Here is a 230,686-nt window from a genome sequence, read left to right on the forward strand (position 1 = left end):
AACCCTGGAGCGTTTTCGCACACTTCTATTGCGATTGCAGATGCGATCATGCTAGCGGGCAAACCCGTTATTGAAGTGCATCTCACTAACATTCAAGCCAGAGAGGAATTCAGGAAAAATTCTTACACTGGAGCGGCTTGTGGAGGCGTGATCATGGGATTTGGCCCGCTTGGCTACAACATGGCTTTAATGGCGATGGTCAATATTTTAGCCGAAATGAAAGCGTTCCAAGAAGCCCAAAAAAACAACCCTAATAACCCCATTAACAATCAAAAATAAAAGGGGGCTACCCATGAAAGGATTAGAAAGAGAATCGCATTTCACGCTCAATGAGAACGCGATGTTTTTTGAATGTGCTTATAGTTGCGATAACGCTTTGTTTTTGCAATTAGACGATCGCTCGTTTTTTATCACTGATTCTCGCTACACTCAAGAAGCTAAAGAAAGCATTCAGCCTAAAAATGGCGTTTTAGCGGAAGTGATAGAATCCAGCGATTTAGTGCAAAGTGCGATTGATTTGATCGCTAAAAGTTCGGTTAAAAAGCTCTTTTTTGACCCCAATCAAGTGAATTTGCAAACCTATAAGCGTTTGGATTCAGCGGTTGGGAATAAGGTTATTTTAGAGGGCGTGCCTAGTTACCACCGCCAAAAACGCATCATTAAAAACGATCATGAGATCCAACTTCTCAAAAAATCTCAAGCGTTGAATGTTGAAGCTTTTGAAAATTTTGCCGAGTATGTGAAAAAGATTTTTGATGAAAAAGAGTCCTTGAGCGAGCGGTATTTGCAACATAAAGTTAAGGACTTTTTGACTAAAGAGGGGGTTTATGATCTGAGTTTTGAGCCTATTTTAGCCTTGAATGCGAACGCGAGCAAGCCCCATGCTTTGCCTAGCGCAAAGGATTTTTTAAAAGCGGAGCATAGCATTCTTTTGGATATGGGGATCAAATACGAACGCTATTGCTCTGATCGGACTCGCACGGCTTTTTTTGACCCTAAAGATTTTGTATTCAAAAGAGAGCAGAGTTTCAAGGATAAAGAGCGTCAAAAGATTTATGACATTGTGAAAGAAGCGCAAGAAAAGGCTATTTCAGGCATTAGAGCGGGCATGACCGGTAAAGAAGCGGACAGCTTGGCTAGGGGAGTGATTAGCGATTATGGTTATGGGCAGTATTTCACTCACAGCACCGGGCATGGCATTGGCTTAGACATTCATGAGCTTCCCTATATTTCATCGCGCAGTGGAACCATTTTAGAAGAGGGCATGGTGTTTTCCATAGAGCCTGGGATTTATATCCCTGGATTTTTTGGGGTGCGCATTGAGGATTTAGTGGTGATCAAAAATTCTAGGGCTGAGCTTTTGTGATGCGAGAGATCCTTACTAACCGCTTTTTCCCTAGCCTTTTTAAAAAAAGGCTTGATTTTTCTAACAGGGTGGTTTTAGGGTTGGGATCTAATCTTAAAAATCCTTTAAAAATATTAAAAAATTGTTTTTTATATTTTAAAAATCATAGTAAAATTGGGAAAATCTTTTCTTCGCCCATTTATATCAATCCGCCTTTTGGTTACACTAATCAACCTAACTTTTATAACGCTACGATTATCCTTAAAACATCTTTAAGTTTGCGCCATTTTTTTGCTCTAGTGTTTTATATAGAAAGGCGTTTTGGGCGCAAAAGGAAGCGCGATTTTAAAGACGCTCCAAGAACTTTGGATATTGATATTATCGCTTTCAACCAAGTCATTTTAAGGCAGAATGATTTGACTTTACCTCACCCTAAATGGAGTGAAAGGGATTCGGTGTTAGTGCCGTTGGCTTTGCAACAAATTCTTTTTAAAAAAGGGGAGTGGTGAAATTCTATACCTATAGTGGGGAGACGGCTGCTGAAGCTTTAAAGATCGCTCAAAGCCACCATGGGGTGGATACGCTGGTGTTTAAAACCCAAGAAATCCGTAAAAAAACGCTCACTTCTTCTGGGCTTTATGAAATCGTTGTGGCGGTTGAAGAAGAAAACGAAAACAAACCCCCTAAAGCCCCCCTTATTCCTGAAAGTTTGTATAATGAAGAATTGAATGAAGAAGATGTGGTCATGCAGCTTTCAAGCACTGTAGAAGAAATGCGCAAACTCGCTGGGGTTTCATCCAATCAGCGCAACTATAGTTTTTCAAAAAATAAGACTACTTTAGAAAAAGACGCCCCGTTAGAGGATGCACCTTTAGAGGCTAATAAGCAAGACGCTTTATTGCAAGCTTTAAAAGATGAAGCCAACCATAAAAAAGAAAGAGAAAAAAGAGAAGTTAAACAAGAAGAAGAAATTAAAGACATCAATCTGCAACTAAGTAAAATCAGAGACAGCTTGAAACTCATTCAAAACATGTTTTGGGATGAGAAAAACCCCAATTCTGTCAATATCCCTCAAGAATTTGCCGAAATTTACAAACTGGCCAAACAAAGCGGGATGAAATCCAGTCATTTAGATGAAATCATGCAATTGAGCTTGGAATTGATGCCTTTACGCATGCGCGAAAATTCCGTAACGATCAAGCGTTATTTTAGAGAAGTGTTGCGTAAAATGATCTTGTGCCGCCCTGAAGATTTGAATTTAAGGCAAAAACGCATTTTAATGCTTGTAGGGCCAACAGGCGTGGGGAAAACGACGACTTTAGCTAAATTAGCCGCACGCTATTCTAGAATGCTAGCGAAAAAATACAAGGTGGGCATTATCACTTTAGACAATTATCGCATTGGGGCTTTAGAGCAATTGAGTTGGTATGCTAATAAAATGAAAATGAGTATAGAAGTGGTGATTGACGCTAAGGATTTTGCTAAAGAAATTGAAGCTTTGGAATACTGCGATTTTATTCTAGTGGATACGACAGGGCATTCGCAATACGATAAAGAAAAAATTGCCGGTTTGAAGGAATTTATAGATGGGGGCTATAATATTGATGTGTCCTTAGTGCTTTCGGTTACCACTAAGTATGAAGACATGAAAGATATTTATGATTCTTTTGGGGTGTTAGGGATTGACACTTTAATCTTTACGAAATTGGACGAGAGTAGGGGGTTAGGGAATTTGTTTTCTTTAGTGCATGAAAGCCAAAAACCTATCAGCTATCTTTCTATCGGCCAGGAAGTGCCTATGGATTTGAAAGTGGCTACTAATGAATATTTAGTGGATTGCATGCTAGATGGCTTTAGTAACCCTAATAAGGAACAAGCATGAACAATCAAGCGAGCCGCTTAGATAATTTGATGAATATTAAAAACCCTAAAAGTTTTTTTGATAATAAAGGGAATACCAAATTCATCGCTATCACAAGCGGTAAGGGAGGCGTGGGGAAATCCAACATTAGTGCTAATTTAGCTTACTCTTTATATAAGAAAGGTTATAAGGTGGGGGTGTTTGATGCGGATATTGGTTTAGCGAATTTAGATGTGATTTTTGGGGTGAAAACCCATAAAAATATCTTGCATGCCTTAAAAGGTGAAGCCAAATTGCAAGAAATCGTTTGCGAGATTGAACCCGGGCTTTGCTTAATTCCCGGGGATAGCGGCGAAGAAATATTAAAATACATTAGCGGTGCAGAAGCTTTAGATCAATTCGTGGATGAAGAGGGGGTTTTAAGCTCTTTGGATTATATTGTGGTTGATACAGGCGCTGGGATTGGAGCTACTACGCAAGCGTTTTTGAATGCGAGCGATTGCGTGGTGATTGTTACCACACCCGATCCTTCAGCGATTACCGATGCGTATGCTTGCATTAAAATCAACTCCAAAAATAAAGATGAATTGTTTCTTATCGCTAACATGGTAGCCCAACCTAAAGAAGGCAGGGCGACTTATGAAAGGCTGTTTAAAGTGGCTAAAAACAATATCGCTTCATTAGAATTGCATTACTTGGGAGCGATTGAAAACAGCTCTTTATTGAAACGCTATGTGAGGGAGCGAAAGATTGTAAGAAAAATAGCCCCTAACGATTTGTTTTCGCAATCCATTGATCAGATAGCGGGCCTTTTGGTTTCTAAATTAGAAACCGGCACTTTAGAAATACCAAAAGAAGATTTGAAAAGCTTTTTCAAAAGGCTTTTGAAGTATTTGGGGTAGACTGATGAGAGTTCAAAATTTTATCCATTTTTCTGTTGTGGTAGGGTTTTTTTTGGGGTTAGTGTTTTCGGTGTTGAAATTCAATGAGCCAGAGAGCATTTTATTATGGACGGTGTTATCCACGCTTGGGGGGTATTTGATCGCCTTATTGTTTGCGTCTATTTTTATCGCTTGCACGGATTTAGACATTTGTCTTTTTGACAAAAAAGGCACTGAAGAGAGCTTGCTTCGTTTCAACCATGAGTTTAAGAACAGAGAAAAAGAAGTGGCTAGTATTTTAGAATACATTAGAAGTTATGATTTTGATGATGGAAAATAGAATGCCCAAAGAAATTCAAAAAACTGAAACCAGCGAAAAAAATATAGAAAAGGTTTTGAACGCCTATGATAAGCAACAACACCACCATCAAGACGCACTCGCTATCCAGTATTTACCAGCCGTGCGCGCTATGGCGTTTCGTTTAAAAGAGCGTTTGCCCAGCTCTATTGATTTTAACGATCTGGTTTCTATTGGCACTGAAGAATTGATTAAATTAGCCAGGCGTTATGAGAGCGCGTTAAACGATTCTTTTTGGGGGTATGCTAAAACTCGTGTCAATGGGGCGATGCTAGATTATTTGCGCTCTTTAGATGTGATTTCTCGCTCTAGCAGGAAACTCATTAAAAGCATTGATATTGAAATCACCAAACACCTTAATGAGCATGGGAAAGAGCCTAGCGATGAATATTTAGCAGAAGCTTTAGGCGAAAATATTGAAAAGATTAGAGAAGCCAAAACAGCCTCAGATATTTATGCGTTAGTGCCAATAGATGAGCAATTCAATGCGATTGAGCAAGATGAAATCACTCAAAAAATTGAAGCAGAAGAGTTGTTAGAGCATGTCCAAAAAGTGCTGAATCAAATGAGCGAAAGAGAGCAAATCCTTATCCAACTTTATTACTTTGAAGAGTTGAATTTGAGCGAGATTAAAGAGATTTTAGGCATCACTGAATCGCGCATTTCTCAAATCATTAAAGAAGTGATTAAAAAGGTGCGTAAATCCTTAGGAGTGGATCATGGCTGATATTTTAAGCCAAGAAGAAATTGATGCGCTTTTAGAAGTTGTTGATGAGAATGTGGATATTCAAAATGTCCAAAAAAAAGATATTATCCCGCAGCGCAGCGTAACCCTCTATGATTTCAAGCGCCCTAATCGTGTGAGTAAGGAGCAACTGCGCTCTTTTAGGAGCATCCATGATAAAATGGCTAGGAATCTTTCTAGTCAAGTCTCTTCTATCATGCGTTCTATTGTAGAGATCCAGCTCCACAGCGTGGATCAAATGACTTATGGCGAATTTTTGATGAGTTTGCCTAGCCCTACGAGTTTTAATGTCTTTTCCATGAAGCCTATGGGAGGAACGGGGGTTTTAGAGATTAATCCTAGCATCGCTTTCCCCATGATTGACAGACTATTAGGGGGCAAGGGGAGCGCGTATGATCAAAACAGGGAGTTTAGCGATATTGAATTGAATTTATTGGATACGATTTTACGCCAGGTGATGCAAATTTTAAAAGAAGTGTGGTCGCCTGTGGTGGAGATGTATCCTACCATTGACGCTAAAGAATCCAGCGCGAATGTGGTCCAAATCGTCGCTCAAAATGAAATTTCTATCATGGTGGTTTTAGAGATTATTATCGGTCATAGCCGTGGGATGATGAATATTTGTTACCCGGTGATTTCCATTGAGAGCATTCTTTCTAAAATGGGGAGTAGGGATTTGATGCTTTCAGAAACGAACTCTAAAAAGAGCCGTAATAAGGAATTGCAAGCGTTATTGAGCGGGGTGAGCGTGGATATGATCGTGTTTTTGGGCGCGGTAGAATTGAGTTTGAAAGAAATGTTGGATTTAGATGTGGGGGATACTATCCGGTTGAATAAAGTCGCCAATGATGAAGTGAGCGTGTATGTGCATAAAAAAAAGCGTTATTTAGCGAGTGTGGGGTTTCAAGGGTATAGGAAAACCATTCAAATTAAAGAAGTGATTTATAGTGAAAAAGAACGCACTAAAGAAATTTTAGAAATGCTAGAAGAACAGCGCAGAGGCAAAGTGGGCGATATTATGAAAATAGAAGAAGAGTGAGAAATGCAAGATTTTATTAAGATTTTTATTCAAGAGGTTGTCTCTACTTTAGAAGGGTTAGTGGGTAAGGCTCCAAGCGTGGGATTAGAAAAAGAAATTTCTAGTAGCGAAGAATCTTTTTTGAAATTAATCAGCGTGCCTTATGCAAGGGTTAAGATTAGTGCGATTGAAAAAGAAGAGAGCTCTATTGAATTACTGGCTCCGGTAGATTTAGTTACCGCTTTAAGCGATTTGATGCTAGGAGGTGAGGGGGCGAGTAAGGAAGAAATGGATAATGACGATTTAGACGCTTTTAAAGAAATGGCTTCTAATATTTTTGGTGCGATCGCTACGAGCTTGAAGTCTCAAGAATTGCTCCCTAAACTCAATTTCACTACCACGAACGCTGAGATCGCTAAAGAGCTTCCTAAAAAAGAAGATTACGCTAAAGCGATGGTGTTTTCTTTTAAAATGGAAGCCATCAAAGAAAGCCAAATCGTTTTATTGACTACGGCGGCTTTTGAGGGCCAATTTGAAAAAACGCATAAAGAAGAAAAAGAAGAAACGACACAGAGCGCTACTGAAGAGATTAAAACCCACGATGCGTCTTTAGAAAACATAGAAATCCGCAATATCAGCATGCTTTTGGATGTGAAATTGAACGTTAAAGTGCGTATCGGGCAAAAAAAGATGATTTTAAAAGATGTGGTCTCTATGGATATAGGGAGCGTGGTAGAGTTGGATCAATTGGTGAATGACCCTTTGGAAATTCTTGTAGATGACAAGGTGATCGCTAAGGGCGAAGTGGTGATCGTGGATGGGAATTTTGGCATTCAGATCACGGATATTGGCACTAAAAAAGAACGCTTAGAGCAACTGAAAAATTAAACCATTAAAGTAAAGAAGGAAGGAATTATGGCTATTTTTGGGGAATTAAGCTCTCTTGGGCATTTGTTTAAAAAAACGCAAGAATTAGAAATTTTGCATGAGTATTTTAAAGAGGTCATGCAAAAGGGTAGTAAAGCGAATCAAAGGGTTTTAAATCTCGCTACTAATACAGAATTTCAAGTGCCTTTAGGGCATGGCATGTTTAGCATAGAGCAGAGTTATTGTTTAGAACATGTTAAAGAAAGCGAGAGAGGTTTTTTTGAAAGCCACAAACAATATGTGGATTTCCAGCTGATTGTCAAAGGCGTTGAGGGGGCTAAAGTGGTGGGTATCAATCAAGCTGTCATTAAAACCCCTTACGATGAAAAAAGAGATTTGATCGTTTATGAGCCGGTTAGTGAAGCTTCTTTTTTGCGTTTGGATGCGGGCATGCTGGCTATTTTTTTTGAAAGCGATGTGCATGCGTTGAGGTTCTATGGAGAGTCTTTTGAAAAATATAGGGAAGAGCCGATTTTTAAAGCGGTCGTTAAAGCGCCTAAGGGATTGATCAAATTAAAATTATGAAATTGGTGAGTCTTGTTATAGTTTTTTGTTGTTTTTTAAGGGCTGTAGAGTTGCCTGGAATTTATCAAACTCAAGAATTTTTATACATGAAAAGCTCTTTTGTGGAGTTTTTTGAGCATAATGGGAAATTCTATGCCTATGGTATTTCTGATGTGGATGGCTCTAAAGCCAAAAAAGACAAACTCAATCCTAACCCAAAGCTAAGGAATCGCAGCGATAAAGGCGTGGTGTTTTTAAGCGATTTGATTAAGGTTGGAAAACGATCTTATAAAGGCGGTAAAGCGTATAATTTTTATGACGGCAAGACCTACTATGTAAGGGTTACTCAAAATTCAAACGGGGATTTAGAATTCACTTCAAGCTATGATAAATGGGGGTATGTGGGCAAGACTTTCACTTGGAAACGCTTGAGCGATGAAGAAATCAAAAATCTAAAACTCAAGCGTTTTAACTTGGATGAAGTCCTTAAAACCCTTAAAGATAGCCCTATTTAAGCTAGCTTTTTTAAAATCTCTTAATATTCACTCTCTTGGCATTCTTTACACCACACAAACATTTTCATGTCATGGCTAATCAGCTTGGCTTGATATTTTTTAACGACTTCATTCTGGCGGTTTTCAATTTCGGGGTCTGCAAATTCAATGATCTTGCCGCAATGCAAACAAATGATGTGATCATGGTGTTCTTTAGCCGCAATTTCATAACGCCGGCCGCTTTTTGAAGTCTCTAAAACACAGATAAAATTTTCTTTTTCTAAGAAATTCAAAATGCGATAGACTGAAGAAATGCTGGTGTTTTTGTCCTTTTGGCGGATAGAATGCGTGATTTCTTCAGGGCTTAGGTGTGTGCCGCTGCGATACAAAACGCTCACCACTTCTTCTCTTTGTTTTGAATTTTTGAGTCCGTTTTTTTTGATAGACATCCTCAAGCGCTCTAAAATGGATTCCAAAGTTTCTAATCTTTTCATGCTGATATTTTCCTTATCCGTAAAATGATTTTTATAACTAGAATATTATTATACAATAATAATGCGATGAACCATAGATAAAACTCATTATTATTTTAATTTAATCAAAAAATATTGATTTTTTATTACTATTGTCGCATTTTAATGTAACTTATAAGATCAATTTCTTATTTTATCAAGCCATTCTAAAAGGGTTTTTTCAAACCCTATGCCTTGAGAAGAAACCAAATTGAGAGGTTTTTCTAAATAATCTTGTTTGACATAGCCGTTATAATCATGCGGGTAAAGGTAGTCTTTAGCGTTAGGCAGCAAGTGTTTAGGAATGGGGTAGAGCAAGCCTTTTTGAACGCAATCCAAAGCCTGATTGATCGCTCTATAGGCCGTGTTGGACTTGGGCGAACAAGCCAGATAAATCACGCATTGGCTTAAAATGATGCGCGCTTCAGGGTAGCCGATTTGTTTGACTGAAAGCAAGCAAGAAGAGGCTAAATTAAGGGCGTTTGGGTTAGCGTTACCAATATCTTCGCTCGCAAAAATCACCAGCCTTCTGGCGATAAATTCCGGGTTTTCCCCACCAGCAATCAAGCGCGCCAAATAATAAATGGAAGCGTTTTCATCGCTCCCTCTTAAAGATTTGATTAACGCACTAGTAAGGTTATAATGCGTATCATCACTATAAGATCCGTCATTTAGGCTATGAGGCCGTAAGGATTGCAGCGTTTCTAAAGTGATAGGATCTTCTATTTTGGCGCTCAAATCTAAAAGGTTTAATAACGCTCTAGCATCGCCAGCGCTGTTGTTTAAAAGATAGGTTTTAGCGCTAGGCTCTATTTGTTTTTTGAGCAATGTTAAAGCTTTAGCGCAAAGCTTGTCTAAATCGCTCTTGTTTAGGGGGGTCAATTCAAAAATAAAACTTCTTGAGCGGATCGCATGGCTTAGGCTGTAATTAGGATCTTGCGTGCTAGCCCCTAAGATCAAAGCGTGATCTTTTTCCATGGTGGGGAGTAAAAATTCTTGTTGGGTTTTATTCAATCTGTGGGTTTCATCAATAAAAACAACCGGTTTTAAGAGGGTGTTTTGGTAATTTTTAAGTTTAAGGCGTAAATCCTCTAATTTAAAATCCGTCGCATTAAATAAAAGAATGGGGCGCTCTAGCATGCGGGCGATGATTTGAGCCAGGCTTGTTTTACCCACGCCAGGAGGGCCATAGAAAAAGGCATGGGGGAAGTGTTTGGATTGTAAGGCTTTAAATAAGGGGGCGTCTTTGCCTATTAGATGCTCTTGGCCTAAAAAATCTTCTAGGCTTTTTGGGTTTAAAAGCGAAGTCAGGCTCATTTTTTAAATAAAATCAATTCATAAAAATTAGTAGGGGTGTTTAAATTTTTCGTTGGGGTTTTGGTGTTTTTAGAGTGTTTGTGCAGAGCGTCTTGCAATTCTTTATTCAGGCTGTCTAACTCATCAAGCTTTTCTTTTAAACGCAAAATAATATCCACACCCGCTAGATTAACCCCCATATCCCTTGTAAGGCGTAAAATCGTTTTGATTTTGTCCATGTCTCGTTGGGAATATAGGCGCATTTTCCCATCAGTCCTGCTAGGCTCTATCAAACCCTCTTTTTCATATTGGCGCAAGGTTTGAGGGTGCACGCCTAAGATTTTAGCCACAACGCTTATCAAATAAAGCGGTTCATCATAATCGCACACGATTCCTCCTTACAATTCTTTTTCTAATAACGCTTTTAACTCGCTAGAAAGCGTTTCAGTTTTAGGCAAAATCAAACGAGCTTGCAAATACAAATCCCCCACATGCGAAGTTTTTCTGTTTTTGATCCCTTTGTCTTTAATGCGGAATTTTTGCATCGCTTTTGTGTTAGGGGGAATGGTTAGGGTTAAGGTTTTATGCCAAGTAGCGATTTCAATTTTCCCTCCAAAAAGAGCCGTTTTTAAGGGTAAATCAAAGATTTGGATAATATCGTCTTTCTCGCGCCTATAAATTTCATCTTCTTCAATATGGATCTGCAAGAGCAAATCGCCCCTGCCCGTTCGCCCCATTTTCCCCTTGTTGCGAACCCTAATTTTTTCGCCCTCTTCCACGCCGATAGGGATTTTAAGGCTAAAAGTCTCATTATTGATGCTCACTTGTTTTTTATTGCCTAAAAGGGTGTCTAGAACAGAGACATTTAAAGTGGTGGTCATGTCTAAATCTTCATGGGCAAAATTGGAAAAATTAAAGCCAGAAAAGCCTTGTGAATTTTGAGAAAATCTTTGCGAAAAGCCTCCTCTCCCAAAAATAGAGCTTAAAATATCGTCTAAATCTTCACTAGCGCTGCGGCTTCTGGCAAAATCGCTGAAATTCTGCCCGCCAAACATGTTATCGCCAAACTGATCGTATTGGCGGCGTTTTTCTTCGTCGCTTAAAATTTCATAAGCGGCGTTGATTTCTTTGAATTTTTCTTCGGCTTCTTTGGTTTTATTCAAATCCGGGTGGTATTGTCTGGCTAAACGGCGGTAGGATTTTTTGATTTCATCTTGGTTGGCGTTTTCGCTCACATTTAAAGTTTGGTATAAACTCTTGCTCATGGATCACCTTTAAAATAGTTTTATTAGAATACTATCATAAATCTTTAGTGTTAGTCAATCAAGTTTATTGATAATGCTTTTAGGTAATGGAGATTTTAAACCCGTTTCAGCGCAATTAAAAGGAATTTTCATTAAAATATTGAGTTTAAATCCACGATGAGTTTTTAATGCAATACAAGAAAAATAAGAAAAATAAGAAAAGATATTATTATTTAGTGCTATGGATCCTTTTTTTAAATGGTCTGTCTTTGAAAGCTTTAGAAATCGCAGTCAAACCTTTTGGCTATTTGGGGCTATTGTATAATCAAGGGGCGCAAAAAAACCCTCACAGCTATGTGGGGGCTTTAGCGCACCTTGGGGTGGATTTTTCTTATAGCAATGGGTGGTCCTTTGGTATTGGAGCGATTGGAGCTTGGAATATTTATAACAAACAGCGTTTGGCCAACCTTTACATCAGTCTGGGGAATTTTTTTGGTAGTTCTAAAAATGTTAAACCTTATTTGAGCGCTGGCGATGTTTCTGATGCGTATGTTCAATACACTAACCAGCGTTTTAAAATAGCTTTAGGGCGTTTTAATACCGATTTTGTGGATTTTGATTGGATAGGGGGCAATATTCAAGGAATCTCTGTGGCTTTTAAGCAAAATTCCATGCGTTATTTTGGGATTTTTATGGATAGCATGCTTTATAATGGGCATCAAATCAACAAAGAGCAAGGGAATCGGATTGCTACTTCCCTAAACGCTCTAGCGTCCTATGACCCTGTGTCTAAACGCTTGTATGTTGGGGGGGAAGTGTTTGTTTTAGGCGCAGAATACAGGCATGAAAATCTTAAGGTGCTTCCTTTTATTTTAACGGACACCCGCTTGCCTTTGCCCACTCAAAATGTTTTAGTGCAAGTGGGGGGTAAGTTGGAATATGAGGCTTCTTTGGCTAAGGGTTTCACTTCGCACACTCTAGTGCATGGCATGTATCAATACGGCAACACTGACGCTACCACCAACGCTAAAAATGCCGGCTTGTTTTTGATCGATCAAACTTTTAAATACAAAATTTTTAATTTTGGAACGGGTTTTTATATCGTTCCAGCAAGAAACAATAAGGGCTATCTATGGACTTTTAATGACAGGACTAAATTCTATGGCCGTGGGATCAACGCGCCCGGCGTGCCAGCGATTTATTTTGCAAACTCCAGCATTTCAGGCTATGTTTTTTTAGGGCTTAAGACTAAAAGGGTGCGTTTAGACGCGATGGTGGCTTTTGGGGATTACCAAGAATATTCTTTAATGAGCAGTTTTAGGGTTTGGACTTATAGGAGTTTGTCTTTTGATATGGGTGGGGGGTATGTGTATGCTTACAATTCTAAAGCCACGAGAAAAAGTCTTGGGAATAGTTCTTTTGTCTTTTTTGGGAAGTTTTTGTTTTAAAAAATCAAAGATAAAAATGTTTTAAGAAATTCTTTTAAAATCAGGTCTTTGGGGTTTTTTAGGGAAAAAGGTTTTTTTAAACTCAGGCTCCCATAGTTTGATCACGCCATGGTGGGTCATCTGGTGCATATTGACTAAACGCATGTTCAAAAGAGCCTTTTCTTTAGCTTCGCTATCGCTCAAATCTTCTTTAATTTTGAACGCTTGAATGATTTGCTCCCACAATTCATGCTCTTTAGCGTCTTTATTTAAAAAATCTTTATAGTTGAAGCCGCCAATCCCTTTAACCCCTTTAATATTATCCCCCTTATCCCCCACAACGCACTGATAATAAGCAAAAAAATGAGCCTCTTTTCGACTCACATTAAAAAAAGCGTTGGTTTTGAGGTTGAAATGAGAGCCTCTATTGGAATACAAAATATCCTTATCCATGCTGGCTATCACATAATTTTTGGGGTCTTTCTTTTTATAAAATGAGATAATATCATCGGCTTCATATTCAAAACAATGTTCGCCCTGGATTCTAGCCCCTTTTTTTAGGGGGTATTTTTCCACTAAAGCGATCTTTAGAGCTTTTAAAAGAGATCTAAAATATTCATCAAATTGGTGGCGTTTTTGTTTGTAATGATCGCACAGCTGGTAGCGGAAACTCTCTCTGCCCCTAGTGATAAAAAAAAGCGTTTTAGAGCAACGGGTTTTGCGCATGATGGATAAAATTTGAGTGGTAAGAAAGATCATGCCCACTTCTTGCAAGCTGCAAGCGGCGAATCTTTTAGGGAGCGTTTTATTGGAGAGTAAACGCCTAACAATATTAGGGATAACACAATCAATGTCTAGTAAAAGGGTTTTTGAATGTGCAAACCTTGCCTTGTTAAACGCTTGTCTAATGGTTAATCCTTAAGTTGAATTTCTCTTTTTTAAAAGCTAAACTATTATAGCAAATATATAGCAAATAATAAGTTATTTTAATAATAATTAGCTCTATTCTCATTAAATACGCTAAATTTTGATTGTAAAAACGCTTTTGGCATTTTTACTTTTTATGATCAAACGCCCAATGAAAACAGGGCTTAAGGATTTTCTTTTATTTGCGCGGTAAGTTATACTTCCGGCGTTTTTCCCAAAGGCTTTTGCGGCTAATGCCAAGCTTGTTGGCTAATTCTGTATCGGTGCAAGTGGAAGAAAAATGCCTGATCGCTTCTTTTTCATACTCTTGAATGGAAAGGAAAGTCGTGTGGTTATTAAACAAAGATAGGGGCTTATTGCCGCATTCAATGCTCACAATTTTAGGAAATTCTAGGGGTTCTTTATGGGTATAAGATAAAACAATAGGGCATGAACGGGCCAATTCTAGCAATTTCAATTGCTCATCTTTTTTAAGCTCTTCTAAATGCATGATGTAAAAAGGGCGTTCTAATTTGTCTTTATTCTTGTATAGTTCTTTCCAAGTGGTATCCTTTAAAGAGAAAAAAGAAAAATCCATTTGCCTTTCTTTAGCGTATTGCAATAAATAAGCGTTCGCAAGCTCTTGAGAGGGCGTGTGAATAATAAAGGGCGGCCTGTAGGAAAAATCTTTAGGCAAGGGCAATTCCGCATGGATAAAGTCTAAGTAATTTTCATAAAATCCCAAGCGAGCGGTCATTTCTTGGTAGGCTTTGTGGTATTGGATCTTGCGCAACAATTCATCCATTTTAAAAGGTTTTAGAATATAATCTCTCGCTCCCGCTTGAATGGGTTTATTCACGCCATCTTCATTGACATGCGAAGCCATCATGATAATGATTTGCTTGGAATTATAACGCACAAAGTGTTCGCAACGCCCTTGAGTGCAAACTTTAGAAGAAACCAAAATCACATCATAAGGCTCTTTATTTTCTTCTGAAATGCTAGAGATAATCTCGCAAAAATGCCCTAAATCATGCAAATTATGCGAGATGCTCCTAGCTAGCGCTAAATCGTCTTCAATGATTAAGATTTTCATCCATTCTTCCTTTTATCACATTTTATCACATTTAAAGTTTTTGTTTATAACGCATGCTCGCATGCGCTTGGACTAACAGCCCTTCTTGTTTGCCAATGAACCCCATTTTTTCCATTGTAGTGGCTTTCAAGCTGATTTGAGATTTTTCTAAACCCAAAAGTTGGCTCAAATTCTCTAAAATCGCCGGTTTGTAAGGAGTGATTTTAGGGATTTCGCTAAAGATGGTCGCCCCCATTTCAAACAATTCAAACCCAATGCTTTGAGAAAAATCCAACACGATTTTTAAAAGCTCTTTAGAAGAGGCGTTTTTGTATTGGGGGTCATTATCAGGGAACCATTCGCCAATATCCCCCCCTTTAATCGCTCCTAAAATCGCATCAATAACCGCATGCAACAAAGCATCGCCATCGCTATGAGCCTTTAACCCAAACCCGCAATCCAAAACAACCCCCCCTAAAACCATAGGCTTATCTTTAATGAACGCATGCGTATCAAAGCCCATGCCTATAAAAGTGTCTTTTGCTGGGTTGAAAAAGAGCGCGAAATGTTTCAAATCATCGCTTGTGGTGAGCTTGTGCAAATTTTTACTGCCTTCAATATAGCTCACAGAGTTAGGGAAAGCTTGCAAAATCGCGCTGCTTTCATCTTTAAAATCCCCTTGTTTTAGGGCTGATTGGAGCGTTTTGGTGTGGCTTAATTGCGGGGTTTGAATGAGTTTGATCGCTTCTCTATCTAAAGCTTCGTTATAATAGATCGCTGTGTCATAGCAAGGCAAGTAAGGAGCGATACAATAATGGCTCGTTTGTTGGAGGGTTAAAAACAAGCTTTTAAGCGCTTCCATATTGGCTAAACCCCTAGCCACATCGCTGGTGAGCGTGTAAGCGCTATCAATTACTTTTAAAGCGTTACGCACGGATTCCTGCCTTGATGCCCCGCCTTTTACAAGCTTGATTTCAGGGTAATGGCGTTGGATATAAATATAATCCAATCCGCTTACAACCAGAATGATTTCCTTAAAGTCTAGGGCTTCTTTAAAGCTCTCATAAACGCTGAGCCATAAGGGGGTATGATTAGAGCGCAACCATTGTTTTTTGATGGTTTGAGAAAAACGCTTAGATTCCCCAGCGGCCAATAAAACAACGCTCGTTTGTTTGATAAGCGTTTCTAGCGTTTCTTTAGTTTCAAAAGGGTCTTCTCCTAAACTTTCTAAAGAAAGATTAAAAGCTTCCCCATTCACTCTAATCAAAGACATGCGACTAACAACCCACCTCTATCATTTCACCAAAATGATCCTATAACCTTGATTCAAGTCTAAAACTAAGAATCGTTTGGGTTTGCCTTTATACTTTTCTAAAGCATGGTTAAAATCCGCAACGCTTTTCACTTCAATCTCTTCAATTTTTGTGATGATGTTACCTTGCCTAAAGCCAGCTTGCTCTGCTGGGGAATTTTCATTCACTTGAGAGACTAAAACCCCTTGAACATCATCGCTCAAACGCATAGACCTTTTGGTTTTTTGGGTTAAATCTTCTACTTGAAGCCCGTTCAATTGGCCTTGTGCGCCGTTTTGAGCAGAAATGGTTTCTTTTTTGTTAGGGTTTTTCCTTTCGGCTAGAGTGAGAGTGAAGGCGCGTTCTTTTTTGTCTCTAATGACTTTTAAGGTTACTCTTTGATTGGGTAGCATAGAGCCGATTAGATTTCTTAACTCATTCGTGTTTTTAACCTTTTTCCCATTGACTTCGGTGATCAAATCCCACACCAAAATCCCTGCTTTTTTAGCCGGGGAGTCTTTTTCTACGCTAATGACTACCGCTCCTTCTTTATTGTCATAAGAATTTTGCAAATCGCCACTCAAATCTTGCAAGCCCACGCCCAAGTAACCTCTTTCAATCTTACCGGTTTTGATGAGCTGGGTTACAATATCTTTAACCATGTTAGAAGGGATGGCAAAGCCAATGCCGTGGTTACCGCCGGTTTTAGAGATAATAGCGGTATTGATCCCCACTAACCCTCCACGGCTATCAATTAAAGCACCGCCGGAATTTCCAGGATTGATGGAAGCGTCTGTTTGAATGAAATTTTCATAGCTGTTGATCCCAATCCCGCTTTTATTGAGCGCTGAAACAATGCCTTGAGTAACGCTTTCACCCACGCCAAAAGGGTTGCCAATCGCAAAAACCAAATCGCCCACTAAAATATCATTAGAATCAGAGAATTTGATCGTGGGCAGGTTGTCTTTAGTGATGCGAATCACCGCTAAATCGCTTTCAGAATCCGTGCCTACTAAAGTGGCGGAATATTCTTTATTGCTCCCTGGAATGGTAACTTTAATCTTATCCGCGCCATCAATCACATGGTTATTAGTTACAATATAGCCATCTTTAGAAATGATGACGCCACTGCCTAAAGCCCTTTCCATTCTTTCTTTAGGGATCATGCCGCCCAAATCCCCAAAAAATTGTTGGAAAAAGGGGTCATTAAACACACCGCCACCTATAAAATTGTTTTTAATCTTTTTTTCAGTAGAGATATTCACCACCGCCTTAATCGAATCCTTAATAGAATCGTGGTAAGAATAGATCGTATCGTCTTTAGAGGGGACACTCACTCGCTCTTTAACTTTGGGCATGTTTTGGATTTGGATATTGCCCGCATTCAAGCTTAACGCTAAAGCCAAAGAGATAAAAAGGGTTTTTTTCATCATGGTTACTTCCTTAAAATGTGCTAAACTTCAAAATTAAAAAAAGATTATATCAAATCTTTTTTGTTATTTTCATTAGCTTTTTGTGTAAAATAGTATCCAATGTAACACACAATAGCAAAAACAATCGTTAAGATCATCCCGATGCGTTGATCCTTATCCATAGCTGAACCGATCACGCCGATGACACACCCAGTGATCCCTATGAGTTGCAAAAAGGGCAAGAAAGGGGCTTTATAAGGCAAATCCTCTAAAGAATGCCCGGCTTTTAAGTATTGCTTACGGAAAGAATATTGCGAAATGGACACGCTAACCCACACAATAATCACCGTGAAACTGATCACATTAATCAAAGCTTCCACGACATTTTCTTTGGCATAAATTTGGACTAAAAGCCCTATGAGAGAAAAAGAAAGGGAAAAAAGCATCGCATAAGTGGGCGTGCCTTGTCGGTTGAGTTGGGAAAAAACCTTAAAAAACATCTTTTGTTTGGACAGCCCATAAATCATGCGGCTGGCCCCATAAAGCCCTGAATTAGCGGTAGAAAACATCGCCGTAATGATAACAGCGTTCATTATATCAGCCACATAAGGGATACCCATGCCAATAAAGGGTAAATTGATGCGTTCTAAAACGCTCACAAAAGGGCTTTGCGTGATAGAAGAATCGCTCATGGGTAAAAAAACAGAAATGACAAACACAGAGCCTAAAAAGAAAAAGACAATCCGCCACAAGGTCGCTTTAATCGCTTTGGGCATCACTTCGCTAGCGTTTTTAGTCTCTCCCACAGCCACCCCAATGACTTCTGTGCCAGTGAAAGCAAAAATGACAGCGAGCATAGCAGAAAAAACCGCTGCGCTCCCGTTAGGGAAAAACCCCTTATCACCAAAATGGAAATTGTTAAAAATAGAACTAAACCCATGCGAATAGATTTGATAAATAATCCCAATCATGCCAATGCCTATAAAAGCGATCACCGCTAAAACTTTAATCAGGCTAAAGAAAAACTCGCCCTCGGCAAAAATTTTAACCGAAAAAAAGTTCAATAAAAAAACTAACGCAATGCATAAAATAACCCAATAATGGATAGGAATATTTACAAACCAACGTTGCATGAGCATGCCTATAGCAATATATTCTAATGCAACCGTGATCACCCAGCCAAGCCAATACATCCAAAAAACCATATAGCCCGTGCCAGGGCCTATGAATTTAGCCGCATAATCCCCAAAACTGCCCGTAGTGGGATAAACGCTGGCCAATTCGCCTAAAGAGAGCATGATGCAATAAACCACAAGCCCTCCAAAACCATAAGCGATCAAGGTCCCTAAAGGGCCAGCGTTCGCAATATTACCTCCAGTGCCTACAAAAAGCCCTGTGCCAATCGCTCCCCCAAATGCAATCATTAAGAGATGGCGCATTTTCATGTCTCTTTTAAGCTCGCCTTGTTTTTGCGTGGTATTTTGATGCGTTATCTTTTGATTGTCCATGCGATACCTCCTTAGATTGAAAATAAAAATAGTTTGAATTATAACAAAAATAAAATAAAATGATTTTTTTTAATTGAATATTGAAAATAAAATTTTAAAAAAACGAAAGAATGCTAAAGTTAATGTTTATCAATATTTGATGAGAGCGGATTTTTAAGGTGTTTTTTAAAGAACGCTAAAAACTTCTTCTAAAATATTAAGATTTATAATATTTAATCGTGTAATCTATCCCCGAATAAAGGGTTAAAAAAACCGCTATAGCCACAAGCACATAGGAGTAAGTTAAATTGGCTAATAAAGCGCCAATCGCCACGACTTGAGACACGGTTTTATACTTGCCTAACGCATTGACAGGAATATCCTTTTTTTCATTAGCGGCTAAGACTCTAAGCCCTGAAATAAAAAATTCGCGCCCTAAAATCACAAACGGGATCCATGCATTCACACGATCCAAATAAACTAACCCTAAAAACGCGCTCAAAATAAGGATTTTATCCGCTAAAGGATCAAAGATTTCCCCAAAGCGCGATTTGGCTTTATAGTTTCTAGCGATGTAGCCGTCCAATAAATCCGTGAGCGCGGCAAATAAAAAAACCAATGAAGAGATCATGTTAATGTGAAAGGGGGTTAAAAAACTAAAATAAGTGCGCGTGTTTAACAATAAAAATAATAAAAATAAGGATAAGACAATGCGTAAAATCGTTAAAAAATTAGGCAGGAGTTTTAAAACTTTCATGCTTTCAAAAAGACTTGTGAAAAATTCAAAAACGCGTGCCCCAAAAATCCAAGTGCCACACACATTAAAATCACAGCGATCGTTAAAAAAATGATAACTAACGCTTGCACTAAAACCCCTAAAAGAGCCAACATGAAACTAAAAAGCAACAACCTAAACCCGCTTAAAAAAAACCTTTCTTGCGTGTAAAGGCTCAATTCTCTATAGAGTTTGTGTAAATAAAAAATAGAAACGCCATTACCGATTAGCGAAAGAGCGTTATTGGCGTTAGGGATAAGATAGCTTAAAAGAGCGCATAAAATCAGCACCAAAAAACTGAAAGCAAAATTTTCAAAAAAACTCAGATGGCGCGTGATTTTAGAAAGCCTGTAAAAACCAATCGCTCCGGCAATAAACCCAATCGCGCACAAAAAAAGAGACAATAACACGATATAAGCCAATTGATTATTGAAGAGGTTAGAAATGTGAAACGATTTTGCCCCGCTTGACACAAGAAAAAGCACTAAAAGAATAGCCCCACACAAAGGGGCGAAAAAATAGCCCAACAAGCATTTTTTAATGAATTGCAACTCTTTGTTTTGGTGGATGTGGATAATGTTTTTCAAAAAAAATCTTTATTTAAAAGTGGTCCCGCCATCTACAACGATCGTTTGCCCTGTAAGCCAACCGCTTTGGGTCTCATCGCACAAAAAATAAGCCGCTCCGGCTAAATCGTTAGGATTGCCCATGCGTTTTAGGGGCGATTGCTCTTCTACTTTTTCTTTAATCTCCACATAATCAGGGAAGGCTTTCAAAGCGTCCGTATCAATAGGCCCGCCACTAACCGCATTCACTCTAATGTTAAATTCGCCTAAATCCACAGCAGCGTATTTGACCATGGTTTCTACGGCGTTTTTGGAATTGCCATGCCCGGCGTAATTAGGCATATAGACCAAATTCCCGGTGGAGCTTAAGCTCACGATCGCCCCACCGCCTATTTTTTGCATGCGTTTTGCCGCTTCTTGAGCCCCTACGACAAACGCTAACACGGTGGCTGTGTAAATGTTGTTTAACCCCTTAGGTTTTAATCGCATAAACGGCGCAAATCCCCCCACGACAGAGCGCCCATAAATAATAGCGTTAGAAATAAAAAAATCCACTCTGTCAAAATCAGCGTCAATTTGCTTAAAAAGATCCGTGTATTGCTCAGGCTCTAAAACATTAAGAGAGTAAGCTTTGGCTTTAATGGAATATTTTTGCTCCACATCTTCTATAATTTTGTTGGCTTCTTCAACATTTTTATTGTAAGTGAAAGCGATATTCACGCCACTTTGAGCGAAGCGATACAATATCGCCTTGCCAATCCCTCTAGTCGCGCCGCTAATCACTAGGGTTTTATTTTTCATGTGATTGGAACCATTCATGCAATTACCTCATATTGTTGTAAAGTTTTTTCTAAAAGTTGAATCGTTTCTTTGCTTGGGGGCACTAAAGGCAGTCTGTAACTTGGGTTTTCAATCAAGCCGGCTAAATGCATAGCCATTTTAATAGGGATAGGATTCGTTTCTACAAAAAGAGCTTGATGCAAATGAAAAAGCTTATTTTGGATTTCTAGGGCTTGTTGGTATTCAAATTTGAGCACGCAATTGACCATTTGTGAAATCAAATTAGGCATTAAATTACCGGTCACTGAAATCACGCCGCACCCCCCTGAAAACATGATAGAGTGGTTGAGCGAATCTTCCCCGCTAAAAATGTGAAAATCTTTTTCATAATAATGCAATTCTGTTACCCTTTTCAAAGAGCCAGACGCTTCTTTAATGGCTTTAATGTTAGGGACTTCTCTAAAAAGTTTGAGGGCGGTTGGGACTTCAATAGACACGCCCGTTCGGCTTGGCACATCATAAAGCATGACAGGGATTTCCACTGATTGAGCGATAGTTTTATAATGTTCAAACAAGCCTTGTTGGGTGGGGCGGTTATAATAAGGGCTTACGCATAAAATCGCATCCGCACCGATTTTTTGAGCGAACTTTGCTAAAGAAAGGGACTCGCTCGTGGCGTTACTGCCCACGCCGGCTAACACTTTCATGCGCGAATTGGAGGGCGTTTTAGTGTTTTTGCAAGTCTCTATGGCGATTTCAATGCAACGCATATGCTCTTTGTGGGTGAGCGTGGCGGATTCTCCTGTCGTGCCAACAGGCACGCATGCGTCCATGCCCTGAAAAATTTGGCGCTTGATCAAGGATTCATAAGCGGCCTCATCAACGCTCAAATCTTTTTTAAAAGGCGTAATTAACGCGCTAGATGAATGGAATTGCATGCGATAAGGCTCTTTTAAGGTTTCAAAAACACGGTGGTTGATTGGGTGTCTTTAAAATATTCATTAGCCACACGCACCAAATCGCTCACTTTTAAATCCAAAAATTGTCGCTGATAATCCGTCAAGCCTTGAATATCGTTTTGCACTAAATAGTCCGCAAAAAGCCCCGCCACATCGCTAGAACTTTCTAAGTTAGAAATAAAGTCAGCTTTTTGATTGATTTTGAGTTTGTCTAACTCGGCTTGAGTGATTTCGCCTTTTTTCAGCTTTTCTAAAAGCACTACGATTTCTTTTTGTAAGGCTTCGGCTTTGACATTAGGATTACCCCCCGCAATGAATAAAAACACGCTTTCATCTTGTAATTGCATGTTGTGCGAGAAGGCTTGAGAAGCCAGGCGTTTTTTATCCACCAATTCGCTTTGCAACCACGAGCTTTTACCTTCGCCTAAAAGCCTACTTAGCGCGTCTAAGGCGACTTGATCTTTATGTTTGAAAGCAGGCACTTTATACCCAAGGGCTACCCATTCTAAATGGACCCCATCTTTATGCACGACTGCCGTTCTGGCTCCATCTTGTTTAGGCTCTTTCATGTAAGGGGTGGGGATAGCTTTTCCATCAAGGTTTTTTAAGGATTCAAAATGTTTTTTACTCAATTCAAAAACCTTTTGGGAATTGACATCGCCCACCACTAAAATAATAGCGTTTTTAGGCTGATAATAGAGCGAATGGAATTTTTTAATGTCTTTTAAAGTCCAGTTTTGAATATCGTCCATAAAACCAATGGGCGTCCAATGGTAGGGGTGATAGACATAAGCGGTGTTAAAAAAGCGGAAATAAAGCATGCCTATAGGGGAATTATCGGTGCGCCATCGCCTTTCTTCAGCGACCACTTGACGCTCAGGCAAAAACTCATCTTCTTTTAAATTCAAAGAACCCATGGTTTCAGCGAACAATTCTAAAGACTTATCCAAGTTAGCCTGACTGGTTTTAATGAAGTAGCGCGTAATATCAAAGCTCGTAGAAGCGTTACTCACGCCCCCAAAACGCTTAACGATTTTATCAAATTCGCCAGCTTTAAGGTTTTTGGTGCTTTTAAAATTCAAATGCTCTAACATGTGAGCGATCCCGCTCTTGCCCATGACTTCGTTTCTAGAGCCGACTTTATAAAGCACATCCACTTCTATAACCCCGGTTTTATTTTCTAGGGGGACGCTTACGACTTGCAACCCGTTTTTTAAGGTAACGCTCTCATGTTTGGGTAAGTAAGATTGTGCGTGCATGCTCGCTCCTAAAGTGACTAACAAGACAGAACTAAGCCCTAAAAGTCTTTTAACAGAAAAATATTTCATCTTAAATCCGCTCCTATAGCCTCTTTAACGCTCAAAAATCCATCTTTTTGGAGTAATTTTACCAAATCTTTAAGAATATTTTGGCATAAATTTGGCCCGTTGTAAATAAAAGCGCTATAAATTTGTAACAGACTCGCTCCCATTTTAATCCTTTCATAAGCTTCTTTCGCATCGCTAATCCCTCCCACAGAAACAAGAACGCTTTTATTAAAAAAAGCTTTAGCCAATTCTTTAAAGATTTCACGGCTTTTTTTAGTCAAGCATTTCCCGCTCAAGCCTCCCATTTCTTTAGGAGCGAACACCAGGCTTTTATCAATGGTCGTGTTAGTCGCAATAATCCCATGCGCTCCCGCTCCAATAGCGCTATTGACAATTTCTAGCATGTCATCTGTTTCTAAATCCGGGGCGATCTTTAAAAATAAAGGCTTATGAGTCATTTCTTTAGCCATGCAAAAAAGCTCATTCACAAACGCCTTGTTTTGTAAATCCCTTAAATTAGGGGTGTTGGGCGAAGAAAGGTTGAAAGTGTAATAATCGCCAATGTTTAAACATTGATTTAAAACCGCCTTGTAATCTTCTAAGGCATGCACTTGCTCTATGTGTTTGTTTTTGCCTAAATTGATGCCAATAGGGGTTTTATAAGGGGCGAAGCGCTTAAACGATCTCGCTCCCAAAATCGCCCCGTAATTATTAAACCCCATCGCATTTTGTAAGGACTCTTCTTCAATGTGCCTGAAAAGCCTTGGTCTTTCATTCCCGCTTTGCGCGGTATTAGTCAATGTGCCTGCTTCTAAATAGCCAAACCCAAAAGCGATTAAAGCTTTGAGCATGGAGATATTTTTATCAAAACCGGCGGCTAAGCCTAAAGGGTTAGGGAAATGCAAGCCTAAAATTTCATTTTCAAGCTTTGGGTTTTTATAACCCCATTGAGAATCAATCAAACCACACAAAAAGGGCGATGAAGAAAGCATTCTTAAAATTTTACACACTTTTTCATGCGCGTCTTCAGCGTCTAGGCTAAAAAGATATTTTTTTAATAACGAATAAAGCATTTAAATCCTTATCTTTTATGATTTGAACGATAACCCTTAAAAGGTTTTAAGGGCTTGTTTTTCAAAGTAATCCTGCGAATTTAAAGGATCGTTAGGGTTTGAAACTTTAATGTAACGGCCTTTAGAATTTAACTCATAGCGTTTTAGGGTGTCTTTTAATTGGATTTCTAAAATATGTAACAATTTATTAGCGATCTTTGGGTTTGTGGCCGGGACAAGCAATTCCACGCGCCTTTCTAAATTTCTGGGCATTAAATCCGCGCTAGAAAAATAGATATTCTCATGTTTAAAATAATAAATGCGTGCATGTTCTAAATACTTCCCCACAATAGAATACACCCTGATATTTTCGCTCAATCCCTTGACTTGGGGTTTTAAACAGCAAATCCCTCTAATAATGAGATCAATTTTAACCCCTTTTTGAGAGGCTTGATAGAGCCATTCAATGATTTCGCTATCCACTAGGGCGTTGGCTTTTAAAATGATATAGCCTTCTTGTTTGTGATTCATTTCATTTTGAATGAGTTCAATGATTTTAGGCTTGATCTGTTTGGGCGCCATAAAAAGCGTTTCTAATGCGCTATTAGTTGCGCTGCTAGTCAGCAAGGAATGGAAAAGCTTGATAATGTCGTTAGCGATTTCATTTTTAGCGCTAAAAAAACTCACATCAGTATAGATTCTAGCGCTCAAAGGGTTGTAATTGCCCGTGCTTAAATGGGTGAAATGGCGTAATTGGTTGTCTGTTTTTTTAGTGATCACTAGCATTTTGGCATGCACTTTGAGTTTGAAAACGCCATAAACGACTAACGCGCCCGCCCTTTCTAAAGCTTTTGCCCAATGCAGATTGCTCTCTTCATCAAAGCGCGCTTTTAATTCCACTAAAACGCTCACTTGAATCTTGCTCGCCGCTTCAATTAAGGCTTTGACAATGGGGGAATGCTTGCCCACACGATAAAGCGTCATTTTGATAGAAAGGGTGGTGGGATCGCTAGCGGCTTGCTCTATTAGATCAATCACAGGCTCAAAACTTTCATACGGGTGGAACAGCAACAGATCTTGCTTTTCTATGGATTTAAAGAGATCGTTTTCATTGAAATGAGGGTGGATTTTGGGCGTGAAATTGGGCGATTTAAGTGCTTTAAAATCGCTATGATTGACCAATTCCCACAAATCCCCTAAATTGAGCATGATCGCGCTTTTATAGGCATGCATGCCGGTGAGTTTGTGCTTTTTGTAAGAGTGGGTTTGAAAACTCCTTAAAGACGCTAAAAGGGTTTTAAAAAGCTCTTGACTCCCTTTTTGGGTTTGCAAGCGCACGATTTCGCCTTGATTGCGTTTCCTTAAACTCTTACTCATCAAATCCGCATAATCATGCGCTTCATCTTCAGTGATGGCAATATCCGCATCGCAAGTTACCCTAAACGCCATGCAATCTAAAATCTCATGCTCTAAAAACAATTCTTCTAAATGCGCTTCTACGATTTCTTCAGCCAGCACAAACAAGCCTTTTTCTAGCTCTACAAAACGGAAGATAAAAGAGGGGAGTTTGATGAGCGCATAGGAGATGGTTTGGGTTTCTTTGTCTTTAATGCGGGCAAAAAGCGCGAAAGTCAAATTCGCTAAAGGCGGGAAAGTGTGCGAAGAATCCAACTTAAAAGGCAAGACTAACGCATAAAGTTGCTCTTTAAAATAGGTTTTAGCCTTAGCTTTTTGCTCCAAATTCAATTCATTATAGGGGGTGATACAAAGCCCTTTTTTAAAGAGTAGGGCTTGGATTTTTTGAAATTCCAACTCCCTTTCTTCAATTTCATGCGCTAAATAATGCTTGATTTTTTCTAATTGTTCTTCAGGGTTTGCGCCATCAATGCCTTTAGAGGCGATTTTATGCTCATAGAGTTGTTTAAGCCCTGCAACTCTTATCATGTAAAATTCGTCTAAATTCGTGTCATAAATGGCTAAAAATTTCAAGCGCTCTAATAAAGGCAAGCTCTCATCTTTGGCTTCGTTCAAAACCCTTGTGTTAAAAGCTAACCATGAAAGCTCTCGGTTAAAGAAACGATTCAATAGAAATCCTTTAAATCATCATGTTTAAAAATCAGTTTGCTTGGTGTGATTATATAATGAAATGATAGTAATTGAAGCTTTTTTAAAAAGTCATGGTCGGAGTAGCGGGATTCAAACCCACGACCTCACCCACCCCAAGGGTGCGCGCTAATCAGGCTGCGCCATACTCCGCAATCAAAAAGAAGTATTCTAATATAAGTTTTCTTAGTTGTTGCTTATTTTTGGTTTTTGTTTTATAGGTTAGACACAAAAACCTAAAAAATGCTAAAAGCATTTTTTAAAAATAAATAGTAAAGAGCTTGATTTTAATCAAGCGATAATTTCTTAAGGCGGTCTTAGGGGGTTAGGGGGATTTTAAGGGGGTTAAGGGGGGTGTTATCGCAAAATACCCCCTATCCCCTTAAGGAAATGAGTTTTACTATAAGGTTTTTTATTTAGGTTTGACTTGTTGTTTTAAGAGTAGGGGGAGTAGAAAGTCTCTGAGCGCGGTTAGGGTTCGGGTTGATTGCATGTTGGATACAAGTAATTTAATGATATTTTCGCATGTTTTTGAGTATTGCTTGATTATTTTATGGTTGAAAGGGATTTGAATTTTTAAAGTATCAATAGGGCTTAAATTTTGTTGAGATGATCCTATAGCGTTTCTCTGCAGTATGGCTGAGAATAGGGGATTTCTTATCAAAGAATAATAAAAGGGGTTTAGCTCTTTTTCTTTTGGTAAAACTACACCGACACGCTGATTTAAAATACAATTTTTTGAAAACACTAAGGCACAGCGTCCAATATGTCCTGTTAATGTGATTAAAATATTTGTTGGCTCTAATAGGCAATATTTAGGGAGTTTTTTCGGTAAAAATAAAAGGTTAGTTGTAATACTTAAATCAACTAATGAATGTTGAACATTTTTATTTGTGATTAAAATATAATCATTTTTGTTGTTGCTGTATGTATTTGATTGGAAAGAATAACCGCTGAAAATATCCACTAACTCCCCTAGCGTTTTAACTTCAAAATCGTTGGGGATAAGGCGGTTTAATTCTTTAGAAAATTTCATTTTTCCGCCGCTAGTTTGATAGGGTTTGTTGTTTTCATCTAAAAAATCAAAACGAACGAAGTATTGCTCATAAAGAAGTTCTAGGATTTTGTGCAAAAGCTCGTTGATTTTGTGGTTGTTTTCTATTTTTTGATCTAAAACAGAAAGCGTGCGGGCGATTTTTTGTTGCGTTTCTAGTGGGTAAAGTTTGATTTTAATATTAAGAAAATCTAAGGGCGTGATAGAGGGGTAGCTAGAAGTCCCACATTCTGCAATGCGTTGCAAGTAATGAATAATTTTATCTTGCGTAATATAGTAATACAAATAATTAGGGTCTAATTTTTCTAAATCTATAATATCTATCACGATAAAAGCGGTAGAAACTAAAAAATTTTTTGGAATTTCTTTGATAATCCCAAAGTGGCGTTGATTAGGTCTTACACTAGAATAAATAATGCTATTAAGAGAGCATTTTCGTTTAGCTCTTGAAGGCAATTTTTCTTTTGTTAAATCAATTTTTAGAAAAGCATTTATTCTATTATTTGTAATATTGTCAGTATCTAAATAACAAACTTTTTTGTAATTGTCTTCTTTAGTGTGGTTGTTTTGATTGATAGCAATCACTGAATTATTTTTTAAATCTAAAAGTTTAGTCATAATTAAGATTTCCTAAAGTTTCCAAAATTTCTTGTTGCAAGCTCTGGCTTTCATCAAAAAGGCTTGTTAATTCGCTTGAATATTGCTGCATTAAATTTTCAAACTCTGCTTGGCTTATTTTCTCGCTTGTGTCCTCTATAATGAAATACTGCCCGGGGTTTAGAGAATAATTTTTTTCTGTGATTTCATCAAAAGAAACCAGAGCGCAAAAATCTGATTTTTTAGTTTTATTTTGAAAAGTTTCTAAAATCAAATCCATATCGCTTGGTCTTAAACGCGTTTTTTTGTTTTTGTTTTCGGTGTATTCTTCGCCGAGTTTGGAAGCGTCAATCAAAATGACTTCCTTTGCGCTTGGCGTTTTTTGAAAAAAGATGATGCTCACGTTAGTGCCGGTGTTGGCAAAAACCTGACTGGGCATGCAAATTACCCCATAAACGAGCCTTCCATCCACTAAATGCCGGATAATCTTATTTTCTATTCCGCTTTTAGCGCTGATGAATCCGGTTGGCACGATAATAGCCCCCTTACCCTTTGGATTAAGCATGTTTAGGCAATGTTGGAAAAAGAGCGTGTAAATGGGCATTTTGCTTTTATCGTTTTTGGGGATATTAGGCACGCCTAAGAAAAAATCGTTTTTGTTTTGCGAAATTTCGGCATGCTCGTTGGAAAAATCCAGCTTGAAAGGGGGGTTACTCACGATGAAATCCATTTTCCCATGACATTCTTTAGAATGGTAGGGGTTGGTTAAAGTGTTTCCCTCAATGGCGTATCTTAAAGAGTGGGTCAAGTCGTTTAAAATCAGGTTGAGTTTGAGCATTCTTAAGGATTTTTGCGAAATGTCTTGGGCATAAAGGGTGCAAGAATCGGTGCCTATTTGGTGGGCTAATGCCATTAAAAGCGTTCCTGTGCCTGCGCTTGGGTCATAAATCTTAACGCTTTGAGTGGGTTCGCTCACTAAAAGTTTAGCGATGATGCTAGCGATGCTTAAAGGGGTGTAGTATTCGGCGTATTTCCCTCCGCCGGCGTTATTGTAATCTTTGAGTAAGTATTCAAAAATGGGGGCGAAAAAATCATAGCCTTGTTGGTTTTGTAAGTTTAAAAAAGCTTGTTTGAAATTAAAATTTTTGAGTTTGTCTAATAAAGCTCTTGTAAAATTAGCCCTTTTAGACTCTTCATTAATGTATTGTGAGACGCTTTCAAATAAGGCGATAGTGGTTTTATCCGTGCTTTTGGTGTTAAAAAGTTCGGCGTTATTGCTAGAAATGCGATTAAAAATAGCGTCTAGCTTAAGGTGTAAATCGTTATCGTTAAAATGTTTTTCAAAAAGATAGCTTAAAAGCTCATCATAAGCGAGTTTGGGGAGTTGTTTATCGCTTAAGGTAAGGAAAAAATCTTCTTTTTCTTTCTTTTTAAAATCTTTGTAATCTCGTATCGTTTGGTTGGGGAATTCTTGTTCAAAAAAGAATTCAAACTTATCGCATAAGAATTTATACAAAAAGCATTGCGTGATGATCTTGTATTCGTTGCCATCATTCCCTAAACCAAAACTCGTGCAAATGACTTTTAAATCGTCAATGAGGCTTAGGGTGTCTTGTTTGATTTGCAATAAGGCGTTATTAGGCATTCAAATTTCCTTGATGGTGGTTTTGCGTGAGCTCGTTAAAAAGGGTTTGAGCGATAAATTTTTCTTCTTTTTGTAAATCTTTTAAGGAGGGGTTTTTGTTGAAAGCGTCCCTTAATTCTGCTTTTATGGCAGTTTTTAGAGTATCTTCTTCGTTTAAGATTTCTTGACGCTTAGAAATGCGCGCATCAAGAGCTTTTTTGAGCGCGCTTAAAAGCGTGAAAATCCCCTTAGAAATGTTTTCTTCCATGAGGCGATTGTGAAGACGCTTATGCGTGATCACATAAGCTCGATCATTATTGTATTTGTTTAATAGGTTGGTAGTTTGCTCCTTATGTTGTTTGAGTTGTGAAATGATTACGCTGTAGGAATGAGAAATTCCATCAAAATTATCATTGGTTAGGGGTTCTTGGATCAGTTTTGAAAGCTCTTTAGAAATCTTTTGAACTTCTTTATCTTGTTTGTCCGGGATTTTTTCTAACATCTCTTTAGCTTGCTTGTATTTAGTGCTAATCTCTTCTTTTTCTTTGAAGTGCAATTCTTTGCGTTCTTTAAACTCTATTTTAAAGTCTAAAAGAGCGATGAGGTCTTCTAAAATCATTAAATCGTTTGGGTTTTTAGGCTCATTGATATTTTTTAACGCATGGAGTTGTTTGGCTTTTTTATGAAGCATTGAAGAGATTTTATTGATCGTTTCAATATCTATTTTTTCTTTTAGTGAAAGGATTTTTTCATCGCTAGAAGTGCGGATTAAATTGTAGTTTATTTTAAGCGTGTTAATGGCGTGTGAGACTTTTAAAAGCTCGTTCATTTTGCTGATACCAACAATGGCGCTAGTCATGTCCTCTATATCATCAATGGGGTAATTAAAAAGATCATCATAAGCGTTTTTAATGTCTTTTTCTAAAGTTTCACGATCCGCAAACATGTCTTTGATATTAGAATCGCTATTGGCACCGCTTTGATTGAATCGGTTTAATTCTTTCAAATAATCATCAGTCGTTTTGTCAAAATTTTCTTGAATCCCTACAAAATCTATAAGGTAGCCAAAAGACATGTTGTTATAGGGGCGATTCACTCTGGCTAGGGCTTGGAGTAAATTGTGATCTTTTAACTCCCTGTGGATATAAAGGCGCTTGAGATTGGCTAAATCAAAGCCGGTTAAAAGCATGTTAAACACAAAGGCTATATCCGTATCTTCATGTTTAAAAGAATAAATCTTTTCTTTGACTTCTTGTTCATCATGCAAAATCAGGCTGGATTTGAGTTTGTTTAAAATCCTTAGGTTGGGGTTTTTTTGTAAGACTTCTTCTTGGACTTCATTAAAAAGAGAATCAGCTAACCTGGCTTGCTTGCTTGAAAAACAAACCACCATAGCCTTTAATTGTTCGTTGTCGTCATGCAGTTGTCTGAACTTCAATAAATCTCTAATGATATAAGAGAGCATTTCTTTAATGTATTTTTCATCATTAAAAATCGTTTCTTTTTTAACCTCTATGTCTTCAATAATGATGCTTTCTTGTAAAAGGCGATAGATTTCTTGTAGTTTTTCTTTGTAGCTTGTTTCAATGGTTTCTAACTGGAGTGTTAGGGTGTGTCCGTCTTTAATGGATTCTGTGTAAGAATAGGTGTGCAAGTAGTTGCCAAAAATTTTTTTAGTGGCTTTATCTTGCGTGTTGTCTTCTAATAGGGGCGTGCCTGTGAGGGCGATTTTAATCGCTGTTTTGTCGCATTCTATCAAATTAGCGTAAAAACAACCTTTAGGATCGTAGCTCCTGTGGGCTTCATCTATGATAAACACCCTTTGTAAATCGTGGCTGTTTTGAATGGATTCTTGCAAGTCTGTTTTAGAAATGATTTCTTTAGGAGTGCTATTGGAGGAGTCTTCATTGGGGGCTTTGAATTTTTGGATATTCACAACGATGATTTCATCATTCCCTTGAGGGTTTTCAAACACGCTAGAGTTTTTTAATTTTTGGCTCAAATCCTCTTTATTTTCTGCCTCATGCACACAAAGGCCTCTTTTTAAAAATTCGCTTTTGGCTTGCTCCAATAAATCCAACCTGTCCACAATAAAATAAAATTTAGTCTTTTTGTTTAGGTTGGATTGGCTAAAAAAGTCTCTGATGAGTTTGGTTAAATGATAGGTTAAGGCGGTTTTACCGCTGCCTTGCGTGTGCCAAATGATGCCTTTTAGGGGGTCTTTGGGGTTATTTTGATAATGCTTTTGCAATTCTTTTAAAACATTCAAGCTCGCAAACATCTGTGCATAACGCCAAATGTGTTTCTTAAACTCTGATTTTTCTTTTAAGAAACTGATGCCGTATTTTAGGATAAAGCAAAGCCTTTTTGGAGAGCAAAACGAAGTCAAAAGGGCGTTTGTGGGGGTGTCTTTAGGGCTTTTTGGGCAGTCGGTGTCTTTAAGGTTAAATCCGTTTAAGATGCGTTTTTGAATTTCTTCAAGTGATTGATGGTTTTGATGGTTTTGATCATTTTGATGATTTTTTTGGGGGGGGGGGGGTAATATCTAGCTTATCAGCTTCAACAAAGCGTTGGAAAATAGGCGAATATGAAGCGCTATAAAACGCGCCTTGATCGGGGTTGTTTTCATCATAGGGTAAGTTATCGCTAAAGAGCCAAATTTGCGCAAGGTTATAAAAAATCTTGTTTTCAGGGTTTTCATAGCGTTTGATGTGGCGATCTCTTTCTTCTTTAATGCCTTGTCCGGCGTAAGGCTGCTTAACTTCTATATTCACCAAAGGCAAGCCATTGATAAAAAGGGTGATGTCAGGCCTGAAGGATTTATAGGGTAATTCAGCCATCATTTCATAAAGATTGTTGTTAGGGTTATCAAAGTCTATGATTTGACGCTCGCTTTTGAGCAAGTATTCATAAAAGCTTTTGCCTAAATCATTATAATTCAAGCGTTTTTTCATTTCATCAAGCGAATCTTGTGCGTTTTCAGTGGGGTTTAACGCTTTAAACGCTTGAGTGAAACTATCTGTTAAAATATTAGTGGCCGTGTCTAGGTTAGGCTTAGAATTAGTGGGAATAAAATCATAGCCCAACTTGGCTAAATGCATTAAGGCAGGGACTTGAACCCTTGTGATTTCATTGTGTGGCATGAGCACCCCTTTGATTTAAGGTTGTTATTATAATGTAAAAATAAAAATCATGGTTGTTTGAGTCGCATTTGCAATAACAAACAAGCTTTTTTAAGGAATTGTTTTAAGGCGTTTTGAGAGAATTTGGTAAAATGCGTAAGCTCATTTTCGTTAAGATGCAATGAAACGATTAATACGCTTTGTAAGATATGAGCGATACTCCCTTCAAATAAAATGCCTATAGTGGGGGTTTTAGCGCTTGTTGTTTGGCAAAATCCGTTCAAGCTATCCACCCATTCAAATATTTCTTGCTTGGTTTTGCAAGGCGTGTTTAAACGCATGAAAAAATCCTCTTTAAAACTGATCAGATTTTTTTGCAAATTTTTTAAATCCTTAGCATGATGACTTTTAGGGCTAAACATGCTTTTAATGCGAGCGATAGCTTCTTGTTTGTTGGAATGTTTCAATTTTACTTGAGAATGATTGAGGCTAACGGCATGCTTGATTTTAGCCCCATAACTCAGATTATAGACTTTTTTAGGCTGGTAATAATTAAGGGCTTCTTCAATCCTTTCTTTAGAGAGCAAAAAAAGCGAGTCGCTAAAAGTTTCATAACCTTTAAAATTACCCTCTACGCTGATTAAAGACGAAGGGTCAATTTCTTTTTCATTTTCATAATAGGAATTTTGAGCGTGCTTTTTAAACCCTTTGATATAAGCGCAATCTAAAGCACACAGATAAATTTCATCGCTCATCAAACTCGCTAAAGCCACCCCAGCATTGCCCACAAAAGGCGCTGCGTATTCTATATTTAAAGGGCTTATATACGCACAAGCGCTCCCCCCACGCATAAACATTAACGCTTCTTTGGCTGTATTAAAAGCGTTAGGATTGAGCATGTTAGCCCCTATTAAGGGGGTGTCTTTTAGGGGGGCTTTTTCTAAAACTTCCTTAAGATAATCAATGCGCTCCACTTCTATTTGAAAATCCACTTTAACGCCATGCGCTTTTAAAGGCTTTAAAGCGGTTCCGCATGAAAAAATGATGAAATGATCTTCATTTTCTTTTAAAAAATCTAACAATAAATCCAGGCTTGGCCCATTACCCACCACGCAAATGGGAGCGTTAATCTTTTTAGGTTTAATCTTTAGGGTTTTGTATAAGGGTAAGTTTTTGAGCGTGTTCTTTAACCCTAGCAATTCATCTTCAAAACTCCCCCAACCCCTTAAAGCTTGTTTGTAATAGCTTTGAATGTTTTCTCGCATGCGCGAATTAAAAGCGCTTTTATAGGGCATGATTTCTAATTTTAAAAAAGAATGCGTGATAGGGCGTTTCAAAAAATCCATTTTCAATTCATTAGGGTTAAAAAACCCTTGAATAAAGAGTTTAGCCCCTTTTTTAATCAAATCTTCATAACGCGCAAAATAACAACTGATTTTAAACAAATCTAAATTTTCTTCAAACAAATAAAGCGAATGGAAGCGGTAATTTTGAGCCTGTAAAATAGCCAAAAACAAGCCGTCTAAAACGCCATAAATCATGGTAGGGGGTAAGAGTTTCTCTAAAGAGCAAGGCGTTTGATGGTTATTTAAAAAATTTAAGATCGCATGCGTGGCTTTAAGGGTTAGGGGGAGTTTGGGGTTGTTTTGAGTTTTTAAATAATTTAAAGAGAGGTGGTTATTGTCTAATGACCATCTGGGATTATTTAGGGGGTTAGAAGCCATGTTAAAAGCGATTTCTACCATTTGATTTTTAGGGTAGCTTAAAGCGTTTGTGGGTGTGTGTAAGAGATTGAAATGGTTTTTTTCAAAAAGCAATTGGTAATTTTTAAAAGGCGTATTGAGAGCGTTAAAAAGATGGGGATTATAAGATTTGAAAAAAACTAAATTATCCCTAAAACGCTTTAAAATTTCTTTTTCTAAAAAGGGCGCATCAAAAGATTCTAGGGCTTTTAAAAAGGGCATGTAATGGCCTTTTTCATAAGACCCCTTAGGAGTCTTTTAAATCATTTTCTAAAAGTTGGGAAGCGAGGGCGATTTTTTTCAACGAGATAAAATCTTGTTCGCTGTAGCGTTTGTTGTCATTCATTTTGTGGTAGTAGGGGGCGCTTAAATCCAGGGCTTTTTTTTCTAAATCTTGCTTGGTGGTGTGGGTTTGGATTTCAAAAAGATTTTTTGCTTCTTCTAAAGACATAGGGATTTCTATGGAATTGAAGCGTTCAAAATTGTCATAAAGCTCGTTAAAATCCTGATTGTCTATCTGCAAAAACGCCCCCACATCTAAAAACAATTCTTTTTCTTTGCTATCCAAAATCCCATCAGTATAGGCTAATAACATAAGAAATTCCACTAATTTCAGGCGTTTGGCGTATTCCCCATGCGTGTGATCAGCGATTTCTTGGCATAAGGATTCAAAATTTTCTTTTTGATCCACAGGCTCATTGAGAAGCTCTTTGGCTAAATCTTGTTGTTCGCTGTTTAAGGGCTGCTCTAATTCATTGATAAAAAGCGTCCTTAAGGCGTTATCCAAAGCGTTTTTTTGAATATCTAAACATTTTAAAAGACGCATATACGCGCCAATTTGGGTTTGCTTGAATTTGTCTAGGGGGCTAGATTGCACCAACAAATAGGGGTCATTTTTCAAGTCGTATTCTTCGGTTTTGGTTTTAGGGTTTAGGGGGTTTTTCAAATATTCTTTGAGGGTGTTGTAAAAATAAAACAACACAACCGCCGCAACAATTAATAAAATGATTTCCATTTTTTTCCTTTATGAGTATTTTTTCATCTGTTCTTTGAGATCTTGTTTTTGCCTGCTCTCTCGCTCTTTTTTGGCTTGATAAAGGCGCATTTGCTCTTCTTTTTGCTTGTCTTGTAAGATCATTTTCCTCTCATGGTTTTTTTTAAGCCGTTCTATGTATTCTTCTCGTTTTTCTGGGTCTTGGAAACTCACAGGGCGGATGAAAAAAACAAACAAAATCAACACAAAAATCCCCATGGCGACAATCTCAGAGCCTTCGCCATTGAAAGCATACCAAAGCCCCCCCATCAAAGAAGCGAGCGCGAGTTTTAAAAAAGCGTTCATCTTAAATGAAAGTAACTTGATGATAATGCGTATCAAGCCCTAAAGCTTGCGTGTTTTTTTCCCCCATAGCCATTAGTGCGATTTGAGGTAAAAACAAAGTGGGGGTGTTGTCATTATCTCTTTTATAAACTTTTGAAGCTTTTAAACTTAAATTTTCAAAAGCGTGAAAAAGCCCTAAAGAATGCACGATTAAAAAATCCGCCCCCAAATCAATCCCCAAATAGCGTAAATGCGCGCACTGGAGTAAGCCACTTGTTTCATTAACTTCTAAAAGGGGGGCGTAATTTTGAAAAGATTCTAAAAAATGGGGGGCTTTTAAATGGATTTTATTGAAAAAATGATCGCTTCGTTTGATGCGAGAAAATTCAGCCCCTAAAAACGCATCAAAAGGGCTTTTCAATTCCCATGCCAAAAATTCATTAACCCATTCATTAAGATAGGCTACCTCAATATCTTTTTCATAAACGAGCTGGTATTTTTTTAATTTTTCATTGACGGAGTTGATGATTTCAGGGTTGTTGTCTAAAACTTCTTTAGCATGCAAGATATTCAAATACGCATCTTCTTCGCAAAAAATGAGCGAAACGCCATTGGCTTTGGCCAGAGCCAGATTATATGCAGAAGCGGTAAGGAAATCGTGCGTGCTTATAATCTTCCCATAATAGCCTCCATCATAACAAAAAGGCAGATCAATGATTTTTTGCCCCATTTTTTCTAAATAGAGCTTAGCGCTTTTGAGAAGCGATTGCGCATCTAAATGTTTCGCATAAGCGTTAAAGAGCGTGCAAGTTTTAGGGGGGTTAGGCGTTTTAGGGGGGTTAGAGTTGTATTGAAAAAGGCTTAAAAGGTTTTTAGAAAAATCTTTCCATGGCTTGATTTTGGAATTGGTTAGGATTTCTTGCAATTCATAGATTTCATGGTCAATGTTGTCATCGTTTTTATAGAGATAATGCGCTACGCTTAAAAAATTCATCACGCCGCTTTCAGGCTGAGAGATCATCTCTAACAACCGGTTGCGCTCTGTGGGGTAGCGTTTCATCAGCCATTTAACATACAAGAAAAAGCCATCGCCCAGATATTTAGGGTTGGTTTGGGGGTTGATAAAATTGATTTGAATAAACTTTTCTAATTCTTCTTTTTCGCCTTTAGTGATGTAGGGGACTTGTTTGAAAAAATCTTCATAGTTTTTTAAAACCGCCTTTTCATCAATCATCAAGTCTTTTAAAGCGTATCGTTTGGATAGGGGATCTAGCACCCATTCTTTAGAAAAAAACGCCACCAAATCGCTCACTTTAGCGTCTTCAAACACCGCAATTTGGTTGATTTTAAGCGCAATATTTTCATTATAGCTCACGCCTTTGAGTTGTTTTAAAAGATCCAAAAGGTATTGATCTTCTTGGTATTCTAAAAAATAAGACTCATAAGCAGGGTTGTAATCTTTGTTGGTTTCAAAACGAAAGACCTTTACATGCAATTTCAAAACGCTCATCAATGATTCCTTTAGCTTTTGTGCAGATTTTCTAAAATCGCGCGGTTTTTGGAATTGGAAAAAAGGGCCTCTTTAGAATCCAGCCATTCTTTAGACTCTCGCTCGTCTTTTTTTAGCTCTTGTGTGATTGGCTCTTCTTTTTGAAACAATTCAAGCGAATCGCAACGATTGAATAAAACGGCATTTTCATTTTTTTCTTTGATAAGGATTTGAATGATGCCAGGAAGTTTTACTTGAACCACGCTGACAATGTTATTAGGGCCAAACCCGGCTTCAAACTGCACGCTTTGCGCGTCAATCATCAAGCTTTCTAAGGTGTATCCGGCTAAAACAAACAGCACTAACGCACCGAATTTTTCATGGATTTCTTTAGGGAGCTTGGGGGAAAAATCAATCGCATCTCTTTCGCACAAAAGGTTGAAACTCAAATGGTTTTTGGACAGAAATTGCAAGTATTCAATGCAATGCTTGTCGTTTAAAAGCCTTAATTCTCTTCGCATGCGAGCAACCTTTCAAATTCTTCCAACAAATGACGCACCTCTTGCATGCCAATTTCCCAAAATTCTTTGCTATCAATATCAAAGCCAAACATGGACACTAATTCTTTAGGGCTTTTTGACCCTCCTAAGCTCAAAAATTCCATGTAAGTTTTAACAAATTCTTTAGCGTCGCTTTTTTTATAAAGCCCATAAAGCGCTAAAGTCAAAAGCTGCCCGTAACTATAAGCGTAGCAATAAAAAGGCGAATGGATAAAATGGGGGATATAGCTCCACCACAAATGGTAGTTTTTAGTGAGTTTCACGCTCTTTTCAAACATTCTTTGATTTTCTTCAAACCAGATTCGATCAAAATCTTTGGTGTCTAATTCCTCATCCATTTCATGAATTCTTCTTTCAAAATTCGTCATCACCACTTGCCTAAAAAGGGTAGAAAAAATATCCTCTAATTTGCCGGCCAGCATGAAAAGGAGTTCATCAGATTTTAAACCCTTTTTTAAATGCTCAAAAAACAGCATTTCAGAAAAGACAGAAGCGGTTTCTGCGGTGGTTAAGGGCGTATCCATGTTCAATACGCCTTGTTTTTTGGACAATTCTTGGTGGATCATATGCCCAAATTCATGAGCGATAGTGAAAGCGTCTCGGCGATTTCCTGTGTAGTTTAACAACACATAAGGGTGAGCGCTAGGCACCGCGCCATGGCTAAAAGCCCCGCCTTGCTTAAAGTCTTTAGGGTGTGAATCCACCCAGCCTTCTTTAATCGCTTTAGAAGCGATTTTATGAAATTCAGGGCTAAAGGCTTTAAGGGTTTTAAGCACTTCTTCTAAAGCTTGAGAGTAAGTCATGGTGATGCTCTCATCGTTTAAAGGAGCGTAGCGGTCGTAATCTTTGAGTTTATGCCCTAAAATTTGCGCTTTTTGATGGTAGTAACGATGCACTAAAGAAAAATTAGCGTTCACAATCTCTATCATGCTATCCACACTCTCTTGGGAGATCTGGTTGTCAATGTGGCGGAAACTCTCTTTTTTGTCGTATTTTCTCAGCCTAGTTTCAATAAGCAAGTCTTTACGCACCATGTTTAAAATGTAAGTGAGTAAAGGGCGGGATTTTTCTAACGCTTTACTGAAAGCTTTTTGAGATTTTTTACGGATCTTGCGTTTGGGGTTGTGCAAGAGGGCTAAAATTTCTTCCTCGCTTAAATTTTGCTCTTCAAAAGGGATTTTCAAAGAAGAAAAATGCTCATCAAAAAGACGGCTAAACGCACCCACTCCCACAGGTGAAAGGGCTAGAGCGATCTTTTCTTCATCTAAATTTAAGGTGTGCTTTTTCTTTTCTATGAGATTGTTTAGATAAAAAGCATGGTCTTTGCATTTTTTAATGAAAGCGAGTTGTTTTTTGGCGTCCAAATTCTTAAATTCAATTTCAAAGAATAAAAGGTGTTGTTGGATATTTGTGCAAGCCATTTCGCATTGCGAATAAAACTTCGCTTCTTTAGTGTTCTTAGCAAAAAGCAATTGAGCGTAAGCCATCGCTCTAGAAATTTTTTCTAACAAATTTTCGTAATGTTTAAGAGTGTTGGCAAATTTTGCAGCGTCTAAATTCTTAAGGTTATTTTGATAAGCGCTCTCAAATTCTTGTGCTTCTGTTTGTAAGGTTTTTAAAAATTCTTCTGCACTTTCTTTATTTTCAAATAAAGCGCTTAAATCCCATTCTTGCTCTTTCATGAAATCCCCTTTTTATATTAATTTGGAGTTAAAATATGCTTGTATTTTAACATAACACTGACAACACAAGCAAACTTATCATTTGGTTTTTGCGCCATTATTTTTTAGCCGGCTCATTTTCTTGGCTCTTTTGGTGCAAAATAAATTGAGCGATAGATTCTAGGTATTTTAAAATAAAAGGGGTTGCTAACATAGAAAAGACCACCATAAGGATAAGGAGCTGGTGGATGTCATTTTGAGCGATATTTAAGATATTTTTTTGGTGCAAAAAACCAAGAATCCCTTTTTTTTCTTGCAAATTAAAGAGCTGGTGCGAGCCTGAATTTAAAAAGATAACAAAAGAAAACTCCCCGATTTGCGCTAAAGAAAGAGCGGTTTTTATGGCAGTTTTAGCGTCTCTAAAAAAACGCAAAAGCGCATAAATGATAGCCGTCTTAAACCCCATCACTAAAATGAGTAAAAAGATGACAACAAAGAACTTCTCCATAAAGAAACTCACATTAATTTGCATCCCTATCGTAATGAAAAAAAGGGCTAAGAAGAGGTTTTTTAATTGCGCGAATTCTTCTTGGACATTGATTTTATAGCGCGATTTAGAAATCGCCATGCCCACAATGAACGCTCCTAAAGACATAGAAAACCCAAAAAAATGGCTCAACCCTGCCGCGCTGCAAACAATCACTAAAATCGTGCCTATAAAAATTTCAGGCAAGCGCGTGTCTTTTGCTTGCTCTAAGATGAGATTAGCCCCTTTTTTTCCAGGCAATAATAAAAGAACTAAAATAATCCCTGCGGAAATAAAAGTTTTAAGAATGAGTAAATTGACATTAGAATCTTTGCTGCCTAGAATAGTGAGGATTAAAAGCATGGGAATGGCTGCAATATCTTGGAAAATCAAAATCCCCACCGCGCTCTTTCCCATGGGCGTGCTAAGCTGTTTGGAATCTTCAAAGAATTTCAACACAATAGCGGTTGAAGAGAGCGAAAGCCCCATGCCTAAAACAAGGGAAAAAATGGGTGAAAGACCCAAAATAAAATACCCCACTAAAAAAGCGATTAAAGCGCATAAAACCACTTGTAAAAGCCCAAAAACCAGCACTTCTTGTTTGATGGACTTGAGCTTGTCAAAATTAAACTCAATGCCTATCATAAACATTAAAAAGACGATACCAAATTCACCAATATCAGACAACAAATTAAAATCATTAATTTTAAAAAAAGCCGCTAAGACCGTTCCTGTGCAAATGTAACCAATGATAACAGGCATGTCTAATTTCTTTAAAAAGATTCCAAAGCCTACAGCAAGCCATAAGCCAGCAATAACAATATAAAGTGTGCTGTTTTCCATAAAAACCTTTCCCCAGTAGAATCAATTTGTTTTAAAGAAATAAAAGCGAAACTATCTTAATAAATTGATCTATTAAATAACACTATTGAATAAAATAATATCTATCAAAAATATATATAAGCAATTTATTATTTAGATCTTACTAAACCCATATTCAAACGCCAACACCAAACGCTCTATTGAGTAAAATAAAAATTAAAACGCTAGGATTATACTGCACTAAAACAAACTTTCTATTTATAAAAAAGATTTTTGAACCCCAACCTTTTAAGAGTTGGCTAGGGTTTGATTTGATGAAGAAGAGCGAATGAAAGAATGAACTAGAAAGTGAAGACATAATCCACATACCAAGAATAGTAGCGGATAAGCCCTACATCTTTACTGCCCTGATTAACCATAGGGAATTTCACGCCTGCTTCAAACGCACTGCGATCCCCAACACGCATTCTTCCGCCTAAATTCCATAAGAACTGGAATCTCGTTTGATTGACATCATAAGGGAACATCCAAGTGTTTCCGGCTAATTGAACGCCACCGATGAGACCTAGAGCGAATTTATCCAAAGGAATGAGATTGACAATCAAATCGCCACCGCCACCATAGGTGAGCAAATTGGTTTTGGTGTGTTCAGTCCCTGAAGTGTTAAACCAATCTAAAAAGCCATACACCCTAGCCCCAAACCATTTATTGGCAAAGCCTACAAAACCTAATTTGAAATTCAAACCATAAAGGTCATTGCCATGACGCCAATCAGAGTAATTGCTGTTATAGGGGCCATAACGACCTTGCTGATAACCCGCACCCATAAAAAACCCATTCACTTCGCCAGCTAGCGCTAAACTCGTGCTCAAGCTTAAAATACAAGCAATTCTTTTAATCATAATAAATCCTTCTTGTTGAATTAAAGTTACACCCTAAAATCGGTTATTTTTCTAAAAGATTTAATTTTTTGTCAAAGATGAGGGTTTTAGAGTGAAAATATTGATTAAATCATGGATAAGTGGGATACACCTACAAAACCACCTCAAACTTTTAAAATACAAATTTTTAAGATACAAATAGGTATAATCACCAACTTCAATTTAATAAAAGGGAGTTCTATGAAAAATACTTTCAAAGCGTTTGCCTTGTTAATCGTATTTTTTTCAAGCGCTCTGTTGGCACAGGATTTAAAAATCGCTGCTGCTGCTAATCTCACACGCGCTTTAAAAGCCCTTGTTAAAGAATTTCAAAAAGAACACCCAAAAGACGCTATTAGAATTAGTTTTAATTCTTCAGGCAAACTCTACGCTCAAATCGCTCAAAACGCCCCTTTTGATTTATTCATTTCAGCAGATGTTGCCAGGCCTAAAAAGCTTTATGATGAAAAAATAACCCCTTTTAAAGAAGAAGTCTATGCTAAAGGCGTGTTGGTTTTATGGAGCGAAAATCTAAAAATACATTCTTTAGAAATTCTTAAAGACCCTAAAATCAAGCGTATCGCTATGGCTAATCCTAAACTAGCCCCTTATGGAAAAGCCAGCATGGAAGTCTTAGAGAATTTAAAACTCACTTCCAGTCTTAAATCTAAAATCATTTATGGCGCTTCTATTTCTCAAGCCCATCAATTCATCGCCACTAAAAACGCTCAAATAGGCTTTGGAGCGTTATCCTTGATGGATAAAAAAGATAAAAACCTCTCTTATTTCATCATTGATAAAGCCCTTTATAACCCTATTGAACAAGCCTTGATTACCACTAAAAATGGGGCTAATAACCCTTTAGCCAAAGTTTTTAAAGATTTTTTATTCAGCCCTAAAGCCAGAGCTATCTTTAAAGAATACGGCTATATCGTGGATTGAAACGCATAAAAAAGGCGAACAATGGATCATGAGTTTTTGATTACCATGCGTTTGAGCTTTTCTTTAGCTTTGATTACCACCCTTATTTTACTCCCTATAGGGATTTTTTTGGGCTATTTTTTAAGCCTTAAACGCAATCTTTTAACGAGCTTAACAGAAACGCTTGTGTATATGCCTTTAGTTTTACCCCCAAGCGTGCTAGGGTTTTATCTTCTTTTAATCTTTTCGCCTTCTTCTTTTTTGGGAGCGTTTTTACAAGATATGTTAAATGTGAAACTTGTTTTTAGTTTTCAAGGGCTTATTTTAGGGAGCGTGATTTTTTCCTTGCCCTTTATGGTAAGCCCCATTAAAAGCGCGTTAATTTCCTTGCCCGCTTCTTTAAAAGAAGCCAGTTATAGCTTGGGTAAGGGAGAATACTACACCCTTTTTTTCGTCCTACTCCCTAACATCAAACCCAGTGTATTGATGGCTATCATTACAACTTTTACGCACACTATAGGCGAATTTGGCGTGGTGATGATGCTTGGGGGTGATATATTAGGGGAAACAAGAGTGGCTAGCATTGCGATTTTTAACGAAGCTGAAGCGCTCAATTATTCTAAAGCCCACCAATACGCCTTAACGCTCACGCTTATCAGTTTTAGCCTCTTATTTGTTACCCTATTTTTGAATAAAAAACAAAGCTCGTTTTTATGATAAAAGCGCGGTTTAAAAAACGCCTTTTAGGATCTAGGGGTGCGTTTGATTTGAATATAGACTTAGAAATTAAAGAAGCAGAAGTTGTCGCTTTATTAGGAGAATCGGGAGCGGGTAAAAGCACGATTTTACGCATTTTAGCGGGGCTTGAAGCGGTGAATAGCGGCTATATTGAAGTCAATCGTTCAGTGTGGCTAGACACTCAAAAAAAAATTTTTTTAAAACCACAACAACGAAAAATCGGCTTTGTGTTTCAAGATTACGCCCTATTCCCTCATTTAAATGTGTATCAAAACATTGCCTTTGCTCACCCTAAAGATACAAATAAAATCCACGAAGTGTTACGCTTAATGCGTTTAGAAAATCTAAGCCAGCAAAAAATTCTTCAACTCTCTGGCGGACAAGCCCAACGAGTCGCTTTAGCAAGAGCTTTGATCGCAGCCAAGAATTTATTGCTTTTAGATGAGCCTTTAAACGCCCTAGATAACGCCTTAAAAAACGAAGTGCAACAAGGTTTGCTTGATTTTATCAAGCGTGAAAATTTAAGCGTGCTATTAGTCAGTCATAACCCAAACGAAATAACCAAACTCGCGCAAACTTTCCTCTTTTTAAACAATGGTGTTATTGATCCTAATCAAGAAAATCGGCTTTTTTCAAACCGCTTGTTGATAAAACCTCTCTTTGAAGATGAAAATTATTGCCATTATGAGGTCATTCCTCAAACGATTAGTTTGCCCAAAGATTGTCTGAATCCAACTTTTAAGCTTGATTTCAATCAAAACAAAAAATTTTAGAAATATTTTTTCATTTTCTCTTAAAACCCTCTTATTTTTCAAAAGGAGTTGTTTAACAACCGCTAAAATCAAACTCTTTTATGATTAGCGTTCAATGAAAACAGAGCCAATCTTTTAGTTTTTCAAAAACTCTTCTATTCTTTTGACGCTCTCTGTTTTGCCTAAAATAAAAAGCGCTTCTTTAAGGCCTATCCCGCCCCCCTTACCCAAAAGGGCTAATCTTAAAGGCTGCATAAAATTACCCGCTTTAATCTTTTCTTCTTCAATGATTTTATGCATGGCGTTTTCTAGCGCGCTTTCATCGTTGAAATTGGTTGTATTTAATTCCAATTTAAATTTTTCTAATAAAGGCATGACGAGCGCTTGATTGAGTTTTTTAAAAACCTTTTCTTCATACTCCACAGGGGCGATTAAAACCTCATCTATTTTAAGGGCTAATTCTTTTAAGGTTTGGGATCTTTCTTTGAGAGCGTCCAACAAGCGATCCAATTGAGCGGGGTTTAAATGAGAGAGATCGCTAAAACTAAAAGGCTTTAAAAGCTCTAATAATTCCTGCGCGTTTTGGTTTTTCAAATAATGAGCGTTGAGCCAATTAAGCTTGTGCCAGCTAAAGCAACTGGGCGAAGAATTTAAATCTTTAGGGTCAAAACATTCCAATAATTCTTGCATGCTAAAAATCTCTTTATCTTGATAGCTCCACCCCAAACGCGCTAAAAAATTCACTAAAGCTTCCTTAAGATAGCCCCTTTCTTGATAATCCATCACATTAGTGGCCCCATGGCGTTTGCTTAGTTTTTGCCCTTCTTCGTTCAAAATCATCGGCACATGGAAAAAATTAGGGATTTTAAAATTCAAAGCCTTATAGAGAACGATTTGTTTAGGGGTGTTAGAAAGGTGATCATCGCCTCTAATCACATCAGTAATCCCCATTAAAGCGTCATCAACAATAACCACAAAATTATAAGTGGGCGTCCCATCGCTCCTGGCGATAATAAAATCGTCTATTTCGTTAGTGTTCACTTTCACTTCGCCTTTAACCCCGTCATTAAAACTAATGATCTCATTTTGGGGGACTTTAATCCTTACCACAGGCTCTATGCCTTTAGGGGGCGTGCCTTTAAAATCACGATAACGATTGTCATAGCGTGGGGTTTCTTTCCTGGCCTTTTGTTCTTCTCTCAAAGCGTCCAACTCATCTTTACTCATGTAGCAATAATAGGCTTTGTCTTCGTCTAAGAGTTTTTGGATATATTCTTTATAAATCTCAAAGCGTTTGGATTGGTAGAGGATTTCGCCATCGTATTCTAGCCCTACCCATTTGAAAGCCTCTATAATGGCGTTAGCCGCTTCTATGGAGTTACGGCTCAAATCCGTGTCTTCAATGCGTAAAAAAAACTTTCCTTGATTGGCTCGTGCAAAAAGATAATTAAAAATGGCTGTCCTTAAGCCTCCTATGTGGAGATAGCCAGTGGGTGATGGGGCGAAGCGCGTAACGATCAAACTCATTGTTCTAACCTTAAAAATAAAATGCTCTTATTGTATTCAAAAATGGCTTAAAAATGGTTTCACTTTTTTCTATTAAAATTAGTGTATCATTGAGATTATTTTTAATAGGATCACCCATGCAATTTCAAAAAACCTTATTTTCTTTTTTATCTTTATCTTTATTTTTATCTTTTGGTATCGCTGAAGAAAATGGGGCGTATGCGAGCGTGGGGTTTGAATATTCCATTAGTCATGCTGTTGAGCATAATAACCCTTTTTTGAATCAAGAACGCATCCAAATCATTTCTAACGCTCAAAACAAAATCTACAAACTCAATCAAGTTAAAAATGAAATCACAAACATGCAAAACACCTTTAATTACATCAACAACGCTTTAAAAAACAACTCCAAATTAACCCCCACTGAAATGCAAGCCGAGCAATACTACCTCCAATCCACCCTTCAAAACATTGAAAAAATAGTCATGCTTAGTGGGGGCGTTGCATCTAACCCCCAATTAGCCCAAGCGTTGGAAAAAATGCAAGAACCCATTACTAACCCTTTAGAATTAGCAGAAAACTTAAAAAATTTAGAATTGCAATTCGCTCAATCTCAAAACCGCATGCTTTCTTCTTTGTCTTCTCAGATCGCTGCAATTTCAAATTCTTTGAACGCGCTGGATCCTAGCTCTTATTCTAAAAACATTTCAAGCATGTATGGGGTGAGTTTGAGCGTAGGGTATAAGCATTTCTTTAGCAAGAAAAAAAATCAAGGGTTTCGCTATTACCTGTTCTATGACTATGGTTACACTAATTTTGGTTTTGTGGGTAATGGCTTTGATGGTTTAGGCAAAATGAATAACCATCTCTATGGGCTTGGAATAGACTATCTTTATAATTTCATTGATAACGCAAAAAAACATTCGAGCGTGGGTTTTTATATAGGCTTTGCTTTAGCGGGGAGTTCGTGGGTAGGGAGTGGTTTAGGCATGTGGGTGAGTCAAAGGGATTTTATCAACAATTATTTGACGGGTTATCAAGCTAAAATGCACACGAGTTTTTTTCAAATCCCTTTGAATTTTGGGGTTCGTGTGAATGTTAATAGGCACAATGGCTTTGAAATGGGCTTGAAAATCCCTTTAGCAGTCAATTCCTTTTATGAAACGCATGGCAAAGGGTTAAACGCTTCCCTCTTTTTCAAACGCCTTGTCATGTTTAATGTGAGTTATGTTTATAGTTTTTAGGGGGGAAAATGCCTTCAAACGCTCTTTTGATTGAAGAAATCGCTCATTTAATCAATGTTTCTCATAGCAGCGTGCATAATTGGATCAAAACCAATCTTTTAGAGAAACTAGAGATTGATCATAAAATTTATGTGAAAACGAGTTCTTTTTTAGATTTTTGCCGCAACCATTTAGGGAAAAACAAACTCAACAAATACGCTAACAAATCCTTAAAAGGCACGCATAACCATCAAGAATTGATTTTAAAATACCTAAAAATATTAGAAAATAGCTCTGATTTAGAAAAGTTGGGTTCTTATTATGAAGAAGAACTTTCTAACACCACCAAAAATTTAGAAGGCATTTACTACACTCCTAATAGGATAGTAGAGCAACTTTTCACTCTCCCTAAAGATTTTGATGCTTCTCAAGCGACTTTTTGCGATCCGGCTGTGGGGAGCGGGAATTTTATCATGCATGCTTTAAAACTGGGTTTTAAGGTTGAAAATATCTATGGCTATGATACGGACGCCTTTGCTGTCGCTTTGACTAAAAAGCGTATTAAAGAGCGTTATCGTTTAGATTGCCCTAATATTGTGCAAAAAGATTTTTTAAGTTTAAAACACACCCCACAATTTGATTGCATTTTCACTAACCCGCCATGGGGTAAGAAATACAACCAAAACCAAAAAGAAACTTTCAAACAGCAATTCAACCTCTCTCAAAGCCTAGATAGCGCGTCGCTCTTTTTTATAGCGAGTGTGAATTGCTTAAAAGAAAACGCTCATTTGGGGCTATTATTACCCGAAAGTTGTTTGAATATTGATGCGTTTAGCAAAATGCGAGAAATGGCTTTAAAGTTTCAAATTAGAAGCCTGATTGATTTTGACAAACCCTTTAAAACCCTAATGACTAGGGCTGTGGGTTTGGTGCTTAAAAAAATCCCTAATAAGGATCAAAAAATCTCATGCTTTTATCAAAATAAACTATTCAAACGCTCACCCTCTTCTTTTTTCAACAACCCTAAAAAGATTTTTAATATCCATTGCTCTCACCAAAAAAATAAAATTTTAGACCACCTTTTTTCCATTCCCCATATCACTTTAAAAAATAACGCTCATTTTGCTTTAGGGATTGTTACAGGCAACAATAAAGAAAGATTACACTCCAAGCAAGAAAAAAATACCATTCCTATTTTTAGGGGTTCAGATATTTTAAAAGACAGATTAAAAGCCCCTAGCCAATTCATTAACGCTGATTTAAAAGACTGCCAACAAGTTGCTCCCTTAAGTCTTTATCAGGCTAGAGAAAAAATCGTGTATAAATTCATTTCTTCAAAGCTTGTCTTTTTCTATGACAATGAGCAACGCCTTTTTTTAAACAGCGCGAACATGTTTGTTTTAAAAGAAAATTTCCCTATCAACGCTCATGCGTTAAAAGAATTGTTAAACAGCGATTTAATGCAATTTATTTTTGAATCGCTTTTTAAAACGCATAAAATCTTAAGAAAAGATTTGGAATGTTTGCCCCTATTTGCGCAATTTATCAACAATAGTTTTGATGAAAAATTTTATTTAAAAAATTTAGGGATAGAAAAAAAAGACCCTAAACATTTTACAATCAGGAAAAACCATGCACATCGCTTGTCTTTTGGCTTTAGGGGATAACCTCATCACGCTTAGCCTTTTAAAAGGAATCGCTTCCAAGCAGCAACAACCCCTTAAAATCCTAGGCACTCATTTGACTTTAAAAATCGCCAGGCTTTTAGAATGCGAAAAACATTTTGAAATCATCCCTCTTTTTGAAAATGTCCCTGCTTTTTATGACCTTAAAAAACAAGGCGTTTTTTGGTCGATGAAGGATTTTTTATGGTTGTTAAAAGCGCTTAAGAAGCACAAAATCAAACATTTGATTTTAGAAAAACAGGATTTTAGAAGTTTTCTTTTAGCCAAATTTGTTTCCATAACCACTCCAAATAAAGAAATTAAAAATGTTTATCAAAACCGCCAGGAGTTGTTTTCTCAAATTTATGGGCATGTTTTTGATAACCCCTCATATCCCATGAATTTAAAAAACCCCAAAAAGATTTTGATCAACCCTTTCACAAGATCCATAGACCGAAGTATCCCTTTAGAGCATTTAAAAATCGTTTTAAAACTTTTAAAACCCTTTTGTGTTACGCTTTTAGATTTTGAAGAACGATACGCTTTTTTACAAGATGAAGTTACTCATTATCGCGCTAAAACCAGTTTAGAAGAAGTTAAAAACCTGATTTTAGAAAGCGATTTGTATATAGGGGGGGATTCGTTTTTGATCCATTTGGCTTACTATCTAAAGAAAAATTATTTTATCTTTTTTTATAGGGATAATGACGATTTCATGCCACCTAATGGTGAGAATGAAAATTTTCTAAAAGCCCATAAAAGCCATTCCATAGAACAGGATTTAGCCAAAAAATTCCGCCATTTGGGGCTATTATAATATTGTGTTATACTTCTAATTTCAATTTTGCTTGTTAGGACATTCATGAAAAATATTAGAAATATCGCTGTAATCGCGCATGTTGATCATGGGAAAACCACTTTAGTAGATGGCTTACTTTCTCAATCTGGCACATTTAGTGAGAGGGAAAAAGTGGATGAAAGGGTGATGGATAGCAATGATTTAGAAAGAGAAAGAGGGATCACTATCCTGTCTAAAAACACCGCTATTTATTACAAAGACACTAAAATCAATATCATTGACACTCCCGGGCATGCTGATTTTGGGGGCGAAGTGGAGCGCGTTTTAAAAATGGTGGATGGGGTGCTTCTCCTAGTGGATGCGCAAGAAGGGGTCATGCCTCAAACTAAATTCGTGGTTAAAAAGGCTTTGAGTTTTGGGATTTGTCCTATTGTGGTGGTGAATAAAATTGATAAGCCTGCCGCTGAACCAGATAGAGTGGTGGATGAAGTTTTTGACTTGTTCGTAGCGATGGGGGCTAGCGATAAGCAATTGGATTTCCCTGTGGTGTATGCTGCTGCTAGAGATGGCTATGCGATGAAAAGTTTAGACGATGAAAAGAAAAATTTAGAGCCTTTGTTTGAAACGATTTTAGAGCATGTGCCAAGCCCTAGCGGGAGCGTTGATGAGCCTTTGCAAATGCAAATTTTTACGCTTGATTATGACAATTATGTGGGCAAAATCGGTATCGCTAGAGTGTTTAATGGCTCGGTTAAAAAGAATGAAAGCGTGCTGTTGATGAAAAGCGATGGGAGTAAAGAAAATGGCCGTATCACTAAGCTTATAGGCTTTTTAGGGCTGGCTAGGACTGAGATTGAAAACGCTTATGCGGGCGATATTGTAGCGATTGCCGGCTTTAACGCAATGGATGTGGGCGATAGCGTCGTTGATCCTGCTAACCCCATGCCTTTAGATCCCATGCATTTAGAAGAGCCTACGATGAGCGTGTATTTCGCTGTCAATGATTCGCCCTTAGCTGGGTTAGAAGGAAAGCATGTTACTGCCAATAAATTGAAAGATAGGCTCTTAAAAGAAATGCAAACCAATATCGCTATGAAATGCGAAGAAATGGGCGAAGGCAAGTTTAAAGTGAGCGGGCGTGGGGAATTGCAAATCACTATTTTAGCTGAAAACTTGCGTCGTGAAGGGTTTGAGTTTAGCATTTCACGCCCTGAAGTCATCATTAAAGAAGAAAATGGCGTTAAATGCGAGCCTTTTGAGCATTTAGTGATTGACACGCCTCAAGATTTTAGCGGGGCTATCATTGAGAGATTAGGCAAAAGAAAAGCCGAGATGAAAGCGATGAATCCTATGAGCGACGGCTATACAAGATTAGAATTTGAAATCCCTGCAAGAGGGCTTATCGGCTATAGGAGCGAGTTTTTAACCGACACTAAGGGCGAAGGCGTGATGAATCATAGCTTTTTGGAATTCCGCCCTTTTAGCGGGAGCGTGGAATCGCGCAAAAATGGGGCGCTAATCAGCATGGAAAATGGCGAAGCGACCGCTTTTTCGCTATTCAATATCCAAGAAAGAGGCACGCTTTTTATCAACCCCCAAACTAAGGTTTATGTGGGCATGGTCATTGGCGAGCACAGCCGGGATAATGATTTAGATGTCAATCCCATTAAATCCAAACATTTAACCAACATGAGAGCGAGCGGGAGCGATGATGCGATCAAACTCACCCCGCCTAGGACTATGGTGTTAGAAAGAGCGTTAGAGTGGATTGAAGAAGATGAGATTTTAGAAGTTACCCCCTTGAATTTAAGGATCAGAAAAAAGATTTTAGACCCCAACATGAGGAAAAGGGCGAAAAAATAAAACTTGTATAAAGTAGCCGATATTTTTTGTGGTGCTGGAGGGTTGAGTTATGGCTTTTCTGTGCATCCTCATTTTGAATTAATATGGGCCAACGATATAGACAAAGACGCTATTTTAAGCTATCAAGCTAACCATAAAGAGACGCAAACCATTTTATGCGATATTGCACAACTTCATTACCACAACTTGCCACGCGTTCCAATTGACATTCTACTAGGCGGACCACCATGCCAGAGCTATTCTACGCTTGGCAAAAGAAAAATGGATGAAAAAGCGAATTTGTTTAAAGAATATTTGCGGCTTTTAGATTTAGTGAAACCAAAAATATTTGTTTTTGAAAATGTGGTGGGTTTAATGTCTATGCAAAAAGGGCAATTGTTCCAACAAATTTGTAACGCTTTTAAAGAGAGAGGTTATATTTTAGAGCATGCCATTTTAAACGCCCTAGATTATGGTGTGCCTCAAATAAGAGAGCGAGTGATTTTAGTGGGTGCGCTCAAAAGTTTTAAACAAAAATTCCACTTCCCTAAACCCATAAAAACGCATTTTTCTCTAAAAGATGCTTTAGGGGATTTACCGCCCATTCAAAGCGGTGAAAATGGTGATGCTTTAGGTTATCTTAAAAATGCGGATAATGTTTTTTTGGAATTTGTGCGAAATTCTAAAGAATTAAGCGAGCATAGCAGTCCTAAAAACAATGAAAAACTGATAAAAATCATGCAAACGCTAAAAGACGGACAGAGTAAAGACGATTTGCCAGAAAGTTTACGCCCCAAAAGTGGTTATATTAATACCTATGCCAAAATGTGGTGGGAAAAACCAGCCCCCACCATTACAAGAAATTTTTCTACCCCAAGCAGTTCTAGGTGTATCCATCCAAGAGACTCTAGAGCGTTAAGCATTAGAGAGGGAGCAAGATTGCAAAGCTTTCCTGATGATTATAAATTCTGTGGGAGCGCTAGCGCTAAAAGATTGCAAATTGGCAATGCCGTGCCGCCTTTATTGAGTGCAGCGCTCGCTCATGCTGTCTTTGATTTTTTAAAGGGGTAAAAATGTTTGATAATAACGATTTTAAAGGTTATAGAAATTTATTGGGTTTTAATTCTCAAAATGCGTTTAAGGAATTTTTAGGCGCTAAAGACATACAACCTTGCGTTGATTTCAATTATTTAAACGCGCTCAAAAAAAGGCTTATTGAAATTTTTAGCGCTATCAATAGTGTTTATTGTTTTAGATATAATGAGTATGAATTGGAATGCTTTTTTAAAAACTCCATAGAGCGAGTGTTTTCAAAGATAGTGGATACTCATATTATTTATAAGCTGAATAATCAAGGCAGAAGACCTGAAGAGGTGTGTTTTTCTTGGATACATGGGTTTTTAGTAGCGGAGTTTTTTAAGGGTTTTATCGCTTGTCTTTTTGGCACACAAAAAGAAACCATCAAATTTTTTGGTGGGGATAATTTTGAGAGCATAGAAAGCTTTAAAAGAAGTCCTAAAGCCGATTTTTTGTTAGACAATCATTTATTGCTAGAAGTTCAAAGCGGGTTTCAAGGGATCAATGATATTAAAGAACATAAAGTTATAGAAGCTAAAAGGCGTTTGATAACGGATAAAATTCCTACTATTGTGGTGCATTTTGATCTGTTTAACGGGCAAGTAGCGTGCGTAGAAATTTCTAAAATCAAAGACAATGATTTGAATTGGATAACCCGCCAACAAATGGAAGGGCAGAGCGTTTTTAATATTTCGCAAAACTTTTTTGATTACAAAATTACAGAAATACCTAAATAAGCCGCTTTCATAAAAACCATAATACGGCCTAAACAAAATACAAGATAATAGCATTAAAATGTGGTAGGTGGATTGAATGTTTGTTATTTTTTGCCCAACATCCAGCGTGAGTGTGTGTGCCTCAAATAAGAGAAGAAGTGTTTTAGTGGGAGCGCTCAAAAGCTTTAAACAAAAATCCCACTCCCCTAAACCCATAAAAACGCATTTTTTCAATCAACTTATACTTTGATTTGCCTTAGCCTTTTTATTGCCTCCTACTAAAAGTGATTCCATAAACTTCATTCCTGATTTGGAATAAGGGATCAGTAGGGGTTTCTACGCCTTTAGGGAGATCGGCTGGGAAATACACATCTTTATTGCAACCCATTCCTTCGTATTTTTCAACTTTCAATGTCCCTACCAGTAATTCCTTGTGTTTGCCTTTCCAAAGCGCGGTCGTGTCGTTGGTGGCATCATTTTTATTCGCAAAAACCAGATACATTTGGTATTCTATGGGCTTATTTTTAAGGTGTTGTTGGAATGAAGAAAGCAGATAATTTGAATCTTTTTGCTTTAATTCTTGGGGGTTAAGATACTTGATGCCGTCTTTAGGCACAAATTTCCATCTCGCAGGCAATAATTTTTCTTTCTTATCTTTAAACTTGAACGCATGCACGCTATAATAAGGCGTGTTAGCCACGCTTGAGCTAATCCCTATCGTTTTCATATAGGCGGCAAAATTCCTATAAGAGGGGACTTCTTCATAAAGCTTTTTGATTCTTGCTTCATCTACCTTGCCATTTTTAGGGATTCTCATCTCAAAGAATTGGGCAAATTCGTTAGGGTTTTTGGCAAAATTGATTTCTGTATTGAGCATCACCATTGTCCAGCTGGCGTTTTGATTTTCTAATTTTAACGCCATTCCCCTAACTTTGCTTTTATCGTCCATCGCCACGCCTCCTAAAGAATACCTTACAGACGCAGGGATTTCTTTTTCATTGAGTAATGGCACATCTAAATCCTTTCTTGCTTGCGGGTTAGGGAGGAACACGCCTTTAGCGCAAAACCCCTTAGTGTGGTTGATTTTCATTTTAGGCTCTTTGGCGTTGAGTTTGTAGAAAATATCCGCAATCTCTTCAGCACTCACTTCATGGGCTTTTAAAAAACCCAAGCTAAAAACCAAACACAAGCTCAAACCAATTTTTTTCATTCTTGATCCTTATTGTTATTTTTTTAATCTATGTATTGATGTAAAAACCATTTTTAGCTTTAAAATATTATCATACTATATACTATCAATGCAGATAGTTTTTAAAGCGACTATGTAAAATAGAAGCTTTTTCACTAGCAAACTGGCGTTTGAAAATTTAAATTTTGTAAATTTTGAGAAAAACTAGCTTGATTTTAAACTAAATCTATATTCTTTTATGCTACAATTACTTCTACAGAGTAATTTATCTATTCTCAGGTAAAGTAAGGAAGAGGAATGAAATTAAAGAAACGAAAAGTTGCGGCTGCATTGCTAAAGCGTTTTACCTTGCCACTATTGTTCACTACGGGTTCATTAGGGGCGGTTACTTATGAAGTGCATGGAGATTTTATCAATTTTGCTAAAGTGGGTTTTAACCATTCGCCCATTAACCCTGTTAAAGGTATCTATCCTACAGAGACTTTTGTTAACCTTACAGGTAAGCTAGAGGGGTCTGTGCATTTAGGTAGGGGATGGACCGTGAATTTAGGCGGTGTTTTGGGCGGACAAGTTTATGATAGCACTAGGTATGATAGGTGGGCGAAGGATTTTACCCCCCCAAGCTATTGGGATAAAGCTTCTTGTGGCACTGATTCTATGAGCCTTTGTATGAATGCGACTAAAATGTGGCAGCAATCAGGGCCAGGTGGTATCATTAACCCTAGAGGTATTGGTTGGGAATATATGGGTGAGTGGAACGGCTTGTTCCCTAACTACTATCCGGCTAACGCCTACTTGCCCGGTGGTTCAAGGCGCTATGAAGTTTATAAAGCGAATCTCACCTATGACAGCGACAGAGTCCATATGGTCATGGGGCGTTTTGACGTTACGGAGCAGGAGCAAATGGATTGGGTTTACCAATTGTTCCAAGGTTTTTATGGGACTTTCAAGCTTACGAATAAGATGAAATTCTTGCTCTTTAGCTCTTGGGGTCGTGGTATCGCTGATGGTCAATGGTTGTTCCCCATTTATCGTGAAAAGCCTTGGGGTATTCATAAAGCCGGTATTATTTATCGCCCTACAAAGAATCTAATGATTCACCCTTATGTGTATCTCATCCCAGAGGTAGGTACATTGCCCGGTGCTAAAATAGAATACGACACCAATCCTGAGTTTAGCGGTATGGGCATGAGAAACAGAACGACTTTTTATGTGTTGTATGACTATCGTTGGAATAACGCTGAATACGGCCGTTACGCGCCCGCTCGTTATAACACTTGGGATCCGTTCTTGGACAATGGTAAGTGGCGTGGCTTGCAAGGTCCTGGTGGTGCGACGCTCTTTTTACGCCACCATATAGACATTAACAACTACTTTGTGGTTGGTGGTGCTTATCTCAACATTGGTAACCCTAACATGAACTTGGGTACTTGGGGTAACATCATCGCTGTGGATGGTATCGAACAATGGGTTGGCAGTATCTACAGCTTAGGGTTTGCAGGGATTGACAACATTACCGATGCTGATGCGTTCACTGAGTATGTTAAAGGTGGAGGCAAGCATGGTAAGTTCAGTTGGAGTCTCTACCAACGCTTCACTACCGCTCCAAGGGCTTTGGAATATGGTATCGGTATGTATCTAGACTATCAGTTCAGCAAGCATGTTAAAGCGGGTCTCAAACTCGTATGGTTAGAGTTCCAAATTCGTGCGGGTTACAACCCTGGAACCGGTTTCCTTGGGCCAAACGGTCAGCCGCTTAACTTGAATAATGGTTTGTTTGAATCTTCTGCGTTCGCGCAAGGCCCTCAAGACATGGGTGGCATTAAAAAGAGTATTACCCAAGATAGAAGCCATTTGATGACACACATCAGTTATAGTTTCTAAGAGAGTTTCCCTATCTCTTAGATATTAGATATACCTTTTTTGTATTTTTATTTTAATATTTTTGGGAGTTAGGGTTTTGGAAATTAAGAAATATTTTTCTTACTCTCTATTTTTTTTGCTTTTTTCTAGTTTCTTTTTGTCCAAACTTCAAGCTTATAAATTCAACATGAGCATTGTTGGAAAGGTGAGTAGCTATACCAAGTTTGGCTTTAACAACCAAAGATACCAGCCCTCTAAAGACATTTATCCTACAGGTAGCTACACTTCTTTGCTCGGCGAATTGAATTTGAGCATGGGTTTATACAAGGGTTTGAGAGCGGAAGTGGGGGCGATGATGGCAGCGCTCCCCTATGACTCTACCGCTTATCAAGGCAACAATATCCCTAACGGCCAGCCCGGCTCTAGGACCGATCCTTTTGGGGCGGGTATCTTTTGGCAATATATTGGTTGGTATGCGGGACATAGCGGTTTAAATGTGCAAAAACCTCGTTTGGCTATGGTGCATAACGCTTTTTTGAGCTACAACTACAAGAAAGACAAATTCAGTTTTGGCGTGAAAGGGGGGCGCTATGATGCTGAAGAGTATGATTGGTTCACTTCTTACACCCAAGGGGTTGAAGGCTTTGTCAAATATAAAGACACCAGGTTAAGGGTGATGTATTCAGACGCTAGGGCTTCAGCATCAAGCGACTGGTTTTGGTATTTTGGGCGTTACTATACAAGCGGTAAGGCTCTAATGGTGGCAGATTTGAAATATGAAAAAGACAACCTAAAAATCAACCCTTATTTTTATGCGATCTTTCAAAGAATGTATGCGCCAGGCATTAATATCACTTATGACACCAACCCTAATTTCAACAATAAGGGTTTTCGTTTTGTAGGCACTTTCGTGGGGTTTTTCCCCATTTTTGCCACTCCGGCTAATCAAAATGATATTATCCTCTTCCAACAAGTGCCATTGGGCAAGAGCGGGCAAACTTATTTCTTCCGCACCCGTTTTTACTATAATAAGTGGCAATTTGGAGGCAGTGTCTATAAAAATATCGGTAACGCTAATGGTGATATAGGTATTTATGGCGACCCTTTGGGGTATAACATTTGGACGAATAGTATTTATGACGCAGAAATCAACAATATTGTTGGCGCTGATGTTATTAACGGGTTTTTATATGTAGGCTCACAATATAGAGGTTTTAGTTGGAAAATTTTAGGCCGTTGGACGGATAGCCCAAGGGCTGATGAAAGGAGTCTCGCACTCTTTTTGAGTTATTTTTCTAATAAGTATAATATTAGAATGGATTTAAAACTAGAATATTATGGCAATATCACCAAAAAAGGCTATTGTATTGGGTATTGTGGCATGTATGTTCCAGTCGATCCTAATGGGCCTGGGACACAGCCTTTAACGCACAATGTGTATTCTGACCGAAGCCATATCATGTTTAACATTACTTATGGTTTTAGGATTTACTAGCCTTTTATTCTTATATTTTTGATTGGCCTTTTTAAAATATGAAAAGGCTCTGCTCCAATCAAATATTAATACTCAAAAAGCCTTATTTAACTTTATTGTTCAATATTTAATACACTAGAACAAAACACCACACCCTGTGCAGTTTTTTAGCAAATTAAACGAGTTTAAAGATGAAGTTTTTAGCACGCCTAAGGCTAAAGAATACATTGACATAGCGAGCGGTTTTCATAAGCTTTTTAAAAACGATGCTAAGATCGCCGAGAGCTTAAAGCCAGCCACTACTAAGAATTTAAGCCAAGGTTTAGCGACCACTCTTAGCGGAGCGTTAAAATACCAATGGACTAAATTCACGCTAGGGACACTATACAGGAACGCACCCGATCGCATTTTAGGGATAAAATTACCCAAAGCTTTAAACGAAGCCACCGCAGGAGCGGCTTTAAAGTATCACATTAAAAGAGCGTTAGAAAGAAGCCACTCTATAAGCGATTTTAGTAAGCAGTTAGATTTAAGCGCTAAAAACTCACAATTTAGCAACAACACGCTTAAAATCATTGAAGAGCTTAATAACGGCGTTAAACAAGCTAGCGAAGAGTTAAGCAAGAAAGCGAGCGATTTAGAACACGCTATAACACCAATTAAAGAATTTGGAAAGAATTACCCCGAGTTTGCTCTAAAGCCTAAGGAAGCGTTAGAGAAATTATTACAAGAGAAAAACGGACAAGTCGCAGGCGCAGCGTATAGGGACGATTTAGGAGGGATTGATCTTGTTTGGGGTAAGCCAAAGACTAAAGACAGCAACGGCTATGGGTTAGCGCATATATTAGAACGAAGAGAACAGCAAGCGCTTTCTGATGGATTAGGTGAAGCAGAAGCTAAAGAATACGCTTTAAATATCGTTAAATCAATCCCTGAAGTGTTAGAGAAAGGATCTAAAGGGACGGATCATTTAGGGCGTGTGTTTGTAGATTACGGTAATAAGAGAGTAGGTTTAAATAACACATGGGATAACAAAGATTTAGAAAATCATTGGGTAATAAGCAGTTATGAATTACGAGATACAACAACAGAGAAGCCAACGCATTTTCCGACCTCGCAAGCAATTACTAAAGAAAAGGACATTTATTCTTTAAACTCTGTAGGATCTAATCCTACCACAAACCCATTAAAAACGCAAGATTTAAGCCCGCTTGAACTTGCCAAAGCCGAAAAGCTTGCCAAATTAGAAAGCGAGAAGTTAGAAAGCGAAAAAGAGTTTTTGAAAGCTAAAGAGCAAGAACAAGCGCGCAAAGCCGCTTTAAAAAAGAAATTAGAACACGAGCGAGGCAATGCAGGCAATATTGAAAGCCAGACTAAAATAGAAGTAGGAGAGGATATACCTACGAATGTGCAAGAGCAACTACCTAAAAGCCGAGTAAGGCTAAACGAACGAGAGATTTACGATCTAGATTATGCAATCGTGAAAGCCAAAGATTTAAAACCAAGCTTCACTACAGGCGGGACACAAAAACGCACCGACATGAACGAAGAGCAGATTAAAAGCATCGCTGAAAATTTTGATCCTAAAAAGATATTTGGGAGCGGAGGTTTTGAAGATTTGCCGATCATTTTACACGACGGCCAAGTGATCGCAGGAAACCACCGAATCCAAGGCATGCTCAATTTCACGCCTAAAAGCCGTTTTGCTTACGAGAAAGCGATCAAAGAATACTATCACATAGACTTAAAGCCGGACGAGTTGTTAGTGCGCATGCCTTCTAATCGTTTGAATAACACTGAGATCAACAATTTAGCGGCTTCTAGCAATCAAGGACGCTTTAATAGCGAAAGCGATCACGCTATAGCGGTTTTAAGCCACTATGAAGCCAAATTAAAAGAATTAGAAACCAAGTTAAACGCTGACAGCGTCTATTCTTTAAAAAATATCGTTGCTAAAAACCTTAATTTTGACAAAGCCACACACCCTAATGTAGGAGATAGCAACCTTGCGCTTTTAATGTATAACATGCCAAGGACTAAAACGCAAGGGATAGAATTACTCAACCGCTGGCAGAAAGAATTTTCTAACGACACTAAAAGCTACGAAAAAGTGAAAAAAATGTTTGTAGATAACGCCGGCAGTTTTCATAATCTAATCCACGATATGAGCTTCCCTAATGTGAGTTTAAACGCTTATTTAAGCGATATCATGGATCGGTCTTTTGCGAACTTAAAGAACTACCAAAGCACGAGCGAGAGCCTGAAAGACTTGAGCGAGAAATTTTATAAAACGAGTTCTTTAGAGATGTTTGAAAAGAGCGATCAAACCACAAGCGATATCAGCGAGATTTTAGGAGGAGCAATAGCGCGCTTTGCGAGGTTTGATGATCCTTCTAAGGCGTTATTTGAAGCTTTAAAGAGCGAAAACATTAAAAAAGGTTTGAAAGAATTTAAGATCGCAGATGTTACTAAAGACATGTTTAATCCTAATAGTAAGGAATTTAAGGATATTGATATTTACGACTTTACGCATTATCTTTTAATGGTTAATAGAGATCCTAGCGAAAGTAACGAGAGTTTAAAGCGCTTGATAGAAGCCGTTAAGGACATGCAAAAAGAAAACGCTAAAATTAAAGTAAGCCAAAAGAGCGCAGAAGAAAGCGAGATTAAAGAACGAGCCTTTAAAGTCATAGAAGACAAAGAAGCGTTTTTGAAAGATTTGAACGCTATCAAACCCATGCAATTACCGAAAGAGATTGATACCGAGAGCTTTTTAAACGCTTTTAACGGCGTTAAAAATAAAGAAAATTTCATTAAACATTTAAAGAGTAATCCTGACAGCACGCACCGATTAGCTTATTTGCATTTAGTAGAACCTACCTTAAAAGAACCCGATATTACGCTTATTTTCAAAGAGCAAGGTAAGGAAGTCAAAAAAGAACATATCAAAGCCTTCCAAGGCGATCCTAAAACGATTTATTATTTTTTAGTTACGCAAGATAACGATAATAAGCTTATTACAGGATTGAAAGTTAAACCGATTTATATTAAAGCAGAGATTGACAAGGCGGACATTATCCACTCTTTCATTCCGCAGGCAAGAACGCTTAAAGAATAAGCCGATGGAGTGGGCTTGCATTGAAACTATAAAACAAAAGATCTAAAAAGTCAAGGAGTAAGAAAAAATGATCAATTACCCTAATCTCCCTAATAGCACGCTAGAAATTACCGAGCAGCCCGAAGTGAAAGAAATCACTAACGAATTACTAAAGCAACTACAGAGCGCTTTAAATTCTAATAGTCTTTTTACCGAGCAAATACAGCTAAGCCTTAAAGGGATTGTTAGGATTTTAGAAGTGCTTTTGAGTTTGGATTTTTTCAAAAACGCCAACGAGATCGATAGCAGTTTAAGAAACTCCATTGAATGGCTGAGTAACGCCGGCGAGAGCTTGAAAAATAAAATGAAAGAATACGAGGCCTTTTTCAATGATTTCAATACAAGCATGCATGCCAACGAGCAAGAAGTAACCAACACTTTAAACGCTAACACCGAGAACATCAAAAGCGAGATTAAAAAGCTAGAAAATCAAATCATAGAAACCACTACAAAGCTTTTAACGAGCTATCAAATCTTTTTAAACCAAGCACGAGATAACGCTAATCATCAAATCACCGAAAACAAAACCCAAAGCCTTGAAGCCATAACACAAGCTAAAAACAACGCTAACAACGAAATAAACACGAATAAAACCGCAAGCCTTGAAGCGCTAAAGCAAGAAAAAACCCAAGCCACAAGCGAGATTAACGAAGCGAAAAAAACCGCCTTTAACGAACTTTTAGAAACCTTAAAGCCGAAGTTTAGCGGCTTGTTTGCGGGCGTGTATTATATTCGCAATGTGATTTATATCCAAGGCGGATGGGAGCAGAAAGTCAAGGATTTAAGCGACTACACGCTAGAGGAAAGCAAGAAAGGAGAGTGAAATTTTAAATTGAGAAATTGATGAAGATTTGTTTTGTGCGGAATTTAGGGTAACGCTTCAAAAATGCAATGATTAGGAAACCAACCACAGGACAAATTAAAACATGGTTTAAAAATCCTTTTAACAAAGAGAGCTTTAAAAGGGTTGTAACATTAACTCTCATTGAGCGTATGGGTGTGAGAAAAATAAGCCTCAAATCCGTTTAAATCTTGGATCTGTTCTCATCAAACATGAATGGCTAATTTTTTGACTAACGCCAAGCTCTTTGCTATGGATTGTAAAAAATGTTTTTAGCATTTTTTAGATTTTATTACCCGTATTTGATGAGAGCCAAGCTTTTTTTATTTTATAAAAAGGCTGTATCAATCACAAGGAAATGTAATCCACTTCTTTGGGTTTTTGATGGTTGGCAATGAGTTGCTTACAGGTCGCAACGCCTTCTGAAGTGCCAACCATTAATAGCTTGGATTCGCTTGCAATGATCGTTTCTCCATCGGGCATGGGGATGTATTTGCCATCTTTTTGAGTGATACCAATCACAAACGCTTTAGCGATCTCTCTAAAATGGGCTTCTTTTAATTTCCTTAACACAAGCCAGCTGGTTTTAGGGACAATCACTTCCTCTAAGTCTAAAAGCGTGTCTTTTTTATTGATAAAGCGCTCTAAGATATTTTCCATATCCGGACGCACCGCCATCGCGCTCACTCTCTGCGCCATGAGTTTTGTAGGGGAAACCACCATATCAGCCCCTAATTTTTTTAATTTTTCTAAGCCTTCATCGCTATGCGCGCTCGCAATGATGTAGTAAGGTTTGCGCTTTAATTCCTTTTCAAACAAGCGCACGCTCACCATTAACGCCACATTCACCGGTAAAATCTTAGACAAAGCCACAACGCCCCTAGCGCTGCTTAAGTGGGTTTTTAGCATGGCTAAATTGGTGTGCGGATCGCCTATGATATAGTAGGGGTATTTGTGTTTAATGGCTTCTTCTTCAAAACTGGGGTCATTATCCACGACCACAAAGGGGATTTGAGCAGAGCGGAATTGCTTGCTCAATTCAATGGTGTATTCATTGTGGTAACAAATCACATAATGATCCTTAAGGCGCGCGATTTTATAAATCATACCTTTCTCCTTAATCAATCTGGTAAGCGTGCCTTTATTGACCACGCTAACTAAAATAGCCACGCTAAAGGCAATAATTCCTGCCCCAAAAAACATTAAAATGGAAGTTAAAAAAATACTTATAGGCCCAAACTGGCTTTCATTTAAAGCGCCAAACCCTGTAGCTGTCATGGTGTAAGTCGTTTGGAAGAAAGCTTGCATAAGGCTATAATTTTCTAGGGCGAAGTATCCCAGAGTGCCTAAAAGCACGAGCAATTGGATTAAAATAAGCGGGAGTCTAAAGACCTTAAATTGCTCATAGATTTCAGAATTTAAATTGACTTCTGGCTGAATTTCATCGTCTTTTTTGATTTTAAAAAATTTCAACTTTTCAAACAAAACCAATTCCTAGATCAAAATAAATTCTTTTGAAAGCGTTTACCTCTAAATTTAATCAAAACGCTAAACCTAAGCTGTGTTTTAATCTCAAAAAGAAGTTTAGATCTCAAGGGGAGTTTTAAAAAGGTTATCAAAAACACCAAAACCACCCCTACAATCAAAACGGACAGAAATTCTAAAAACTAAGCCCCTTTACGCATGGTTCTTAAAGTGGAAGCAGCCACTTTAATGCGTTTAGTCGTGCCGTCGTCTAATTGGATCTTAATCGATCGCAAGTTAGGGAGTAAGCGGCGTTTATTTTTGTTGTTCGCATGACTGACATGATTGCCTATCATAGGCCCTTTGAAAGTTAAAGCGCATCTTTTTGCCATTGTGTATCCTTAAATATTGAAATAAACTTTGCATCATACTTAAAATAGCCTTTAAAAAGGCTGATTTTAAGGCTAATTTTTAAATGGTTCGTTTAAGAACTACTTTTTTTGAGGCATAGAACTTTTAAAGCCTTTCATTCTGTCAATAGCGTCTCGGTATTTGGCAATATTTTCTTCTGTAAGTTCTGTTACAGCTTTTTTCATGACAACCGCATACATTCTGTTTAAGATCTTATGTATCGCATCTTCTTTATTCTTTTCCAAATCTTCATGGATAATGCTGTTTGAAGAATCAAACCCTCCAGAATTACTGTGTTTGTAAGTATAGGTCATCGCTTGAAAAGTCCCTACTTCCACAGCAAAATCATGGACGACACGATTGCTTTCTGGCTCATAAAAATTAAACCACACAGAGCCTGAGCTTTGATCCACTAGCGTGTCTAAATTAGGATTATTGGGATCTTTTACATTCATTTTCAAATCTTCTAAGATTCCTACCCACCCTTTCAAATCCAAAACGGAAAAAATCTTTCTCTTATCTTGTGCATTTAAAGCTTTTTCATCTTGAAAACGCAACACTTGATAGCCTCTTTTTTCAAAAATAGTTTGGATTTGATTGACTAAAGCGTCTTGAAACTTATCAATATAGGGTTTTAGATTATCGCTCACTTGAATGTGCGGCGCTAAAATACCTACAATATGGTGGTTTTGTGGGGCTTGAACAATATGTATCGGATAATTAAAATCTAGCGGCGTAACATCAGAGCTTGTTTTCATTCTTTCATGAGTTTGAACTGGTTGTTGATTTTTGGCGTCATTTTGTGTTTTTGTTTCAGCGCTTGGATTCATCGCGCAACCGATCAACACGCTTGAAAGCCCTAAAGCAACTAACATTTTAGAATAAACTCTAACCTTTTTAAAAATAAGCGAACGCTCCATAAAAGACTCCTAAAAATTAAAATAATCTCCTATCTTACTCTATTCATGCTATTTTTAAGTAAACCAATTTGCGCTACAATTTTATTTTTTCTAAATTTCAAGCATGGCGGTTTTAGGGGATTTTATGCTCTATTCTTTACTATATGGCTATTTTAATATCAATCTTTTCCAGTATTTGACCTTTAGAGCAGGGTTAGGGTTTTTCATAGCCTTTTTCCTCACGCTTTTTTTAATGCCTAAATTCATTCTATGGGCCAAGGCTAAAAAGGCTAACCAGCCCATTTCTAGCTTCGTGCCAAGCCACCAGAATAAAAAGGATACCCCTACGATGGGGGGGATTGTTTTTGTTTTTGCAACCATTGTTGCGAGCGTGTTGTGCGCATCTTTGGGTAATCTTTATGTGTTGTTAGGGATAATAGTGTTAGTGGGCTTTAGTTTTGTGGGTTTTAAAGACGATTACACTAAAATCAACCAACAAAATAACGCCGGAATGAGCGCGAAAATGAAATTTGGCATGCTGTTTGTCCTTTCGCTTGTGGTGTCTGTTTTATTGAGCCTTAAGGGGTTAGACACTTTTTTATACGCGCCTTTTTTGAAAAACCCCTTGTTTGAAATGCCCACGATGTTAGCGGTTGGTTTTTGGGTGTTGGTTTTTTTATCCACGAGCAATGCGGTGAATTTAACCGACGGGTTAGACGGCTTAGCGAGCGTGCCTAGCATTTTCACCCTCTTAAGCCTTTCTATCTTTGTGTATGTGGCAGGGAATGCGGAATTTTCTAAATACTTACTTTATCCTAAAGTCATAGATGTGGGGGAATTGTTTGTTGTCTCGCTAGCGTTAGTGGGATCGCTCTTTGGCTTTTTGTGGTATAACTGCAACCCGGCAAGCGTGTTTATGGGCGATAGCGGGAGTTTGGCTTTGGGAGGGTTTATCGCTTATAACGCTATCGTTTCGCATAATGAAATCTTACTCGTTTTAATGGGATCTATTTTTGTAATAGAAACTCTGTCTGTGATCTTGCAAGTAGGGAGTTATAAAACCCGTAAAAAACGCCTTTTTTTAATGGCGCCCATCCATCATCATTTTGAGCAAAAGGGTTGGGCAGAAAATAAGGTGATCGTGCGTTTTTGGATCATTTCCATGCTGAGTAATTTAGTCGCTCTTTTAAGCTTGAAGGTGCGTTGAAATGAAAATCTCTTTATTGGGGCATGGCAAAACCACTCTAGCTTTGGGGCGTTTTTTTAAAAAAAACCATAACGAAGTCAAATTTTTTGACGATAAATTCCTTTCATCTTTTAAAGATAGCGAGGGTTTTCTTTGCTACCCTAGTAAGGATTTTAACCCTAATGATTCCCAACTAGAGATAGTCAGCCCGGGCATTAGTTTCACGCACCCTTTAGTCATGAAAGCCAAGCATTTAATGAGCGAATACGATTATATTGATAGCTTGTTTGATTCTGTTTTCATGCCTACTATAATCAGTATTAGCGGCACTAACGGGAAAACCACCACGACAGAAATGCTCACCATGCTTTTAGAAGATTTTAAGGCTGTGAGTGGGGGGAATATCGGCACGCCCTTGATTGAATTGTTTGAAAAGCAATCGCCCTTGTGGGTGTTAGAAACAAGCTCTTTTTCTTTGCATTACACTAACAAGGCTTACCCTTTAATCTACTTGCTCATCAATGTCAAAGCCGATCATTTGACTTGGCATTGCAATTTTGAAAATTATTTGAACGCTAAACTCAAGGTTTTAACATTGATGCCTAAAACTTCGCTCGCTATCCTCCCTTTAAAATTCAAAGAACACCCTATTATTCAAAACTCGCAAGCGCAAAAAATCTTTTTTGACACAAGCGAAGAGATTTTAGAGCGTTTAGAAATCCCTTCTAACTCTCTTTTTTTTAAGGGAGCGTTTTTATTAGACGCAGCCTTAGCCCTTTTGGTTTATGAGCAATTTTTAAAAATAAAGAATTTAAAATGGCAAGATTATAGAGAAAACGCCTTTAAAAGACTGAACGCTTTTAAAATCGGCTCGCATAAAATGGAAGAGTTTAGGGATAAACAAGGGCGTTTGTGGGTAGATGACAGCAAAGCCACGAATATTGATGCCACCTTACAAGCCCTAAAAACCTTTAAAAACCAAAAAATCCATTTGATTTTAGGGGGCGATATTAAAGGGGTCAATTTAACCCCCCTTTTTGAAGAGTTTAAAAACTATAAAATAAGCCTTTATGCCATAGGATCAAGCGCTTTTATCATCCAAGCCTTAGCGTTAGAATTTAATGTTTCTTGTCAGGTTTGTTTAAAGTTAGAAAAAGCGGTTCAAGAAATTAAAAGCGTTTTATCGCAAAATGAAATTGCCTTGCTTTCACCCAGCGCGGCCAGTTTGGATCAATTTTCTTCGTATAAAGAAAGGGGTGAAAAATTCAAGGCGTTTGTTTTAAAAGATTAAAGCACATGCGCCACAGCGTCTAATTGTGAGATTTTTTGAAAAATCTCGTTCCGTTCTGCTTCGCTTGAAACTTCCATAGAAACGTTAAAGCTATAAAATTTAGCGTTTTTAGAAGTGTTTTTAAATTCCAATTTAAAGGGGCGTTGGTAGGTTTCTAAAAGCTCTTTTAACGCGCTTGTATCGTTAGTGGTCATAATCACCCTATAATCCCAAAGACAAGGGTAAATGATAGTGGGTTTTTCTGAATCAGACGGCACTAAGAAGCTCCTTAAACAATTTAGGAATGGCAATAGGGCTGTATGTAGAGCGATTGACAAAGCCAAACTTGATTTCTGAAGCAAAGACTTTAAAAGGCTTCATAGGCTCCAAAGAAGCGTTTTGGATGCAATAAATTTCTTGAAAAAGCACCACAAAAACCTTTCTTAATTCTTTAATTTGCGTTCTTATTTCTAAGACCTGTCCAAGGCTTGCGGGGGTGAAAAAATCCGCTTTGATAGAGCGGATAACAAACACGCCTTCTTCATTTTCGGGCAAGACATTTTTTTTAAAAAAAAACTCGCTCCTAGCCCTTTCGCAATATTTCAAATAATTCGCATGATAGACCACGCCTTCAGAGTCGGTATCTTCGTAATATACCCTACAGCGCATTAATTCCCCTTACTTAAATAATGAAATTTTCTTAAAATTATACAATATGTAACTTAACTATAGTATAATCTGGGGCGTTGCTTTATATTTTTTAGGTATTTTTGAAGTGGGTTTTTCCTTAAATTTTAGGGTTTTTAAAGCTTTCAAAAAACTAATACAGCAATAGTTGGGCGATTAAGGACATAGCTCCTTAATTTTAATCATTGATAAGGAGTTTGGTAGTTAAGATATGGGTAATCATTTTTCTAAATTAGGGTTTGTTTTAGCCGCATTAGGGAGTGCGATAGGTTTAGGGCATATTTGGCGTTTCCCCTATATGACTGGGGTGAGTGGTGGGGGTGCTTTTGTTTTATTATTTTTATTTTTATCCTTAAGCGTTGGTGCGGCGATGTTTATCGCTGAAATGCTATTAGGACAAAGCACTCAAAAAAATGTAATAGAAGCTTTTAAAGAGCTTGACATTAACCCTAAAAAACGCTGGAAATACGCAGGGATTTTGCTTATTTCTGGGCCATTAATACTGACTTTTTACGGCACGATTTTAGGCTGGGTGCTTTATTATTTGGTGAGTGTTAGTTTTAATTTGCCTAACAATATCCAAGAATCTGAACAAATTTTTACTCAAACTTTGCAGTCTATAGGGCTACAATCCATAGGGCTTTTTAGCGTTTTATTCATAACCGGATGGATTGTTTCTAGGGGGATTAAAGAAGGCATTGAAAAACTCAATTTGGTTTTAATGCCCTTACTCTTTGCCACTTTTTTTGGTTTGCTTTTCTATGCGATGAGCATGGATTCTTTTTCTAAAGCTTTCCATTTCATGTTTGATTTCAAGCCAAAAGATTTGACTTCTCAAGTGTTCACTTATTCCTTGGGGCAGGTTTTCTTTTCTTTAAGCATCGGTTTAGGGATCAATATCACTTATGCTGCGGTTACGGATAAAACGCAGAATTTGCTTAAAAGCACGATTTGGGTGGTTTTATCAGGGATTTTAATTTCTCTTGTGGCAGGGCTTATGATTTTCACTTTTGTGTTTGAATATGGGGCGAATGTCTCACAAGGCACAGGGTTAATTTTCACTTCTTTACCGGTGGTTTTTGGCCAAATGGGAGCGATAGGCGTTCTTGTTTCGATTCTTTTCTTGCTCGCGCTCGCTTTTGCTGGCATCACTTCTACGGTGGCTTTATTAGAGCCAAGCGTGATGTATCTTACCGAAAAGTATCAATACTCTCGTTTTAAGGTTACTTGGGGTCTTGTAGCACTAATTTTTGTGGTAGGCGTGGTGTTGATTTTCTCGCTCCATAAGGATTATAAAGATTACCTCACTTTCTTTGAAAAAAGTCTTTTTGATTGGTTGGATTTTGCCTCAAGCACCATTATCATGCCTTTAGGCGGGATGGCGACTTTTATTTTTATGGGCTGGGTTTTGAAAAAAGAAAAATTGCGTCTCTTGAGCGTGCACTTTTTAGGCCCTAAATTGTTTGCAACTTGGTATTTCTTGCTTAAATATATTACCCCTTTAATTGTGTTTTCCATTTGGTTGAGCAAGATTTATTAAAATATTTGGCATGGGAAAATTTTCTAAATTAGGCTTTATTTTAGCCACTTTGGGTAGCTCTATCGGTTTAGGGCATATTTGGCGCTTTCCTTATATGGTGGGTCATAATGGGGGGAGTGCGTTTGTGCTTTTATATCTGGTGCTAACCTTGAGTTTAGGCATTGCTATGCTTTTAGTGGAAATGCTGATTGGGAATTTGGGTAAAAAAGATGTTGTTTCTAATTATCAAATCTTAGATCCTAAAAGGAAAAAATATTACCCTTTCACTTCTTTTTTTATTTTAGGCGGCCCTCTCATTTTATCCTTTTATGCGGTGGTGTTAGGCTGGGTGCTTTACTATCTTTTTGTAGTAACTTTTGATTTGCCTAAAGATTTAGAGCAAGCTAAAATGCAATTTAGCATGCTCCAAAATGGCAGTTTGATCTGGCCTGTTATTGGCTTTAGCACATGCTTATTACCGACAATATGGTTTGTTTCTAGGGGGATTGAAGAAGGGATTGAAAAATTAAATGTCGTGCTGATGCCGTTATTGTTTGTGATTTTCATAGGGCTTTTAATCTATGCGATGACTTTAGAAAGCATGCCTAAAGCTTTGCACTTTTTATTTAATTTTGAGATTCAAAAGATTGATTTTAAGGTTGTTATGGACGCTTTAGGGCAGATGTTCTTTTCTTTGAGTTTGGGGGTCGGCACGATTATTACTTATTCGGCTTTCACGCCCAAAAAAGAAAATCTATTCAAAAGCTCTTTATTGATTGTCTTGCCCGGTATTTTAATCTCTTTGATTGCCGGGGTGATGATTTTTACCTTTGTGTTTGAATACCATGCAGATGTTTCTCAAGGGCCAGGGCTTGTTTTTATTTCCTTACCTTTGACTTTCGCTAAAATGGGAACAAGCGGGCAGATTGTCTCGCTTTTTTTCTTTATGGCGCTTGTTTTTGCCGGGATCACTTCTACGGTTTCTTTGATAGAGCCTTTAGCGCTTTATCTGATCAATCGTTTTAATTTTTCGCGCACTCAAGCGTCGCTATGGATAGGGATTGTTGTGTATATTTTAGGCGTTTTAGTCATTCTTTCTATGAATGAACGATACGCTAAGTTTTTGAGTTTTGCTCATAAGAGCGTGTTTGGGTGGCTGGATTTCATCACTTCTTCATTTTTAATGCCTTTGGGAGGCTTGTTTTCAGTCTTGTTTGTAGGATGGATTTTAAATAAAAAGCGCTCTTTTTTAGCCACGAAGTATTTCTTTAATACAAACGCTTTTAAAGCGTGGCATTTTAGCGTTCGTTTTATCGCGCCTGTAGTGATTTTAGCGATTTTCATCTTGCAATTTAAGTGAAATAAGGATGCTTGATGAAAAGCATTTTGCTCTTTATGATTTTTGTAGTTTGTCAGTTAGAAAGCAAAAAATTTTCACAAGATAATTTTAAGGTGGATTATAACTACTATTTGCGCAAACAGGATTTGCACGTCGTTAAAACGCAAAACGATTTGTCTAATGCCTGGTATCTCCCTCCACAAAAAGCCCCCAAAGAACATTCTTGGGTGGATTTTGCTAAAAAATATTTAAACATGATGGATTATCTAGGCACTTATTTTCTGCCTTTTTATCATAGTTTCACCCCCATTTTTCAATGGTACCACCCCAATATCAACCCGTATCAACGCAATGAGTTTAAGTTCCAGATTAGTTTTAGAGTGCCTGTATTTAGGCATATTCTTTGGACTAAAGGCACGCTTTATCTAGCTTATACCCAAACTAACTGGTTTCAAATTTACAATAACCCCCAATCCGCTCCCATGCGAATGATCAATTTCATGCCTGAACTCATTTATGTTTATCCTATTAATTTTGAACCTTTTGGGGGTAAAATAGGGAAATTTTCTGAGATTTGGATAGGTTGGCAGCACATTTCTAATGGCGTGGGGGGCGCGCAATGTTACCAACCTTTTAAAGACGGCAATCCTGAAAACCAGTTTCCAGGAGGGCCTGTGATCGTTAAAGATTATAACGGGCAAAAAGATGTGCGCTGGGGGGGGTGTCGTTCGGTGAGCGCGGGGCAACGCCCTGTGTTTCGTTTGGTGTGGGAAAAGGGAGGCTTGAAAATCATGGTCGCTTATTGGCCCTATGTCCCTTATGATCAATCCAACCCTAATTTGATTGATTACATGGGGTATGGTAACGCTAAAGTTGATTACAGGAGAGGGCGCCACCATTTTGAATTGCAACTTTATGATATTTTCACGCAATACTGGCGTTATGATCGCTGGCATGGAGCTTTCCGCTTAGGCTATACCTACCGCATTAACCCTTTTGTGGGGATTTATGCGCAGTGGTTTAACGGCTATGGCGATGGCTTGTATGAATACGATGTTTTTTCCAATCGTATAGGGGTAGGAATACGCTTAAACCCTTAAAAAGCGTTCTTTTATGCTATAATTAAGACCAAAAATTCAAGGGGATTATTTTAGCTATGAAAATCAGTGTTAGTAAAAACGATTTAGAAAATACTTTGCGCTACTTGCAAGCTTTTTTGGATAAAAAGGACGCTTCTTCTATCGCTTCACACATCCATTTAGAAGTCATTAAAGATAAGCTTTTTTTGAAAGCTAGCGATTCAGATATTGGGCTAAAAAGCTATATTTTTACGCAATCTAGCGATAAAGAGGGCGTTGGCACGATCAACGGGAAGAAGTTTTTAGACATTATCTCATGTTTAAAAGACTCTAATATTGTTTTAGAGACTAAAGATGACAGCCTGGTGATCAAACAAAATAAAAGCTCTTTCAAACTCCCCATGTTTGACGCTGATGAGTTCCCTGAATTCCCTGTTATTGAGTCAAAAGTGAGTATAGAAGTCAATACCCCTTTTTTGGTAGATGCGTTTAAAAAGATTGCTCCTGTGATTGAGCAAACCAGCCATAAAAGGGAATTAGCCGGTGTTTTAATGCAATTTGATCAAAAACACCAAACCCTTTCAGTAGTAGGCACGGATACCAAAAGGCTTTCTTACACGCAGTTAGAAAAAGTCTCTATCCATTCCACTGAAGAGAACATCTCTTGTATTTTACCTAAAAGAGCTTTATTAGAAATCCTTAAGCTTTTTTATGAAAATTTCAGTTTTAAAAGCGACGGCATGTTAGCGGTGGTTGAAAACGAAACGCACGCTTTTTTCACCAAACTCATTGATGGGAATTACCCTGATTATCAAAAAATCCTCCCTAAAGAATATATTTCTTCTTTCACTTTAGGCAAGGAAGAATTTAAAGAGAGCATTAAGTTATGCAGTTCTTTAAGCTCCACCATTAAACTCACTTTAGAAAAAAACAACGCTTTGTTTGAATCTTTGGATTCTGAGCATAGCGAAACGGCTAAAACCTCTGTTGAGATTGAAAAAGGTTTGGATATTGAAAAAGCCTTTCATTTGGGCGTGAACGCTAAATTTTTCCTTGAAGCCTTAAACGCTTTAGGGACAACGCAATTTGTTTTAAAATGCAATGAGCCTTCATCGCCTTTTTTGATCCAAGAACCCCTTGATGAAAAGCAAAGCCACTTGAACGCTAAAATTTCCACTTTGATGATGCCAATCACATTATAAAGGCTTGATTGAATGCAAAATTACCAGAGCCATAGTATTAAGGTTTTAAAAGGCTTAGAGGGGGTTAGGAAACGCCCTGGAATGTATATTGGCGATACCAATGTGGGTGGGTTGCACCACATGGTGTATGAAGTCGTGGATAACGCTGTAGATGAGAGCATGGCGGGCTTTTGCGATACGATTAACATCACTTTGACTAGTGAGGGGTCATGCATTGTAGAAGATAACGGGCGAGGCATTCCTGTAGATATCCACCCTACGGAAAAAATCCCCGCTTGCACCGTGGTTTTAACGATTTTGCATGCGGGGGGCAAGTTTGATAATGATACTTATAAAGTTTCAGGCGGTTTGCATGGCGTGGGCGTTTCGGTTGTGAACGCTTTGAGCAAACGCTTGATCATGACCATTAAAAAAGAGGGTCAAATCTATCGCCAAGAGTTTGAAAAGGGTATTCCCATTAGCGAGCTTGAAATCATTGGCAAGACTAAAAGCGCTAAAGAAAGCGGCACGACTATTGAATTTTTCCCTGATGAAAGCGTGATGGAAGTCGTTGAATTTCAAGCGGGTATTTTGCAAAAGCGCTTCAAAGAAATGGCGTATCTTAACGACGGCTTGAAAATTTCTTTCAAAGAAGAAAAAACCCAACTGCAAGAGACTTATTTCTATGAAGACGGCTTGAAACAATTCGTTAAAGACAGCGCTAAAAAAGAATTGCTCACCCCCATTATTTCGTTTAAAAGCATGGATGAAGAAACGCGCACTTCTATAGAAGTCGCTTTAGCGTATGCTGATGATTACAATGAAAACACTTTAAGCTTTGTGAATAACATTAAAACTTCTGAGGGTGGCACGCATGAGGCGGGCTTTAAAATGGGCTTGTCTAAAGCGATTTTGCAATACATTGACAATAACATTAAAACTAAAGAGTCGCGCCCCATTTCTGAAGACATTAAAGAGGGCTTGATCGCTGTTGTGAGCTTGAAAATGAGCGAGCCGTTATTTGAAGGGCAGACTAAATCCAAACTCGGCAGTTCGTATGCGCGCGCGTTGGTTTCAAAATTAGTCTATGACAAAATCCATCAATTTTTAGAAGAAAACCCCAACGAAGCCAAAATCATCGCTAATAAAGCCCTACTAGCTGCAAAGGCTAGAGAAGCCAGTAAGAAGGCCAGGGAGCTTACAAGGAAAAAAGACAATTTGAGTGTCGGCACTTTGCCTGGAAAATTAGCCGATTGCCAGAGTAAAGACCCTTTAGAGAGTGAAATCTTTTTAGTGGAGGGCGATAGCGCAGGCGGGAGCGCTAAACAAGGGCGCGATAGGGTTTTCCAAGCGATCTTGCCCTTGAAAGGTAAGATTTTAAATGTGGAAAAAAGCCATTTGTCAAAGATCCTAAAATCAGAAGAAATTAAAAACATGATCACGGCTTTTGGGTGCGGCATTCAAGAGAGTTTTGATATAGAAAGGTTGCGCTATCATAAAATCATTATCATGACCGATGCTGATGTGGATGGGAGCCATATCCAAACCTTGCTGATGACTTTTTTCTATCGTTATTTACGCCCACTGATTGAACAAGGGCATGTTTATATCGCTCAAGCCCCTCTTTACAAATACAAGAAAGGCAAGACAGAAATTTATCTTAAAGACAGCGTCGCTTTGGATCATTTTTTAATTGAGCATGGCATCAATTCGGTGGATATTGAAGGGATTGGCAAGAACGATTTGATGAATTTGTTAAAAGTGGCGCGCCATTACCGCTACGCGCTTTTGGAATTAGAAAAACGCTACAACTTGCTAGAGATTTTACGCTTTTTGATTGAAACTAAGGACGCCTTAAGCTTTGATATGAAAGTTTTAGAAAAAAGCATTTTGGAAAAATTAGAGGGCTTGAATTATCAGATCTTACGCTCTTTTGCCACTGAAGAAAGCTTGCATTTGCATGCGCAAACCCCTAAGGGCTTGGTGGAATTTAATCTAGATGACAACCTCTTTAAAGAAGTGTTGTTTGAAGAAGCGCATTACACTTATCAAAAGCTTATGGAGTATAATTTAGATTTCTTGGAAAATAAGGATATTTTGGCGTTTTTAGAAGAAGTGGAAAATCACGCTAAAAAGGGAGCGAATATCCAGCGCTATAAGGGACTAGGCGAGATGAACCCTAATGATTTATGGGAAACGACCATGCATAAAGAAAACCGCAGCTTGATCAAACTCAAAATTGAAGATTTGGAAAAAACCGATGCAGTCTTTTCGCTTTGCATGGGCGATGAAGTAGAGCCTAGAAGAGCCTTTATCCAAGCGCATGCTAAAGACGTGAAACAGCTAGATGTGTAAGGGATTTTGATTAGAACCCCTAAACATTTAACCAAGCAAGAGAGTGTGAATTTAGGGGCTTACTACACTCCCCCTTATTTAGTGGATTATGCTTACAAGCTTTTAAAAAAGCATGTTGGTATTGAAAAATACACGCTTTTAGACACCGCATGTGGCAATAAAGAGTTTTTAAAACTCCAACACCCTAAAAAAATAGGAGCGGATATTGACCCTAAGTGTGGTGCTTTAATAATAAACGCTCTAGCCAATCCTAAAAGAGAAAATTATGGCATTAGCCAAGATGAACCTTTAATCATCGTGGGAAATCCCCCCTATAACGATAGAACTTCTTTTGCCAAACAAAAATTAAAAGATAAAGACTTTCATTTTGAGATAGACCATCATTTGAAATCCCGAGATTTAGGGATAAGTTTTTTAAAATCTTTTGCAATTTTAAAGCCGGCGTTTATTTGCGTGCTACACCCTTTATCTTATCTCATCAAAGAAGCTAATTTTAAGCAATTAAAGCTATTTAAGGATCATTACAGGCTTTTAGACGCTTTGGTTGTTTCTTCTAAATCTTTCACTAAAAGTAACGAATTTCCTATTGTGATAGCTTTATATGAGCGAGGGCGAATGGACTATGCAGGTATTAGGCGTTTTATTTTTCCAACTGATTGCGGCACGACGCTATGTTTAAACGATTTTGATTATATAGCCAATTATGTGGATAAATACCCTAACGCTAAAAGGGTCAGTGAATGCGTGGGCTATTTTTTCCCTATGCGAGACATTAACGCTCTCAAACGCAACAAGACTTTTTTAAACGCACCAAGCGCTAATGCGGTGTATATCAGTCAAGATAAATTGATTTATTACCAATATATCCATTATTTTAAGGAAATTGCTCCTAAAATCCCTTATTATTTTGGTAATTTGGATATTATTATTGATCATTTTGCTTTTTTAGAAATTAAAGACGCTTTTTTAAAAGATAAAAGAGTGCGTTTAGAATATTTTAAAAAATTGTTTCAAGGACACCCTTGTGAGTTTGATTGGGATTGATGATAGTAAAAAAGCGATTGAGGTTTCTATTCCTTCAACTTCAATTTCAGGCAAAGTGCGTGTGAAAATCAGACATGCCTTTAGCGATTATGGCATTTCAACAGCGACCAGAAAAATCCCTTTTAGTTTAAAGCATTATGTAGAGTGGCAAATCGGTTATGATGTCCCTATTAAAGATAAAGAAAAATTTAAACTCACTACTTTAAAAGATGAAAAATATCATTTTTTAGGGGCTAATAATAAAGTAAAAACCCTCTATGAATTGAGTGAAATGATTTATTACGCTAAGCAATTAGGTTTAATCAGTTTAGAAAATTTAGAAAATACTTTAAAATATTTAGAAAAACAAAAACAATTTATAGAAGATAATTTTATGATTACAAGAGAAAGATTTAGATCGCATCAATTTGGTGGCATGGATTTTTGCTTTTCTATTTTGGAGTTAAAAACCGCTACTCCCTTATTAAATAGAACGGCTGCACTCAAAGAACATGCTCTTTTGATTATCCATAAAACTAACGCTCCCATGTTTTTAGAAATGCTTAAAATTTTTGGACTTTTAAGCCAAGCGCACCATAACGATGTGTTAAAGATTTTAGAAAAAATACTTCAAAATTAACTGATACGAATTGATTAAAAAGGGAATATTTAACGCTATAAGGCGAGATAAAACCATTTATGAGAAACCACCATGCACCAATAAAACGCGCTCCATAAAGCTATAAAAACAAGGCTAGGCTTTAAACTTGTATCGTTTTTCTTTAACGGCTTATGTTATACTAATAAAATACAGATTCAATTGAAGGCATTAAACAACTGCATGGTATTTTTTCATAAGAAAATTATTTTAAATTTTATCTATTCTTTAATGGTTGCTTTTTTATCCCATGGGGTTCTTTTAAAAGCCGATGAGGTGAAAAAGCAAACTTTATTGGTGGGTGAAAGGCTTGTGTGGGATAAGCTCACGCTGTTAGGGTTTTTAGAAAAAAACCATATCCCTCAAAAACTCTACTACAACCTAAGCTCTCAAGATAAAGAATTGAGCGCTGAAATCCAAAGCAATGTTACCTACTACACCTTAAGAGATGAAAACAACACACTCATTCAAGCCCTTATCCCTATAAGCCAGGATTTGCAAATCCATATTTATAAAAAAGGGGAGGATTATTTTTTAGACTTTATCCCCATTATCTTCACTCGTAAAGAAAAAACCCTCCTTCTTTCTTTACAAACTTCACCCTATCAAGATATTGTCAAAGCCACCAATGACCCCCTTTTAGCCAACCAATTGATGAACGCGTATAAAAAAAGCGTGCCTTTTAAACGCCTAGCAAAAAACGATAAAATCGCTATCGTTTATACAAGAGATTATCGTGTGGGGCAAGCGTTTGGCCAGCCGACTATCAAAATAGCCATGGTTAGCTCTCGCTCTAACCAATACTATCTTTTTTCCCATTCAAACGGGCGTTATTATGACTCAAAGGCGCAAGAAGTGGCAGGGTTTTTATTAGAAACCCCGGTGAAATACACCCGCATTTCTTCGCCTTTTTCGTATGGGAGGTTCCATCCTGTCTTAAAAGTCAGACGACCTCATTACGGCGTGGATTATGCGGCTAAACATGGCAGTTTGATCCATTCTGCTTCAGATGGTCGTGTGGGTTTTATAGGGGTTAAGGTGGGGTATGGGAATGTGGTTGAAATCCATTTGAATGAATTGCGCTTGGTGTATGCTCACATGAGCATGTTTGCTAAGGGGTTGAAAAAAGGCTCGTTTGTTAGAAAAGGGCAAATTATAGGAAGAGTGGGAAGCACCGGTTTAAGCACCGGACCGCATTTGCATTTTGGCGTGTATAAAAACTCCCGCCCCATTAATCCTTTAGGCTATATCCGCACCGCTAAAAGCAAATTGCACGGCAAGCAAAGAGAGGTTTTTTTAGAAAAAGCTCAGCATTCTAAGCAAAAATTAGAAGAACTTTTGAAAACCCATTCCTTTGAAAAAAATTCATTTTATCTTTTAGAGGGTTTTTAATGTCTTATTTTAAGAATGCTTTCAATCAAAAATCTTTAATAGACGATTCCAGTGTGTATTTAGAGCCTTGTTCTAGCTCTAATTTCATAGAATTAAAACGCATGTATTATAATGAAGAGAATACTAAGAAAACATGGGATATTATTAAGTCTTTAGACAGCGTGGCGGTTTTACTCTATGAAAAAGAATCCGATTGCTTTGTGATTGTGAAACAATTCCGCCCAGCCATTTATGCGCGCCATTTTCATTTTAAGCGCGATCAAGATCAAAATATTGACGGATACACTTATGAATTGTGCGCAGGGCTTGTGGATAAGGCTAATAAGAGTTTAGAAGAAATCGCTTGCGAAGAAGCGCTAGAAGAATGCGGTTATCAGATCAGCCCTAAAAATTTAGAAACCATAGGCCAATTTTATAGCGCAACCGGCTTGAGTGGGAGTTTGCAAACGCTCTATTACGCTGAAGTGTGCACACATTTGAAAGTTTCAAAGGGTGGGGGGATTGATACAGAAAAGATTGAAGTGTTGTTTTTAAAGCGATCAAAAGCTCTTGATTTTATAATGGATTTTCAATACGCTAAAACCACCGGATTGTCTTTAGCCATTTTATGGCATTTAAAAAAGTTTAAAAATGTTTAAAAGGAATTGTATGTTAAGGCTTTTGATAGGACTTCTTTTAATGAGTTTTATAAGCTTGCAATCAGCCTCTTGGCAAGAACCCTTAAGAGTGAGCGTTGATTTTGTGGATTTGCCTAAGAAAATCATCCGTTTTCCTGCTCATGATTTGAAAGTGGGGGAGTTTGGTTTTGTGGTGTCAAAACTTTCAGATTATGAAGTTATCAATTCTGAAGTGGTCATTATTGCCGTTGAAAATGGCGTCGCAACGGCTAAATTCAGAGCGTTTGAGTCTATGAAACAAAGCCATTTGCCCACTCCAAGAATGGTTGCTAGAAAGGGTGATTTGGTTTATTTTAGGCAATTCAACAACCAAGCGTTTTTAATCGCTCCTAATGATGAAATCTATGAGCAAATCAGAGCGACTAACACCGATATTAATTTTATCAGTTCTGATTTGTTGGTAACTTTTTTGAACGGGTTTGACCCAAAAATCGCCAATTTAAGAAAAGCGTGCAATGTTTATAGCGTGGGGGTGATTTATATTGTAACCACGAACACGCTCAATATTTTAAGCTGTGAGAGTTTTGAAATTTTAGAAAAAAGAGAGCTGGATACAAGCGGTGTTACTAAAACTTCTACGCCGTTTTTTTCTAGGGTTGAGGGCATTGATGCAGGCACGCTAGGGAAACTTTTTTCAGGCAGTCAATCTAAAAACTACTTTGCTTACTATGACGCTTTAGTGAAGAAAGAAAAACGCAAAGAGGTAAGGATTAAAAAGAGAGAAGAAAAGATTGATTCTAGAGAAATTAAACGAGAAATCAAGCAAGAAGCCATTAAAGAGCCTAAAAAAGCCAATCAAGGCACAGAAAACGCTCCTACTTTAGAAGAGAAAAACTACCAAAAAGCAGAGCGCAAACTTGGTTCTAAAGAAGAAAGGCGCTATTTAAGAGATGAAAGGAAAAAAGCCAAAGCCACCAAAAAGGCTATGGAATTGGAAGAAAGAGAAAAAGAGCATGATGAAAGAGACGAGAGAGAGACTGAAGGAAGAAGAAAAGCTTTAGAAATGGATAAAAGCGATAAAAAAGAAGAAAGAGTCAAACCCAAAGAAAATGAGCAAGAAATCAAGCAAGAAGCCATTAAAGAGCCAAGTAATGGAAATAACGCCACCCAACAAGGCGAAAACAAAAACGCTCCTAAAGAGAATAAGGCTCAAAAAGAAGAGAATAAACCAAATTCTAAAGAAGAAAAACGCCGCTTGAAAGAAGAAAAGAAAAAAGCCAAAGCCGAACAAAGAGCGAGAGAATTTGAACAAAGAGCGAGAGAGCATCAAGAAAGAGATGAAAAAGAGCTTGAAGAAAGAAGAAAAGCTTTAGAAATGAATAAGAAGTAAGCCCATGTTAGAGAAGCAACACATCCAATACTTTAAAAACCTAGTAGGGGGAGAGGATTTTTTCACTGATTTAGCGCATTTGAACGCTTATTGCTATGACGCTACCAAAGAAAGGCATTTGCCTAGCGGCGTGATTTTCCCTAAAAATGAGCGAGAAATCAGCCAGATTTTAAAATATTGCAACGAGCATCGCATCATCGTTGTGCCTAGGGGGGCTGGGAGCGGTTTTACAGGGGGGGCGTTGAGCGTGAGCGGGGGGCTAGTTTTAAGCGTAGAAAAACATTTGGATAAGATTTTAGAGATTGATACTAAAAATTTAATCGCTAGAGTTGAGCCGGGCGTGATTAACAAGCATTTCCAAAACGAAGTGGAAAAATTGAATCTCTTCTACCCCCCAGATCCAGCGAGTGAAAATCAAAGCACTTTGGGGGGGAATGTCGCTGAAAATGCCGGTGGCATGCGCGCGGCTAAATACGGCATCACTAAAGATTATGTCATGGCTTTAAGGGTGGTTTTAGCGAATGGTGAAATCATAAGGGCAGGCAAAAAAACGATCAAAGATGTCGCAGGTTTTAATGTTGCAGGGTTGATGATCGCTAGTGAGGGGTGTTTGGGCGTGATTTCTGAAATCACTTTAAAGCTTTTAGCCAAACCACCTCTAAAACAAAGCGCAATGGGGGTTTTTAACCATATTGAAGACGCCATGAACGCCGTTTATAAGACAATGAGCAGTGGCGTTACGCCTGTGGCGATGGAATTTTTGGATAATTTGAGTATCAAAGCGGTTGAAGAACGATTTTCTAAAGGCTTACCCAAAGACGCTGGAGCGATACTCATCACTCAAGTGGATGGCGTGGTAAAAGAGCAGATTGCATGGCAACTCAATGAGATAGAAAAGCATTTTAAAGCCAATGGTTGCGTGGGTTTTAAGATCGCTCAAAACGAACAAGAAGAGCAGGATTTATGGTTTTCAAGGCGTAACGCTTCTCAAAGTATTAGCGTTTATGGTAAAAAGAAATTGAATGAAGACGTGACCGTTCCTAGGGCGAGTTTGCCGAGTTTATTGCAAGAAGTCGCTAAAATAAGCCAAAAATACGGCTTTAAAATCCCTTGCTTTGGGCATACGGGCGATGGCAATGTGCATGTGAATATCATGCTAGAAGATCCTAAAAGAGATTTAGAAAAAGGGCATCAGGCTATGGAAGAGATTTTTCAGGCCGCTATCAGTTTGGAGGGGACTTTAAGCGGGGAGCATGGCATAGGCTTGTCTAAAGCCAAATTCATGCCTTTAGCGTTCAATCATAATGAAATGGAGCTTTTTAGGAATATTAAAAAAGCCCTTGATCCCAATAATATTTTAAACCCTTTTAAAATGGGGTTGTAAGATTGAAAAGCAAGGAAAACGCATGAAAATCGGTGTTTATGGAGCGAGCGGTCGTATAGGGAAACTGCTTTTAGAAGAATTAAAAGGGGGGTATAAGGGATTAGCACTATCTAGCGTGTTTGTCAGGCAAAAATACGAAACGGATTTCAGCTCTTTTTCGCACGCCCCTTTAGTAACCAACGATTTAAAATCGTTTGTGAGGGCATGCGAATGCGTGATTGATTTTTCTTTACCTAAAGGCGTGGATAATTTGCTAGAGACTCTTTTAGAATGCCCTAAAATTTTAGTTTCTGGCACGACCGGTTTAGAAAAAGAAACGCTAGAAAAAATGCAACAATTAGCCTTAAAAGCGCCGCTTTTGCATGCGCACAACATGTCTTTAGGGATCATGATGCTCAACCAATTAGCCTTTTTAACTTCTTTGAAATTAAAAGATGCGGATATTGAAATTGTAGAAACGCACCACAATCTCAAAAAAGATGCCCCAAGCGGCACGGCGTTGAGTTTGTATGAAACTTGCGCTAAGGCTAGGGGGTATGATGAAAAAAACGCTCTCATCACTCACAGAGAAGGTTTGCGCTCTAAAGAAAGCATTGGCATAGCCGCTTTAAGGGGGGGCGATGTCGCTGGGAAGCACACGATAGGGTTTTATTTAGAGGGCGAATACATAGAGCTTAGCCATACGGCGACTAACCGATCTATTTTTGCTAAAGGGGCTTTAGAAGTGGCTCTGTGGCTTAAAGATAAAGCCGCTAAAAAATATGAAATCAACGAGATGTTTGGTTGAATGTTTTAATTCTTTTTGTATAAATAATTCACGCTTTTACGATGAAATATTTCCCCTTTTTAGCCTTACTTAAAAGGTTTTTACTATACTATAAGGGATATTGCTGACAATCAAGCTGTATTGGAAGGGTTTGTTTTTTTAAGGATTGATCTTGTCTTGTGCGGTTAATAACACAAGGTGGGTGTAACAAGACCTACTATAATTCTAATTCAAGAAGCCTAACCAAAATAAAAGGAGAAATTTTAGTTAGGGCTTTATTATAGCAAAAATTATCAAGGATTACAAAGGGTAGCGTTTCTGATTGGGATTTAGAGCACTATTTCAGTTGCTTTGAGTTCCATTTACTTTTTTTTATAATAAATCTTAATTATCATAAACGCATGATTAAAGTATTTAAGTTATTAAAAAATTTTAGAACAAAAGGATATAAAATGAAAACCATTAGAAATAGCGTGTTCATTGGATATTCTTTACTCGGCGGTTGCGCTAGTGTTGAGACTCGTTTTGACGCTTTGCGTGTCGCTTGCATTAAAGACGCTGTTATAGAGAAAGAAGTGTGCTACACGCCCAAAGATTTTAGTAGCCCTTACCACACTGACTAAACCGGCACTGGGTTTTAGGTGGGTTTCTTAAAAGATAAAAAATACTAAAAGCATTTTTATAATTAAGAATTAAAGAGCTTGATACCAAGTCAGGTGGTATCTTCTTAAGCGGTCTTGGGTTTTTAGGGGTGTTATTTTAGATACCCTCTGTTCCCTTAAAGAAAATAAATTTCTACCATAAAATAAAATCTTAAATTAAGGCGACTAAAACCCCACTTTTAAAAAATTAAAAAGCGTTAAGTAAGACTTATCCAAAAAGCAAAGAAAATCAATTTTTCCAACCACTCTTTTTAAAAATAAGGTATTTTTGCCTTATTCTAAACTTTTAGAGTGGGATTATTAACCCACTCATTGTTTTAGCATGAATAAGTGGTGATAAATTCAAAAGGATGGGGCTTGCTCTCCCATGGGAACACTTCAGCGTTGAATTTAAGAGACTGATAAGCTTGAATAAATTCTTCGCTAAAGACCTGACCTTCTTTCAAATACTGCTTATCGGCTAGCATTTCTTCTAACGATCTCCTTAAAGTGTGAGGCATTTGTTTGATACCTTTTTCCCTAATTTCATCTAAAGTCAATTTGAAAAGGTTGATATCCATCGCTTCGCCGGGATCCATTTTATTTTTAACGCCATCCATGCCTGCCATTAAAATCGCTGCAAAAGCCAAGTAGGGGTTTGATGAGCTGTCAGGAAACCTGAATTCAAACCTAGCACTATTTTTAGAAATCCCATAAGGGATACGCACGCTCGCACTCCTGTTATTAGCCGAATAAGTTAAAATAGATGGGGCTTCATATCCCGGAATCAGGCGTTTGTAAGAGTTAGTGGAAGCGTTAGTGAAAGCGGCCAACCCTCTAGCGTGGCGCAACACGCCCCCTAAAAAATGCAACGCCAACTCACTCAAGCCCTTGTAAGTTTCGCCGCTAAAAAGGTTTTCGTTGTTTTTCCAAACGCTCACATGGGTGTGCATCCCGCTCCCGTTATCCCCATATAGGGGTTTTGGCATGAAAGTGGCGGTTTTCCCGTTTAAATGAGCGACCATTTTAACCACATATTTGAGTTTTTGGACATTATCAGCGGCTTCCACTAAATCCCCAAATTTCACGCCCACTTCGCCTTGCGCTTGTGCGACTTCATGATGGACGACAAAAGTTTCTAACCCCACTTGGTTTAAGACTTTCACGATTTCTGTGCGAATATCCATCATCGTATCCGTTGGCGGCACAGGCATATAGCCCCCTTGCTTGCCTGGTCTATGCCCAAAATTCACGCCATTTTCAAAGCTCTTATCCCGATTCCATTCACCCTCTTCGCTATCCACTTCGTAGTATTGGGAATTGGAAGCGTCTTTAATTTTAATGGAATCAAAGATGAAAAATTCGCTCTCCGCGCCAAAATAAGCCACATCGCCCAAACCTGAATCTTTTAAATGTTGTAAGGCTTTTTTAGCGATACTTCTAGGGCATTTTTCATAAGGTTGGTTTTTATACACATCATACACATCGCAAAACACGACCGCGCTCACATCCGCGCTAAAAGGGTCAATGAAATAACGCACCAAATCGGGGGTTAAAATCATATCGGAGTGTTCAATGCCTTGCCAGCCTTTAAAACAACTCGCATCAAAAGGAATCCCCTCTTTAAACATGCCATGCGTTAAAGCCCCAAAAGAATAAGCGATGTGATTCCAAGTGCCTTTAATATCGCTGAATCTAAAATCCACAAATTCCACTTCATTTTCTTTGCAAAATTCAAAAAACTCTTTGATTTTGCTTTCACTATTTTGAGTTCTTACTATCATTAACCACCTTTAATTGTTATGAATTGAGTTTGATTGATAGGGGTGATTATAGCATTTATGGGGTAAAAAAAGTAGAATCTGTATCAAGTTTTATTAAGATGCATGCGGTAAAATCCGCTAAATCAAGGAGTGTTATTCATGAAAGCAAGAGAAGCCACACTATTAGAATTTTTTGAACAAAATCAAAACAATCAATTTGTCATCCCCATCTATCAGAGGTTGTATAGTTGGGGAAAGGAGCAATGCGAACAATTATGGGATGATATTATAAAAATTGGCGGAAATGATAAGATGAATGGGCATTTTATCGGTTCTATTTTGTATGCACGAGTTGATGATACGCACTCTAGCCCATTACTCATCATTGACGGCCAACAAAGGCTCACTACTATCACGCTTTTGTTTATCGCTTTAAGGGATCATTTAAACGATGAAGATGAATTGTTAGAAAAATTTTCGCACCAAAAAATCCAGAATCGCTACCTCATTAACAGCGATGAGAAAGGCGATAAAAAATTCAGACTCATCTTATCAGAGTCTGATAAAGACACCTTGCTATCTTTGATTGATAAAGACAGAAGAAAACCGAGCGAGCCTTCATCAAAAATAATGGAAAATTTTAAATTATTTGAAGAATGGATCCGTAAAAACACCGACAAACTAGAAACGATTTTTAAAGGATTAGAAAAACTCATGATAGTTTGGATTGCTTTAAAGAAAGAAAAAGATGATCCTCAACTTATTTTTGAGAGCATGAACTCAAAAGGTATCGAACTCACGCAAGCGGATTTGATCAGAAACTATATCATAATGGAAACAGAGGTTGGAAAACAAGAAGGCTTTTATAATCAATATTGGAGGGCTATGGAGGAGGATTTTAAACAGAGTAAGAAACAGAGTAAGAAAGAGGATTTGTTTAATAAATTTGTCCGGCATTATCTCACGATCAAAATAGGAAAAATTCCCAATGAGAAAAGAGTTTATGAAGCTTTCAAGCGTTACCAACAAGAAAGGGGGATAGAGACAGAGGTATTGCTCCAAGATTTGCAAAAATATTGCGGGTATTTTTGCCAGATTGCGTTCAAAAAAGAAGCCGATAAAGATTTAAACAAGGCTTTAAGTTTTCTTGTAGATTTGGAAATGGATGTGGTGTATCCGCTATTACTAGAGCTTTATGGCGATTATAAGGATGACATTTTATCCAAGCAGGATTTTATCCCTATTATCTATTTAACAGAGAGCTATATTTGCAGAAGGGCGGTGTGCGGGCTTGGCACAAATAGTTTCAATAAAGTCTTTCCCTTTGTTACAAAGCACATCCAAAAAGATGATTATTTTAAAAGCCTAAAGGCGCATTTTTTCTATCTGACAGAAAAACAAAGATTTCCAAACAATGACGAGTTTAAAAAGCTTTTTATTACGATAGATTTTTATAATTTTCAAAAAAAGAAATACTTTTTTGAAAGGCTAGAAAATAAAGATAATACAAAAGAGCCGGTCAATACTAAGGAATGCACTATTGAGCACATCATGCCTCAAACACTCACAGAAGAATGGGAAAGGGATTTGGGTGAAAATTTTCAAGCAATACACGATAAATACCTCCACACAATAGGGAATCTCACTCTAACCGGTTATAACCCAGAGTATAGGAACAAATCTTTCCAAGAAAAAAGAGATATGGAGAAGGGCTTCAAACAAAGCCCGTTGAGACTCAATCAAAGTTTGAAAGATTTGGAAGTTTTTGGCGAAAAAGAGATTGAAAAAAGAGCTAATGATTTAGCGGATTTTGCTTTAAAGATTTGGACTTACCCCAATCTAGAGGCAGAAACATTAGAGGGATATAAATCTAAGAAAGAAAAAAAGGTTTATGATTTAAGCTCTTATAAGTTTAGCTCTGATTCAAGGGAGTTATTTGATATTTTAAGAAAAGAGATTAAAGCTCTTGATGAAAGGATAACTGAAAAATTTAATCAACAATATATAGCTTATAAGTTTTGTAAAATAAATTTTGTGGATATTGTTGTGCAAGAAAAAGGCTTAAAATTGTATTTAAAAATGGAATTGAATGAATTGCAAGATGAAATAAAGGAAAAACTAAAAATTAGAGATGTTTCTAATATCGGTCGTCCATGCGTTGGAAACATGGAAGTAGAGCTAGAAACAAAAGAGAATATCCCTTATTGTTTGGGGTTGATCAAACAAATTTTAGAAAAACAGATGGGTGGTAGGAATGGGCAATAAAAACCCAACTTATTAAAATAAAGAGTATAATTACAAATTACTTACAACTTAAAGGGGATATGATGAAAGTTCTATTATTAGAAGATGTGAAAAATTTAGGCAAAGCGGGTGAAGTGTGTGAGGTTAAAGATGGCTATGGGAATAACTTTTTAATCGCTAACCAAAAAGCCAAACTCGCCACTAACGAAGTGATCAACAAATACAAAGCCGAAGTTAAAAAGAAAGCGGAAAAAGAAGCCCTAGAAAAGGCACAAAAATTGCAAATGGTAGAAACCTTACAAACCATCATGCTGACTATCCATAAAAAAGTTGGCGCGAACGGCTCTTTATTTGGAGCGATCACTAAAGAAGAGATCACGGAGCGTTTGAAAGAACAGCATGCGAGTTTAAATTTAGATAAAAAAGACATTGAGCTCAAACACCCGATTAAAAGCACAGGGATTTATGAGATTGAAGTCAAGCTTGGATCGGGGGTTGTGGGCGCGTTTAAAATTGATGTGGTGGCTGAGTAAAAAATGTTTGAAGCGACGACGATTCTAGGCTATAGAGGGGAGATGGGGGGCAAGAAGTTCGCGCTCATTGGAGGCGATGGGCAGGTAACTTTGGGTAATTGCGTAGTCAAAGCCAATGCGACAAAAATCAGAAGCTTGTATCACAACCAGGTTTTAAGCGGGTTTGCCGGGAGCACTGCGGACGCTTTTAGTTTGTTTGATATGTTTGAACGCATTTTAGAGAGCAAAAAGGGGGATTTGTTTAAAAGCGTGGTGGATTTCAGCAAAGAATGGCGCAAAGATAAGTATTTACGCCGATTGGAAGCGATGATGATTGTTTTAAACTTCGATCACATTTTTATTTTGAGCGGCACGGGCGATGTTTTAGAAGCTGAAGACAATAAGATCGCTGCTATTGGGAGTGGGGGGAATTACGCTTTGAGCGCGGCTAGGGCTTTGGATCATTTCGCTCATTTAGAGCCTAGAAAACTTGTAGAAGAGTCCTTAAAAATCGCAGGGGATCTTTGCATTTACACCAACACGAATATTAAAATTTTGGAGCTTTAATGTCTAAATTGAATATGACCCCAAGAGAAATTGTCGCTTATTTGGATGAATACATCATTGGGCAAAAGGAAGCTAAAAAGTCTATCGCTATCGCTTTTAGGAATCGTTACAGGCGTTTACAACTGGAAAAATCCTTACAAGAAGAAATCACGCCTAAAAACATTTTAATGATTGGTTCTACTGGCGTGGGTAAAACGGAAATCGCAAGAAGAATAGCAAAAATCATGGAACTCCCCTTTGTGAAAGTGGAAGCGAGCAAATACACAGAAGTGGGCTTTGTGGGGCGCGATGTGGAGTCTATGGTAAGGGATTTAGTCAATAACAGCGTGCTTTTAGTGGAAAATGAGCATAAAGAAAAGTTAAAAGACAAGATTGAAGAGGCGGTTATAGAAAAAATCGCTAAAAAACTCCTACCCCCCTTGCCTAATGGCGTGAGCGAAGAAAAAAAACAAGAATACGCTAACAGCCTTTTAAAGATGCAACAAAGAATCGCGCAAGGCGAGTTGGATAGTAGAGAAATTGAAATTGAAGTGCGTAAAAAAAGCATAGAGATTGATTCTAATGTGCCGCCTGAAATTTTAAGGGTTCAAGAAAACTTGATTAAAGTTTTCCATAAAGAACAGGATAAAGTCAAAAAAACTTTAAGCGTTAAAGAGGCTAAAGAAGCCCTAAAAGCGGAAATTAGCGACACGCTTTTAGATGGCGAAGCCATTAAAATGGAGGGTTTGAAGCGCGCGGAAAGTTCAGGGGTGATTTTTATTGATGAAATTGATAAGATCGCTGTCAGCTCTAAAGAAGGAAGCCGTCAAGATCCCAGTAAAGAGGGGGTTCAAAGGGATTTATTGCCGATTGTAGAGGGGAGTGTGGTGAATACGAAGTATGGCTCTATTAAAACAGAGCATATTTTATTCATTGCAGCAGGGGCTTTTCATCTTTCTAAACCGAGCGATTTGATCCCTGAATTGCAGGGGCGTTTCCCTTTGAGAGTGGAGCTAGAGAATTTAACCGAAGAAATCATGTATATGATTTTAACCCAAACTAAAAACTCTATCATCAAGCAATACCAAGCCCTTTTAAAAGTGGAGGGCGTAGGAATTGCATTTGAAGACGATGCGATCAAAGAGTTAGCCAAACTTTCTTATAACGCCAATCAAAAAAGCGAAGACATAGGCGCTAGAAGGTTGCACACCACCATTGAAAAAGTGCTAGAAGACATTAGCTTTGAAGCGGAGGATTATTTGGGGCAAAAGGTTACTATCACTAAAGAGTTGGTCCAATCAAAGCTAGAGGATTTAGTGGCTGATGAAAATTTAGTGAAGTATATTTTATAATGAAAACTAAGGCAGGCTTTGTAGCTCTCATAGGCAAACCAAACGCTGGAAAAAGCACTCTTTTAAACACTTTATTAAACGCTCATTTAGCCCTTGTTTCGCATAAGGCTAACGCAACCAGAAAATTGATGAAATGTATCGTGCCTTTTAAAGATAAAGAGGGGTATGAGAGCCAGATCATTTTTTTAGACACACCAGGGCTCCATCATCAAGAAAAATTACTCAACCAGTGCATGCTCTCACAGGCTTTAAAAGCGATGGGCGATGCTGAATTGTGTGTCTTTTTAGCTTCTGTGCATGATGATTTAAAAGGCTATGAAGAGTTTTTGAGTTTGTGCCAAAAACCCCATATCTTGGCTTTGAGTAAGATTGATATGGCCACGCATAGGCAAGTTTTGCAAAAATTACAAGAGTATCAAAAATACGCTTCGCAATTTTTAGCTCTAGTGCCTTTGAGCGCGAAAAAATCTCAAAATTTAAACGCGCTTTTAGAATGCATCAGCGAATATTTAAGCCCTAGCGCATGGCTTTTTGAAAAGGATTTGATGAGCGATGAAAAAATGCGCGATATTTATAAGGAAATCATTAGGGAGAGTTTGTTTGATTTTTTGAGCGATGAAATCCCTTATGAAAGCGATGTGATGATTGATAAATTTATAGAAGAAGAACGCATAGACAAGGTGTATGCGCATATTATCGTAGAAAAAGAAAGCCAAAAAAAAATCGTGATAGGCAAAAACGGGGTGAATATCAAACGCATCGGGACTAGCGCTAGATTGAAAATGCAAGAAGTGGGCGAAAAAAAGGTTTTTTTAAACTTGCAAGTGATCGCTCAAAAATCATGGAGTAAGGAAGAAAAGAGCTTGCAAAAACTGGGCTATATCCATAAAAGGGGTATGGATTGAAAAAAATATTACCGGCTCTGTTAATGGGGTTTGTGGGATTGAATGCTAGTGATCGTTTGTTGGAAATTGTGCACCTTTATCAAAAACAAGGCTTGGAAGTGGTGGGTCAAAAGCTGGATTCTTATTTAGCGGATAAAGCTTTTTGGGCAGAAGAGCTTCAAAATAAGGATACGGATTTTGGCTATTATCAAAACAAGCAGTTTTTATTTGTGGCTAATAAATCCAAGCCTAGTTTAGAGTTTTATGAAATAGACAACAACATGCTTAAAAAAATCAACAGCTCTAAAGCCCTTGTAGGCTCTAAAAAGGGCGATAAAACTTTAGAGGGCGATTTGGCCACGCCTATTGGGGTGTATCGTATCACGCAGAAATTGGAGCGCTTGGATCAATATTATGGCGTTTTGGCTTTTGTAACGAATTACCCTAATTTGTATGATACCTTGAAAAAACGCACCGGGCATGGCATTTGGGTGCATGGAATGCCTTTAAATGGCGATCGGAATGAATTGAACACCAAGGGCTGTATTGCGATTGAAAACCCGCTTTTAAGCTCTTATGACAAAGTATTGAAAGGCGAAAAAGCGTTCCTCATCACCTATGAAGACAAGTTTTTCTCTAGCACCAAAGAAGAATTGAGCATGATTTTAAGCTCCCTTTTCCAATGGAAAGAAGCCTGGGCTAGGGGCGATTTTGAACGCTATATGCGTTTTTATAACCCCGATTTCACTCGTTATGATGGCATGAAATTCAACGCTTTTAAAGAGTATAAAAAAAGGGTGTTTGCAAAAAATGAAAAAAAGAATATCGCTTTTTCTTCTATCAATGTGATCCCTTACCCCAACTCTCAAAACAAGCGTTTGTTTTATGTGGTGTTTGACCAAGATTACAAAGCCTATCAGCAAAACAAGCTCTCTTATAGCTCTAATTCTCAAAAAGAACTCTATATAGAGATTGAAAACAATCAAGTGTCTATTGTAATGGAAAAATAAGAAAAATAAGGCTTTGTTTTAATGAGGGTAATCTAAGCGGATTTTTCTAATCCTTAAAGCTTTGATACAAGTTTGATTAAAAACTACAGAGCTTCCATGGCTTTTTCATAGCCAAATTCTGCGGATTTTTGCAAGAATTTTTTAGCCATGTTCTTTTTCTTTCTAGTGCCAAGCCCTTCTTTATAAGCGATTCCAATTCTATAAAGGATCTCCCCCATTTGTTGTTTGAGTAAAATAATATTGCTTGAAATTTCAGCAATGTCTTCCCAAAGAAGTGTCTTATCTTTGATTTGAGTGGATTTCTTAACAAGTATTCCAAATTTCTTTCCAAATTTTATAGGATTCGCGCTCAAACCTGAAAGATCAATGAATCGCGATCCAATAAGCATACTAGTGAACGCAAGGTTTGGTAATCTAAAATTGTTAGCAAAATAATTTGTGCTTTTATTAGAAAATATGCGAACCACATGCCTGTAAGTCTTGAGCGCTTGTTTCAAATCCTTTTTCATCCCTAAGCCTTCTGCTTGCATGTATCCTAAAATTAAAGCACCCCCTAACAACCCGCTCCCATACCCTTTGATAGCGTTTTGTGCATAGAATTGCGCTTTTTTGTAATCCACTTTCACGCCCTTTCCCTCCAAATACATTTTGGCTAAATAAACGCTGCCAAGCCCAATGCTGTATTCTTGCGCCAATCTAAAATCTTTAAAGGCTTGTTTGTATTGGCCTTGATTAAAATGGTCTAAACCATTTTCAAAATAATATGTCTTATGATTTCGCGCAATTTCATCCCACTGATTTCGCGCCCTTTCATCCCAATCATCACTTATGCTAATATATTCATCAGCTATACAAAGTGAAAACGGCAACAATAAAACTAGTAAAAGCAATAAAGGCTTTAAAAAAGAGAGGGTAGTGCGATAAAAATCTTTAAACATGTCAAGTCCTTTTACAATTTGAGCCATTCTTTAGCTTGTTTTTCTAGCCAGATCACATCGCCGCTCGCATGAAATTCCACTTTAGGGAATGTGTGTGCATTTTTCTTAAGGGTGTATTTTTGCTGCAAATATTCCACAATAGCATCGCCCGAATGGATGAGTAGGGGGGGCGTTGAAAGGGCAAAATGCCCCATGAAATAGCCCTCAATTTTTTGAGCGATTAAGGGAAAATGCGTGCAACCTAAAATAATCACTTCAGGTAAAATCTTTAAAGGAGTGAAATAATAACGCATGCAAGTTTCTAGCAATTCGCCCTCTAAAATACTTTCTTCAATCAAAGGCACAAAAAGAGAAGTGGCTAAATGCGAAACATTCAAATAGCCTTGTTGTTTCAGGGCGTTGTCATAAGCGTTAGATTGAATCGTCGCTTTTGTCCCTAGCACTAAAATAGGGGCGTTTTTATTTTTTACTTGTTGCTTGATCGCTAAAATGCTTGGCTCAATCACGCCCACAATAGGGATTTTGGAATGCTTTTGCATCTCTTCTAAAGCCAGAGCGCTCGCCGTGTTGCATGCCACAATCAATAACCCAATCTGGTGCGGTTTGAAAAAATCCAAAGCCTCTAAGCCAAATTGCTTGATCGTGGTGGGGTCTTTAGTGCCATAAGGCACTCTAGCACTATCGCCATAATAGATGATTTCATCAAATAGTTGCGCTTTTAAAAGGCTTTTTAAGACGCTAAACCCTCCCACACCGCTATCAAAAACGCCTATTTTCATGACACTTTTTTTAATTTAATGGGATTAATTAGGGATTTTATTTTTCATTCATTAAATTTAAAAATTCTTCATTGTCCTTAGTTTGTTGCATTTTAGAATACACAAAGCTTAAGGCTTCTATGTCATCCATTTGTTGCATCACATTCCTTAAAACCCACACTTTAGTCAAGCGGTCTTTGCCAAGCAAGATATTATCTTTTCGTGTGCCGGATTTTAAAATATCAAAGGCCGGGTAAATGCGCCTGTCCGCAATATTCCTCGCTAAAACGATTTCGCTATTCCCGGTGCCTTTAAATTCTTCAAAAATCACCTCATCCATTCTAGATCCCGTTTCAATCAACGCCGTAGCGATAATCGTCAAACTCCCGCCTTCTTCAATATTCCTTGCGGCTCCAAAAAAGCGCTTGGGTCTGTGCAAGGCATTCGCATCCACGCCCCCGCTTAAAACCTTACCGCTTGAAGGCGTTACAGCGTTATACGCTCTGGCTAAACGGGTGATAGAATCTAATAAAACCACCACATCTTTACCCATTTCCACTCGCCTTTTAGCCCTTTCTAAGACTAATTCAGCGATTCTTATGTGGTTGTTTGCCGGCAAATCAAAAGTGGAGCTAAAAACTTGACCTTTAACGCTTCGTTGCATATCCGTAACTTCTTCAGGGCGCTCATCCACTAAAAGGATAATCAATTCCACTTCAGGGTGGTTAGAGGTGATGCCTTGGGCGAGCTCTTTCATCAGCTCTGTTTTCCCGGTTCTTGGTGGCGCAACGATCAAAGCCCTTTGACCTTTCCCCACAGGGCTGAATAAATCTAACATTCTGCCGGTAACTTTAGTGGGTTCGTATTCTAATTTGATTTGTTCATCAGGAAATAGGGGGGTTAGATTGTCAAACAAAGGGCGGTTTTTAATCTCATCTGAAGGCAAATAATTGATGGCTTCTATTTTTAAAAGGGCGTAGTATTTTTCCTGGTCTTTGGGGGATCGCACTTGACCGGTAACAATATCGCCATTCCTTAAAGCAAAACGCCTGATTTGAGAAGGGCTAACATAAGTGTCATTATACCCGTCTGAAAAACTCCCATCAAACCCTCTTAAAAAGCCATAGCCATCAGGCATGATTTCTAAAATACCGGTAAAAAGAATGTATCCGCCTTGCGTAACTTGGGTTTTTAAAATTTCAAACATCAAGTCTTGTCGTTTGAATTCTTGGGGGTTTTCCACTTTGAGCTTGTTAGCGATTTCTAAAAGCTTTTCAGTAGGGTAGGTGCGTAAATCTTCAATGTGATAACCGCTCACTGGCGTGTGTGTTTTGACTTTGTGCGAACTTTTGTGCGTAGGCGCGTTTTCGTTCATTAAATTTCCTTTTAACAAAAAGAGATTTCTAGTTTGTTGCAATTAAGATAAAAATACAAAAAGCTAAAGCATTCTTAAAAAATTAGTGTAACCAAAAGATGCTAATAAGTGGCCCATGCCACAAGTGTTGAATTTCGTAATGCTTTGCTATGCTATCATAATTTTTTTAACAAAGTCAAATTTTATTTTAACTTTAGAGTGGTTTTAATTTGTTGTTACTTATGCTATAATTTTAAGTTTAAATTTAAAAATAAAGGATACTTGATGAAAAAAGGCATTCACCCCGAATATATCCCATGCAAAGTTACTTGCGTAACGAGCGGGAAAGAAATTGAAGTTTTAAGCACCAAACCTGAAATGCGTATTGATATTTCTAGCTTTTGCCACCCTTTCTATACCGGTAGCGATAAGATCGCTGACACTGCAGGGAGAGTAGAGAAATTCAAGCAACGCTACAACTTGAAGTAACTCTTTTAAAAAGCGTGGCTTTTTGTGCTGTATTTTTTGCCCACTCCTATAGGTAATCTCGCTGACATTACGCTACGCACACTAGAAGTTTTAGAGCGTTGCGAGGTTTTTTTATGCGAGGATACAAGGGTGAGTAAGAGGTTGTTGCACTTGCTCGCACAAAACCCTATTATTAGCCATTCTTTCCCTAATATCGCTACTAAAAAAAGGGAGTTTATCGCTTTCCATTCACACAACGATCAGGAATTTTTAAACCAAATAGAGCTTTCTTTTTTTGACAAAGAAATCGCTGTGATGAGCGATGCGGGCATGCCAAGTTTGAGCGATCCAGGCATGAGTTTAGCCGCTTACGCTTTAAAACACAACCTCCAATACGATGTTTTGCCCGGGGCTAACGCGCTCACTACGGCGTTTTGCGCGAGCGGGTTTTTAGAAGGGCGGTTTTTTTATGCTGGCTTTTTACCCCATAAAAGCAAGGAAAGGCGCTTAAAAATCGCTAAAATTTTAAACGCTTTAGCGTATTTGGAAGAAAAAACCCCGGTGGTTTTTTATGAAAGCCCGCACCGATTGTTGGAGACTTTAAAGGATTTAAACGATTTGGCTCAAGGCATGCATTTGTTTGCGGCTAAAGAGCTTACCAAACTCCACCAGCAGTATTATTTAGGAGAAATTTCTCAAATCATAGAGCGGTTGCAACAAAATAATATCCAAGGGGAGTGGGTTTTAGTGCTTTTGAATGAAAAGAAAATAGAGCCTTGCATGGGGCTATCGGCGTTATTGGAGTTGGATTTACCTCCTAAAATTAAGGCTAAAATTGAAGCCGCTATGACGCAAAAAAACGCTAAAGAGCTTTATTTCCAGCGTTTGTTAGAAGAAAAAGATCAATAAAAGGGGTTTAGCATGCAAGCAGTAATTTATGGCAAGCAGGTGATTATGCATATTCTAAACTCTCACAAAGAAAAATTGCAAGAAATCTATCTTTCTAAAGAAATAGACAAAAAGTTTTTTTTCGCGCTCAAAAAAGCATGCCCTAATATCATTAAAGTAGATAATAAAAAAGCACAAAGCTTGGCTAAAGGGGGGAATCATCAAGGGGTTTTAGCTAAAGTAGAACTGCCTTTAGCGGTTTCTTTAAAAGAGATTAAGAAAGCTCAAAAACTTTTGGTGCTTTGCGGGATTACGGATGTGGGAAATATTGGGGGTATTTTTAGGAGCGCGTATTGCTTAGGAATGGATGGCGTTATTTTAGATTTTGCTAAAGAATTGGCTTATGAGGGGATTGTGCGATCCAGCTTGGGGCTTATGTATGATTTGCCTTTTAGCGTTATGCCTAACACGCTGGATTTAATCAATGAATTGAAAACGAGCGGGTTTTTATGTTTGGGCACGAGCATGCAAGGCTCTAGCCAAGCAGAAAATCTATCCTTAAAAAAATGCGCTCTTTTTTTAGGGAGCGAGCATGAGGGGTTGTCTAAAAAAATCCTTGCTAAAATGGATACTATATTGAGTGTAAAGATGCGAAGAAATTTTGATTCGCTCAATGTGAGCGTGGCAGCAGGGATCTTAATGGATAAAATCAACTAGGTGGTCAATTGAATGGAACAGAATAAAAAAAGTTTAGAAAATTTAGATCTTTCTGATGTTCAAAACATTTCTAAAGATATTTCTGGTGCGGCTTTAGAAGAATTATCGCTTAAAAATTTAGATAAAAATTTGCAGATTTTAAGAGAAGTTGGAGTGGCAGAAATTTGCAAAGCGACTAAAATCGCTTCTAAAAATATCCATTCTATCTTGGAAAAGCGCTATGAGTCTTTATCAAGGGTGCATGCTAGGGGTTTTATACAGATTTTAGAGCGTGAGTATAAAATTGATTTGAGCGCATGGATGAAAGAATTTGATAAGGTGTGCACTTTTAAAGAGGGTGTGAGCGAAGAGCAAAATCAAGAAACAGACCCCGAAGAAAAAACAAAAAACCCTTTGAAAGTTGAGATAGATTATAGCATCAATCAGGCCAATACTTCATTGTCCAAAAAATCTTCCAAATGGAAACCCTTTGTTTTGGTTTTAGGGGTGGTTGTCATTGTTTTAGCGGTCGTTATCATTCAAAACAGCTCTTCTTTAAAAGAAGAAAGAGAGCAAGAAAGCGCTATTAAATCCGGCACTAAAAAGAGTTCTTTCAATGACGCTAATCTTGCAGAAGAAAACAAGCCAGAGACAACGCCTAATCCAGAAGAAAAACAAGAAAAACAAACAGAACAAGACAAGCAAGAAAAAGAAGCGATCAAAGAAGATCCTAACACCATTTATATTATCCCTAAACGAGATATTTGGGTGGAAGTGATTGATTTAGATGAGAAAAAAAATTCCTTTCAAAAGGTTTTTAAAAAAAATTATTCTTTAGAAACCAAAAACCACCGCTTGTTGTTGCGTTTTGGGCATGGGCATCTTAGCCTTAAAAACAACCATCAAGAACAAAATTATAACGACAACAAAACTAGGCGGTTTTTATACGAGCCGGCTAAAGGCTTAACGCTCATCAACGAGGCCCAATACAAAGCACTCCAGCGATGAAAAACCTTTTTTTAGCTTTTATTGTTGGGGGAACGCTATTAAGCGCTGATGCTTTAAACGATAAGATTGAGAATTTAATGGGGGAACGCGCTTATCAGGTGAATAAGCATTTTTTGGAGCGTTTGTTTAAAAATCGTAAGGATTTCTATGCAATGGGGCGTTTGGATTCTTTAAAACTGCTCAACACTCTCAAAGAAAACGGGCTTTTGTCTTTTAATTTTGACAAGCCAAGCATGTTAAGAATCACTTTCAAGGCTTCAAGCAATCCCCTAGCGTTTGCCAAAAGCATCAATAATTCTTTGAGTATGATGGGGTATTCGTATGTTTTACCCATTAAAATGCAAAGCTCTTTGGGCGAGAATGTTTTTTCATACGAGCTTAAAACGGAATATGTTTTAGACCCTAACATTTTGATAGAAACGATGAAAAGGCATGGTTTTGATTTTACAGATATTAGACGGGTGTCTTTAAAAGAGTGGGAATACGACTTTGTCTTACAAAAAATCAAGCTTCCTAATGCGAGAGTCTTAGCTTTGAGTAGCGATCCTGTGGAATTTAAGGAAGCGAGCGGGAAGTATTGGTTGAGCGTGAATCAGAATGCGTATTTAAAAATAAGCTCTAATAACCCTTTATGGCAACCCAAAGTGATCTTTTATGATGAAAACTTAAAGATCATTCAAATCATTGCTAAAGAAAACAGACAGCAAGAAATCGCTCTTAACTTGCTCAATGGCGTGCGTTTTATCCATATCACTGACGCGAAAAACCCTATCATTTTAAAAAATGGGATCAGCGTGGTTTTTGATGCGATGCCTTAAGTAGGGGTAACCCTTATCCAATTGATTGGAATATAATAAAATACGCTTTCAGGCTTGAAAAAAAGAGAGCCTTAATAATAGCGATCCACCCAATATTTACCAAAAAAAATCTTTTGTATCACACAGCCCACCAATAGCCCAGCTCCCGCTTCTATAAAAAGGACAGCCCACCAATTAATAAAACCAAACCATACAAAAAACAAATGCGCTGGTAAAGCGCCAAGCAATAGTGAAACGCCGCTCACAATAGAAATTCCAAAGCGGGTTTTAAGGATTTTACCTTTTTTGCCAAACGCCATGTCTGCTACAAATTCCCCACTAAAAGAAATCAAAAACCACCCAATCAAATGTTCAGGCATCAATAACCAATCAACTGCACTACTTCTATTAACCGCTGTAATTAACCGCTGTAATGACAAAAAGTGAGAAAAAATACACGCTTGCAGATGCAAAATGCCTACCCCTATTCCTTAAAGACCAATTCCTAGAAAAGCGGCTTTTGATTTTTTCATGTGTAACCATAGGATTTCTTTCTTTTTTAAAATACCATTAGACCTAACTTTTGTATTGTAAAATAAGAATGCTTTCATTCAACACGCCGAGCATGATGATTGTCTTTTTATATTCAAACAAAAGGAGAGAATAGCAGATTGGTAACACAATGATGTTTTTTATATTATTTTACAAACTATGTAAAATATTCGCTTTTTTCTAAAATAATAGCAAGCAGTGAAAAATTTGGCTTTGTTTTTATTGAGCGTTGGTTATAAAAAAATATTGCATTTTTTAAGATTGGATAGTAGAGGGTTTGATTTTATTCAAGCGGTATTTTTTAAAGCGGTTTTAGGGTCTTAGGGGGATTTTAGTTGGGGAATTATTTCAAAACACCCCTTATTTCTTTAAGAGAATAAGTTTAAAATAAAGTTTAAACACACAAAGTTTTTTATAGATCTAATTCATTCCCTCCACAAACGAACCAAGCGACATTAATTTTTGATAGCGGTTTTCAAGGAAATGAGGGTCTTGTTGGATAGCCCTTAGAGCGTCTAAAAAATACTCTTTGATCGTGTTAGCGGCTGAAAATTTGTCTCTATGAGCCCCTTTGCTAGGCTCTAAAATAATATCATCAATAAGCCCCGCCTCCTTTAAGTCTCTAGGCGTGATTTTCATCGCTTTAATGGCCACTTCAGTCTTGCTAGGGTCATCCCAAAGAATCGCCGCACAACCTTCTGGGGATATAACGCTAAAAATGGAATATTCCATCATAGCCAATTTGTCAGCCACTGCAATCGCTAACGCACCACCACTGCCCCCTTCACCGATAATTACAGAAATAGTAGGGACTTTTAAGGAAGCGAACTCTTGGAGGTTTTTAGCGATCGCTTCACTCTGGCCTCTTTCCTCTGCGCCAATTCCCGGATACGCCCCGGCTGTATCTACAAGCATTAAAATAGGCAAATTAAATTTTTCAGCAAATTTCGCCATTTTCAAAGCCTTACGATAACCACAAGGGTTAGGCATGCCAAAATTTCTTAAGAGCTTGTTTTTAGTCCCTCTGCCTTTTTCTTCTCCGATCACCACAACCGGAACATTATCAATTTTCCCTATAAAACACACAATCGCTTTATCATCGTTATAGTGCCTATCCCCAAAGACTTCATACTTATCTTTTAAGATGAGATCAATGTAATCCATAGCGTAGGGTCTGTCAGGGTGTCTTGCTAACTGGAGTTTTTGAAAATCAGTGAGATTGGAGTAAATGCTTTTAACTTCCTTATCCAATCTTTTTTCTAAGATTTCTTTAGCGTCCTCATCGCCTCTAATAAGGGCTAATTCAATTTCATTTTGAATCTCTTTAATATGATTTTCAAAATCTAAATAAATGGCCATTCAAAATCCTAACTTTGTAAAACTAGGCTTTTTTGAAAATCACAACACCATTAGTGCCACCAAAACCAAATGAGTTACTCATCACCGCATCCACTTGTTTTTCTCTAGCCGTATTAGGGATATAATCTAGATCGCATTCTGGGTCAGGCGTTTCTTGATTGATGGTAGGAGGTAAGATCCCTTGATTCATAGCCATGATAGAAATAACGGCTTCTAACGCACCCGCAGCGCCCAAGCAATGCCCAATCTGCCCTTTAGTGGAGCTGACGGGAGGGACTTTGTCTTTAGAGCCAAACACATTTTTTAGAGCGATGCTTTCATACCAATCGTTATAATGCGTGCTAGTCCCATGAGCGTTCACATAGCCTACTTCCACTTTCGCCATTTCTAAAGCCATTTTCATGGCTCTAAAAGCCCCTTCACCCTCAGGGGCTGGGGCTGTGATGTGGTTAGCATCGCCGCTCTCGCCATATCCGGCAAATTCTGCATAAATTTTTGCTCCTCTTTTTTTCGCGCTCTCGTATTCTTCAAGCACCAAAGCCCCAGCGCCTTCGCCCATCACAAAACCATTGCGATCCTTATCAAAAGGTCTTGAAGCTTTTTTAGGCTCATCATTCCTTGTAGAAAGGGCTTTAATGCTCGCAAACCCTCCAATCCCTACAGGACAAATGGTGGATTCCGCTCCCACGACTAGCATTTTATCAGCCCCATTAAGCAAAATGGTTTTAACCGCTTCAATAATGGCATGAGTGCCTGCTGCACAAGCCGTTACGCTAGAGAGATTAGGCCCTTTAATGCCAAACTCAATGGAAGTGAAACCACCAATCATATTCACTAACGCAGAAGTGATAAAAAAGGGATTGACTTTTCTAGGGCCTTTTTCAAAACAAAAAATGGAATTCGCTTCAATATTACCTAACCCGCCAATCCCAGAGCCAGAGCTTACGCCCATGCGGTTTGCCAATTCTTCAGGGCATCTATTGTGAGCGTCTAAAATCCCACTATCTTTCATCGCCTCTCTTGTGGCTTTCAAGGCTAATTGAATGAAACGACCCGCCTTTTTAACATCTTTGGGATTCATCACCTCTGTAGGGTCAAAGTCAGTGATTTCTCCAGCAATACGCACAGGAAACGCGCTCGCATCAAAACTTTCTATGTTTTTGATACCGCATTCCCCTTTAGCGATCGCTAAAAAAGAATCTTCTTTATTTAAACCTAGCGAATTGATCATTCCCATTCCAGTTACTACAATCCGACGCACCAATAGCTCCTCATTTCAAAAACTTTCATTCAATAAAACTAGATTTTAGCTAAAGCTAAATTTTGACTAAAACCTGGAGACAAACCGCTCCAAGTTAAAAAGATTAAGCTAGTTTATTATCCTCAATATACTTCACCACATCGCCCACATTGACGATTTTTTCCGCTTGCTCATCAGGAATCTCAATGCCAAACTTTTCTTCTAACGCCATGATTAATTCCACGACATCTAAAGAGTCCGCACCCAAATCCTTCACAAATTCCGCCTCTGGCGTAACTTGCGCCACATCCACATTCAACTGCTCAGCAATAACTGCCTGAATATCTTCAAATAAAGCCATAATTAAAACTCCCTTGTTTTGTAAAAATTAAATCAACCATTCATTGGAGCGTTTATTTTTGCTCCAAAACATCTAAAATCCTATACAACAAATAAATTACAATGAGAAACAATATTAAGTAAATAATCCCCATTTGATAATAACCTCTTTGTTTTAGAATAACCTCATAATGTTAGCATGATTTTTGCTACTTACAAACTTTTATCGCTAAAAGAACCCTTTGTTTAGGATTACATATAAAGCCCGCCATTGACTTTGAGAGTCTCTCCAGTGATGTAACTAGAGTGATCGCTCAAAAGAAACGCTACCGCTTCTGCCACTTCCTTAGCAGATCCTAGCCTGTTTAAAGGAATGTTTTTAACATAATCCGCTTTGAGTTCATCTTTCAAAGTGGCGTTCATGTCGGTTTCTATAAAGCCTGGCGTTACAGAGTTGAAACGAATATTCCTCAAAGCTCCCTCATAAGCAAAGGACTTGCTCATCGCAATCATCCCCCCCTTACTCGCTGAGTAGTTTGTCTGCCCCATATTGCCTCTTTCACCAATGATAGAAGCGACATTAACCACGCTCCCAAAACGACTCTTACTCATCACCTTTAAAGCTTCTCTGCAACCTATAAAAGCTGAAGTGAGATTATTGTCTATGACATGGTGAAAATCTTCTGTTTTCATTTTGATCGCTAATTTATCGCGCACCACACCGGCGTTATTCACCAAGTAAGACAAACCCCCATCGCTTTGGACAATGGTTTGTATCGCTTCAACAAAATCGCTTTCAGAAGTCGCATCAAATTTAATGACAGCTGCCTTATAGCCTTTTTCTTCAAGCTCATTTTTCAAAGCGTCAGCCACTTCAGCATTACTGCGGTAATTGATCCAAACTTTCAGCCCCATAGAAGCGAGAGTTTTGGCGATTTCGGCCCCAATGCCTTTAGAAGCCCCGGTAATGAGAACATTTTTCCCTGTGAATTGCATTATTCAATAATCCTTAAATTTTAAATTCGTTCAAGTTCTTATAGTCTTGATTCATAACGCCTTAACATATAAAGACGCTTTAAGACTTTCTTTTTAGCACTGATTTTTTGTTTTTTGCGTTTTTCAGTCTTAGACTCAAAGAACCTTCTAGCACGGCATTCTGTTACCACCAAATTGCGATCGGTTTGCTTTTTGAATCTCCTGTAAGCTTCATCAAACGCATCGCCTTCTCTAACCTTAATCCCTGGCATACTGCTATCACCTCTTTTCCATAGCTTAAAATCATTGCTTAACAATGGCTACAAATGAAACAGCATTATATAAGACGAATTAACTGGTTGTCAAGAATTTTCACTTTTTTCTAGCAATTTTGTTAATAAGGTTATAAGGATCAAAGGCAACCGTCATATACACTTGGTAAGATTCTGACCAAGGTAAGCTCCTATCAAAGCCCCCACGCATCGCATTAAGCACGAAATTGATGCGGACCGATGCGAAGTCGTTTTTCCAATTGTAATAAAAATCAAAACGGTTATACATGTTGGCTTGAAAGAATGGCACGCCACGATAAATAGGCGTGGGGCAGTAAGAAGGCGTGCAATACATTTCAACATATTGGTATTGGTTATAAAAAGGCATTTCTGGGGTCTTGGCGAAGAAAAATAAATTGTGGATGCCAAAGCCTTTGTATTGGATCTCCACATCAAATTGCCCGCCCACGCTGTTCATAAAAGGCACATTTTTGTGGATTTGCCTTAATCGGCTTAATTCAGAAACCATGCCAAAACTAGCGTTGAGCTTTTCCATAAAGGGAGCGATGTCTAAAAGGCTTGTCCCTATGTAAGCGTTAAAGTAGAGGCGATCCATAAGATAAATATTATTGCTATCAATCGCCTTTTTTTCATTAAATTTCATGCCATCAGCCCCATTTAAAAGGTATTTGTCTTCGTTATGGAACAAGACAAAATACCCTCCAATACCCAATAAATCCTTAAAGAAATTATAAGCGACGGAGCCGTTCATTTGAAACCTATCCATTGCGTTCCCATAAGGGTTTCTCCCAAACTTACAAGTGTTGTAACAATTGCCTCCAAACCAATCTAGCATGAATTCCGCATGCCCATAATAGGGTTTTGAAGGCGAATAATGGTTTTGAAATTGCAATAAAAACCCTCTAGCGTTGGGATCTATAAACCAATAATAAGGGGCAAAAATATTCAAACCATACCTCCCTAAGAGGTTTTTTCTAGGAAAGATGCCACCATAAAAAGTAAAACGCTTCCCTCTAGCCTTATAATACATAGTAGGCCCCCAACGGTAGGGAAAATTAGTGCTGTAGTTATGGAAGTTTTGAAAGAAATACGCCCCCACAGTCAAGCTTTGCTCCACACCTCTTGTATAAAATTGGATCCCAAAATTTGGAGTTAGACGGGTTTTAAGATTGGTGTTAGTATTGACCCAATAAGGCGTTGAGCCTTCATGGTCCATGATGAACATATTGAAACCCAGATTGTATTTAAAAATATTCCAATCAAAAGCGTAAGAATTAACCGCCAACAAACAGACCAGAAAAGAATGTTTTAAAAAGGTGTTTATTGCCACTTGTTGCCCCTATGTCATCATTATTTTTGATAAAAAAGCTTATCTTGTAACAAATGGGTATTCTAGCACATCTAAAAATATTTTTCTTTAGATTTAATATAAAATGGCGTTTATTTCATGTTAGAATAGCCGTCATGATATTACTACACACTAACTAAAAAAGGAAATTTTAATGGAATTAGGAAATAAAAATATAAAACCCGGTCGCAAGCGTGTCGCTGTAGATGAGTTGAAACGCAATTTTTCAGTTACTTTTTATCTCTCTAAAGATGAGCATGATGTTTTAAGACGACTAGCGGATGGAGAAGTAGAAAGCGTTAATTCCTTTGTCAAACGCCACATTTTAAAAACAATCATTTATAAAAAAGGCACTAACCAAGATCCTTCTATCAATTATGATTCTTCTAGTAGGCTTTAAGCCTACTTTAAGGTATTCGCTCTTTAAGAGCAACACCCACTAGAGCATTTAGTTTTAATCCCTGCCGATGAGCGATCCATCAAGCAAAACCCTTTACCCTCCAAATAGCGTTTCGCATCAAATCCGGCCACAAACAAGCCTCCAGCAAATAACGCCAAGTCTTTAACCACTAACCTTCCAGCCCCAGAAAGCCATGGGAAATGCTGATTGACAAACACTTCTGGCGTTGTGAATAAAAAGGATAGAGTCGTGATCGTCATTCCAGCGACAAGCAAGCCCCCAATCACGCCTATTAAAGGCATCCAAAGCCCTAAAAGCACCAAAATACCTAGGATCATAATCGTGATCCCTAAAGCTTCAGCCACTAAATAAGTGCGGTTTTCTTTATGCCATTCTTTGTTTTCAACGATTTTAGGGTCATCTTGCATTTCTTCTTGCATGGATTGGGATTCAGACATTTTGTGTTGTTTGTATGCGGGCTTTTCAAATTTATACATGAAAGAAAAGAAAGGGGAATTAGCCACAAAAGGAGCGATCCCTTCGGCTTCATACGGCACAAACTTAAGCCCTCCAATCCAAATAAAAATGATGAAAATAGCTATATGCATCAAATAGCCGCCTAGATTCTGGAGTTTTGTAATCACTTCAAGCAATGATTTTAACGCTTGCATGGTTTTATTCCTTTAGGATATTTTTTATATTGCTAAAAACAACTCACAAATGATAGCGCATTATGTTTAATTACGATAAAATCATTTTAATTACCATTACAAGAAATAACGATCAAAAACACCCATTTTCAAAAACCCTCATGCCCAAAACGCTCATGCCGATATAACGCACCGCGCCCTTATAAAAAATCCCATCATTTTTTAAAGAAAGCTCTAAAGATTCGTTGCTTTTAGGGATGAGAGTGGCTTTTTTAGGCGTGTTATGAAAAAGGTGCGCGGCGATAAAAACCGCTGCCATGCCTGTCCCGCAAGCTAGCGTGAAATCTTCAACCCCCCTTTCATAAGTTTGTAAAAAAATCGTCTCTTCATTTTCTATAAAAGCGATGTTAATATTAGCGTTAAACGCATGCCTTAAAGCCCTTAATTCCAGCGTGTTAAGGGAATTTAATAACCTTTTATTTTTCACAAATCCCACTAAATGCGGCACTCCTGTATCTATGAGGTAGAAAGTAGGGATATTTTCTAAAACGCTGTTATTAGTAAAAAATTTTTTGCATCTTAAGGCGGGTATGGTGTCTAGGATTTTGTAGTTACCGAGATTGCTCTCTATGATATTGGGTTCTTCTATGCAAATAGAAATCTCTCTTTTTCCGGCTAAAAAAACATGGTTTTTAGAGGCTATAGCATGTTGGTAGGCAAATAACCCCACGCAACGGCTCGCATTCCCGCACATGCCAGCTTTAGAGCCGTCTGAATTGTAAAAATCCCATTCGTAGTCATAATCTTTACTCGGTAAGACGACCACAAGCCCATCAGCCCCAAAACCTTCATGCCTATGGCACACCTGTTTGGCTAAATTGGAAAAATCTTTTTTTTTGAAACTTTGAACGATTAAAAAATCATTCCCGCTCCCTGAATATTTGTAAAATACCATCTGTATAAGCCTTTTTGATTTTAATTATAAGTTAAAAGAGGTTTTTTATCCTTAAAAGAGCGTTTTTTAGCTAACATTTAATAATTTTTGGTTCAGTTTAATGGGGATAATTTCATGAAAGCTCAGTATTTCTTTTGGATTCTTTTTTTGATTGGTTTTTATTGGATGATCTATTTGTATCAAGATTTTTTAATGGATGCGCTGATTGCTGGGCTTTTGTGCGTGGGGTTTTTTCAAGTGAAAGTTTTTTTAGATAAGCGTTTTTTCAATGTTGTCAGTTCGTTTTTATGCGTTTTGGTTTTAGCGAGCGTTTTGATCGTGCCGTTGTATTTTATTGTTTATAAAAGTTCTAATATCATTTTTGAAATCAATTTTGAAAAATTTTCAGCCCTAATCAAATGGCTTAAAGGGACAATCACTGAAAATTTATCGCATTTTCCTGCCATTCGTGATGGAGCGAGCAAGTTTTTAGAAAATTTTAGTGCCGCTTCCATCACGGGTTATTTGTTGAAAATAAGCAGCTATGTGGGAAGATACAGCTTGAAACTCATTACAGACGCCTTGTTTATCTTGGGGCTGTTGTTTTTCTTTTTTTATTACGGGGAGAGATTTTATCGTTATTTTTTGGGGGTCTTGCCTCTTGGAATCAATCAAAGCAAAAAGATTTTTGAAGAAGTGGCTGGGATTTTACGCATCGTGCTTTTAACTTCCCTCATCACGGTTATTTTAGAGGGCGTGGCGTTTGGGGTGATGATCGTATGGTTTGGGCATGACGGCTGGTCTTTAGGGATTTTATACGGCTTGGCGTCTTTGGTGCCGGCTGTTGGGGGGGCTTTGATTTGGATCCCCATAGCAATTTATGAGCTTTATCATGGGAATGTGAATGAGGCGATATTTATCGCTTTGTATTCCATTTTATTGATTAGCGTGCTGATTGATAGCGTGATCAAGCCAATTTTAATCGTCTTCATCAAAAAAAGAATCTTTAAAACCACCCTTAAAATCAATGAAATGCTGATTTTCTTTTCCATGATTGCTGGGATTTCACAATTTGGTTTTTGGGGGATTATCGTAGGGCCTACTATCACGGCGTTTTTTATTGCGTTACTGCGGTTGTATGAGAATTACTTTATCCAAAACGATCAAAAAGCATGCGAATGACATAAGCCCATGGCTCACAACGAAATTTTTAAAAATGATATATAAGAGTAAGAAATAACCATTCTTATGAAGAATTTTCAAACACCTCATTCAATGCGAACGCAAATTCAAACCCATATCTTATAGATAGATGCAAATTTTATTTTTTATAACGAATGAGAGGGTAGGAGCAGTTTTTGCATAAAAGTTCTAACGCTTCGCCCTTTAAAAAATGGGTTTTGATGGCCATAGCTTTTTGGCTGTTTAAAATATCTTTTAGGGGCATATGGTTTAAATCGCCAAGGTTGATATGAGCTTGCGTGTCCATGCAGCACGGCACGACAACGCCATTGGATAAAATAGCGACTTGTTTAATAAGCCCGTAGCAATAGGGGATTTTTGATTCTTGGTTTAAAGGATTTTGGGCGTTCAAATTCGGCCATTTAAAGGTCTTTTGGATATTCAAAAAACTTTTTTTAAACAAACGAGCGCGGCCTTGCGATATTAGAGTCTCTAAAGAAATACATTCAAAGCTTTCTAAAAAAGGCTTGATCAAATTTTGGTGTTTTTCAAGGGTTCCATCTTGAATGCGTAAATTCAAAAACACTTCGCTATTTTTTTCACATTTGTAGCGGCAAAATTCTAAAATTTTTTGGATATAGCGGTGCTGGTTGAGTTTGTTGTGATGGTCTAGCCCTGCGTCTAAAGAAATAGAGATTTGATAGATTGCATCTTGTAAAAGCGTCTCAAAATCGTGCAAATACACCCCACTAGTAACCAAATCCACTTTCAAAGAAAAGCGTTTAGCGGTGCTTAAATAGCGGTTTAAATTTTTGAGCTTGCAAGGATCGCCTAAGACATGCAAGGTGATCATTTGGGTTAAGGGGGCCGCTTCTTTGCAAACTTTTTCAAATAATTCTAAAGGCATCACGCCTCTGATATTTTTAGGGTTAGGGCAAAAACTGCATTGCAACCCGCAAATATCGCTTAACTCTATATAGATTTTTTTAAAAAGTTTCTTGTTGGGTGTCAATTCTTATGAAAAAATAGTAACGCTTGTTTGAAAAGACACTAAACATTGAAGCGAAAATGCAACACATCGCCATCTTGAACGATATAGTCCTTACCTTCAATGCGTAACGCTCCCTTTTCTTTCGCTCCGGCTTCGCCCTTATAAGCGATAAAATCATCATAACTGATGGTTTCAGCTCTGATAAAGCCTTTTTCAAAATCCTTATGGATCACCCCAGCAGCCACAGGCGCACTAGAGCCTTTTTTAATCGTCCATGATCGCACTTCCTTGACTCCAGTGGTAAAATAATTGATCAAGCCTAATTCCTTAAAACTCAAACGAATGGTCTTTTCTAGCCCGCTTTCTTCTACGCCCAAGCTTTGCAAAAATTCTTTGACTTCATCTCCACTCATAGAAACCATTTCTTCTTCCAATTTAGCACACAAGGCGACAAACTCGCTATTTTGCTCTTTCGCATGGTTTCTGACTTTTTTGGCATGCTCATTGAGAATATTTAAATCTTCTTCGCCCACATTAGCGACATAGATCATTTTTTTATGAGATAAAAAGCGCAATTCCTTGTCCAATTCTAAAAAAGCCTCGCTTGCATTCAAGGGAAAAGTTTTTGCTGGCTTTAATTCTTCTAAATGCGTTTTTAAACTCAAAGCGCATTCTAAAAGATTTTTAGCGTCTTTTGAGCTTTTTAGGGCTTTTTGCAAGCGATCGATCCTTTTGTCTAGAGTGGCAATATCCGCTAAAATCAACTCCAATTCAATGATCTCTATATCATTTAGGGGGTCAATTTTATCGTTCACATGCGTGATATTGTCATCTTCAAAACAGCGTACCACTTGCAAGATCACTTCGCATTCCTTGATATTGGCTAAAAATTGATTGCCTAAACCCTCCCCCTTGCTCGCTCCCTTAATCAATCCGGCAATATCCACAAATTCCACCACAGAATGCAAAATGCGTTCAGGCTTTATTATTTGAGCCAACGCATCAAGCCGCCTATCAGGCACATTCACGATGGCTTTATTGGGTTCAATGGTGCAAAAAGGGTAGTTCGCACTCTCTGCGTTTTGGGTTTTAGTGAGCGCGTTAAAGGTGCTGGATTTGCCCACATTAGGCAAACCCACAATGCCTACAGACAAGCCCATTTCAAGCCTTTTTCAAAAATTCTTCCACAAAAGCTGTGCATGCTCTAACCCCAGCCCCACTCGCTCCAAAGCTATTCACATCCCATTCTTTTTCCACATAAGCAGGGCCTGCAATGTCAATGTGCAGCCACTTATCCTTAAACTCATCTCTAATAAACTCATTTAAAAACAAGCCCGCTGTGATCGCACCGCCATAGCGTGAAGAAGAAATATTGCACACATCAGCGATTTTAGATTCGATCAATTTCTTTAAATGGCGGTTAAAGGGGAGTTTGGCTAATAATTCGCCGGATTCTAACCCTGAAGTTTCAAAGAGGTTTTTTAACTCTTCATTATGCCCCATGATCGCTGAAGTGAATTCGCCTAAGCCCACAACGCATGCCCCGGTAAGGGTCGCAAAATCCACGATCACATCAGGGCTTAAATCTTGAGCGTAGCTCAAACAATCCGCTAAAACCAAACGCCCCTCAGCGTCGGTATTGCGCACCTCTATGCTCTTGCCTTCTTTGGAGATCAAAATATCATCTGGTTTATAAGCGGCCGGGCCTATCATGTTTTCTGTAGCCCCAATAATGCCATGCACTTCAGCTTCCACGCCCAATTTGGCTAATGCGTTTAAAAGCCCAATCACCGCAGAGCCACCGCCTTTATCCGCTTTCATGGTAACCATGTGGTCGGCTGGTTTCAAGCTCAAACCCCCGCAATCATAAGTCAAGCCCTTACCCACTAAAGCGATTTTTTTCTTCGCTTTTTTAGGCTTATAGACTAAATGAATCAAGCGGGGAGGATTGACGCCAAGAGAGGCTTTATTGACCGCTAAAAAGGCGTTCATTTTCTTTTCTTCTAAAAATTTTTCATCATGAACATGGATTTCTAAATGGTTTTCTTTAGCCACTTTTTGCGCCACTTCAGCCATATAAACCGGGGTGGCAATCATAGGGGGGGTATTGACTAGATCCCTAACGATATTCAAGCTTTCTGTCATGATTTCAGCGTATTTTAAAGCTTCTTTCGCGCTCTTTTCTAAAGAATTTGCGCAAGTTTTTTCGCAAGGCTTGTGCAATTCCAAAGCGACAATTGCTTCTTTTAAAACGCTTTCTTTTTTGTTGGATTTAAAAGTGTCGTATTCATACAAGCCTAATTTCAAGCCCAAAAACAACGCTTTCAAGTTTTCTAAAAGCGCGTTATCTTTAGAATGGCAAGTATAAACCCCCACTTTAACGCTTTTAAAAGCGAGTTTTTTAAGGGCACGAACGGCTAAACATGCACTCTCTCTTAATAAATGCACATCGTCTTCTTTAACGCCCGCGTACAAGATTTTATTTTCTTGGTCTAAAAACACGCCTTCGCCTTCGTATTTAAAGGTTTCTAGCAATTCTTTATTTTTGACCCAAGCGTGATCAAAATCCTTATTGACAATAAAAACTAAACTGCATTCAGCTTTTGCGTTTTCAAAAGTGGTTTTTTCTAATTTGATTTTTAACATAAAGTCTCCTTTTTTAATTTCATATCTTTCTTTCAAGAATTGTATTGCACTCTAGCGGTTTTTCTTACTATAGTATTGGAAATACCATAGCACTAACGCCAAGAAAGATACTAATAGTAATATTAGCGCATAAGGGTGTTTTTTAAGCCACTCTAACGCATGCAATAATTCTTCTCCTAAATACCACGCTAGAATAATGGTAATGCTCGCCCACACCATCGCACTAATGAGATTGATGATAGCGAATTTTAAAGCGCTATAGCGCGTGAGGCCTATGCTAATGGGAATGATGGTGCGCATGCCATACATGTAGCGTTGGATAAAAATGATAAACCAGCCGTGTTTTTGCAACAATAAATGGGCTAGGGCTAGTTTTCGGCGTTGTTTTTCTAGTTTTTTTTGGATGTAAGCTTTATTGGTGCGGCCGATGTAAAAATAGATCTGATCCCCCACAAAACCCCCAATCCCTGCGACTAAAATGGCTAACCCTAAATGCATATGACCGGTATAGCTGGCAATCCCTGCTAAAATTAACCCAATTTCGCCTTCTAAAATGCTCCACCCAAATAAAATGAGATACCCCCAAGTCGCTGCATGCTGATTCCATAAGTTAATGATGTATTCTTCCAAAATTCACCCTTATTCTAGCATTCTAACAAACAAAAGGTTTTCACTCGCTCTTCTAAAAGTTGGATACCCGGTAATTCTTTTAACCCTATCAAAAAGCATGCTTCTATGCATTCGGCTTGTAGGGCTTTGATAAGCTCAAGGCTCGCTAAAGCTGTGCCTCCAGTGGCTAATAAATCATCAATTAACACCACCCTTACCCCCTTAACCCCCCTAAAAGCGTCGGAGTGGATTTCTATGCTGTCTCTCCCGTATTCTAGGCTGTAGCTTTGAGACAGGGTGTGCGCGGGGAGTTTGCCCTTTTTCCTCACAGGCACAAAACCCACCCCAAGCGCATAAGCGAGAGCAGAGCCTAAAATAAACCCTCTCGCTTCAATGCCCACGATAAAGTCTATATTGAGAGCGAGATAGCGTTTTTTGAGCACGTCAATGAGTTTGTTAAAGAGTTTAGGGTAGTTGAGTAGCGTGGTAATGTCTTTGAATAAAATCCCTTTTTTAGGGTAATCTTTCACTTCTCTGATGCTTTGTAAAAGTTCTTCTTTGAGCGTTTCATTCATTTTAATATCCTTTAATATAACTGATTGGTTGTAGAATTTTGATTTATTATAGCGTTTTTAAAGGAGAGCTTCTATTTTTTGCTCCAATTCTTTAATACGATTTTTATATTTATCCGATTCGCCTTTGTATTCAGAGTTGCGCTGTTTAAGGGCTTTTAGTTCTGTTTTTAACGAGCTCATTTCTTGGGTAAGAATATCAATATTACCCAAAGCTCTTTGGAGTTGCAACTGGTGTTTTTGGATCAAAATTTCAGCTTCCTGTAAGGTGAGTTTCATGGACGCGTTGGTGCGTTCTTGCCGTTTAGCCACGGTTTTAAAAAAGAAAGTACGCACACCCATATAAAGGATAAAAACAATAGCGATAGTGAGAATAAACCATTGGGTAAACATTCTATTAAAATATCCTTTTAGCGAAACGATGCAATTATACTACATTAGGTTGATGATTTCAGCGATTCATCTAGCTTTTGGATGCGCAACACATGGCGGCCTTGTTCAAATTCTGTAGAGAAAAACGCTTCTAAAATGCTTTCTGTTACGCCAATACCGCTAATCTTTTCACCCAAGCACAAGACATTAGCGTTATTGTGCAAGCGAGTCATTTTGGCCATGTAAGCATCAAGGCACAAAGCGGCCCTAATACCCTTAAAGCGATTAGCGCCCATGCTCATGCCTATCCCTGTGGCGCACACTAAAATGCCATAGCTTTGTGCATTTTCTAAAACCTTTTGGCACACTAATTTGGCGTAATCAGGGTAATCCACCCTCATAGTGGGTAAAAAAGCTTGGATCTTAAAACGCTTGTCTTCTAAAAAATGTTTAACAAACTCTGCAAGATGCAACCCTGCATGATCGCTGCCTATAAAAACTTGAGCAATATTCAAAGGCTTATTCATCAGCCCTCCTTGATAAAAGATTAAGAAAGGAGTAAGGAAAATAAAAATCTTGTGGGTGCATGGATAAAAAACTCCGATAAAGGGGGGATAAACAAAAAGACAAACACTACCAACATGCCGTAGCGTTCCATTTTAGAAAACCATTCCAATAGAAACGCGCTTTTAAAATGCAACGCTAAAAAGCCTAACGCTTTGGAGCCGTCTAAAGGCGGGATAGGGAGGCTATTGAAAACGCCTAAGACAAGATTATAAAGAATGCCTTGAATGAGAAAGGTTACTAAAGCGAGCTGATAAAGATTCAATTCATTGATGCTTAAAGCGTTGATCCCTAGTTTTTGGAAGCTCCAATGCGTGATGAAAGCGAGCAGAACGGCTAGGGTGAAATTATAAGCCACCCCGGCTAAACTCACCACTACGCATGCTAGAGAGCCTTTTTGAGAGACAATATAGCGCATATCCACCGGCACGGGTTTGGCCCACCCAAACAAAAAGGGGGCTTGAAAAATGAGTAATAAAGCCGGTAAAAGCACCGAGCCCATCATGTCTAAATGCCTGATAGGGTTTAAACTCAAACGCCTAGCGTCTTTGGCACTCCTATCCCCAAATAAAAACGCGCTCAAGCCATGCATGATCTCATGCCCTATGATAGCGATTAAAAGGGCTAGGATTTTCATTAAGGTGGTAATAAAACTTTCTAAAGAGAAATCAAAAAATTGCACAAAAAACCTTAATGCGTTACTTTTTCTTTTTTAATGATTTTTTCTAAGCCTTCAACGCTTTTAAACATGCGTTCCCAACGCACCAGATAGCGTTTTTTGGGGTTATTTTCTGCGTCCATTTCCAGGCTATTTTTTAAACTCAAACTGAAATAAACAATCCATGGCGAACCCACGATGTTTTTATAAGCCACACTCCCCCAAAAGCGCGAGTCGCTAGAATTGTCTCTGTTATCGCCGATCATGAAAAATTCATCGTCATTGATTTTTTTATAAAACACCTTTTCGCCCTCCATTTGAATGAGTTGCATGCTGATATTAGCTTCTGCGCCTTGAGTGGCTAACTGCTCCATTAAGTGGAAGGTTTCATTGTCTTTTTGGTAATGGATACCCGGATGCTTACTTTTATAAGGGTTTAAAACAAAAATTTTACCCATAAATTCTTTTGTCATGGCGTTAGGGTAATGTTTAGCGATGTAATTTTTGTCCGTGTCGCTCTCAAAAGGGTGCAAATAAAACCCCTCATTAGTGAATAGCACCTCATCGCCCCCAATGGCAAAATTCCTTTTGACATAGTAAGATTTTTTTTCATGGGGAGGGATAAACACCACCACTTCGCCACGCTTAGGGCGATCCCCCTCTATAAAATGCCCGTTATTTTTAAAATCAGGCATAACAGGAAGCTCAATCCATGGGATTTTAGGAATGGGTATGCCGTAAGAAAACTTTTTGACAAAGAGCATGTCGCCCTCATAGAGCGTGCCTACCATAGAGCGAGAGGGAATGATGAAAGCTTGCGCGACAAAAAAGATAACCAACAGCACAATAACAATCGTCCCTACCCAACTGGAGCAAAATGCATAAACAGAGCGTAAAAATTTCATTAAAATCCCTTCCTTTGTTGTTTTTCAAAAGCGATTAGAGTGTTTTCTAAAAGCGAAACGATCGTCATAGGTCCCACGCCTTTAGGCACAGGGGTGATAAAACCGGCAACTTTTTGTGCGTTGGTGAAATCCACATCGCCCACGATACGCCCATCATTCAAATGATTGATCCCAATATCCACCACTACAGCCCCTTTTTTTAACATGCTCGCTTTAATCAAATCAGGCTTACCCACGCCCACGCAGACAATATCAGCGTTTTGGGTGTAAAAACTAATGTCTTTAGTCAAAATATGGCACACGCTCACGCTAGCCCCAGCGTTTAACATGAGCATGCTCAAAGGCTTTCCAATGATATTGCTCGCTCCAATAATCGCCACATCCTTGCCCTTGATTTCAATATGATAATGCTTTAAAAGACGCATCACGCCCATAGGGGTGGCTGGCAGAAACGATTCTTTTTGAGTGCAGAGCTTGCCGATATTAAGGGGGTGGAAACCATCCACATCTTTGTTTGGGTCAATGGCTTCTAAAATCATTTTAGTATCAATGTGTCTGGGCAAAGGGAGCTGGACTAAAACGCCTGAAATGTTTTGATCGGTATTGTAATCTTTAATCAAGGACAGCAATTTGGCTTCAGTAATATTTTCTTGGAGGGTTTTTAAGTCAAAATCCATGCCCACCCTTTGGCATGCTTTGATCTTCATATTGACATAAGTGATACTCGCAGGGTCTTTTCCCACTAAAATCACGGCCAGTTTGGGGCTTTTATGCGTTTGCGCGGTTATTGTTTGGATTTTATTTTTCAAATCTTTTTCTATATCATAAGCTAACGCTTGCCCATCTAATAAAACAACGCCCCTATTTGGCATGCCCATTTATCCTTTATATAATTAAAATTCTATTATTGTAGCAAAAATCATGCGTTTAAGGGAATTAAAAACTCCCTTTAGCTTGTCAATCTTTAAGATTAGCCCCATGATAGAGCAAGTAGAAACTAAGGGCTTTCAAAGATTCTAATTGCTGGTAAAACTTAGAAGCTTCTATTTTGTCGTTTTGTTTATCCTCTTGCTCTTTGTGGTTTTTATTCAAATACCTTAACCCCAAACTCGGGTTATAAAAATAATCTTTGGTAGCGATCGCTTCATAACCTAGCGCGTAATTGGGGTGGCTTGGGGGGTTTGTTGTATTGTTAGAAAATAAAGGCTTCCCAAAACTCACAAATTGAAAGCCTTTAGGGGCGACTAATTCAATAATCGTAGGGGCGATGTCTAAATGCGAGCCGACTTGACTGATTTTTTTAGGCTTTAAAGTGGGGGCATATAAAATAAGCGGCACGGATTTAATGATATACAAATCGTTTTTAGCGTATTCATAGCTCCTGTCAAAGTGATCCCCTGTGATGATAAAAAGCGAGTTAGGGAATTTTTGGCTGGCTTTTTTGATGAAATCAACCACCACTTTGTCATACCAGTAAATATGCCCTAAAGAATTAGCGTCCGGTAGATTTTCTGATTTAGGGGTTTTTTCCACAAATTTTTGGATTTTTTCTAAAGGCACGCCAAAGGCTTTGAGATTCACGTTTTTGATCGCGTGGTTGCTTAAAGTCATGACCATGCTGAAAGTTTTTTCATGGGGGTTGGTGTTTTCTAAAATGTAGTCAAATAAAATATTATCATGCACTCCCCAGTTGCTCTCTATGGGTTTGGGGTAGGGCTTGTTTTTGGCAAATTCTAAGAGGTGATTGTTAAAATAAAGGGCATGAAAACCTTGTTTTTTGGTGAAACTCGTTAGTTTGTTCCAAATCCCACTACCCCCATAATAAAAGTTGTTTTTATAGCCCAGAGTTTTTGTGATATTGCCAATCGCCATAGGAAAGCTAGGGAGGATCACCCCTGAATTAACTAAATTATTATCATTGATATAGGGTAAGCCTGTGATTTGGACATCCAGGCTTTTAACGGTTCGTGGGGCGCTTTCAATAAAAGCAGAAAGCATGTGAGCATGTTCTTTTTTAACCAAGTCTTGTAAAGCGCTCGTTAGCCCTATGGAATCAAATTTTTTATCAAAATGCCATGAACTCAGAGACTCTGAAACGATATAGAAAACATGTTGAATGGTTTGAAGAGAATTGTTGTGGCTTGTCTGAGTTAGCAACTCATAGAGGTTGTTTTGGGTGTTCTCTTTAAGATTGAAATAATTTTTCGCCACTTCTAAAGGCGTTTCTTTAGCAAAATCGCTGAATTTAAGGTTATGACTTTGTCTGTAATTGCGCGCTAAAAGATAAAGGTTGCGAAACGCACCGGGGGTGATTTTCATTAAAAAAGGATCTTTGGCTGGCTCTATGCTGAGATCTAAAGACGCGCCAACAAAGCTCAATTGCGCGTTAATGTAAAACATTTGCGTGAGGGAAAAAAGCGCAAATAAAATGAAAGTTTTAAGGGGTTTGGTGGCTTGATAAACATTTTTGGGTTTAAAAAGGGCGTTTTGGAGTTTGAAATAGATAAAAGAGGTTAAAACGCTAAGGATTACAAAGAGTGAAAAACTAGAAAAAATAGGGTATTCCCCACTCATTTTTAAAATCGTGAGCGTGTCTTCATGCAAAAATTCCAATAAATTTTCATCAAACACATTCCCATAAATGCCATAATAAACAATGTTTGCAATGTTTAAAAACAGGATAATAGCGATAGAAAAATACGCCGTAATATTAAGCATTTTGGTTTGGTGTTTAGGGGCAAATAACCCTAATAACCCGATGATGATAAAAAGAATCGCCAAGCTTGAGACCACACGATTATCGTATCTTGCTCCATTGAATAGGGTTTTGATGATTTCATCAAAAATAGGGTTTTTTAAAGCATGCTTATAATAGCCAGTATAAAGGATAAAGCCGATACGATTAAACACAAACAACAAGCTCATAAAAAAGGTGAAATAAAAACCTTTTAAAAAAAGCGAAAAAAGGGCATGGGATAGGGATTTCATGAGCGTTAATACAACCTTTTTTTAACAAGAGATAAAGTCTTAAAAAAGACAAAAAGAAGCAAGGGAAAATCCAATAAAGAATCTAAGATTTGAAAATTAGAACGTATCAAAAGCGAACTGGATAACGCCACTAAAGCGATCATGCCTAATAAGGGGCTGCTCAAAAACAAACTGCCGCAAAAAAGCACGCTAAAAATAAGAGAAGCCATGAAATGATGATAAATTGAAAAAGGCAAAAACCCTAAAATATCTATCAAAAGCAACAGATTGAAAAACAGCATGACGCTATAAGATTGCAAGGTTTCTAAAGGGGGCTTTTGGAGGAGGCGGCAAGAAAAGAGCGCATAAGCAAGGATCAAAAGACAGCTAAAGGGGCTTAAGGGGGCTGTAAAACTGCTTAAAAAGGCGTTGAGCGATAGAGAGTCTTTAAAAGCGATATTGCTTAAGATCACGCTTATAAAAGAGAGCGAAAACCTTAAACTTAACGCTCTATTTTTGAAAAAAAAGAAAATTAAAAAAAGCCATATAAAACTCAGCGTGTAAGAAGAAGATATAAGCATCATTAATCACTTGAGAAGGGATTTTAAATAAGCCATATTAAAACGGATGTGTTTGATATGAGAGCGGTTGTAGGTATAGACAATATCTATAAAATGAGGATTAAGACTATAGCTTGGGTAACTCACTTCATTGGCTTTGTCTAAAACTTTTAAGGTTTTAAAAGAGTTTGAGTTTTCTAATTTAGAAAGCCAGAGTTCTTTACGACGCAAAGATAAATCGCTAGGGTTGTGGATCAAATACAATTCTTCGTTTAAATTGATCAAATTCAAAGCGTCATTCAAGTTTTTCAAATTCGTAAGCGTGGGTTTTTGCCAAGCGGTAGGGGTTTTACAGGTTTCTAGCATGAGGCTATCTTTAAAAGAATGGTTTCTAAACGCCATGATGGCGCAATCTTTAAAGGGGGTTAGGCTTGGCTGGAGCTGGTGGTTTAGGGCATTAGGCCTTAAAAGCTCTCTTGGGTTATTGTGTTTGTCAAATTTCAACAATAAGGGGTATTGGGTGGCTAATTCGTGATAGAGCGGTAGCATAAACCCGCCATCAGTGGTGTTTAAAGGCTTATTCCTTATCAAATGGCTTAAGTTTAAAAAAGGGCTTAAAGAGAGTTTTTGCACAAACTTAAAATGAATCGGCTCTAAAGCGCTTTCAAGTTGATAGATTTTAGAAGTGGCCCAACCGCCCATGCTCACCCCTACGACAAACAACAAGATTTTATCGCCATGCAAAAAAAGCAAGGGGTTACCTAGTTTTTTGATGTATTCATGCGAATAATGAGAAAGCTCTTCTTTGGTTAAAATGATGAAGGCTTCACTCCAGCGATTGATCTTGCTGTCAAAAAGATTCGCGCTGATTTTCACATCCCTTGCTCCTTCTTTAGTGCCGCTAAAATAAGCACTCAAAAGGTTATCGTTAGGCAAGCTGATTAAAGCGCTCGCATGCACGCTTAAAGCGCCATCTGGTTTAGGGATAGTGAGCTGTGTGAAATAGGGGGGGCTTTTGGTTGAAAGGGTTTGATTGTGCATAAAAGCATAGGGGGGGGTTTGGCGCTTCATTATAATTAAAAACAAAACGATAAAAAGCCCCACAAAAAAGGCGGCATGTTTTAGGCGATTTCTTGAATGTTCCAAGATAGCGTTTCGCCCCCTCTTAAGATAGCGATTTTTTCATTCAAACAAAGCGTGTGCGTGGGGACTATAAAGGGTGTTTTAGACAAACGCACCTTTTTAGCTGGCAAATTGTCTAGCGCGTAGATTTTTTTAGCGTTATCGCTGATAAAGGCTTGCAGGTTTTCTAAAGCGTTGTGTTTTTCAAAAAGTTCGCACAACGCAGGCAACAAAATAGGGGCAGAAAAGATGCCTGCCGGGATGTTAGCGCTATGCTTTTTAGAGATAAAATGCGGGGCGCTATCAGAGCCAAAAGAGATTTTAGGGTGGGCTTTTAAAGCAAGGGATAAAAGCCTTTCTTGGTCTTTTTTGGTTTTGATTAAAGGTTTGCAAAAACAATGCGGGTTCAAACTCCCCCCTAATAAATCATCTAAAGTCATGCTGATATGGTGTAAAGTTAGAGTCGCATAGAGGTTGTCATGCTTTTCAATTAAAGCGATACTGCGCCAATCGCTCAAATGCTCTATAATGATTTTGAGTTTAGGGAATGAAAGAGCGAAAGTTTCTAAAACGCTATGGCATAAAAATTCTTTATCCAAACAAAACCCGGCTTGTTCTGCATGGATGCATAAAATAAAGCCTAATTTTTGGGCGTTTTCTAAAATCTCTAAAGTTTTTTCACCCAACAAATCCGAAGTGCCGTTTTGCGCGTTTGTGGTCATGCCTTTGGGGTAGAGCTTTAAAAACCTGATGCCTTTTTCTTGGGCGCGTTGCAATTCTTCTAAAGTCAAGTCATCATTAAAATACAAACTCATTAAAGGCTTGAAGTTTGAAGAATGGTTTAAAATTTCTTCTTCGTATTCAAGGGTGGTTGGAGTGTTGATTAAGGGCTTACTGAGATTAGGCATGATCACAGCAGCGCTAAAAGGCTCGCTAGAATATCTTAACACCGCTTTTAAAAGCGCGTTTTCTCGCACATGCAAGTGGGCGTCTATAGGGTCAAAAAGCGTGATTTCCATTTTTTAATTGCCCCCTAAGTAATAGCGCACTCTGATGCGAATGAGGGTTTTAGTTTTGGGGCGTGGGTAATCCTTATAAGCGATCTGAATGGTCTTTAAAGTGTTGTCATCAAGCATTTTATATTCAGAGCCAATGATGATTTTAAGATCGGTAATATCGCCGTTAGGGTGCAAGTAAAACTCTACCGCATTCGTCCCGTCCTGCCCTAAATAAGCCGCTACTTGAGGGTATTCTAAATATTTTTGCGTGATGCGCCCAATATCCCTTAAATTATTCCTGATGAAATCTTTTTCGGCTGTGCCTAAATCCCCAAATTCTTCGCCATACAATTCATCAATATCCCTTCTGGTTTGGTTATCCAAGCCTTTATTATTTTCTTTTCTGGGTGGCGCAACTTCTTTAGGCAAGAAAGAAAGCTGATTAGGGTCAAATTCTTTTTTGACAGGTTTTTTCTCTTCCACTTTTTTCTGCTCCACTTTTTGCTCCACTATTTTTTTCTCTTCTTTTTTCTCCTCTACTACTTTTTTCTCTTCCACTTTTTCCACTTTTTTAAGAGCCTTATGTTTGTGATTGGGCTTTTTGGGTTCAGGTTTGGGTTTTGGTTTAGGCTCAGGCTTAGGCTTTTCTATAGGTTTTGGCGGGGTTGGCGGAATGGGTGGGGTTGGGGGTGTGGGGGGTTTTTGGGGGCCAGCTAGTGTGGGTTTAGGAGCGCCTTGGGTGTTTTTACTGGGATCTTGTGAATGGCCTCTTTTTAAAATCAATAAATTTTTAGGATCCACTTTAACGAGCTTGGGTTTTGAAGGAAAAAAATCCTCTCTGTGTTCAAATAAAAAATAAATCAACCAGTGTAACAATACAGACAGAATGAGAGAAAAGAAAAAATTCCTGTTAGAATGATCCACAGGGTCAAAATTTTTCCCTAACTTAGCAGGTTGTAGTTTAGAATTTTCCGGCATATAAATTTCCTAATTTTGAATTCTTTATATTATTTTCAGCTTCTTTAATCAGTTCTTCTTTAGATGTTTTTGGGCTTATTTTGTCTAAAAGCAGGCCGTATTTATCGCTTAGTAAGACCAAGTAACGCTCCTTATTAGTTTCTATGGAAATGATTTTATGGTTCGCATCAACACGACCCAAAACGCTAATTTCTAACTTAAAATCTTTTGCAGAAAAAGACCCTTGTGCAGGAACAATTTTTTTTTTGATTATATACAATATTAAGAATAAGGCAACAATAACCGCTAACGCCTTATAAGCATGGCTTAAATCCAGTGGGGGTTTTAACTCTAGAGTGTTTAAGGGACTTTTGGCTCGCTCTTTTTCATCTTGGCTTGCGAGATTGGCATGCTGAGGTTTTTCTTCATGGCTTGGGGCTAAATGAAACCCTTTTGGCAAAAAAAGCAAGCGGAGCCGTTTTTTATCCTTGCTGTTTGAAGCTTGGATTTCTAATTCTACTTTAGCTTTTTTAGACAAAAGGTAGATGTCATTTTGGTAGGAAAACATTTCTAAAGCATTCAAAGAAGCTTCTTTAAAATCCATGGTTTTTTTAGAATCCAGTTTAGCGTTTTTTAAAACGATCACCTTTTGCCCTTCAACTTCCATGATTTTAGGCGTTTTGTTAAACGGCGTTTCAAAAGTGAGCGTGGTTTGCACGGCTTTTATAGGTGGTGTTGCTGGAGCGTTTGAGTCAGGTTGGACTTCTTTTAATGCATTTTGCCAATGCACTAGTTTAATGGGGGCGTCATCATTTAAAGGTATTTTTTCTTCAGCCAGTAACATAAAAGTAGCGCTCAATAACAAGAATAACAATCTCATGAATTTTTAGCGAGATAATACACAATGGCGTTAGAATCAAGGATTTCATTCAAACGAATGGCTAAATTCCTTTCAAAAACCATCACCTCACCCTTACCAATAACCCGCCCGTTCACAAAAGTATCCACGCTCTCTCCGGCGGGTTTTTGCAAATCAATCACAGAGCCTTTTTCAAAACGCAAAATTTGCAACAAAGGGATTTGCGTAGAGCCAAGTTCCGCGCTAAAAACAATCTCCATGTCTAAAAGATTTTTATAATCGCAAATGAGTTCTTCTAAATAAGTGGAAAGCTCTAGTTCTCTTTCCTTGCTAGCTTTTTCTTTCTCTTTTTCGGCTATTTTTAACTTATTAGCTTCTGTTTCTGGCATAAAACTCTACTCTTTCAAGAATGATTTGACTTTGATTATAAAATCTTAATTTTACTATAAATTTTATAACAAATAAAGCCACTACGCCTTAAAGCTAGCTTTAGAAACGCAAAATTCTTTTAAAAAACACGCATCGCATAAGGGGTTTTTAGCCTTGCAGGTGTAGCGGCCAAACAAGATTAAGGCATGGTGGAGTTTGGACAGGTTGTCTTTAAACAGATCGCTGAGTTCTTCTTCGGTTTTAATGGGATCTTTAGCATTGCTTAAGCCTAAGCGGTGTGTTGCGCGGAACACATGGGTATCTACAGCTATACAATTTGCATCAAAGCACACTGAAAGCACCACATTAGCGGTTTTTTGCCCCACGCCATCTAGGCTCATCAATTCTTTTTGCGTAGAGGGGATAACGCCCTTAAAATCCCTAACCACTTTTTGAGCCATACTGATTAAATGCTTGCTTTTATTGTTAAAATAAGAAACGGATTTAATGATCTCTTTAACTTCTTCTAAAGAAGCGAGTGCTAAATCGTTCACGCTCGGGTATTTTTCAAATAGCTTGGGCGTTATTTGATTCACTCTAGCGTCCGTACATTGAGCGCTTAAAATGGTAGCCACTAATAATTCATAGGGGTTTTTATGGCGCAATTCGGTGGTTTGGTTGGGGTAATGTTTTAAGAGCAGCTCTTTGATTTGTTGGGCTTTTTGGTAAGTTTTAGTGCGTTTTAAGCTCATTCTTGCGCGCTTTCTTTGATGACAAGGTATTGCGCTTCATGGGATCTTAAAGCCACTTGAATGCGGTTGATTTTAACCGAAAGCGTGGCTTTTTTCATGGAATAATGCAAAAGAATGCATTGAACCCCTTCATGGATACCAAAAGAGAGGAAGCGTTTTTTAAGGGTTTCATCGCAGTTAGCAATTTCTACGATTTCATAAACTTTGTCTTTAATGGCTTCATTGAGCGTCATTTTACTTCCTTTTTGAATCAATGTTTTTTTTGACTTCATCTACGATGATGTCAATAGGTGTGAAAATACGGCGCAAGATTTTAAAAGGCGCTTGGATAATATCTGATGCTAAAGTTACTTGAGTTTTAGGTTTATCCAGCGTGCCTTTGACATTCACATTAGTGGTGATTTTACCTCCTTTTCCTAAGACAAGATAGCCCACAATAGGGATTTTATTTAAGACATTACTCAAAGCCTTGATAGTGGAAACTTCTAAATTCAAATCCAATTTGTTCTTGTCTAATTCAATAATCCCATTGCCAGCAACATCAAGCGTTTTACCGATAAGATCAATTTTTTCTAACCCTAAATATTCTTTAGTGATCCCAAAAACAACAGACCCCTTTTTGATCTGATAGCCATTAGCCCCTAAATGAGGGTTCCTAAAGACAATGAGGGAGGGAATGGTGTTGATGAGATTGATCATATTTTGCATGAGAGCGAGATTTTTCAAGCTTGTGTTTTGGAATTTCAATTCGCCGTTGAAAACCTGATCTTCAAGAGCCCCAATAAGCGTGAATAAGCCCCCTTCTACGAAATCTTTTTGGAGGATGGTATTGATATAATCCCCGCTAAAATTATGAGCCTTAAGATACAAAGCCCCATGCACTAAATCCGCCATGATCATGCCGTTTTTATAATTGCCATCAATTTTCACCCTGTCATCTTGAGCGACAATATCAAGATTTTCTAAAGGAAAAGGCATTTTTTTATAGATTAACACGACATCTTTAGCATGGATGCGTGTAGAGATAGGGATAATTTTGTGGGCTTTTTCATAGCGTTGTTTGGCACTAATGAAAATATCTTCATCTTGGATTTCTTTAGAACTGGGCTTTTCTTTTCGTTCTTTTGAGAATAATCCCGCAATAGCTGGCATCTTGCTATCTAAAAAATCATCAATACTCAAATCAATGTTATTAAGGGTAATATCCTTTTGATCCCCCTTAACTTCTATAGATATGTTTTTGCTTGGAGTATAGACAGAAATTTCATCTTTATTAATAGAGCCAAATAAAGAGAGAGAATTGAATTGCATGCCGTTGCTATGATAGATAGGTAAAGTGATTTTTAAATCCTTAGCAAAAAAATCAATATTGACAAAATCGCTCGTAGAAACTTCTAAAGAGCCATCTTCTAAGGCGAAATATTTCATAATAGGGGAATAGGGCTTGATTTTTTTCAAATCTTTGATTCTAAAAACATAGGCGTTATCTTTAAATTCGCCCTCTAATAAAAGTTGTGGCACGCTCCATTGCATGTGGCTGGGGTTAGAAAAATCAAAATTCAAAGAAAGGTTTTTAAGAGTGTCTTCTGTAGCGTAGAAAACATCTTTAGTGAATTTGTCTTCACTTTGGGCTTTAATGGTGTCTATGATTTTTCTTCTAAACGCCTCTGAGTTTTCACCCTCTTGAATAATAGAATGCAAGCTTTTTAAATCTAAAGAAAATTTAGTAGGCTGTGGGTTATCTGGGTCGTTATTCAAGCCATAAGAACGCATGTTGATATTATTGTTAGTGTTGAATCGTATTTTATGGACTAAAGAATCCAAAGAAAGGGTTTTTTTATTCAAATCTAAAGCGATTTTAGCGTCTAAATCCAGCATGTTTTCATAGCGGGTGTGGGTAGTTTCTATGTAGATGTATTGGTATTCTTGGGTAATATCTAAGCTTATATTAGCGTTTTGCGTATAAAGGGGGATATTATAGAGCGAGAGAGTGCCTTCTTGCAAATTAACGCTGCCTTGAACGCTAAATAAGGGGGCGGTGTTTTTCAAGAATTGTAAGGTGAGTTTCAAATCCGCGCTAGATGGCATGCTGATTTTATCCAAAGGTAAAACGACTTTATAAGCGCTCAATAAATCCTTAATGGTATCGCCATAATAATTAGGGGTCGTTTTTAAAAAAATCTCCAACTTGGGGGCTTCTAACAAATTGGAAAAAGTGGCGTAAGAGCCGGTTAATTCCATGGTTTCATAAGTGATTTTTTGGGGCTGTATGAGAAGCTGTTTGTTTTTGAAGATCAATTCGGTTTTATCCATTTTAATGGGCGATAAGCCATCATTAAAAACGACTGAAGGCTTCATCAAAGTGGCTTTAACTACAGAATTTTCCAAAAGCGATGGGACAAACTCGCTGGGAGTGAAATTGGCTTTGATTAAAGCGTTATCAATCTTAAAACTAGCAAATTGGATCTTGTCAAAAATCCATGTTTTTAAATTTTTTTGCGATTGGCGTTGGAAAAGAGGCTTTAAAAACGCCAGGCTTTTCATTGGAGAAGTGTTAACTTTTAATTCTATGGTTTTTAAATCGGTCAGCCCTTGCAAATAAATTGCAGCGCTGGGTTCAATTAAAGGCTTGACAATCAAATTGAACGCCATTTTCCTAGCTTTAGGTGAATAGTGGGCGTTGCCATCTACTTGGACTTTAATGTCTTTAAAAAGCAAATTGATGATCTTAAGCTTGATGTTTTTATCGTCTTCTAGGGAAAATTCCCCTTTGACTCCTGGAAATTCCAACTCGTATTTGTTCCCATCAAAAAAGATATTGGCTTTATTTTTATCGTCTAAAATGATTTCTTTGACTTTAAGTTTTTCAAAATAAGACACCGCCCAAATGCCATAACGGATATTTTTAATCAAATCAGAAACTTCTAAATGCTTTTTAGTGGGTTTTTGATGGAAGAAAGAAGAGAGATCAATGCGTTCAATTTCTAAAGAAAGCTTGTTGTTAAGTTTTAAGTATAATTCAGAAATGCCAAGCTTCCCGATTTTTAAATTTTGTATGTGAATGCCGTTTGAAAGGGTTTTGTGAATGACAACTAAAAGAGTGAATACTGCCACAAACAAGATAATGACATTAAATACTTTCTTGGATACATGTTTTCTTTTGTTCATTAGTATTCTTTTTTATCTAAGTATACCAATTTATCCTAACAAAGTGGTGGTTGTCCCGCAAGGTTCGCTCAAAAAAGTGTTTTTTTCTTTAAAAGAGCAAGGCGTGGATATGAACGCTTTAGATTTGCTTTTTTTACGCTTAATGGGCATGCCTAAAAAAGGTTATATTGATATGGGCGATGGGGCTTTAAGGAAGGGGGATTTTTTAGTCCGTTTGATCAAAGCAAAAGCGGCGCAAAAAAGCGCGACTTTAATCCCTGGAGAAACCCGCTATTTTTTCACGCAAATTTTGAGCGAGACTTACCAGTTAGGAGTTGGCGATCTCAATCAGGCTTATGAAAGCATCGCTCCACGATTGAATGGTGCTGTGATAGAAGATGGGGTGATATGGCCAGACACTTATCATTTACCCTTAGGAGAGGACGCTTTTAAAATCATGCAAACTTTGATTGGTCAATCCATGAAAAAACACGAATCTTTAAGCAAACAATGGCTTGGATACTACCATAAAGAAGAGTGGTTTGAAAAAATCATTCTCGCTTCTATTGTGCAAAAAGAAGCCGCCAATGTTGAAGAAATGCCCTTGATTGCGAGCGTGATTTTTAACCGCTTGAAAAAAGGCATGCCTTTACAAATGGATGGGGCTTTGAATTATCAGGAATTTTCACACGCTAAAGTGACAAAAGAGCGCATTAAAACCGATAACACCCCCTACAATACCTATAAATTTAAGGGCTTGCCTAAAAATCCTGTAGGGAGCGTGAGCCTAGAAGCGATTAGAGCCGTAGTTTTCCCTAAAAAAACGGATTTCTTGTATTTTGTGAAAATGCCGGATAAAAAACATGCTTTCAGCGCGACTTATAAGGAGCATTTAAAAAACATTAATCTTTCTAATAATCATTTTTAAAATTAAGGTTAATGAGGCGTTTTTTCTTTTAAATTGAGTAAAAAGTGTTTAGTATTTTCTCATTTCAATTTTAAGTTCTTACTATTAAAGCATTTTAGATTTTATTAAAAAAGGCTTGCTACAATTCTAGGCAAATTTTGATTGCTAGGGCTTTAGAATACAGCTTTTAGCACAAAGGAGAATGAATGGCTAAAATGAGTGCTCCAGATGGGGTTGCCGTTTGGGTGAATGAAGACAGGTGTAAGGGTTGTGATATTTGCGTATCGGTATGCCCTGCTGGGGTTCTTGGCATGGGGATTGAAAAAGAAAGGGTGCTTGGAAAAGTGGCCAAAGTAGCCTACCCAGAGAGCTGTATCGGTTGCGTGCAATGCGAGTTGCACTGCCCAGATTTTGCGATTTATGTGGCTGACAGGAAGGATTTCAAATTCGCTAAAGTTTCTAAAGAAGCCCAAGAAAGAAGCGAAAAGGTTAAGGCCAATAAATACATGCTCTTAGAAGAGACTATTTTAGAAGGGAGAGGCAAATAATGCGTGAGATTATTTCTGATGGGAATGAATTAGTCGCTAAAGCGGCGATTGAAGTGGGGTGTCGGTTTTTTGGGGGCTATCCTATCACGCCAAGCTCGGATATTATGCATGCGATGAGCGTGGCTTTACCCAAATGCGGCGGTCATTTTATCCAAATGGAAGATGAAATCAGCGGGATTAGCGTGTCTTTGGGAGCGAGCATGAGCGGGACGAAGTCTATGACAGCGAGCTCTGGGCCTGGTATTTCATTAAAAGTGGAGCAAATCGGTTATTCTTTCATGGCAGAAATCCCTTTAGTGATCGCTGATGTGATGCGTTCAGGCCCATCAACTGGAATGCCCACTCGTGTGGCTCAAGGCGATGTGAATTTTTTAAGGCACCCCATACATGGGGATTTTAAAGCCGTCGCGCTCGCTCCTGCTAGTTTAGAAGAGGCTTACACCGAAACCGTTCGCGCGTTCAATTTGGCTGAAATGCTCATGACTCCTGTGTTCTTGCTCATGGATGAAACCGTGGGGCATATGTATGGCAAGGTGCAAATCCCGGATTTAGAAGAAGTGCAAAAGATGACTATTAATCGTAAGGAATTTGCGGGCGATAAAAAAGACTACAAGCCTTATGGAGTCGCACAAGATGAGCCGGCTGTTTTAAACCCTTTCTTTAAAGGTTATCGCTACCATGTTTCAGGCTTGCACCATGGGCCTATTGGCTTTCCTACTGAAGACGCTAAAATCGGTGGGGATTTGATTGACAGATTATTTAATAAGATTGAATCCAAGCAAGACATTATTAATGAAAATGAGGAAATGGATTTAGAGGGTGCTGAGATCGTTATTATCGCTTATGGTTCGGTTTCTCTAGCGGTTAAAGAAGCCTTGAAAGATTACCATAAAGAAAGCAAGCAAAAAGTCGGCTTTTTCAGGCCTAAAACCTTATGGCCAAGCCCGGCTAAACGCTTGAAAGAAATAGGGGATAAATACGAAAAAATCCTTGTGATTGAGTTGAATAAAGGGCAGTATTTAGAAGAAATTGAAAGGGCTATGCAAAGAAAGGTGCATTTCTTTGGGCAAGCCAATGGGCGCACGATTTCGCCCAAACAAATCATCGCAAAGTTGAAGGAGCTTTAAAATGGCGTTTAATTATGATGAATATTTGCGTGTGGATAAAATACCCACTTTGTGGTGTTGGGGCTGTGGCGATGGCGTGATTTTGAAATCCATTATCCGCACGATTGACACTTTAGGTTGGAAAATGGATGATGTGTGTTTGGTGAGCGGGATTGGTTGCAGCGGGCGCATGAGCTCGTATGTGAATTGCAACACCGTTCATACCACGCATGGTAGGGCTGTAGCGTATGCGACAGGGATTAAAATGGCTAACCCTAGTAAGCATGTGATCGTGGTTTCTGGCGATGGCGATGGCTTTGCTATTGGAGGCAATCACACCATGCATGCATGCCGAAGAAACATTGATTTGAATTTTATTTTAGTGAATAATTTCATTTATGGTTTGACCAACTCCCAAACTTCGCCCACCACGCCTAATGGCATGTGGACGGTTACGGCTCAATGGGGGAATATTGATAACCAATTTGACCCATGCGCTTTAACCACCGCTGCAGGGGCGAGTTTTGTGGCTAGAGAGAGCGTTTTAGACCCTCAAAAATTAGAAAAAGTGCTTAAAGAAGGTTTTACGCACAAGGGCTTTAGCTTCTTTGATGTCCATAGTAATTGCCATATCAATTTAGGGCGTAAGAATAAAATGGGCGAAGCGTCTCAAATGCTAAAATGGATGGAAAGCCGATTAGTGAGCAAACGCCAATTTGAAGCCATGAGTCCTGAAGAAAGGGTGGATAAATTCCCTACAGGCGTTTTAAAGCATGACACGGACAGGAAAGAATATTGCGAAGCGTATCAAGAAATCATTGAAAAAGCACAAGGAAAACAATAATGGAAGCGCAATTACGATTTACGGGCGTTGGAGGGCAAGGCGTGCTGTTGGCGGGAGAGATTTTAGCTGAAGCTAAGATTGTGAGTGGGGGCTATGGCACTAAGACTTCCACTTACACTTCGCAAGTGCGCGGAGGGCCTACTAAGGTGGATATTTTGCTAGACAAAGATGAAATTATTTTCCCCTATGCTAAGGAGGGCGAGATTGACTTCATGCTTTCAGTCGCTCAAATCAGCTACAACCAGTTTAAAAGCGATATTAAAAAAGGCGGTATCGTTGTCATTGATCCCAATCTAGTAACCCCCACTAAAGAAGACGAAGAAAAATACCAGATCTATAAAATCCCCATTATCAGCATCGCTAAAGATGAAGTGGGTAACATTATCACGCAATCTGTGGTAGCGCTAGCCATTACCGTGGAGCTGACTAAATGCGTAGAAGAAAATGTCGTGCTAGACACCATGCTTAAAAAAGTCCCTGCAAAAGTCGCTGAAACGAACAAAAAAGCCTTTGAAATTGGCAAAAAACATGCTTTAGAAGCTTTGAAAAAATAAGGGGGTAACTCCTTATCTCATTTCTTTAGCTATAGCTTTTTCCCCTTTTCTTGTATTTTTGAAAAAAAAAAAAAATGATATAATGCTCAAATTTTACAAAGGATTCTTGTATGCGCAAATTTTTGGATGGGGCAAAAAGTGAGATTTTAAAATATGATGTGATTTCTTTTGATATTTTTGATACTCTCCTTCTAAGACCTTTCATTAAACCCACAGATTTATTTTTGTATATTGAGACTAAATACAATATTAAAGGTTTTCATCAAGCAAGAATCCTGGCAGAAATGCAATCTAGAGAAATCAGTAAAAGACAAGACATTACTCTAGATGAAATTTATCATCAAATCCCAAAAGAGTTTCATTCATATAAGGGAGTAGAAATTGCCACTGAAAAAGAGGTGCTTATTCCAAACTTAGAGATGTTAGAACTCTATCGTTTCGCTAAAGAGAACAATAAAAGAGTGATTATTGTATCAGATATGTATTTACCTTTAGAAGTCCTTGAAGATATTTTAATTTCTAAGGGTTTTGATGGTTATACAAATTTCTATCTCAGTAACCATATAATGCTTACTAAACATTCAAAGGATTTGTTTAAGCATGTTTTAAAACAAGAAAATATTACTCACACACAAATGTTGCATATTGGTGATAATTCTTGGGCAGATGACGCTATGTCTAAAAGTTTAGGCATAGCAACGCTATTTAGAAAAAGCGTGTTGAAACAATTTGAAGAAATTTTTCCTAAATACAAAACATTTAGTCCAACCAGTGTTGCACAAAGCTTCATTTTAGGATCTTTATGCGTTTTTTATAAAAATCATATTCAAAAACATGAAAAATTTGATTATTGGTTTCTTTTGGGAGCGATGCAAGCAGGAATTGTAGCCGTTGCTTATTGCCAGTTTATCTATAAAGAGATCCATAAAAGAAATATTGATACTTTAGTGTTTGTTGCACGAGATGGTTATTTATTGCAAAAAGTTTTTAATATTTTATATCCAAATTCATATAAAACTACTTATGTCTATGCTCCCAGAATTTTAAAAAAAGCGGTATTTTTAGAAGTCGTAGAGGGCGATAGTTTGGAAATTTTGCGTATTTTAGAAGGCGAAGAAGAAATTAAAAAGAAGCAAATCACCACCAACCAACAAGCATATATATACATATATAGTAACTTTGAATACTGCCGCCATTTAGCGTTAAAATGTTTAGATAATTACAGAAAATACTTGTCTTCATCAAATTTAGAAGGAAATATCGCTATTGTAGATACGATTACTTTAGGCTATTCTTCGCAAGGGTTAATCCAAAAAGCTTTAAACAAAGAAGTTTTTGGGTGCTATGTGGATCTCCTAAGAATTTTAAATTATGATTGTGCGAGTTTCTTACCTTTTTCACACCCTAAACCCGTTTATTTTCATAATTGGGATTTTATGGAGTTTTTGCTAACAAGCCCTGAATACCCTATTTTAAATGTAGAAAATGGCGTTCCAATTTATCAAAAAGATGTTTCATCTTGCGAAAAACACCGCTCTAAAGCTTATGAAAAAATAGTAGAAGGGGCTGTTGGATATGTTTCATATTTTAAAGAAAGTCAAATTTTTTTAGACATTCATGATGTGATAAAATGGGTCAATTTCTTCATTGACCATCCTAGTATTCAAGATCAAGAGCAATTTAAACAAATTTATTTTCTTCCAGATGCAACGCATAAAAACGCTCTGCCCTTGTTTTGCAACGATGTTTCTTTATTGTCTTGTATTTTAAAACCTTCACAAAGTTATGGTATATTAAAAAGAAGCCTTAGGACAAACAAGCAAGAGAGATTGTTTAAAATATTATCTCTAATTAAAAAAATCTATGGGAAGTTAAAAAAGAAATGATAAAATTGGATCTGTTTCAATCAAATATGGATAACTAGGGCTTTCTCCCTTAAAATAATTCTCTCAAAAATTATTCACTAGATATTTTTCACTTATCCAATAGTTTGTTTTTGAGTATAATCCTACGAAAATTTTAAGGAACGGCATGGAGTTTTTAGGACTGCTTTTGAGTCTAGTCGCTATTTTGATAGCGTTTAAAAAGCCTGAAAAAGAAAATTGGGCGTTTGGGATTTTGATTGTGGTGTGGTTGGTGGAGCTTATTATTTTTATAGCCCACAGCTCTAGCGTTTTGCCTAACATGAATCTATAAGGGGGATACATGGATAAAGAAGCTAAATTTTACAATCTTTTTTCTTTGGCGGTTTTAGGGATTTTGATCTTTCCTGTGGGTTTGGCGAATTTTTATTTTGGCTATGTTTTGAAAGATTCGCCTTGTATTTTTTGCTGGGCGCAACGCATCAACATGATTTTAATAGGGGCGGTGGCGCTTTTGGTGGTGCGTTTTGGGCTTAAGCCTAAATACATTGCTTTGCTACTACTCATGGCTAGCAGCGGGCTGTATGAGAGCTTTTATCATACCGGTAGCCATGCTTTAGAAGATGTGGGGCAGGGCTTTGCACTCGCTATTTTGGGCTTGCACACGCAGTTTTGGGCGCTTTTTGTCTTTTTTAGCGTGGTGGCACTTTTGGCGGTTTTGCTCTTTTTTGCCCCTAATGCCCAACCTTTTAAAGATCGTTTGTTAAACACGCTCCAAAAAAGCGCTTTTTATGTTTTCTTTATTGTGGTGGGTTCTAACGCGATACAGGCGTTTGTTTCTACTGGGCCTTTCCCTTACATAGGGCAAAGCGATCCGGTGCGGTTTTCGTGGAATTTGAAAGAATCGGTCTGGTCTATGGAGAATTGGGATCATTTGAAATTCCCAAGAAGCGTTTTAGGCAGAAGAGATGTGGGCGAGCCTTTGAAATTGAGTGCTTTGCCTAAAGATAATGATTATGAACATTCGCCTTTAGAAATTACAAAAACTCTAAAGATTGGAAAAAAAGAAGAGCTTTCTTTAAAATTGAATGGAGCGATCACGGATTTGAGTTTCAATGAAGACAAGGCGATCCTTATTACAGAAAACCAAGGGCTTTATCTTGTAAGTAACGATTTAAAAACCATTCATAGCCATATGGTGTTGGATAGCTATTATAGCGCGACGGTGGGGGCGTTTGTGGGGGCGGATTTTAACGAAGATGAAAACATTGTGATCATGGGCAATAATAAAACGAGCGTAGAAATCACTCCTAACAAAAACGCTAACGCGCTTAAAAACTTCCCTTATTTTTTAGAAGGGGCTGACTCTTTTGATGAAGTGGAACGCAGCCGCTTAAAAACTTCTAGGGCGAAAAACTATTATGTTAGCGTTGCAAGAAGAGGGGCTAAATTCACTTATTTGATTACCGCTCCTAACAAGCGTTATAAGGATTTGATTATCATCTCCATGCTCAATAGCGACAAACAGGTGCATGGGGAGTTTTTACTTGAATTAGGCAATGCCAAACTTAAAGAAAAAAGGAAACTGGGCGAGTTAGTTATCAGCGCACTAGCTTTAAAGGATAATAAGCTTTATGCGTTCAGTAAGGAATTTAACACGCTTTTAGTCATAGACCCTATAAAAGAAGAGATCCTTGAAGTTTATGGCTTGCCTAAAGAGATTAAAAATATCAGCGCTGGGGGGTTTAGGGATAATGAGCTTGTCCTTGTGAGCTATGAGAATGATAAAAATATTCTCTACACCCTTAATTTTTAAACTCTTTTAAAGCTACTTTTTTCTAATATATTAACGCATTAGAAGATGGTCGCTATTTTAGAATAGAGGAAAGTCCGGGCTACATTAGACAAAATTCCATCTAACGGATGGCTAGCGCAAGCTAAGGGAAAGTGCCACAGAAAGCAAACCGCCTTTTTAAGGTAAGGGTGAAAGGGTGGGGTAAGAGCCTACCAGAGCTAAAGCAATTTAGCTTGTTTGGGCAAACCCAATTTGTAGCAAGAAGCGCATGGTAAGTCTAAATTGATACACGCTTCGCTTGAGGAATATTGCAAAATATTTCCCAGATAAATGGCCATCCATTGACAGAACCCGGCTTATTCTAATGCTCAACTGCGTGTTGATTTTTTAACAAAGTTTCAATCATTTTATTTTTTTTTATTTTTTACCTGATTATTGTTTAAAATCTTAAAGATTTGTGTTACACTCTGTAAAATCAAAATCAAAGGGGATAGCGTGTTAGAAAAATCTTTTTTAAAAAGCAAGCAATTATTTTTATGCGGATTGGGTGTTTTGATGTTGCAGGCTTGCACTTGCCCAAACACTTCACAAAGGAATTCTTTCTTGCAAGATGTGCCTTATTGGATGTTGCAAAATCGCAGTCAGTATATCACGCAAGGGGTGGATAGCTCGCACATTGTGGATGGTAAGACAACTGAAGAGATAGAAAAAATCGCTACCAAAAGAGCGACAATAAGAGTGGCGCAAAATATTGTGCATAAACTCAAAGAGGCTTACCTTTCCAAAACCAACCGCATCAAGCAAAAGATCACTAATGAAATGTTTATCCAAATGACACAGCCTATTTATGACAGCTTGATGAATGTGGATCGTTTAGGGATTTATATCAATCCTAACAATGAGGAAGTGTTTGCGTTAGTGCGCGCGCGTTCCTTTGATAAGGACGCTTTGAGTGAAGGGTTGCATAAAATGTCTTTAGACAATCAAGCGGTGAGTATTCTCGTTTCTAAAGTGGAAGAAATCTTTAAAGATTCTATCAATTACGGAGACATTAAAGTTCCTATAGCCATGTAGACTTAGAACAATAAGCGTTCTTCGCTATCGTCTGTTCTTTTGGGGGTGGGGGTGATGGAATTGGGGGTTGAATAGTAGGGGATTTTATCCACGATTTCTTTACGCAAGCCTTTGGGGACATCAAACTTCCTTTTTAAAGAAGGTTCAATCGCTAAAATATTGCGCATGAAATACGAATACACAGGCGCGCTCACAACGCCTCCTGTCGCTCCTTTGCTAATAGGCGTGTTATCGTCTCTCCCAAACCAGATCACGCTTTGCAAGGTGGGAGTAAAGCCAATGAACCAAGCGTCAATATTGTTGTTAGAAGTCCCAGTTTTACCGGCAATTTCTAAACCTTTAATGCGAGCCAAACGCCCCGTGCCGTTTTCTACCGCATTCATCAGCACTGAAAGGGTTAAAAAAGCCTGTTCTTTGGAGGTGATCTTTTTGGTTTCAATGGGCGTGAAAGTTTTGACATCGTTTTGTTGGTTAGTGATGCTTTCAATGAGCATGGGTTTGAGCATGGAGCCGTAATTAGAAAATAAAGAATACTTTTCAGCCGCATCAATGGGTGAGATAGCAAAGCTCCCTAACACGATAGATAAGTCTTTAGGGAGGTTTTTAAACCCCATATCGCTTAAAGATTGATAAATTTTTTCAAAGCCAAGCTGATCGCTTAAATTAATCGTAGCTAGATTTAACGAATGGCTCAAGGCTTCTTGCAAGGTTACAAGCCCTAAAAATTTGCGAGTATAATTGCTAGGGTGCCATGCGTGGTTTTGTGCACTGTTTTTACTATAATTGCCATTTTCAAAGTTTCGCGCGGTATCAGGGATTTTAGAAGTCGTGGAATAGCCATTATCAAAAGCGATTTGATACACAAAAGGCTTTATCGCACTCCCAAATTGCCGTTTGGCTTGCGTGGCGCGATTGAAAGCGCTTTTTTTATAATCAATCCCCCCCACTAAAGCTAAAATCTTACCGGTGCTCGTGTCTGTAACTATCATGCTAGCGTTTAAGTTGTCTTCATCTTCATCATTAGATGCGTTAGTTTTTGGCTTCTCTTTAGCGATTTTTTCTAAGATTTTTTGATGCCCAAAACGCAAGGACTCTAACGCTAAGCGTTGGTAATCCAAATCTATCGTGAGCTTGATGGTATAGCCTTGAGTTTTTAGCCCGTCTAATTGATCCAATTGCTTCAACACTTCATCCACGACATAGGGGGCGATATTTTGCGTGGAAGTTTGGTTATAAACGATTGGCACTTCATTGAGAGCGCCTTTGAGCTCGTTAGAAGAAATCCAGCCTAAAGAATACAACCGCCTTAAAATATCATTAGCCCTAGAAAGTGAAAATTCTAAATTTTTGGTAGGATCATAAAAACTCGGAGCTCTGGGTAAGGCGACTAACATGGTGATTTCTTTAAGCGTGAGTTTGTCAAGGGGTTTTTTAAAATACCCTAAACTTGCGGTTTTCACGCCATAATACCCATGCCCAAAAAAAGTTTGGTTCAAATAGCGCTCTAAAATTTCTTCTTTGCTTAGGACTTTTTCAATGCGTAAAGAAATGATAGCTTCTTTGAGTTTTCTGGTTAGGGTTTTTTCCCGTGTGAGCACCATGTTTTTAACGAGTTGTTGGGTTAGGGTGCTACCCCCTTCAGTGTAACGACCGCTTTTAGCGTTTCTAATCATAGCGCGCATGATAGCGTCTAAATTGATCCCCCCATGTTCAAAAAAGAGGGTGTCTTCTACCGCTAAAAGGCTTTCAATAAATCGCGGGGGGATTTCTTCAAAACGCGCATAAAAACGGAATTCTTTGTCGTAAATATTAGCGATCAAACGCCCTTTTCGGTCTAAAATCTGTGAAGCGACACCCGGGCGATAATCTTTAATCTTAGCAATATCTTTATCCGTAGTTACCCAAACTTGAGCGATAAGAATGGCTAACAACCCTATGATAATTAAAAATAAAACGATAAAACCATAAAAAATCTTTTTTAGCATTTAACCACTCTTAAAAGAAGATTGTATTTTAGAATAATTTAAAAGGGTGTTCGCAAGATCTTTAGTGTCTTCTAAGCTGTTTTTGAGGGATAAAGAAACTCGTAAAAGGGGTTTAGAAACCGTAGGGGGGCGGATAGCTCCCACTAAAAACCCCTTTTCTTTCAAAAAATGATGAGCGTTTAAAAGAGCGGGATTGCTTTCAAATTCTAAAGTAAAAAATCCTGCGAGCGTTCTAATACCTAAAGTTTCAAAAATAATCTGTTGGTGTTTGCTAAGCTCATTTTTTAATTTTTGTTTTTGTGCGATAAAGTATTCTAAATGGGCTAAAGTTAAAGCGGTGTCTAACAGGCTTAAAGCGGTAGTATAAATCACGCTTTTAGCACGATTAGTTAAAAACTCTATGACTTGTAAAGGGGCTAAAACACACGCCCCATAGCTCGCAAGGGCTTTAGAAAAAGTGCTGAGCTTAATGATTTTGTCTTTTTCTTTGATGCGATAATATTCTAAAAAACCCAATAAATTCTCGCCGATAGTCCCAAAACTATGGGCTTCATCTACGATTAAAAAAGCGTTAGGAATCTCTTGAACGATTGTATAAAAATCATAAGGAGCGATACTCGCATCCATAGAATAAACCCCCTCAATGGCTATGAATTTGAGCTTGTTTTTAGGGGCGTTAAAGAGTTTTTGTTTCAAATCTTTAATATCATTGTGCGAGAAAAAGATCACTTGATTAGGCTTAATCTTAGTGCTAAAGATCCCGCTCGCATGGTAGTGTTCGTCCATGAATAAGAGGGCGTTTTTGACTAAAAGGGTGTCTATTAAAGCCAGATTGCCCAAAAAACCACTCCCCACTAAAAGAGCGCTTTCAAACCCCAACAAATCCGCTAATCGCTCTTCTAATTCTGCATGCAAAGGGTGGTAGCCATTCACTAGCATGGAAGCCTTGGGGGAATGAGAAACAAAGGATTGGAGCTTATTAAAAGCGTTTTGAAGCAAGTCTTTTTTAACGCTCAAACCCAAATAATCATTAGAAGCGTAATCCTTTAATGAAGGGTCAAACAACTCTCTTTTGCGGTATCGTTTAACATGGTGTAAGGCTTCTAAGGATTTAGAAAACATCAAAACGCTTCATTGAATGGAATCATTCGCCTTTTTGAATTTTTTCAATGATTTTATTGAGTTCATCTTGTTTTTCGTAAAACATCTTATCAATATTTTCTTTGACATGTTTAGCACTATCTTCCATTAAATGCACTTTATGTTCTAGGTATTTTAAATCGGTAATGTGGTCTTCTTGAACGGCTTTAACCAAATCATTAGCTTCAGCATGCACGCTCGCATGGTGGCTTTCTAAAGCTCTATAGCCTGAAGTGTTGGAAAAATTCTCTTTGCCCGCGCCCTCATAATACCATTTGCCTAAACGGCAATTCTTATGGCTGGTAATATCAAAGGAGTTAAGGCCAAAAACCATGCCATAAAGGTTGTTTTTAAAGACCACATGATCGAGTTTGGCTAGACCGCAAAACACCCGGTTATTGATATTGTAGATGGTGTATTTTGCCGCTTGCGCGACAATCATGTTATTTTTTACGGTGGATTTAAGCTCTTCTACATCGCCCTTAATAGAGCCTACAATAGAATTAATATCGTGGGTGTTGGTTTGAATATCGTTGGCTTCTTGTTGCATGCTTTTAACCACAACGGCGATTTCTTTAGTGGCTTTTTGGGTTTTTTCAGCGAGTTTTCTCACCTCATCAGCCACCACCGCAAACCCTCTCCCATGCTCGCCCGCTCTTGCAGCCTCAATAGCGGCATTTAGGGCTAAGAGATTGGTTTGCTCTGCAATATCATCAATCAAAGAAATGACCTGAGTGATTTCATTGCTCCGTTGGTTTAGGGAGTCCGCTAACGAAGTGGCGTTTTGCATCTTTTCATAAAGCGATTCAATGTCTTGACCCGTTTTATTAACGGTCCCTAACCCTTCAGTAGAATGCGCTTCGCCATTTTTAGCCGCATTTAAGAGCAAGCCGGTTTCTTGATGGAAATACTGCATGCTTTCTTGCGCATTCTCTAAGCCCTCTTTTAAGCTCGCGCAAAAAGTTTTAAACAAATCGCTTTTATGGTATTCCCCCACACCCCCTATTTTTTTGGCTAGTGAAAAATACTGCACGCCGTCAATATTTTGGCTTTTTAAAGAATAAGAAACCCCTTGCAAATTAACGCTCTCTGCGTTTTCTTTAAAATGAACGCTTTGTTCTTCTAAATTGTTTAAGCTTGCAAGATTCCCGCTCTTAAAAACCACTTTATTGTTTTTAATGCCTACAAAACCTTCATGCAAGCACAAATTTAAAAGGCTTTGATAGAGATTGACTTCCTTTTTTAACTCCGTAATTTCAGAATCTTTCTGACTGATTTGAAGTTGCAACTGCTTATTCCCAAACATAGTGGTATCCCTTCGTTTAAATTTAACTCTCTTGAGATTATACCCAAAATTACCAAACAATTTAAGCGCTCGCTAGTATTGTTGCTTCAAATATAATTCAGAAAATAAGCCCTGTTTCTTTATAAGGGTTTCAAAGTTGCCCTGTTCTATAAGTTTGCCTTTGTCTAACACAATAATTTCATCAGCTTGCTTGACACTATTCATGCGGTGTGTAATAATTAAAGCCATTTTAGATTGCGATTTTTTAAAAATAAAATCTAAAAACTCTTTTTCTATAATGGGATCAATAGCGCTGCTTGGTTCATCTAAAACAATGCAATTACTTGGTTTTAAAAAGGCTCTTATAGTGGCTATGCGTTGCTTTTGACCCAGAGAAAAATCTATCCCATTATACTGTGTTCCAAATAATGCGTTGCTATAATCATTAAGACAATTTTGAAAATTTTCATCAAAAGATTTTAGCATTTCTCTCTTTTGCTTTAATTGCTCTCTTGTGGGGTTGTTTTGCATGAAAAGATTATCATCAATGCTATACCCAGCATAAAGAGAAAAATCTTGGAATATAGCGCTCATTTGTTGATGGTAGCTATTTAGTTCCAAGTCTTGTAGTGGGTATTTGTTATTAATGATAATTTGACCTGAATTTGGGGTATAAAAACCTAACAATAAATTAATCAGCGTGGTTTTTCCGCTAGCATTCTTGCCGACTAGTGCATAAATTTTATCAGAGTGTAAAGAGAGATTAAAGTTTTCAAAAATAAGTTTTGAATTAGGATAAGAGAAACTAATATTTTCAAATGTAATGCTATGGATTTTTTCTTCTAATTTGATTTGTGTTTCTGGTTTTGGCATTTTGTAATCTAAAATACAGAAATAATTTTCAAAGTATTTATTGATAGCAAAAAACCACTTTCCATAAAATGATAAATCTTGTAGTTGCTGCTCAGTAGAGCTAAAAGCTTGGATATACCCAGCAATTGCTCCCACACCAATTGACTTTGAAAGGATAATAAAGACCATTAGAAAGAATAGTGTAATACTTAGAATGGTGATTAAAGCATCAGCATATATGGTAAATATTAAGTTTTTTTGGGCTACTTTCACAAAATTATGGAGATACAATTCTTTGGTTTCAATAAATTTATGATGAAAATTTAGCATGAAGTTAAATAATAGGTTGTCCTTGTTCTTTTGGTTATCTAGTCCAGAATATAGATAATTTTGTATGCTCTCTTTTTTGTCTTGAAGCTTATCTATGGAAGCGCTATGTTTTTTTGCTATATGATTAGTGATAAACATGCAAGGAACTGTTGCAAAAATCATTATAAAGGGTAGATAAATACTAATGGAAAATAATATCCCAAACAGACTGATAAGCCCTATAATGCGTTGTAGATTGAAAAAGAGATTACTGACATAATTTAGGGGGCGGATGTGCAGTCCGTTATGGATAGTGTTAAGCTTGATAGTATGGTCTTTATTCTCAAAAAAACTTAGATTTTTAACTTGTGTGAGCTTATTAGCAAGCTGAGTGATGATGTTTATAGAAAATTGTTCGGCAATAATGGTTTGCAAGCTTGATAAAATTCCTGAGAATACATGCGTTAAAAACAGCAAGGCTCCCCATAGTAGCAAAGTTGGTAATAGCAAGCTGTATTCAAAATGCGTATGCTTTTGTAATAGATTTACCACAATATCAATCAATCTTATCATAACAAGAATATTTAGAGATGGAAGAATGCCGACAAATAGCACTATAATTGATACCAACACGACACATTTTGGTGAGCTTTTGTAGAGTAAAATAAAAGTCCTTAGGGGAATGTTTTTTATGGTATCCCTTAGTGTTTGCATGCAATAAGATTTAGTATAAATTTTCTTTATTATAGCCCATTTTCATGCTCTTATAAATTTTGCTTTTAAAATAAAGCCCTTTAAAATTTCAAACTTTAACCGATAATAGTTCCAACCAAAAGCAAGGATGCCTTTGGGTTTTTTAGTAACAAGGAGTTACAACAATGGCTTTTCAGGTCAATACAAATATCAATGCGATGAATGCGCATGTGCAATCCGCACTCACTCAAAATGCGCTTAAAACTTCATTGGAGCGATTGAGTTCAGGTTTAAGGATTAATAAAGCGGCTGACGACGCATCAGGCATGACGGTGGCGGATTCTTTGCGTTCGCAAGCGAGCAGTTTGGGTCAAGCGATTGCCAACACAAATGACGGCATGGGGATTATCCAGGTTGCAGATAAGGCTATGGATGAGCAGTTGAAAATCTTAGACACCGTTAAGGTTAAAGCGACTCAAGCGGCTCAAGACGGGCAAACTACAGAATCTCGTAAAGCGATTCAATCTGACATCGTTCGTTTGATTCAAGGTTTAGACAATATCGGTAACACGACTACTTATAACGGGCAAGCGTTATTGTCTGGCCAATTCACTAACAAAGAATTCCAAGTAGGGGCTTATTCTAACCAAAGCATTAAAGCTTCTATCGGCTCTACCACTTCAGATAAAATCGGTCAGGTTCGTATCGCTACAGGCGCGTTAATCACGGCTTCTGGGGATATTAGCTTGACTTTTAAACAAGTGGATGGCGTGAATGATGTAACTTTAGAGAGCGTAAAAGTTTCTAGTTCAGCAGGTACAGGGATTGGCGTGTTAGCAGAAGTGATTAACAAGAACTCTAACCGAACAGGGGTTAAAGCTTATGCGAGCGTTATCACCACGAGCGATGTGGCGGTCCAGTCAGGAAGTTTGAGTAATTTAACCTTAAATGGGATCCATTTGGGTAATATCGCAGATATTAAGAAAAATGACTCAGACGGAAGGTTAGTCGCAGCGATCAATGCGGTTACTTCAGAAACCGGTGTGGAAGCTTATACGGATCAAAAAGGGCGCTTGAATTTGCGCAGTATAGATGGTCGTGGGATTGAAATCAAAACCGATAGTGTCAGTAACGGGCCTAGTGCTTTAACGATGGTTAATGGCGGTCAGGATTTAACAAAAGGTTCTACTAACTACGGAAGGCTTTCTCTCACACGCTTAGACGCTAAGAGCATCAATGTCGTTTCGGCTTCTGACTCGCAGCATTTAGGTTTCACAGCGATTGGTTTTGGGGAATCTCAAGTGGCAGAAACCACGGTGAATTTGCGCGATGTTACCGGGAATTTTAACGCTAATGTCAAATCAGCCAGTGGCGCGAACTATAACGCTGTCATCGCTAGCGGTAACCAAAGCTTGGGATCTGGGGTTACAACCTTAAGAGGCGCGATGGTGGTGATTGATATTGCCGAGTCTGCGATGAAAATGTTGGATAAAGTCCGCTCTGATTTAGGTTCTGTGCAAAATCAAATGATTAGCACCGTGAATAACATCAGCATCACTCAAGTGAATGTTAAAGCGGCTGAATCTCAAATCAGGGATGTGGATTTTGCTGAAGAGAGTGCGAATTTCAATAAAAACAACATTTTGGCGCAATCAGGCAGCTATGCGATGAGTCAAGCCAACACCGTTCAACAAAATATCTTAAGGCTTTTAACTTAGTTTTAAGAAAGGTGTTTGTATGGGGCTAACGCTTTAAGCGTTGGCTTTTTGCTTTAATTTTTACTTCTTTTTCAATAAAATACTCTTTTTTATTTCTTTTTATTACAGGCGGTTATTGTGTTGGATAGTTTTGAGGTTTTAAAGGCTTTAAAGAGTTTGGATTTATTGAAAAACGCCCCTTCTTGGTGGTGGCCTAACGCTTTGAAATTTGAAGCTTTATTAGGGGCGGTTTTAACGCAAAATACTAAATTTGAAGCCGTTTTGAAATCTTTAGAAAATCTAAAAAACGCTTTCATTTTAGAAAATGATGATGAGATCAATCTTAAAAAAATCGCTTATATAGAGTTTTCAAAGCTTGCAGAGTGTGTCCGCCCTAGCGGGTTTTATAACCAAAAAGCCAAACGACTGATTGATTTGAGTAAGAATATTTTAAAAGACTTTCAAAGTTTTGAAAATTTTAAACAAGAAGTAACCAGAGAGTGGCTTTTAGACCAAAAGGGCATTGGCAAAGAAAGCGCGGATGCGATTTTATGTTATGCGTGCGCTAAAGAAGTGATGGTGGTGGATAAATACAGCTATCTTTTTTTAAAAAAATTAGGCATAGAGATAGAAGATTATGACGAATTGCAACATTTTTTTGAAAAAGGCGTTCAAGAGAATTTAAATGCCGCCTTAGCGCTTTATGAAAACACCATTCCTTTAGCGCAACTTTATGCGAGATTCCATGGAAAGATTGTGGAATTTTCCAAACAAAAATTGGAATTAAAACTTTGATTTTTAGATTTTTCTTAATCTTAAGCCTTTTGAAAGGGGTTTTATTAGCCAAAAAGGATTGGAATTTTTTCAAACCTTTAGAGCCTACTAAAAAATATTTTGGCTCTTTTAAAATCGGCTATCTTTATCAGCATGCAGAAACGACTAAAAGATCCCCCATCCGCCCTAAAAACCGCCCTCCTATTTTAATGGATAAAATTTACCATGACGCTTCTTTGGGCTTTGAAGCGGGTTATACTTTGAAAAAGAAAATTTTATTAGGAGGGTATTTGGATGCAGGAATGGGCGATTCGTATTTCATGAGCGCTGGGTTTATGGCAGGGGTTAGGCTTTTTAAGGGGTGGGTTATCCCTAAAATCGCCTTAGGCTACCAGCTTCAAATTTTAGGGGCTAAGATTGATAAGTATCAATTCAATATCCAATCAGCGGTGGGGAGTGTGGGCTTGTTTTTCAATGCGGCTAAAAATTTTGGCTTGAGCATAGAAGCAAGGGGTGGTATCCCTTTTTATTTTATCCAAAGCAAATTTTCTAAAGCCTTCGGTACGCCACGATTGAATATCTATTCTATTGGTATCACATTCACTTTTTATGACTTTACGAGATTTTTAGGGTAAAATATTCATTTTAAACAATAACTATAGAGTATAAAAACCATAATTAGACAAACCTTTAAGGATTTATGATGATTTTCATTGATGCATGTTTTAGAAAAGAAACGCCTTACACGCCCATTTGGATGATGAGACAAGCCGGGCGTTACCTTAGCGAATACCAAGAGAGCCGCCAAAAAGCGGGGAGTTTCTTGGAATTGTGTAAAAATAGCGATTTAGCCACAGAAGTTACCCTACAGCCGGTAGAGATTTTAGGCGTGGATGCGGCTATTTTGTTTAGCGATATTTTAGTAGTGCCTTTGGAAATGGGCTTGAATTTGGAGTTTATCCCCAAAAAAGGGCCGCATTTTTTAGAAACTATTACGGATTTAAAAAGCGCAGAAAGCCTGAAAATAGGGGCTTATAAACAACTGAATTATGTCTATGATACGATTTCTCAAACGCGCCAAAAACTTTCTAAAGAGAAAGCGTTAATCGGTTTTTGCGGATCGCCTTGGACTTTAGCGACTTACATGATAGAAGGCGAAGGGAGCAAATCGTATGCTAAAAGCAAAAAAATGCTCTATAGCGAGCCTGAAGTTTTAAAAGCGCTTTTAGAAAAATTAAGCCTTGAATTGATAGAGTATTTGAGCCTTCAAATCCAAGCAGGGGTCAATGCGGTGATGATCTTTGACTCATGGGCTAGCGCTTTAGAAAAAGAAGCGTATTTGAAATTCAGTTGGGATTATTTGAAAAAAATCTCTAAAGAGCTTAAAAAACGCTACGCGCATATCCCAGTTATCCTTTTCCCTAAAGGGATTGGTGCTTATTTGGATAGCATAGACGGGGAATTTGATGTGTTTGGCGTGGATTGGGGCACGCCTTTAGAGGTGGCAAAAAAGATTTTAGGCGATAAGTATGTTTTGCAAGGGAATTTAGAACCCACCCGCCTTTATGATAAAAACGCTTTAGAAGAAGGGGTTGAAAGGATTTTAAAAGTCATGGGCAATCAAGGGCATATTTTTAATTTAGGGCATGGGATGCTACCGGATTTACCCAGAGAAAACGCAAAATATTTAGTGCAATTAGTGCATGCTAAAACCAAGCGATAGGGGGGATTGATGAAAACTATTATAAGATATGTTAGTTTATGGGGCTTGTGTGCAACTTTAACTCTAGCCCAAGCCCCCTCTAAAACCCCAGATGAAATCAAGCAAATCCTTAACAATTACAGCCATAAGAATTTAAAACTCATTGATCCGCCGACAAGTTCTTTAGAAGCAACACCGAGTTTTTTGCCCTCGCCTAAAGAAACAGCGACCACCATCAATCAAGAGATTGCTAAATACCATGAAAAAAGCGATAAAGTCGCTTTGGGGCTTTATGAATTGCTAAAGGGGGCTACCACTAATCTCAGTTTGCAAGCGCAAGAACTCAGTGTCAAGCAAGCGATGAAAAACCACACCATCGCAAAAGCGATGTTTTTGCCCACTCTTAATATGAACTATAACTTTAAAAATGAAAATAGGGATACTCCGCAATTTAAACATTACAACACGCAACAACTCCAGGCTGAAGTCAAATTGAATGTGTTTAATGGTTTTAGCGATGTGAATAATGTCAAAGAAAAGTCTGCGACTTACCGATCCACTGTGGCTAATTTAGAGTATAGCCGCCAGAGCGTGTATTTGCAAGTGGTGCAACAATATTATGAGTATTTTAACAATCTCGCTCGCATGATCGCTTTACAAAAGAAATTAGAGCAAATCAAAACAGACATTAAAAGGGTTACCAAACTCTATGACGAAGGGCTAACCACGATTGATGATTTGCAAAGCTTAAAAGCGCAAGGGAATTTGAGCGAATACGATATTTTGGACATACAATTTGCTTTGGAGCAAAACCGCTTGACTTTAGAATATCTCACTAACCTCAGTGTGAAAAATTTAAAAAAGACTACGATTGATGCGCCTAATTTGCAATTGAGAGAAAGGCAAGATTTAGTCTCTTTAAGGGAGCAAATTTCCGCACTCAAATACCAAAACAAAAAGCTCAACTATTACCCTACGGTGGATGTTTATGACTCATGGCTTTATTGGATTCAAAAACCCGCTTACGCTTTGGGGGGTTTTGGGAACTTCTTCCCCGGCCAGCAAAATACGGCTGGGGTTACTGCGAGCATGAAATTTTTTGATGATATAGGGTTGAGCTTGCAAAAACAATCCATCATGCTAGGCCGATTAGCGAATGAAAAGAATTTAGCGTATAAAAAATTAGAGCAAGAAAAAGACGAACAGCTTTACAGGTGGTCGCTTGATATTGCCAGAGCCAAGATTGAATCTTCAAAGGCCAGTTTGGATGCGGCTAATCTTTCTTTTGCCAATATTAAAAGGAAATACGACGCTAATTTAGTGGATTTCACCACCTATTTAAGGGGCTTAACCACACGCTTTGATGCGGAAGTGGCTTACAATTTAGCGCTCAACAATTATGAAGTGCAAAAAGCCAATTACATTTTCAACAGCGGGCATAAAATAGACGACTATGTGCATTAAGGGATAAAAATGATACGAAAAATTTTAATAGGACTTTTTTTGAGCTTTTTGAGTTTGGAAGCTGGCGAGAAAGTGTATGCGATTTTCAATGTGAAAGCGGTGCAAGACTCCAAACTCACTCTGGATAGCACAGGGATTGTGGATAGCATTAAGGTTACTGAGGGGAGCGTGGTCAAAAAGGGCGATGTTTTGTTGCTTTTGTATAATCAAGAGAAGCAGGCTCAAAGCGATTCTACCGAGCAACAACTCATTTTTGCTAAAAAGCAATACCAACGATACAGCAAAACCGGGGGCGCTGTGGATAAAAACACTCTAGAGAGTTATGAGTTCAATTACAGGCGTTTGGAATCAGATTACGCTTATTCTATTGCGGTATTGAATAAAACCATTTTAAGGGCCCCTTTTGATGGCGTAATAGCGAGTAAAAACATTCAAGTGGGCGAAGGGGTGAGCGCGAATAACACGGTGTTATTGAGATTAGTCAGCCATGCTAGGAAATTGGTCATTGAATTTGATTCTAAATATATTAATGCGGTCAAAGTGGGGGACACTTACACTTATTCTATAGATGGGGATTCCAATCAGCATGAAGCTAAAATCACTAAGATTTACCCCACGGTTGATGAAAACACCAGAAAAGTGAGCGCTGAAGCCCTTTTGTCTAAGCCTATGGCAGTGGGGCTTTTTGGCGATGGGTTTATCCAAACGAAATAATAGGGTATTTTGATGTATAAAACAGCGATTAATCGTCCTATTACGACCTTGATGTTTGCTTTTGCAATCATCTTTTTTGGAGTGATGGGTTTTAAAAAATTGAGCGTGGCGCTTTTCCCTAAAATTGATATGCCTACGGTGGTGGTTACTACGACTTATCCTGGAGCTAGCGCTGAAATCATAGAGAGTAAGGTAACCGATAAGATTGAAGAAGCGGTGATGGGGATTGATGGGATCAAAAAGGTTACTTCCACGAGTTCTAAAAATGTGAGTATTGTCGTCATTGAATTTGAATTAGAAAAGCCTAATGAAGAAGCCTTAAACGATGTGGTTAATAAAATTTCTTCGGTGCGTTTTGATGATTCTAATATTAAAAAACCCTCTATCAATAAATTCGATACCGACAGCCAAGCCATTATTTCGTTGTTTGTGAGCAGTTCAAGCGTGCCTGCTACAACCCTTAATGACTACGCTAAAAACACCATTAAACCCATGCTCCAAAAAATCAATGGGGTAGGGGGCGTGCAGCTCAACGGCTTTAGAGAGCGCCAGATTAGGATTTATGCAGATCCCACTTTGATGAATAAATACAACCTGACTTATGCAGATCTTTTCAGCACGCTTAAAGCGGAGAATGTGGAAATTGATGGGGGGCGCATTGTCAATAGCCAAAGGGAATTGTCTATTTTAATTAATGCAAATAGTTACAGCGTGGCGGATGTGGAAAAGATCCAAGTGGGTAATCATGTGCGTCTTGGCGATATTGCAAAGATTGAAATCGGTTTGGAAGAAGACAACACTTTTGCGAGCTTTAAAGACAAGCCTGGTGTGATTTTGGAAATCCAAAAGATTGCCGGAGCGAATGAAATTGAAATCGTAGATAGAGTGTATGAAGCTTTAAAACACATTCAAGCCATTAGCCCTAACTATGAAATCAGACCCTTTTTAGACACCACGAGTTATATCCGCACCTCTATTGAAGATGTGAAATTTGACTTAGTTTTAGGGGCGATTTTGGCGGTTTTAGTGGTGTTTGCGTTCTTGCGTAACGGCACGATCACTTTAGTTTCAGCGATCTCTATCCCTATTTCTATCATGGGGACTTTTGCGCTCATTCAATGGATGGGCTTTTCATTAAACATGCTCACCATGGTGGCTTTAACGCTAGCGATAGGGATTATCATTGATGATGCGATCGTGGTGATTGAAAACATCCATAAAAAGCTAGAAATGGGCATGAACAAACGCAAAGCGAGTTATGAGGGGGTGAGGGAAATTGGCTTTGCTTTAGTGGCGATTTCAGCGATGCTGCTCTCTGTTTTTGTGCCTATAGGGAACATGAAAGGCATTATCGGGCGCTTTTTCCAAAGCTTTGGGATCACGGTGGCTTTAGCGATCGCTTTATCGTATGTGGTGGTCGTTACGATTATCCCCATGGTAAGCTCAGTCGTGGTCAATCCCAGGCATTCTCGTTTTTATGTGTGGAGCGAGCCTTTTTTTAAGGCTTTAGAGTCTTATTACACCAAATTGCTCCAATGGGTGTTAAACCACAAGCTCATTATCTCTATAGCGGTGGTTTTGGTGTTTGTGGGTTCGCTTTTTGTGGCTTCTAAGATCGGTATGGAGTTCATGCTGAAAGAAGATAGGGGGAGGTTTTTGGTGTGGCTTAAGGCTAAACCGGGCGTGAGCATAGATTACATGACACAAAAGAGTAAGATCTTTCAAAAAGCGATTGAAAAGCATGCTGAGGTGGAATTTACCACCTTGCAAGTGGGTTATGGCACCACACAAAACCCTTTTAGGGCTAAGATTTTTGTGCAGCTCAAGCCTTTAAAAGAGCGCAAAAAAGAGCATAAATTGGGGCAATTTGAGTTGATGAGCGCTTTAAGGAAGGAATTAAGAAGCTTGCCTGAAGCTAAAGGTTTAGATACTATTAATCTTTCTGAAGTTGCTCTTATAGGGGGCGGTGGGGATAGTTCGCCCTTCCAAACCCTTGTGTTTTCCCATTCTCAAGAAGCGGTGGATAAAAGCGTGGAGAATTTGAAAAAATTCTTATTAGAAAGCCCTGAATTAAAAGGCAAGGTTGAAAGCTACCATACAAGCACGAGCGAATCGCAACCGCAATTGCAACTCAAAATCTTAAGACAAAACGCTAACAAATACGGCGTGAGCGCTCAAACCATTGGCTCAGTGGTGAGCTCTGCTTTCTCTGGGACTTCTCAAGCGAGCGTCTTCAAAGAAGATGGCAAAGAATACGACATGATCATTAGAGTGCCTGATGATAAGCGCGTTTCTGTAGAAGATATCAAACGCTTGCAAGTGCGCAACAAATACGATAAATTGATGTTTTTAGACGCTTTAGTGGAAATCACAGAAACTAAAAGCCCGTCTAGCATTTCTCGCTATAACCGCCAACGCAGCGTTACGGTGCTTGCTGAGCCTAATAGGAATGCGGGCGTTTCTTTAGGCGAAATTTTAACGCAAGTGAGCAAAAACACTAAAGAATGGCTGGTTGAAGGGGCGAATTACAGATTTACCGGAGAAGCGGATAACGCCAAAGAGAGCAATGGGGAGTTTTTAGTCGCTTTAGCGACAGCGTTTGTGTTGATTTATATGATTTTAGCGGCGTTGTATGAGTCCATTTTAGAGCCTTTTATCATCATGGTTACCATGCCTTTAAGCTTTTCAGGGGCGTTTTTTGCTCTAGGTTTAGTCCATCAGCCTTTGAGCATGTTCTCTATGATAGGCTTGATTTTGCTCATTGGTATGGTGGGTAAAAACGCCACGCTTTTAATTGATGTGGCGAATGAAGAGCGTAAAAAAGGTTTGAATATCCAAGAAGCCATTTTATTTGCCGGCAAAACCCGTTTAAGACCGATTTTAATGACGACCATTGCGATGGTTTGCGGCATGCTGCCTTTAGCGTTAGCGAGTGGGGATGGAGCGGCGATGAAATCCCCTATAGGGATTGCGATGAGTGGGGGCTTGATGATTTCTATGGTGTTAAGCTTACTCATTGTGCCGGTGTTTTATCGTTTGCTCGCTCCCATAGACGACAAAATCAAGCGGTTTTATCAAAACCAAAAAACTTTAGAATGAAAAAAATTGCTTTAATTTTGGCTTTATGGGCGGGCTTGTCAGGGGCGTTTGAGCCTAAAAAAAGTCATATTTATTTTGGGGCTATGGTGGGTTTAGCCCCTATTAAAATAACCCCAAAACCGGCTAGCGATTCTTCTTATACAGCTTTTTTATGGGGGGCTAAAGGGGGGTATCAATTCGCTTTCTTTAAAGCTCTAGCGTTAAGGGGTGAATTTTCCTACCTTATGGCAATCAAACCCACCGCACTGCACACGATTAACACTTCTTTATTGAGCTTAAATATTGATGTGTTAAGCGATTTTTACACTTACAAAAAATACAGCTTTGGGGTGTATGGGGGGCTTGGGATAGGGTATTTTTATCAAAGCAACCATTTAGGCATGAAAAATAGTTCGTTTATGGGTTATAACGGCTTGTTTAATGTGGGGCTTGGCAGCACGATCGATCGCCACCACCGCATAGAGCTTGGGGCTAAGATCCCTTTTTCAAAGACTAGAAATTCTTTTAAAAATCTTTATTTTTTAGAGAGTGTTTTTATCCATGCGAGTTATAGTTACGCTTTTTAAAGGAGATGTATTACAGAAAGTAACTAACTGATGGTTTTTATAATGAGATTGGTTACTAACATATAAAAGGATTTGTTTTGTTTTCTTTTAATTAATATAATGACCTTTTTGTTGTAGATAGTGTTAATAAATGTAATTATATAATATAATATGAAAGGGTTCAAAATGACTTATAGAAATGGCAAAATAGATTTAAAGAATGAACGCTTTAGCAAAAACCGCTCTTTTAAGGGCGTTAAAAAGAAGATCGCTAAAAAATACAAAATCAAAAACTCGCCTTTGACAATTTACTCCTTAAAAACGCATTCAAATTCTTCTCTATCCATTAATAAAAAAATCTTCTTAGGGCTAGGGTTTGTTTCAGCTTTGAGCGCTGAAGATTATAATAGTTCGGTGTATTGGCTCAATAGCGTGAATGAAAATAACAGCCACAAATCCTACTATATCAGCCCTTTACGCACTTGGGCTGGGGGGAATAGGAATTTCACGCAAAATTATAACAATAGTCAATTATACATAGGGACAAAAAACGCTTCCGCAACGCCTAATAATTCTTCTATATGGTTTGGGGAAAAGGGCTATGTAGGTTTTATTACAGGGGTTTTTAAGGCAAAAGACATTTTTATCACAGGGGCTGTTGGCTCAGGTAATGAGTTAAAAACCGGCGGAGGGGCGATACTGGTTTTTGAAAGCTCAAACGAATTAAACACTAATGGGGCTTATTTTCAAAATAATAAAGCTGGGACACAAACTTCTTGGATCAATTTGATTTCCAATAACAGCGTGAATTTAACAAACACAGATTTTGGCAACCAAACCCCTAATGGAGGCTTTAATGCTATGGGGCGAAAGATCACTTATAATGGCGGGATTGTCAATGGTGGGAATTTTGGCTTTGATAATGTGGATAGCAATGGCACAACCACCATTAGCGGAGTAACTTTCAATAATAACGGCACGCTCACTTATAAGGGTGGGAATGGTATCGGGGGGAGCATCACTTTCACTAACTCTAATATCAATCATTACAAACTCAATCTTAACGCCAATAGCGTTACTTTTAATAACAGCATTTTAGGGAGTATGCCTAATGGCAACGCTAATACTATAGGAAATGCCTACATTCTTAATGCAAATAATATTACTTTTAATAATTTGACCTTTAATGGGGGATGGTTTGTTTTTAATAGATCTGATGCTCATGTTAATTTTCAAGGCACAACCACGATCAACAACCCCACTTCGCCTTTTGTCAATATGACCGGTAAAGTTACTATTAATCCTAATGCGATTTTTAATATTCAAAATTACACGCCTAGTATAGGGAGCGCTTACACGCTTTTTAGCATGAAAAATGGCAACATCACTTACAATGATGTCAATAACTTATGGAATATCATCAGACTCAAAAACACGCAAGCCACAAAAGACAATAGCAAAAACGCCACTTCTAATAACAACACCCACACTTACTATGTAACTTACAATTTAGGTGGCACGCTCTATCATTTCAGACAAATTTTTAGCCCTGATTCCATTGTTTTACAATCCGTCTATTATGGCGCGAACAATATTTATTACACCAATAGCGTGAATATCCATGACAATGTCTTTAATTTAAAAAATATTAATGATGATAGAGCTGATGCGATTTTCTACCTCAACGGCTTGAACACTTGGAATTACACTAATGCGAGATTTGCGCAAACCTATGGCGGGAAAAACAGCGCTTTAGTCTTTAACGCTACGACCCCTTGGGCTAATGGCGCGATCCCTAAATCTAACAGCACGGTGCGTTTTGGGGGGTATGAGGGAGTCAATTGGGGGAAAACGGGCTATATCACCGGCACTTTCACAGCCGATAGGGTTTATATCACCGGTAACATGATGTCTGGGAATGGCGCTCAAACCGGTGGGGGGGCGACTTTGAATTTTGTGGGCGCGACTGAAATTAATATCGCTGGAGCCACTTTTAAAAACCTAAAAACCACTTCGCAAAACTCTTACATGACTTTTATCGCCTTAGGGAATGGCTCTAGGAGCGGCAAGATCAATGTCTCTCAATCTGATTTTTACGATTGGACGGGTGGGGGGTATGATTTTACCGGTAATGGCGTTTTTGATAGCGTGAATTTCAACAAAGCCTATTACAAATTTCAAGACCCTAAAAACACTTACACTTTTAAAAACACGAACTTTTTAGCAGGGAATTTTAAGTTTCAGGGCAAGACCACCATTGAAAAATCCGTTTTAAATGACGCTTCTTACACTTTTGATGGCGCGAATAATACCTTTACTGAAAACAAATTTAATGGCGGTTCGTTTAATTTCAACCACGCAGAGCAAACAAACGCTTTTAATAACAACTCGTTTAATGGCGGATCGTTTAGTTTTAACGCTAAGCAAGTGGATTTTAATCATAACTCGTTCAATGGGGGCATGTTTAATTTCAATAAAACTTCTAAAGTCAGTTTCACTGATGACACTTTTAATGTGAATAGCCAATTCAAAATAAATGGCGCTCAAACAACTTTCACTTTCAATAAGGGCGTTGTTTTCAACATGCAAGGGCTTTTGAGTAGCCTAAGCGTAGGCACGACTTATCAATTACTCAGTGCTAAAAGCGTGGATTATAAGGATAACAATAACGCTTTGTATCAAATGCTGCGTTGGACTAGTGGGGAAAACCCTAGCGGTAAATTAGTGGATGAAAATAAAACCGCACCAAACAGCGCTAAAATTTATAATGTTCAATTCACCGATAACGGCTTGACTTACTACATTAAAGAAAATTTTAATAACGGGATCACGCTCACTCGTTTATGCACTCTAGGTTATACGCATTGCGTGAATATCCATAATGATGCGTTTAATCTCAAAAATGTCAATAACAACGCCAGTAACACCGTGTTCTATCTCAATGGCATAACGACTTGGAAGATCGCTGGTACAGGCGTTTTTAACCACAATTATAGCGGCGCTAACAGCGTTTTAGTGTTCAACCAAACCACCCCTTTTCTTGATGGGGCGAATCCCACTTCTAATAGCGTGGTGGGTTTTGGGAAAACTTCAGGGGCTGAATGGGGGCTAGTGGGCTATATTCAAGGCGCTTTCAGGGCGAGTCAAATTGATATTACCGGCACGATTCGCTCTGGTAATGGGGCTCAAACCGGTGGGGGTGCGACTTTAGTGTTTAACGCTCAAAAGCGTTTGAATATCGCTAACGCTCATTTGAATAGCGATAAAGCCGGTTTGCAAAATTCATGGATGAATTTCATTGTCAATAACGGCAACTTGAATGCAACAAACGCAAATTTTAGCAACCAAACCCCTAATGGAGGCTTTAACCTTAAAGCCAATAATATCACTTGGGATAAAGGGTCTGTGAGTGGAGGGGGGAATTTTGGCGTGGATAACGCTAGTGCTAACGGGAAGGCGGTGATTAAGAATGTTAGTTTTAGCGATAACGGCACTTTGATTTATAAGGGGGGCGAAAACAGCGCCGGAAATTCCCTAACCCTAGAAAACAACACTTTCAATTCTTATAATATCAACGCCAGAGTGCAAAACCTTATTTTCAATAATAACTCGTTTAATGGCGGGAGCTATTCGTTTAACGACACTAAAAACACCATCTTTAAAGGCACAAACACGCTTATTAACAGCGATCCTTTCAGCCGTCTTCAAGGATCAATTGCTATTGACAATAATAGTATTTTTAATATTGAAAGGGATTTGACTGACAACACCACCTACACGCTTTTAAGTGGGAATAATATTAAATATAATAATGAAATTTTGGCGGACAATGCTTTTTCAAAAAATTTATGGAATTTGATCCATTATGGTGGCGAAAAAGGGACTCTATTAAGAGCGGATAACAACACTTTTTTTGTGCAATTCACCCAAAGCAACGGCCAAAAATTTGTCTTTGAAGAGACTTTTAATCCGGGCTCTATCACCTATAAATATTTCACTATCCATTCTTCGCCTTTCCACACAGACGCTGATTCTAAGGATATTTGGAGTCAAGTGAGGAAGCAATTTGATTTTATTCCAGGAAAAACCCCGGTGTGCGTTGGGGTGTGCTATATCGCGCCTTATAAAAATCAAGATCTTATCGGCTCTAGCGCTTTTGCATGGTCGCTGAATTTTGGGGCTACGGTGGTAGGGACTTTGCTTTTAGGGAGCGCTCAAGAAAAGGCCAATAACAATGGCGGATCGATCTGGTTTGGTAAGAATAATTTGTTGTATTTGCATGGCAATTTCAATGCGACTAATATCTTTTTAACGAATAATTTTAATGTCGGCAACCCTAACGCCGGCGGTGGGGCGACGATTAGTTTTAACGCTGATGAAACCTTGAACGCTGACGGGTTGAATTACACGAATTTCCAAACCGTGGCTATGGGCTTACAAACTAGCGCGAGCCAGCATTCTTGGGCGAATTTTAATTCCAGGCTTTCTATGGAGATTAAAAACTCTAACTTTAGGGATTTCACATGGGGAGGCTTTAGGTTCAATTCAGGGCGTATCGCTTTTGAAAACACCACTTTTAGCGGTTGGACTAATATTAACGGAGCGACTGAAAGCGGTTCGTCGTATGTGAATATGGTTGCGAATACGGATTTGATTTTCACTAATTCCATTTTAGGAGGGGGCGTTCGCTATGATTTGAAAGCTAATAACATTATTTTCAATAACACTCAAATGGTGATTGATGTGTCTAAAAATGTGAATCAGTCTTCATTGAATGGGAATGTTACTTTCAATCATTCCAGGCTTTCAGTCAAGCCCAACGCTGCTATTAATATTGGGGATAGCCAAACCCAAACGACTTTAGAAAACGCTTCAAGCCTTTCTTTTTACAACAACAGCGTGGCGAATTTTAACGGCGCAACCGCTTTTAACGGGGTGTCTTATTTGAATTTGAACCCTAACGCTCAAGTAAGCTTCAATCAAGCAAATTTCAATAACGCTAATGTAACCTTTTATGGCATTCCTTTATTTGGTAAAACGCCTGATTTTGGCAACTCCACACGCCTGATTAATTTCAAAGGGAATACAAATTTTAATCAAGCCACGCTCAATTTAAGGGCTAAAAATATCCATATCAATTTCCAAGGCGCTTCCACTTTTGAAAATAACTCTACGATGAATCTAGCTGAAAGTTCCCAAGCGAGTTTTAATACGCTTAGCGTGGAAGGGGAAACGAATTTCAATCTCAATAATTCAAGCTTGTTGAATTTCAATGGTGATAGCGTTTTTAACGCTCCTGTGAGTTTTTATGCCAATAATTCTCAAATTTCTTTCACTAAATTAGCGACCTTTAATGCAGACGCTTCATTTGATTTAAGCAACAACAGCACCCTGAATTTTCAAAGCGTTCTTTTAAATGGCGCTCTAAACCTTTTAGGCAATGGCGCTAACGCTTTATCCATTAATGCAAGCGGGAATTTCAGCTTTGGAACTCAAGGGATTTTGAATCTGTCTTATATGAATCTATTTGGGGGGGATAAAAAAACTTCCGTTTATGATGTGTTGCAAGCCCAAAATATTGATGGTTTAATGGGGAATAACGGCTATGAGAAGATCCGTTTTTATGGCATACAGATTGAAAAGGCTGATTACTCGTTTAATAACGGCGTTCATTCGTGGAGTTTCACTAACCCGCTCAATACGACTGAAACGATTACAGAAACCTTGCATAACAACCGCTTGAAAGTGCAGATCTCTCAAAACGGCGTTTCTAATAATACGATGTTCAATCTCGCCCCTAGCTTGTATAATTACCAAAAAAACCCTTATGATGAAAGCTCTAATTCCTATAATCACACAAGCGACAAAGCCGGCACTTATTATTTGAGCAGCAATATCAAAGGCTTTAATCAAAACAATGAAACACCCGGGACTTATAACGCGCAAAACCAACCATTACAAGCCTTACACATTTACAATCAGGCTATCACTAAGCAAGATTTGAGTGTGATCGCCAATTTGGGTAAGGAGTTTTTGCCTAAAATAGCCAATCTTTTATCTTCAGGGGCTTTAGACAATCTCAATCTCAATAGCCCGAATGGTTTTGAAACTCTTTTTGGTATCTTTGAAAAGTATGGTATCACTTTAAACCAAGAAAATTGGAAGAGCTTATTAAAGATTATCAATAATTTTTCCAACACGGCTAATTATCATTTCTCTCAAGGCAATCTCGTTATAGGAGCGATCAAAGAAGGGCAAACGAACACTAATAGCGTGGTGTGGTTTGGAGGCGATGGCTATAAAGAGCCATGCGCGGTTGGGGATAACACTTGCCAGATGTTTAGGCAGACTAATTTAGGGCAATTGCTTTATTCTAGCGTGCCTTATTTAGGCTACATTAACGCTAATTTTAAGGCTAAAAACATTTACATTACCGGAACCATCGGCAGTGGGAACGCTTGGGGGAGCGGAGGGAGCGCGAATGTGTCTTTTGAAAGCGCGACGAATTTAGTGCTCAATCAAGCCAATATTGACGCTCAAGGGACCGATAAAATCTTTTCTTATCTAGGGAAAGAGGGCATTGAAAAGCTTTTTGGAGAAAAAGGTTTAGCGAATGTGCTTTCTAATATTGTTTATGAAGAAAGCTTGAATGATAACGCTATCCCTAAAGATTTAGCCAACATGATCCCTAAAGATTTTGGATCTAAGACTTTAAGCTCTTTGTTTAGCCCTACTGAAGTGAATAATCTCTTAGGCGTGAGCGCTTTTAAAAACGCGATCATGGAAATTTTAAATTCTAAAACGGTGGGCGATGTTTTTGGTGAAAACGGGCTTTTAAACGCGCTAGATCCTATAAAAAGAAAAGAAATCAATCAAATGCTTTTAGAGCAAATCCAAGCCCATTCTTCAGGGTTTGAAAAGTTCATCGTTAAAACTTTAGGGATTGAAAATGTAGAGAATTTCATCAATAACTGGTATGGCAAACAAAGTTTGAGTTCTTTTGCCAATAATTTTGTGCCTGGAGGCTTGAATCAAGCCCTTGATCAAATAGGTTCTAGCGCTGATGCCAAAGACTTACAGAGTTTCTTGGATAAAACGACTTTTGGGGATATTCTCAATCAAATGATTGAACAAGCCCCCTTAATCAATAAGCTCATTTCTTGGCTAGGCCCGCAGGATTTGAGCGTTTTAGTCAATATCGCTTTAAATAGCATCACTAACCCCAGTAAGGAATTATTGGGCGCGATTTCTGGAATGGGTCAAAAAGTGCTGAACGATTTATTAGGCGAAGGCGTAGTGAATAAAATCATGAGCAATCAAGTCCTAGGGCAAATGATCAATAAAATCATCGCTGATAAGGGATTTGGAGGCGTTTATCATCAAGGTTTAGGCTCCATACTGCCTCAATCTTTACAAGATGAATTGAAGAAATTGGGCATGGGCTCTTTACTCAAACCTAAAGGTTTGCACAATCTCTGGCAAAAAGGGAATTTCAATTTCGTGGCTAAAAACCATGTGTTTGTGAATAACAGCTCGTTTAGTAACGCCACAGGGGGGGAATTGAATTTTGTGGCGGGCAAGTCCATTATCTTTAATGGGAAAAACACGATTAATTTCACGCAATATCAGGGCAGGCTTTCTTTTGTTTCTCAAGATTTTTCTAATATTTCATTAGATACCTTAAACGCTACCAATGGTTTAATTCTTAATGCGCCACGAAACGATATTAGCGTTCAAAAAGGTCAAATTTGCGTGAATGTTTTAGATTGCATGGGCGAGAAAAAAGCTAATCTTTCAAACGCAAGCGCTCCAACTAATGAAACGCTAGAAGTGAATGCGAATAATTTCGCTTTCTTAGGAACAATTAAAGCGAATGGATTAGTGGATTTTTCAAAAGTCTTGCAAAATACCACGATTGGGACTTTGGATTTAGGGCCAAATGCTACTTTTAAAGCGAATAATTTGATCGTGAATAACGCTTTTAACAACAATTCTAATTATAGGGCTGACATTAGCGGTAATCTCAATGTGGTTAAAGGAGCGGCTCTCAGCACGAATGAAAATGGTTTGAATGTGGGGGGGAATTTGAAGAGTGAAGGGTCATTAATCTTTAATCTTAACAATAAAACCAATCAAACGATTATTAATGTGGCTGGCAATTCTACGATCATGTCTTATAACAATCAAGCTTTAATCCATTTTAATACTCAACTCAAGCAAGGCGCTTACACGCTTATAGACGCTAAACGCATGGTTTATGGCTATGATAATCAAATCATTCTTGGAGGGAGCTTGAGCGATTACCTCAAGCTTTACACCCTCATTGATTTTAACGGCAAACGCATGCAATTAAAGGGCGATTCACTAAGCTATGACAACCAACCGGTCAATATTAAAGATGGGGGTCTTGTGGTGAGCTTTAAGGACAATCAAGGGCAAATGGTGTATTCATCTATCCTTTATGATAAAGTTCAAGTTAGCGTCTCTGATAAGACCATGGATATTCATGCCCCTAGTTTGGAATACTATATCCAGCGTATTCAAGGCAGCACTGGTTTGAATGCGATCAAATCTGCGGGCAATAATTCCATTCTGTGGCTGAATGAGCTTTTTGTGGCTAAGGGGGGTAATCCCTTGTTCGCTCCTTATTATTTGCAAGACAATCCTACTGAACACATTGTTACTTTAATGAAAGATATTACCAGCGCTTTAGGCATGCTTTCTAAACCCAATCTTAAAAACAATTCCACCGATGCTTTACAGCTCAACACTTACACGCAACAAATGAGCCGTTTAGCCAAGCTTTCTAATTTCGCTTCCTTTGATTCAACGGATTTTAGCGAACGCTTGAGCAGTCTTAAAAACCAAAGATTTGCTGATGCGATCCCTAATGCGATGGATGTGATTTTAAAATACTCTCAAAGGGATAAATTAAAAAACAACCTTTGGGCGACCGGCGTTGGGGGCGTGAGCTTTGTGGAAAATGGCACAGGAACGCTCTATGGTGTCAATGTGGGCTATGACAGATTCATTAAGGGTGTGATTGTTGGAGGGTATGCGGCTTATGGGTATAGCGGGTTTTATGAACGCATCACTAATTCTAAATCCGATAATGTGGATGTGGGCTTGTATGCGAGGGCTTTCATTAAAAAGAGCGAGCTGACTTTTAGCGTCAATGAAACTTGGGGGGCTAATAAAACCCAAATCAGCTCCAACGACACTCTGCTTTCTATGATCAATCAGTCTTATAAATACAGCACATGGACGACGAACGCAAAAGTCAATTACGGGTATGATTTCATGTTTAAAAACAAAAGCATCATTTTAAAACCTCAAATTGGTTTAAGGTATTACTATATCGGTATGACCGGTTTAGAAGGGGTAATGAATAATACGATCTATAATCAGTTTAAAGCGAACGCCGATCCGTCTAAAAAATCCGTTTTAACGATTGATCTTGCTTTGGAGAACCGCCATTATTTCAACACAAACTCTTATTTTTATGCGATTGGCGGCGTTGGTAGGGATTTGCTTGTGAGGTCTATGGGGGATAAATTGGTGCGTTTCATTGGTAACAACACTTTGAGTTACAGAAAAGGTGAGCTTTATAACACCTTTGCGAGCATCACTACAGGCGGGGAAGTGAGGTTGTTTAAAAGCTTTTATGCGAATGCTGGGGTGGGGGCTAGGTTTGGATTGGACTACAAAATGATCAATATCACCGGAAACATTGGAATGCGTTTAGCGTTTTAAAAGGTGGGGGCTTACCCCTTTTTTGAGCCATTAAATAATTGATAAATGGTGGGACTAAGGGTTTAACGCATGCGTTCTCTTGGTATTAACAGCATGCGATTAGCGCTTAGTAAAAAGAGGGTAATGCCACAAACAATAAAAAGTGTTGAAGTTATCAGTATTAGTATAGGGTCAATTCCTTGAAAGGACTTTAGTAAAAGTTGGTTAAGTTGGTAAAAAACAGAAGTTTTGATAAATAACTGACCAATACTAGGTAGATAGTCTAGAGAAACAAATACATTACAAGACATTACTGCGTATAGATTGATAATGTTGGCAAATCCTAAGATACTTTGTTCATTTTGAAAGATTTTAGCGACAAAAATGGCTAAACAAAAGCAAAATAATGAGCTTGAAAAAATGCTAATAAATCCAAAAATGAGCGTTTTAAAATTAAGGAGATCAAAAATGTTGAGTGTATAAAAAGAGATTCCGATAAAGGTAAACGCATATATGATCACAATTATTAGTCTTGAAACAATTAGTGCTATAGTGACTTGTTTTAAAGTTGCTGGCGATAGTATATAAAACAAGAATACATTATGTGATCTAGAGCTTGCTATAGCCTGTGTGAGACCAAAAATTGCACTAGAGATAATAAGCAGTCCCATTAGACCTATGATGCTATTAAAATAAAAAACCTCAGTGGTATTTTTTGAAAAAACAAAAATCAGTAATAGGAGCATTAAAATAGGATAAATAAAAGTCCAAAATAGCGCACTTGTATTAGTGAGATAAGATTTGATTTCAAGTTTTAGGATAGATAGAATTGCTCCCACTAAATATCCTTTAGTAATGCTAATAAGTCTTTTGTGGTTGGTTTTTCTTTAAAGTTAAAAGTTTTAGCTACAGATTTTAATATAGAATTTAAAGGTTTGTATTGAGCAATGTTGCCATTCTTAAGGAATAAGACCCATTCGCAACTATCTAAGACAATAGGATCATGAGTGGCGATGATACTTGTAAGTTGTTGGGTGTTGCGCAAGCTTATGAGATTTGATAGTCTTATAAGAGCGTTTTGCTCTAAACTGGTTTCTGGTTCATCCATGATAACTAATTGTGGATGATGGCTAAGAGCTAAGTCAATTTTCAATCGTTGCTTTTGTCCATCACTTAATGATTCGTAAGTTTTATTTAAAAGTTTTTTATCAAATAGATTTGGAGTGCAGTTTTTGTGAAAAAATTGATAGAATTTAAAAAGGTCGTTTGCGTTTAATCCAGGTGGGTAGTTGAATAGGTTAGAGACAACTCCCAATTGCTTGCGTTGTGGAATAATATTGTTGTGGTATGGGATGTTGTTATTTTGTGCTTTGACATTGTAGTCTTCTCTAATGCCTAGAATAGTGTTGATAAGCGTTGATTTTCCAGCACCATTTGTGCCAATAATGGCTGTACTAGTATGACTTTTAAATGAAAAATCTTGTATATTTAAAGCGTTTTTAAACATGGTTTTTGGGTGTATGCTGATGTTAGAAATCATAAAATCCCCTTATTAGAAATGACTTAAATCCCATTTAAGGTTATTATATTCAAATGATGGTTTTATTTAGTGCAGTGTTACTAAAAAATTAACTGATCTCTATTAAAACGAGCCAAAAGCGTTACTGATAGATACGCTCTAAGCGAGTGAAACGATTTTAAAAAGCGTTCCAACTCCAAAAAATAGACAAAGCCACGGCTTTAAATAAGAAAGACCCTAAAAGAGAAACGGAGCTTTTGATTTTCCATTCTCAAAACCCTAAATACCCTCTCATTTTTTGTCCGTTATTGGCTTATGGGTGTTTTAGCATATAAAATTCCAACGCTTTTTCAAAGAGAAGCGAGCGATTAGGAAAACCTTTCTCTTTCATGTATTCATCCACTTTAGCCATAAAACTAGGCGAAAGTAAAACGCTGTGATTGATTCTTCGCTCTTTACTTGTTTTTTCTTCGTATTCTATCTCTTCTATTTCGGCTAACAAACTGGGTGAGAGCGAAATGTTAAAACTGCTCTTTCGTTCACTGCTCACTTTTATTTCTGCTTCTAATTCGGCTAATTCGGTTAGCAACCTTTTGCGTTTGGCTTGTAAAGCCTGAATGGTTGTGTGCGCTTTATGGTGTTCCATTATTGCTCCTTAAAACATCTTTATTGTTCGCATTCTACTATAAAATAGGATTTTGTGAGTAAATTCATTAAGAATGAAAATTGGAATTTTTCTTTAGAATTTAACCGAGTGTTAAACATCAAATTTTAAAACAAACTATAAAAGAGTTTAATTTCAATCCAATTTTTTAAGGCGCTTTAATAATTCTTCTTCATTCAAAACGCTCACGCCATGTTTTTGTGCTAGAGCGAGTTTTGAGCCGGGGTTTTCTCCAGCGATTAAAAAATCGGTTTTAGCGCTCACGCTTGAAGAAATTTTTGCCCCTAAATTTTCTAACATTTGAGCGTATTCTTGCCGTGGTTTAGAAAGCGTGCCGGTTAAAACAATCGTTTTATGATTGAAAACAGAAGAGCTTTTTTGCTTTTCTTCAGCCATATCGCTGTTTTTAGGGTTCAACAACTCAAATAACGATCGGATAAATTCCTGATTGCTCGCATAAAAATTGACTAAAGAGTGCGCCATTTCCACCCCAAAGCCTTCCATTTCTAAAAACTCGGCTTCGCTTTTTTCTAACACATTTAAGCCGTATTTGGCTAGCGTTTTACTCGCTCCCTTACCAATATGCTCAATCCCTAAAGCGTTGATCAAACGCCATAAGGGAGGGTTTTTGCTTTTTTGAATAGCGTCTAATAGATTTTGAGCTTTTTTAATTTTGAATTTGTCTAGCCGCATTAAATCTTCTAATTTTAAAGCATACAAATCCAGGGCGTTAAAAATGAGTTTTTCTTCAAAAAGTTGCTCTATGACTTTATCGCCTAGGCCTTGAATGTTTAAAGCGTCTTTAGAAGCGAAATGAATCAAGCTTTCTTTCAACCTTGCCGGGCAGTTGAGGTTTTGACAATAAGTAAAAATCTCTTCGCACAAAAGCTCATGCGAACATATAGGGCAAACTTTGGGGCGTTCAATTTTATGTTGCGAGCCGTCCCTATAAGATTCTAAAGGTTTGATGATTTTAGGGATCACATCGCCGCTTCTAATAACAACGACCCTATCATTGAGCATGATATTCTTTTTTTCAATTTCAGAATAATTGTGCAAGGTCGCTTTAGTAATCATGGCTCCAGCGATTTCTACAGGCTCTAAGAGAGCGACCGGTGTGATCGCTCCGCTGCGCCCCACTTGGTTGATGACTCCTACAATTTTGGTGTGTTTTTCTAGAGCCGGGAATTTATAAGCGCAAGCGAATTTGGGGGATTTTTGCGTGTAGCCTAGCTCCTTTTGAATATTTAATTCATTCACAACGATCACCATGCCGTCTAAAAGGGCAAAAAAGCCCTCCCTTTCTCTAATCAGGGTGTGGTAATTTTCTTCTATTTCTTGGTGGTTTTTGTTTAGGCTTAAGTATTGAATGGCGCTAAAACCTAACGAGACAATAAAATCCAAACACTCCTTAAAGCTTAGGAAATTTAAAGAATGCTTGCCCACGCCCCAAGGAATGAATTGCAATTTACGCTTTTTAGTGATTTCACTATCAAGTTGCCTCAAACTCCCTGATGCGGCATTTCTAGGGTTAGCGAATAGGGGTTCATTAGCGTTTAAGCGCTCTTTGTTTAAAGCGTCAAAATCCTTTTTAGAAATGATCACTTCGCCCCTGATTTCTATTTCTCCATTATAAGCGATAAAATGGGGGATATTAGCGATGCGTTTAGCGTTGTGGGTAACAAGCTCTCCTTCTAAGCCATTACCCCTAGTGGTCGCACTCATTAGCTTGCCATGTTGATATAAAAGATTGAGCGAAACCCCATCAAGTTTGGGCGAACACACGAATGAAGCGTTAGGATAAACTTTTAAAATGCGTTGCAACCACGCTTGCAATTCGCTTTGATTGAACACATCATCTAAGCTCCACATCCGCATCAAATGGGGGTTTTTACTGAACTCATTGGTGGCAGTAGCCCCCACTTTTTGGGTAGGGGAATTGGCTTGAATGTCATTAGGGTTTTTTTCTTCATAAGCTTTTAATTCTTGGTAAAGTTCATCATAGACTGCATCGCTTACGATGGGTTCATCAAGGTTGTAATAATGGTGCGATAGGGTGTTTAAATATTCAATTCTTTCTAAATATTCTTTTTGGCTTTTTATCATTTTTGTAAAAACCTTTTAAACTAAATTAGGGTAGTATTATAACATTTAATCTTTGATAGGGCTTTAGGGGAAATTAGGTGGTAAGATACATTGACAAAACGACTTCGTTACACTTAAACAACGAAGCACAATTTCTGTGCTTTAGATTAGATGAAAAAAAAGACGCCCAACTTTATGGCATGAATATTTTTAAGATCCGAGAAATTATCCATTATGACGGGGAGGTTACAGAGATTCTTGGGGGGAGCGATGGCGTGATGCTTGGATTTCTTAGCGTTAGGGGCGAATCCATTCCTTTAGTGGATGTGAAAAGGTGGTTGCATTATAACGCTAATGATCCGAGCCGTGATCTAAAAGAATGCAGCGTTAAAGATGACCATAATTTGGTGATCGTGTGCCATTTTTCTAACCATTCCATCGCTCTAAAGGTTTTAAAAATTGAAAGGATCATCCATAAAAATTGGTCTGAGATTAGCGCTGGGGACAAACAAGGCATTAATGAAGAGGGTAAGCTTAGCGCTATCACCCGTTTTGATGGAGAACGAGTGGTGCAGATCTTAGATGTGGAAAAAATGATTAGCGATGTTTTCCCTAGCTTGAAAGATTTAGACGATTTGACTTTGCGTTGCATAGAAGCCATTCAAAGCCAAAAACTCATTTTAATCGCTGAAGATTCCTTGAGCGCTCTTAAAACCCTAGAAAAAATCGTTCAAACTTTAGAATTGCGTTATTTAGCCTTTCCAAACGGGAGGGAATTGTTGGATTATTTGTATGAAAAAGAACATTACCAACAAGTTGGCGTGGTCATTACGGATTTAGAAATGCCCGTTATTTCAGGGTTTGAAGTGTTAAAAACCATTAAAGCTGATCATAGAACTGAGCATCTTCCTGTGATTATCAATTCGTCCATGAGCAGCGATTCTAACCGCCAGTTAGCCCAATCTTTAGAAGCGGATGGTTTTGTGGTAAAATCTAACATTCTTGAAATCCATGAAATGCTTAAAAAAACGCTTTCATAAATTTAATTTTTGTTTTAATTTAAAGGGATAAAACATGCGAAGTCATTTCTGCACAGAAATTAGTGAAAAAGATGTGGGTAAAACCATCAAAGTGGCCGGGTGGTGTAACACTTATAGAGACCATGGAGGCGTGGTTTTTATTGATTTAAGGGATAAGAGCGGTTTAGTGCAATTAGTCTGTGATCCTAGCTCTAAGGCTTATGAAAAGGCTTTAGAGGTTAGGAGCGAATTTGTGTTAGTGGCTAAAGGAAGAGTGCGTTTGAGAGGTGCTGGGTTAGAAAACCCTAAACTAAAAACGGGTAAAATTGAAATCGTTTTAGAAGAATTAGTCATTGAAAATAAAAGCGCTACCCCACCGATTGAAATTGGCAATAAAAGCGTGAATGAAGATTTGCGCTTGAAATACCGCTATTTGGATTTGCGCTCTTTGAACGCTTATGAAATCTTTAAATTGCGCAGTGAAGTGGCTTTAATCACTCGTAACACTCTAGCCCAAAAGGGTTTTTTAGAGATTGAAACCCCCATTTTGTCTAAAACCACGCCTGAGGGGGCTAGGGATTATTTAGTGCCAAGCAGGGTGCATGAGGGCGAATTTTTCGCGCTTCCCCAAAGCCCGCAATTATTCAAACAGCTTTTAATGGTGGGGGGAATGGACAGGTATTTTCAAATCGCTCGTTGCTTTAGAGATGAAGATTTGAGGGCAGACAGGCAGCCAGAATTCACGCAAATTGATGCGGAAATGAGTTTTTGCGATGAAAATGATGTGATAGGCGTGGTGGAAGATTTGTTGCAAGAGATTTTTAAAGCGATTGGGCATACTATTTCTACACCTTTTAAACGCATGCCTTATAAGGAAGCGATGGAAAATTACGGGAGCGATAAGCCGGATTTACGCTTTGAATTGCCTTTAATAGAAGTGGGGGATTGTTTTATGGACAGCTCAAATTCTATTTTTTCTAATATCGCACAAGATCCTAAAAATAAACGCATCAAAGCTTTAAACGTTAAGGGGGCTGATGCGCTTTTTAGCCGCAGCGTTTTAAAGGAATTAGAAGAATTTGTGCGCCAGTTTGGGGCTAAAGGCTTAGCGTATTTGCAGATTAAAGAAGATGAGGTTAAAGGGCCTTTAGTTAAATTTTTGAGCGAAAAGGGGCTTAAGAATATTTTAGAAAAAACTGATGCAAAAACTGGGGATATTGTCTTTTTTGGAGCCGGGGATAAAAAAATCGTGTTAGATTACATGGGGCGCTTGCGCTTGAAGGTGGCTGAAACGCTTGATTTGATTGATAAAGACGCTTTGAATTTCTTATGGGTAGTCAATTTCCCCATGTTTGAAAAAACCGAAAACGGCTATCATGCTGCACACCACCCCTTTACGATGCCTAAAAATATAGAATGCGAAGACATAGAAGAGATTGAAGCGCATGCGTATGATGTGGTGCTTAATGGTGTGGAGATTGGTGGGGGGAGCATTAGGATTCATAAAGAAGAAATGCAAAAAAAAGTCTTTGAAAAAATCAATATCAACGAAGAGGAAGCGCAAAAGAAATTTGGCTTTTTATTAGAAGCGCTAAAATTTGGCGCTCCTCCTCATGGGGGCTTTGCGATAGGCTTTGATCGCTTGATCATGCTAATGACCAAATCTCATAGCATTAGAGATGTGATCGCTTTCCCTAAAACGCAAAAAGCTTCATGCTTATTGACGAATGCGCCTAGCCCCATTAATGAAGAGCAATTAAGAGAATTACACATTCGCTTGAGAAAACCAATTTAAAAGGATACGATATGAAACAACTATTTTTGATTATTGGAGCCCCAGGGAGTGGTAAAACCACTGATGCAGAGCTTATCGCTAAGAATAACAGCGAAACAATTGCTCATTTTTCTACTGGGGATTTATTAAGGGCTGAGAGCGCTAAAAAGACTGAGCGAGGCTTATTGATTGAGAAATTCACTTCTCAAGGCGAATTAGTGCCTTTAGAAATTGTGGTAGAAACGATCCTTGCAGCGATTAAAAGCTCTAGTAAAGAGATCATTTTAATTGATGGCTATCCTAGGAGCGTGGAACAAATGCAGGCTTTGGATAAGGAATTGAACGCTCAAAATGAAGTGATCTTAAAAAGCGTGATTGAAGTAGAAGTGAGTGAAAACACCGCTAAAGAAAGGGTTTTAGGGCGCTCTAGGGGGGCTGATGATAATGAAAGGGTGTTTCATAACCGCATGCGGGTGTTTTTAGACCCCTTGGTTGAAATCCAAAATTTCTACAAGGCTAAACGTTTGCATAAAGTTATCAATGGCGAAAGAAGCATTGAAGAAATCGTGAATGAAATGCAAAAATATATTTTGTCTTTTGCGAATTAAAATGCGTTCCAAAGAGAATGATCTGTGATTGGTGTCTATATCATTTCTTTAAAAGAAAGTCAAAGGCGTTTGGATACTGAAAAACTCGTTTTAGAATCCAATGAAAAGTTTAAAGGCCGTTGCGTTTTTCAAATCTTTGACGCTATTAGCCCTAAACATCAAGATTTTGAAAAATTACTTCAAGAGCTTTATGACGCTCAAAGTTTATTGCAATCTGATTGGTATCATTCTTATGTTGGCACTGGTTTGACTTTGCCTGAATTAGGGTGCTATTTAAGCCATTATCTTTTGTGGAAAGAATGCGTCAAATTAGATGAACCGGTCGTTATTTTGGAAGATGATGTAACGCTAGAATCTAATTTCATGCAAGCCTTAGAAGATTGCTTGAAAAGCCCTTTTGATTTTGTGAGACTCTATGGGTGCTATTGGTATTACCACGAGACAAAATTCCATGTTTTGCCCAAAGAATTTGTATTTCCTCCCTTTGATTATCCTTTTAAAAATAACCCTATTTTAGAAAAATTTAAAAAATTTTTTGATGTTTCTAGATTTTTAAATCTTTCTACCCATAAAGTCATCCACTATATTCTCAAAAAAATACAAAAAAGCTATTACGCAACGCATGAAAAAGAAGCCTTTTTTTTAGAGCATTTTTATCTCACCAGCGTGTATGTGGCTTCTACAGCCGGTTATTACTTAACCACTAAGGGTGCTAAAACTTTTATAGAAGCTACGGAGCGTTTTAAAATCATAGAGCCGGTGGATATGTTTATGGATAATTCCGCTTATCATGATATTGCTAATTTTACCTATGTGCCTTGCCCTGTTTCTTTAAGTGAACATTCTTTAGACAGCACGATTCAAAAGCCCCAAAAAAAGAGCTTGAAATCTTACCCGCCTCCGCCTAAAAAATCAACTTTTAGGGAGCTTTTCTTTTATAGTCTCAATGCTAAAAAGCGTTTAAAAGCCTTTCACAAATACAGCAAACAATACGATCATTTAAAAACCCCTAAAGAGGTTTAAAAGAATGAAAAAGCTTTATGGTAGAATGAAATACCATATTTAGGAGTTCATTTGATACAAGTTTATATCATCTCGTTAAAAGAAAGTCAGAGGCGTTTGGATACTGAAAAACTCGTTTCAAAATCCAATGAAAAATTTAAAGGGCGTTGCGTTTTTCAAATTTTTGACGCCATTAGCCCAAAACATCAAGATTTTGAAAAATTCGTTCAAGAGCTTTATGATGTGCAAAGCATGTTAAAATCCGATTGGTTCCATTCTGATTATTGTTATCAAGAGTTATTGCCCCGAGAATTTGGGTGCTATTTAAGCCATTATCTTTTATGGAAAGAATGCGTTAAAACAAACCAACCGGTCGTCATTTTAGAAGATGATGTAGCGCTAGAATCTAACTTCATGCAAGCCTTAGAAGATTGCCTAAAAAGCCCTTTTGATTTTGTGAGACTTTATGGGCATTATTGGGGAGGCCATAAAACCAATTTGCACGCTCTCCCTATCTATACAGAGACTGAAGAGGCTGATTATATAGAAACTGAAGCACTTATTGAAAAGCATGAAGTTACCCCCCCCCCCCCAATTCCACACAAGATACGCAACAAGATTTGATTATTGAAACGCAACAAAACCCCAAAGAACCATCTGATCCTTGCAAAATAGCGCCCCAAAAAATCTCTTTTAATCAAGTGGTTTTTAAAAAAATTAAAAGAAAACTCAACCACTTCATTGGAAATATTCTAGCTCGGACAGAAGTGTATAAGAAACTCGTGGCAAAATACGATGAACTCACAGGAAAATACGATGATCTCACAGGAAAATACGATGAACTCATAGGAAAATACGATGAACTCATAGGAAAATACGATGATCTCACAGGAAAATACGAATCCTTATTGGCAAAAGAAACAAACATTAAAGAGACCTTTTGGGAAAGGCGTGCTGATAGTGAAAAAGAAGCGTTATTCTTGGAGCATTTTTACCTCACTAGCGTGTATGTTTCTACTACAGCCGGCTACTACCTCACGCCTAAAGGTGCTAAAACTTTTATAGAAGCCACGGAGCGTTTTAAAATCATAGAGCCAGTGGATATGTTTATAAACAACCCCGCTTATCATGATATTGCTAATTTTACCTATGTGCCTTGCCCTGTTTCTTTGAATAAGCATGCTTTCAATAGCACCATTCAAAATGCGAAAAAGCCTGATATTTCATTAAAGCCCCCTAAAAAATCTTATTTTGATAACCTTTTTTATCATCAATTAAACACCAAAAAGTGCTTGAGAGCCTTTCACAAATACAGCAAACAATACGCTCCTTTAAAAACCCCTAAAGAGGTTTAAAAAGAGCGGGCTTTATGTTAGAATAATTCTTTTTTATTATTCAAAGGAGATTGCAATGAATTTAGACCAATTAGAAGTGAGCCATGACGCTGATTCTTTGTGCGTGGTGATTGAAATATCCAAGCATTCTAATATCAAGTATGAATTGGATAAAGAAAGCGGGGCTTTAATGGTGGATAGGGTGCTTTATGGGGCGCAAAATTACCCCGCAAATTACGGCTTTGTGCCTAACACTTTAGGATCTGATGGCGACCCTGTAGATGCACTGGTTTTAAGCGATGTGGCTTTTCAAGCCGGAAGCGTAGTGAAAGCGCGCTTGGTTGGGGTGTTGAACATGGAAGATGAAAGCGGAATGGATGAAAAACTAATCGCTCTGCCCATAGATAAGATTGATCCCACGCATTCCTATGTTAAAGATATTGATGATTTATCCAAACACACTTTAGATAAAATCAAGCATTTTTTTGAAACTTACAAGGATTTAGAGCCTAATAAATGGGTGAAAGTCAAGGGGTTTGAAAACAAAGAGAGCGCGATTAAGGTTTTAGAGAAAGCCATAAAAGCCTATCAAGGCTAAAGATTTTTAAGGGGTTTGGTTTATTTAAGCTATAAAATCCCTTTTTAACGTTCACAATATAAAGGGCTTTGTCCTCATTGGGTGTTGGTGTAAAATAGGGTAGTTTAAGCGGATTTTTGTATTCCCCATAAAAACAAGCGCCAAAAACTACAATTTAACGATCTTAACCCCACTGCCGCCTAAATTAATGGGAGCGTCGCTAAAACTCACCACTTTGGGGTGGTTTTTTAAAAATTCTTTCACAAACTTTTCTAAAATCCCGTTCCCCTTGCCATGGCAAATCAGTACTTCTTCAAAGCCCCCTAAAAGCGCATCATTTAAAAAAGCGTCTAGTAAATCTAAAGCTTCTTCGCTGCGTTGCCCTCTTAAATCAAGGTGCAAGCTCGCTTCTTTAGGTTTAGGAACGATGGTTTTAGGGGGTTTGAATTTGTTTTTAGGGGGTTTTTGGATTTGTTTCAACCAACTCCCATGCGCTTTTAAGCGCATGCCAAGCTCGGTTTCTACCAAGTAATAGCCCTTGTCTAAAATTTGTATGACCATCACGCTTTCATTTTTATAACGCGCTTTTTCGTTAATTTGAAAGCTTGTTATCGTTTGTGGGATTTCCTGGTCTGTTTTATGTTTGTTTAAAATCTCGCTCGCTTTATGGATTTCTTTATGCATGGAGCTGGTATCTTTTGAAGCGACTTCGCTTTTTAAGATATTTAGGGCTTGCTGGTAGGATTTTTCCAATTCCAATTTTTTATTATGAAAGATTTCTTTTTGTTTTTCCATTTCTAAAAGCCATGCGTTTTTTAAATCTTCTTGCTCTTTTAAAGCGTTCTCTAAGCTTTCATTTTTTTGCTTTAATTCTCTTTCTAGCACGCTGGAATTTTCAATCAAAACATTCAATTTTTCCTTATCTTCGCCATAAAAGGCTTTCGCTTTTTCAATTAAAAAATGCGGCACGCCATAGCGTAAAGCGGTTTCAAACGCATAGCTTTTGCCAATAACCCCCTTTAAAAAAGTGTAAGTGGGCCGTTCTTTTTCTTCATCATAAAGAGCGGCTAGTAATTCCACTTCCTTGTTTTCTGCCATTAACACGCTCAAGCGTTTGTGGTGCGTGGTGATAATGATTTGGTTGTTTTGTTTGAGCAATTTTTCTAACAGGGTTTTATACAAACTGCTCGCTTCATCAGCGTCAGTCCCTAGCTCAATTTCATCAACGCCTAAAAGCATGTTTTCTTTGGATAAAAGAGCGCTAAATTGCTTCATTCTGCCTGCAAAAGTAGAGATATTGTTCGTGCTGTTTTGGGGGTCATTAATAATGGCGTGGATTTCTTTAAAATAGGGGATAATGGAATGATGAGCGTTGATTTTCATAGGAATGAGATGCTTGCTCAAAAAAGCCGCGCTTAAAAGCGATTTTAAGAGCATGGTTTTCCCGCCCGCATTCACGCCGGTAACAGCGAGCATGGATTTTTCAAACTTCAAATTTAAGGGCTTTGGCTCTTTTAAAATGGGGTGTGAAAAGTTTTCTAAAATCATTTTTTTTTGCGTAAAGCTTGGCATGACAAATTCTAAATTGTAGGCTTTAGCGAAATTAAGTCGGGCTTGCAAGCTGTCTAAAAAATCAAATTCTTTAAAAAGGAATTTTAAAAATAAAAGGTGTTTTTGCAAGCTACGGCTTAGAGTTTGACACATTTCAACGATACAGCAATCTATTTCATTACCAATTTGGGCGATTTTTTGGGCGATTTTTTGGGCGCTTTCAGGCAAGAGGTAAAAATAGCCATTAGCGCTCCTTTCTAGCACAACGCCTTTGATCGCGCTAGAAAACCCGCTTTTCAATAAAAGGCATTCATAACCATGCTTAAGGTGGCTTTGCGTATCCACTAAATAAGGAGCAAGCTCTTTAGAGTGGGTGTAATGGTGAATGATTTTAGCGCTTTCTTTTTTAAGGCGGCTCAAGCTTTCATTCAAAGCGTCTAGGGTGGCGTTCGCCCCTTGTTTGATTTGCCCTTCATCATCCAATAAAAGGATCAAATCATTAAAAAAAGGGGGTAAAATAATGGCGTTAAGGCGTTCGTGAAATTTTAAATGCGTGAAAGTTTTAAAGGCGTTTTGTAAAATGACAATGTAGCGCAATCGTTTGACAATCTCAAAAATTTCATCTAAATGGAGCGTCCCTAATTTGGTGAGTTTGATAAGAATAAGATCGCTTTCTTTCACGCTTTTGGGGGCAGGCAAACCGATCGCATCCACTTCGTTTAAATAAGTGAAAGCCTGTTTGAGATCGTTTTCTAAAGCAATAGTATCTCTTTCTTTGGCAAAAAAGGTTTTAAAAAGAGCGATAAACTCTTTTAAATCCAGGCTTTCTTCTAGGGGTTTGGGTAGGGTATTATTATTATTATTCATTGGGGTTCATTGGGGGTTGGATTAAGGGATCTTTTTGGAGCGTCTGACAAGAATCCAAATCCACAAGAACGTCTTTCATAGGGGTTTGTTTTTTGCCTAAAAAGCTTAAAGTCCCGCTCACTAAATTAAAAGTTTGGTTATTCACTTTAATGCCTTTACACAACAGGGTTTCCCCTCTTAAAAACGCTCTTTGCAAAGCGATTTCTTGTTGGTTTTGCTGGTTTTGTTGATAAGTATAAACGCTTATGCTCGCTCCTATAATCCCCACGATTAAAAAAGCTAAAATCTTTTGTTTGGGGCTAGCTAAACCAAAATCCCTTAAAACTAAAAACAATAAAATTAGCGTCAAAAATAAAACAACCGCTACGCCCATTACATTTCGCCTCTCAATTGATAGGTAATATCCCCCGCTCCAAAGCCTATCACAAAGCCTTTTTCAATCGTTTCTATAACATTATCATTGACTAACAGCTCTAAAAAATCCCCCTTTTTACGCACCCTGTCTATAAAAGTGGGGTTATAATGCTTAAAATGGGCTTTCAAATCAATGTCTCTTTTAGCTTCACTCGCGCTATAAACGGGTAAAATAATCAATCTGTCGCAATGCTCTAAAAAACATTTTTTAAACTCTTCTAAATTATCCATTAAGCGAGAATATTTGTGCGCTTGCCAGATCACTACAATCTTTTCTTGCGTGTTCAATAAGTTAGCATAAATCCTAGCGCTTTTTAAAGTGGCGCTGATTTCAGTGGGGTGGTGGGCGTAATCATCAATGAGGATGAGCGCGTTTTTTTGCAAAATATCAAAGCGTTTTTTAATGCCTTTGAAATTCAATAAATTATTTCTAATTTCTTCTAAATCCAATTCATCTAAAGCGCTTAAAATCGCCAAACTCGCATTCGTAGCGTTATGTTCGCCTAACCCCCACACCAAAAAAGCCCCCAAATCTTTCAATTCAAATGAAGTGTGAGGCTCGCCGTCTTTTAAAATGTATTGGATATTGCGAATGTCTTTTTTTTCTAAAACAATAGCGTCTTTAGAATAGTTTTTTAAAAAAGGATCTTCTTTATAGATCACTCTTTTTTGAGCATGGTCTAAAAAATATTCATAAGCGAAGAAAAAACGCTCTAAATCGTGGTTATAATGCTCTAAATGTTCTGGCTCTGTGTTAGGCACAATCGCAGCATAAGGGTTAGAAAATAAAAAACTCGAATCGCTCTCATCGGCTTCAAAAACCAAGCTATCATTCGCGCTCTCTCGCACATTGGAATCAAACTCTTTAGAATGCGCCCCAATAATCGCTCCAAAAAAGGGGAAAATCGCGCTTAACATGGCGGTGATACTGCTTTTTCCATGGGCCCCGCACACGCTAAAAACGCGCTTGTCTTTAAGGATAGAATATAAAGCGTCTTTACGAGATAAAATAGGGATTTTTAATTCCTTAGCCCTTTGTATTTCTGTGTTGTCTTCTTTAATAATGGCTGAATGGATGATGGCATCTTGATTTTTAATCGCTTTTGGATCATGCGGGATATTGATTTCTATGCCTAAAGCTTTCAAATACTTAACGCTGGGGCTTATGGCAATATCAGAGCCGCTGATTGTAGCCCCTTGCGCTTTAAGGTATTTGGCTAAGCCTGAAATGCCAATCCCCCCTATACCGATAAAATGAATCTTGCAATCTTGCAGGTTTTTGAGTAAAACTTTTGGGGTTTCAAGCATGATTTTCTCGATAAGTTTCTATGATTTCTAAAGGCTTTTCTAAAAGGGGGGTGTCATAGACAAGGGCTAAACGCACGCAATCAACGCCGATATGATTACGCCCCAAATACAAAGCCGGTAAAGTGATAATGCCTTCGTTTTGATAAAGCGTTTTGGCAAAATTTTCGCCGTTTTGAACGGGCAGATACACATAAAAACTATAAGGGTAAATGAGCGTGTCTTTAAAGATTTTTCGCGCCAGTTTCAAATTATTCGCATAAATATTGCGGAAAAATTCTGCATGCGCATCATCTAGCCAAGCCATTTCACTAGCTTTTTGAATCGCATTAGCGCTCGTATAGCCTAAATAGGTGCGAAACGCTTTGTATTTTTCTAAAATGCTGCTATCCCCAGCGATAAAACCACTCCTTAGCCCTGGAGCGCTGGAGCGTTTGGAGAGCGAATGGATAACCAAAACATTTTTAAACGCTTCATTACCAATAAGCATGCAAGCTTCTAAAAGTGAAGGGGGAGGCGTGTTTTCATAAATTTCACTATAGCATTCATCATTGATTAAAATAAAATCATGTTTTAAAGCGAGTTTGACCCAACTAATCAGCTCTTCTAAAGAAAGGGTTCTTCCGGTGGGGTTGTTGGGGGAATTTAAGATCACTAAATCCACTTCTTGCAACTCTTTTTCATTCAAGCTTGGCGTGAAGTCGTTTTCTTTAGTTAAGGGCATTAAAAGGCTTTTGGCTCTAGAAAATTGGGCTGATCCTTCATAGATTTGATAAAAGGGGTTAGGGTAGGCGATAGTGGGGTTTGGATAGTCAAATAAAACAAAACTAGGGAAATTGAATAACACTTCCCTAGATCCTAGCGTGGAGATGAGTTCGTTTTCTTTCAATTCTATCTTAAAACGGCGTTTAAAAAAACCCCTTTGAGCCGCTCTCAAACTCTCTTCAAACGCGCTTTTAGGGTAGATATTGAGCGAATGGGTGTGGCTTTTAAGAGCGTCTTGAATGAATTTAGGCGTTTCAAATCGCGGCTCGCCGATGCCTAGATCTAGCCCCTTTTTTTTAGGGGTAATCTCTTTAAACAAGGCTCTTAATCGTTCAAAAGGATAAGGCTCAAAGGTCATAGGGCTACTTTAATTTAAAATGGAATAGTTGATCTTACCTAAAATTTAAGCGTTTATCATTGAAAGCGCTAAAAAAGAGCGAAAGAGAGCATAAAAGAAAGGGCATAAAAGAGTATAATAGCGCATAAGAATTTAACTGATGAAGAGGTTTGATGCTAGAAAATAGAGTTAAGACCAAGCAAATTTTTATCGGTGGCGTCGCCATAGGGGGTGATGCTCCTATTAGTACGCAAAGCATGACCTTTAGTAAAACCGCTGATATTGAAAGCACTAAGAATCAAATTGACAGACTCAAACTCGCCGGGGCTGATTTAGTGAGGGTGGCGGTGAGTAATGAAAAGGACGCCCTAGCCTTAAAAGAATTGAAAAAAGTGTCCCCTTTGCCTTTAATCGCTGATATTCATTTCCATTATAAATTCGCTCTCATTGCCGCTCAAAGCGTGGATGCGATCAGGATTAACCCCGGAAACATCGGCTCTAAAGACAAAATCAAAGCAGTAGTTGATGCTTGCAAAGAAAAAAACATCCCTATAAGAATTGGCGTGAATGCCGGGAGTTTAGAAAAGCAGTTTGATCAAAAATACGGACCCACCCCAAAAGGCATGGTAGAAAGCGCTTTGTATAACGCCAAACTTTTAGAAGATTTGGATTTTACTGATTTTAAGATTTCTTTAAAAGCGAGCGATGTGATGCGCACCATAGAAGCTTATAGGATGCTACGCCCTCTTGTGATCTATCCTTTCCATTTGGGGGTTACGGAGGCGGGGAATCTTTTTAGCTCCAGTATCAAATCCGCCATGGCTTTAGGGGGGCTTTTAATGGAGGGCATTGGGGATACAATGCGCATATCCATCACAGGGGAATTAGAAAATGAAATCAAAGTGGCTAGAGCGATTTTACGCCATAGCGGGCGGTTGAAAGAAGGGATTAATTTGATTTCTTGCCCCACTTGCGGGCGCATTGAAGCCAATTTAGTGGATATGGCGAGCAAGGTAGAAAAACGCCTAAGCCACATTAAAACCCCTTTAGACATTAGCGTGATGGGTTGCGTGGTGAATGCTTTAGGTGAAGCCAAGCATGCAGACATGGCGATCGCTTTTGGGAATCGCAGCGGTTTGATCATCAAAGAGGGTAAAGTCATCCACAAACTGGCTGAAAAGGATTTGTTTGAAACTTTTGTGGTAGAAGTGGAAAATTTAGCTAAAGAAAGAGAAAAAAGTTTAAAGGATTAGGCATGATCAATAAGTTTAAAAATTTTGTGAGCAACTACCAGCAATCTAATAGCTATAAAGAGCCTTTAGGTTTTGGCATTGCTAGGGTGGATATTGCCCCTATTTCCAAAAAGATTTTATGCGCCACTTACCCCGTTTTAAATTGGAAAGAGGAAAATCTAGGCTCTTATGCGGTGTTTTGCAATTCGCTTTCTAAAGACAAAATCCTAAAAGAGAGCGCGAGCGAGCGCGTCATTGAGATTGATGAAAGTTTTGTGTTAAAAGCGCTAGATTTTTACACGCCCTTTTTGAATGAAGCCTATTCTAATAAAATGACTCATAAAAACATCCAAGTGGTTTTAGAGCTTTTAAAAGCTTTAGAAGAAAATCGTTTGAAAAATAGCGATGGGGAGTCTCTTTATCGCTTGGTGATCTTGTATGAAGACAAGCCTTGCGAGAGCGTGGAGAGCGCATATATGAAACTTTTAGCGCTCTCTTTAGGTAAAGCCCCTTTAAGGAGTTTGAATTTAGAGGGCATTTTTAACCAGCTTTCTAATGCGGCTTGGAGCGGCAACAAGCCTTATGAATTAGAATGGCTCAGAATAAACGAAGTGGCTTTAAAGATGCGAGGCCATTTCCCTAGCATTGATTTTATAGATAAATTCCCGCGCTATTTGATGCAATTAATCCCTGAGTTTGACAATATCCGCTTATTGGATAGCTCAAAAACGCGCTTTGGGGCGTATTTAGGGACCGGAGGTTATACCCAAATGCCCGGGGCTAGTTACGTGAATTTTAACGCAGGGGCTATGGGAGTGTGCATGAATGAGGGGCGTATTTCTTCATCAGTGGTGGTTGGAGAAGGCACTGATATTGGTGGGGGAGCGAGCGTGTTAGGCGTTTTAAGCGGAGGGAATAACAACCCCATTAGCATCGGGAAAAATTGTTTGTTAGGGGCTAATAGCGTTACCGGGATTAGTTTAGGCGATGGCTGTATTGTGGATGCAGGTGTTACGATACTAGCCGGGAGCGTGATAGAAATTGAAGAAAATGAGTTTAAAAAACTTTTAGAAGTGAATAGCGCTTTAGAAAAACATGCCAACAACCTTTACAAAGGCAAGGAGCTTTCCGGAAAAAATGGCGTGCATTTTCGTTCCAATAGCCAGAATGGTAAGCTGATTGCTTTTAGGAGCGTGAAAAAAATTGAGTTGAATCAAAACCTGCATTAAGGATTAAAAGAATGCTCAAACAAAGTTTGTTATTGCTTGTTTTTTTAATCTTACAGATTAGTGGCGCTGAAGAAAACAATCAAGCCCCAAAAAACACGCCCCCTGAATTAAACCCCGCTAACGCAAAGGGCGCACCAAACCCTAACACCCAGATCACCCCTAAAAACGATAACTCCAATCTGTTAGACAAATTAGGTTCGCCTGAAAACGCTCAAACCGAGCTTTCTGCCGGTATTGATTTGGCTAAAAAGGGCGATTATCAAGGAGCTTTTAAGCTTTTTTCCCAATCGTGCGATAACGGCAATGCGGCCGGGTGTTTTGCGGTAGGGGCGATGTATGCTAATGGGGTAGGGATCCAAACGAACAGACTAAAAGCCGCTCGCTATTATGAAATGGGTTGCAGTGGGGGCGATGCGACCGCTTGCGCGAACTTGGCTCAAATGTATGAAAACAAGAAAAATGCGGATACGAACGATAAAGAAAACGCTTTGCAGTTGTATGCGGTGGCTTGTCAAGGGGGGGATATGATCGCATGCAATAATTTAGGGTGGATGTTTGCTAACGGGAGTGGGGTCCCAAAAGATTATTACAAAGCGATGGGTTATTATAAATTTTCATGCGATAATGGGAATGATATGGGGTGTTATAATCTGGGCTTGATGTCTAATGTGAATAATATTTATGGCATTGATAAAGCCAAGCTCAGTCAAGTGGATTTGAATTATTTGGCATGTAACGCTGGGGATATGATGGGGTGTGCGAATTTAGGCTGGATTTATGCGAATGGGGATTTAGGGGCTCCTTTGAATAACCACTACGCGGCGAAATATTTTCAAATGGCATGCGATGGGGGGATTTTGGGGAGTTGTAACAATTTAGGCGTGCTGTATCAAAAGGGCTTAGGCGTGCCTCAAGACGATCAGAGGGCTTTGGATTTATTCTCGTATGCGTGCGATAATGGTTTTGAGTCAAGCTGTCGTAATTACGGGAATTTCAAAGAGCATTTATTGCGCGTGAATCCTAATTACGGGCGCTTGTTCATGCCGTATCATTCTTATGAGATACCCTAGTAATAGCCATTTCTTAATAAATTCAGCCACAAATTGCGGTTTTTTCAAAAGTTTAAGCTCTTTTTTTTTTTTTTTTTTTTTTGATTTAATACTCGGTGTGATTTTGATTTTATTTAAAAAGAAGAGCTATGAAAGCAACACAAAGCACCATTAACGACTTTTTTGCCCTAACAGGCACGATCTTTTCTATCCCTGTATACCAGAGGAACTACACTTGGGAAGAAGAAAATTGTGAAAAATTACTGCAAGATATTGTCAGTATTTCTCAAAATAAGAAAACGCATTTTATGGGTTCTATCACTTATGTTTTGCATTTGATTGATGATGAAAAGAGCTTAAGACAACTGCAAGAATTTGTCATCATTGACGGGCAGCAAAGGATTACCACCATCATGCTTTTGCTCAAAGCCATAGAAACAAAGATACCAAATGAAGGGATAAAAAAAGAGATTGATAATCTACTCAATCTTTCGGGACAAAGGCTGCGTCTCAAGCCCATCAAAAGCGACAAAGAAGCCTTTGATTTAGTCATGCAAAATCGATCGCATGAGATACAAGGCGTATCATACATCAGGAATAATTATAAATTTTTCACCAAAGAGCTTGACGATTATATCAGCAAAGGGTATCGCATAGAAGAGATTTATGGGGCGTTTTTGCGGCTTAAAATCGTAGCCATAGGCTTAGAGTTGGGCGAAGACGATCCGCAAGTGGTGTTTGAAAGCATCAACGCTACAGGCGTGCAATTAAAAGGGCTGGATCTCATCCGCAACTATCTGATGATGGGAGAAAATTCCAAAAACCAGAAACATCTCTATGATACTTATTGGGTTCCTTTAGAAAATTGGCTTGGTGAAAAGGATTTGAATGATTTTATCAAAACCTATCTGAGAATCTATTTTGAAGATAAAGTAAAAGAGGGAGAGCGCGAAGTGTATTACACGCTAAAAGACCACCACAGAAAACATTTCCCTAACGATATACAAGGTCTTATGAGCGATATGCGTGAGTATGGCAGAATCTATCAAATCTTTTTAGACAGAGATCATTATTTTTTAGATCGTGGAGATCCGCAGCAGTTAGCGAATTTACGCCTGCGCATTAAAGATCTCGTAAAAATCAAATTTGGTGTGGCAAAGCCCTTTGTTTTGCGTTGCGCCAGAGATTTTGAAGAAGGCAAGCTGGATTATGAAAATTTCTACGAAATTTTGCAAATCCTTATCAGCTACTTCGTGCGCCGAAGCGTGTGCGGAGATTCTAATGCGCTTAACAAATTTCTTTATCCTTTATACAGACAGCTAGGGGAAAATGTTTCAGCCGATGCATTGAAGCGGTATTTGGGCAAGAGCGTTGGTCAAACGGTGTTCCCTAATGATGATAGAATTAGAGTGGCGTTTCTTGTGCGTAACGCTTATGCAGCAAATCAAGTGTGCAAATTCATCCTGCTTGAGATTGAAAAATTAAGTAACGCCGAACCGCCAAAAGAAGAGAATTTAGAAGTGGAGCATTTCTACCCCAAAACCCCCACACAAGAATGGCGCGATAGGGTGGGGGACTATTTCACTTTTGAGCAAGACTACCTCAATAATTTTGGGAATCTGACCTTATCAGGGCAAAATCAAAAGCTTGGCAACAAATCTTACGAGGCAAAAATAGATCTTATGGAACAATACAGCTCCTTGCATTTAAACGACTATTTCATCAACAACACCCATTCTTGGGGGATAGAGGAAGTGAAGGCTAGGAGCGAATATTTAGCGGATCAATTCTGTCAAGTGGAATTGTTTAAAGATCTGCCCAAAGAATACCGCACCAGAGAGATCAGTAAAACCCTTGATGATGACTTAACTTCCCATAATCTTCAAAGCGTTAAGCTCCCCAATGGCCAAAGGTGCATGGCAAGAAACGCTAAGGAATTAGCTAGCGTTGTCATAGACTACTTGCTGGAAAATGCCAGGGAAGCCTTTGAAAGCTACACAGACGATGAGTCTCAAAAATACATTTATTGGAGTAGAGCAAAAGCTGAAGCAAGGGATAGAGATGGCACTTTGGTTGTGCCTTTTGAAAAATACGGATTCTACTTTGTAAGCAATGCGAGTTATCAAACTACGGGCAGTAATCTTAGAGATCTTATCTTAGGCTGTGATCTCAATCCTAGAGATTTTATTGTAATAAACAAGCCCCCCAAAGAAATGGGGGGTTAAAAAACTTTAAAATCACTTGCCAAAAGCTTGGTGCAAATGCGTGGTGAGAGAATTAAGATACTGCTCTACTTGGGGGTTTTTCGTTACATCGTTGCAAATAAAAGTGGGCAGCGCTGAAAGCCCTAAAAACTGGAACGCTTTATGCAAATGCAAATACACAACATCCACACCCACCCCTTCAAAAAATTCATTAGGATCACTAAAGGCTTCAATGGGAGCGTTCCAAGTCAAGCTCAACATGTATTTTTTGCCTTGCATCAAGCCTCCTTTCCCGTAGTTTTTAGTGGGGTTTTGCGAGCTTCTGCCATCGTTAGCCCAAAGCTTCCCATACCCTGCGCTAAAGACTTCATCAATGTATTTTTTCACAATCCAAGGCTCTCCCATCCACCAGCCAGGCATTTGCCAAATCGTCGCATCAGCGCTAAAGATTTTCTCCACTTCTTGACTATGATCATAGCCCTTATCCACGATTGTAGTATCCACTTCTAGCCCCAAAGATTCTAGAGTCTTTTTTGCATGGTTGGTCAAGGTTTCATTGAGTTTCCCCCCAGAGCTCCCGAACGCTTTGGCCCCGTTAATGATGAGTACTTTTTTCATTTTGTTCCTTTTTTTGAAATTAAATTATGGCTTGCGATTATACCTCAAAAAGGGTATTTTTAAGAAGCGATTAAATTGCGATTGTATTGTTTTTATTATGTTAAGATAATGAAAATTTCTATTTAAGGAATGGCGATGTTCTACGATGAAAAAAAGACTTATCAAAAGATTGAAGAACGCCTTGATATAATTCGTTCGTTTAACGCTCATAACGAGCATAAGAATTTGCAAGACGAGTTTAAAGGGGCGGGCATTTCTAGGCGTGATTTATTGAAGTGGGCGGGCATGATGAGCGCAGCGTTAGCCTTGCCGGCTAGTTTTGCTCCCTTGACTTTGAAAGCGGTGGAAGTGGCTAACAGATTGCCCGTGATCTGGTTGCACATGGCAGAATGCACCGGCTGTAGCGAAAGCTTGTTAAGGAGTGCAGACCCCACCATTGATAGCATTATCTTTGATTACATCAACCTAGAATACCATGAGACCATCATGGTAGCGAGCGGTTTTCAGGCTGAAAAAAGCTTGCATGACGCCATAGAAAAGCATAAAAACAATTACATTTTAATGGTAGAAGGCGGTATCCCCCAAGGCACAGAATACTTCCTCACTCAAGGTCCAAACGCTGAAACGGGGGCTGAAGAGTGCAGGAAGGCCGCTCAATACGCAGCCGCTATTTTTGCCATAGGCACATGCTCCAGTTTTGGGGGCGTTCAAGCGGCTTACCCTAACCCCTCTAACGCGCAACCCTTACACAAAATCATTGACAAACCCGTGATCAATGTTCCCGGTTGCCCGCCTAGTGAAAAAAATATCGTGGGCAATGTGCTTTATTACTTGATGTTTGGGGCTCTCCCTAAATTGGATGCGTATAACCGCCCCTCTTGGGCTTATGGGAACAGGATCCATGATTTGTGCGAAAGGAGAGGGCATTTTGATGCGGGCGAATTTGTGGAGCATTTTGGCGATGAAAACGCTAAAAGGGGCTTTTGCTTGTATAAAATGGGCTGTAAAGGGCCTTACACTTTCAACAATTGCTCCAAACTCCGCTTCAATTCACACACTTCTTGGCCCATAGGTGCAGGGCATGGGTGCATAGGGTGTTCTGAGCCTAATTTTTGGGATACGATGAGTCCTTTTGAAGAGCCTTTGGCGAATCGCTCCATTAAAACCGCTTTTGATGGCTTGGGGGCTGATAAAGTGGCCGATAAAGTCGGCACGACTTTGCTCAGCGCAACCGCTATTGGCATTGTTGCGCATGCGCTCCTTTCTAAAGCGATCAAAAACAAAGAGTAAGGGATTAACATGTCAAAAAAAATCGTAGTCGATCCTATCACCAGGATTGAGGGGCATTTAAGGATTGAAGTGATCGTAGATGATGATAATGTGATCACTGATGCGTTTTCTTCTTCTACGCTTTTTAGGGGGTTAGAGACGATCATTAAGGGCAGAGACCCACGAGATGCAGGCTTTATCGCTCAAAGGATTTGTGGGGTATGCACTTATTCGCATTATAAGGCCGGTATCACGGCGGTAGAAAACGCTCTAGGCATCACCCCCCCATTAAACGCGCAATTGGTGCGATCTTTGATGAACATGGCGTTGCTTTTTCATGACCATGTGGTGCATTTTTATACTTTGCATGGGCTTGATTGGTGCGATATTATGAGCGCTTTAAAAGCCGATCCCATTCAAGCGGCAAAACTTTCTTTCAAATACAGCCCTTATCCCATTAATACCGGTGCCGGTGAATTAAAAGCGGTTCAAAAACGCTTGAGCGATTTCGCTAAAAGCGGATCTTTAGGACCTTTCAGTAACGGCTACTATGGGCATAAAACCTATCGTTTGAGTCCGGAGCAAAATTTAATCGTCTTAAGCCACTATCTCAAGCTTTTAGAAATCCAAAGGGAAGCGGCGAAAATGACCGCTATTTTTGGGGCCAAACAGCCTCACCCACAAAGCCTAACGGTGGGGGGTGTTACGAGTGTTATGGATATATTGGATCCGACGAGATTGGCGGAATGGAAGAGCAAGTTTGAAGTGGTGGCCAATTTTATCAACCATGCCTACTACCCTGATTTGGTGATGGCAGGCGAAATGTTCGCTAACGAGCAATCCGTTATTAAAGGCTGCGGCTTAAGGAATTTTATCGCTTATGAAGAAGTGTTGCTTGGGAGGGATAAATACCTTTTGAGTAGCGGAGTAGTGCTTGATGGGGATATTTCTAAACTGCACCCCATTGATGAGAGTTTGATTAAAGAAGAGGTTACGCATTCTTGGTATCAATATGAAGACACTAAAGAAGTGCAACTCCACCCTTATGACGGGCAAACTAACCCGCATTATACTGGTTTAAAAGACGGCGAGAGCGTGGGGATTGAAAATAAAATAATCCCTGCTAAAGTGCTTGACACTAAAAATAAATATTCTTGGATAAAATCGCCCAGATACGATAGTAAGCCTATGGAAGTAGGCCCTTTAAGTTCCGTAGTGGTAGGTTTAGCGGCGAAAAACCCCTATGTTACTGAAGTGGCTACGAAGTTTTTAAAAGACACTAAACTGCCTTTAGAGGCGTTGTTTTCAACGCTTGGGCGAACGGCTGCAAGGTGTATTGAAGCTAAAACGATTGCTGATAATGGCCTTTTGGCGTTTGATGCACTAGTGGAAAATCTAAAAAGCGATCAAAGCACTTGCACTCCTTATCATATTGATAAAAATCAAGAATATAAAGGGCGTTACATTGGTCAAGTGCCAAGGGGCATGCTAAGCCATTGGGTGCGTATTAAAAACGGCGTGGTGGAAAATTATCAAGCGGTGGTGCCTTCTACTTGGAATGCGGGGCCTAGAGATTCTCAAAATCAAAGGGGGGCTTATGAAATGAGCTTGATTGGCACTAAAATCGCTGATTTAACCCAGCCTTTAGAAATCATTAGGACTATCCATTCTTTTGACCCATGCATCGCATGCTCAGTGCATGTGATGGATTTTAAAGGGCAGTCTTTAAACGAGTTTAAAGTAGAGCCTAATTTCGCTAAATTCTAAAAAGGGTTACGCATGGATAAAATGAATAAGGTCGTTTTGCACAAAGAGTATTCCGGTTTTGTGCGCTTTTTCCATTGGGTTAGGGCTTTGAGTATTTTTACTTTAATCGCTACAGGGTTTTACATCGCTTACCCTTTTTTGCAGCCTAATTCCAGCTTTTATAAAGGGGTGTATCTTTTACAAGCTTATGTGCGTTCTTTTCATGTCATGTTTGGGTTTTTACTCATTAGCGCATTAATCTTTAGAACCTATCTTTTTTTCACTAAAGAAAGTTTGATGGAGCGCAGGAGTTTTGGCCAACTTTTAAGCCCAAAAGCTTGGATAGATCAGATGAAAGCGTATTTTCTTATCAGTGCCAAACCCCACACTAAAGGATTGTATAACCCTATCCAACTCGTGGCTTATTTCACTTTGGTTGTTTTGATCGTATTGATGAGTTTGAGCGGGGTGGTGCTGTATTATAATGTCTATCATGCGGGGCTTGGGGCGTTTTTAGCAAGCGCTTTTAAGTGGTTTGAAGCGCTTTGTGGGGGGTTAGCGAACGTTCGTTTCATCCACCACTTAGCGACTTGGGGGATTATTTTGTTTGTCCCTGTGCATGTTTATATGGTGTTTTTCCATTCTATCCGGTATGAAAGTTCGGGGGCGGATTCTATGATTAATGGCTATGGTTATACCAAAGAATGAGTCAAAAAATCCTAATTTTAGGCATTGGCAATATCCTTTTTGGCGATGAAGGGATTGGGGTGCATCTAGCCCACTACCTTAAAAAGAATTTTTCTTTTTTCCCTAGCGTGGATATTGTGGATGGGGGGACTATGGCTCAGCAACTCATTCCTTTGATCACTTCGTATGAAAAGGTTTTGATTTTAGATTGCGTGAGCGCTAAAGGCGTTGAAATTGGATCAGTCTATGCTTTTGATTTTAAGGACGCTCCTAAAGAAATCACATGGGCTGGGAGTGCGCATGAAGTGGAAATGCTGCACACTTTAAGGCTCACGGAGTTTTTAGGGGATTTGCCTAGAACTTTTATCGTGGGGCTTGTGCCTTTTGTGATAGGGAGCGAGACCACTTTCAAACTTTCAAGCGAAATGTTAAACGCTTTAGAAACAGCCTTAAAAGCCATAGAAACCCAACTCAACGCATGGGGAGTTCAAATGCAACGCACCGATCATATCGCCCTAGATTGTATCGCTGAACTCTCTTATAAGGGTTTTTGAATTGGCGTTTGTTTTTCTTTTTAAATGCGTTAATGAAAAAACAAGCCTAAATTTTACGCCCCTTTTAGAGCAAATGGCATGCAATTTGCAAGTGCGTTTTTATAGCGTTTATAAGGATAATACCACTTCTTTCTACCTCCAAGCGAGCGCTGAGATCACTTTAGAATTCGCGCAAAAACTCAGCGAAATTCTGCCCTTTTCTTTAGATTTTAGCTTTTTGTCTTTAAAGGAAATCACAGAGCCTTTAGATGAAAATTTTTTCCAAACAACAAGCCTTTCAAAGCCCCTTTTTATGAACGCTAAAGAGCATCAAGATTTTTTAGACAAAAATGCATCTTTGTATGCCAATGCGTTAGGTTTTGTCAAAAACACCGCTTTTAAGGGGGCTATAATCCATAGCCCTAAAGAGCTTATAGATTGCTTAACCCAATTAAAAGACATGCTCAAAACACAGGATTTTATCCCTGTTCACACTTCTAGGGGGGCATTATCCCTTTCTTTAAAAAAGCTCTCTATAAGCGTTATTTTTAGCGATCTTTCTAGCGTTTTGAGTTGCACTAAATTGTCTTTAGAGGACGCTAAATATTTAGCCAGTTTGGAAAAACCCTCTATCAAAGCCTCTTTAAAAAGCGTGTTTAAGGACACTTTTAAAAACGATGAAATCATAGTCCAACTACCCTATGACCCCATATTGAATTTATTGTGCCATATTTTACAAGATGAGGGGATAGAATTTGTTTTTATGCATGAAAGCCATTCTTGTGAAGCACTTTTGCATTATGAAGCGCTTTTTAAAACCCCTAAGCGTTTGATCACACCCGCTAAAAATTTCGTGTTAGAAAACAATCTTTCTGCCATTGCTTTTAAAGATGAATTAGAGTTTTTAAGCACAACCCGAAATTCTATCGTTTTATATTTTAGTTTCAAGCGCCCTACAAGGTTGTTATTGCATGCTAATGGTTCTTTAAAAACGCTTTTAAGCGTCAGTTTTGATTTTAACAAAATGTTTAACGCGCTCAAACAAGATGAAAAAGCCTCTAGAATGCTACAAAACTACGCCACTAAATTCCCTAATTTTTACGCGCGTATTTTAGAGCTTTCTAAATACCAACTAGGGGGCACGAATTTATTGGATTTTTTTCGCATTTTAGGGTTTGTTTTGGGTTATAGCGAGGATTTTTGCACGCAGAGCGTTATTCCTTTGGCTAAAGAATGCTTACGCCCTAAAGGCCCTAGAATTGATTATAAAATCCTTAAAAACGATTCTTTGAAAATGGCTTTAAACTTTTCAAAGATCATGCACAGCGCGATGAGTTTCAGGCTCGCAGGCGTGGAAAATGAAATTTTGAGTTTGGGGATTTTGGATTCTTTAGCGGAGTTTTTAGGGAATTTCATTTGGGATAACGCTCAAAATTTTAGCGTCCAAGAAGTAACGATCGCTGGGGATTTCTTTGGCGAAAAAGTGTTTTTGGATTTGTTTGTGCGGTATTTCCCTAAAACCCTTGCTCTTAAAGCACATGCGTTTTTGGATTATGAATAAGGGCTTAAAAGCGGATGTGCATCATCAACCCGCCGTCCATGTATTGGGTTTTTTTGCTTTTAGTCCTTTCAAAATAAGGCCCAAAAGACAGGGCTTTATTGAAATTCACAATCGGCATGCTCACCCCTTCAGCGATATTGTTTTTAGCGAGTTGTTTGTAAAACTTTTTATCGCTTTTTTTATGGCTTTTAAGGTTGGGGCTTTTTTCCAAATCCACGCCTTCTAAGCCGCTATTTTTAGTGAAATCATAAAGCTTTTTGTCGTTTTTGGCCTCGGTTTCTGAGCCATGGTTTTTATGGAGTTTGTAAAACTTTTTGTCGCTTTTTTTATGGCTTTTAGTTTCAGTTTCTAAATCCGCTGCGAACGCACTACTATACGCCACAAACGATACAAGAAATAAATTTCTAACTATACGCATAAGAATATCTCCTCTTAATATAGTCTTTTTCTATCACACCACCCTAGCATGTTAGAAATAACCATTAGAAAATATAAGGGCGTTAATATGAAAACGCCAACACGCTTATTGTTTAGCGCAAGCTGTTTTAAGCTAATCAATAAAAAACGTAAGGGAAGTATCCAGGCGCTCCATACCCATAAGGCCCATAAGGCATAAGGCCAGACCCATAAGGCATGAAACCATAGGGCATGTAATAATAAGGCATGTAATAGCCTCCATACATCCCGTTTTGCATGGGCGAATTGAGATTATCCACTGAATTGTAAAAGCCGTTCAAAGACCCATAAGCGTTATAATTAGTGAAACGATTGATTAAAGGCGTGGTGCGCGCATCAATAGTGGCGTTTTCTTGCTGGATGGCGTTTTCTTCTCTGGCGACTTCTTGGGCTTTGGTTTCTTTGGGATCTTTAACTAGCACTTCTTCTATGGGCACATTCGCCCCACAAGCGCTTAACAGATAGGCTAAAAAGCCAGCGTTTAAAAAAAGAATGATTTTAGAGAGGTGAGCGGATTGGTTGGGTAAAAAAGTTTTATTGTTTTGATGCATGAGATTTCCTAATTTAAAAATAACTAAAGATTAACATGTTTTTAATTTAATATTCATTAAGCGGTGGTTTTGTGGCTATTTCATTTTAATTTTGTTTTTCATTAAAACCCAATAACTAAAATCTTAATTTTTATGATAAACTACCTAATCATAATATCAAATCTTAAACCAAAGAAAAACCATGAAAAAAACCCTTTTACTCTTTCTGTCTTTCTCGTTCTGGCTCCACGCTGAAAGGAATGGATTTTATTTAGGTTTAAATTTTGCAGAAGGAAGCTACATTCAAGGACAAGGTAGCATCGGCGAAAAAGCTTCAGCAGAAAACGCCTTAAATCAAGCGATCAATAATGCAAAAAATTCATTATTCCCCGAACAAAACACAAAAGCCATAAGAAATGCGCAAAACGCTTTAAACAAAGTGAAAGATTCAAAAAAAATCGCTAACCGATTCGCAGGAAATGGTGGATCGGGCGGTCTTTTTAACGAACTCAGCTTTGGGTATAAATATTTTTTGGGTAAAAAAAGGATTATAGGGTTTAGGCACTCTCTTTTTTTCGGTTACCAACTTGGTGGCGTTGGTTCTGTTCCTGGTAGCGGTTTAATAGCTTTTTTACCCTATGGTTTCAATACGGATTTACTTATTAATTGGACTAACGATAAGCGAGCGTCCCAAAAATATGTTGAACGAAGGGTAAAAGGGCTTTCTATATTTTACAAAGATATGACCGGCAGAACGCTAGACGCTAATACATTAAAAAAAGCATCAAGGCACGTATTTAGAAAATCTTCAGGGCTTGTGATTGGCATGGAACTAGGGGCTAGCACTTGGTTTGCAAGTAACAATCTCACCCCTTTCAATCAAGTCAAAAGCCACACGATTTTTCAGTTACAAGGAAAATTTGGCGTTCGTTGGAATAATGATGAATACGATATTGATCGCTATGGCGATGAAATCTATCTTGGAGGTTCTAGTGTTGAATTAGGGGTTAAAGTGCCAGCCTTTAAAGTCAATTACTATAGCGATAATTATGGGGATAAATTGGATTATAAAAGAGTGGTGAGCGTTTATCTTAACTATACATATAACTTTAAAAACAAACATTAAAACATGCTTTTTATCGCTTTTGATTGTTTTGTAAAAACGCTCAAAGGCGTTTTTTAAACAAAAATATAAAACAGCTTGATCTTAATCAAGCGACAAACTCTTAAAAAACGCTCTTTTTGGGTTAGAGGTTTTAGTTGGGGGTTGTAGGGGTAATTATTTCAAAATCCCCTGTTCTCTTAAGAAATTTATTATAAAAACAAAGTTTTAAAAATCTCATTCTTTAAAAGATTATTTTTTACAGCATGGCTTGAAACTCTTCAAAGCCTTTTTTCCTCAATTGGCATGCTAGGCATTCATCGCAGCCATAGCCATAAGCATGCAAAATCTTTCGCTCTCCTTGATAGCAGGTGTGCGTTTCTTTGATGATTAGATCCAAAGCCCCTAAATCTTTAGCCATTTGAAATTCTTGCGCTTTATTCAAAAACATTAAAGGCGTCAGGATTTTAATCGCTGTGTTTGATCCTAAATTTAGGGCATGTTCGATGCTTTTAATAAAATCTTCTTTACAATCCGGATAGCCGCTAAAATCCGCTTGCGAAACCCCTAAAGCGATGTTGCTAGCCCCTATTTTTTGCGCGTAAGAATGCAAAAGGGTGATAAAAATAGCGTTACGATTAGGCACAAAGGAGTTGGGTAAATCTTTATTTTGCGCATGCGAATGCCCTATTAAATCGTTAGAGTTTTTAAAAAGCGCGGAGTGGGTGATATTTTCTAAAAAATCTAATGGGATGATTTCATAAGGGAGTTGTAAAAGAGAAGCGATTTTTTGAGCGCATTCCAATTCCACAGAGTGTTTTTGTGCGTAATCAAACCCCACTAAACAGACTTTTTTAAAACGCTTTTTCGCCCATACAGCCAAAGTGGTGCTGTCTTGCCCGCCGCTAAAACCGATCACGCAAATTTCTTGTTCCATCAAAATTCCTTAAAAATTCTAAAAAGATTATAATAACACAAAGAAGTTTTAAGAGTAAAAAGCGTGTTTGAGTTGGAAGAAGGATTAAAAGAATTGTTTGACATTTATGAAAAATCTCCTTATGAGCTTTACTTGGTAGGGGGGTGCGTGCGCGATCATTTAATGGGCATTACCCCAAAAGATTACGATTTAACCTCAAACGCTTTAGTCAATGAAAGTAAAGAGCTTCTTTTAAAGCACGATTTTAGGGTTCTAGAAACCGGTATCAAACATGGCACGATCACGGCTCTTAAAAACCATCAAAGCTATGAAATCACAACCTTTAGAATGGAAAAAGGGCATATCAAGCACCGAAAGCCTAAAGAATTGGTTTTTAGTGCTCATTTAACAGACGATTTAAAGCGGCGCGATTTTAGCATGAATGCGATCGCTTATAGCCCTACAAAAGGGCTGATTGATCCTTTTAAAGGGCAGAATGCGATTGAAAATCAAACGATTGAATGCGTGGGGGAAGCGCGATTAAGGTTTTTTGAAGACGCTTTAAGGATTTTAAGATCGTTGCGATTTAGCGCGACTTTAGGCTTTAAGATAGCGCCAAGCACTAAAGAAGCGGTTTTTGCGTGTAAGGATTTGTTAAAACACCTTTCTAAAGAACGCTTACAAAGCGAGTTGAATAAGCTTCTTATGGGGAAAAACGTCTATGAAGTGGCTAAAGAATATCAAGAAATTTTAGAGTTGGTTACTCAAGAAAAAATAGAAAATTTAGGGTTTTTAAAAAACGCGCCTTTCAATCTGGAATTAAGATTGTTAGGGTTTTTTAAGCATCAAAAAAGTTTAGAAAATTTACGCTACCCTAAAAAAACTTGTGTTTTATTTTCCAAAGCTAAAGAATGCCATAAAGCTTTTTTTAATATTCATAGCAAAACAGGATTGAAGTTTTTATTGAAAAACTACGATTTAGAGCCTTTTAATTTGGCTTTAGATTTTTATGCACTAGAAAACCCCAAACGCGCTTTAAAAATCAAAAGCTTGTTAAAAGAAATCTTTGATTCTAACGAGCCTTTTAAAAAAGAACACCTAGCCCTTAAGGGCGGCGCGCTTCAAAGCTTGGGTTATCAGCACCAAAAAATCGGCGAAATTTTAAACGCATGCTTAAATTTAGTCATTGAAAATCCCAAAAACAACGCTTTAGAATGGCTGATTGAATGGGTTAAAGATCATTATTTACCTAATGATGCTATAAATCTTTCGCCAATAGGCAGAAAAAATTAAAAACAGAGAAAACATGATAAGATGAATGCGATTCAATGGCCTAAGAAATGGGTTCCAGGAGAGACTGATAATTTTGTGTCCAATGAAGTCATTGTCAAAGGTTTGGATTTTAATAAAGTGGTGCAACACTTAAGAGACGCGTCTTGTTGGGAAAAGTATTACAAAAATTCAGGGAATGTCCACATGCATAATCAAGACAATACCATTCTTAAAGACAAGACTCGTTTCCGCTTTGAAACTTTTGGCTTTTTAGTGGAGGCACAGGTGGAAGAGTTTGAATTGAAAGACACCATACTGCGTTTGGCTTGGAGAGGTTGGAATGAAGCTAAAGGCGATGAGTATCTTGAAGCCTATCACGCATGGATTGTTGAAAAATTAGATAATGATCGTGTGCGTATTTTAACCCAAGAAACTCAGTTAGGAGTCCCTGCTAAAGCTTTAGCGAAATCTGTGCCTAATGCGATGCTAAATGGCCATCAAGATTGGTTAGATGGTTTAGTGGCGTATTCACGCTAATAAGTGAGAATTGAATGAAAATCGGATGGATTGGACTTGGGGCTATGGGGACTCCTATGGCGACTCGTTTGCACGATGCAAATTTAGAAGTATCGGTTTATAACCGAACAGAGAGCAAAGCAGCCCCCTTAAAAGAAAAGGGCGTAGCGGTTTATACTAACCCTATAGATTTGGCCGCTAAAGTTGATCTGATTTTTACCATGCTTTCGGATAAAACGGCGATTGATGCTGTTTTAGCGCCAGAATTTTGGGAACAGATGTCTGAAAAAATCGTGGTGAATATGAGCACCATCGCTCCTTTGGAGAGCTTATCTTTAGAAAAAATCGCTCAAAAGCATCAAGTAACTTACCTTGAAGCGCCTGTTTCAGGATCGGTTGGTGCAGCAAAAGCTGGGGCGTTATTGATTTTAGCAGCAGGTGAAAAAGAAGTAATCACTCAACTCAAACCTGTTTTTACGCATTTAGGGAGTCAGATTTTTTATTTGGGTAAGATTGGTCAAGGGACAGGGGCTAAACTATCCATTAATAGCCTTTTGGCTCAAATGGGGGTTGCTTATTCAGAAGCTTTGCTATTAGCCAAACATTTAGGGGTTGATGCAGAGTCATTTTTGCAAATTATTGGCCAATCTGGCATGAATTCGCCTCTCTTTCAAGCTAAAAAAGGCATGTGGTTGCAAGATAATTATCCGGCCGCTTTCAGTTTGAAGCTCATGCTCAAGGACATTCGTTTGGCCAACAATGAAGCAGGAGAGGCGATAAAGTTGCCATTCTTATTTCAAGCAGAAGAGCTTTATTCTCAAGCAGAAAAATCCGGTTTAGGCGAAATGGATATGGCAGCCGTTTATCATTATTTAGAAAAAGGAGATCATTAAAATGGACAGAGAACAAGTGGTTGCTTTACAGCACCAACGATTTGCTGCAAAAAAATACGATCCTAATCGTCGTATTTCTCAAAAGGATTGGGAAGCTTTGGTTGAAGTGGGGAGGTTAGCCCCTTCTTCAATCGGGCTTGAACCATGGAAAATGCTTTTATTGAAAAATGAACGCATGAAAGAAGATTTAAAACCGATGGCCTGGGGGGCGCTTTTTGGTTTAGAGGGAGCGAGCCATTTTGTCATTTATCTTGCGCGAAAAGGCGTTACTTATGACAGCGATTATGTTAAGAAAGTGATGCATGAGGTTAAAAAAAGGGATTATGACACTAATTCCAGGTTCGCTCAAATCATCAAAAATTTCCAAGAGAACGATATGAAACTCAATAGCGAACGATCTTTGTTTGATTGGGCTAGCAAGCAGACTTATATCCAAATGGCGAACATGATGATGGCAGCAGCCATGTTAGGGATTGATTCTTGCCCGATTGAAGGGTATGATCAAGAAAAAGTGGAGGCTTATTTAGAGGAAAAAGGCTATCTGAACACGGCGGAATTTGGTGTGTCGGTAATGGCTTGTTTTGGTTATCGTAATCAGGAAATTACCCCTAAAACCCGTTGGAAGACAGAAGTTATTTATGAAGTGATTGAATAAAAAACGCTGTTAGCTTTTTGATAACCAACCATAAAGAGCTTGGCGTTAGCCAAGCGCTAATCTCTTAAATGATGCCTATTCATGTTTGATAAAAACAGAATTACCACAACACAATTAAGTATTCTTTAGGTATAATCAAAAACTATTTTTAAATAAAGGGTTTTTATGCTTCGTTTTGCGCCTTCGCCTACAGGGGATATGCACATAGGGAATTTAAGGGCAGCCATTTTCAACTACATTGTGGCCAAACAGCAACACAAACCCTTTCTCATTCGCATTGAAGACACGGACAAAGAGCGCAACATTGAAGGCAAAGACCAAGAAATTTTAGAAATTTTAAAGCTTATGGGGATAAGCTGGGACAAGCTCGTGTATCAAAGCCATAATATAGATTACCACAGAGAAATGGCAGAAAAATTACTGAAAGAAAATAAAGCGTTTTATTGTTATGCGAGCGCGGAGTTTTTAGAGAGGGAAAAAGAAAAAGCCAAAAATGAAAAACGCCCTTTCAGGTATTTAGACGAGTGGGCCACTTTAGAAAAAGACAAGAACCATGCCCCTGTGGTGCGTTTGAAAGCCCCAAATCATGCGGTGTCTTTCAACGATGCGATTAAAAAAGAAGTGAGATTTGAGCCTGATGAATTGGATTCTTTTGTGCTTTTGAGACAGGATAAAAGCCCTACTTATAATTTCGCTTGCGCATGCGATGATTTGCTTTATGAAATCAGTCTGATCATTAGAGGCGAAGATCATGTGAGTAACACCCCTAAACAAATTTTAATCCAAGAAGCTTTAGGCTCAAACGATCCGATTGTTTATGCGCATTTGCCCATTATTTTAGATGAAGTAAGCGGTAAAAAGATGAGTAAAAGAGACGAAGCGTCCAGCGTGAAATGGCTTTTGAATCAAGGGTTTTTACCGGTTGCGATTGCGAATTACCTCATCACTATCGGTAACAAAGTGCCTAAGGAAGTTTTTAGTCTTGATGAAGCGATAAAATGGTTTAGTTTAGAAAATCTTTCCAGTTCCCCGGCCCATTTTAATTTAAAATATTTAAAACACTTAAACCACGAGCATTTAAAGCTTTTAGACGATGAAGAGTTATTAGAACTCACTTCAATAAAAGATAAAAATCTTTTAGGGCTTTTAAGATTGTTTATAGAAGAATGTGGTACGCTTTTAGAATTGAAAGAAAAAATTTCGTTGTTTTTAGAGCCAAAGGATATTGTTAAAACTTATGAAAACGAAGATTTTAAAGAGCGTTGTTTAGTGCTTTTTAACGCTCTAAAAAGCATGGATTTTCAAGCCTATAAGGATTTTGAAAGTTTTAAAAAAGAAGCCATGCGATTGAGCCAGCTTAAGGGTAAGGATTTTTTCAAACCTTTGCGCATTCTTTTGACCGGGAATTCGCATGGCGTTGAATTGCCTTTGATTTTCCCCTATATCCAAAGCCATCATCAAGAAGTTTTAAGGCTCAAAGCATGATTTTTTCTACCCTTATTAATGCGGTAGCGGTGATTTTAAGCTCGCTCATTACGATTTATATGTGGGTGGTGATCATTTATTCGCTTATCAGCTTCGTGCAGCCTAACCCTAATAACCCCATCATGCAAATCCTCGCTCGCTTGTGTGAGCCGGTGTTTTATTTTTTACGCTCTAGATTCAAGTTGGTGTTTAACGGGTTGGATTTCGCTCCTTTAGTGGTAGTCATTGTGTTGAAATTTTTAGATTTAACCCTCATCCAATGGCTTTTTGCGCTCGCCAAAAGCCTCTAAAGGAAATCATGCGTTTTTTGATCTTATTTTTTATCGGTACACTTGGCGTTGGTTTTTCTCAAACCGAGTTGGATTTAAAGGATTTAGAAAAAAAGCCCGCCGGGATTGTTAGGGATTATTATTTGTGGCGTTATATTAGCGATAAAAAAACGAGTTTAGAAAACGCTAAAAAAGCCTATGAATTGACCCAAAATAAAAACAGTGCCCTACAAAAAGCCATGCAAGAAAAAGGCTCAGACAATGCAGAAAAAAACCCTGATGCCAAAATGCCTGAAGATATTTATTGCAAGCAAATTACCCTAGAAAGCATGTTAGAAACAACAGACACTTTCCAAGCGAGTTGTATCGCTATCGCTTTAAAATCAAAAATCAGAGATTTTGATAAAATCCCCATTCAAACCTTTAAACCTTTACAAGAAAAAATCAAAGAGGCTTACCCCGTTCTTTATGAAGAATTAGAAATTTTGCAAAGTAAGCATGTGAGCGCTTCTTTGTTTAAGGCTAACGCGCAAGTGTTTAGCGCGCTCTTTAACCATTTGAGTTATGAAAAAAAGCTCCAAATTTTTGAAGAGCATATCCCGATTAAAGAGTTAAACCGCCTTTTAGATGAAAATTACCCAGCGTTTAACCGCTTGATCTATCAAGTCATCTTAGATCCTAAATTGGATCATTTTAAAGACGCTCTCGCTAAAAGTAACGCCACCCAAAGCAACGCGCAAACTTTTTTTATCCTAGGGATCAATGAAATCTTGCGCAAAAAACCCTCTAAAGCGCTCAAGTATTTTGAACGATCTGAAGAGGTTGTCAAAGACGATGATTTTTCAAAAAATAGAGCGATTTTTTGGCAGTATTTAGTCTCCAAAAAGAAAAAAACTTTAGAACGCCTTTCACAAAGCCCTGCCCTAAATCTCTATAGTCTTTATGCGAGCCGAAAATTAAAAACCACGCCCAGTTACCGCATCATTTCTCACATCCAAAATTTAAGTCAAGAAGACCCTCCTTTTAACACTTACGATCCTTTTTCGTGGCAAATTTTTAAGGAAAAAACCTTGAGTTTGAAAGATGAGGGCGCGTTTAATGCGATGCTAAAAAGCCTGTATTATGAAAAAAGCGCCCCTGAATTGACCTATCTTTTAAGCCAACGCAATAAAGACAAGATTTATTATTATTTATCCCCTTATGAAGGCATTATTGAATGGCAAAATACAGATGAAAGGGCTATGGCGTATGCGATCGCTAGGCAAGAAAGCTTTTTGCTCCCGGCAGTCATTTCGCGCTCGTTCGCTTTGGGGCTTATGCAAATCATGCCCTTTAATGTAGGGCCTTTCGCTAAACGCCTTGGCATGGATAACATTGATCTAAACGACATGTTTAACCCCAACATCGCTCTCAAACTTGGCAATTATTACTTGAATCATTTGAAAAAAGAATTCAACCACCCCCTTTTTGTCGCCTACGCTTATAACGCTGGGCCTGGGTTTTTAAGGAGGTGGTTAGAAAGCTCCAAACGATTTAAAGAAAAAAATCATTTTGAGCCATGGCTTAGCATGGAGCTTATGCCTTATAGCGAGACTCGCATGTATGGCTTTAGAGTCATGCTCAATTACTTGATTTATCAAGAAATTTTTGGGAATTTCATCCCTATTGATGGATTTTTAGAACAAACTCTTAACTCAAAGGACAAACCATGATTAAAAAATGCCTTTTTCCTGCCGCTGGCTACGGCACGCGCTTTTTGCCGATCACTAAAACCATTCCTAAAGAAATGCTGCCCATTGTGGATAAACCTTTAATCCAATACGCTGTGGAAGAAGCGATGGAAGCGGGCTGTGAAGTGATGGCGATCGTTACGGGTAGGAATAAACGAAGCTTAGAAGATTATTTTGACACGAGCTATGAAATAGAGCATCAAATCCAAGGCACTAACAAAGAAAACGCTCTAAAAAGCATTCGTAACATTATAGAGAAATGCTGTTTTTCCTATGTGCGCCAAAAGCAAATGAAAGGCTTAGGGCATGCGATTTTAACCGGGGAAGCCCTCATAGGCAATGAGCCTTTTGCGGTGATTTTAGCCGATGACTTATGCATAAGTCATGAGTATCCTAGCGTGTTAAAGCAAATGACTTCATTGTATCAAAAATACCAATGCTCCATTGTAGCCATTGAAGAAGTGGCGCTAGAAGAAGTTTCAAAATACGGCGTGATCAGGGGCGAATGGTTAGAAGAGGGGGTGTATGAGATTAAAGACATGGTGGAAAAACCAAGCCAAGAAGACGCCCCAAGCAATCTGGCCGTCATTGGGCGCTACATTTTAACCCCGGATATTTTTGAAATTTTAAGCGAGACGAAACCGGGTAAAAACAATGAAATCCAAATTACGGATGCCTTACGCACTCAAGCCAAAAGAAAGCGCATCATCGCTTACCAATTCAAAGGCAAACGATACGATTGCGGGAGCGTGGAAGGCTATATTGAAGCGAGTAACGCTTATTATAAAAAACGCTTATAAATCTTATCAACATGGGCAATTTGACTTATTACGCTTACATGTATTTGATCCTCTTTGTATGCTTGCTGCCTGTGTTATTGGTGGGGCTTGTTTGGAGGCTTACTCGCCCCCCTTTAAAGCAAAATATTCCTAATAAAAGCCTTTCTTTAGAAAATTTAAACGAACAAATCAAAAACCTTAAAAGCGCACCAGCTTTAGAAAAACTGAAAAACGACTTCAATGAGCGCTTTAAAATTTGCCCCAAAGACAAAGAAACTCTGTGGCTAGAAACGATTCAAAAATTAGTCGCTTCAGAATTTTTTGAATTAGAAGACGCTATTAATTTTGGGCAAGAATTAGAAAATGCTAACCCTAATTACCAACAAAAAATCGCTAACGCTACCGGCTTAGCCCTTAAGAATAAAAAAGAAAAAGGATAGAATTGGATTTTTTAGAGATTGTAGGACAAGTCCCTTTAAAAGGGGGGGTAGAAATTTCAGGGGCGAAAAATTCCGCGCTCCCCATTTTAGCCGCCGCGCTTTTAAGCCGCCAAGAAGTCAAAATCAAATCCTTGCCCCAAGTGGTGGATATAAAGGCGATGGCGTTATTGTTGCAAAATTTAGGTGCAAGCTTAGAATGGCTTAACCCCCACACGCTCCAAATCAGCACTAAATCCCTGTGCCACACCGAAGCCACTTACGATTTGGTGCGTAAAATGCGCGCTTCTATTTTGGTTTTAGGCCCACTATTAGCGCGTTTTAAAGAATGTTTGGTGAGTTTGCCCGGTGGGTGCGCTATAGGAGCAAGGCCTGTGGATTTACACCTAAAAGCGATGCAACAATTAGGGGCTGAAATCAAAATTGAGCAAGGCTATATCCATGCAAAAGCCCCTAAAGGCTTGAAAGGGAATGATATTTTATTTGATAAAATCAGCGTTACAGGCACAGAAAACGCTCTCATGGCAGCCAGTCTTGCCAAAGGGATCACGCGCATCATTAACGCCGCTAAAGAGCCAGAAATCACTCAATTGTGCGCGTTTTTACAGAGTGGGGGGGTAGAAATTGAGGGTGTTGGCAGCAGCGAGTTAAAGATTAGGGGGGTAGAAAATGACGCTTTGAATTTAAAAGATATTCAAATCATACCCGATAGGATTGAAGCAGGCACTTATTTATGCGTGGGGGCTATCACTAACAGCCAGCTTAAAATCAATCGTATCATCCCTAACCATATTCAAGCGATCACGGACAAGCTCATAGAAATTGGTTTTTCGCTAGACATTCAAGAAAATTCTATAGAAATTCATCCGGCCAAAAAACGCCAAGCCTTTGAAATCACCACGAAAGAATACCCAGGCTTTCCCACAGACATGCAAGCGCAATTTATGGCGTTAGCCACGCAGTGTTTGGGGACGAGCGTGATTGAAGAGACGCTTTTTGAAAACCGCTTCATGCATGCAAGCGAGTTGCAACGCTTGGGGGCTAATATCAGCCTAAAAACGAATGTTGCTACCATTAGCGGATCCACAGAACTTACCGGAAGCGATGTGATGGCGACCGATTTAAGGGCTTCTTCGGCTCTCGTTTTAGCCGCTTTAGTGGCTAAGGGCGTGAGTAGGGTGCATAGGATTTACCACTTGGATAGGGGTTATGAGAGATTAGAGGATAAAATCAACGCCTTAGGGGCAAAAGTTGCGCGCTTAAAAGAAAAATAATCCAAGATTTGGTTACAATAGCTAGAATATTTTTCAATTATTACATAAGGAGCTTTTATGCGTATTGAGCATGATTTCATTGGGCAAATGGAAATTAGCGATGAAGTTTATTATGGGATCCAAACTTTAAGAGCGAGTGAAAATTTTTTCATCACCAACGACAAGCTTTGCAGTTATCCTGTTTTTATCAAATCTTTTGCACAAGTCAAAAAAGCGGCTGCTTTAGCGAACACGCAATTAGGCTTGATTGATGAAAAGCTTAAGATTGCGATTTGCCATGCGTGCGATTTGCTCATTGATGGCAAATACCATGATCAATTCATTGTGGATATGATTCAAGGGGGGGCTGGCACAAGCACGAACATGAACATGAATGAAGTGATTGCTAATTTAGCTTTAGAATACATGGGGCATCAAAAGGGCGAGTATCAATTTTGCCACCCAAACGACCATGTTAACCGCTCTCAATCCACTAATGACGCCTATCCTAGCGCGTTAAAAATTGCGATTTATGAGCGCTTGAGCAATTTAGTCGCTCCCATGAAGGCTTTAAGGGACGCTTTCGCTCAAAAAGCTAAGGAATTCGCTCATGTGATTAAAATGGGGCGCACCCAGCTTCAAGACGCTGTGCCTATGACTTTAGGCCAAGAGTTTGAAACTTATGCCTTGATGGTTGATAGGGATATTGAGCAGGTTTTAGACGCTAGGAATTGGGTAAGAGAGCTTAATTTAGGCGGCACGGCTATTGGCACAGGGATCAATTCGCACCCGGATTATCGCAGTTTGATTGAAAAGAAAATCCAAGAAGTAACGGGCCGCCCCTTTGTCATGGCTAATAACTTGATTGAAGCCACTCAAAGCACGGGGGCGTATGTGCAAGTGAGCGGGGTGTTAAAGCGTATTGCGGTGAAGCTTTCTAAGGTTTGTAATGATCTCAGGCTACTCAGCTCAGGCCCTAGAGCCGGGTTGAATGAAATCAATTTGCCTAAAATGCAGCCGGGTAGCTCTATCATGCCCGGTAAAGTCAATCCGGTGATCCCTGAAGTGGTCAATCAAGTGTGCTTTGCGGTGATTGGGAATGATTTGAGCGTGGCGTTAGCCGCAGAAGGAGGGCAATTGCAACTCAATGTGTTTGAGCCGGTTATCGCTTACAAGCTTTTCCATTCCTTTGTGATTTTAGGGCGCGCGATTGAAACTTTAACGACTAAATGCGTGGAAGGCATCACGGCTAATGAAAAGATTTGCCACGATTATGTCTTTAACAGCATTGGCATTGTTACCGCGCTAAACCCTCATATCGGCTATGAAAAATCCGCTATGATCGCTAAAGAAGCTTTAAAAAGCGATCGTTCTATCTATGACATCGCTTTAGAAAAGAAAATCTTAACCAAAGAGCAACTGGACGATATTTTCAAGCCAGAAAACATGCTAAGCCCTCACGCTTTCAAAAAGCATAAAGACTGAACGCTTTGCAACTTTCACGCCTTCAAACTTTACGCTCCCTTTATATGGAGCGTCTTTTGGGCGAAACTTACACCAATACCAACCTTACCAAGCCCCAAAATAAGCCCCTTAACAAACAAGTTCATGAGGGTATAGAAAATTGCAATCTGTGCAAACGCCATCAACATTCAAAACCGGTGATTGGGCTTTTTAACCCCACTTCCAAGCTCGCTTTCATCACGCTCACCCCCATGCTGGATAGCCAATTAAATTTTTTAAATAATTTAAAAGCGGCCATGTTGGAGAGCATTATCCAAAAGGTTTTTAACTATCCCTTAAAAGATTGCAGTATTTTATCGCTCCTTAAATGCGACTCTAACAGCCTTAATTTAGAAGAAGAAATCAACGCATGCCTACCTCATTTAACCTGGCAATTAGACAACAGCGCTTCAAAAGTCATTGTGGTATTTGGCGAGATTTTGCCCAAACGCCTTTTAAACCTTTCTAAAGAAGAATCCTTTGGGCGCATCGTGTCTTTAAAAACCAAACATTTTTTAAGCACCTACGCTTTAGAAGACATGCTCAAAAACCCCACGCTCAAAAAAGAAGCGTTAGCGCATTTTAAAATAGCGCTCCAATTTCTTAATCAGTCTTAAAATACGCCTTATTTTTTAATCCACTTTCTCACCGCACGCAACAAAGGTAAGGATTTTTGATAAATTTTGCGATAGATTTTAAAAGTGGTGTTTTGAGAGAGTTCTAATAAAGGTGAAGCGTTTTGTAAAAGCCGGTCATAATTAACTCTCAAATCATCATAATTAACCCTCAAATTATCATAATTAACTCTCAAATCATCAATGGAAACTAACGGCTCATTCAAATCACGATGAAGAGCATCATAAGAACGGGCATCGCAATGATAAATCGTATCGTTTTCTAAAATCGTTTTAAAAAAATCTAGGATTTTTTTAAAACTCAAATCTTGGTAAAAGTAAGCTTTCCCATCAATTTCATTTAAAGGGTTTTCATAGAGCATGTCTAAATAGGCGTTTGGGTGCGTGTGCAAGTATCTAATATAATCAATCGCTTCATCAAAATCTTTAAAATCACAAACATTCACAAAACTTTTAGGGTTAAAATCTTTCGCCACACTGGGACTCCCCCAATAAATAGGAATGGTATGGCTAAAATACGCATCAAGGATTTTTTCGGTTACATAGCCATAGCCTTGTGAGTTTTCAAAACAGAGGTTGAACTTGTATTGGCTTAAAAATTCGTTTTTGTTTTTGACATTATAGCCTAGAGTGTTTTTCACGCTCCCTCCCCCAGCCACTGGCTCAATAGAATTTAAAGCCTCATAGAAAGCGTTCCTTATAGGGGCGTTAGGGTTGCTCGCGACAAAGCTCGCAAACCCTCTTTTCAAAGGATCGCTCTCATTATTCACTACTGCGCATAAATGGGGGTGTTTTTCTTTAAAATGATGGGAGGGTTTTTTTAAAGCATAAAGGCTGTTATCTTTGAGTTTGTAGGGTGCGGTGGTGTCATTCACGCTCTCGGCTTTATGGTGTAGCCTATCATAATACAAAGGCATTCTCAAATAACGATCGTTGAAATTTAATTCATCAAAGCCTATGGCGTAATCAAAGAGGTTGAAATTAGGGACTTCATTTTCACCGGTATAAAACACTCTTTTAGTGTTTTGATAGGATAAAATCTTTCTGGCTGATCCAAGGGGATTGCTAAAAACTAGATCTGAGGGTTTGTTGGGGTTTTGGTGATAAGTGATTTCGTAGCGTTGGCTTAAGATGAAATACAGAGCGCTCTTTTTAAATTCTTCAACCTCTTCATCTCCCCACCAATTCGCCACAGCGATTTTTAGGGGGGGGGGAGATTTAGAGGCCATTTTTTCAATGGAAGCGCTTTCTATAAAGGCGTCTAGTAAGGGCTGGAACATGGTTATCCTTTAAAGGAGTATTTTACAAAAAAATTTTTTTAAATCAAAGGCTTGATTAGGGCTAAATCAGGCTCATTGATGCAATGCGTGGCGTGCTGTTTTAAAACCTCTTTGGCGTTGAAAGCGATTTTAATGTGGGCATGTTTGAACATGCTCAAGTCATTCGCCCCATCGCCCACCACTAGAGTGCGATCTTTACTGATATTTAATAAGCGTTGTAAGGCGAGTAGCATTTCGCCTTTAGAGTGTGAAAACATCATATGCCCGGTAACCAAGCCGTTTAAGGCGTTATTTTCCACTATCAGCGTGTTACTGAAAGCCGCATCTAAATTTAATAAATCCCTGTAATGATTGGTCGCTAAATCAAAGCCCCCACTAAAGCAAACCACTTTGTAATTTTTCTCTTTTAAGGCGTTAATGAGATCAAACGCCCCCTCAAACAAAGGCAGACTTTCACAAACTTCTTTGGCTAGTTTTAAGGGCATGTTTTTGAGTTTAGAAACCCTTAAAATAAGACTTTTATGAAAATCTGTCTCGCCATTCATGGCTTGTGAAGTGATCTTTTTCACTTCATCAAACACCCCCCACGCCCTCGCTAAAGACTCAATCGTCTCAGCATCCACTAGCGTGGAGTCAAAATCAAAAACGGCTAGTTTTTGCACCCAATACCCTAAAATTAAGATTTCCTGCTTTTAGCGATCCCTTTGACATACTGATCAGCCAAATACAAGCCATGGTTTTCATTACCAATCAACTCAATTTTATCCAAAATATCCTTGAAAAGCACTTCTTCTTCATGCTGTTCAGCCACATACCATTGCAAGAAATTGAAAGTCGCATGATCTTTGCTTTTTATGGCGTGATCGACGATATTATTAATAGACTCGCTGATGTGTTGCTCATGTTCATAGGCTTTTTGGAAAATTTGAGTCAAACCTTCAAACTTATGCTCAGGCGCGCTGATGCTGGTCAATTGCACAGGCACATTGTTTTCATTCAAGAATATGATAAGCTTTTTAGCATGCTCGTATTCTTCAGCCGCATGGTCAAACAAGAAAAGCCCCGAGCCATCTAAGCTATGGGTATAGCACCAAGAACTCATGCTCATATACAAGTTGGAAGAGTTCATTTCCTTATTCACTTGTTCGTTTAGCAACTTAATGATGTCTTTTGATAACATAGTATCTCCTTTGTGTTGGTTTAAGTTGTCCCATAATTATAGCATAAATGATAATGAAAAAGTAAACAAGAGTATGAAAATTTTTAAAAACTTATAAAAATGAGAAAGAACGCCAGCTAATGGCTTGATAAAGCTTAGATTTTATCATAAAAGTGCTTTTAATGAGAATTAGGTCAAAAAAAGGGGTTGATATTCAATAGGGGGGTTAAGGGGTTAAAAGGGATATTTTTATATAATATATAAAAAGCATTCTTCAATCTAAAAATGCTACAATGTTTATCTTTAAAATGAAAGGCAATTTAACCATGGACTTTTTAGAAAAAGTATTAGACAATCAAGTTACTGAAAGTAAAGAATTAGTGAAGCTTTATGATTATGATTTATACACGCTAGGGGAAGCAGCGGATCGCATGCGCCAAAACATGCACCAAAAAATCGTGTATTTTAACGTCAATAGGCATTTAAACCCTAGTAATATTTGCGCGGACGCTTGCAAATTTTGCGCTTTTTCAGCCCACAGAAAAAACCCTAACCCTTATGAAATGAGCTTAGAAGAAATCCTAGAAAAGGTTAAAAACTCCTACAACAAGGGGATTAAAGAAGTCCATATCGTGAGCGCTCATAACCCTAATTACTCCTATGAATGGTATTTAAAGGTGTTTGAAACCATCAAACAAGAAATGCCTAACTTACACCTAAAAGCCATGACCGCTGCAGAAGTGCATTTTTTAAGCACTAAATTCAACAAACCTTTTGAATTGGTGCTAGAAGACATGCTCAAAGCTGGGGTGGATTCCATGCCTGGCGGGGGAGCAGAGATTTTTGATGAAGAAGTTAGGCGTAAAATCTGTAATGGTAAGGTGGGATCTTCTCGGTGGTTAGAAATCCATGCTTATTGGCACAAATTAGGCAAAATGAGTAACGCTACCATGCTTTTTGGGCATATTGAAAATAAAATCCATCGCATCGATCACATGCTGAGAATCAAAAAAATCCAAAGCCCTAAAGATAAAGTAGAAAATAAAGAAGGGGGCTTTAACGCTTTTATCCCTTTATTGTATCAAAAAGAAAACAATTATTTGAAAGTGGAAAAATCCCCTAGCGCGATAGAAATCTTAAAAACCATCGCTATATCTCGCATTCTTTTAAATAATGTCCCCCACATTAAAGCTTATTGGGCGACTTTGGGCTTGAATTTAGCTTTAGTGGCTCAAGAATTTGGCGCTAACGATTTAGACGGCACGATAGAAATAGAGAGCATTCAAAGCGCAGCAGGCGCGAAGAGCCGGCATGGTTTAGAAAAAGAAGATTTGATATTTAAAATCAAGGACGCTGGTTTTGTTGCGGTAGAAAGGGATAGTTTGTATAATTTTATACAGAAATTTTAATAATTTTTAGCGTTTTTAAGAATGATTAGTTATAATAACGCTACTAACAACACTCAAGCTAAAATCTATTAAGGAAATCAGTATTAAAAAATTTATTCTATCTTCTCTTGTTTTCGCATGTATCAATACCAGCGTTGAAGCTTTAGAAAATGACGGCTCTAAACCAAACGATTTGACTCCTCCAAAAGAAGTCTCTCAAGAATCTCAAAAAAATGAGACTCAAAAAAGTGAAGCTCAAAACAAAACCTCTCAATCCAATCAAACGCCTAAAGAAATGAAAGTCAAGTCCGTTTCTTATATCGGGCTTTCTTACATGTCTGACATGCTCGCTAATGAAATTGTAAAAATTCGTGTGGGCGATATTGTGGATTCTAAAAAAATAGACACCGCTGTTTTGGCTTTGTTTAATCAAGGGTATTTTAAAGATGTTTATGCCACTTTTGAAAACGGCATTTTAGAGTTTCATTTTGATGAAAAAGCCAGGATTGCCGGGGTAGAAATCAAGGGTTATGGGACTGAAAAGGAAAAAGACGGCTTAAAATCCCAAATGGGAATCAAAAAGGGCGACACCTTTGATGAGCAAAAATTAGAGCATGCTAAAACGGCTTTAAAAACCGCTTTAGAGGGGCAGGGCTATTATGGGAGCGTGGTGGAGGTGCGCACCCAAAAGGTCAGTGAAGGGGCGCTATTAATTGTGTTTGATGTGAATAGGGGGGATAGTATTTATATCAAACAATCCATTTATGAGGGAAGCTCGAAATTAAAACGCCGCATGATTGAATCTTTGAGTGCGAACAAGCAACGAGATTTCATGGGCTGGATGTGGGGCTTGAATGATGGGAAGTTGCGTTTAGATCAATTAGAATACGATTCTTTGCGTATCCAAGATGTGTATATGCGTAGGGGTTATTTGGACGCTCACATTTCTTCGCCTTTTTTGAAAACGGATTTTTCTACCCATGACGCTAAGCTTCATTATAAAGTCAAAGAGGGGATCCAATACAGGATTTCAGATATTTTAATAGAGATTGACAATCCGGTAGTCCCCTTAAAAACCTTAGAAAAAGTGCTTAAAGTTAAAAGAAAAGATGTCTTTAATATTGAGCATTTAAGAGCGGATGCGCAAATTTTAAAAACCGAAATCGCCGATAAGGGCTATGCGTTTGCGGTGGTGAAGCCAGACTTGGATAAGGACGAAAAAAACGGGCTTGTGAAAGTCATTTATCGTATTGAAGTGGGCGATATGGTGCATATCAATGATGTCATCATTTCAGGGAACCAACGCACGAGCGATAGGATCATTAGGAGGGAATTGTTACTAGGGCCTAAAGATAAATACAACTTGACCAAGCTGAGAAATTCCGAAAATTCTTTAAGGCGTTTAGGGTTTTTCTCTAAAGTCAAAATTGAAGAAAAACGGGTGAATAGCTCGCTTATGGATTTGTTAGTGAGCGTAGAAGAGGGGCGCACTGGGCAGTTGCAATTTGGGTTAGGCTATGGCTCTTATGGAGGGCTTATGCTTAATGGGAGCGTGAGCGAAAGAAACCTTTTTGGCACAGGGCAAAGCATGAGCTTGTATGCTAATATTGCTACAGGGGGGGGCAGATCTTATCCTGGCATGCCAAGAGGAGCGGGTCGTATGTTTGCTGGGAATTTGAGCCTGACTAATCCTAGGATTTTTGACAGCTGGTATAGCTCTACGATCAATCTTTATGCGGATTATAGGGTAAGCTACCAATACGTCCAACAAGGCGGGGGCTTTGGGGTGAATGTCGGGCGCATGCTGGGTAACAGAACCCATGTGAGCTTAGGGTATAACTTGAATGTTACCAAACTCCTTGGTTTCAGCAGCCCCTTATACAACCGCTACTATTCCTCTGTGAATGAAGTGGTCTCTCCAAGGCAATGTTCCACACCCGCATCGGTGATTATCAATCGCTTATCAGGCGGCAGAACTCCTTTACAACCTGAAAGCTGTTCTAATCCTGGAGCGATCACCACTTCACCAGAAATAAAAGGGATTTGGGATAGGGATTACCACACGCCTATCACCAGCTCTTTCACTCTTGATGTGAGCTATGACAACACCGATGATTATTATTTCCCTAGAAATGGGGTTATCTTTAGCTCTTATGCGACGATGTCTGGTTTGCCAAGCTCTGGCACGCTCAATTCGTGGAACGGGTTAGGCGGGAATGTCCGTAACACTAAAGTCTATGGTAAATTCGCCGCTTACCACCATTTGCAAAAATATTTATTGATAGATTTGATCGCTCGCTTTAAAACGCAAGGGGGCTATATCTTTAGGTATAACACCGATGATTACTTGCCCTTAAACTCCACTTTCTATATGGGGGGCGTAACCACGGTGAGAGGCTTTAGAAACGGCTCAGTTACGCCTAAAGATGAGTTTGGCTTGTGGCTTGGAGGCGATGGGATTTTCACCGCTTCTACTGAATTGAGCTATGGGGTGTTAAAAGCGGCTAAAATGCGTTTAGCGTGGTTTTTTGACTTTGGTTTCTTAACCTTTAAAACCCCAACTAGGGGGAGTTTCTTCTATAACGCTCCCCTCACGACAGCGAATTTTAAAGATTATGGCGTTATAGGGGCTGGGTTTGAAAGAGCGACTTGGAGGGCTTCTACAGGCTTACAGATTGAATGGATTTCGCCCATGGGGCCTTTGGTGTTGATTTTCCCTATAGCGTTTTTCAACCAATGGGGCGATGGCAATGGCAAAAAATGTAAAGGGCTGTGCTTCAACCCTAACATGGACGATTACACGCAACACTTTGAATTTTCTATGGGAACAAGGTTTTAAAATGCGCATTAACAGAGAAGAAATTTTGGATTTAATGAAAAACGCGCCCTTGAAAGAATTAGGGCAAAGGGCTTTGAGAGTGAAGCAACGCTTGCACCCTGAAAACTTGACGACTTTTATTGTGGATAGGAATATCAATTACACCAATATTTGTTTTGTGGATTGCAAGTTTTGCGCGTTCAAACGCACCTTAAAAGAAAAAGACGCCTATGTGTTGAGTTATGAGGAAATTGATCAAAAGATTGAAGAATTGCTCGCTATTGGTGGCACGCAGATCCTTTTTCAAGGGGGGGTGCACCCGCAGCTAAAGATTGATTATTATGAGAATCTAGTCAGCCATATCGCTCAAAAATTCCCCACCATTACCATTCATGGTTTTAGCGCGGTTGAAATTGATTACATTTCTAAAATCTCTAAATTGTCTTTAAAAGAAGTTTTAGAAAGGTTGAAAAACGCCGGTTTAAGCTCCATTCCAGGAGCGGGAGCAGAAATATTAAGCGATAGGGTGCGCGATGTGATCGCTCCTAAAAAATTGAGCAGTGATCGCTGGATTGAAGTGCATAGAATGGCGCATCTTTGCGGGATTAAAAGCACGGCTACCATGATGTTTGGGAGCGTGGATAATGAAGAAGATGTGGTGGAGCATTTACAAAGGGTGCGCGATTTGCAAGATGAAACCGGCGGCTTTAGGGCTTTTATTTTATGGAGTTTTCAGCCCGACAACACCCCCTTAAAAGAAGAAATCCCAAGCATTAAAAAAGCGAGTTCCAATCGGTATTTACGCTATTTGGCATGCAGTAGGATTTTTTTAGATAACATTCAAAACATACAAAGCTCATGGGTTACTCAAGGCTCTATGATAGGGCAGTTAGCCTTATTGTTTGGAGCGAATGATTTAGGGAGTGTGATGATGGAAGAAAATGTAGTGAAAGCGGCCGGAACGAGTTTTTGCATGAATGAAGCGGAAATGATAGAGCTTATTGAAGACATTGGGAGCGTGGCGGCTAAACGAAACACCGCCTATGAAATCTTAAAGCGTTATCCGGCTAAAGCAAAGGTATAAATAACATGAAAAAATTTTTAATCACTTTATTATTAGGAGTTTTTATGGGGTTACAAGCGAGCGCTTTGACACACCAAGAAATCAATCAAGCTAAAGTCCCTGTGATTTATGAAGAAAACCATTTATTGCCTATGGGGTTTATCCATTTAGCTTTTAGAGGGGGTGGGAGCTTAAGCGATAAAAACCAGTTGGGTTTGGCGAAATTATTTGCGCAAGTTTTAAATGAAGGCACTAAAGAGCTTGGTGCGGTGGGGTTTGCGCAACTTTTAGAGCAAAAAGCGATCAGTTTGAATGTGGATACCAGCGCAGAAGATTTGCAAATCACTTTAGAATTTTTAAAAGAATACGAAGATGAAGCTATCATGCACTTAAAAGAGCTTTTAAAATCCCCTAACTTCACGCAAAACGCTTTAGAAAAAGTCAAAACCCAAATGTTGGCCGCGCTTTTACAAAAAGAAAGCGATTTTGATTATTTGGCTAAATTGACTTTAAAGCAAGAGCTTTTTGCTAACACCCCTTTAGCTAACGCAGCTTTAGGCACTAAAGAGAGTCTTCAAAAAATCAAGCTAGAGGATTTGAAGCAGCAATTTTCTAAGGTCTTTGAACTCAATAAGCTCGTGGTGGTGCTTGGGGGCGATTTGAAAATCGATCAAACCCTTAAGCGTTTAGATAACGCTCTTAATTTCTTGCCGCAAGGTAAAGCGTATGAAGAGCCTTATTTTGAAACGAGCGATAAAAAAAGCGAAAAAGTCCTCTATAAAGACACTGAACAGGCTTTCGTGTATTTTGGTGCGCCCTTTAAAATCAAGGATCTAAAACAGGATCTAGCGAAATCTAAAGTCATGATGTTTGTGCTTGGGGGGGGGTTTGGCTCTCGTTTGATGGAAAAAATCAGGGTTCAAGAGGGCTTGGCTTATAGCGTGTATATCCGCTCTAATTTTTCTAAAGTGGCGCATTTTGCGAGCGGGTATTTGCAAACCAAGCTCAGCACTCAAGCTAAAAGCGTTGCTTTAGTTAAAAAAATAGTCAAAGAATTTATAGAAAAAGGCATGACGCAACAAGAATTAGACGACGCTAAAAAGTTTTTACTAGGCTCTGAGCCTTTAAGGAATGAAACGATCTCAAGCCGCTTGAACACCACTTACAATTATTTTTATTTGGGTTTGCCTTTAAATTTCAACCAAACGCTACTCAATCAAATCCAAAAAATGAGTTTGAAAGAAATCAATGATTTCATTAAAGCGCACACCGAAATCAACGACTTAACTTTTGCCATTGTGAGCAATAAAAAGAGCAAGGACAAATAATGCCATTTGAAGCTGTAATCGGGCTAGAAGTCCATGTCCAACTCAACACCAAAACCAAAATCTTTTGCTCTTGCTCTACAAGCTTTGGACAATCCCCCAATTCTAACACCTGCCCTGTGTGTTTGGGTTTACCGGGAGCTTTGCCGGTATTGAATAAAGAAGTGGTTAAAAAAGCCATCCAATTAGGCACAGCCATTGAAGCCAATATCAACCAGCATTCCATTTTTGCGAGGAAAAATTATTTTTACCCTGATTTGCCCAAGGCTTATCAAATTTCGCAGTTTGAAGTCCCTATTGTGAGCGATGGGAAGTTAGAGATTGACACCAAAGAGGGCGTAAAAATCGTGCGTATTGAAAGAGCCCACATGGAAGAAGACGCCGGTAAAAATATCCATGAGGGCAGCTGTTCTTTAGTGGATTTGAACCGCGCTTGCACCCCTTTATTAGAAATTGTCAGCAAGCCGGACATGAAAAATAGTGAAGAAGCCATAGCGTATTTGAAAAAGCTCCATGCTATCGTGCGTTTTATAGGGATTTCTGATGCGAACATGCAAGAGGGGAATTTCAGGTGCGATGCGAATGTGTCCATCAGGCCCAAAGGCGATGAAAAGCTTTACACGAGGGTGGAGATTAAAAATCTAAATAGCTTTAGATTTATCGCTAAAGCGATTGAATACGAAATAGAGCGCCAAAGCGTGGCGTGGGAGAACGGGCGTTATAGTGAAGAGGTGGTTCAAGAAACGCGTCTTTTTGACACCGCCAAAGGGATCACCCTTTCTATGCGCAATAAAGAAGAATCAGCGGATTACCGCTATTTTAAGGATCCGGATTTGTATCCTGTTTTTATTGATGAAAAACTTTTAAAAGAAGCTCAAAAGATCAATGAATTGCCTAGCGCAAAAAAAATCCGCTACATGAAAGATTTTAACCTTAAAGAAGACGATGCGAATTTATTGGTGAGCGATCCTTTATTGGCGGAGTATTTTGAAAGCATGCTCCATTTTGGGGTTAAGGCTAAAACGAGCGTAACATGGCTTTGCGTGGAATTATTAGGGCGCTTGAAAGCCGAAATCACTTTAGAAAATTGCGGAGTTAGCGCTCACATGTTAGGCGCTTTAGCCAAACGCATTGATGAGGGTAAGATTTCTGGCAAGAGCGCTAAAGATGTGTTAGACAGGCTTTTAGAAGAGCGAGGGGGCGATGTGGATGGGCTCATTGAACAAATGGGCTTATCTCAAGTCAATGACACAGAAGCGATTGTTAAAGTGATAGAAGAGGTGCTTAAAAACAACGCTGATAAGGTGCTTGAATACAAAAGCGGTAAGGACAAGCTTTTTGGGTTTTTTGTGGGGCAGGCGATGAAAAATTTAAAAGGCGCTAATCCTAGCGTGGTGAATGCTATTTTGAAAGAGAAATTGGATTGATGAGGAAAATTTTTTCTTATGTTTTGAGGGCTTTGTTGTTTTTTGGGATCGCTCATGCAGAGCCTGAATCTAAAGTAGAAGCCTTAGAAGGGAAGAAACGAGAATCTTCTTTGGATAAAAAAATCCGCCAAGAATTAAAGAATAAGGAATTGAAAAATAAAGAAGAAAAGAAAAACACCGAAGAAAAGAAAGAAACAAAAGCCAAGAGAAAGCCCAGAGCAGAAGTCCATCATGGGGATGCCAAAAATCCCACTCAAAAAATAACGCCTCCTAAAATCAAAGAGGGTGCTAAAGGGGTTCAAAATCAAGGCACGCAAAATCAAGGCGTTCAAAATAACGCGCCAAAACCTGAAGAAAAAGAGACAACCTCTCAAACTCTTGAAAAAAATAAAGGAGCAAGCCCTGGCTCTCAATTCAATTCTATTTTTGGTAATCCTAATAACGCTACCAACAACACCCTTGAAGATAAGGTCGTAGGGGGCATTTCTTTGCTTGTTAATGGCTCGCCTATCACGCTGTATCAAATCCAAGAAGAGCAAAAAAAATCTAAAGTGAGCAAAGCTCAAGCCAGGGATCGTTTGATTGCGGAGCGCATTAAAAACCAAGAAATTGAGCGCTTAAAAATCCATGTAGATGATGACAAGCTAGACCAAGAAATGGCGATGATGGCGCAACAGCAAGGCATGGATTTAGACCATTTCAAACAAATGCTTATGGCTGAGGGGCATTATAAACTCTATAGAGATCAGCTTAAAGAACATTTAGAAATGCAAGAATTGTTGCGCAATATCTTGCTCACGAATGTGGATACCAGCTCTGAAACCAAAATGCGCGAATATTACAACAAACACAAGGAGCAATTCAGTATCCCCACAGAAATAGAAACTGTGCGCTACACTTCAACGAGTCAAGAAGATTTAGAAAGGGCTATGGCAGACCCTAATTTGGAAATTCCAGGGGTGAGTAAGGCCAATGAAAAAATAGAGATGAAAACCCTAAACCCTCAAATCGCTCAAGTCTTTATTTCGCATGAGCAAGGCTCTTTCACGCCCGTTATGAATGGGGGTGGGGGGCAGTTTATCACCTTTTATATCAAGGAAAAAAAGGGTAAAAATGAAGTGAGTTTCAGTCAGGCCAAGCAATTCATCGCCCAAAAATTAGTGGAAGAATCTAAAGATAAGATTTTAGAAGAGCATTTTGAAAAATTGCGCGTTAAGTCTAGGATTGTGATGATTAGAGAGTGATTTTTAGATTGTGCAACACTTCAATTTCCTCTATAAAGATTCTTTATTTTCTATCGCTTTATTCACTTTTATTATCGCTCTTGTGATTTTATTAGAACAGGCTAGAGCGTATTTCACCCAAAAGAAAAACAAAAAATTTTTACAAAAATTCGCCCAAAATCAAAACGCTTATGCGGGCAGTGAGAATTTAGACGAACTTTTAAAGCATGCTAAAATTTCTAGTTTGATGTTTTTAGCTAGGGCGTATTCTAAAATCGCTGACATAGAAATGAGTATTGAAATCTTAAAAGGGCTTTTGAATCGCCCCTTAAAAGATGAAGAAAAAATCGCTGTTTTAGATTTATTAGCTGAAAATTATTTTAGTGTGGGGTATTTGCAAAAAACAAAAGACACCGTGAAAGAAATTTTGCGCTTTTCCCCAAGGAATGTGGGAGCGTTGTTAAAACTTTTGCATGCGTATGAATTAGAAAAAGATTATTCAAAGGCTTTAGAAACTTTGGAATGTTTGGAAGAATTAGAGGTGCCTGAAATTGAAACGATTAAAAATTACCTTTATCTCATGCATTTAATAGAGAATAAGGAAGATGCGGCTAAAATCTTGCATGTTTCAAAAGCGTCGTTAGATTTGAAAAAAATTGCTTTAAATCACTTAAAATCTTATGATGAAAAGCTTTTTTGGCAAGAAATTGATGCAACTGAACGGCTAGAAAATGTGATCGATCTTTTATGGGATATGAATATCCCTGCTTTCATTTTAGAAAAACACGCCCTTTTGCAAGACATTGCGCGATCTCAAGGGCTGCTTTTGGACAACAAACCTTGCCAAGTTTTTGAATTAGAGGTTTTACGCGCTCTATTGCATAGCCCTATGAAAGCGCGTCTGACTTTTGAATACCGCTGCAAGCATTGCAAACAAATCTTTCCTTTTGAAAGCCATAGGTGTCCTGTGTGTTACCAGTTAGCGTTTATGGATATGGTGCTTAAAATTTCTAAAAAAACGCATGCTATGGGAGTGGATTAAGATGCAAGAAATTGAAATTTTTTGCGATGGCTCTTCTTTGGGTAATCCCGGGCCAGGCGGTTATGCGGCGATTTTACGCTATAAAGATAAAGAAAAAATCATCAGTGGGGGCGAACATTTCACCACGAATAACCGCATGGAATTAAGAGCGCTCAATGAAGCGTTAAAAGTTTTGAAACGCCCATGCCATATCACGCTTTATAGCGATTCGCAATACGTGTGCCAAGCGATCAATGTGTGGCTAGCTAACTGGCAAAAAAAGAATTTTTCTAAAGTTAAAAATGTGGATTTATGGAAAGAATTTGTAAAAGTCTCTAAAGGGCATTTGATTGTGGCTGTTTGGATCAAGGGGCATAATGGGCATGCCGAGAATGAACGATGCGACAGCCTCGCTAAATTAGAGGCGCAAAAACGGGTCAAAACGACCACTTAAAGGGAGAAATGATGAAAAACAAACGCTCTCAAAATAGCCCTTATGTAACGCCTAATAACCCTTATACAACGCTAGAAAAAGCTTTAGGGTATTCTTTTAAAGACAAGCGTTTATTGGAACAAGCCTTAACGCATAAATCATGCAAGCTCGCTTTGAACAATGAGCGCTTGGAATTTTTGGGCGATGCGGTGTTGGGCTTGGTGATAGGGGAGTTGCTATACCATAAATTCTACCAATACGATGAGGGCAAACTCTCTAAATTAAGGGCTTCTATTGTGAGTGCGCATGGTTTCACTAAATTAGCGAAAGCGATCGCTTTACAAGATTATTTGCGCGTTTCTTCTTCTGAAGAAATTTCTAAGGGGAGAGAAAAACCCTCTATTTTATCAAGCGCTTTTGAGGCTTTAATGGCCGGGGTGTATTTAGAAGCAGGGTTAGCTAAGGTGCGTAAAATCATACAGAATTTACTCAATCGCGCTTACAAGCGTTTGGATTTGGAGCATTTGTTTATGGACTATAAAACCGCTTTACAGGAATTGACCCAAGCGCAATTTTGCGTGATCCCTTCGTACCAATTACTCCAAGAAAAAGGCCCCGATCACCATAAAGAATTTGAAATGGCTCTATACATTCAAGATAAAATGTATGCGACCGCTAAAGGCAAAAGCAAAAAAGAAGCCGAACAGCAATGCGCTTATTATGCGCTTCAAAAACTGAAGGAAGCCAAATGAACACTTTGGGGCGTTTTTTAAGACTCACGACTTTTGGGGAATCGCATGGGGATGTGATAGGGGGGGTATTAGACGGCATGCCTAGCGGGATTAAAATAGACTATGACTTATTAGAAAATGAAATGAAGCGCCGCCAAGGGGGGAGGAATGTTTTCATTACGCCACGAAAAGAGGACGATAAAGTGGAAATAACAAGCGGGGTTTTTGAAGGTTTTAGCACAGGGACGCCCATAGGGTTTTTAATCCACAACCAAAGGGCTAGGAGTAAGGATTATAATAACATTAAAAACCTTTTTAGGCCTAGCCATGCGGATTTCACTTATTTCCATAAATACGGCATTAGGGATTTTAGGGGTGGGGGGAGGAGTTCGGCTAGAGAGAGCGCTATAAGAGTGGCTGCTGGGGCGTTTGCTAAAATGCTTTTGAGAGAAATTGGTATTGTTTGTGAAAGCGGGATTATTAAAATTGGGGGCATTGAAGCCAAAAATTACGATTTTAATCACGCCTTAAAAAGCGAGATTTTTGCCTTAGATGAAGAACAAGAAGAAGCGCAAAAAACAGCCATTCAAAACGCTATCAAAAACCACGATAGCATTGGGGGTGTGGCTTTGATTAGAGCGAGGAGCGCAAAAACTAATCAAAAGCTCCCCATTGGCTTGGGTCAAGGGCTATACGCTAAATTAGACGCTAAAATCGCTGAAGCGATGATGGGGCTTAATGGGGTGAAAGCGGTTGAAATAGGCAAAGGGGTAGAAAGCTCTTTACTAAAAGGCTCAGAGTATAACGATTTAATGAATCAAAAAGGGTTTTTGAGCAATCATAGTGGGGGGGTTTTAGGGGGCATGAGCAATGGGGAAGAAATTATTGTTAGAGTGCATTTCAAACCCACGCCAAGCATTTTCCAACCTCAACAAACCATAGACATCAATAATAACGAATGCGAATGCTTGTTAAAGGGTAGGCATGATCCTTGCATTGCGATTAGAGGGAGTGTGGTGTGCGAGAGTTTGTTAGCGTTGGTGTTAGCCGATATGGTATTACTCAATTTGACTTCAAAAATAGAGTATTTAAAAACGATTTATAATGAGAATTAAACGAAATTGGATACAATCAGCTTAAAAAGGATATAAATGGAAAAATTACCTAAAAAACGAGTTTCTAAAACCAAATCACAAAAACTTATCCATAGCTTAACCACCCAAAAAAACAGAGCCTTTCTCAAAAAAATCAGTGCTAATGAAATGCTTTTAGAGTTAGAAAAAGGGGCGTTTAAAAAAAATGAAGCTTATTTTATTTCTGATGAAGAAGATAAAAATTACGTTTTAGTGCCGGACAATGTGATCTCTCTTTTAGCAGAAAACGCCAGAAAGGCTTTTGAAGCCAGGCTCAGGGCGGAATTAGAAAGGGATATTATCACCCAAGCGCCGATTGATTTTGAAGACGTGCGCGAAGTTTCTTTGCAATTGTTAGAAAATTTACGCCAAAAAGACGGGAATTTGCCCAATATCAACACCTTAAATTTTGTCAAACAAATCAAAAAAGAACACCCTAATTTATTCTTTAATTTTGACAACATGTTCAAACAACCCCCTTTTAATGAAAATAATTTTGAAAATTTTGACAACAGCGATGAGGAAAATTTTTAATGCAAACCATTGATTTTGAAAAATTTTCACAATACTCCAAGCCCGGCCCACGATACACCAGCTACCCAACAGCGGTGGAGTTTAACGAAAATTTTAATGAAGAGAGCTTGAAAACGGCGTTTTTTAACCATGACAACCTCAAAAACCCCATGCCTTTATCGCTTTATACCCATTTGCCCTTTTGCAGGAGCGCGTGTTATTTTTGCGCTTGTTCAGTCATTTACACCAGTTTAGAAGAGAAAAAAGTCCGCTATATCAGCTACCTTAAAAAAGAACTCGCCCTTTTAAAAAACGCCATGGATACCAACAGAGAAGTGGCGCAATTCCACTATGGAGGCGGCACGCCGACCTTTTTTTCACCCATTCAATTAGATGAGATCACCCAAAGCATTCAAGAAGTTTTCCCCAATTTCAGCAAAGATATTGAAATGAGTTGTGAGATTGACCCTAGGCATTTCACTAAAGAACACATGCAAACCTTGTTTGATAGGGGGTTTAACCGCTTGAGTTTTGGAGTTCAGGATTTTGATTTGGAAGTTCAAAAAGCCATTCATAGAATCCAGCCTTTTGAAATGGTTCAAGAATCCGTGAAGCTCGCTAGAGATTACGGCATCAAATCCATTAATTTTGATTTAATTTATGGCTTACCCAACCAGACTAAAGAGGGTTTTTTAAAAACTTTGGAATGGGTTTTGAAACTGGATCCGGACCGGTTAGCGGTGTTTAATTACGCACATGTGCCTTGGGTGAAAAAAACGATGCGTAAAATTGATGAAACCTTATTGCCAAGCCCTAGAGACAAACTAGAGATTTTAGAAGCTCTGATTAGCTTTTTAGAAAAAGCCAATTATCAAATGATAGGCATGGATCATTTCGCTAAAAGCGATAATGAATTGTATCTAGCCCTTCAAAAAGCGGAATTGCGCCGTAATTTTCAAGGCTATACCACGAAAAAATTCACTCAAACCATTGGCATTGGCGTTACAAGCATTGGCGAAGGGAGCGATTATTACACGCAAAATTATAAGGATTTGCACCACTATGAAAAAGCCCTTGATTTGGGGCATTTACCGGTAGAAAGGGGTGTAGTGCTCAGCCAAGAAGATGTGTTAAGAAAGGAAGTCATCATGCAGATGATGAGCAATTTAAAATTGGATTACTCTAAGATTGAAGAAAAATTTTCTGTTGATTTTAAAGCGCATTTTAAAAAAGAATTAGAAAAATTAAAGCCTTATGAAGAAGCGGGCCTGCTTTCATTCAATTCTAAAGGCTTTGAGATGACGAGAACAGGGGGCATGCTCGTAAGAAACATGGCCATGGAGTTTGACGCGTATTTGCGTGGGGGCGAAAAACATTTCAGTAAAACGCTATGAATGAGAATATTAATGAAAATATTTTTGAAGAAGTAGGGGACGCTTGCGTTAAATGCGCTAAATGCGTGCCAGGCTGCACCATATACCGCATCCATAAAGACGAGGCGACTTCGCCTAGGGGCTTTTTAGATTTGATGCGCCTAAACGCTCAAAACAAGCTCCAATTAGACGCAAATTTAAAACACCTTTTAGAAACTTGCTTTTTATGCACCGCTTGTGTGGAAATTTGCCCTTTTCATTTGCCCATAGACACTTTAATAGAAAAAGCCAGAGAAAAAATCGCTCAAAAGCATGGCATCGCTTGGTATAAAAAGTCCTATTTTTCCCTTTTAAAAAACCGCAAAAAAATGGATAGGGTGTTTTCAACTGCGCATTTTTTAGCCCCTTGTATCTTCAAGCAAGTGGGGGATAGTTTAGAGCCTAGGGCGGTGTTTAAAGGCTTGTTCAAACGCTTTAAAAAAAGCGCTCTGCCTCCCTTAAATCAAAAAAGTTTTTTACAAAAGCATGCAGAGGTTAAGCCTTTAGAAAACCCCATTCAAAAAGTGGCGATTTTTATAGGGTGCTTGAGCAATTACCATTACCAGCAAGTGGGGGAAAGCTTGTTGTATATTTTAGAAAAACTCAACATTCAAGCGATCATCCCTAAGCAAGAATGCTGCTCAGCGCCTGCGTATTTTACCGGCGATAAAGACACCACGCTTTTTTTAGTGAAAAAAAACATAGAATGGTTTGAAAGCTATTTAGATGAAGTGGATGCAATCATTGTGCCTGAAGCCACATGCGCTAGCATGCTCATCAACGATTATTACAAGGTTTTTTTAGGCGAAAAAGATAAGGATTTGTATGTGAAGCGCTTGGAAAAAATCACGCCTAAAATCTATCTGGCGAGCGTGTTTTTAGAGAAACACACCCCTTTAAAACATCTTTTAGAAAAAATCCCTAAGGGAAAAAAAGAGACTATCACCTATCATAACCCTTGCCATGCCAAAAAAACCCTAAACGCTCATAAAGAAGTGCGCAACTTGCTCAATTCGCATTATGAAATTAAAGAAATGCCGGATAATTGTTGCGGTTTTGGGGGGATTACGATGCAAACAGAAAAGGCGGGATTTTCTTTAAAAGTAGGGCTTCTTAGGGCTAAAGAAATCATGGACACTAAAGCTGAAATTTTAAGCGCTGAATGCGGGGCATGCCACATGCAATTAAATAACGCCTTAAAGTCTTTAGACGACCCTAACACCCCGCAATTTTCGCACCCTTTAGAACTCATCGCTAAAGCTTTAAAAAGCGCTGAATAAAAAGCCTTTTTAACCCCACTTTCTAACATCTTTTTATATAATGTAAAACTTTATAACACTATTATAAGGAATGAAAAATGTCAGAAATCAGCACCTACAAACTCATCAAACAAAAACTGCACGCCATACCTAACCTTCGCCATAAAGGGAGCTTGTTTGAAAAAATTTCTAAGCAATTTTTACAAGAGCATGACAGCGCTAACGAATACGAGTCTATTCAGCTTTGGAGCGATTGGGAATTAAGGGGGAATGAGAGCGATCGTGGGATTGATATGGTGATTACAACGACTTCAAAAGAATACATCGCCGTGCAATGCAAATTCCACCAAGACAGCGTCTCATTGAACGACCTTTCAACTTTTTTATCCAAATTACAAAGCGGGGTAAAAGAGGTTAGTTTTAAAAAAGGGATCATCATCTCCACTTCTAATTTAACCTCAGCCGCTCTTAACGAAATTGAACAAATCAGAAGAAGCAAAGGGATTGATATTGTTGAAATCGCTGAAGAGGATTTTATCTATTCTCAGATTGATTGGGAAAAGTTTGATCCTATGCAAACTCAAGGCGAACTCCCCTTATGCGATAAGAAAAAGCCACGCCCTCACCAAATAGAAGCGATAAAAGCCACCAAAGAGTATTTTTCTGACCCTAAAAACACTAGAGGCAAGCTCATTATGGCATGCGGGACAGGCAAAACCTACACTTCTTTAAAAATCATGGAAGCTTTAGATCCCAAAATCACGCTTTTTTTAGCGCCAAGCATCGCTTTGCTTTCTCAAACTTTTAGAGAATACGCGCAAGAAAAAAGCGAGCCTTTTTACGCTTCTATCGTGTGCAGCGATGATAAAGTCGGGCAAAGTAAGAATGAAGACAATGACGATATTAAATTTTCTGAGCTCCCTTTAAAGCCCTCCACTCGCCTTGAAGACATTTTAAGCACTTATGAAAAAGCGCAAAAAGAAAACAAGCGCTTCATTATCTTTTCAACTTATCAAAGCGCGTTGCGTATTAAAGAAGCGCAAGAAGCGGGTTTGAATGGAATCGATCTCATTATTTGCGATGAAGCCCACAGAACGGTAGGGGCTATGTATTCTAGTAATGAAAGGGACGATAAAAACGCTTTCACGCTTTGCCACAGCGATGAAAATATCAAGGCTAAAAAACGCCTGTATATGACCGCCACGCCTAAAGTGTATAGCGAAAGTTCCAAAGCTAAAGCCAAAGAGAGCGATAACGTTATCTATTCAATGGATGATGCGGATACTTTTGGCGAAGAAATCTATACGCTCAATTTTGAAAGAGCGATCGCTTTGGATCTCCTAACCGATTATAAAGTCATCATTTTAGCGGTGCGAAAAGAAAATTTAAGCGGCGTTACTAACAGCGTGAATAAGAAAATCAGCCAGCTCAAAGCCAAAGGCACTAAGTTGGATAAAAAGCTCATCAATAACGAATTTGTGTGCAAGATCGTTGGCACGCATAAAGGGTTAGCCAAACAGGATTTGATCGCTTTAGACGATGAAAACAAAGAAAACAACGACTTGAAAAACAAAGCAGACACCTTTATTTCTCAAAGAGCCATAAACTTTTGTAAAAGCATACAAACGAGCAAGAACATTAAAGACTCCTTTGAAACGATCATGGAATGCTATGATGAAGAGTTGAAGAAAAAGAGTTTTAAAAACCTAAAAATCAGCATCGATCACATTGATGGCACCATGAATTGTAAGGAGAGGCTTGAAAAATTAGAAAACTTGAACCAATTCGAGCCTAACACTTGCAAGGTTTTAAGTAATGCTAGGTGTTTGAGCGAAGGGGTGGATGTCCCAGCACTAGATAGCATCGTCTTTTTTGATGGCAAAAGCGCGATGGTGGATATTATCCAAGCGGTGGGTAGGGTGATGCGCAAAGCCAAACACAAGAAAAGAGGCTATATCATTTTGCCTATCGCTTTAGAAGAGAGCGAGATTAAAAACTTAGATGAAGCCGTCAATAACACCAATTTCAAAAACATTTGGAAAGTGATAAAAGCCTTAAGAAGCCATGATTCAAGCCTGGTTGATGAAGCCACTTTTAAAGAAAAAATCAAAATCTTCGGGAGTGATGATGGCAAAAAGCAAAACGATGAAAAAACCCTTTTTGACGCTATCTTTTTGCAAGATCTAGCGGACGCTGTGTATAACGTCATGCCCACTAAATTAGGGGATAGGAATTATTGGGAAAATTTCACCAAAAAAACGGGCAACATCGCAAGGACCTTGAACAACCGCTTGAAAATTATTTTTGAAAAAAACCCTGAAATTTTTGACAACTTTTTAACTTCGTTAAGAGGCAATATCCATCAAAACATCAAAGAAGAGGAAGCCTTGGACATGATCACTTCTCACGTCATCACTAAGCCCATTTTTGATGCACTTTTTGGGGACAATATTAAAAACCCTATCGCAAAAGCCTTGGATAAAATGGTTTTAAAACTCTCTAGCTTGGGATTAGAAGGAGAAACTAAAGATCTTAAAAACCTCTATGAAAGCGTGAAAACAGAAGCCATGCGCGCCAAAAGCCAAAAAAGCCAACAAGAACTCATTAAAAACCTCTACAACACTTTCTTTAAAGAAGCCTTTAGAAAGCAAAGCGAAAAACTAGGGATCGTTTATACGCCTATAGAGGTGGTGGATTTCATTTTAAGAGCCACTAACGGCATTTTGAAAAAGCATTTCAACACGGATTTTAACGATCAAAACATCACGATTTTTGACCCATTCACGGGCACCGGGAGTTTTATCGCCCGTTTGCTTTCTAAAGAAAACGCGCTCATTAGCGACGAAGCCTTAAAAGAGAAGTTTCAAAAAGGTTTGTTCGCTTTTGACATCGTGCTTTTATCTTATTACATCGCTTTAATCAATATCACCCAAGCCGCGCAAAATAGGGACAGCTCGTTAACAAATTTCAAAAACATCGCGCTCACGGACAGCCTGGATTATTTAGAAGAAAAAAGCGCTAAGGGGGTAATCCCTGGCTTTGAAGATTTGAAAGAAAACAAAGAAATCAAATCCACTATAGAAAAACAAAACATTAGAGTCATCATCGGCAACCCGCCTTATTCAGCCGGCGCAAAAAGCGAAAACGACAACAACCAAAACCTTTCACACCCCAAGCTTGAAAAAAGGGTTACTGAAAAATACGGCAAAAATTCCACCGCCAAAGTGGGGAAAACCACACAAGACACGCTCATCCAGTCAATACGCATGGCGAGCGATGTTATTAAAGATAAGGGGGTGGTAGGCTTTGTGGTGAACGGGAGTTTTATTGACTCTAAAAGCGCGGATGGGTTTAGGAAATGCGTGGCGCAAGAATTTGCACATCTTTATGCGCTGAATTTAAGGGGGAATGCTAGGACTTCAGGGGAGAAGAGAAAAAAAGAAGGCGATGGAATTTTTGATAGCGGATCCAGGGCGACGATAGCGATCGTCTTTTTTGTGAAAGACAAGAGCGTAAACAACAATACAATCCATTACTATGAAGTGGAGGATTATTTGAAAAGAGAAGAAAAACTCAACTTGCTCGCGGGTTTTGAAAATTTAGAATCTGTGCCTTTTAAGGAAATCACCCCAAATGCTAAAGGCGATTGGATCAACCAAAGGAATGACGGCTTTGAAAAACTCATCCCCTTAAAAAGAGACAAAAAATCAAAAATATTTGATACTATTTTTGATTTAAATTCTAGCGGCGTGGTGAGCGGGCGTGATCCTTGGGTGTATAACTTTTCTCCAAACGCTTTAATGCATTCGGTGCAAAACTGCATTGACGCTTATAACGCTGATTTGAAGCGCTTCAATGAGGTTTTTAGGGAAGCCTTCAAACAACGCGCTAAAGGCGTCAAAGCAGACAAACTCCATAAACACCTTAATGATAAAGAAATCACCACCGATAAAACGAAAATCGCTTGGACTCGTAGTTTGAAAAAAGGATTTATTAAAAATAAAAACCTGCCAGAAAGCGGCATGGAGCGTGCAAGGTTAGCCTTGTACCGCCCTTTTAACAAACAATGGCTTTATTTTGATAAAAATTTAAACGAAGAACAATCCCAATTGCCAAAAATTTTCCCGGATAAAAGCGCTCAGAATGTGGTGATTAATACCACAATAAGGAATTTTAGCGCTCTTGTAAGCGATTTTATTTCTAATTGTGATTTGATCTCGCACAATCAAGCTTACCCTTTGTATTATTACGATGGTTTGGGGAATCGCCATTATGCGATCAGCGGCTATGCGCTCAATTTGTTCCGGAAACATTATGAAGATAACTCTATCGCTGAAGAAGAGATTTTTTATTACATTTATGCGATTTTCCACCATAAAGGCTATTTGGAAAAATACAAAAATTCCCTCGCTAAAGAAGCGCCGCGCATCGGTTTGAGTGAGGATTTTAAAGAACTCTCTATTCTTGGTAAAGAATTAGCCGAATTGCACCTTAACTATGAGAGTGGGGAAATGCACGAGAGCGTTGCATACAACTTATTAGAGAACGCCGGAATGGAGGGCTATTATGATGTGGTTCAAATGAAAAAGGATAAAAAAGGGGATCGCATCCAATACAATCACCATATCACCATCACTAAAATCCCACAAAAAGCCTTTGACTATGTGGTGAATGGTAGAAGTGCGATTGACTGGGTGATCGAACGCTATTCAATCACTAAAGATAAAGACAGCTTGATTGGAAACAACCCGAACGATTACGCCGGCGGCCAATACGTTTTTGAACTCCTTTGTAGGGTCATCAAACTTTCTGAAAAAAGCGTGGATTTGATTGAAAAGATCAGCATGAAGAGGTTTGAGTGATCGCATCGCTTGGGAGTGTGGAATATTTTGAAGGACAATGTCTTGCTTTTTTAAAAAATCCGCAAACCAATCCACAAAATGAGCCATACATTCCAGGAGTGTTTTCGTATCAAGAAAACAAAATTTCTTTTTCTTTTATGGTTTCAGGAGAAATTAAAGAGATCCACTCTTTGCAATACCAAACGCTCTATATTGTGGATAACAAAAGAAGATACACTCTTCACAAGCCTTATAATCGCATTATTTTAGGTCATGTTTTAGGGTATCCTGTACCAATCACACTTTATTATGAATGGCTGTTTGATGATCATATTGATCCAAACAAAATTAAGGGCGAATGTTTTGTTTGCAGGACAAATTATTTAGAAAGCTTTTTTACAACCAAGAAGCATTTGCTACCTGATGCATTATTTAAAGCAGATGAAAATGAGCATGAAAGTTATCATGGGGATAACGATAAGAATTTTATCTTACAATCATTTTATACTCAAAATGATTTTTTGTCCCAAAAATATGAAAAAGACAAGATAAAAGCAAAATCTAATTTGATTCCTAAAAGACAGAATCGTTTATTAACTTATCAATTTGATTTGTCTTTGGAATGCAATATAATTTTTGAAACCCTTGAAAAATTAGCGCTTATTGCTGAAGCGATTAAAAACTTTTTTATTTTGATTTATGCTCATTCTAATTTTGACATCCAAATTGACTATACCCAATTTAAGCTTTCTAATAAAAACATTACAGCAATAAGAAACACTTACAAAAAAGATAAAAAGTCCATGGAGATAGATCCTTATGGGATTGCTATAGATTTCCAACGGATAGATAATTTTTCTGTAATACTTGAAAAATGGATTGATTTTTGTATTAAAAATGATAGAGGTTTCCAACTTGAAAGTATTTTAGACATTATCAATAAAAAAGATCCAATTATTCACTTGTATTCAGACATGTTTGTATTGATTAGTATGATTGAAAGTTTTTTAAAGAAAACACAACAAACAAAACTCCGTAAAAAACTCTCTGAATTTTTTAAATTTTCATTATCTAGGACAAAATGCGATCAAACGAAAAATTATTTTAATGATAAATGTCAAGATCTAATCAAACAGATTGTTGGCTGCCGTAACTCTCTAGCGCACGGAAGAAGTTTAAAGCTTGATACAAACAAAGCTACAGACATTAGCCATGCTTTTATAGATTTCAAGCAAATTGTCATTGAATTTTTCTTTGGTAAGATAGGATTGAGCGATTTTATTACAAACAATTTTGGTTTTCTTAACAAAGTTAAATTAAGAAACCCCCCAAAAACAGAAAAAATCGCAGAGCCAAACCGCTAAAACCCCCTAGAAAATTTAAAATTTTAAGTTTTAGGGGTGTTTTTCTTAAGAATTTAGGTTTTTTATAGATTATTATGTTATTATTATACGAAATGTAGACTTTTAGAAGGAAAAATGTTGTATGAAAAAGTTTGTAGTGTTTAAAACGCTCTGTTTATCGGTAGTGTTAGGTAATAGTCTTTTGGCAGCAGAAGGTAGCACAGAAGTGCAAAAGCAATTGGAAAAGCCAAAAGAGTATAAAGCAGTGAAAGGCGAGAAAAACGCTTGGTATTTGGGGATTAGCTATCAAGTCGGTCAGGCTTCGCAAAGCGTTAAAAACCCCCCTAAAAGCAGTGAATTTAACTATCCTAAGTTCCCTGTGGGTAAAACCGACTACCTAGCCGTTATGCAAGGCTTAGGGCTTACTGTGGGTTATAAGCAGTTTTTTGGGGAAAAGAGATGGTTTGGTGCCCGTTATTACGGCTTTATGGATTATGGGCATGCCGTGTTTGGAGCGAACGCTTTGACATCAGATAATGGTGGGGCGTGTGAGCTTCACCAACCATGTGCGACCAAAGTAGGGACAATGGGCAATCTGTCTGACATGTTCACTTATGGTGTGGGTATTGACACTTTATATAATGTCATTAATAAAGAAGATGCGAGTTTTGGTTTCTTTTTTGGGGCTCAAATCGCGGGCAACTCTTGGGGTAATACGACAGGGGCCTTTTTGGAAACTAAAAGCCCTTATAAGCACACCTCCTATAGCCTTGATCCGGCGATTTTCCAGTTCCTTTTTAATTTAGGGATTCGCACCCATATTGGCCGGCATCAAGAATTTGACTTTGGCGTGAAAATTCCTACTATCAATGTTTATTATTTTAACCATGGGAATTTGAGCTTCACTTACCGCCGTCAATACAGCCTTTATGTAGGGTATCGTTACAATTTCTGATTTAAAACGCTTGTTTTTCTCTAATTGGATTTTCAATTAGAGTTTTCTTACACAATCTCTTGCTTTCTTTTGAAACATTTTTGAAAGTTTTTTGAAAATTAGAATTAAAATCTTTTTGATCATGTTATGATAGTTCAAAAATTCAACAAGGATTAAGCATGTTATATTCCTCTAAAATCCAATCCCTTTCAGAATCCGTAACGATCGCTATTAGCACACTCGCTAAAGAATTGAAATCGCAAGGAAAAGATATTTTAAGTTTTTCAGCGGGCGAGCCTGATTTTGACACCCCGCAAGCGATTAAAGATGCGGCCATAAAAGCCCTAAATAATGGTTTTACCAAATACACGCCAGTAGCCGGAATCCCTGAATTATTAAAAGCGATCGCTCATAAATTGAAAAAAGAAAACAACTTGGATTATGAACCGAGTGAAATTCTAGTGAGCAATGGCGCTAAGCAAAGCTTGTTCAATGCGATTCAAGCCTTAATAGGGGATGGCGATGAAGTGATTATCCCTGTGCCTTTTTGGGTAACTTACCCTGAGCTTGTGAAATACAGCGGTGGGGTGAGTCAATTCATTCAAACCGATGAAAAAAGCCATTTTAAAATCACCCCCAAGCAGCTTAAAGACGCCTTAAGCCCCAAAACAAAAATGCTCATTCTCACCACTCCATCAAACCCTACCGGCATGCTTTATAGTAAGGCGGAATTAGAGGCTTTGGGCGAAGTTTTAAAAGACACTCCAATTTGGGTGCTTAGCGATGAAATTTATGAAAAGCTTGTCTATAAAGGGGAGTTTGTTTCTTGTGCGGCAGTGAGTGAAGAGATGAAAAAACGCACCATTACCATTAATGGCTTGAGCAAGTCAGTGGCGATGACAGGCTGGCGTATGGGCTATGCGGCGAGCAAGGATAAAAAGTTAGTCAAATTGATGAATAACTTGCAAAGCCAATGCACTTCCAATATCAATTCTATCACGCAAATGGCTTCTGTTGTGGCGCTTGAGGGGTTGGTGGATAAAGAAATTGAAACGATGCGTCAGGCTTTTGAGAGGCGCTGTGATTTAGCCCACGCAAAAATCAATGCGATTGAAGGGCTGAACACTTTAAAACCTGATGGGGCGTTTTACCTGTTTATCAACATTGGTAGCCTTTGTGGGGGGGATTCGATGCGATTTTGCCATGAGTTGTTAGAAAAAGAAGGCGTAGCGTTAGTGCCTGGAAAGGCTTTTGGATTGGAAGGCTATGTTCGTTTGTCTTTTGCATGCTCAGAAGAACAGATTGAAAAGGGGATTGAACGCATTGCTCGCTTTGTCAAATCAAAGGGGTAAAAAATTGGCATTTAAAAAAGGGGGATTTTAATCAGTGTGGTATAATGGTTAGATTTAAAAGTTTGAAAAGTGTAGTTTTCATAACTAAAATAGATTTTAAGGAATAATTATGGCAATAAGATTTGATCATAACAATAATTCTGAAGAATGGCAAATGCTTTTTGACAAAATCAATAATGGCTCGCCTTTTGGGGTTATCACTTTTAATAAACTATTAGCCTTTAAGGATCGTTTTTATTTTTGCAAATAAATTAAAAGAGGTGTTGAATGTTATTGAATTATGATTTTTTAGAATTTGAAAATGATAAAAAAGTTAGAGTGATAGACGATAAGTTGTGTGTAAATATTTTAGATTTTTTTGGCATTGGCGATGAGAACGATAAAATTTTTCTTGGCGATGAAATTTCTAATATTAAGGACAACCCTACTGAAGCTTATGCTGCTGAAGTTTATGCAATTGAGGGCGCTAAGCTTAATAGAGTGTATGAGAAAATTAGGAGCGGACTACCTTTTGGGGTTATCTCAGTGTTTAGACCTTTTAAAGGAGTTTTTACAAAGGATTTTACTGATGAAGAGCAGAAAGCGCTTATAAAAGCAGCTAAAAGCGATTCTTTAACTAGGGATTTCCTTAGAGAAAATGATGGCATC

207 protein-coding genes, 1 tRNA gene, 1 other RNA gene and 4 pseudogenes (2 of these 213 only partly in view) are annotated in these 230,686 nt (G+C 38.4%); 121 read left to right on the forward strand and 92 right to left on the reverse strand.

What is annotated here, in order from left to right; translation table 11 throughout:
- The 11 genes in view from aroQ to HG567_RS01975 are tightly spaced (at most 27 nt apart) and all read left to right on the forward strand, a layout consistent with a single transcriptional unit that may run on beyond the window.
- Positions 1-279 carry the 3' portion of a type II 3-dehydroquinate dehydratase gene (aroQ, locus tag HG567_RS01925; protein WP_000699284.1) on the forward strand. Its footprint begins 225 nt before the window's first position, so the window shows 279 of its 504 coding nt (coding positions 226-504); its start codon lies beyond the left edge, outside the window; its stop codon occupies positions 277-279.
- A 13-nt stretch (positions 280-292) separates the two neighbouring features.
- Positions 293-1,366: an aminopeptidase gene (locus HG567_RS01930; protein WP_127971613.1), complete on the forward strand. Its 1,074-nt coding sequence runs from the start codon at positions 293-295 to the stop codon at positions 1,364-1,366.
- A complete protein-coding gene (gene folK / locus HG567_RS01935) occupies positions 1,366-1,854 on the forward strand; it encodes a 2-amino-4-hydroxy-6-hydroxymethyldihydropteridine diphosphokinase (protein ID WP_012552402.1) in 489 nt (162 codons plus the stop codon). The genes HG567_RS01930 and folK overlap by 1 nt, the downstream gene beginning before the upstream one ends.
- Positions 1,851-3,227 (forward strand): flagellar biosynthesis GTPase FlhF, encoded by a 1,377-nt coding sequence (gene flhF, locus HG567_RS01940; protein ID WP_202139972.1) that lies wholly within the window; start codon positions 1,851-1,853, stop codon positions 3,225-3,227. Before folK ends, flhF begins: the two co-directional genes overlap by 4 nt.
- The gene (gene ylxH / locus HG567_RS01945; protein ID WP_202139973.1) at positions 3,224-4,108 is read left to right on the forward strand and encodes a flagellum site-determining protein YlxH; all 885 of its coding nucleotides are present in this window, start codon (positions 3,224-3,226) and stop codon (positions 4,106-4,108) included. The genes flhF and ylxH overlap by 4 nt, the downstream gene beginning before the upstream one ends.
- A 4-nt stretch (positions 4,109-4,112) precedes the next feature.
- Positions 4,113-4,427 (forward strand): hypothetical protein, encoded by a 315-nt coding sequence (locus HG567_RS01950; RefSeq protein ID WP_001265941.1) that lies wholly within the window; start codon positions 4,113-4,115, stop codon positions 4,425-4,427.
- Complete coding sequence (locus HG567_RS01955; protein ID WP_202163895.1) at positions 4,405-5,172, forward strand: RNA polymerase sigma factor FliA; 768 nt, start codon at positions 4,405-4,407, stop codon at positions 5,170-5,172. Before HG567_RS01950 ends, HG567_RS01955 begins: the two co-directional genes overlap by 23 nt.
- Positions 5,165-6,229 (forward strand): flagellar motor switch protein FliM, encoded by a 1,065-nt coding sequence (fliM, locus tag HG567_RS01960; protein ID WP_097552143.1) that lies wholly within the window; start codon positions 5,165-5,167, stop codon positions 6,227-6,229. The genes HG567_RS01955 and fliM overlap by 8 nt, the downstream gene beginning before the upstream one ends.
- Before the next feature lie 3 nt (positions 6,230-6,232).
- Positions 6,233-7,096: a flagellar motor switch protein FliY gene (fliY, locus tag HG567_RS01965; protein ID WP_202163896.1), complete on the forward strand. Its 864-nt coding sequence runs from the start codon at positions 6,233-6,235 to the stop codon at positions 7,094-7,096.
- 27 nt (positions 7,097-7,123) lie between these two features.
- Positions 7,124-7,660 carry a YhcH/YjgK/YiaL family protein gene (locus tag HG567_RS01970; protein WP_202139976.1) on the forward strand — a complete coding sequence of 179 codons (537 nt, stop codon included), beginning with the start codon at positions 7,124-7,126 and terminating at the stop codon, positions 7,658-7,660.
- Positions 7,657-8,154, forward strand: a complete 498-nt coding sequence (locus HG567_RS01975; protein WP_202139977.1) for a DUF2147 domain-containing protein — start codon at positions 7,657-7,659, stop codon at positions 8,152-8,154. Before HG567_RS01970 ends, HG567_RS01975 begins: the two co-directional genes overlap by 4 nt.
- Before the next feature lie 20 nt (positions 8,155-8,174).
- Here HG567_RS01975 and fur read toward each other — a convergent pair whose 3' ends face one another.
- The 4 genes from fur to HG567_RS01995 all read right to left on the reverse strand — a co-directional run bounded on the left by fur (position 8,175) and on the right by HG567_RS01995 (position 11,206).
- Entirely contained in the window at positions 8,175-8,627 is a 453-nt protein-coding gene (gene fur / locus HG567_RS01980; RefSeq protein WP_000824998.1) for a ferric iron uptake transcriptional regulator, read from the reverse strand.
- Positions 8,628-8,786: 159 nt separating this feature from the next.
- Positions 8,787-9,962, reverse strand: coding sequence for a replication-associated recombination protein A (locus tag HG567_RS01985; protein ID WP_202139979.1), 1,176 nt, complete (start codon positions 9,960-9,962; stop codon positions 8,787-8,789).
- On the reverse strand, positions 9,959-10,330 hold the full coding sequence (locus HG567_RS01990; protein WP_000333001.1) for a heat shock protein transcriptional repressor HspR: 372 nt from the start codon (positions 10,328-10,330) through the stop codon (positions 9,959-9,961). The genes HG567_RS01985 and HG567_RS01990 overlap by 4 nt, the downstream gene beginning before the upstream one ends.
- Before the next feature lie 9 nt (positions 10,331-10,339).
- On the reverse strand, positions 10,340-11,206 hold the full coding sequence (locus HG567_RS01995; RefSeq protein WP_151229954.1) for a DnaJ C-terminal domain-containing protein: 867 nt from the start codon (positions 11,204-11,206) through the stop codon (positions 10,340-10,342).
- A 167-nt stretch (positions 11,207-11,373) separates the two neighbouring features.
- Here HG567_RS01995 and HG567_RS02000 point away from each other — a divergent pair, with 167 nt between their 5' ends.
- The gene (locus HG567_RS02000) at positions 11,374-12,633 is read left to right on the forward strand and encodes a hypothetical protein (protein ID WP_202163897.1); all 1,260 of its coding nucleotides are present in this window, start codon (positions 11,374-11,376) and stop codon (positions 12,631-12,633) included.
- Between the two features lie 21 nt (positions 12,634-12,654).
- On the opposite strand, the gene HG567_RS02005 is transcribed toward HG567_RS02000, so the two are convergent.
- The 16 genes from HG567_RS02005 to HG567_RS02080 form a co-directional block, all read right to left on the reverse strand.
- Positions 12,655-13,521 (reverse strand): 5'-3' exonuclease, encoded by an 867-nt coding sequence (locus HG567_RS02005; RefSeq protein ID WP_202164017.1) that lies wholly within the window; start codon positions 13,519-13,521, stop codon positions 12,655-12,657.
- A gap of 196 nt (positions 13,522-13,717) precedes the next feature.
- On the reverse strand, positions 13,718-14,614 hold the full coding sequence (locus tag HG567_RS02010; protein ID WP_000697557.1) for an OriC activity response regulator: 897 nt from the start codon (positions 14,612-14,614) through the stop codon (positions 13,718-13,720).
- A gap of 31 nt (positions 14,615-14,645) precedes the next feature.
- The gene (locus HG567_RS02015; RefSeq protein ID WP_202163898.1) at positions 14,646-15,866 is read right to left on the reverse strand and encodes a bifunctional 2-C-methyl-D-erythritol 4-phosphate cytidylyltransferase/2-C-methyl-D-erythritol 2,4-cyclodiphosphate synthase; all 1,221 of its coding nucleotides are present in this window, start codon (positions 15,864-15,866) and stop codon (positions 14,646-14,648) included.
- A gap of 21 nt (positions 15,867-15,887) precedes the next feature.
- Positions 15,888-17,318, reverse strand: a complete 1,431-nt coding sequence (locus HG567_RS02020; RefSeq protein WP_000976628.1) for a Do family serine endopeptidase — start codon at positions 17,316-17,318, stop codon at positions 15,888-15,890.
- A 44-nt stretch (positions 17,319-17,362) separates the two neighbouring features.
- Complete coding sequence (locus HG567_RS02025; RefSeq protein ID WP_202139984.1) at positions 17,363-18,805, reverse strand: amino acid permease; 1,443 nt, start codon at positions 18,803-18,805, stop codon at positions 17,363-17,365.
- A 196-nt stretch (positions 18,806-19,001) separates the two neighbouring features.
- The gene (pgsA, locus tag HG567_RS02030) at positions 19,002-19,541 is read right to left on the reverse strand and encodes a CDP-diacylglycerol--glycerol-3-phosphate 3-phosphatidyltransferase (protein WP_000866193.1); all 540 of its coding nucleotides are present in this window, start codon (positions 19,539-19,541) and stop codon (positions 19,002-19,004) included.
- On the reverse strand, positions 19,538-20,146 hold the full coding sequence (locus tag HG567_RS02035; protein ID WP_202139985.1) for a hypothetical protein: 609 nt from the start codon (positions 20,144-20,146) through the stop codon (positions 19,538-19,540). The genes pgsA and HG567_RS02035 overlap by 4 nt, the downstream gene beginning before the upstream one ends.
- Before the next feature lie 9 nt (positions 20,147-20,155).
- Positions 20,156-20,944: an enoyl-ACP reductase gene (locus HG567_RS02040; RefSeq protein WP_001014515.1), complete on the reverse strand. Its 789-nt coding sequence runs from the start codon at positions 20,942-20,944 to the stop codon at positions 20,156-20,158.
- On the reverse strand, positions 20,941-21,843 hold the full coding sequence (gene dapA, locus HG567_RS02045) for a 4-hydroxy-tetrahydrodipicolinate synthase (protein ID WP_097688962.1): 903 nt from the start codon (positions 21,841-21,843) through the stop codon (positions 20,941-20,943). Before dapA ends, HG567_RS02040 begins: the two co-directional genes overlap by 4 nt.
- A gap of 14 nt (positions 21,844-21,857) precedes the next feature.
- A complete protein-coding gene (gene pqqE, locus HG567_RS02050; RefSeq protein WP_202163899.1) occupies positions 21,858-23,192 on the reverse strand; it encodes a zinc protease PqqE in 1,335 nt (444 codons plus the stop codon).
- Complete coding sequence (locus HG567_RS02055) at positions 23,189-24,244, reverse strand: quinone-dependent dihydroorotate dehydrogenase (RefSeq protein ID WP_202163900.1); 1,056 nt, start codon at positions 24,242-24,244, stop codon at positions 23,189-23,191. The genes pqqE and HG567_RS02055 overlap by 4 nt, the downstream gene beginning before the upstream one ends.
- Positions 24,245-24,280: 36 nt before the next feature.
- Positions 24,281-26,308: an RNA degradosome polyphosphate kinase gene (locus HG567_RS02060; protein WP_202163901.1), complete on the reverse strand. Its 2,028-nt coding sequence runs from the start codon at positions 26,306-26,308 to the stop codon at positions 24,281-24,283.
- Between the two features lie 93 nt (positions 26,309-26,401).
- Positions 26,402-26,479, reverse strand: a tRNA-Pro gene (locus tag HG567_RS02065).
- Between the two features lie 259 nt (positions 26,480-26,738).
- Positions 26,739-27,998 carry a restriction endonuclease subunit S gene (locus tag HG567_RS02070; RefSeq protein ID WP_202139989.1) on the reverse strand — a complete coding sequence of 420 codons (1,260 nt, stop codon included), beginning with the start codon at positions 27,996-27,998 and terminating at the stop codon, positions 26,739-26,741.
- Entirely contained in the window at positions 27,991-29,622 is a 1,632-nt protein-coding gene (locus HG567_RS02075) for an N-6 DNA methylase (RefSeq protein ID WP_202163902.1), read from the reverse strand. The genes HG567_RS02070 and HG567_RS02075 overlap by 8 nt, the downstream gene beginning before the upstream one ends.
- Complete coding sequence (locus HG567_RS02080; RefSeq protein WP_202163903.1) at positions 29,615-31,882, reverse strand: DEAD/DEAH box helicase family protein; 2,268 nt, start codon at positions 31,880-31,882, stop codon at positions 29,615-29,617. The genes HG567_RS02075 and HG567_RS02080 overlap by 8 nt, the downstream gene beginning before the upstream one ends.
- 55 nt (positions 31,883-31,937) lie before the next feature.
- On the opposite strand from HG567_RS02080, the gene HG567_RS07875 reads away from it, so the two are divergent.
- On the forward strand, positions 31,938-32,072 hold the full coding sequence (locus tag HG567_RS07875) for a hypothetical protein (protein WP_272928326.1): 135 nt from the start codon (positions 31,938-31,940) through the stop codon (positions 32,070-32,072).
- On the opposite strand, the pseudogene HG567_RS02085 reads toward HG567_RS07875, so the two are convergent.
- The 11 genes and pseudogenes from HG567_RS02085 to HG567_RS07930 all read right to left on the reverse strand — a co-directional run bounded on the left by HG567_RS02085 (position 32,056) and on the right by HG567_RS07930 (position 41,920).
- Positions 32,056-32,744, reverse strand: a pseudogene (locus HG567_RS02085) (type I restriction endonuclease). The gene HG567_RS07875 and the pseudogene HG567_RS02085 sit on opposite strands and share 17 nt — an antisense overlap.
- Before the next feature lie 47 nt (positions 32,745-32,791).
- Positions 32,792-34,687, reverse strand: coding sequence for a motility associated factor glycosyltransferase family protein (locus HG567_RS02090; RefSeq protein WP_202139992.1), 1,896 nt, complete (start codon positions 34,685-34,687; stop codon positions 32,792-32,794).
- A gap of 25 nt (positions 34,688-34,712) precedes the next feature.
- Positions 34,713-35,480: a TerB family tellurite resistance protein gene (locus tag HG567_RS02095; RefSeq protein ID WP_202139993.1), complete on the reverse strand. Its 768-nt coding sequence runs from the start codon at positions 35,478-35,480 to the stop codon at positions 34,713-34,715.
- A gap of 9 nt (positions 35,481-35,489) precedes the next feature.
- Positions 35,490-35,804: a hypothetical protein gene (locus tag HG567_RS02100; protein WP_001916016.1), complete on the reverse strand. Its 315-nt coding sequence runs from the start codon at positions 35,802-35,804 to the stop codon at positions 35,490-35,492.
- Between the two features lies 1 nt (position 35,805).
- Positions 35,806-37,293 carry a DUF5644 domain-containing protein gene (locus tag HG567_RS02105; protein WP_202163905.1) on the reverse strand — a complete coding sequence of 496 codons (1,488 nt, stop codon included), beginning with the start codon at positions 37,291-37,293 and terminating at the stop codon, positions 35,806-35,808.
- 11 nt (positions 37,294-37,304) lie between these two features.
- Positions 37,305-37,793: a hypothetical protein gene (locus HG567_RS02110; RefSeq protein WP_202163906.1), complete on the reverse strand. Its 489-nt coding sequence runs from the start codon at positions 37,791-37,793 to the stop codon at positions 37,305-37,307.
- Positions 37,778-39,514: a M3 family oligoendopeptidase gene (locus HG567_RS02115; protein WP_202163907.1), complete on the reverse strand. Its 1,737-nt coding sequence runs from the start codon at positions 39,512-39,514 to the stop codon at positions 37,778-37,780. The genes HG567_RS02110 and HG567_RS02115 overlap by 16 nt, the downstream gene beginning before the upstream one ends.
- A 97-nt stretch (positions 39,515-39,611) precedes the next feature.
- A complete protein-coding gene (locus HG567_RS02120) occupies positions 39,612-40,862 on the reverse strand; it encodes a cation:proton antiporter (protein ID WP_000431989.1) in 1,251 nt (416 codons plus the stop codon).
- 154 nt (positions 40,863-41,016) lie between these two features.
- On the reverse strand, positions 41,017-41,199 hold the full coding sequence (locus HG567_RS07750; RefSeq protein WP_237393068.1) for a hypothetical protein: 183 nt from the start codon (positions 41,197-41,199) through the stop codon (positions 41,017-41,019).
- Positions 41,183-41,743, reverse strand: a complete 561-nt coding sequence (locus HG567_RS02125) for an outer membrane beta-barrel protein (protein WP_000595790.1) — start codon at positions 41,741-41,743, stop codon at positions 41,183-41,185. Before HG567_RS02125 ends, HG567_RS07750 begins: the two co-directional genes overlap by 17 nt.
- A gap of 43 nt (positions 41,744-41,786) precedes the next feature.
- Positions 41,787-41,920, reverse strand: a pseudogene (locus HG567_RS07930) (orotate phosphoribosyltransferase).
- 42 nt (positions 41,921-41,962) lie between these two features.
- Here HG567_RS07930 and modA point away from each other — a divergent pair.
- From modA to HG567_RS02140, 3 genes are read left to right on the forward strand one after another with little or no spacing between them, the layout of a single operon-like run.
- The gene (gene modA, locus HG567_RS02130; RefSeq protein WP_202139997.1) at positions 41,963-42,703 is read left to right on the forward strand and encodes a molybdate ABC transporter substrate-binding protein; all 741 of its coding nucleotides are present in this window, start codon (positions 41,963-41,965) and stop codon (positions 42,701-42,703) included.
- A gap of 21 nt (positions 42,704-42,724) precedes the next feature.
- The gene (gene modB / locus HG567_RS02135) at positions 42,725-43,399 is read left to right on the forward strand and encodes a molybdate ABC transporter permease subunit (protein ID WP_202163908.1); all 675 of its coding nucleotides are present in this window, start codon (positions 42,725-42,727) and stop codon (positions 43,397-43,399) included.
- Positions 43,396-44,193, forward strand: coding sequence for an ATP-binding cassette domain-containing protein (locus HG567_RS02140; RefSeq protein WP_202163909.1), 798 nt, complete (start codon positions 43,396-43,398; stop codon positions 44,191-44,193). Before modB ends, HG567_RS02140 begins: the two co-directional genes overlap by 4 nt.
- A gap of 114 nt (positions 44,194-44,307) precedes the next feature.
- Here HG567_RS02140 and gltX (HG567_RS02145) read toward each other — a convergent pair whose 3' ends face one another.
- Positions 44,308-45,699 (reverse strand): glutamate--tRNA ligase, encoded by a 1,392-nt coding sequence (gltX, locus tag HG567_RS02145; RefSeq protein ID WP_202140000.1) that lies wholly within the window; start codon positions 45,697-45,699, stop codon positions 44,308-44,310.
- A 116-nt stretch (positions 45,700-45,815) separates the two neighbouring features.
- Here gltX (HG567_RS02145) and hopJ point away from each other — a divergent pair, with 116 nt between their 5' ends.
- The 6 genes and pseudogenes from hopJ to HG567_RS02175 all read left to right on the forward strand — a co-directional run bounded on the left by hopJ (position 45,816) and on the right by HG567_RS02175 (position 53,033).
- The gene (gene hopJ, locus HG567_RS02150) at positions 45,816-46,922 is read left to right on the forward strand and encodes a Hop family outer membrane protein HopJ/HopK (protein WP_202163910.1); all 1,107 of its coding nucleotides are present in this window, start codon (positions 45,816-45,818) and stop codon (positions 46,920-46,922) included.
- Positions 46,923-46,930: 8 nt separating this feature from the next.
- Entirely contained in the window at positions 46,931-48,568 is a 1,638-nt protein-coding gene (locus HG567_RS02155; protein ID WP_202163911.1) for a class I SAM-dependent methyltransferase, read from the forward strand.
- The gene (locus HG567_RS02160) at positions 48,534-49,382 is read left to right on the forward strand and encodes a glycosyltransferase family 9 protein (RefSeq protein ID WP_202163912.1); all 849 of its coding nucleotides are present in this window, start codon (positions 48,534-48,536) and stop codon (positions 49,380-49,382) included. Before HG567_RS02155 ends, HG567_RS02160 begins: the two co-directional genes overlap by 35 nt.
- A gap of 45 nt (positions 49,383-49,427) precedes the next feature.
- Entirely contained in the window at positions 49,428-51,227 is a 1,800-nt protein-coding gene (gene typA, locus HG567_RS02165; protein WP_000790221.1) for a translational GTPase TypA, read from the forward strand.
- Between the two features lie 3 nt (positions 51,228-51,230).
- Complete coding sequence (locus tag HG567_RS02170; protein ID WP_202163913.1) at positions 51,231-52,277, forward strand: DNA cytosine methyltransferase; 1,047 nt, start codon at positions 51,231-51,233, stop codon at positions 52,275-52,277.
- 2 nt (positions 52,278-52,279) lie between these two features.
- Positions 52,280-53,033 (forward strand): annotated as a pseudogene (locus tag HG567_RS02175) (restriction endonuclease).
- 231 nt (positions 53,034-53,264) lie between these two features.
- Here HG567_RS02175 and HG567_RS02180 read toward each other — a convergent pair.
- A complete protein-coding gene (locus HG567_RS02180) occupies positions 53,265-54,209 on the reverse strand; it encodes a catalase family peroxidase (RefSeq protein ID WP_202163914.1) in 945 nt (314 codons plus the stop codon).
- Between the two features lie 276 nt (positions 54,210-54,485).
- Between HG567_RS02180 and hofC the strand changes: the two genes are divergently transcribed.
- Positions 54,486-56,072: an outer membrane beta-barrel protein HofC gene (gene hofC / locus HG567_RS02185; protein WP_202140007.1), complete on the forward strand. Its 1,587-nt coding sequence runs from the start codon at positions 54,486-54,488 to the stop codon at positions 56,070-56,072.
- A gap of 76 nt (positions 56,073-56,148) precedes the next feature.
- Positions 56,149-57,546: an outer membrane beta-barrel protein HofD gene (gene hofD, locus HG567_RS02190; RefSeq protein ID WP_202140008.1), complete on the forward strand. Its 1,398-nt coding sequence runs from the start codon at positions 56,149-56,151 to the stop codon at positions 57,544-57,546.
- Positions 57,547-57,771: 225 nt separating this feature from the next.
- Here the strand turns inward: hofD and HG567_RS08025 are convergent, their stop codons facing one another.
- Positions 57,772-57,972: a hypothetical protein gene (locus tag HG567_RS08025; protein WP_202164019.1), complete on the reverse strand. Its 201-nt coding sequence runs from the start codon at positions 57,970-57,972 to the stop codon at positions 57,772-57,774.
- On the opposite strand from HG567_RS08025, the gene HG567_RS02200 reads away from it, so the two are divergent.
- Positions 57,941-60,643, forward strand: coding sequence for a putative barnase/colicin E5 family endoribonuclease (locus tag HG567_RS02200; RefSeq protein ID WP_202164018.1), 2,703 nt, complete (start codon positions 57,941-57,943; stop codon positions 60,641-60,643). The two genes, HG567_RS08025 and HG567_RS02200, sit on opposite strands and share 32 nt — an antisense overlap.
- Before the next feature lie 67 nt (positions 60,644-60,710).
- On the forward strand, positions 60,711-61,505 hold the full coding sequence (locus HG567_RS02205) for an ATPase (protein WP_202140010.1): 795 nt from the start codon (positions 60,711-60,713) through the stop codon (positions 61,503-61,505).
- 366 nt (positions 61,506-61,871) lie between these two features.
- Here the strand turns inward: HG567_RS02205 and HG567_RS02210 are convergent, their stop codons facing one another.
- The 3 genes from HG567_RS02210 to HG567_RS02220 all read right to left on the reverse strand — a co-directional run bounded on the left by HG567_RS02210 (position 61,872) and on the right by HG567_RS02220 (position 64,318).
- On the reverse strand, positions 61,872-63,008 hold the full coding sequence (locus HG567_RS02210; RefSeq protein WP_000461978.1) for a potassium channel family protein: 1,137 nt from the start codon (positions 63,006-63,008) through the stop codon (positions 61,872-61,874).
- Between the two features lie 182 nt (positions 63,009-63,190).
- Positions 63,191-63,379 carry a 50S ribosomal protein L28 gene (rpmB, locus tag HG567_RS02215; RefSeq protein ID WP_001118998.1) on the reverse strand — a complete coding sequence of 63 codons (189 nt, stop codon included), beginning with the start codon at positions 63,377-63,379 and terminating at the stop codon, positions 63,191-63,193.
- Positions 63,380-63,478: 99 nt separating this feature from the next.
- Positions 63,479-64,318 carry an HpaA family protein gene (locus HG567_RS02220; RefSeq protein ID WP_202140011.1) on the reverse strand — a complete coding sequence of 280 codons (840 nt, stop codon included), beginning with the start codon at positions 64,316-64,318 and terminating at the stop codon, positions 63,479-63,481.
- A 124-nt stretch (positions 64,319-64,442) separates the two neighbouring features.
- Here HG567_RS02220 and mraY point away from each other — a divergent pair, with 124 nt between their 5' ends.
- A complete protein-coding gene (gene mraY, locus HG567_RS02225; protein ID WP_202163915.1) occupies positions 64,443-65,504 on the forward strand; it encodes a phospho-N-acetylmuramoyl-pentapeptide-transferase in 1,062 nt (353 codons plus the stop codon).
- A 1-nt stretch (position 65,505) separates the two neighbouring features.
- Positions 65,506-66,774 (forward strand): UDP-N-acetylmuramoyl-L-alanine--D-glutamate ligase, encoded by a 1,269-nt coding sequence (murD, locus tag HG567_RS02230; RefSeq protein WP_202163916.1) that lies wholly within the window; start codon positions 65,506-65,508, stop codon positions 66,772-66,774.
- On the opposite strand, the gene HG567_RS02235 is transcribed toward murD, so the two are convergent.
- Together HG567_RS02235 and ybgC are read right to left on the reverse strand one after the other, a co-directional pair.
- Positions 66,771-67,031 carry an HP0495 family protein gene (locus HG567_RS02235; RefSeq protein WP_202163917.1) on the reverse strand — a complete coding sequence of 87 codons (261 nt, stop codon included), beginning with the start codon at positions 67,029-67,031 and terminating at the stop codon, positions 66,771-66,773. The genes murD and HG567_RS02235 overlap by 4 nt on opposite strands.
- On the reverse strand, positions 67,021-67,422 hold the full coding sequence (ybgC, locus tag HG567_RS02240; RefSeq protein ID WP_001203779.1) for an acyl-CoA thioesterase YbgC: 402 nt from the start codon (positions 67,420-67,422) through the stop codon (positions 67,021-67,023). Before ybgC ends, HG567_RS02235 begins: the two co-directional genes overlap by 11 nt.
- 229 nt (positions 67,423-67,651) lie before the next feature.
- On the opposite strand from ybgC, the gene HG567_RS02245 reads away from it, so the two are divergent.
- The 13 genes from HG567_RS02245 to HG567_RS02305 all read left to right on the forward strand — a co-directional run bounded on the left by HG567_RS02245 (position 67,652) and on the right by HG567_RS02305 (position 82,766).
- Entirely contained in the window at positions 67,652-68,980 is a 1,329-nt protein-coding gene (locus HG567_RS02245) for a sodium-dependent transporter (protein WP_120982683.1), read from the forward strand.
- Positions 68,981-68,990: 10 nt separating this feature from the next.
- Positions 68,991-70,319 carry a sodium-dependent transporter gene (locus HG567_RS02250; RefSeq protein WP_202163918.1) on the forward strand — a complete coding sequence of 443 codons (1,329 nt, stop codon included), beginning with the start codon at positions 68,991-68,993 and terminating at the stop codon, positions 70,317-70,319.
- Positions 70,320-70,333: 14 nt separating this feature from the next.
- Positions 70,334-71,398, forward strand: a complete 1,065-nt coding sequence (locus HG567_RS02255) for a phospholipase A (protein ID WP_202163919.1) — start codon at positions 70,334-70,336, stop codon at positions 71,396-71,398.
- A 56-nt stretch (positions 71,399-71,454) separates the two neighbouring features.
- Positions 71,455-72,579: a DNA polymerase III subunit beta gene (gene dnaN / locus HG567_RS02260; protein WP_202140017.1), complete on the forward strand. Its 1,125-nt coding sequence runs from the start codon at positions 71,455-71,457 to the stop codon at positions 72,577-72,579.
- A gap of 12 nt (positions 72,580-72,591) precedes the next feature.
- Entirely contained in the window at positions 72,592-74,913 is a 2,322-nt protein-coding gene (gyrB, locus tag HG567_RS02265; protein ID WP_202140018.1) for a DNA topoisomerase (ATP-hydrolyzing) subunit B, read from the forward strand.
- 45 nt (positions 74,914-74,958) lie between these two features.
- Positions 74,959-75,957: an adenine methyltransferase gene (locus HG567_RS02270; protein ID WP_202140222.1), complete on the forward strand. Its 999-nt coding sequence runs from the start codon at positions 74,959-74,961 to the stop codon at positions 75,955-75,957.
- The gene (locus tag HG567_RS02275; RefSeq protein ID WP_421813170.1) at positions 75,938-76,576 is read left to right on the forward strand and encodes a R.Pab1 family restriction endonuclease; all 639 of its coding nucleotides are present in this window, start codon (positions 75,938-75,940) and stop codon (positions 76,574-76,576) included. Before HG567_RS02270 ends, HG567_RS02275 begins: the two co-directional genes overlap by 20 nt.
- Before the next feature lie 201 nt (positions 76,577-76,777).
- Entirely contained in the window at positions 76,778-77,986 is a 1,209-nt protein-coding gene (gene csd3 / locus HG567_RS02280) for a peptidoglycan DD-metalloendopeptidase Csd3 (RefSeq protein WP_202140019.1), read from the forward strand.
- A complete protein-coding gene (locus HG567_RS02285; protein ID WP_202163920.1) occupies positions 77,986-78,624 on the forward strand; it encodes an NUDIX hydrolase in 639 nt (212 codons plus the stop codon). The genes csd3 and HG567_RS02285 overlap by 1 nt, the downstream gene beginning before the upstream one ends.
- Before the next feature lie 10 nt (positions 78,625-78,634).
- Complete coding sequence (gene pgbA / locus HG567_RS02290) at positions 78,635-79,993, forward strand: plasminogen-binding protein PgbA (protein ID WP_202140020.1); 1,359 nt, start codon at positions 78,635-78,637, stop codon at positions 79,991-79,993.
- A 4-nt stretch (positions 79,994-79,997) separates the two neighbouring features.
- Positions 79,998-81,377 carry a glycolate oxidase subunit GlcD gene (gene glcD, locus HG567_RS02295; protein WP_202140021.1) on the forward strand — a complete coding sequence of 460 codons (1,380 nt, stop codon included), beginning with the start codon at positions 79,998-80,000 and terminating at the stop codon, positions 81,375-81,377.
- A gap of 22 nt (positions 81,378-81,399) precedes the next feature.
- The gene (dapB, locus tag HG567_RS02300; protein WP_202163921.1) at positions 81,400-82,164 is read left to right on the forward strand and encodes a 4-hydroxy-tetrahydrodipicolinate reductase; all 765 of its coding nucleotides are present in this window, start codon (positions 81,400-81,402) and stop codon (positions 82,162-82,164) included.
- A 431-nt stretch (positions 82,165-82,595) separates the two neighbouring features.
- Entirely contained in the window at positions 82,596-82,766 is a 171-nt protein-coding gene (locus tag HG567_RS02305) for an urease-enhancing factor (protein ID WP_202163922.1), read from the forward strand.
- A gap of 356 nt (positions 82,767-83,122) precedes the next feature.
- On the opposite strand, the gene glnA is transcribed toward HG567_RS02305, so the two are convergent.
- On the reverse strand, positions 83,123-84,568 hold the full coding sequence (glnA, locus tag HG567_RS02310) for a type I glutamate--ammonia ligase (protein WP_202140023.1): 1,446 nt from the start codon (positions 84,566-84,568) through the stop codon (positions 83,123-83,125).
- 138 nt (positions 84,569-84,706) lie between these two features.
- Between glnA and HG567_RS02315 the strand changes: the two genes are divergently transcribed.
- The 6 genes from HG567_RS02315 to csd6 all read left to right on the forward strand — a co-directional run bounded on the left by HG567_RS02315 (position 84,707) and on the right by csd6 (position 91,095).
- The gene (locus HG567_RS02315; RefSeq protein ID WP_202140024.1) at positions 84,707-86,812 is read left to right on the forward strand and encodes a DUF262 and DUF1524 domain-containing protein; all 2,106 of its coding nucleotides are present in this window, start codon (positions 84,707-84,709) and stop codon (positions 86,810-86,812) included.
- A gap of 62 nt (positions 86,813-86,874) precedes the next feature.
- The gene (gene rplI, locus HG567_RS02320) at positions 86,875-87,324 is read left to right on the forward strand and encodes a 50S ribosomal protein L9 (RefSeq protein WP_202140025.1); all 450 of its coding nucleotides are present in this window, start codon (positions 86,875-86,877) and stop codon (positions 87,322-87,324) included.
- 3 nt (positions 87,325-87,327) lie between these two features.
- Entirely contained in the window at positions 87,328-87,870 is a 543-nt protein-coding gene (gene hslV, locus HG567_RS02325) for an ATP-dependent protease subunit HslV (RefSeq protein ID WP_000461043.1), read from the forward strand.
- Complete coding sequence (gene hslU / locus HG567_RS02330; RefSeq protein WP_202140026.1) at positions 87,870-89,201, forward strand: HslU--HslV peptidase ATPase subunit; 1,332 nt, start codon at positions 87,870-87,872, stop codon at positions 89,199-89,201. The genes hslV and hslU overlap by 1 nt, the downstream gene beginning before the upstream one ends.
- Positions 89,201-90,106, forward strand: coding sequence for a GTPase Era (gene era / locus HG567_RS02335; RefSeq protein WP_164863091.1), 906 nt, complete (start codon positions 89,201-89,203; stop codon positions 90,104-90,106). The genes hslU and era overlap by 1 nt, the downstream gene beginning before the upstream one ends.
- Positions 90,103-91,095, forward strand: coding sequence for a cell shape-determining L,D-carboxypeptidase Csd6 (csd6, locus tag HG567_RS02340; RefSeq protein WP_202140027.1), 993 nt, complete (start codon positions 90,103-90,105; stop codon positions 91,093-91,095). Before era ends, csd6 begins: the two co-directional genes overlap by 4 nt.
- Before the next feature lie 83 nt (positions 91,096-91,178).
- On the opposite strand, the gene HG567_RS02345 is transcribed toward csd6, so the two are convergent.
- Genes HG567_RS02345 through rho form a run of 3 tightly spaced genes read right to left on the reverse strand, consistent with a single transcriptional unit; the run spans position 91,179 to position 94,166 of the window.
- Complete coding sequence (locus tag HG567_RS02345; protein WP_202163923.1) at positions 91,179-92,033, reverse strand: SEL1-like repeat protein; 855 nt, start codon at positions 92,031-92,033, stop codon at positions 91,179-91,181.
- Between the two features lie 11 nt (positions 92,034-92,044).
- Positions 92,045-92,812 carry a glutamate racemase gene (gene murI / locus HG567_RS02350; RefSeq protein WP_202163924.1) on the reverse strand — a complete coding sequence of 256 codons (768 nt, stop codon included), beginning with the start codon at positions 92,810-92,812 and terminating at the stop codon, positions 92,045-92,047.
- A gap of 37 nt (positions 92,813-92,849) precedes the next feature.
- Positions 92,850-94,166 carry a transcription termination factor Rho gene (gene rho / locus HG567_RS02355; protein WP_202163925.1) on the reverse strand — a complete coding sequence of 439 codons (1,317 nt, stop codon included), beginning with the start codon at positions 94,164-94,166 and terminating at the stop codon, positions 92,850-92,852.
- A 264-nt stretch (positions 94,167-94,430) separates the two neighbouring features.
- On the opposite strand from rho, the gene rpmE reads away from it, so the two are divergent.
- The 5 genes from rpmE to HG567_RS02380 are packed head-to-tail and all read left to right on the forward strand — an operon-like array spanning position 94,431 to position 98,023.
- Entirely contained in the window at positions 94,431-94,634 is a 204-nt protein-coding gene (gene rpmE / locus HG567_RS02360; protein ID WP_000715278.1) for a 50S ribosomal protein L31, read from the forward strand.
- A 24-nt stretch (positions 94,635-94,658) separates the two neighbouring features.
- Positions 94,659-95,522 carry a 16S rRNA (cytidine(1402)-2'-O)-methyltransferase gene (gene rsmI, locus HG567_RS02365; protein WP_202140030.1) on the forward strand — a complete coding sequence of 288 codons (864 nt, stop codon included), beginning with the start codon at positions 94,659-94,661 and terminating at the stop codon, positions 95,520-95,522.
- A gap of 12 nt (positions 95,523-95,534) precedes the next feature.
- On the forward strand, positions 95,535-96,218 hold the full coding sequence (rlmB, locus tag HG567_RS02370) for a 23S rRNA (guanosine(2251)-2'-O)-methyltransferase RlmB (RefSeq protein WP_202140031.1): 684 nt from the start codon (positions 95,535-95,537) through the stop codon (positions 96,216-96,218).
- 12 nt (positions 96,219-96,230) lie between these two features.
- Positions 96,231-97,205 carry a sialidase gene (locus HG567_RS02375; protein WP_202163926.1) on the forward strand — a complete coding sequence of 325 codons (975 nt, stop codon included), beginning with the start codon at positions 96,231-96,233 and terminating at the stop codon, positions 97,203-97,205.
- The gene (locus HG567_RS02380) at positions 97,202-98,023 is read left to right on the forward strand and encodes a hypothetical protein (protein WP_202163927.1); all 822 of its coding nucleotides are present in this window, start codon (positions 97,202-97,204) and stop codon (positions 98,021-98,023) included. Before HG567_RS02375 ends, HG567_RS02380 begins: the two co-directional genes overlap by 4 nt.
- Before the next feature lie 71 nt (positions 98,024-98,094).
- On the opposite strand, the gene HG567_RS07935 is transcribed toward HG567_RS02380, so the two are convergent.
- From HG567_RS07935 to HG567_RS02415, 8 genes are all read right to left on the reverse strand, one after another.
- Positions 98,095-98,382: a hypothetical protein gene (locus HG567_RS07935; RefSeq protein WP_338153990.1), complete on the reverse strand. Its 288-nt coding sequence runs from the start codon at positions 98,380-98,382 to the stop codon at positions 98,095-98,097.
- Between the two features lie 28 nt (positions 98,383-98,410).
- Positions 98,411-98,545, reverse strand: a complete 135-nt coding sequence (locus HG567_RS07940; protein ID WP_338153991.1) for a hypothetical protein — start codon at positions 98,543-98,545, stop codon at positions 98,411-98,413.
- A gap of 429 nt (positions 98,546-98,974) precedes the next feature.
- On the reverse strand, positions 98,975-99,913 hold the full coding sequence (accA, locus tag HG567_RS02390; protein ID WP_165526481.1) for an acetyl-CoA carboxylase carboxyl transferase subunit alpha: 939 nt from the start codon (positions 99,911-99,913) through the stop codon (positions 98,975-98,977).
- Positions 99,914-99,935: 22 nt separating this feature from the next.
- Positions 99,936-101,174, reverse strand: a complete 1,239-nt coding sequence (locus tag HG567_RS02395; RefSeq protein WP_128078496.1) for a beta-ketoacyl-ACP synthase II — start codon at positions 101,172-101,174, stop codon at positions 99,936-99,938.
- A gap of 103 nt (positions 101,175-101,277) precedes the next feature.
- The gene (gene acpP / locus HG567_RS02400) at positions 101,278-101,514 is read right to left on the reverse strand and encodes an acyl carrier protein (RefSeq protein ID WP_001163106.1); all 237 of its coding nucleotides are present in this window, start codon (positions 101,512-101,514) and stop codon (positions 101,278-101,280) included.
- 230 nt (positions 101,515-101,744) lie between these two features.
- Positions 101,745-102,488 (reverse strand): 3-oxoacyl-ACP reductase FabG, encoded by a 744-nt coding sequence (fabG, locus tag HG567_RS02405; RefSeq protein ID WP_001160859.1) that lies wholly within the window; start codon positions 102,486-102,488, stop codon positions 101,745-101,747.
- Positions 102,489-102,526: 38 nt separating this feature from the next.
- On the reverse strand, positions 102,527-102,739 hold the full coding sequence (gene rpsU / locus HG567_RS02410) for a 30S ribosomal protein S21 (RefSeq protein ID WP_001117778.1): 213 nt from the start codon (positions 102,737-102,739) through the stop codon (positions 102,527-102,529).
- A 100-nt stretch (positions 102,740-102,839) separates the two neighbouring features.
- On the reverse strand, positions 102,840-104,090 hold the full coding sequence (locus HG567_RS02415; RefSeq protein ID WP_202140034.1) for a hypothetical protein: 1,251 nt from the start codon (positions 104,088-104,090) through the stop codon (positions 102,840-102,842).
- A 172-nt stretch (positions 104,091-104,262) separates the two neighbouring features.
- On the opposite strand from HG567_RS02415, the gene HG567_RS02420 reads away from it, so the two are divergent.
- The gene (locus HG567_RS02420) at positions 104,263-104,508 is read left to right on the forward strand and encodes a ribbon-helix-helix domain-containing protein (RefSeq protein ID WP_202163928.1); all 246 of its coding nucleotides are present in this window, start codon (positions 104,263-104,265) and stop codon (positions 104,506-104,508) included.
- 23 nt (positions 104,509-104,531) lie between these two features.
- Here the strand turns inward: HG567_RS02420 and HG567_RS02425 are convergent, their stop codons facing one another.
- Entirely contained in the window at positions 104,532-105,179 is a 648-nt protein-coding gene (locus HG567_RS02425) for a YkgB family protein (protein WP_202140035.1), read from the reverse strand.
- A 112-nt stretch (positions 105,180-105,291) separates the two neighbouring features.
- The gene (dapF, locus tag HG567_RS02430; RefSeq protein WP_202140036.1) at positions 105,292-106,113 is read right to left on the reverse strand and encodes a diaminopimelate epimerase; all 822 of its coding nucleotides are present in this window, start codon (positions 106,111-106,113) and stop codon (positions 105,292-105,294) included.
- 114 nt (positions 106,114-106,227) lie between these two features.
- Here dapF and HG567_RS02435 point away from each other — a divergent pair, with 114 nt between their 5' ends.
- Positions 106,228-107,274: an AI-2E family transporter gene (locus tag HG567_RS02435; RefSeq protein ID WP_202140037.1), complete on the forward strand. Its 1,047-nt coding sequence runs from the start codon at positions 106,228-106,230 to the stop codon at positions 107,272-107,274.
- 139 nt (positions 107,275-107,413) lie between these two features.
- Here HG567_RS02435 and HG567_RS02440 read toward each other — a convergent pair whose 3' ends face one another.
- From HG567_RS02440 to HG567_RS02535, 20 genes are all read right to left on the reverse strand, one after another.
- On the reverse strand, positions 107,414-108,286 hold the full coding sequence (locus HG567_RS02440; RefSeq protein WP_202140038.1) for a radical SAM/SPASM domain-containing protein: 873 nt from the start codon (positions 108,284-108,286) through the stop codon (positions 107,414-107,416).
- Positions 108,287-108,324: 38 nt separating this feature from the next.
- Positions 108,325-109,425 carry a redox-regulated ATPase YchF gene (gene ychF, locus HG567_RS02445; RefSeq protein WP_202140039.1) on the reverse strand — a complete coding sequence of 367 codons (1,101 nt, stop codon included), beginning with the start codon at positions 109,423-109,425 and terminating at the stop codon, positions 108,325-108,327.
- A gap of 1 nt (position 109,426) precedes the next feature.
- Complete coding sequence (locus tag HG567_RS02450) at positions 109,427-110,911, reverse strand: leucyl aminopeptidase (protein WP_202140040.1); 1,485 nt, start codon at positions 110,909-110,911, stop codon at positions 109,427-109,429.
- Between the two features lie 51 nt (positions 110,912-110,962).
- Positions 110,963-111,541 (reverse strand): DedA family protein, encoded by a 579-nt coding sequence (locus HG567_RS02455; RefSeq protein ID WP_033589401.1) that lies wholly within the window; start codon positions 111,539-111,541, stop codon positions 110,963-110,965.
- Between the two features lie 14 nt (positions 111,542-111,555).
- Positions 111,556-112,095: an adenine phosphoribosyltransferase gene (gene apt / locus HG567_RS02460; RefSeq protein WP_202140041.1), complete on the reverse strand. Its 540-nt coding sequence runs from the start codon at positions 112,093-112,095 to the stop codon at positions 111,556-111,558.
- 57 nt (positions 112,096-112,152) lie between these two features.
- The gene (locus HG567_RS02465; protein WP_000495094.1) at positions 112,153-112,485 is read right to left on the reverse strand and encodes a hypothetical protein; all 333 of its coding nucleotides are present in this window, start codon (positions 112,483-112,485) and stop codon (positions 112,153-112,155) included.
- A 44-nt stretch (positions 112,486-112,529) separates the two neighbouring features.
- Positions 112,530-112,991: a ribose 5-phosphate isomerase B gene (gene rpiB, locus HG567_RS02470; protein ID WP_108310905.1), complete on the reverse strand. Its 462-nt coding sequence runs from the start codon at positions 112,989-112,991 to the stop codon at positions 112,530-112,532.
- 20 nt (positions 112,992-113,011) lie between these two features.
- Entirely contained in the window at positions 113,012-113,710 is a 699-nt protein-coding gene (locus tag HG567_RS02475) for a site-2 protease family protein (RefSeq protein ID WP_108242843.1), read from the reverse strand.
- 8 nt (positions 113,711-113,718) lie between these two features.
- Positions 113,719-114,591, reverse strand: coding sequence for a signal peptidase I (gene lepB / locus HG567_RS02480; RefSeq protein ID WP_202140042.1), 873 nt, complete (start codon positions 114,589-114,591; stop codon positions 113,719-113,721).
- Positions 114,591-115,463: a bifunctional methylenetetrahydrofolate dehydrogenase/methenyltetrahydrofolate cyclohydrolase FolD gene (gene folD, locus HG567_RS02485; protein WP_202140043.1), complete on the reverse strand. Its 873-nt coding sequence runs from the start codon at positions 115,461-115,463 to the stop codon at positions 114,591-114,593. The genes lepB and folD overlap by 1 nt, the downstream gene beginning before the upstream one ends.
- 85 nt (positions 115,464-115,548) lie before the next feature.
- Positions 115,549-117,579 (reverse strand): LTA synthase family protein, encoded by a 2,031-nt coding sequence (locus tag HG567_RS02490; RefSeq protein ID WP_202163929.1) that lies wholly within the window; start codon positions 117,577-117,579, stop codon positions 115,549-115,551.
- A 5-nt stretch (positions 117,580-117,584) separates the two neighbouring features.
- Positions 117,585-118,139, reverse strand: a complete 555-nt coding sequence (locus HG567_RS02495; RefSeq protein WP_202163930.1) for a 3-deoxy-d-manno-octulosonic acid hydrolase subunit 1 — start codon at positions 118,137-118,139, stop codon at positions 117,585-117,587.
- Positions 118,140-118,145: 6 nt separating this feature from the next.
- Positions 118,146-119,264 carry a 3-deoxy-d-manno-octulosonic acid hydrolase subunit 2 gene (locus tag HG567_RS02500; protein WP_202140045.1) on the reverse strand — a complete coding sequence of 373 codons (1,119 nt, stop codon included), beginning with the start codon at positions 119,262-119,264 and terminating at the stop codon, positions 118,146-118,148.
- Positions 119,240-120,259 carry a dihydroorotase gene (gene pyrC / locus HG567_RS02505; RefSeq protein WP_202140046.1) on the reverse strand — a complete coding sequence of 340 codons (1,020 nt, stop codon included), beginning with the start codon at positions 120,257-120,259 and terminating at the stop codon, positions 119,240-119,242. Before pyrC ends, HG567_RS02500 begins: the two co-directional genes overlap by 25 nt.
- Positions 120,260-120,262: 3 nt before the next feature.
- Complete coding sequence (locus tag HG567_RS02510) at positions 120,263-121,216, reverse strand: energy transducer TonB (RefSeq protein WP_202140047.1); 954 nt, start codon at positions 121,214-121,216, stop codon at positions 120,263-120,265.
- On the reverse strand, positions 121,200-122,075 hold the full coding sequence (locus tag HG567_RS02515) for a hypothetical protein (protein WP_202163931.1): 876 nt from the start codon (positions 122,073-122,075) through the stop codon (positions 121,200-121,202). Before HG567_RS02515 ends, HG567_RS02510 begins: the two co-directional genes overlap by 17 nt.
- Complete coding sequence (gene fliN, locus HG567_RS02520) at positions 122,072-122,443, reverse strand: flagellar motor switch protein FliN (protein ID WP_001115285.1); 372 nt, start codon at positions 122,441-122,443, stop codon at positions 122,072-122,074. Before fliN ends, HG567_RS02515 begins: the two co-directional genes overlap by 4 nt.
- A gap of 81 nt (positions 122,444-122,524) precedes the next feature.
- Positions 122,525-123,175, reverse strand: a complete 651-nt coding sequence (gene nth, locus HG567_RS02525) for an endonuclease III (protein ID WP_202140049.1) — start codon at positions 123,173-123,175, stop codon at positions 122,525-122,527.
- The gene (locus tag HG567_RS02530; RefSeq protein WP_033756393.1) at positions 123,172-123,408 is read right to left on the reverse strand and encodes a FeoA family protein; all 237 of its coding nucleotides are present in this window, start codon (positions 123,406-123,408) and stop codon (positions 123,172-123,174) included. Before HG567_RS02530 ends, nth begins: the two co-directional genes overlap by 4 nt.
- A 1-nt stretch (position 123,409) precedes the next feature.
- Positions 123,410-126,343 carry a DUF3971 domain-containing protein gene (locus tag HG567_RS02535; RefSeq protein ID WP_202163932.1) on the reverse strand — a complete coding sequence of 978 codons (2,934 nt, stop codon included), beginning with the start codon at positions 126,341-126,343 and terminating at the stop codon, positions 123,410-123,412.
- On the opposite strand from HG567_RS02535, the gene mltG reads away from it, so the two are divergent.
- The 10 genes from mltG to HG567_RS02585 all read left to right on the forward strand — a co-directional run bounded on the left by mltG (position 126,261) and on the right by HG567_RS02585 (position 135,012).
- Positions 126,261-127,250: an endolytic transglycosylase MltG gene (gene mltG / locus HG567_RS02540; protein ID WP_202140051.1), complete on the forward strand. Its 990-nt coding sequence runs from the start codon at positions 126,261-126,263 to the stop codon at positions 127,248-127,250. The genes HG567_RS02535 and mltG overlap by 83 nt on opposite strands.
- Positions 127,251-127,435: 185 nt before the next feature.
- Positions 127,436-127,777, forward strand: coding sequence for a 4Fe-4S dicluster domain-containing protein (locus HG567_RS02545; protein WP_001096895.1), 342 nt, complete (start codon positions 127,436-127,438; stop codon positions 127,775-127,777).
- Positions 127,777-128,904: a 2-oxoglutarate synthase subunit alpha gene (locus HG567_RS02550; protein WP_202163933.1), complete on the forward strand. Its 1,128-nt coding sequence runs from the start codon at positions 127,777-127,779 to the stop codon at positions 128,902-128,904. The genes HG567_RS02545 and HG567_RS02550 overlap by 1 nt, the downstream gene beginning before the upstream one ends.
- A gap of 1 nt (position 128,905) precedes the next feature.
- Positions 128,906-129,727, forward strand: a complete 822-nt coding sequence (locus HG567_RS02555) for a 2-oxoglutarate ferredoxin oxidoreductase subunit beta (protein WP_202163934.1) — start codon at positions 128,906-128,908, stop codon at positions 129,725-129,727.
- Complete coding sequence (locus tag HG567_RS02560; RefSeq protein ID WP_000388016.1) at positions 129,727-130,281, forward strand: 2-oxoacid:acceptor oxidoreductase family protein; 555 nt, start codon at positions 129,727-129,729, stop codon at positions 130,279-130,281. The genes HG567_RS02555 and HG567_RS02560 overlap by 1 nt, the downstream gene beginning before the upstream one ends.
- 110 nt (positions 130,282-130,391) lie before the next feature.
- Positions 130,392-132,167, forward strand: coding sequence for an HAD-IA family hydrolase (locus HG567_RS02565; protein WP_202163935.1), 1,776 nt, complete (start codon positions 130,392-130,394; stop codon positions 132,165-132,167).
- Positions 132,168-132,312: 145 nt separating this feature from the next.
- Complete coding sequence (locus tag HG567_RS02570; RefSeq protein WP_000394838.1) at positions 132,313-132,477, forward strand: hypothetical protein; 165 nt, start codon at positions 132,313-132,315, stop codon at positions 132,475-132,477.
- A 9-nt stretch (positions 132,478-132,486) separates the two neighbouring features.
- Positions 132,487-133,959: a disulfide bond formation protein B gene (locus HG567_RS02575; protein WP_202163936.1), complete on the forward strand. Its 1,473-nt coding sequence runs from the start codon at positions 132,487-132,489 to the stop codon at positions 133,957-133,959.
- 35 nt (positions 133,960-133,994) lie between these two features.
- Positions 133,995-134,310: RNase P RNA component class A (gene rnpB, locus HG567_RS02580), an RNA gene on the forward strand.
- A gap of 123 nt (positions 134,311-134,433) precedes the next feature.
- Positions 134,434-135,012: a tumor necrosis factor alpha-inducing protein gene (locus HG567_RS02585; RefSeq protein ID WP_202163937.1), complete on the forward strand. Its 579-nt coding sequence runs from the start codon at positions 134,434-134,436 to the stop codon at positions 135,010-135,012.
- A 2-nt stretch (positions 135,013-135,014) separates the two neighbouring features.
- On the opposite strand, the gene pbp1a is transcribed toward HG567_RS02585, so the two are convergent.
- The 4 genes from pbp1a to HG567_RS02605 form a co-directional block, all read right to left on the reverse strand.
- Entirely contained in the window at positions 135,015-136,997 is a 1,983-nt protein-coding gene (gene pbp1a / locus HG567_RS02590; protein ID WP_202163938.1) for a penicillin-binding protein 1A, read from the reverse strand.
- Entirely contained in the window at positions 136,998-138,119 is a 1,122-nt protein-coding gene (locus HG567_RS02595; RefSeq protein WP_202163939.1) for an aminotransferase class I/II-fold pyridoxal phosphate-dependent enzyme, read from the reverse strand.
- Between the two features lie 22 nt (positions 138,120-138,141).
- Positions 138,142-139,443 carry a chemotaxis chemoreceptor TlpD gene (tlpD, locus tag HG567_RS02600; RefSeq protein ID WP_202140056.1) on the reverse strand — a complete coding sequence of 434 codons (1,302 nt, stop codon included), beginning with the start codon at positions 139,441-139,443 and terminating at the stop codon, positions 138,142-138,144.
- Between the two features lie 72 nt (positions 139,444-139,515).
- The gene (locus HG567_RS02605) at positions 139,516-141,297 is read right to left on the reverse strand and encodes an ATP-binding cassette domain-containing protein (protein ID WP_202163940.1); all 1,782 of its coding nucleotides are present in this window, start codon (positions 141,295-141,297) and stop codon (positions 139,516-139,518) included.
- Between the two features lie 164 nt (positions 141,298-141,461).
- Between HG567_RS02605 and HG567_RS02610 the strand changes: the two genes are divergently transcribed.
- From HG567_RS02610 to HG567_RS02650, 9 genes are all read left to right on the forward strand, one after another.
- A complete protein-coding gene (locus tag HG567_RS02610) occupies positions 141,462-142,994 on the forward strand; it encodes a flagellin A (RefSeq protein WP_000885496.1) in 1,533 nt (510 codons plus the stop codon).
- A 117-nt stretch (positions 142,995-143,111) separates the two neighbouring features.
- The gene (locus tag HG567_RS02615) at positions 143,112-143,768 is read left to right on the forward strand and encodes a 3-methyladenine DNA glycosylase (RefSeq protein ID WP_202163941.1); all 657 of its coding nucleotides are present in this window, start codon (positions 143,112-143,114) and stop codon (positions 143,766-143,768) included.
- Positions 143,765-144,382, forward strand: a complete 618-nt coding sequence (locus HG567_RS02620) for a hypothetical protein (protein ID WP_000577389.1) — start codon at positions 143,765-143,767, stop codon at positions 144,380-144,382. The genes HG567_RS02615 and HG567_RS02620 overlap by 4 nt, the downstream gene beginning before the upstream one ends.
- A 68-nt stretch (positions 144,383-144,450) precedes the next feature.
- Complete coding sequence (gene hemE, locus HG567_RS02625; RefSeq protein ID WP_202163942.1) at positions 144,451-145,470, forward strand: uroporphyrinogen decarboxylase; 1,020 nt, start codon at positions 144,451-144,453, stop codon at positions 145,468-145,470.
- A gap of 9 nt (positions 145,471-145,479) precedes the next feature.
- A complete protein-coding gene (hefA, locus tag HG567_RS02630; protein WP_202163943.1) occupies positions 145,480-146,913 on the forward strand; it encodes an efflux RND transporter outer membrane subunit HefA in 1,434 nt (477 codons plus the stop codon).
- A gap of 9 nt (positions 146,914-146,922) precedes the next feature.
- Positions 146,923-147,627 (forward strand): efflux RND transporter periplasmic adaptor subunit HefB, encoded by a 705-nt coding sequence (gene hefB / locus HG567_RS02635; RefSeq protein WP_000619644.1) that lies wholly within the window; start codon positions 146,923-146,925, stop codon positions 147,625-147,627.
- A 12-nt stretch (positions 147,628-147,639) separates the two neighbouring features.
- A complete protein-coding gene (hefC, locus tag HG567_RS02640; protein ID WP_202163944.1) occupies positions 147,640-150,726 on the forward strand; it encodes an efflux RND transporter permease subunit HefC in 3,087 nt (1,028 codons plus the stop codon).
- On the forward strand, positions 150,723-151,292 hold the full coding sequence (locus HG567_RS02645; protein ID WP_202163945.1) for an outer membrane beta-barrel protein: 570 nt from the start codon (positions 150,723-150,725) through the stop codon (positions 151,290-151,292). Before hefC ends, HG567_RS02645 begins: the two co-directional genes overlap by 4 nt.
- Before the next feature lie 165 nt (positions 151,293-151,457).
- A complete protein-coding gene (locus HG567_RS02650; protein ID WP_202163946.1) occupies positions 151,458-161,024 on the forward strand; it encodes a vacuolating cytotoxin domain-containing protein in 9,567 nt (3,188 codons plus the stop codon).
- 62 nt (positions 161,025-161,086) lie between these two features.
- Here HG567_RS02650 and HG567_RS02655 read toward each other — a convergent pair whose 3' ends face one another.
- The 4 genes from HG567_RS02655 to ligA form a co-directional block, all read right to left on the reverse strand.
- Positions 161,087-161,842, reverse strand: a complete 756-nt coding sequence (locus HG567_RS02655) for an ABC transporter permease (protein WP_202140062.1) — start codon at positions 161,840-161,842, stop codon at positions 161,087-161,089.
- The gene (locus HG567_RS02660; RefSeq protein WP_202163947.1) at positions 161,842-162,543 is read right to left on the reverse strand and encodes an ATP-binding cassette domain-containing protein; all 702 of its coding nucleotides are present in this window, start codon (positions 162,541-162,543) and stop codon (positions 161,842-161,844) included. The genes HG567_RS02655 and HG567_RS02660 overlap by 1 nt, the downstream gene beginning before the upstream one ends.
- 292 nt (positions 162,544-162,835) lie before the next feature.
- A complete protein-coding gene (locus tag HG567_RS02665) occupies positions 162,836-163,168 on the reverse strand; it encodes a hypothetical protein (protein WP_162972531.1) in 333 nt (110 codons plus the stop codon).
- Between the two features lie 153 nt (positions 163,169-163,321).
- The gene (ligA, locus tag HG567_RS02670; RefSeq protein ID WP_202140064.1) at positions 163,322-165,292 is read right to left on the reverse strand and encodes an NAD-dependent DNA ligase LigA; all 1,971 of its coding nucleotides are present in this window, start codon (positions 165,290-165,292) and stop codon (positions 163,322-163,324) included.
- A gap of 77 nt (positions 165,293-165,369) precedes the next feature.
- Between ligA and HG567_RS02675 the strand changes: the two genes are divergently transcribed.
- Genes HG567_RS02675 through ppa form a run of 7 tightly spaced genes read left to right on the forward strand, consistent with a single transcriptional unit; the run spans position 165,370 to position 171,606 of the window.
- A complete protein-coding gene (locus HG567_RS02675) occupies positions 165,370-166,311 on the forward strand; it encodes a chemotaxis protein (protein ID WP_202163948.1) in 942 nt (313 codons plus the stop codon).
- A 34-nt stretch (positions 166,312-166,345) separates the two neighbouring features.
- A complete protein-coding gene (aspS, locus tag HG567_RS02680; RefSeq protein ID WP_202140066.1) occupies positions 166,346-168,085 on the forward strand; it encodes an aspartate--tRNA ligase in 1,740 nt (579 codons plus the stop codon).
- Positions 168,086-168,096: 11 nt separating this feature from the next.
- Positions 168,097-168,672 carry an adenylate kinase gene (locus HG567_RS02685; protein ID WP_237392964.1) on the forward strand — a complete coding sequence of 192 codons (576 nt, stop codon included), beginning with the start codon at positions 168,097-168,099 and terminating at the stop codon, positions 168,670-168,672.
- A gap of 24 nt (positions 168,673-168,696) precedes the next feature.
- Positions 168,697-169,695, forward strand: coding sequence for a glycosyltransferase family 25 protein (locus tag HG567_RS02690; protein ID WP_202140067.1), 999 nt, complete (start codon positions 168,697-168,699; stop codon positions 169,693-169,695).
- A gap of 51 nt (positions 169,696-169,746) precedes the next feature.
- Positions 169,747-170,298, forward strand: coding sequence for a glycosyltransferase family 25 protein (locus tag HG567_RS02695; RefSeq protein WP_202140068.1), 552 nt, complete (start codon positions 169,747-169,749; stop codon positions 170,296-170,298).
- Positions 170,295-171,029 carry a glycosyltransferase family 25 protein gene (locus HG567_RS02700; RefSeq protein WP_202163949.1) on the forward strand — a complete coding sequence of 245 codons (735 nt, stop codon included), beginning with the start codon at positions 170,295-170,297 and terminating at the stop codon, positions 171,027-171,029. Before HG567_RS02695 ends, HG567_RS02700 begins: the two co-directional genes overlap by 4 nt.
- A gap of 55 nt (positions 171,030-171,084) precedes the next feature.
- Positions 171,085-171,606: an inorganic diphosphatase gene (gene ppa, locus HG567_RS02705; RefSeq protein ID WP_001046997.1), complete on the forward strand. Its 522-nt coding sequence runs from the start codon at positions 171,085-171,087 to the stop codon at positions 171,604-171,606.
- 147 nt (positions 171,607-171,753) lie between these two features.
- On the opposite strand, the gene HG567_RS02710 is transcribed toward ppa, so the two are convergent.
- From HG567_RS02710 to HG567_RS02725, 4 genes are read right to left on the reverse strand one after another with little or no spacing between them, the layout of a single operon-like run.
- Entirely contained in the window at positions 171,754-174,003 is a 2,250-nt protein-coding gene (locus tag HG567_RS02710; RefSeq protein ID WP_202163950.1) for an endonuclease MutS2, read from the reverse strand.
- Positions 173,996-174,376, reverse strand: coding sequence for a hypothetical protein (locus HG567_RS02715; protein ID WP_202163951.1), 381 nt, complete (start codon positions 174,374-174,376; stop codon positions 173,996-173,998). The genes HG567_RS02710 and HG567_RS02715 overlap by 8 nt, the downstream gene beginning before the upstream one ends.
- On the reverse strand, positions 174,376-175,725 hold the full coding sequence (gene murC / locus HG567_RS02720) for a UDP-N-acetylmuramate--L-alanine ligase (protein ID WP_202140072.1): 1,350 nt from the start codon (positions 175,723-175,725) through the stop codon (positions 174,376-174,378). The genes HG567_RS02715 and murC overlap by 1 nt, the downstream gene beginning before the upstream one ends.
- Positions 175,718-176,845 (reverse strand): succinyldiaminopimelate transaminase, encoded by a 1,128-nt coding sequence (locus HG567_RS02725; protein ID WP_202140073.1) that lies wholly within the window; start codon positions 176,843-176,845, stop codon positions 175,718-175,720. The genes murC and HG567_RS02725 overlap by 8 nt, the downstream gene beginning before the upstream one ends.
- Positions 176,846-176,997: 152 nt before the next feature.
- Here HG567_RS02725 and ispG point away from each other — a divergent pair, with 152 nt between their 5' ends.
- The 4 genes from ispG (at position 176,998) to HG567_RS02745 (ending at position 182,559) form a co-directional block, all read left to right on the forward strand.
- Positions 176,998-178,077, forward strand: a complete 1,080-nt coding sequence (gene ispG, locus HG567_RS02730) for a flavodoxin-dependent (E)-4-hydroxy-3-methylbut-2-enyl-diphosphate synthase (RefSeq protein ID WP_202163952.1) — start codon at positions 176,998-177,000, stop codon at positions 178,075-178,077.
- 2 nt (positions 178,078-178,079) lie between these two features.
- The gene (locus HG567_RS02735) at positions 178,080-179,285 is read left to right on the forward strand and encodes a 2,3,4,5-tetrahydropyridine-2,6-carboxylate N-succinyltransferase (protein WP_202163953.1); all 1,206 of its coding nucleotides are present in this window, start codon (positions 178,080-178,082) and stop codon (positions 179,283-179,285) included.
- 11 nt (positions 179,286-179,296) lie between these two features.
- Positions 179,297-180,355, forward strand: coding sequence for a tetratricopeptide repeat protein (locus HG567_RS02740; RefSeq protein ID WP_202163954.1), 1,059 nt, complete (start codon positions 179,297-179,299; stop codon positions 180,353-180,355).
- 128 nt (positions 180,356-180,483) lie between these two features.
- Positions 180,484-182,559, forward strand: a complete 2,076-nt coding sequence (locus HG567_RS02745) for a DUF262 domain-containing protein (protein WP_202163955.1) — start codon at positions 180,484-180,486, stop codon at positions 182,557-182,559.
- Between the two features lie 12 nt (positions 182,560-182,571).
- On the opposite strand, the gene mdaB is transcribed toward HG567_RS02745, so the two are convergent.
- Entirely contained in the window at positions 182,572-183,156 is a 585-nt protein-coding gene (mdaB, locus tag HG567_RS02750) for an NADPH:quinone oxidoreductase MdaB (protein WP_202163956.1), read from the reverse strand.
- Between the two features lie 135 nt (positions 183,157-183,291).
- Between mdaB and HG567_RS02755 the strand changes: the two genes are divergently transcribed.
- The 5 genes from HG567_RS02755 to hydE are packed head-to-tail and all read left to right on the forward strand — an operon-like array spanning position 183,292 to position 188,952.
- Entirely contained in the window at positions 183,292-184,446 is a 1,155-nt protein-coding gene (locus HG567_RS02755; RefSeq protein ID WP_181331068.1) for a hydrogenase 1 small subunit, read from the forward strand.
- 9 nt (positions 184,447-184,455) lie between these two features.
- Positions 184,456-186,192: a nickel-dependent hydrogenase large subunit gene (locus HG567_RS02760; RefSeq protein WP_120990251.1), complete on the forward strand. Its 1,737-nt coding sequence runs from the start codon at positions 184,456-184,458 to the stop codon at positions 186,190-186,192.
- A gap of 12 nt (positions 186,193-186,204) precedes the next feature.
- A complete protein-coding gene (gene cybH, locus HG567_RS02765; protein ID WP_202140078.1) occupies positions 186,205-186,879 on the forward strand; it encodes a Ni/Fe-hydrogenase, b-type cytochrome subunit in 675 nt (224 codons plus the stop codon).
- Positions 186,876-187,412 (forward strand): hydrogenase biosynthesis protein HydD, encoded by a 537-nt coding sequence (gene hydD, locus HG567_RS02770; protein ID WP_000078624.1) that lies wholly within the window; start codon positions 186,876-186,878, stop codon positions 187,410-187,412. The genes cybH and hydD overlap by 4 nt, the downstream gene beginning before the upstream one ends.
- A 1-nt stretch (position 187,413) precedes the next feature.
- Positions 187,414-188,952, forward strand: coding sequence for a hydrogenase biosynthesis protein HydE (hydE, locus tag HG567_RS02775; protein WP_202163957.1), 1,539 nt, complete (start codon positions 187,414-187,416; stop codon positions 188,950-188,952).
- Positions 188,953-188,956: 4 nt separating this feature from the next.
- Here the strand turns inward: hydE and HG567_RS02780 are convergent, their stop codons facing one another.
- Positions 188,957-189,370, reverse strand: a complete 414-nt coding sequence (locus HG567_RS02780; RefSeq protein ID WP_202140081.1) for a hypothetical protein — start codon at positions 189,368-189,370, stop codon at positions 188,957-188,959.
- Between the two features lie 136 nt (positions 189,371-189,506).
- Positions 189,507-189,959, reverse strand: a complete 453-nt coding sequence (locus tag HG567_RS02785; protein WP_202163958.1) for a hypothetical protein — start codon at positions 189,957-189,959, stop codon at positions 189,507-189,509.
- Between the two features lie 181 nt (positions 189,960-190,140).
- Between HG567_RS02785 and oipA the strand changes: the two genes are divergently transcribed.
- Positions 190,141-191,064 (forward strand): outer inflammatory protein OipA, encoded by a 924-nt coding sequence (gene oipA / locus HG567_RS02790; RefSeq protein WP_202163959.1) that lies wholly within the window; start codon positions 190,141-190,143, stop codon positions 191,062-191,064.
- Between the two features lie 235 nt (positions 191,065-191,299).
- On the opposite strand, the gene queC is transcribed toward oipA, so the two are convergent.
- Complete coding sequence (gene queC / locus HG567_RS02795) at positions 191,300-191,977, reverse strand: 7-cyano-7-deazaguanine synthase QueC (protein WP_202140082.1); 678 nt, start codon at positions 191,975-191,977, stop codon at positions 191,300-191,302.
- 63 nt (positions 191,978-192,040) lie between these two features.
- Here queC and HG567_RS02800 point away from each other — a divergent pair, with 63 nt between their 5' ends.
- The 12 genes from HG567_RS02800 (at position 192,041) to HG567_RS02855 (ending at position 203,365) form a co-directional block, all read left to right on the forward strand.
- The gene (locus tag HG567_RS02800) at positions 192,041-193,249 is read left to right on the forward strand and encodes a CCA tRNA nucleotidyltransferase (RefSeq protein WP_202163960.1); all 1,209 of its coding nucleotides are present in this window, start codon (positions 192,041-192,043) and stop codon (positions 193,247-193,249) included.
- 21 nt (positions 193,250-193,270) lie between these two features.
- A complete protein-coding gene (locus HG567_RS02805) occupies positions 193,271-193,765 on the forward strand; it encodes an SRPBCC family protein (protein ID WP_202140084.1) in 495 nt (164 codons plus the stop codon).
- 14 nt (positions 193,766-193,779) lie between these two features.
- Positions 193,780-194,637 (forward strand): NAD(P)-dependent oxidoreductase, encoded by an 858-nt coding sequence (locus HG567_RS02810; protein WP_202140085.1) that lies wholly within the window; start codon positions 193,780-193,782, stop codon positions 194,635-194,637.
- A gap of 1 nt (position 194,638) precedes the next feature.
- A complete protein-coding gene (gene frxA, locus HG567_RS02815) occupies positions 194,639-195,292 on the forward strand; it encodes an NAD(P)H-dependent flavin oxidoreductase FrxA (protein WP_000373527.1) in 654 nt (217 codons plus the stop codon).
- Between the two features lie 165 nt (positions 195,293-195,457).
- Positions 195,458-196,777: a glutamate--tRNA ligase gene (gltX, locus tag HG567_RS02820; RefSeq protein ID WP_202140086.1), complete on the forward strand. Its 1,320-nt coding sequence runs from the start codon at positions 195,458-195,460 to the stop codon at positions 196,775-196,777.
- On the forward strand, positions 196,774-197,067 hold the full coding sequence (locus tag HG567_RS02825) for a YggT family protein (RefSeq protein WP_000577949.1): 294 nt from the start codon (positions 196,774-196,776) through the stop codon (positions 197,065-197,067). Before gltX (HG567_RS02820) ends, HG567_RS02825 begins: the two co-directional genes overlap by 4 nt.
- 8 nt (positions 197,068-197,075) lie before the next feature.
- Complete coding sequence (locus tag HG567_RS02830; protein ID WP_202140087.1) at positions 197,076-198,758, forward strand: lytic transglycosylase domain-containing protein; 1,683 nt, start codon at positions 197,076-197,078, stop codon at positions 198,756-198,758.
- The gene (galU, locus tag HG567_RS02835; RefSeq protein ID WP_127988671.1) at positions 198,755-199,576 is read left to right on the forward strand and encodes a UTP--glucose-1-phosphate uridylyltransferase GalU; all 822 of its coding nucleotides are present in this window, start codon (positions 198,755-198,757) and stop codon (positions 199,574-199,576) included. The genes HG567_RS02830 and galU overlap by 4 nt, the downstream gene beginning before the upstream one ends.
- A gap of 11 nt (positions 199,577-199,587) precedes the next feature.
- Positions 199,588-199,995 carry a hypothetical protein gene (locus tag HG567_RS02840; protein WP_108510618.1) on the forward strand — a complete coding sequence of 136 codons (408 nt, stop codon included), beginning with the start codon at positions 199,588-199,590 and terminating at the stop codon, positions 199,993-199,995.
- 2 nt (positions 199,996-199,997) lie between these two features.
- Positions 199,998-201,266 (forward strand): UDP-N-acetylglucosamine 1-carboxyvinyltransferase, encoded by a 1,269-nt coding sequence (murA, locus tag HG567_RS02845; protein WP_202140088.1) that lies wholly within the window; start codon positions 199,998-200,000, stop codon positions 201,264-201,266.
- Positions 201,267-201,323: 57 nt separating this feature from the next.
- A complete protein-coding gene (aspA, locus tag HG567_RS02850) occupies positions 201,324-202,730 on the forward strand; it encodes an aspartate ammonia-lyase (protein ID WP_128022657.1) in 1,407 nt (468 codons plus the stop codon).
- Positions 202,731-202,774: 44 nt separating this feature from the next.
- Positions 202,775-203,365, forward strand: coding sequence for a uracil-DNA glycosylase family protein (locus HG567_RS02855; RefSeq protein WP_202140226.1), 591 nt, complete (start codon positions 202,775-202,777; stop codon positions 203,363-203,365).
- Between the two features lie 8 nt (positions 203,366-203,373).
- Here the strand turns inward: HG567_RS02855 and HG567_RS02860 are convergent, their stop codons facing one another.
- Genes HG567_RS02860 through HG567_RS02870 form a run of 3 tightly spaced genes read right to left on the reverse strand, consistent with a single transcriptional unit; the run spans position 203,374 to position 205,843 of the window.
- The gene (locus HG567_RS02860; protein WP_202163961.1) at positions 203,374-204,663 is read right to left on the reverse strand and encodes a glycosyltransferase family 10 domain-containing protein; all 1,290 of its coding nucleotides are present in this window, start codon (positions 204,661-204,663) and stop codon (positions 203,374-203,376) included.
- A gap of 38 nt (positions 204,664-204,701) precedes the next feature.
- Positions 204,702-205,325: a phosphoserine phosphatase SerB gene (gene serB / locus HG567_RS02865; RefSeq protein ID WP_202140089.1), complete on the reverse strand. Its 624-nt coding sequence runs from the start codon at positions 205,323-205,325 to the stop codon at positions 204,702-204,704.
- 14 nt (positions 205,326-205,339) lie between these two features.
- Positions 205,340-205,843 (reverse strand): ferritin, encoded by a 504-nt coding sequence (locus tag HG567_RS02870; protein WP_033756344.1) that lies wholly within the window; start codon positions 205,841-205,843, stop codon positions 205,340-205,342.
- A 305-nt stretch (positions 205,844-206,148) separates the two neighbouring features.
- Here HG567_RS02870 and mqnE point away from each other — a divergent pair, with 305 nt between their 5' ends.
- The 19 genes and pseudogenes from mqnE to HG567_RS02965 all read left to right on the forward strand — a co-directional run.
- On the forward strand, positions 206,149-207,231 hold the full coding sequence (gene mqnE, locus HG567_RS02875; protein ID WP_202163962.1) for an aminofutalosine synthase MqnE: 1,083 nt from the start codon (positions 206,149-206,151) through the stop codon (positions 207,229-207,231).
- 82 nt (positions 207,232-207,313) lie between these two features.
- Positions 207,314-210,049: an outer membrane protein assembly factor BamA gene (gene bamA, locus HG567_RS02880; RefSeq protein ID WP_202164020.1), complete on the forward strand. Its 2,736-nt coding sequence runs from the start codon at positions 207,314-207,316 to the stop codon at positions 210,047-210,049.
- Position 210,050: 1 nt separating this feature from the next.
- Complete coding sequence (locus HG567_RS02885) at positions 210,051-211,112, forward strand: dehypoxanthine futalosine cyclase (protein ID WP_162971741.1); 1,062 nt, start codon at positions 210,051-210,053, stop codon at positions 211,110-211,112.
- A 5-nt stretch (positions 211,113-211,117) separates the two neighbouring features.
- The gene (locus HG567_RS02890; protein WP_202140091.1) at positions 211,118-212,419 is read left to right on the forward strand and encodes a M16 family metallopeptidase; all 1,302 of its coding nucleotides are present in this window, start codon (positions 211,118-211,120) and stop codon (positions 212,417-212,419) included.
- Positions 212,419-213,843, forward strand: a complete 1,425-nt coding sequence (gene gatB, locus HG567_RS02895) for an Asp-tRNA(Asn)/Glu-tRNA(Gln) amidotransferase subunit GatB (protein WP_202140092.1) — start codon at positions 212,419-212,421, stop codon at positions 213,841-213,843. Before HG567_RS02890 ends, gatB begins: the two co-directional genes overlap by 1 nt.
- Entirely contained in the window at positions 213,843-215,087 is a 1,245-nt protein-coding gene (locus HG567_RS02900; protein WP_202140093.1) for a SurA N-terminal domain-containing protein, read from the forward strand. Before gatB ends, HG567_RS02900 begins: the two co-directional genes overlap by 1 nt.
- A 10-nt stretch (positions 215,088-215,097) precedes the next feature.
- Positions 215,098-216,108 (forward strand): tetratricopeptide repeat protein, encoded by a 1,011-nt coding sequence (locus tag HG567_RS02905; protein ID WP_202140094.1) that lies wholly within the window; start codon positions 215,098-215,100, stop codon positions 216,106-216,108.
- A 1-nt stretch (position 216,109) separates the two neighbouring features.
- A pseudogene (gene rnhA / locus HG567_RS02910) lies at positions 216,110-216,578 on the forward strand (ribonuclease HI).
- Positions 216,553-217,272 (forward strand): ribonuclease III, encoded by a 720-nt coding sequence (gene rnc / locus HG567_RS02915; protein WP_162970883.1) that lies wholly within the window; start codon positions 216,553-216,555, stop codon positions 217,270-217,272. The pseudogene rnhA and the gene rnc overlap by 26 nt, the downstream one beginning before the upstream one ends.
- A complete protein-coding gene (gene aroC, locus HG567_RS02920; protein WP_202140095.1) occupies positions 217,269-218,366 on the forward strand; it encodes a chorismate synthase in 1,098 nt (365 codons plus the stop codon). Before rnc ends, aroC begins: the two co-directional genes overlap by 4 nt.
- Before the next feature lie 36 nt (positions 218,367-218,402).
- Positions 218,403-218,918, forward strand: a complete 516-nt coding sequence (locus tag HG567_RS02925; protein WP_000413462.1) for a DUF2603 domain-containing protein — start codon at positions 218,403-218,405, stop codon at positions 218,916-218,918.
- Positions 218,918-220,291, forward strand: a complete 1,374-nt coding sequence (hemN, locus tag HG567_RS02930) for an oxygen-independent coproporphyrinogen III oxidase (protein WP_202163963.1) — start codon at positions 218,918-218,920, stop codon at positions 220,289-220,291. Before HG567_RS02925 ends, hemN begins: the two co-directional genes overlap by 1 nt.
- Positions 220,288-221,589, forward strand: a complete 1,302-nt coding sequence (locus HG567_RS02935) for a (Fe-S)-binding protein (RefSeq protein ID WP_202163964.1) — start codon at positions 220,288-220,290, stop codon at positions 221,587-221,589. The genes hemN and HG567_RS02935 overlap by 4 nt, the downstream gene beginning before the upstream one ends.
- A 77-nt stretch (positions 221,590-221,666) precedes the next feature.
- Positions 221,667-226,430 carry a DEAD/DEAH box helicase gene (locus HG567_RS02940; protein ID WP_202163965.1) on the forward strand — a complete coding sequence of 1,588 codons (4,764 nt, stop codon included), beginning with the start codon at positions 221,667-221,669 and terminating at the stop codon, positions 226,428-226,430.
- Positions 226,427-227,773: a hypothetical protein gene (locus tag HG567_RS02945; RefSeq protein WP_202140098.1), complete on the forward strand. Its 1,347-nt coding sequence runs from the start codon at positions 226,427-226,429 to the stop codon at positions 227,771-227,773. Before HG567_RS02940 ends, HG567_RS02945 begins: the two co-directional genes overlap by 4 nt.
- A 121-nt stretch (positions 227,774-227,894) precedes the next feature.
- Positions 227,895-228,707 carry an outer membrane protein gene (locus HG567_RS02950; protein WP_202146278.1) on the forward strand — a complete coding sequence of 271 codons (813 nt, stop codon included), beginning with the start codon at positions 227,895-227,897 and terminating at the stop codon, positions 228,705-228,707.
- A gap of 158 nt (positions 228,708-228,865) precedes the next feature.
- Positions 228,866-230,038, forward strand: a complete 1,173-nt coding sequence (locus tag HG567_RS02955) for a pyridoxal phosphate-dependent aminotransferase (protein WP_202163966.1) — start codon at positions 228,866-228,868, stop codon at positions 230,036-230,038.
- A 109-nt stretch (positions 230,039-230,147) separates the two neighbouring features.
- Positions 230,148-230,288, forward strand: a complete 141-nt coding sequence (locus HG567_RS02960) for a hypothetical protein (protein ID WP_164863060.1) — start codon at positions 230,148-230,150, stop codon at positions 230,286-230,288.
- A gap of 17 nt (positions 230,289-230,305) precedes the next feature.
- A protein-coding gene (locus HG567_RS02965) for a hypothetical protein (RefSeq protein WP_202140101.1) crosses the window boundary here: on the forward strand, positions 230,306-230,686 show its beginning. The gene runs 897 nt beyond the window's last position; only the first 381 of its 1,278 coding nucleotides appear in the window; it begins with the start codon at positions 230,306-230,308; the stop codon falls past the right edge of the window.

It is taken from the genome of Helicobacter pylori (genome assembly GCF_016755635.1).
In the GTDB taxonomy this organism is placed as follows: domain Bacteria; phylum Campylobacterota; class Campylobacteria; order Campylobacterales; family Helicobacteraceae; genus Helicobacter; species Helicobacter pylori_CQ.

Coding starts and splice junctions, on each gene's coding strand:
- HG567_RS02305 (WP_202163922.1), top strand. CDS start 82,596: ATGAAAACCATTAGAAATAGCGTGTTCATTGGATATTCTTTACTCGGC.
- queC (WP_202140082.1), bottom strand. CDS start 191,977: ATGGAACAAGAAATTTGCGTGATCGGTTTTAGCGGCGGGCAAGACAGC.
- HG567_RS02490 (WP_202163929.1), bottom strand. CDS start 117,579: ATGAAATCCCTATCCCATGCCCTTTTTTCGCTTTTTTTAAAAGGTTTT.
- hemN (WP_202163963.1), top strand. CDS start 218,918: ATGCAAACCATTGATTTTGAAAAATTTTCACAATACTCCAAGCCCGGC.
- aspS (WP_202140066.1), top strand. CDS start 166,346: ATGCGAAGTCATTTCTGCACAGAAATTAGTGAAAAAGATGTGGGTAAA.
- gyrB (WP_202140018.1), top strand. CDS start 72,592: ATGCAAAATTACCAGAGCCATAGTATTAAGGTTTTAAAAGGCTTAGAG.
- HG567_RS07750 (WP_237393068.1), bottom strand. CDS start 41,199: ATGTCTTCACTTTCTAGTTCATTCTTTCATTCGCTCTTCTTCATCAAA.
- ligA (WP_202140064.1), bottom strand. CDS start 165,292: ATGATAAAAAGCCAAAAAGAATATTTAGAAAGAATTGAATATTTAAAC.
- fur (WP_000824998.1), bottom strand. CDS start 8,627: ATGAAAAGATTAGAAACTTTGGAATCCATTTTAGAGCGCTTGAGGATG.
- HG567_RS02855 (WP_202140226.1), top strand. CDS start 202,775: ATGGAGCGTCTTTTGGGCGAAACTTACACCAATACCAACCTTACCAAG.
- mraY (WP_202163915.1), top strand. CDS start 64,443: ATGCTCTATTCTTTACTATATGGCTATTTTAATATCAATCTTTTCCAG.
- HG567_RS02860 (WP_202163961.1), bottom strand. CDS start 204,663: ATGTTCCAGCCCTTACTAGACGCCTTTATAGAAAGCGCTTCCATTGAA.
- HG567_RS02180 (WP_202163914.1), bottom strand. CDS start 54,209: ATGAAAAAAATTGGTTTGAGCTTGTGTTTGGTTTTTAGCTTGGGTTTT.
- accA (WP_165526481.1), bottom strand. CDS start 99,913: ATGGCCATTTATTTAGATTTTGAAAATCATATTAAAGAGATTCAAAAT.
- HG567_RS02960 (WP_164863060.1), top strand. CDS start 230,148: ATGGCAATAAGATTTGATCATAACAATAATTCTGAAGAATGGCAAATG.
- ppa (WP_001046997.1), top strand. CDS start 171,085: ATGAATTTAGACCAATTAGAAGTGAGCCATGACGCTGATTCTTTGTGC.
- pqqE (WP_202163899.1), bottom strand. CDS start 23,192: ATGAAATATTTTTCTGTTAAAAGACTTTTAGGGCTTAGTTCTGTCTTG.
- HG567_RS02545 (WP_001096895.1), top strand. CDS start 127,436: ATGGCTAAAATGAGTGCTCCAGATGGGGTTGCCGTTTGGGTGAATGAA.
- HG567_RS02425 (WP_202140035.1), bottom strand. CDS start 105,179: ATGCAAGCGTTAAAATCATTGCTTGAAGTGATTACAAAACTCCAGAAT.
- HG567_RS02740 (WP_202163954.1), top strand. CDS start 179,297: ATGCTCAAACAAAGTTTGTTATTGCTTGTTTTTTTAATCTTACAGATT.
- HG567_RS01975 (WP_202139977.1), top strand. CDS start 7,657: ATGAAATTGGTGAGTCTTGTTATAGTTTTTTGTTGTTTTTTAAGGGCT.
- rplI (WP_202140025.1), top strand. CDS start 86,875: ATGAAAGTTCTATTATTAGAAGATGTGAAAAATTTAGGCAAAGCGGGT.
- pyrC (WP_202140046.1), bottom strand. CDS start 120,259: ATGGAAATCACGCTTTTTGACCCTATAGACGCCCACTTGCATGTGCGA.
- HG567_RS02660 (WP_202163947.1), bottom strand. CDS start 162,543: ATGATTTCTAACATCAGCATACACCCAAAAACCATGTTTAAAAACGCT.
- HG567_RS02515 (WP_202163931.1), bottom strand. CDS start 122,075: ATGAGATTGTTATTCTTGTTATTGAGCGCTACTTTTATGTTACTGGCT.
- HG567_RS02155 (WP_202163911.1), top strand. CDS start 46,931: ATGCCTTCAAACGCTCTTTTGATTGAAGAAATCGCTCATTTAATCAAT.
- aspA (WP_128022657.1), top strand. CDS start 201,324: ATGCGTATTGAGCATGATTTCATTGGGCAAATGGAAATTAGCGATGAA.
- pgbA (WP_202140020.1), top strand. CDS start 78,635: ATGTTAAGGCTTTTGATAGGACTTCTTTTAATGAGTTTTATAAGCTTG.
- HG567_RS02420 (WP_202163928.1), top strand. CDS start 104,263: ATGGAATTAGGAAATAAAAATATAAAACCCGGTCGCAAGCGTGTCGCT.
- frxA (WP_000373527.1), top strand. CDS start 194,639: ATGGACAGAGAACAAGTGGTTGCTTTACAGCACCAACGATTTGCTGCA.
- glnA (WP_202140023.1), bottom strand. CDS start 84,568: ATGATAGTAAGAACTCAAAATAGTGAAAGCAAAATCAAAGAGTTTTTT.
- HG567_RS02080 (WP_202163903.1), bottom strand. CDS start 31,882: ATGTTTGCGAGCTTGAATGTTTTAAAAGAATTGCAAAAGCATTATCAA.
- HG567_RS02650 (WP_202163946.1), top strand. CDS start 151,458: ATGACTTATAGAAATGGCAAAATAGATTTAAAGAATGAACGCTTTAGC.
- HG567_RS02380 (WP_202163927.1), top strand. CDS start 97,202: ATGAAAAACCTTTTTTTAGCTTTTATTGTTGGGGGAACGCTATTAAGC.
- HG567_RS02950 (WP_202146278.1), top strand. CDS start 227,895: ATGAAAAAGTTTGTAGTGTTTAAAACGCTCTGTTTATCGGTAGTGTTA.
- hydD (WP_000078624.1), top strand. CDS start 186,876: ATGAGTCAAAAAATCCTAATTTTAGGCATTGGCAATATCCTTTTTGGC.
- fliY (WP_202163896.1), top strand. CDS start 6,233: ATGCAAGATTTTATTAAGATTTTTATTCAAGAGGTTGTCTCTACTTTA.
- hefC (WP_202163944.1), top strand. CDS start 147,640: ATGTATAAAACAGCGATTAATCGTCCTATTACGACCTTGATGTTTGCT.
- pgsA (WP_000866193.1), bottom strand. CDS start 19,541: ATGAAAGTTTTAAAACTCCTGCCTAATTTTTTAACGATTTTACGCATT.
- HG567_RS01985 (WP_202139979.1), bottom strand. CDS start 9,962: ATGAGCCTGACTTCGCTTTTAAACCCAAAAAGCCTAGAAGATTTTTTA.
- HG567_RS02120 (WP_000431989.1), bottom strand. CDS start 40,862: ATGGAAAACAGCACACTTTATATTGTTATTGCTGGCTTATGGCTTGCT.
- typA (WP_000790221.1), top strand. CDS start 49,428: ATGAAAAATATTAGAAATATCGCTGTAATCGCGCATGTTGATCATGGG.
- HG567_RS02685 (WP_237392964.1), top strand. CDS start 168,097: ATGAAACAACTATTTTTGATTATTGGAGCCCCAGGGAGTGGTAAAACC.
- HG567_RS01955 (WP_202163895.1), top strand. CDS start 4,405: ATGATTTTGATGATGGAAAATAGAATGCCCAAAGAAATTCAAAAAACT.
- hemE (WP_202163942.1), top strand. CDS start 144,451: ATGATTTTCATTGATGCATGTTTTAGAAAAGAAACGCCTTACACGCCC.
- HG567_RS02510 (WP_202140047.1), bottom strand. CDS start 121,216: ATGCCGGAAAATTCTAAACTACAACCTGCTAAGTTAGGGAAAAATTTT.
- HG567_RS02715 (WP_202163951.1), bottom strand. CDS start 174,376: ATGGGCGTAGCGGTTGTTTTATTTTTGACGCTAATTTTATTGTTTTTA.
- HG567_RS02605 (WP_202163940.1), bottom strand. CDS start 141,297: ATGCAAACACTAAGGGATACCATAAAAAACATTCCCCTAAGGACTTTT.
- ispG (WP_202163952.1), top strand. CDS start 176,998: ATGCTAGAAAATAGAGTTAAGACCAAGCAAATTTTTATCGGTGGCGTC.
- HG567_RS02075 (WP_202163902.1), bottom strand. CDS start 29,622: ATGCCTAATAACGCCTTATTGCAAATCAAACAAGACACCCTAAGCCTC.
- HG567_RS02565 (WP_202163935.1), top strand. CDS start 130,392: ATGCGCAAATTTTTGGATGGGGCAAAAAGTGAGATTTTAAAATATGAT.
- HG567_RS02890 (WP_202140091.1), top strand. CDS start 211,118: ATGAAAAAATTTTTAATCACTTTATTATTAGGAGTTTTTATGGGGTTA.
- HG567_RS02220 (WP_202140011.1), bottom strand. CDS start 64,318: ATGGAGCGTTCGCTTATTTTTAAAAAGGTTAGAGTTTATTCTAAAATG.
- HG567_RS02250 (WP_202163918.1), top strand. CDS start 68,991: ATGGGAAAATTTTCTAAATTAGGCTTTATTTTAGCCACTTTGGGTAGC.
- galU (WP_127988671.1), top strand. CDS start 198,755: ATGATTAAAAAATGCCTTTTTCCTGCCGCTGGCTACGGCACGCGCTTT.
- HG567_RS02735 (WP_202163953.1), top strand. CDS start 178,080: ATGATCAATAAGTTTAAAAATTTTGTGAGCAACTACCAGCAATCTAAT.
- mdaB (WP_202163956.1), bottom strand. CDS start 183,156: ATGAAAAAAGTACTCATCATTAACGGGGCCAAAGCGTTCGGGAGCTCT.
- HG567_RS02450 (WP_202140040.1), bottom strand. CDS start 110,911: ATGTTAAAAATCAAATTAGAAAAAACCACTTTTGAAAACGCAAAAGCT.
- HG567_RS01995 (WP_151229954.1), bottom strand. CDS start 11,206: ATGAGCAAGAGTTTATACCAAACTTTAAATGTGAGCGAAAACGCCAAC.
- modA (WP_202139997.1), top strand. CDS start 41,963: ATGAAAAATACTTTCAAAGCGTTTGCCTTGTTAATCGTATTTTTTTCA.
- HG567_RS02000 (WP_202163897.1), top strand. CDS start 11,374: ATGCAATACAAGAAAAATAAGAAAAATAAGAAAAGATATTATTATTTA.
- HG567_RS07935 (WP_338153990.1), bottom strand. CDS start 98,382: ATGCCTGAACATTTGATTGGGTGGTTTTTGATTTCTTTTAGTGGGGAA.
- HG567_RS02315 (WP_202140024.1), top strand. CDS start 84,707: ATGAAAGCAAGAGAAGCCACACTATTAGAATTTTTTGAACAAAATCAA.
- HG567_RS02115 (WP_202163907.1), bottom strand. CDS start 39,514: ATGAAAGAGCAAGAATGGGATTTAAGCGCTTTATTTGAAAATAAAGAA.
- HG567_RS02095 (WP_202139993.1), bottom strand. CDS start 35,480: ATGGAAATCATTTTATTAATTGTTGCGGCGGTTGTGTTGTTTTATTTT.
- era (WP_164863091.1), top strand. CDS start 89,201: ATGAAAACTAAGGCAGGCTTTGTAGCTCTCATAGGCAAACCAAACGCT.
- rpmE (WP_000715278.1), top strand. CDS start 94,431: ATGAAAAAAGGCATTCACCCCGAATATATCCCATGCAAAGTTACTTGC.
- HG567_RS02100 (WP_001916016.1), bottom strand. CDS start 35,804: ATGAACGCTTTTTTAAAACTCGCGCTCGCTTCTTTGATGGGGGGGCTT.
- glcD (WP_202140021.1), top strand. CDS start 79,998: ATGTTAGAGAAGCAACACATCCAATACTTTAAAAACCTAGTAGGGGGA.
- tlpD (WP_202140056.1), bottom strand. CDS start 139,443: ATGTTTGGGAATAAGCAGTTGCAACTTCAAATCAGTCAGAAAGATTCT.
- rlmB (WP_202140031.1), top strand. CDS start 95,535: ATGCAAGCAGTAATTTATGGCAAGCAGGTGATTATGCATATTCTAAAC.
- HG567_RS02140 (WP_202163909.1), top strand. CDS start 43,396: ATGATAAAAGCGCGGTTTAAAAAACGCCTTTTAGGATCTAGGGGTGCG.
- HG567_RS02555 (WP_202163934.1), top strand. CDS start 128,906: ATGGCGTTTAATTATGATGAATATTTGCGTGTGGATAAAATACCCACT.
- murC (WP_202140072.1), bottom strand. CDS start 175,725: ATGCTTGAAACCCCAAAAGTTTTACTCAAAAACCTGCAAGATTGCAAG.
- cybH (WP_202140078.1), top strand. CDS start 186,205: ATGGATAAAATGAATAAGGTCGTTTTGCACAAAGAGTATTCCGGTTTT.
- rpsU (WP_001117778.1), bottom strand. CDS start 102,739: ATGCCAGGGATTAAGGTTAGAGAAGGCGATGCGTTTGATGAAGCTTAC.
- HG567_RS02105 (WP_202163905.1), bottom strand. CDS start 37,293: ATGAGCGTTTTGAAATTGCATGTAAAGGTCTTTCGTTTTGAAACCAAC.
- HG567_RS01950 (WP_001265941.1), top strand. CDS start 4,113: ATGAGAGTTCAAAATTTTATCCATTTTTCTGTTGTGGTAGGGTTTTTT.
- HG567_RS01930 (WP_127971613.1), top strand. CDS start 293: ATGAAAGGATTAGAAAGAGAATCGCATTTCACGCTCAATGAGAACGCG.
- murI (WP_202163924.1), bottom strand. CDS start 92,812: ATGAAAATAGGCGTTTTTGATAGCGGTGTGGGAGGGTTTAGCGTCTTA.
- HG567_RS02810 (WP_202140085.1), top strand. CDS start 193,780: ATGAAAATCGGATGGATTGGACTTGGGGCTATGGGGACTCCTATGGCG.
- HG567_RS02780 (WP_202140081.1), bottom strand. CDS start 189,370: ATGCGTATAGTTAGAAATTTATTTCTTGTATCGTTTGTGGCGTATAGT.
- HG567_RS02595 (WP_202163939.1), bottom strand. CDS start 138,119: ATGTTTTCTAAATCCTTAGAAGCCTTACACCATGTTAAACGATACCGC.
- oipA (WP_202163959.1), top strand. CDS start 190,141: ATGAAAAAAACCCTTTTACTCTTTCTGTCTTTCTCGTTCTGGCTCCAC.
- HG567_RS07940 (WP_338153991.1), bottom strand. CDS start 98,545: ATGGTTACACATGAAAAAATCAAAAGCCGCTTTTCTAGGAATTGGTCT.
- gatB (WP_202140092.1), top strand. CDS start 212,419: ATGCCATTTGAAGCTGTAATCGGGCTAGAAGTCCATGTCCAACTCAAC.
- HG567_RS02055 (WP_202163900.1), bottom strand. CDS start 24,244: ATGCTTTATTCGTTATTAAAAAAATATCTTTTTAGCCTAGACGCTGAA.
- HG567_RS02755 (WP_181331068.1), top strand. CDS start 183,292: ATGTTCTACGATGAAAAAAAGACTTATCAAAAGATTGAAGAACGCCTT.
- dapA (WP_097688962.1), bottom strand. CDS start 21,843: ATGCAATTCCATTCATCTAGCGCGTTAATTACGCCTTTTAAAAAAGAT.
- folK (WP_012552402.1), top strand. CDS start 1,366: ATGCGAGAGATCCTTACTAACCGCTTTTTCCCTAGCCTTTTTAAAAAA.
- mqnE (WP_202163962.1), top strand. CDS start 206,149: ATGGACTTTTTAGAAAAAGTATTAGACAATCAAGTTACTGAAAGTAAA.
- HG567_RS02110 (WP_202163906.1), bottom strand. CDS start 37,793: ATGCGAAGAGAATTAAGGCTTTTAAACGACAAGCATTGCATTGAATAC.
- fliN (WP_001115285.1), bottom strand. CDS start 122,443: ATGCCAGAAACAGAAGCTAATAAGTTAAAAATAGCCGAAAAAGAGAAA.
- csd3 (WP_202140019.1), top strand. CDS start 76,778: ATGGTATTTTTTCATAAGAAAATTATTTTAAATTTTATCTATTCTTTA.
- ylxH (WP_202139973.1), top strand. CDS start 3,224: ATGAACAATCAAGCGAGCCGCTTAGATAATTTGATGAATATTAAAAAC.
- HG567_RS02040 (WP_001014515.1), bottom strand. CDS start 20,944: ATGAATGGTTCCAATCACATGAAAAATAAAACCCTAGTGATTAGCGGC.
- fliM (WP_097552143.1), top strand. CDS start 5,165: ATGGCTGATATTTTAAGCCAAGAAGAAATTGATGCGCTTTTAGAAGTT.
- ychF (WP_202140039.1), bottom strand. CDS start 109,425: ATGGGCTTGTCTGTAGGCATTGTGGGTTTGCCTAATGTGGGCAAATCC.
- HG567_RS07875 (WP_272928326.1), top strand. CDS start 31,938: ATGCCGTATTTTAGGATAAAGCAAAGCCTTTTTGGAGAGCAAAACGAA.
- HG567_RS02530 (WP_033756393.1), bottom strand. CDS start 123,408: ATGACGCTCAATGAAGCCATTAAAGACAAAGTTTATGAAATCGTAGAA.
- HG567_RS02760 (WP_120990251.1), top strand. CDS start 184,456: ATGTCAAAAAAAATCGTAGTCGATCCTATCACCAGGATTGAGGGGCAT.
- HG567_RS02665 (WP_162972531.1), bottom strand. CDS start 163,168: ATGGAACACCATAAAGCGCACACAACCATTCAGGCTTTACAAGCCAAA.
- aroC (WP_202140095.1), top strand. CDS start 217,269: ATGAACACTTTGGGGCGTTTTTTAAGACTCACGACTTTTGGGGAATCG.
- HG567_RS02015 (WP_202163898.1), bottom strand. CDS start 15,866: ATGTCTTTGATTAGAGTGAATGGGGAAGCTTTTAATCTTTCTTTAGAA.
- apt (WP_202140041.1), bottom strand. CDS start 112,095: ATGAATGAAACGCTCAAAGAAGAACTTTTACAAAGCATCAGAGAAGTG.
- rpmB (WP_001118998.1), bottom strand. CDS start 63,379: ATGGCAAAAAGATGCGCTTTAACTTTCAAAGGGCCTATGATAGGCAAT.
- modB (WP_202163908.1), top strand. CDS start 42,725: ATGGATCATGAGTTTTTGATTACCATGCGTTTGAGCTTTTCTTTAGCT.
- HG567_RS02010 (WP_000697557.1), bottom strand. CDS start 14,614: ATGAAAATCTTAATCATTGAAGACGATTTAGCGCTAGCTAGGAGCATC.
- HG567_RS01970 (WP_202139976.1), top strand. CDS start 7,124: ATGGCTATTTTTGGGGAATTAAGCTCTCTTGGGCATTTGTTTAAAAAA.
- rnc (WP_162970883.1), top strand. CDS start 216,553: ATGAAAAACAAACGCTCTCAAAATAGCCCTTATGTAACGCCTAATAAC.
- dapF (WP_202140036.1), bottom strand. CDS start 106,113: ATGGTATTTTACAAATATTCAGGGAGCGGGAATGATTTTTTAATCGTT.
- HG567_RS02020 (WP_000976628.1), bottom strand. CDS start 17,318: ATGATGAAAAAAACCCTTTTTATCTCTTTGGCTTTAGCGTTAAGCTTG.
- HG567_RS02090 (WP_202139992.1), bottom strand. CDS start 34,687: ATGCCCTTTTTAAAAGCCCTAGAATCTTTTGATGCGCCCTTTTTAGAA.
- hopJ (WP_202163910.1), top strand. CDS start 45,816: ATGCAATTTCAAAAAACCTTATTTTCTTTTTTATCTTTATCTTTATTT.
- HG567_RS02575 (WP_202163936.1), top strand. CDS start 132,487: ATGGATAAAGAAGCTAAATTTTACAATCTTTTTTCTTTGGCGGTTTTA.
- HG567_RS02435 (WP_202140037.1), top strand. CDS start 106,228: ATGAAAGCTCAGTATTTCTTTTGGATTCTTTTTTTGATTGGTTTTTAT.
- hefA (WP_202163943.1), top strand. CDS start 145,480: ATGAAAACTATTATAAGATATGTTAGTTTATGGGGCTTGTGTGCAACT.
- hslU (WP_202140026.1), top strand. CDS start 87,870: ATGTCTAAATTGAATATGACCCCAAGAGAAATTGTCGCTTATTTGGAT.
- ybgC (WP_001203779.1), bottom strand. CDS start 67,422: ATGCGCTGTAGGGTATATTACGAAGATACCGACTCTGAAGGCGTGGTC.
- HG567_RS02570 (WP_000394838.1), top strand. CDS start 132,313: ATGGAGTTTTTAGGACTGCTTTTGAGTCTAGTCGCTATTTTGATAGCG.
- dapB (WP_202163921.1), top strand. CDS start 81,400: ATGAAAATCGGTGTTTATGGAGCGAGCGGTCGTATAGGGAAACTGCTT.
- HG567_RS02870 (WP_033756344.1), bottom strand. CDS start 205,843: ATGTTATCAAAAGACATCATTAAGTTGCTAAACGAACAAGTGAATAAG.
- lepB (WP_202140042.1), bottom strand. CDS start 114,591: ATGAAATTTTTACGCTCTGTTTATGCATTTTGCTCCAGTTGGGTAGGG.
- HG567_RS02885 (WP_162971741.1), top strand. CDS start 210,051: ATGCGCATTAACAGAGAAGAAATTTTGGATTTAATGAAAAACGCGCCC.
- gltX (WP_202140086.1), top strand. CDS start 195,458: ATGCTTCGTTTTGCGCCTTCGCCTACAGGGGATATGCACATAGGGAAT.
- dnaN (WP_202140017.1), top strand. CDS start 71,455: ATGAAAATCAGTGTTAGTAAAAACGATTTAGAAAATACTTTGCGCTAC.
- HG567_RS02345 (WP_202163923.1), bottom strand. CDS start 92,033: ATGTTTAAAGATTTTTATCGCACTACCCTCTCTTTTTTAAAGCCTTTA.
- HG567_RS02785 (WP_202163958.1), bottom strand. CDS start 189,959: ATGCATCAAAACAATAAAACTTTTTTACCCAACCAATCCGCTCACCTC.
- HG567_RS02495 (WP_202163930.1), bottom strand. CDS start 118,139: ATGCTTATATCTTCTTCTTACACGCTGAGTTTTATATGGCTTTTTTTA.
- HG567_RS02560 (WP_000388016.1), top strand. CDS start 129,727: ATGGAAGCGCAATTACGATTTACGGGCGTTGGAGGGCAAGGCGTGCTG.
- HG567_RS02825 (WP_000577949.1), top strand. CDS start 196,774: ATGATTTTTTCTACCCTTATTAATGCGGTAGCGGTGATTTTAAGCTCG.
- murD (WP_202163916.1), top strand. CDS start 65,506: ATGAAAATCTCTTTATTGGGGCATGGCAAAACCACTCTAGCTTTGGGG.
- HG567_RS02535 (WP_202163932.1), bottom strand. CDS start 126,343: ATGAACAAAAGAAAACATGTATCCAAGAAAGTATTTAATGTCATTATC.
- HG567_RS02645 (WP_202163945.1), top strand. CDS start 150,723: ATGAAAAAAATTGCTTTAATTTTGGCTTTATGGGCGGGCTTGTCAGGG.
- HG567_RS02255 (WP_202163919.1), top strand. CDS start 70,334: ATGAAAAGCATTTTGCTCTTTATGATTTTTGTAGTTTGTCAGTTAGAA.
- hslV (WP_000461043.1), top strand. CDS start 87,328: ATGTTTGAAGCGACGACGATTCTAGGCTATAGAGGGGAGATGGGGGGC.
- hefB (WP_000619644.1), top strand. CDS start 146,923: ATGATACGAAAAATTTTAATAGGACTTTTTTTGAGCTTTTTGAGTTTG.
- HG567_RS02375 (WP_202163926.1), top strand. CDS start 96,231: ATGGAACAGAATAAAAAAAGTTTAGAAAATTTAGATCTTTCTGATGTT.
- rpiB (WP_108310905.1), bottom strand. CDS start 112,991: ATGAATAAGCCTTTGAATATTGCTCAAGTTTTTATAGGCAGCGATCAT.
- HG567_RS02925 (WP_000413462.1), top strand. CDS start 218,403: ATGGAAAAATTACCTAAAAAACGAGTTTCTAAAACCAAATCACAAAAA.
- rho (WP_202163925.1), bottom strand. CDS start 94,166: ATGAACGAAAACGCGCCTACGCACAAAAGTTCGCACAAAGTCAAAACA.
- HG567_RS02025 (WP_202139984.1), bottom strand. CDS start 18,805: ATGGACAATCAAAAGATAACGCATCAAAATACCACGCAAAAACAAGGC.
- HG567_RS02465 (WP_000495094.1), bottom strand. CDS start 112,485: ATGTTTACCCAATGGTTTATTCTCACTATCGCTATTGTTTTTATCCTT.
- HG567_RS02070 (WP_202139989.1), bottom strand. CDS start 27,998: ATGACTAAACTTTTAGATTTAAAAAATAATTCAGTGATTGCTATCAAT.
- HG567_RS02830 (WP_202140087.1), top strand. CDS start 197,076: ATGCGTTTTTTGATCTTATTTTTTATCGGTACACTTGGCGTTGGTTTT.
- HG567_RS02805 (WP_202140084.1), top strand. CDS start 193,271: ATGAATGCGATTCAATGGCCTAAGAAATGGGTTCCAGGAGAGACTGAT.
- mltG (WP_202140051.1), top strand. CDS start 126,261: ATGACAACTAAAAGAGTGAATACTGCCACAAACAAGATAATGACATTA.
- HG567_RS02160 (WP_202163912.1), top strand. CDS start 48,534: ATGCACATCGCTTGTCTTTTGGCTTTAGGGGATAACCTCATCACGCTT.
- fabG (WP_001160859.1), bottom strand. CDS start 102,488: ATGCAATTCACAGGGAAAAATGTTCTCATTACCGGGGCTTCTAAAGGC.
- folD (WP_202140043.1), bottom strand. CDS start 115,463: ATGCCAAATAGGGGCGTTGTTTTATTAGATGGGCAAGCGTTAGCTTAT.
- HG567_RS02205 (WP_202140010.1), top strand. CDS start 60,711: ATGATCAATTACCCTAATCTCCCTAATAGCACGCTAGAAATTACCGAG.
- HG567_RS02550 (WP_202163933.1), top strand. CDS start 127,777: ATGCGTGAGATTATTTCTGATGGGAATGAATTAGTCGCTAAAGCGGCG.
- HG567_RS02955 (WP_202163966.1), top strand. CDS start 228,866: ATGTTATATTCCTCTAAAATCCAATCCCTTTCAGAATCCGTAACGATC.
- HG567_RS02125 (WP_000595790.1), bottom strand. CDS start 41,743: ATGATTAAAAGAATTGCTTGTATTTTAAGCTTGAGCACGAGTTTAGCG.
- HG567_RS02940 (WP_202163965.1), top strand. CDS start 221,667: ATGTCAGAAATCAGCACCTACAAACTCATCAAACAAAAACTGCACGCC.
- HG567_RS02900 (WP_202140093.1), top strand. CDS start 213,843: ATGAGGAAAATTTTTTCTTATGTTTTGAGGGCTTTGTTGTTTTTTGGG.
- HG567_RS02745 (WP_202163955.1), top strand. CDS start 180,484: ATGAAAGCAACACAAAGCACCATTAACGACTTTTTTGCCCTAACAGGC.
- acpP (WP_001163106.1), bottom strand. CDS start 101,514: ATGGCTTTATTTGAAGATATTCAGGCAGTTATTGCTGAGCAGTTGAAT.
- HG567_RS02725 (WP_202140073.1), bottom strand. CDS start 176,845: ATGACCTTTGAGCCTTATCCTTTTGAACGATTAAGAGCCTTGTTTAAA.
- hofC (WP_202140007.1), top strand. CDS start 54,486: ATGAAATTAAAGAAACGAAAAGTTGCGGCTGCATTGCTAAAGCGTTTT.
- HG567_RS02710 (WP_202163950.1), bottom strand. CDS start 174,003: ATGAATAATAATAATAATACCCTACCCAAACCCCTAGAAGAAAGCCTG.
- HG567_RS02610 (WP_000885496.1), top strand. CDS start 141,462: ATGGCTTTTCAGGTCAATACAAATATCAATGCGATGAATGCGCATGTG.
- HG567_RS02245 (WP_120982683.1), top strand. CDS start 67,652: ATGGGTAATCATTTTTCTAAATTAGGGTTTGTTTTAGCCGCATTAGGG.
- pbp1a (WP_202163938.1), bottom strand. CDS start 136,997: ATGCTAAAAAAGATTTTTTATGGTTTTATCGTTTTATTTTTAATTATC.
- gltX (WP_202140000.1), bottom strand. CDS start 45,699: ATGAGTTTGATCGTTACGCGCTTCGCCCCATCACCCACTGGCTATCTC.
- nth (WP_202140049.1), bottom strand. CDS start 123,175: ATGAGCTTAAAACGCACTAAAACTTACCAAAAAGCCCAACAAATCAAA.
- HG567_RS02935 (WP_202163964.1), top strand. CDS start 220,288: ATGAATGAGAATATTAATGAAAATATTTTTGAAGAAGTAGGGGACGCT.
- HG567_RS02840 (WP_108510618.1), top strand. CDS start 199,588: ATGGGCAATTTGACTTATTACGCTTACATGTATTTGATCCTCTTTGTA.
- HG567_RS02285 (WP_202163920.1), top strand. CDS start 77,986: ATGTCTTATTTTAAGAATGCTTTCAATCAAAAATCTTTAATAGACGAT.